Raw genomic sequence first — 230686 nt, forward strand, 5'->3', positions numbered from 1 at the left:
TGCCTGCCTGTCACGCAGGAGATCGCGGGTTCAAATCCCGTCGGAACCGCCATTTAATGTTGTTACTTGAAAATTATTTGAACAAGCTTTTGTTTTAGGCGTGGTAGCTCAGTTGGTAGAGCAACGGATTGAAGCTCCGTGTGTCGGCAGTTCGACTCTGTCTCACGCCATTTATGGAGGAATAGCGAAGTGGCTAAACGCGACGGACTGTAAATCCGTTCCTTAGGGTTCAGTGGTTCGAATCCACTTTCCTCCATTTTAGGGGCATAGTTTAAAGGTAGAACAACGGTCTCCAAAACCGTTGGTGTGGGTTCAATTCCTGCTGCCCCTGCCATTTAATTATTTAATAGATACACTTTTTAAGATTACGGCGATCGTGGTGAAGTGGTTAACACACCAGATTGTGGCTCTGGCATTCGTGGGTTCGATTCCCATCGGTCGCCCTTTGTAATTTTATTGGGGTATAGCCAAGCGGTAAGGCAACGGACTTTGACTCCGTCATGCGTTGGTTCGAATCCAGCTACCCCAGTTTTTTTGTAACAAAAATGGAATATGGCGGTATAGCCAAGTGGTAAGGCAGAGGTCTGCAAAACCTTCATCACCGGTTCAAATCCGGTTACCGCCTTCCAAAATATCTTGCCGGCGTGGCGGAATTGGCAGACGCGCTGGACTCAAAATCCAGTTCCTTCACGGGAGTGCCGGTTCGACCCCGGCCGCCGGTATACTAAAGACTGTTAAATCAATGATTTAACAGTCTTTTTTCGTTATAGTGGTGCGAAAATGGTGCGAATGAAATTTTTTAATGTATCAATATATAATCAAATAAGAAATTAAGACGTTCAAAATTTGAGCGTCTTTTTTTATATTCAATATCCGAGAGGAGGAAAAAGGTGAGAAGACCAAGAATAAAGAATAGTAAATTGCTAGCGGCTTTAGTATTGCTATTCCAAACTGTAAATACAGGTATAACACCACTTATCGCTCATGCAGAAGAAAGAGATTATCCTGAAGAAGTAACAATTGAGTATGATGCTAATAATATTTACAATGTTTCGGGGGTATATAATAATGGAAAAGTTTTTAATACGCATACAGCCCCTACCTATGCTAATTATAAAGGGAAGAAGCAACCTGTTTTCTGCATTGAGCCAGAAGTGAATATTATTAATCCAGTCAATCCAGGTTATGAAAAAAATCCTTTACCTGATATGCCAGATCGCGCAAAATTAGTTTCCATTTTATGGAAAAAAGTTGGTCAAGATCCTGATACCCAAGCCGTTGCACAAAAAATTATTTGGCAAGCAGCCAATGGCTATACCATCCATACCATGTCTCGCCCAGATGGCAGTACAGTAGATATTCCAAGCATTGAAGCAAAAATCAATAAAGTTGTCCAAGACTATCAAAAGAAACCCAGCTTTGATGGAACGACAACCAAACTGAACTTAGGAAAGTCGACTGTTTTAACAGATACGAATCAATTAAACTTGTCAGAATTTGATAAAGTGGTCGAAAATACTGCGAACATTGACTATCATGTCAACGGGAACCAATTAACTTTGAGTACGAATGAACAGTCAAAATCGGGTGTACTCACACTAGAAAAGTCAGAAGGAAAAGGCACGCCAGTTGCTTATAAAAAAGCTGGTGTACAAACCGTGATGGCAGGTGCCATTGATAAACCAACGACTTATACAGTCAAACTGGACATAGAAACAAAAGGCAAACTAAAAATTACAAAAATAGATAAAGAGTCAGGTAAAAAATTGCCAGGAACCGTCTTTCATTTAGATTTCGGTGGAAAGTTTCCTACACAAGAAGTGACAACAGGGGATGATGGAACCAGCCTAATTGAAGGGATTCCTCATAACACAAAAGTGACTATTACTGAAAAATCTGTTCCAGCGCCGTATACGATTGACCCAACGCCGCTTTCTGCCACCATCAAAGCAGGTGAAACGATTGAAAAAGTATCTAAGAACCTTCGAGAAAAAGGACAGATAGTTTTAGATAAAAAAGGTGTTGAAACAGGAACCACCCTTTGGAACGAACATTACTCATTAGCGGGTAATCAGTTTGAGATACGTAAAGAGACCTCAGATGGACCGATTGTTCAAACGATAATTACGGATGCAAAAGGACATGCAGAAACGTCAAAAGATGTTTTGAAAGCATTAGAATTAGGAACTTATTATGTAACTGAGAGCAAAGCTAGTGCTGGGTTTGTAAATACGTTTAAACCAGTCAAAGTGGTCTTAGCTTATCAAAATCAAACCGTGCCTATTTCAGTAGAATATGTAAAAGGGACCAACCAAGAAATTACAGGACAAACCACTTTAACCAAAGAAGACAAAGATACAGGAGCGGACACGCAAGGAAATGCTACGTTTAAAGGGGCACAATATACTTTATTCTATGGAGAAACCAATCAAAATCATGCTAAAGATACACCTGTAAAATGGCAAGATGAAAGTCATCCAGAAGTTATAAAAGGTAAGAAAGCTTCTGAACAAGAAGTAACGTTAACCATTGATAAAGAAAATCAAGTGGGGGTGAAACACTTAGCCATTTCCAACTACTATTGGAAAGAAACCAAGGCACCTTCTTTGTAATTATAAAATAATTTTATTGTTAGACTAGAATTCGTAAGCGTAAAGCCTAAAATTAAAAGAAACCTGCTAATAAAAGTCAATGAAAAAAGTATTAGCTTATTGGGAGCTACATCATTAGCTTCAACAACATTACTAGGAGGAAGTGTATTTGTAGTAAGTGATACAGTAAATCCTGCTCCAGCAACAGCAGCTACATCTGTTAAAGAAGATAGATCTGACGATTAATCAAATTCCATCAAATCCTAAGAGATGAAAAGCTAAAATATTGTTGTAACGTAGAAAACTATGTATAACGTTGTAACGTAGAAAACTATGTATAACTCAGTTTTCTGTTTTAAAATAAAATAAGAATAAAAGAAAACACAATTCTAAGAGGATTGTGTTCTTTTAGGGTGGAATAAATGTTAAATAGGGAATTCTGGCAATAAATTAGCTTGGATATTGCTAAAATTATAATTACTAACATACAAATAACATTACGAAATATCAAGGTGAACAGAGTTTAAGCATAAAAAGATAGTCATACTTTTTATTTTGATTATTCTGTAAATGGCAAATGATCTTTATTGACAAAACAGGTATTTTTTATTTCTTGACGATAGATACGAATCAGCTTCTTCATAAATTTTAGTAAATTGATTTACCAGTTTGGAGCTGATTGTTTCTATAAAATAAAGTTACAAAAGGAAAAGTTACGTGTCTGAAACGTCTATTAACATTGAATTTTATACGTTTTCATGTGACGAATAATGACATTCTAAGGAGGTGAACTATATGCGTGATGAAGAAAACAACGAAACTTTGATCAATAATGAACAAGTTGCTTGGTTCGAAGAAGTAGCCGATCAATCATTCGACGATGACGTTTTCGGTGCCTGCACTACTAATACATTTTCATTGAGTGATTATTGGGGAAACAAAGGAAATTGGTGTACAGCTACACACGAATGTATGGGTTGGTGTAAATAATTTTATAAAAAGGAGCTTTTATAATGAATAATGACAAACAAAATGAACCAAATGTGGATTTAGAGTTGGGTAAATACCTAGAGGCAGATTTAATTTCTTTAACAGACGATGAAGTTACAGGAGGAGGAACACCCACAATTACTATTCCTATTTCTATCGCTGTTTCAGGTTGGATTTCAGATAAAACATGTCCAACAAGCGTTTGTACGAGGGCTTGTTAATAAAATGAATGTGAGGTGTGAATGAATGGTTGTCTACAGCAAAAAAGTTTATCCCGAATTAGAGTTAAAAGATTATAATGAGCATATTTTACCCATAGTTCATTATATTGAACAATTAAATTTAAAAAAATTAATTGAACTGCCAACTATAGTAAATTATAAAACAGAGGAAAAATATCCATACTATAATGTATGTATGTCCATTACTAGCGAAATTTGGGATAAAGTTTGGAATAACAAATTAGACGCCTATGTTCACAATCCATTATCTTTCAAAGAAGCTATTTGCGATGATTTATCGCAAGTAGCTTTCTCTTATATGATACGAGGATTTTCTGAACATATAAAATTATTACAAAATGTCGAATTAGAAAATTCGTATTTACTTTATAATGAAACACTAAAAAGAAATAAGATGAAAGAATTTTCTGAGACGTATTTTGTTACTTGGAATAGATGTATTAACTTAATAATAAGTAGAATAAACTCTATTGTAGATACTGTCAAAAGAATACAGCAATACAGAATAGATATTGAGAAAAAATTTAATATTAATAAAGACTTAAAAATAGTGTATGTGAAGTCTGATGGTGATACGCATAATGACGGATCATCAGTGTCAATTATTTATTTTGAAGACAAACAAAAAATTATCTATAAACCACGTTCTGTTTCTGGAGAAGCCGGATACACCAAATTAATTATGGCTATCAATTATAAATTTAATTTGAATCTACCTGTGTTATCTGTGATTAATTGTGGAAATTACGGTTTTACCTCATTTGAAACTAGTGACGAAACTCAGGTTGATATGTATAAAGCTGGCCAACTCGCATGCTTAATGTACTTATTGAATGCGTCCGATATGCATTATAGTAATATATTATGGACACATAAAGGACCGTTGCCAATAGATCTCGAAACGTTATTCCACCCGTCTCGCAATAGATCCGGTATACCAGAATCTAGCAATAGTGCCTATGACTCTTTAGAAAAGTCTGTTTATGGTACTGGAGTACTACCAATTTCTATTAGCGATAAAAACAAAAGTGGTTCAGTTGACGTTGGTTTCACGGGAATTAGAGATAAAAACAGTGTTAGTCCTTTTAAAACCTTTGAATTAATCAACGGATTTAATTCTAACATTAAAGTTGTATGGCATAACTCAGCCACTGTTTCTGAAGATCTTATAAATGACTCGGAATATGAAAAACAGATTTATGAAAACTGTGCTAAAGTTGTCGATGGTTTTACTGATGTCTACTTATTAATACTAAAAAACAAAGAATTTTTTAGTAAAGAAGTAATAACATCTTTTAAAGGTGCTAAACTTCGTTATATCCACAATATGACTTATAGATATGAGCAAATATTACGAGTTTTAACAGCAACAGAACCTTCGAAAGATTTAGATATGGCACATTCACTATTATCTAGAATTGGTATTTTAAGTATGACTAGTGATAAAAATATTACTAAATCCGAATGTAGTCAATTGTGGAAGGGAGATATTCCTTACTTTACAATAAATTTTGATGGTACAGAAATTCATAGTAATAATGATATTGTATCCACAGTTAAAAATAGCCCCCAATCCGAATTTATTCGTAAGATGAAAAAACTATCACAAAAAGATTTAATTAATCAGCAACAAATTATACAACTAGCATTTGTTGCTAAATTAGCAGACCCACACGCGGAAGGAAAATTAAAACTAGAAGAGTTAGAGAATGGGAATCAAAAAGCTATAGAGAAAAAAAGTGATGGACTAAAAAAGACTACAGAGATAATTAAAACTATTAAATGGTTTTCTCAAAATTTATTAAATTCAGTACTTGATGATCGATATGAACATTTGCCAAAAACTTGGGTAGGTGCAGTAGCTAAAAACGGGAATAATGGATGGACACCTGGAGTTTTAGGATACGATTTATATAGTGGCAGAATAGGTCCTGCACTAGTGCTATCTATTGTAGGTAATCAGTTTTCTGATATTGAGGCTACAAATATTTCCAACGATATATTTGAAAAATCTGCTCAAATCCTCGAAAATCAAAGTTTTGAATTAAGGAATGTGTTGTTGTCAGGTACTGGAGCTTTTTCAGGTATCTCTGGGTTACTTTGGGCAATGTATCATGCAGGTACCATTACAAATAACCAACGATGGAAAAACGTCGCTATTAATTCTTGGGAACTTTTAAGAATGGACTTAGAAACTGTTGACAATAATTTTTTTGATATGATTAATGGAAAAAGTGGTGCGATTATAATGCGCTTACAGATGCAAGACACTTTCCATCCAAAACAAGAATTTTTAGATAAGTGTGTTAATTTAGCTTATGAAAAAATTAACGAAATTGATAGTTATATGACTTCTGGAGTTGCACACGGATTAGGACATTTACTTTGGTTTTTTTCTATAATTAATCAAAGAATAAAAGATAATAAAATAAAAAAATTAATTATAGATATAGATACTGCTATCAAGAAGAATTACACAAATAAAGAAGGTGTCATCGAAACTTACTTAACTGAACAGAATGAGCATGTGTCCTCTTCATGGTGTAATGGGTTGTCAGGCTTACTAATTGCTTACTATGAGGCCTATAAAGCGGATGCATTACCAAAAGTATCAGTAATATCTGTTATAAATCAATTGAAAACCATACCGATCTCATGCGTTCCTGTCCTTTGCCATGGGAGTTTGGGTGTTCTCACTGCTTTAGAATATGTCCACGAATCTTTTCCAGAAGAAACAAAAATACTGATTCATAATATAAAAAATACATTTTGTTCCCCAACATATATCTATGAATATTTTAAAGAAGGGAAAGGTCGATATACACTAAGTCCAGGCTTAATGTCAGGAAAAGCAGGGGCATTGTTACACTTATGTAAACTAGCAAATAGTGATTTGAAAATATCACCTTTATTGTTAGGTGTATAAAATGAAAAATTTTATTTTTAAAAATAAAAGAAAATTAAAACCTACTATTCAGGTAGCCCAAACGGAATGTGGCTTATGTTGTGTTCGAACTATTTTAGAAGCTTATGGATGTCATAAAAAACTTACGGACCTTAGACAAATAAAAGAACCTGGAAGAGATGGACTCGGCTTAACTCAATTAAAAGAATTGTTAATGCACATGGGGATGGATGTTCAAACTTATAAAATCAAAGACTTGAGAGCTTTTGAAGTTGTAGATTTTCCGATAATTGCTTTTTGGAAAGGATATCACTTTGTGTGCATAGAATTATTCAGCGAAAAATATGTTATCATTATGGATCCGTCAATAGGAAGAATAAAAATATCAATTAATGAATTTCAAAAAGATTTTTCTCAGTATATCTTAGTAGCTAAACCCAATAAAAACTTTGTAAAAGTTAAAAAAAATAAATTAGATACTTGGAAAAAAGACTACATTTGGCCGAATAATATGATGAGTCTCTATCTAGGTTTGCTAATGACTAGTATTATTTTAGTAATTATGACTTTATCTATTCCTATATTTACACAATCGTTGATAGATAAGAGTAGTTACTTAAATTCTATATCGTTTGTAAAAACAATAGAATTACTACTATTAGCAATAATTACGATGATTGGTCTAAACACCTTCAGAAGTTACCTTTCAATTAAAATTAGTTACAAATTCAATTGGCATTTATTAGTTGGAGCTTTCGCACATACCTTATCATTACCCGCTAAATTTTTTACAGTACGATCTCCAGGAGAAGTTATTTTTAGATTAAATTCATTGACTAGAATTCAAGATGTTTTAGGAATTACTTTGGTACAAACTTTTCTGGACATAGTTAGTAGTATTGTAATACTTGGATATATTTTTTGGAGTTCTTGGACTTTGGGAATTATTATCGTCACATTAATAATGTTTATGTTTTTATTTTTGATTATAACTCAAAAATATGTAGACTCTGCAACAGATAAAGAATTGCGTGAAGGATCTAGTGTTCAGAGTATCCAATTAGATGCTCTAGCTTCTATAAATAGTGTAAAACTAGGGGGCTATGTACAGTCGTATTTTTCTGATTGGAAAGATAAGCTTACAAAACTTTTATCTGCTTCTTCACATAGGATGTATCTTCAACAAGGTATTGTTGGATCCGTTTTATATGGAATGCAAACTATTTTTCCTTTAATTATTCTTGTTATTAGTCTATATCAGGAAAAATTAGGGACATTATCATTAGGTCAAGTAATAGCTATTCAATCGACTGTTAGTATGTTATTTAATTATTCAAATACAATATTTAGTACCCTTTCAAACATTATGGTGGTAGAACGATATATTGAGTTATCTGAGGATATATTTGACTATCCTATTGAATCAAGTGTTAGAAGTGATCATATTATGGAGTCTGGAAATCTTTCGATAAATAATTTGTATTTTCAATATACTTCTGATACAAAACCAGCGTTGAAAAATATTAATTTAAAAATATTGGATGGAGAAACAGTTGCTTTTGTAGGTGTATCCGGATCCGGAAAAACAACACTAGCCAAAATATGTAGTAGTTTATTTGAACCTACTAAAGGAGATATATTTTTTTCAGATATTAATTTTCAACGATATAACCTTGATCAATTAAGAAAATCAATTAGTTATATTCCTCAAGAGGCTCATTTGCATAATCGCACAATAATAGAAAATTTGAAATTAGGAAGTCAATTAAGTGAAGAAAAAATAATTGAATTATGTAGTTCTTTAGAATTTTTATCTTTTATTTCTGATCTACCAATGGGATACAATACTGTAATTTCTGAAATGGGAGCAAATTTATCTGGTGGACAAAGACAAAGAATTCATATCGCACGAGCAATTCTTCAAAATCCTAAAATACTAATCATGGATGAGGCTACATCATCATTAGATAATATTTCTCAAAGTTCTGTATATACAGAACTATCTAAACTAGAGTGTACAAAAATAGTAATTGCCCATCGTCTAGAAACGATTCTAAATGCTGATAAAATATTTGTTCTTAGAGACGGAGAAATTGTGCAAACAGGTCACCATAATGATCTAGTCCAACAACCTGGAGACTATAAGGATTTATTTAATACGGTAATTGAAAAGGAGAAATAACTGTGCACAATGATAATAAATTAGTTAATATTATAGAAGATATCTTTAAAGATATAGTTGAACACACACACACTACCTTAAAAAGATCTTTTACAACATTTCAAGAAAAAGAAACAGAAGTTTTTATAAAGTGTTTTCATGCTTTAATAGAATATCATATAAATAGAGTCGTTCAGAAAACATTTATTTACGAATTCCATGAATTTCGAAAGAGTTTAAATATGCCTGCTAATCCAAATTCTTCCGTTGCATTTGATCTGTTTTTACAGAAACTGGATAAACAAATGGTTGAAAAATGGCTAAACAAATACAGCTATTTAAGAACAATTATTCATACAATTATAAATAATACAAGCTTATACATTATAGCAGTATGCAAAAATTTCAAGGAAGATATAGATCAATTAAATAATAATGAGATGATTAGTAAAAATTCTTATTTAACTGCTATAAATGCATTAGATTCTGATCCGCACAATGGTTCAAAAATCGTTTTATGTTTTGAATTTTCAAATGAAGAAAAAATTTTATATAAACCCCGTTCTCTAGAAATAGACCAATTAATAGACACGATATTTTCTGATATTCTAAAGTTTAAAGGGCTCAAATATAATACACCAATTGCTCAAACAATATGTCGAAATAGCTATGGTTGGCAAAAATTTATTTCTCATACTTTTATTGATGAGGCAGACTTATCAGAAGCTTATTATAATTTGGGGCTGTGTGCAGCAGTATTCAGAAGTATTGGTGCCACCGATTTACATGATGAAAATGTGATTTTTAACGGAACTACTCCTTATTTCATTGATTTAGAAACTAGTTTAAAACCATCACACGAAGAAATAAATGAGGATTCTATATGGGACGTATTAAATAAAGAACTCTCTAATTCTATTGCTAATACTTGTATAATTCCAGCTAAGTTAATGGTAGCACCACATAATATCTTAATTGGGGCTATTAATACACCTTATCCACAAAAAACAGAAGAATTATGTTTCACTCTGACCAATCCAGGAACTGATGCAGTAGATATATCTAAACAAAATATTATAGTTTCTAGAGATTCAGCTCCTATAATGTTAGAAAAAAATAAATTTCCTAGCCCTCTTCCATACCAGCAAGACTTTGTTAACGGCTATGAAGAAGGTATTAAATCTGTAATAGTAAATCGTGAAAAGATTAGTGATTTATTAAGTAGTTTTCCTTGCACCAGTAGAATAATTGTGAGACCAACTGTTCAATATTTTTTCTTACTGGATGCATGTTTGTATCCCGAAAATTTAATTGATGAGTCTGCTATAGATAAAATATTATCTTATATGAAGCCTTCTAAAATGTTTACAGAATCGGAAAATGCAAGTAAAGTACTTGAGGCAGAAAAAAAAGCTTTAAAAAAAGGAGATATTCCGTATTTTTCAATTGGGTCGAATAAGCATACAATTAATTTAATGAACATAAATACCAATACATTTGAAATGTCTCCAATAGAAAATGCTTTATATTCTTTAAATAATCTTTCTGATCGGGCACTTTTAATTGATAAACGTTTAATTGCAGAGGGGTTTTCTGAAATTAGGATTCATGAAGCAACATTTGAAAATAATAAAACTAAAAAATCACAAGCTAAAATGTTCACTGATGTTTTAAAAGAAGTGACAATAGACAACCCAGATGCATTATTTAAGTTAATAATAAATCAATCTATTACTACAAAATCTAAAAATGCTGAAACAGGTTGGTTAAACGGTGTTTATGGAGACATGAATATTGCTTACAATTCTATATCATGTATTTCGTTGCATGATGCTGGTGGTATTTTATTTCTACTTAAACATTTAACAGAATATAAAAAATGCGTTGATGATATAGAAACAAATGAATTATATATTCGTGCTTCTAAAGGTGTCAACTCTCTTAAAAATACTATTTATGGTTCTACAGAAGTTTCAAATACCCCAATGTCAATTATTTCAGGATCAAATTCTCTTGAATTTCTGTTTAACCATGAACAAAAAAAACTGAAATATCTTGATAAGACTATATCAAAAATTCAATTAGAGAATATTGAAAGTGGAGATGTTTTTTTAGGTCCAATAGGTATTGCATTAGTAAATGCTACTTTTCCTAATACGTCTATCGATAATATCATTTATTTTACAGAAAAATTCCATAATACTAAATTACCTAGTGAAGGAATAGCTCACGGAAATTTAGGTGTTTTATGGACAAATTTTAGATTAAATTATGCCTTGGACAGATTAGATATATGTAAAAATATATTTCATGAAACGACTCGGATTAAGTTTGAGGAATCTGTTGAAAATGTTGGATGGTGCAACGGAAATTCGGGTCTATTAATGGTACTGACAGAAATGGCTACTTTATTAAAAGTTGACATAAATTTATTTGATTTGGCCAAAAAATCTACTATTCTTCCATTAGAAACTCCTTTAGATTTATCAATCTGTCATGGAGTATCAGGTGTTCTTCAATCACTGCTTTTTTCCTTTAAAGTTTCAAAAAAATCTGAGTATATAATGCTAGCTAACGAGTATTGGTTATCCGTCCTTAAACTAATAGACATAAATGGTTACTATACAGGTGAAAAAAACAGGGATTATTTACTTGGATATTTTTTAGGCTGGAGTGGTATGGCTGATTCAGCACTATTATTAAAAATGTACAATGAAGGGTCCTCTCCTTTGATTCCTCTAAATTTGAGTTCCTTAGATTATCAGAAAAAGCTGATGGAGGTGTAAACTATGAAAGCCCTAGTTGCAATAAATCCCAGATACAAAAATTCATTAGAGTTTAAAAAAATGGAAACAGTTAAATTCGGATCTACTAATGTTCTATTTGGATTAGTAGAGTTAAATCAACCCGATTTTGATATAAATAATCTTCAAAATGATGATTATATATTAATAAAAGTTAAATATTTTTCTTGTAACTATAGAGATAAATCTATCTTATTAGAAGCCTATACTTCTGAAAAAAACGAAAATAGATTATTCTTTCCATTTGGTTCAGAATTTAGTGCTGAAATTATTAAGATTGGAAAAAATGTTAATAATTTCAATGTTGGAGATTTTGTCATGCCAAACTGCGAATATCCTCATGGAGTAAAACCAGGAATACCGAGTAATTTTGCATCTTTAGGATGGTTAAAAATTCACAAAAGTAAAGTTATTAAAATTCCAGCACGTCTAAGTCTTGAAGAAGCTGCATGTTTTTCTTTAGGCTCACAAACTGCTTCCAGTATGATTAGACGATCTAATATTTTGAAAGAAAGTGGTAATCCAGTAGTTTTCAGCGCACGCTCTGCAACTTCTATGTTTATTATTCGTCAACTACTTATACAAGGAATTACACCTATATGTATATCTACTACTTCATGGACAGATTTTGAAAAAGAATATATATATCCTTGTGAGGTGGAACGTTTAGAAGACGTATCTTTGCAAGCTATGAAGCGAAATATTACGCACGTTTTTGATCCTTTTTTTGATCTTAATGTAGAAAATGCAGTAAATTTATTACAAATTGGAGGCACTTATATAACTTGTGGGCTTTTAAATCAACACCCTCTTTTATCTGAGAAAATACCTATAGAAAATGAGCCAATTTTAAGAAGAGCACTAAGTATGGGAGTAATGAAAAATATTACATTTATAGGAAACTGCTTAGGAACATATGAAGATTTGCAAAATGCTATCAGTTTAGAGGAAAGATTCTCTGTGAAACCTGTAATTGATAAATCTTATAACGTTAACCAATACCTAGATTTTATAGATCGTTCATTTTTTAACGCTAATAAAATAGGTAAGGTGTCTTTAACCTACCATTAATTACAGTGTACTAAAAATTTAAAATTATTCAGATTTTTAGTACATTTAACTTTACTTTTGTTAAACTTTACTTTAATATTTGAGTAGAGATGTGAAAAAATTGTTAAATTTGGTTCAAAAGCTAGGGTTTTTCTCTTTTTCAACACGAAAAAAGATTTTTGAATCATAACTAAATAAAAGTAAGGAAAGCTATGAAAATACTCGGTAGTTACTTGAATAACTTCAAATAATTCGTTTAAGTGCTTTTAATTTTAGTTAGGACTGTTTTTTGGATAAATAATTAATCTTTACGATATTCTCTACATCGTTTTATCAGTTAAAAGAACTGGTCCCTAGTGATTATCTTTGTCTGAATACTAGTATATTACTTTTGTAAATTTAGATAACAAAGGAAAAATTTTCCCCTGAACTGCTTATGAATACTAAGTTTAAACGTTTTTCACACGGTTAATTAACTATAAGTAGGGTGACTATATGAAGAAAAAAATACACGAAGAATCTATACGTAATAAAGTTTACGAATATAGAGTTTTAGCCAGACTATCACAACAAGAATTAGCTGATAGAGTTGGTGTATCTAAACAAACAATTTTTGTTATGGAAAAGGGAAACTATGTACCGTCGTTACTATTAGCATTTCGAATATCAAATTTTTTTAATGTACCGCTTACAGAGATTTTTGAATACGATTTAGGAGGACAAAATAATGATGAATAAATCTATTGGATTTTCATTTAACGCCTTAAATGAATGGTCAGAAAAAAGTATTGGGAATTATAATTTACTTATTGGTGTTGGTTTTTTACTTGTAATGATTAGTTCTATTACTTTAGTATATCTGTTATTAAAGTTGGGACAAAGAGATGAGCGCACAACAAAAATTCATTTAAATGTATGTTGCTATATGTTGGTAACCATTGTTTTGTGTGACTTATTCTTTCCTAAAGAATACATGCAAAATATACTATTCTTATTCAAATATGCACTAGCATTTTCTATATCTTTAATTTACTTACTTAAAAAATATAAACAAGATTTATGTTAATTACTTATAAAAATCATAGGATGAATATGCTGACTAGCAGTTAGGAGAAAGAATATGAATATTAATAAAGTATCTAAATCTTATAACAATACAAGTGTATTAGATAATATATCTTTCAATTTTAAAAAAGGTGAAATAATAGGATTAGTTGGTAGAAATGGTGCAGGGAAAAGCACGTTAATGAAGATTATTACTGAAAATATCCTTAACTTTAATGGATCTATTATGAGAAATAGCTCGATAGGATATTTAATTGAAGAGCCAAAACTAATAGCAAGTATGTCTGGGTTAGAACATTTAATATATTTTTCTAGAATTTATGGGAATAAATTTGATATAAACGAATTCAAAGATTTATTAGTAAGTCTAAATTTATATCAAATATTGAATAAAAAGGTTAGAGAATATTCTTTGGGAATGAAGCAAAAATTAGCAGTGGTTATTTCTATCTTAAATTATCCAGATTATGTTGTACTAGATGAGCCCACTAATGGAATGGATGTTGAATCATCATATGAAATGTTGAACGCTCTGAAAAAACTTGCTATTAAAACGGATTTAGGTATATTAATTTCCAGCCACAAATTAGAAGATATAGAAATAATCTGTGATAGGATTCTATTTTTAGAAAATGGTGTTCTTATTGGAGAAGAAACAATTAATCAGAGTTCGCAAAACATAATAAAAATTATCTTTTCCAACAATGATGATTTAACTATGTTTATCAATAAGCAAGAATTAGGGAATATTTATAATGTAACTCAAGATACGTTGACATTACAGACAAGCTTAAATAGTAGTGACGTTTTTACTTTATTAGAAGAGTTAAATATATTTATAATTGATTGTCATACTGAAAAAAATACTCTTCGTAATATTTATTTAGATAAATTTGGTGGTGAAAAAAATGAAGTTTAATATAACAGGGTACGTCTCGTATAATCTAAAAAGACTAATAACGCGTGGCTATTTACCACTAGGATTGATGATAAGTATACTCCCAGCATCTATTATGTGTTACATTATTTTAGTTAATTCTGCACCATTTACAATTAAACATATTTCGAATTTCTATTGTATGTTAGGGATAACAGCAATGGTTCTCCAGTCTACGTATTTAATAAATAATGACTTTTCTTACAAAACTATTAGTTTGATATATAATTCAAAAGAAAATAGACTAGGTTATATTATTGGTAACATACTTATTTCTATATTTGTAGGCGCAATATTTTCTGCTATTGGAATAATTTTATTTATCATATCTAAATACTTAGGTGTACCAGGAGAATTAGAGATAATATTTTTATTAGGATTCATACTTGACGTAATTCTAGTCATAGTAATCTATTTTTTATGTGGATACTGTTTATTTTTATCGGGATTTCGTAGTGGTGCAGTGTATGGTATATTAATACTTTTCTTGCTTTTTATCCCTAATTTGCTTTCTAATATAGTTTATGGATATTCAAATCCTTTTTTATCAGCGGTAGTAGAAAATTTTCCTGGCTACTATTTGCCGATTACCGTAGGATCGAATGTATTTACACTATTACAATATATAATTAATTTAATAACAATATTTGTATTATTTACAGTTGTATTAAAAAAAAGTTTACGGGTAGAAGTTTGATTAAGTTTACTAACGAAAGTTGTGTCTCATATGGAGTATAAAGATATCATTAAATGGTTAATACTTATGTATATATCCTCTAAATCAGCATCATATTTTTATAAAATATTGGACTCAACAATAATTAATATATGGATTTCTAGATTAATATGTTGTGTTGTTGCCGGAATCATAGGTATCATTTTACACAAATATTGGTTTACGATTGTTTAAATAGGATTGATTTTTTAAATTTAAGGTGACAAAAACCTTGAAATATAAACGTGTAGGAATCCAAAATCATATCGTAAATTTCTTTGATTGCGTCCCAATATTCAATTATATTTTAAAGTTACTAGTCTTTCTATAGTGGAATTGGTAGTTTTTCAAAATTTTTTACTAATTGGATTGAATAACAAGGTAATTAGAGTTAGAGGTTATTATGATTTATGAATCAACAAGGTATATCTCAATGTCATTAAGTTAAGAAAAATCGTATATACAATAGTGTGTAATTGAATAAAATTAAGTTGTAATTTAAGTGATCTTTAACAATACCCCCCTCTAGAAGACATGTCTTCTAGAGGGGGGTACAACTTGTTCTACAAGAATTACTTTTTTATTTTTAACTTGTTATATTTTAGAACTTAGTATTGTTATTTTGTTTTACTTCTTTATCAAAATACAAAACTGGATTAAATTCTTCTTTGTTAAGTTCTATTACTTTTACATAGGAAAAGCAGGAAAGCTTAAATGTTTTCCTGCTTTCTTAACTGAATGACACTGAGGCATACCTTGTCGGTTCTTTTTCATATTCTGATTGTTTACAGGTAAACAGTAGGATATTCAAGTTGGGCATACGTCATTTGTGTCAATTTTGAGTATACTTTTTTTAATCTATTTAGTGTCTTGAAAAAGAGAATGTTTTGGTTGTTATAGATATGAAACAGGAAATAACCATTAAATTTCCTGCCTGTGTTCTTTGACAACTAAATAAAAATCTACCAGTACCTTCCATCTACGAGGAGCATGTTTTAGCTACGCCAAGACAAAGAAAAAAATCTTTGAGCGAATAATTTCTAAAGCAACTTAACTGTCAATTAAGGCCAAGATTCGTAAATGAACTAATGATACTTCCGTGAGGCTCGCCATAATGAGGGGAGAGGTGAAATTCCTATGATGCTTCTGACAAAAGCAGCTGATAGATTTAAAGAGATATTTATTAATAGAAAGAAAAATAAATAATTTAAACTAAATGGATGAAAGAAGTGAAAAAATTGGAACAAGTGATAGAATATAGTGCTCAAATAATCTTACCAAAAAATTTCATTCTAATTCAAAGAGAGGAGTACGATCATTTAAAAAGAGCAGGTTTTAAAGGAAACTGTATTTCTGTAGAAGCGTTTAGGAAAAAACATACTTGTTTAAGTCGACCAATGTTTAATGAACGAATTCTTTTAAATCCGAGATTAAAAAAAATCTTAGATATAAGAGAAAATCCCAATGGTTGTGTCTCGTATCCAAAAGGTGGTAGTGCTGGCAAATATTATATATTAGAAAGTAAGATGTTAACGTTTATTGAAGAGTATTTTTTCGAGATTTTTACCAGTTTTCAGATAGATGCGGTATAATTATCTTGACCATAGCTATTTAAAAGCTCTTTTTAAAAGAGGCGATTTAAATGGGAATTAGTAAACGAGGAACAAAGTGGCGTGCTTTTGTAAGCGTAAAAAAGGAAGGTGGAAAATACAGAAATAAGACCTTAGGTAGTTTTGATACCAAATTTGAAGCAGTAAAAGCAGTGAAACATGCGCAATCCGTCGCTTCAAAAGATCGACGTATGGCGTTTACGCTTCCTTTTTATGAGTATTTTGAATGGTTTTTTCAAAAATATAAAAAAGAAGCTTGTTCCAAAAAAACGCAAGGACACTATCAGCATACTAAAAGATATATTAAAAGGTATTTAGGTGATACACCATTATCTGACTTAACAAATGATAAGTACGTAGAATTATTAAATCGGTTTTCTAAAGACTATTCGCCAGCTACTTTAGAAAAGTTTCATACTCATATGCGTGCTTGTGTCAAATAGGCTTTTGCTCTGGGGCATATTCCTATTGAGTTTACTTCTGGTAGTTCTTTGAGAGGACTTGGAGATAAGTCTAAAGAAAAACCGATTTATCAAAAGTATATTGATGATACTCAGTATAAAAAAGTTTTACAGTATGTTGTTCAACATAGAGATAAAGAATCTTCTATTTATTATGTAATCATCTTTTCTCTACTTACAGGTTGCCGTTTTTCTGAAATAGTTGGGATTACAATTGATGATTTAAACTTTGAACAAGGGTTTGTAGATATAAACAAAACTTATGATCATATGAATCCGCCGTCTAATTCAAGCGATTGGCTTCCTTGTAAAAATAAAAATAGCTATCGTAAGGTAGAAATGCCACAGAACTTGGCAGAACTCTTGCAAAAGTTTTGGCAATATCAACAGAAAAAATGCCAGTTTCATCAAATTAAAAATCCACGTAAACAAATTTTCTTTGATTGGCAAGAAGGTGCCTGTGACAACCGAAAGGCCAATATTGAGATTAAAAAAATTCTTGTGACATGTGGCATAACTGATAAACCAAAATTTTCTATGCATTGTTGCAGACATACTTTTGTTTCTTTTTTAATCTATCAAGGCTATTCAGTAGAAGAAGTTGCTTTAATTGTTGGAGATAAACCAGAAGAAATAAGAAAAACATACTATCATGTCTTTCAGGAATATGAAGTTAGAACACGATCTAAAACGCGCAAATTGATGAATTCATTCTTTTAATTTGTTATTTAATACTAAATTAGCTGGTGCAAAGATGGTGCGAGAAAATGAAAAATAGTTAAAAGTATTTAAAGTGAAACGTTGAAATGACAGTGTTTATAAAGTATTTGACGGTATTTTAGGTAAACAATCTCTGGCCGCCGGTATACTAAAGACTGTTAAATCAATGATTTAACAGTCTTTTTTGTTTATTATTTTCTCGAATACATAAAAAAACCATCTCAAAAAAATGAGATGGAAAGTTAAGTGAGAGAGTGATAAGTATAGTGCGAATAAATACAAGGGTTACAGAAGAATGTGGGGGTTCTGCATCATCGTCATTAAATGTTCCTGCAGTGGGAATATGAATTTCTGTCATATTATATTCAATAACTTGAACTGTGATGATTGCAACAGTTCCAATGATTGCTAACATAGTAGTCATACTTTCACTCCTCTCTTAATTTTAAATAAAAGTACTTAACTGATTAACTAGAGACTAAAAAGATACATCAACATGAACGTTGAGCTTTAGCACTATACAACGTAAAGATCACTCTTAGCTATTTTGAGAAAAGCCTTCTCCTCGACCAGTCTTGTTCTACTCATTGGTGTCTCTCGACATTTCTGAGCAATAGCCTATGTTTGTATAGGAGCCTCACCTAACTTATTACAAAGAAATAATAGTCTTTTAAGTAACTCTTTGTCAAGACATAAGCAGAAGTCAAAACAGTTCTATTTACAAATGAATGCGACGAACCATTTCTTCTGTTATTTGTTCTACAATATCAATGGTTGTTTTTGGCGAACGTTGATTTCTGGGGATATCGATTGAGTAAATTTTGGCAATACGACCAGGATTTGCATCCATTAATACAACCCGATCAGAAAGTTGAACTGCTTGTTGAACATCATGCGTGATCATCACAATTGATTTAGTCGCAATTTGATTGTTTAGCCAAATTTCTAATAAATCGTTAGATAATTGGCTGGCTGTAATGATATCTAAAGCTGAAAAAGGTTCGTCTAAGAGCAATAAGCTAGGTTCGATGGCTAAAGCACGAGCAAAGCCTACACGCTGTTTCATTCCACCAGATAACTCTCTGGGATAAGCTTTTTCAAAACCAGTTAAACCAATCATTTCAATGAGATTACTGACTCTTTTATTTATTTGTTCGCGAGAAATTTCTTTACGGTTTTCTAAGCCAAAGCTGATATTTTTTTCAACTGTCAACCAAGGAAAAAGGGCAAAATGTTGAAAAACCATGCCGATATTGGCATCAGGCTCATTAATGATTTTATCTTCAAAAGTAATTTCACCTCTAGTTGTACGAAGAAGTCCAGCGATACTTCTGAGCAACGTTGATTTTCCTGTTCCTGATTGTCCGATAATACTTAAAAATTCATTCGTTTTAACTGTTAAATCAATATTTTCAAGGACTTTTAAATGTTCTGAATGTCCTTCAATTTCAAATTCTTTATATACTGATTTTATGCTTAATAATTCTTTATTTTCCATCGTCTTATTAGATAGGTAAAGGGAAATCACCTATCGTTCTCCTCTCTAGTTTATCTTAAAAATTTAGTCGAGTTGAGTCGTCCAGCTATTAATAGTGAAATTTTTGTTTTGCTGCTCGATATAAAGGTTGCCAAACAAAGGCAATACATAAACCAACAACGAAACACATCGCTAAGGTTCCTAAGGCAGATTTATCTTTTACGCCATCGTTTGCCGCAATATATTGTCCTAGGCCAGTAACATCTATTGATTTTTTGCCCCATTGAATGCTTTCTGCTGCGATATCAGCGTTCCAAGCAGCACCAGCAGCGTTAATAATTGCTGTAATGAGGTAAGGTAAAATAGAAGGGATCAAAAATTTTGTCCACCATTGCCATTTAGATAATTTAAAAAGTTTGGTCACGTCACGAATATCATCAGGGATGGCTAAGTAGCCAGCAATTACATTAAAGAAAAAATACCATTGGCAACCAACCATGATGAGTGGTAAAATCCACCATTCTAATTTGTTGAAGCCCATACTAATAATCAACACAATGAATGGAGTATAAACATTTGACGGAATGGAGCCTAAAATTTGTCCAATCGGTTGAACGATACTTAAGCGCCGATTATCATTCGCAACCCAGATTGCTAAGGGAGTAAAGATAATGCCAGCAACGACCATGGCCAAGGTAACCCGTAGTGTAGTATAAAGGGTTAATCTAGGAATCATGCTGAAATCTTGATGGGGCAAGAAATGATAGAGCTTAATAGAACAATAAACCCCAATAATGGTTAAGCTGACATACCATAATGTTTTGAAGAAATGGCGTAATTTTGCTAGTAATCGATAGAGATAGTCTAGCTTGAAAAAGTACCAAACTTTTGGTAAATCGTAAATCCAAAAATGACTGAATTTCACAAAAGCTTTTGAAAAGTATTTTGTTAAAGTTGCTTTTTTTAATAAATGATAAATGATGGATTTAGGTGGCGTCGTACTTTCGACATCTGTTTCATATTTAAAATAATAAGTGGCTCGAACTAAAGGTTGAAAAACTAAAAAGTTTAAAATCACCACATTGATTAATAAGGCAAAAACAGCCCATAAACAGGATTTAAAGTCGGCTCGATTTAATGCTACTTGGATATAAGAACCAATTCCTGGTAAATAAAGGTTGGTTTCTTTAGGAAAGGCAACAGAAGCTTGCTCGCTGGCCACCAAGGCAAACCAAGCCGCAGTTTGAGAAATAATAACGTTCCAAAGTAAGCCAGGAATTGAGTAAACAAATTCAAGACGCCAAAATTTTTCCCAAGCATTGTACTTGAACTGATCGGTCACATTGACTAGATCTGAAGGAATAACTTCCATTATTTGATAAAGAGTCAACATGATGTTCCAAGCTTGACCTGTGAAGATGGCAAAAATAGCAACCGCTTCTGCGCCCATCACATTTCCTGGAAATAAACCAAGTAACCAAGCAGTTGTAAAGGTCAAAAAACCTAGCAATGGAACAGATTCAAGGAAATTAACTAATGGTAAAATGACTCTTCGTGCCGTTTTATATTTTACGGCTAAAATACCAAAAACAAAGGAAAACAGGAAGGACCAAGCCATCCCCACAATCATTCGAAACATGGTTCGAATTGAAAAGTAAAAAAGATTTGATGGAGATAAGAAATCATCTGTTTTACTTGGTGTTGCGAGGAATTCTTCTGAGGGAAGGGTGTGGAGAGGGCGATTCATTTTTAGCCAAGAGAAGACGATGATAAAAATGAAAATGCCTAAAATGATGAGCAAGGTAAGATTTCCGATACTTTTAGCAAGTAGGGTATTTTTCTTAGATGATGCAGTGACAGCTTTCAATTTAAAAACCTCCAATTAATCATATTAAAGAGGTCGCCGAATAAAAGAAGAAGATTATAGGGTAATCACAATAATTGAGCTTTGGCTTTCTGAGACGTAAGAAAAAAATTCTAGTTATCTTAGGAAAGCCTTAATTCGACAATCCCTGCTTTACTCGTTACTGTCTCTCGACATTTCCGAGCGATAACCTGTGTTCTTCAGAGTAACCTCACCTAATATGATTCTATTTGATTTACATGCTTATCATACTCGTGACTAAAAATAAAACAATTTCTAGCTGGTTATACCTGAATTACTGTTTGTTGTTATTCTATTCAATTATTCTTAAAAAGATTGCCCACATTCTGTTTTTTTAGGGAGAAATTATCAGATGAGTATGTTATGTAACGCAAGGTGAATAGTATAGGATGTTGTATTTTTAGTTTGTCTCGTTTACTGTTAAAGATGTAAGTAGTAACTATACGTGAATGGATAAAATTTTGGGAGGTAGTGTATTGAAAACAAAAGTGATAGTAATTAGCGGTGTGACAGCAAGTGGAAAAACGACACTCATTAATGCTTTATCTGATACTGTTGAAAATGCTTATGTACTTTCATTCGATGATTATAGTATTGATGCTTTGCCATCGGCACCATCCCATGCTTTTTTATTAAAAAATTTCAACGTTGCAGTCAATTTATTCGATATTACCCAGTTAATGAAAGACTTTTTTTCTGTGAATGCTCAAGGCAAATTTAATTATATTTTTATAGACTTTCCATTTGGCTATTTACACGATGATTTGAAGCCTTTTATTGATATTGTGATCTACCTGAAAACGCCATTAGATGTTTGTTTTGCTCGCCAAGTGATTAGAGATTATTCTTATTCTCAAGGAGAAAGTATTATTAAGTGGGCCCATAACTATTTAAATAATGTTAGACCGCTATTTATAGAACATGAAAAAAATGTATCAGCAAGTTCAGACTATCTTTTAGATGGCACACATAGCGTAGATGAACAAATACAAAAGCTAAAAAAATTAAAAGTAATCTAGCACCTAAATTAAACAACAAAGAAATTTGTTCAGAAGAAAGGAAATTATGATGATTATTTGGTTAAACGGTGCGTTTGGAGCCGGAAAAACGACCATTGCACATGAGTTACAACAAAAACTTCCCAATGCAATCATTTATGATCCAGAAATTATTGGTAGTGCATTGATGGAGTTAGTTCCCGAAGAAATGAAAGAAAATGATTTTCAAGAGTATCAGGAATGGCGTTGCTGGAATGCTCATTTATTAAAACGAATGTCCAAAGAGTCTGGACGGCCGATTATTGTTCCAATGACCCTTTATAAAAAAGAATATGAAGAAGAGCTGATTGGATATTTGAGACGAGCAGGCGTTAACGTTTATCATTTTTTGTTAGCGGTCGAGAAAGAAGAATTTTTACAAAGATTATTGAAAAGAAATGATGGAACTTTTGAATGGGGGAAAAATAAGTTGCCCGAAGTACTTGAAGGTTTTCGTCAGATTAAGTTTACCGAGATTTTTAGAAATCATTCAGCTGACACGACAGAAATTGTAGCAACCATTCTTAATAGAGTAACCGAATAAAAACAAAATAAGGGACCTAAGCCGAAATGACTTAGGTCCTTTATTTTCTACTTCTTAAGATAATCAACTACCAGGTACCCTAATTTCTTCAAACTTTAAGATCGCACATTTACGACAACCTATTTTTACACTGTCAAAATTTTCTCTCAAGTCTTGTATTTTGTTATTTTTAGCAGTATATTTTAGGTGTACCTAAAATATATTGGAGGTTAACCTTCTGACGGGAAGGACCTTTTAAAATTATTGCAAAACGAAAGAAGGAATTGAATTGAAAAATTCAGAAGAACATGAACCAAAGCAAAGACATCATTTGATTGAATATGCAAATGGCCCTTCGCTTGAAGAAATTAATGGCACCATCGACGTGCCTAAAAATATGAGTTTTTGGAAAACGTTATTTGCTTACTCAGGTCCAGGAGCATTGGTAGCAGTGGGGTATATGGATCCAGGAAACTGGTCTACTTCAATTACTGGGGGACAAAATTTTCAATATTTATTGATGTCGATTATTTTAATTTCCAGTTTGATTGCAATGTTGCTCCAATATATGGCTGCTAAATTAGGCATTGTTTCACAGATGGATTTAGCACAAGCGATTCGTGCTAGAACTAGTAAGACGTTAGGTATTGTATTATGGATTTTAACAGAGTTAGCAATTATGGCTACAGATATCGCTGAAGTTATCGGGGGAGCAATTGCCTTATATTTATTATTTCATATTCCTTTAGGTCTGGCTGTCTTCATTACGGTATTTGATGTTTTACTTTTGTTGTTATTGACAAAAATTGGTTTTAGAAAAATTGAAGCTATTGTTGTTGCTTTAATTGTTGTTATTTTTGTGATTTTTGCTTATCAAGTGGCATTGTCAAATCCAGTATGGGGAGATGTAATTAAAGGGCTGGTTCCTAGCGCAGAAGCTTTTTCTACATCACATGCGGTGAATGGGCAAACGCCACTGACAGGTGCATTGGGGATTATTGGTGCAACAGTGATGCCTCATAATTTGTATTTACATTCTTCTGTTGTGCAAAGTCGTAAAATTGATCGTAAAGATAAAACCGATATTCAACGCGCTTTACGCTTTTCAACTTGGGATTCTAATATTCAATTAACGATGGCATTTTTTGTTAACTCTTTATTATTGATTATGGGTGTGGCCGTTTTTAAATCCGGCAGTGTCAAAGATCCTTCATTCTTTGGTTTGTTTGATGCTTTATCAAATCCAGCGGTTATGAGTAATTCTATTTTAGCGCATATTGCAGGATCTGGAATTTTATCGATTTTATTTGCGGTAGCCTTATTGGCATCAGGACAAAATTCAACAATTACAGGAACCTTAACTGGTCAAATCATTATGGAAGGGTTTATTCATATGCGTGTACCAATTTGGTTACGTCGGATGGTCACACGTTTGTTATCTGTTATTCCTGTCTTAATCTGTGTTTTAATGACCAGCGGAAAAAGTACAGTGGAGGAGCATATCGCGATTAATAATTTAATGAACAATTCACAAGTTTTTCTAGCATTTGCTTTGCCATTTTCGATGTTGCCTTTACTGATGTTTACAGATAGCCGTGTTGAAATGGGGGAACATTTTAAAAACTCGTGGTTAATTAAATTGTTAGGCTGGGTTTCTGTCATTGGCTTAATTTACCTCAATATGAAAGGCTTACCTGATCAAATTGAAGGATTCTTCGGTGATAATCCGACAGCGAGTCAAATTACGTTAGCCGATAATATTGCCTATGTCATCATAGCACTCGTCATCCTCTTGTTAGTTTGGACGGTTGTGGAATTATATAAAGGCGATAAACGATATGCACAGCAGCTTGCAGCTATGGAGCAACAAGTAGAGGAGGTTAAATAATGAAATTTTCAAAAATTATGGTTGGTGTTGAAGAGTCGCCAGATGCGTTAAAAGCATTTCATTATGCTATCCAAAAAGCAAAAGAAGAACAAGCTGAATTGGTTATTGTTTCGATTTTAGAAGAGAAAGAGATTAATGTTTACCAATCGTTAGATAAAAATTATTGGCAAGAACAGTTGGCGAAATTAGAGAAACAAACGGAAAAATATCAACAAGAAGCGTCAGCGAATGGCATCGATAAAGTAAGTGTAATTGTCAATGAAGGAAACCCAGGGGAATTAATTATTAATAAGCTTATTCCTTTGAATAAACCAGATTTGTTAATTATTGGCTCCAAGTCAACTAGCAAATTAAAAAGCTTTTTTGGTAGCCAAGCAGCTTATATGGCTCGATATGCACCAATTTCTGTAATGATTATTCGCTAACAAAATTGAAACAGTTAAAAAAGCCGCCACGATTTACTATTCGTGGTGGCTTTTTTATAGTAATTTTTGTTTGTATAAATAAACAGCCAAACTTAGTTGTAGCGAACTATCAGGAAATTCTAAAGTTAAGTGAAGAATCTCTTCTATTTTTTTTAAGCGGTAAATAATTGTATTACGATGTACATACATATTTGTGGCAGTCAACGAAATATTTTTATTCGATTGAAAGTAGGTGTTGATGGTTTCTAGTAGGGAACTTTCATGTTTTTGATCTTCTTTTTCCAATGGTTCAATCAATCGTTGATATATTTTTTGTTTGGCTTGTTTGGTCAGGGTTTCGATCATTAAACGATAAAAAAAGAGGTCGTCATAATTCAAAATAGTTCGTTGTTGTAATTCTTGACTTGCTTGTGCTAAGTGGAATGTTTCTTGTGCTAATTTATAAGAATCACACAGATTGGTGATTTTTTTGACAGTTGGCCCAATCGCTAATTTAAATGATAATTTTGGATTCAGTTTCATTAATTGCTCTAGTAAATTCTTGGCAAGATGAGTGGTTTGTGCAAGGTAGGTGGCTTCCTCTTGTGCTGGATTTTCTAGTAATAAAATAAAGCCAGTTTGTGTAGGAAAGGCAGTAATTTTTTGTCGATATCCTTCTAAAATATGATTCAATTGATGGCCAATGCTATTCATTTGAATAGTCGGATTAAACAGTTGTTCCAATTGTTCAATGGCTACAAGCAAGAGACTAAATGTATCTTTTTCATTTAATTGCAGATAATTACTAAATTCTTGCCAAGCTTGAGGATTGGTATTTTTTTCTTGGATAAGGTCTTGAAACAGCGCCCCGATCTTTTGCCTCGTTGTTAAATTTTCCGAAGATTCTAATTGAAGTTGTGGTAAAAGGTAGTGAGCACAGACCTCCACAGATAATAAATCAATCGTCTGTAATTTTTTGGTAGTTTGCCAAATCACTAAGTAAGATAAGCTGAGATTTTTCTTTTTGATGGGTAAAATTCGCAAAGATAAATGATGGTTCGCTAAGGAAAATTCAACAGTCAATGGTTCTTTATAAAATAATAGGAGCTCATTGTTCTGGGCTTTTAAAGCTGTCTCAAACTGTTTTTTGAGAGTCGCGTTGTTTAAAATACTGGTGATTCTTGTTGGCGCATCAGGTAAATCAAAATGATTCATAATCTGAAAACGCTCGTCTAAAAGCATTACAGGCGCTTGAATCGCGGCACTTAATACTTCCAGTAATTGGGTACTTTTTCCGCCAGCTTTGATAATTGTATAAAATTTATTATGCATATGAACAGAATGTTGGCTAATCGTTTCGTCAGGTTGATTGACTCGGCGATTGACCAATGAAATAATTTGAGAAAAGTTGTAATTATAAGGGATTGAGAGAATTGGTAATCCGACGTCATTCGCTAATTGGATCATCTCTTGTGGAACTTCATTGAAATAACGTTGGACTTTAAAGCCTAGAGCAGCGCAGTTCATATTTGCTAGTTCTTGAATAAGACGTTTTTGCAAGCAAGGCTGATCTTTGAAAATATAGCCGGTAGTTAATAAAATTTCTCCTGGTGTTAACCAGTCAAAAGCATCAGGATTTTCTAAAATATTTGCTTGTAGAATTGGCGCATCTAAATTGGTCTCGTGCGTCAATAAGGTTAAACCAGGTAGTTCTTCTGCATGGAGTAGATCATTGACCGTCATCATTAGCAAGGCCTCCTTTTGTATGAATTATCTAAAAATTAAGTGTATTTATTGTAAGATGTTACAAAACTATTTTAGGGAAAATAAGGTATCCTTATACTAATAGAAAAAAGTTCCAAGTCATCACGTGATTGGTAGTCACAAGTGACCAAATAAGAACAATCAGCGCTTACAACCTATAGAAACGCATCGTTTAAAGATATAGCAATAGTATACTTAATTTTTAATGCTTTTACTATTGTTTCAGCTACTTTAAATTTCTCAAGTATTTCTATAATCTGTAAGTTTTTTGAGACTCTTATCAGATATGCTTCTTTTTCTATATTTTATCAGAAAATTCTGGTAACTTTGAAGGTTATAGTTTGTAAAATGGAGGGATCGGTATGAAGAAATTAAAAATGTTAGGATGCGTCGGTTTGCTTTTAGCTTTAACGGCTTGTCAGGCGGGAACGGGAAACTCGGCTGATAGTAACAAAGCAGCGGAACAAAAAATTGCAATTAGTTCTGAAGCGGCTATTTCGACAATGGAACCACACACAGCGGGGGATACGACCTCGACTTTAGTCATGAATCAAGTTTATGAAGGACTCTATGTTTTAGGTAAAGAAGATGAATTAGAGTTGGGGGTCGCTGCCGAAGAACCAGCGATTTCTGAAGATGAAACCGTTTATACATTTAAGATTAGAGAAGATGCCAAATGGTCGAATGATGATCCAGTAACAGCAAACGACTTTGTTTATGCATGGCAACAAGTTGCTTCCCCTAAATCAGGGTCGATTCATCAAGCGTTATTTTTTGATGTCATTAAAAATGCTAAGGAAATTGCTTTAGAAGGCGCAGATGTGAATACTCTTGGGGTTAAGGCGCTAGATGATAAAACGTTAGAAATAACTTTAGAGCGGCCTACCCCTTATTTGAAATCATTACTTTCGTTTCCTGTTTTGTTTCCACAAAATGAAAAATATATCAAAGAACAAGGGGATAAATATGCCACTGATGCAGAACATTTGATTTATAATGGTCCTTTTAAATTGAAAGAATGGGATAATGCCTCTTCCGATGACTGGACCTACGAAAAAAATGATACGTATTGGGATGCTGAAAAAGTTAAATTAACAGAAGCGAAAGTTTCAGTAATTAAGAGCCCAACGACAGCGGTGAATTTGTTTGACTCGAATGAATTGGATGTAGTGAATAAGCTAAGTGGTGAATTTATTCCTGGTTATGTTGATAATCCAGCCTTTCTTTCAATTCCTCAATTCGTCACATACTTTTTAAAAATGAACAGCGTTCGTGATGGAAAAGAAAATCCGGCTTTAGCGAACAACAATATTCGTAAAGCGTTGGCACAAGCTTTTGATAAAGAAAGTTTTGTAAAAGAAGTCTTGCAAGATCAATCAACGGCTACAGATCAAGTAATTCCGCCGGGACAAACGATTGCGCCAGATGGAACAGATTTCACAAAACTAGCTGCTAAGAAAAATAACTATTTAACCTACGATACAGCGAAAGCAAAAGAATTCTGGGAAAAAGGGAAAAAAGAAATTGGGCTGGATAAAATCAAATTAGAATTTTTAACAGATGATACAGACAGCGCCAAAAAAGCTGCTGAGTTTTTCCAATTTCAATTGGAAGAAAATCTAGATGGATTAGAAGTGAATGTTACTCAAGTTCCTTTTACTATTCGTGTTGATCGTGATCAAACGAGAGACTATGATTTAGAATTATCTGGTTGGGGAACCGATTATCGTGATCCATTAACAGTTATGCGCATCTTTACTTCGGATAGTACCTTGGGCGGCGTAACGTTCAAGAGTGATACGTATGATCAATTAATTCAAGAAACTAGAACAACACATGCGGCTGATCAAGAGGCTCGTTTAAATGACTTTGCTCAAGCACAAGATATTTTGGTGAATCAGGAAACGGTTTTAGCACCAATCTACAATCGAAGCATTTCTGTATTAGCTAATCAAAAAATCAAGGATCTGTATTGGCATTCATTTGGACCTACGTACAGTTTAAAATGGGCTTATGTTAACTAATTGAATGAAGGTAGGAAGGGGTTTGTCATGCTTTTAAAAAACTGTAAATTAGAAACAGGATTTTCTACTGTGAATCAGCGAATTGTTGCGACAGAAACAGCTAGCTATGATATTCGAATTGAAAACGAGGTCTGTACTGCGGTCGCACCGCAGTTAAGGCCTTTAGAGAACGAAACAGTTATCGATGTGAATCAGCAACTCGTTTTACCTGCTCTAAGAGAAATGCATATTCATATTGATAAAACGTATTTTGGGGGACCTTGGAAGGCCTGTCGTCCACTAACGAAAGGAATTTTAACACGTATTGAAGAAGAAACTTGGCTGTTACCTGAACAATTACCAACTAGTTTAGAACGTGCTTGCCAAGTTATTGAGCAGTATATTCAACAAGGCCATTATCATATTCGCAGTCATTGTAATGTAGATCCATCTATTGGAACGAAACATATTGAAATTACTAAAGAAGCATTTAGTCGATATGAACAATACATTACTCATGAAATTGTGGCTTTTCCTCAACACGGATTACTCCGCTCACAAGTCGAACCTTTGATGCGCGAAGCCTTACGCATGGGGGCAACTCATGTCGGCGGCGTTGATCCAGCCCTTGTGGATCGTCATGTGGATCATTCAATCGCAAAAATATTTGAATTAGCTACCACATTTAATAAAAAAATTGATGTTCATTTACACGCCCGTGATACTTTGGGACTTTATGAATTTAATAAATTTGTTGATTATACAGAACAAGCAAAGATGTTTGGCGAAGTCACTTTAAGTCATGCTTTAGCCTTAGGGAGCTTAGAAGAAGCAGCAATTAGAGACATTGCGCAAAAATTCATCGAAACAGGTATTGATTTGACTTCGACTGTACCAATTGGAATGCCCACCATGCCGATTCCAACCTTGGTTGAACAAGGTGTTAAGATCTCCGTGGCTCATGACAGTTTGACGGATCATTGGTCGCCTTTTGGCAGTGGCAATACAATAGAAAAATTAAATACAGCCGCTCAAAGATTTAAAATTAGCGATGAGTATCGCTTGAATCGTTTATGGGGCTTAGCGAGTAATTTTGTAACGCCTCTTGATCCTAACGGGCAGCGAGTTTGGCCTAACGTCGGCGATTCTGCAGATTTCCTACTATTTAATGCTGAGAGCACTGCTCACGTGATTGCACGCCAACAGCCAATCCAACAACTGATACTAAAAGGACAACTGTTTGAAGCCGTTCAAAAGGGGGAAAGAGAATGACAGCATCCATTGTTTATTTGAATAATGTTCGTTTAGAAACTGGTTTTGCTAAAGACCACCACGAATTAACGTATACTAAAACCGCACGCTATACTTTAGCGATTCAAGAAGGGAAAATCCAAGCGATTATTCCGCAAAATCAAGTCACTGAAAAGCAACAAGGCACTGATTTAAACGGACAACTGGCTATTCCCGCTTTTCAAGAGAGCCATAATCACTTAGATAAAACCTACCTTTCATTAGGCTGGCGTGCTAGCCAACCTGTTAAGAATTTAAAAGAGCGTTTAGCAGACGAAGCCAGTGAACTTAAATTGTTAGCTCCGTCAACAGAACAACGAGCGACGGCCATGATTGAAAAATTGATTGGTTATGGAGCCTCTTATATTCGGACACATGTCAACATTGATCCTTATGTAGAATTAGAAAACTTCTGGGGCGTCAAAAGAGCCTTAGAAAAATATGCGCATGTGATTGATTATGATATTGTTGTCTTTCCACAGCATGGATTATTAAAAAATTCCCACACGGTTTTACTCATGAGAGAAGCCCTAAAAAATGGTGGAACAATGGTTGGCGGTTTAGATCCTGCAGGCATTGATTATGCAATTGAAGAATCTTTAGAAACCATTTTCGATCTGGCAGAAGAATTTCAAGTAGGAATCGATATTCACTTGCATGATACGGGGGAAGTGGGTGTTTATACAATTGATAAATTTTTAGACATTTTGGAAGAACGAAAATTTACTCAGCGAACAGCTATCAGTCACGCCTTTGCGCTGCTAGATGTACGACCAGCAGAAAAAGAAAAACTATACCAACGCTTGGCAACGCATCAAACGGCGATTATGTCTACAATTCCCTATGATCCTCGTTATTTATTGCCACCAATTGATGTGTTACGCCAAGCTGGTGTATCGGTTCATTTAGGTAGTGATGGCTTTTTTGACTCTTGGAGTTCTAATGTTTCAGGTGATTTATTTGAAAAATTACGTAATTTTTGTGAAATGACAGGAAAGATTACAGAAGAGCAACTTACTCAAGCTTACGTCCATGGCTGCGGCAAAGAAGCACCTTTTTCATTTGAAGAAGAACGCTTTTGGTTTACAGAAGGCGACGAAGCAAACTTTATCTTTACAGAAGCAGCTTCTACAGCAGAAGTGATTGCTAGAAAACCGCAGAAACGCAAGATTATGTTGAAAGGACAATGGGTTTAACTTGCTTTAAAATTAGGTAGAAATAGAATGCTAAAAAGCCAAACAGAGGAAACAGGGTTCAGCTCTGAGCAACGCATAGTGTCAGTCCTGCGGTTACTCGTCACAGTTTAATCCTTATAAAGTGCTTCTGCTCACAACGTGGATCAGCGTTTCAAGTTTGTTTGTCTCACTTTAACATAGCACTTTTGCGTGTCTTCCTTTATAATAAGACAAAATGAAGGAGATGAACCAAGCATGACTGAACAAACGAGAGAAAACAAAAAAGCAGCCTACGAATTGTGTTTACAACAATTGAGCGGTTTGTTAGAAATAGAAACGGATGCTATTGCAAATTTAGCAAACTCGTCCGCGTTAATTGCACAAACATTACCAGATACCGTTTTTGCTGGGTATTATTTATATAAAGATGAAGAATTAGTTTTGGGGCCTTTTCAAGGGAAAGTCTCTTGTACCAGAATTAAAATGGGCAAAGGTGTCTGTGGTGAGTCCGCGGAAAAACAAGCTACATTGATTGTTGATAACGTGAAGACACACGCCAATTATATTTCTTGTGACTCAGCTGCGATGTCTGAAATCGTTGTACCGATGGTAAAAAATCATCAATTGGTCGGTGTTTTAGATATTGATAGTGGTGTAACAAATAGCTATGATGCGGTTGACCAACTGTATTTGGAAAAATTTGTTACCTTGTTACTAGAAAAATCAGATTTTTAAGCAGACTATTTTTGCTTTCTGACAAATCATGAGAAAATAAAGTATAAAATTTGATCATGAAAGAAGGTGAGTCATTTGTTAGAGCTGTATATAAATTTTAAAGGTGAAGCAAAAGAAGCAATTGCGTTCTATGAAGATGTTTTTGATACAAAATGTCAAAATTTAATGACTTTTGGCGAAGCACCTGAAAATCCTGAGCATCCTATAAACGACGAGATAAAGGATTTAGTGATGAACGCAAGTATCATTATTGAAGGAACCTATGTAATGATTTCAGATGTTCCTGATATGTTTGGTTTTGAAGTTACGGAAGGAAATAACCTTTCGCTCGTGGTTAGCACAGATGATGATGAAAAAATTGATCGCTTATTTAAACGATTATCTGAAGGTGGCACTGTTACAATGCCATTATCTGAAACTTTTTGGTCCAAAAAGTATGGTTCCCTAAAAGATCAGTTTGGCATCCATTGGATGTTTAATTATTATGAAGAAGACTAAAATAAAAAATCCCCAATCCGTTATTTTCATTGGATTGGGGATTTTTTATTCATGAAAGAATTGCTTCTTAGCGATTTGATACTGCCGTTGCTTTTCTGTCCAAAATTGCTGATCGTTTTCATCAATTTTGCGAATGACTTTTGCTGGATTGCCCCCAACAATCGTGTTGGCAGGAACGTCTTTTGTAACCACAGCACCAGCAGCGACAATAGCATTTTTTCCAATTGTAACGCCAGGTAAAATGGTGGCACTTCCGCCAATCCACACGTTATCTTCAACAATAATTGGCGTCCCGAATTCTAATTCTGCAGTTCGAATCGTTGGATCAATTGGATGGCCGGCAGTATAAAAACTAGCACGAGGGCCAACCATGACATTATCACCGAAGATTATTTTGTTTACATCTAAAAAAATGCAATCCATATTTGCATAAAAATTTTCTCCTACCTCAATATGGCGACCGTAGTCTACATGGAGGGGTGGAGTGATATATAACTCATTGCCAGTTTTTCCTAATAATTCTTTTTCTAGGGCCACAATTTCTTTCACATTATCGATAGGAAGTTGATTGATTTTTTGAGCTAACACCTTGCCTTTTGTTGATTTATTTTCGGGTAAAATGGTGGGGGCGTAATATAATTCACCTTTTAACATTTGCATATAATCAAAGTCATTTTGTTTCATGTAAGCGCTCCTTTAGGCTTTTTCTCTATTGTATCAAATTAATACAATAAGTCGAGGAATATGTAAAATAAAAAAGGACAGATAGCAAAATAGCCTTGCTTATCTATCCTTTACCTAAGGTTATCCAATTTTTTTAACTCTCCCGCCAATTTTATCTGCTAATTTTTGTGCTTCTTTTTCAGAGTGGTAAACTAAACAACCTGATTTATCTCGCGTACGTTTACCATCTGCAGTTAAATAGCCATGAAAAAATTTGATTGCATACATAGACATCACCGCCTTTCTAATTGAAAATAGTGTAAATGGAGCGATTAAAAATGTCAAATAATAGAAGTGCTCTTAACCATTCTTATCTTTTTTAGTTCGAAGATAAGCTTGGTTAAGAGCACCATTTCACTTAATAAATTAGTTTGAAACGGGTCGTTGAGTGAAATTCCTGTTCAGGTGAGAGGGTGATAGAACCGAACAACGGAAATCTTTCAGCACCAGGACAGACTTGGGTTTCAAATGTGAGCGCTCCGTGATTGACTAATTTTTGCCCTTGAATATCGGGACCGTTATCAGCAAAATTTGCTGAAAAAATAACAACTGAAGGTTGATCAGTGAACATCTCTAAGGTGATATCTTTAGTAGGACTTTTTAAGATAACATCCGGGTTAATTAAATCATGATTGGTTAAGATGAAAGGGTGATCGAAGCCGTTCATCTTTTGGATTTGTTCATCGTTACTTGAAAAAACCTCAGCTAATTTTTTAGGTTTTTGTAAATCAAAAGCTGTCTGGTCGACGGAAGCTAATTCTCCAAGCGGTAAAACTCTTTCATCAAGCGGGACATACTTTTGGGCATTTATTTGTAACTCATGCGCATCAATGGGGATTGCGGGATTTCCAGTTAAATTAAAGTAGACATGATTGGTTGGATTAAAAAGTGTTTGTTCATCTGTAGTTGCCTGATACTCAATTTGCCATTCATTTTCTTCAGTCAATGTATACGTGACTGAAACAGTGAGATTTCCAGGAAAACCATTTTCACCAGCAGGACTCTCTAGCCAAAATTTCACAGAAGGATTTACTTGTGCCTCTTGGATTTCGCTGTGCCATTTTTTACTTTCAAACCCAGGTGTACCGCCGTGAAGTGTTGTTTGAGTAGGAGTATTAATCATCGTTTGATACGTTTTACCCGCTAGTTTAAAGGAGCCATCGGCAATTCGACCAGCTGTTCGACCAATTGTTGCACCAAAATATAAGTCTTTAGACAAATATTCATCTGCTGAGGGAAAGCCTAGCACGAGTGATCGGGATTCATTTTTTGTAAGAGGAACGTCGAGCGCAACAATTCGCGCACCAAAATCTGTTGCTTTTAAAGTCACACCATTTTTATTCGTCAGTGTGTAAAGAAGCATTCCTTGTCCAAATGATTCAGTTGAAATAGTCAAAATAATCAATCCTTCCTTCAAGTAAATATTTAGTAAATTTAACTTTATTGTTTAGATTATTTAAATAGTCAAAAAGAAACACTAAGAAAATAAATCTTTATTTAATTGTATTGTACACGTTTTCAGGCGAAATGACAATTAAGAAAATATTAAGTAAATATTTGCAAAAGTTTAGTAAATATTATACAATTTGTTTACTAGTGAAAGGAGCGATTAGTGATGGAAGAACTGTTAATGAATCGATTTGTAGAAATATTTGGTGAGAAAGGGACAGCCTGTTATTTTGCCCCTGGAAGAATTAATTTGATTGGTGAACATACAGATTACAATGGCGGTCATGTTTTCCCAGCGGCTATTACGTTAGGGACATTTGGTGTGGCAAGAAAAAGAGACGACCGAAAAATTCGGATGTTTTCTGATAATTTTAAAGAGGTTGGTCTCATCGAATTTTCATTAGAAGATTTAACCTATTCAGATTCAGATGATTGGGCAAATTATCCTAAAGGCGTTTTAAATTACTTGATTGAAAGCGGACACAATATTGATTCTGGCTTAGATGTGCTCTTCTACGGTACGATTCCTAATGGTGCTGGCTTGTCTTCTTCTGCTTCTATTGAACTTTTAATGGGAACGATCTGTAATGATTTATATGCTTTACACTGTCCAATGCTTGAATTGGTGCAAATCGGTAAAAAAGTGGAGAATGAATTTATTGGCGTTAATTCAGGAATTATGGACCAATTTGCCGTAGGGATGGGAGAAAAAGATCAAGCTATTCTACTAGATACCAATAATATGCACTATGAAATGGTTCCCGCCAAATTAGGTGAGTATACGATTGTCATTATGAATACCAACAAACGTCGTGAATTAGCAGATTCAAAATATAATGAACGTCGTGCAGAATGCGAAGAAACCGTTCGTTTGCTTCAAAAAGAGTTATCTATTGAATTTTTAGGTGAATTAGACAGCGAGACATTTGAACAATATCAAGCATTGATTGGAGATCCAGCGTTGATTAAACGAGCGCGTCATGCCGTCACAGAAAATGAACGAACTTTATTGGCAAAACAAGCGCTAACTGAAGGGGATTTGGAAGAATTTGGCTTATTATTAAATGCCTCACATCGTTCGCTAAAAGAAGATTACGAAGTAACTGGCATTGAGTTGGATACCTTAGTGGCTTGTGCGCAAGAACAACCAGGCGTTTTGGGTGCACGGATGACTGGTGCAGGGTTTGGCGGTTGTAGTATTGCTTTGGTACCAAAGCAAAATATAGATGCATTTATTGAAGCTGTTGGCCAGAGTTATCAAGATAAAATTGGCTATGCTGCTGATTTTTATCCTGCATCAATTGATGATGGTGCCAGAAAGTTATTTTAGAAAGGAAGGCTTTAAATGTCTATTTTAGTATTAGGTGGCGCAGGCTACATTGGCTCACATGCCGTCGATCAATTAATTTCAAAAGGATATGCCGTTGTTGTTGTTGATAATTTATTAACGGGACATCGTTCAGCAGTTCATGAACAAGCGACTTTCTATGAAGGCGATATTCGTGATAAAGCTTTTTTACGTAGTGTCTTTGAAAAGGAATCAATTGAAGGGGTGTTGCACTTTGCGGCCAATTCTTTAGTAGGAGAATCCGTGGAGAAACCGTTAATGTATTTCAATAACAATGTTCACGGCACTCAAATTGCCTTGGAAGTCATGCAAGAATTCGGAGTGAAACATATTGTTTTTTCTTCCACAGCGGCCACTTATGGCGAACCAAAAGCAATGCCTATTACAGAAGAAACCCCAACGAATCCTAAAAATCCGTATGGGGAAAGTAAATTAATGATGGAAAAAATCATGAAATGGTGCGACAACGCTTATGGAATGAAATATGTTGCTTTGCGTTATTTTAATGTTGCAGGAGCAAAAAAAGATGCCTCAATTGGTGAGGATCACACGCCAGAAACGCATATTGTGCCAATTATTTTACAAGTGGCATTGGGCCAACGAGCAGAGCTAAGTATTTTTGGGGATGATTATGATACACCAGATGGCACGTGCATTCGAGATTATGTTTATATTGAAGACTTGATTGCAGCACATATTTTGGCTTTAGAATACTTGAAAAATGGCGGCGAAAGTGACGTCTTTAACCTGGGTAGCAACAACGGCTATTCTGTTAAAGAAATGTTAGATGCTGCACGCGAAGTGACAGGTCAAGAAATTCCTGCGACAATCGCGCCACGCCGAGCAGGGGATCCTAGTACGTTAATTGCTTCTAGTGAAAAAGCCAAACGAGTTTTAGGCTGGCAACCAGAAGTAACTGAGGTCAAGGATATTATCGCCACCGCTTGGCAATGGCATGTGAAACATCCTCAAGGCTATAATGAATAGGAGAACATCAGATGATGAAAGAAAGTAGTAAATGGATTGCTGCATTTGTAGAGATAATCATAGAAAATGGCGATTGGACGGAAACAGACCGCTATTATTTGACGAATCGGATTGCCAAACTAGTTGGCTGTGTTTTTTTTGAACAACCAGAAGCGGTTGCTTGTGAGCAAGAACCGTTGCGTGTGGTGGAACATCTTTTAAACATTGCACAAGCCAATCACCAAATCGATGACTCAATTACGGAAGCAGAACAACTAGAAGCGGAGTTAATGGATTTTATTACGCCGACCCCAACCATCATTAATCAGAAGTTTATGGATTATTATCAAGAGTCTCCACGAAAAGCAACGGATTATTTTTATCAGTTATGTAAAACGAATAACTACATTAAAACGAAAGCAATCGCCAAAAACATTATTTTCCCAATGGACTCACCCTATGGTAAACTAGAAATTACCATTAACTTATCGAAGCCAGAAAAGGATGCTCGAAAAATTTTGGCTGAAAAGAAAATGAGTCAAAAAAAATATCCAGCGTGTATGTTATGTATGGAGAATGAAGGCTATTATGGCCGTGTAAATTATCCAGCACGGACAAACCATCGGATTATCCGACTAAATTTAGAGGACGAAGCTTGGGGCTTTCAATATTCGCCATATGCTTACTATAATGAGCATGCGATTTTCTTGGACCAACAACATCGAGAAATGAAAATCGAGAAAAAAACGTTTCAGCGGCTCCTTAAAATTACGGAGTTATTCCCTGAATATTTTGTGGGCTCTAATGCAGATTTGCCAATTGTTGGTGGTTCTATTTTATCTCATGATCATTACCAAGCAGGACGTCATACATTTCCAATGGATTTAGCACCAATGGAAAAAAGATTTTCTTTGAAAAAATATCCTGAGATAACTGCTGGTATTTTAAAATGGCCGATGTCTGTGATTCGTCTTCAAAGTGATCGTCAAGAGGAACTAGTTGAGGCGGCCGAATTAATTTTGACCAAATGGCGCAATTATTCTGATGAACGAGTCTCAGTTCGGGCCTATTCAGAAGATGGCACACCGCATCATACGATTACGCCAATTGCTCGACGCAAAGGGTCATTATTTGAATTGGATTTAGTTTTACGAGATAATAATGTTTCGGAGGAATTTCCAGATGGCATTTTTCATCCACATCCAGAAGTACAACATATTAAGCAAGAAAATATTGGCTTAATTGAAGTAATGGGACTAGCTATTTTGCCACCAAGGCTGGCACAAGAATTAAGAGAAGTCGAAAAGTATTTATTAAAGCAACCCAATCAAATTGCTGAAAGTCATCGAGCTTGGGCGGATGAACTCAGTCAGCAAACCATCACTGAAGCCAATGTCAAAGAAGTGATCCAACAAGGAATTGGGACGATTTTTGTTCAAATTTTAACAGATGCCGGCGTCTTTAAACGTGATGAAGAAGGCCGTCGTGCTTTTGAACGATTTATTCAATGTATTGAAAATGATTAATTTGAGGTGAGGAACATCGTAACCATTAAAGATATAGCAGAGCAAGTCGGTGTTTCTTCAGCGACAGTTTCGAGAGTTTTGAACTATGATGAAACATTATCAGTTAGTGATGAAACGAAGAAGAAAATATTTGAAACAGCAGAAACGTTAAATTATAAAAAGCGAGCCAGAAAAAAACAAGCAGGCAAAAAGAAAATTCGGTTTGTCCAATGGTTCAGCGATCCAGAAGAACTGGATGATATTTACTATTTATCGATTCGTTTAGGTGTTGAAAAGCGGGCAGAGGAATTGGGTTTTCTTTTAGTCAAAGAATCTCTGACAAACCTGTCTCAAAAAAGATTTGATGGGACAATTGCCCTAGGAAAATTTGATGAAAAGCAAGTGGCGGCCTTAGCCGCCTTAGGCGCACCTCTTCTATTTGTAGACTTTGATGCAATGGCTTTTGGCCAAAACTCCATTGTTGTTGATTTTGCTGGAAGTGTTAAAACAATTGTGCAAGAATTTTTGGCGCAAGGGCATCAGAAAATCGGTATGCTTTCTGGGCAAGAATATACGAAAGAGTCCCGCGTGGCATTGGTTGATCCACGTTTTGTCGCTTTTAAAGAAACCTTAAAAGATTTGGACCTTTATCATCAAGAATGGGTTGTCGAAGCAGCTTTTTCTGTTGAAGAAGGCTATCAAGCGATGAAAGACTTTATTGAAAAAGCAGACACTCGTCCAACCGCTTTTTTCGCTGCAAGTGATACGTTGGCAATTGGTGCGATGCGGGCGTTACAAGAAGCAGCCATTCGTGTGCCAGAAGATATTTCTATCATTGGTTTTAATGATATTAGTGTCGCAAAATATGTTTCACCAACATTAACAACAGTTAAAGTTCATACTGAATGGATGGGTGAGCTAGCCGTTGAGACAATGAAAGAGTTATGCTTGAATACCCCACCAGTTCCTAGAAAAATTATTGTCGGAACGGAATTCATTCAGCGAGATTCAACGAAACATTCATCAAAATAACAGCAAAACTTGGAGAGTTTTTTCCAAGTTTTTTGCTCTTTTCTGCTTGTTTTCAACAATCAAGAAAATGGAGGGAAACAGATGCAACCGAAATTAATTATTTTACGTGGTAATTCTGGTAGTGGTAAAACAACGATAGCTAAAGCGCTTCATCAGTGTCTTAAAGAACAATCGTTATTGATTTCTCAAGATGTGGTGCGCAGAGAAATGCTTCGTGTTAAAGATGAAACAGGTAATCTAAGTATTGCTTTGTTAAAACAGTTGGTAGCTTTTGGTTATCAAGAATGCCAGTATGTGATTGTTGAAGGGATTTTTCAAAAAGCCATTTATCATTCCTTTTTCCAGGAAATAATCCATCTCTTTGAAGGAAACGTTCAGGTTTATTATTTTGATATTTCTTTTGAAGAAACGCTGAAAAGACATAGCCAGAGAAACAAGAATCAAGAATTTGGTGTCGTGGGAATGAAACGTTGGTGGCTACCAGAAGATTATTTAGAGCTTCCGGGAGAAAAGCGGTTATCTGAACAACTGTCTGAAAAGCAGATTATCAGGCAAATTTTAGCAGATATTCAGTAGTAAGTGCTGCGCTTTTTAGAGAAATGGATGTTGTGGTATGATAAAAAAGAAGGAGTGGTTTCAATGGATTACCAAGAACGATTAAAAAATTTACCACCTGAAGTCATGACAGCTTTTTCAGAATCATTTATTTTTTTAATCAGTAACGATAAAGTTCAACATTTTCCTGCACGAGACTTAACGCAAGCTGAAATGATTCAACGAGTGAAAGAGAAATTAGGTGAAGCGGTGACGTGGTCCTTATGGCAAGGGTTCGTTATTGCTGTTAATTCAGAAGAAACATGTGTTGCTGTTTTGCCCAAATATTATCAACTCGATGGTTTTGAAAATGAATAAGGGAGCGAAGAATTATTCGCTTCGTTTTATAAAATGAAAACGCTTTTCGGGAGGGAATGCTAATGTCTGAGCTAGTGGTTATTAGAGAAATGCAAGAGAAAGATATCTTAGCGCTGGATACTCAATTTGTCCAACAAGGTTGGCCAAGTCGCCAAGAGATTGTAATGAACTATTTAGAAGAACAATTAGTCAAGCAACGAACGGTTTTTGTAGCGGAGAAAAAGGCAACGCTGTTAGGTTATGTGACGTTACTGCCATTAGCTAAGGAAGGACCTTTTAAAAATTTATATCCTGAAATAGCTGATTTCAATGTATTCTTGCCATTTCAAAAACAAGGAGTGGGGCGGTTATTATTAAATCGTGCAGAAAATGTTGCCAAAAGTTATGCAGATACTGTTTCCTTGGGAGTAGGCCTGCATCCTGGTTATGGTGCAGCGCAAAGATTATATATCAAACAAGGATATGTGCCAGATGGTTCAGGAGTTTGGTTTCAAAATAAGCAGCTGAAACCAAACGAACGGTGTGTTAATGATGATGAGTTAGTTCTTTATTTATCGAAAAAACTATAGCAATTGTCAATCAATAATGGAGGAATAATCGTGGTTCATCAATTATTAGCTCAAATGGAAAATGGATATATGAAAATAATAAAAGAAAATTTAGTTGGAATATATCTTCATGGTTCTTATGCTTTTGGAACCTATTGTCATTCAGTAAGTGATTTGGATGTACTGATTGTGGTTTATGAAAAGCTTACTATTGATGAGAAGAAACAATTATTAGATTATACAATTAATATTTTAGATAAGTGGGCACCAAAAAAAGGGATAGAATTCCATGTGCTACAATTAAAAGATACAATAAATTTGAGTTATCCGATTCCCTTCGATTTACATTTTTCTCCGATACATCGTTCCAGATATCTGACTAATAAAAATAAATATATTGAAGATATGATGGGATACGATGAGGATCTAGTGGCACATCTTATGATTACAAAATTATATGGAAAAGTACTCGTAGGAAAACCGATTGATTCCGTTTTTGGCTGGATAGATCAAAAGAAATATTTTGAAAGCATTGTAGCTGATGTGAAAGAGGCAAAAAAAGAAATTGTTCAACAACCTATGTACGTTATTTTAAATCTGTGTAGAGTAATGGCGTTTAAGCAAGAGAATAAAATTTTATCAAAAAGGGCTGGCGGGGAATGGGGCCTAGTACATTTTCCTACTAATTATCATTCGCTGATACAACTAGCTTTAAAAGAGTATCGAGGCGAAACAGTTTTGTTAGAGCAATACAATGATTCAGAATTAAATGATTTTGCGGATATTACGCTTTCGTTATTATTTAAGTAAGAATGTAAAGGAGAGTGTTACCCTTGATTAGAAAAATGAAGCCAACAGATGCAGCGGCGTTAACTATCATTAATAAAGAACAATTGGGCTATGAAGTTCCCGTTGACGTGACCTGTAAACAGATTGAGAAATTACTACTAGCCAGTGACAGAGAGTTTTTATATGTTTATGAAGAAACGAAGACAGGGAAGATTTTAGGCTATGTGCATGCGCAACTGTATGAAACAATTTATTCCCAAACGTTATTGAACGTTCTAGGGTTAGCAGTGGCAAAAGAAGCAGAAGGCCGTGGAATTGGCAAACAATTAATGACGAAACTAGAAACGGAAGCTAAAAAGTGTAACTTGTCTGCGATTCGCTTAAATTCAGGGGAACAGCGTACAGCAGCACATCAATTTTATGAACACATTGGCTATGTTTCTGATAAAAAACAAAAGCGATTCATTAAATACTTGGATACTTAAGTTATGTCTTTAAAAAATAACAATTTCCTTTAAAAAAATAAGTAAAAACTAGTGAAATTTTCAGCGAATTAGTGTAAAATGTATCTCAATGACTCAACGAGTGTTTCAGCCGAAACACTGTCAAAGAAAGTACATACAAAGAAACAGAAATAGCCATTTTTGATGGCTGTTTTTTTATGGAGGAGGCAAATTATGACGAAAAAAAATAGTATGATGTACTTAGCAATTTCTAACTTATTTCTTGTTTTTCTAGGCGTAGGCCTAGTCATTCCCGTAATTCCCCAATTAAAAGAAGAAATGCATTTTTCTGGTACCACAATGGGAATGATGATTTCTATTTTTGCGATTGCCCAATTAATCACATCGCCAATCGCAGGTGTCCTTTCGGATAAAATTGGTCGGAAAAAAATGATTGCGACGGGTATGTTGGTTTTTTCAATTTCTGAGTTATTATTTGGTTTAGCCCAAGCGAAAAGCGGTTTTTATATTTCTCGTGGTTTAGGCGGGATTGCCGCCGCTTTATTAATGCCGTCAGTGACAGCCTTTGTGGCAGATATGACCACGATTTCTGAACGTCCGAAAGCGATGGGGCTTGTGTCAGCTGCAATTAGTGGTGGTTTTATTATCGGACCAGGAGTTGGTGGTTTTATTGCTTATTTAGGTATTCGCGCTCCATTTTTTGCGGCCGCATTTTTAGCGTTTATTGGTTTTATTTTGACATTAACTGTTTTGAAGGAGCCGGAGAAACGAATTTTAGCCGCTGTTGAAGCGAAAAAAGGTTCATTTATGGATATTTTAAGAAATCCAATGTTTACCTCATTATTTGTGATTATCTTAATTTCCTCTTTTGGCCTGCAAGCGTTCGAATCTATTTATAGTATTATGGCGACTATTAATTTTGGCTTTACCACAAGTGAAATAGCAATCGTGATTACGGTTAGTGGTATTTTAGCGTTGATTTGTCAGTTGTTTTTCTTTGATGCAATCGTCCAAAAAATAGGTGAAATGGGTTTAATCCAATTAACCTTTTTTGCAAGTGCCATTTTTATTGCCGTGATTGCCTTTACAAAAAATAATTTAGTTGTTGTATTTTCAACGTTTATTGTCTTTTTAGCGTTTGACTTGTTTAGACCAGCAGTAACTACTTATTTATCCAAACATGCTGGAGATCAACAAGGAACCATCAACGGACTAAATTCGACATTTACAAGTTTTGGTAATATTTTAGGACCAATGGCAGCAGGAGCTTTATTTGATATCAATCACTTTTTCCCTTATTATGTTTCAGCAGTAATTCTGTTAGGAACGGGCTTTTTATCGTTATTTTTAAATCGAAATAAGATGTAAAAGAAAAAATAAGTATTTGGAATATAAAAATTCCGAATACTTATTTTTTTTTTGATCACCAACCGTTCTTGAAAAAAAACAAAAAAATAAACAGTGTTCGCTTGATTAATCGAACGTTTGTTCGTATAATGATTTTGCAAGTGAGGTGATGTTTATGAAATTTGATTATGAAAAAGAACCTAGTCGCGATATTCTTTGTATTGATTGCAAAAGTTTTTACGCTAGTGTAGAATGCGCAGAACGTGGGTTAGATCCGTTGAAAACGATGTTAGTAGTGATGAGTAATGCCGAAAATGCGGGGGGATTAGTTTTATCAGCATCGCCAATGGCAAAAAAAGTTTTAGGTGTTTCAAATGTTACGCGTAAAAATCAAGTGCCCGCTCATCCTGATTTATATGTGGTTCCGCCACGAATGAATTTGTACATGAAAAAAAATCAAGAAATCAATAATTTATATAAAAAGTTTGTCGCAGATGAAGATCACTCTGTGTTTAGTGTAGATGAATCATTTCTTGATGTAACGGCTTCTTTAAGTTATTTTCATTGTGAAACCGCCTATAAGATGGCTCGGATTATCCAAAGAGTCGTTTATAATCATGTGGGTATTTATGTGACCGTTGGGATAGGGGACAATCCGTTACTGGCTAAATTGGCGTTGGACAATGGCGCCAAACATTCGCCAGATTTTATTGCAGAATGGCGGTATGATCGTGTACCAGATACTGTCTGGCAGTTGCCTTCTTTGACAGATTTTTGTGGGATTGGTCGCAGAATGGCTAAACGACTGAATCGTTTAGGAATTGATTCTGTATATGAGTTAGCGCAAGCGAATCCGCATCTTTTACAAGAAAGATTTGGCGTGATGGGGCTTCAATTGTATGCTCATTCATGGGGGATTGATCGTACCTTTTTAGGAAAAAAAGCACCACATAAAGCTGAAAAATCATTTGGAAATAGTCAGATTTTGCCGAGAGATTATGCGCGAAGAGATCAGATTGAACTAGTCTTAAAGGAACTGACAGAACAAGTGGCTGCTCGTTTAAGAAAAGCGCATTGTCAAACGGAATGTATCACAGTCTACGTTGGTTATTCCAAAGGACAAATTGACCGTGAAGGACGAACTGGTTGGCGAAAACAACAAACGATTCCTGCAACAAACAATACAAAAGTTTTGATTACCTATGTATTAGCCCTTTTTAGAGAACATTATCTAGCGGGAACAGATGTCCGGCAATTAGGGCTTTCATATGGAAAATTAGTTTGGAATGAATCTTTACAATTAGATTTATTTTCGGAACCAGAAGAGCAAATTAGTGAAATGGAGTTAAACTATCTGATTGATAAAATCCGACAAAAATTTGGCTTTCAAGCTTTAATCCACGCCTCTTCTTTGTTGGAAGGCGCGACGGCAATTCATCGTTCAGGATTAGTCGGTGGACATGCTGGAGGAAATGTCGGTTTAGGAGGATAACATCATGAAACGAACAAAAAAAGAATTTACACCTTATAATGAGTACCATGATCGGCCCTTTGAACTGAAATGGGCGACCGCTTTTGCATTGGGGGAGTTACAAGAAGGAATCGAAGCTTCTGACGAATATTCTAAGAGAGCGTTTGAACGCTTACCGCAACAGACAACAGAAGAAATTGAAGAATACTTAGAGCAGTCTTTAAAAAATAACCAGGTTTTAGAAATCCAATTGAATACATTGGATGATTATGGCCGTGTTCAACCGCCAATTGTTGGTGTTTTTGAAGGGATGAGTTCAATGGAGTATGCAAAAGTTGGAAATACACATATTTTATTTGAAGATATTCGTCATATTAAAAGTCATGAGTTTACCAAGTGGTCGAGCCTTGATTAAAAAACTATTGTTATACGTGCGTTTTGTGAAAACATATGAGATAATGTTCATAGGTAATAGAAATAAAAATTATGGAGGTGGCTAGGATGGGACATCATTTAAAAGGACACCATGGCAAAAAAACAAATGCAAATGGCGGCTTTTTAACAAAGTTATTGGCTGGTGGTGCCTTAGTGGGCGTAGGAAAAAAGTTATACGACAATCGTGAAAAAATTAAAGAGCTGTTAAGTGACGACAAAGAAAAAAGCAACGATACTGAAAACAAATAAAGGACTGGATTGACGGAATGGTAAAAGATGCAGCGTATATTATTGAAGAGATTACCACGATTTTAGAAGGAACCTATTTTGTGATAACCAAGAAAGCGAATAAGCGCCGCATGTGTTTACATGTTTCAGATACCGCGAAAGAATTTTTACGTTGTCGACGGGAGTATGAAACATTCTTAGAGCAACAGTTTGATTATGCCACAATGTTTTTAGAAACATGTACGGAAGATGTTTCTGTTGAAATTCAAACGGGACTACTTGAAGAAACAAATTATCAAGCATTAACCGTGGAAAAATTACAACAGATAGCCACTAAAATGTAACACAGCTGTTGTGTTAGTTTTGATTCTTAATTTGGTTAAGGAGGCGGATAAAATGTCAGTATATCAACATATTTTGGTTGCTCTTGATGGCTCAGATCAATCTGAAAAAGCTTTTCATGAAGCTGTCAGGATTGCCAAAGAGGAACAAGCCACTCTTTATTTAGCTACAATTATTAATGATGCTGAATTTACGACGAGTCCATTTTCTTTTGAAGAATTGTATGATTTAGAAAAACACAAGTCAGAAGAGATGCTCACTGAAAAGGCAAAACAAGCGAGTGAAATTGGTGTAAAAACAGTCAAAAAAATTGTTGAGCTTGGGAGCCCAAAACGTTATCTTGCCAACACGATTTCTGAAAATTATGCCATAGATTTAATTGTGCTAGGTGCCACGGGAAGAGGTGCTATTCAACGAACCTTGATTGGTTCTACTACAGATTATGTGGTTAACCATGCTTTGTGCAATGTCTTAGTCGTTCGCTAATTGTGAGTAAATAATCAAGGGAACAATGTTTTATCGGGACGTTTTTTTAAATTAAACGAGAGGTGAGTTTATGAAAACAAAAATCGGAAAAACAGTTATCTTGTCAGCGTTTTTATTCACAAGTTTCCTTTTACTGAGTGGTTGTACCTCGGCTGGCGAAGAGATGGAAAAAACAATTGATCGACAGAAAGAAAAAGTCGATAAAACGGTCGATAAGCAGAAACATAAAAATGAAAATTCCATGGAAAGTTACGACGAAAAAGTTGACCGTTCTTTAGATAGTCAAGAAGACAAAATCGATACTACTGAGTAACGGGAAAGTTTTCAACTATCGGCTAGTAAATAAATAATATACAAAAGGGAGCATCCACTGCAGTTATTTCTCACAGCGGATCCTCTCTTTTGTGGTTAAAAAGAAAAAGTTAACTGCTCCCCAACAGTTAACTTTTAATCATGTTGCACATAGTTAAAACACTCTATATATCATTTATATCATTTGAAACGGGTGGTGTAAAAAGAAATCTCTTGAAAAGAGTCTCCATTTATAGGGAAGATTTCCCATAAAAAAGAGAAACGTATAATCACAGAGAGTTAGAGAAAGCAAAGGGAAATAAGTATGTTAAAATAAGAAGCAAGAAAGAATACAAGTATGCAGAAAATAACAACTAATTAGGTGAAAACAATGGAAATACATTTTGAAAAAGTAACAAGCGATAATCGTAAAGCAGTGGAAAACCTACAAGTTTTCGCTGAACAACAAACCTTCATTGAATCAATGGCAGAAAATCTAAAAGAATCAGACCAATTTCCAGAATGGGAATCGGCAGGTATTTATGACGACAATCAATTAATCGGCTATGCCATGTATGGACGTTGGCAAGATGGGCGCGTTTGGCTAGACCGCTTTTTAATTGATCAACGGTTCCAAGGACAAGGTTATGGGAAAGCAGCCTGTCGACTTTTAATGTTAAAACTAATAGAAAAATACCAAACAAACAAGCTATACTTGAGTGTTTATGATACGAACAGCTCAGCAATTCGGTTGTATCAACAACTCGGTTTTGTATTTAATGGTGAATTAGATACGAATGGTGAGCGGGTAATGGAATGGACACATCAGAATAAGTAGATAGAACAGGTGAGACAAAAGCCACAGCGCATTTTGTTTCACCTTTTTCTTTTAATTGGCTTCATTTGTTTACTTTTAGTAAGTAAAATGGTAAATTTAGTTCAATCTGTTTTGAAAAAAGAGTTACTGGAGGGTAAGGATGAAAATAGAATTTTTCCATGATGTTATTTGTAGTTTTTGTTTTCCAATGTCTGACCGCATGCATGAGATTCAACAAGAATTTCCTGAAATTGAATTGATTCATCGGTCGTTTGCGTTGGGATGGTCAGCAAACGATTTTGAAACAATGTTTGGCTCACGAGCAGCAGTAAAAGAAGAAGTTTTGACGCATTGGGTGCATGCCAATCAAAACGATTCAAAGCATCGTTTTAATATTGAAGGGATGAGGAAGCAACGATTTGATTTTCCAACATCAAAGAATGCATTATTAGCAGCAAAAGCAGCTGGATACATTGGCAACCAAGACACTTATTGGTTACTGTTTGATAAGTTACAAGAAGGTTTATTTATGAGAAGTTTAAATATTGAAGAGCCAGAAGTAATTGAGGAGCTAGTAAAAGAGACAACGATTGATTTTGCTTTATGGAAAGAAGCTGTTGCTTCCGAGGCTGTTTGGACGGCGGTTCAAGAAGATTTCGCGCTAGCTTCTGCTTATGGTTTACAAGGAGTTCCCGCACTAATCATTAATCAAAAATATTTAATTAATGGTGCAGTACCGAAACAACAAATCAGCCAAACTATTCAAAAAATTCTCGCAGAAGAAAAACAACAGCAACCGTTAGTTTCATTAACTCCTTCTTCTGAAAAGTCAGCTTCGTGTGAGTTTAAGGAAGGCACATGGACGTGTCATTAAGCGGCATAAAATAACGTTATTCTTTGACAAAACGAAAGACTTCTGTAATAGTTAATGCGGGGGTGATAATATGTTTAACGCGTATAGAGAATACTGGAATAATATTACAACAATGAATGCGTCAGCAACACGAGCACAATATTGGTGGCCACAATTAATTAATTATTTGGTGTTAGGGATTTATTCAGCAATTACGGGCGTTTACAGATATATTGAAGTAACACCCAATGATGGAACAATCATTAAAGAATGGAATACCGTGACCATTATCTTTTTCTTGCTGACTGCTTTAATTTGGTTGGCAAACTTTACTGTTCGAGCAAGAAGATTGCATGATCGCGACCACAGTAACTGGTGGATTTTATTCTATTTACTTCCTTTTATCGGTACTTTAGTGATCTTCATTACATTAATTTTGCCAAGTAAAAGTCACACAAGATGGCCAGTGAATCAATCAGAAATTTAATTTGCTGGTTTCGTTTAGCTGATTATCTTAAGAGTGAAAATAGGACATAAGTCATTTCGACTTATGTCCTATTTTCTTTTTTATTTCAGAAAAATAAAAATATCTTCTGTATGATGGCACCTCACATTACGCGGTTCTTGCTAAAAGGGCTATCTTTTTGGTAGATAGGGAAAACCATTAAGACGTTAAAAGTTTAATAAATCGAGCAATTCTCTTTTGTTAGAAAATAAGATAGCATCATTAATTAAAATACTTGGAACACTGGTTTCAATAATTGGTTGATTGGTAATAATCAAGTCAAATTCTTCGAGTCGATGGTCACCTAATTGTTCTTCCGTAATTGCTAACGTATTTGAACGAATCCGATGCAAAGCTAAAATATCGTGGACATAGTTTCCAATATATTGACTATGATTCAGGCCCATGTCGCTAATAATCAAAATCTTTTTTGAGTCGAAACTCTGGTTAATTTCTGGAAAAGTATTAAGCAACCAAAAAATATAAGAAGATGAATAGTTTAATAGATTTGTTTCTAAAAGAGCGGAAAAGAAATGCAATTCTGCTTTTAATCGTGCATATAAGTGAAGCTGAGTAAAATGAATTTGTCGAGTGAAAAAGGTGGCCCTTTGTGTCAATTCGGAGGTGTCAAAAGGCACTAATTGAGAAAACAAATAAAGACAGGTTAACAAGTGAACAGCGAAGTCGACGACTTCTTCTGTTAATTGTTCAATCTGTGAAAAAGCATTAAATTTTAAATTTTCACGTATTCTTTGACTGATGACTTCTTGGTCTTCGGAGTAGTATTGCTGAAAAGCGCCTCTTTGAAAATATCGGAGAACTTCCCGATAGGTTTCACGGCTGAGCCCAGTAAAATGACGACTGAGTAAAAGATAATCTTCCATTTTGATTGGACTCTTTTTATCTGTTTTTTTCTGGAAACGTTGTTGAAATCCTTGATGCTCTCTTAATAAATCAACAATAAAATACATAATAAAGAAATCGTGTTCATAACTGTTATCCATACTAATAATATTTAATTGGCATTGATTACGACGCATTAATTGTTTGATTTCTTGCTTATCTAATTGATAAGGCAATTCATAATGACCATAATACATTAAAAAGAAAAAGGTTGTAAAAATACGTAAAGGCAATTCTTCTGTTTGGCTAGTTAATTGATAGCCTTGATCAACGATAACGCGAAGAGAGTAAGTTTCCAAGACCTGATTACACTGCTTCAATTTTCGAGCAAAAGAAGAGCGACTAATATTAATGGTATCGCAATAATATTCGATGGTTTTGCCAGGATTTTGGATAAACTCATGGAGCAATTGGGTGGTCGTTGACGTTTTTGCCATATCCGTCAGTACGTTTAAATATAAGGACACATTAAAGTTTTCTAAACGATAGCCTAATTTATGCGATGTTTTAATGGTTAAACTTTCGCCCCAACGCTGTTTAATCTCCTCAATATAACGAATAAAAGTAGACTCAGAACTACCAATATATTTTGCAAGTTCTTTTTTAGTCATCCATTTATCAGAAATGGATAAGACACGAATGATTTCTTCCATTTTCCGATAATTTTTTTCTAAAAACCTAATCATATTGTTTCCTCCCAAGTCCTTTACTTTAATGAAACAATCATCGAAACAATAACGCAATTTCAGAAATGAAACCGCTTGGTATGAAAGCTGGTGTGATTTAATGAGCTCCTTCTCTGTATAATAATTATCAGATTAGAATAATGAAATTTTACGTGCTAGGCAATTCTAATTTAACTGTTAATTCATAAAAGAAAGGAGAGAACAGACATTAAATTACTAAAGAAATTTGGGGTTTTCGGCGTAGTCTTTTTACTTGTCTTATCCTATTTCATACCGCTCATTGGCTATGCAGAAACAGCCAAAGAAGTTGAAATTACATCCGCTCAAATGATAACAGATGAGAATGATAAAACGAATATTAATATCGAGTTAAATCTTCTCAACCAAACAGAGCAGCCATTACAACGAGAAATTCAATTGAAAAATGCACAGTTCATGGATAATGCTGTAATTGAAAAAGACGGATATTCTTACCAAGTGACTAATGGTACGCTTTATCTGACTTTGGACGCACAAGTAAAAAAGCCGGTACAGCTTTCGTTAGCTGTTGAGCAAAGTTCGCTTCAAACAGCTCAGCCACTTAAGTTATTGTATGAAAACAACGAATATGATGTTTCAGTTACTTCTGAAAAAATAACAGTAGAGGATTCTGCTAAAGAATCAACTGAACCAGAAAAAATAACTGTACCAGAAAATACGAAAGAAACTAACAAAAATGATTCGGCTCCAGAAAAAACAGAACAGCCGACCGCAACAGAAGAGGTAACCAATCCATTTGCAGAAGCAAGAATGGCGCCAGCCACTTTGAGAGCGAATCTGGCACTACCTTTAATTGCACCACAATACACGACGGATAATTCTGGTACTTATCCGACAGCTAATTGGCAGCCCACAGGCAATCAAAATGTGCTAAACCATCAAGGGAATAAAGACGGTAGTGCACAATGGGACGGCCAAACGAGTTGGAATGGGGACCCTACTAATCGCACAAATTCTTATATTGAGTATGGCGGTACAGGAGACCAAGCTGATTATGCCATCCGAAAATATGCTAGAGAAACAACAACACCAGGGCTTTTTGATGTATATCTTAATGTGCGTGGAAATGTTCAAAAAGAAATCACGCCATTGGATTTGGTCTTAGTCGTTGACTGGTCCGGAAGTATGAATGAAAACAATCGGATTGGTGAAGTTCAAAAAGGAGTGAACCGTTTTGTTGATACATTGGCAGATAGCGGTATTACCAATAACATCAACATGGGCTATGTTGGCTACTCAAGTGACGGTTATAATAACAACGCCATTCAAATGGGGCCGTTTGATACAGTCAAAAATCCAATTAAAAATATTACGCCAAGTAGCACTAGAGGAGGAACTTTCACTCAAAAAGCATTAAGAGATGCTGGTGATATGTTAGCAACGCCAAATGGACATAAGAAAGTCATTGTACTTTTAACGGATGGCGTCCCAACCTTCTCTTATAAAGTGAGTCGAGTTCAAACAGAGGCGGATGGTCGCTTTTACGGGACACAATTTACGAATCGACAAGATCAACCAGGTAGCACTTCTTATATCTCTGGTAGCTATAATGCGCCAGATCAAAACAATATCAATAAACGAATTAACAGTACGTTTATCGCCACGATAGGTGAGGCAATGGCCTTAAAACAACGTGGGATTGAAATACATGGATTGGGCATTCAATTGCAAAGCGATCCACGAGCTAATTTATCTAAACAACAAGTTGAAGATAAAATGCGTGAGATGGTGTCAGCCGATGAAAATGGAGACCTTTATTATGAATCCGCGGATTATGCACCAGACATTTCTGATTATTTAGCGAAAAAAGCCGTTCAGATTTCAGGAACGGTGGTAAACGGAAAAGTAGTTGATCCAATTGCTGAACCTTTTAAATACGAGCCAAATACATTATCAATGAAAAGTGTGGGTCCTGTTCAGGTTCAAACATTACCAGAAGTGTCGCTAACAGGCGCTACAATTAATAGTAATGAGATTTATTTGGGTAAAGGGCAAGAAATTCAAATTCATTATCAAGTACGTATTCAAACAGAGTCAGAAAACTTCAAACCTGATTTTTGGTATCAAATGAATGGTCGGACAACGTTTCAGCCATTAGCCACGGCCCCTGAAAAAGTTGATTTTGGGGTTCCTTCGGGAAAAGCACCTGGCGTGAAGTTAAACGTGAAAAAAATCTGGGAAGAGTATGATCAAGACCCAACAAGTCGGCCAGATAATGTGATTTATGAAATTAGTAGAAAGCAAGTAACTGACACAGCAAACTGGCAAACTGGGTATATTAAATTATCAAAACCAGAAAATGATACCAGCAATAGTTGGGAGCGCAAAAATGTAACCCAACTTTCCAAAACCGCGGATGAAAGCTATCAAGAAGTTCTTGGGCTTCCCCAATACAACAATCAAGGACAAGCTTTCAATTACCAAACAACCCGTGAATTAGCAGTTCCTGGTTACAGTCAAGAAAAAATCGACGATACTACTTGGAAAAACACGAAGCAGTTCAAGCCATTAGATTTAAAAGTAATCAAAAATTCTTCCTCAGGTGAGAAAAACTTAGTGGGAGCCGTCTTTGAATTGAGTGGTAAAAATGTTCAAACAACATTAGTGGACAATAAAGATGGTAGCTATTCCTTGCCAAAAGATGTGCGCCTACAAAAAGGGGAACGCTATACATTAACTGAAGTAAAAGCACCTGTAGGACATGAGTTAGGCAAGAAAACGACTTGGCAAATTGAGGTGAATGAGCAAGGCAAAGTAAGCATCGATGGACAAGAAGTGACCACCACAAATCAAGTTATTCCATTGGAAATTGAAAATAAATTTTCTTCTTTGCCAATCAGAATTAGAAAATACACCATGCAAAATGGCAAACAAGTGAACTTAGCAGAGGCGACTTTTGCGTTGCAAAGAAAAAATGCTCAAGGAAGTTACCAAACTGTGGCAACTCAAAAAACAGATACTGCAGGATTGAGCTATTTTAAAATTAGTGAACCTGGTGAGTATCGAATGGTGGAACAATCAGGACCATTAGGCTACGACACTCTTGCTGGAAATTATGAATTTACTGTTGATAAATATGGGGAAATTCACTATGCAGGCAAAAATATTGAAGAAAATGCGCCAGAATGGACACTGACACATCAAAATCATTTGAAACCTTTTGACTTAACGGTTCATAAAAAAGCCGATAATCAGACGCCACTTAAAGGAGCGAAATTCCGTTTAACAGGACCAGATACGGATATTGAATTACCAAAAGATGGCAAAGAAACGGATACTTTTGTTTTTGAAAACTTAAAACCAGGGAAATATGTCCTAACAGAAACCTTTACGCCAGAAGGATATCAGGGGTTAAAAGAACCAATCGAATTAATAATTCGTGAAGATGGTTCAGTCACGATAGATGGGGAAAAAGTAGCAGATGTTTTAATTTCTGGAGAGAAGAATAATCAAATTACTTTAGATGTTACGAACCAAGCAAAGATTCCTTTACCTGAAACTGGTGGCATAGGACGCTTGTGGTTTTACTTGATAGCGATTAGTACATTCGTGATAGCGGGTGTTTATCTCTTTATTAGACGACCAGAAGGGAGTGTGTAATCAATGAAAAACGCACGTTGGTTAAGTATTTGCGTCATGCTACTCGCTCTTTTCGGGTTTTCACAGCAAGCATTAGCAGAAGCATCGCAAGCAAGCGTTCAAGTTACGTTGCACAAATTATTGTTCCCTGATGGTCAATTACCAGAACAGCAGCAAAACACAGGGGAAGAGGGAACGCTGCTTCAAAATTATCGGGGCTTAAATGACGTCACTTATCAAGTCTATGATGTGACGGATCCGTTTTATCAGCTTCGTTCTGAAGGAAAAACGGTCCAAGAAGCACAGCGTCAATTAGCAGAAACCGGTGCAACAAATAGAAAACCGATCGCAGAAGATAAAACACAGACAATAAATGGAGAAGATGGAGTGGTTTCTTTTTCATTAGCTAGCAAAGATTCGCAGCAACGAGATAAAGCCTATTTATTTGTTGAAGCGGAAGCACCAGAAGTGGTAAAGGAAAAAGCTAGCAACCTAGTAGTGATTTTGCCTGTTCAAGATCCACAAGGGCAATCGTTAACGCATATTCATTTATATCCAAAAAATGAAGAAAATGCCTATGACTTACCACAACTTGAAAAAACGGTACTCGATAAGCAGCAAGGCTTTAATCAAGGAGAGCACATTAACTATCAGTTAACGACTCAGATTCCAGCGAATATTTTAGGATATCAGGAATTCCGTTTGTCAGATAAGGCGGATACAACATTGACACTTTTACCAGAATCAATTGAGGTAAAAGTGGCTGGAAAAACAGTTACTACAGGTTACACATTGACGACGCAAAAGCATGGATTTACGCTTGATTTTTCAATTAAAGACTTACAAAACTTTGCAAATCAAACAATGACTGTGTCGTATCAAATGCGTTTAGAAAAGACCGCTGAACCAGACACTGCGATTAACAACGAAGGACAATTAGTCACGGACAAGCATACCTTGACTAAAAGAGCCACAGTTCGTACAGGCGGCAAGTCTTTTGTCAAAGTTGATAGTGAAAATGCGAAAATCACCTTGCCAGAGGCTGTTTTTATCGTCAAAAATCAAGCGGGGGAATACCTCAATGAAACAGCAAACGGGTATCGTTGGCAAAAAGAAAAAGCATTAGCTAAAAAATTCACGTCTAATCAAGCCGGTGAATTTTCAGTTAAAGGTTTAAAAGATGGCCAGTACTTCTTGGAAGAAATCTCTGCACCAAAAGGTTATCTTCTGAATCAAACAGAAATTCCTTTTACGGTGGAAAAAAATTCTTACGCAACGAACGGACAACGAACAGCACCGTTACATGTAATCAATAAAAAAGTAAAAGAGTCAGGCTTCTTACCAAAAACAAATGAAGAACGTTCTGTTTGGTTGACGATTGCAGGCCTGCTAATCATTGGGCTGGTAGTCATTTGGCTATTTTATCAAAAACAAAAAAGAGGAGAGAGAAAATGAAGCAATTAAAAAAAGTTTGGTACACCGTTAGTACCTTGTTACTAATTTTGCCACTTTTCACGAGTGTATTAGGGACAACAACTGCATTTGCAGAAGAAAATGGGGAGAGCGCACAGCTCGTGATTCACAAAAAGAAAATGACGGATTTACCAGATCCGCTTATTCAAAATAGCGGGAAAGAAATGAGCGAGTTTGATAAATATCAAGGACTGGCAGATGTGACGTTTAGTATTTATAACGTGACGAGCGAATTTTACGAGCAACGAGCAGCAGGCGCAAGCGTCGATGCAGCTAAACAAGCTGTCCAAAGTTTAACTCCTGGTAAACCTGTTGCTCAAGGAACCACCGATGCAAATGGGAATGTGACTGTTCAGTTACCTAAAAAACAAAATGGTAAAGATGCAGTGTATACCATTAAAGAGGAACCAAAAGAGGGCGTAGTTGCTGCTACTAATATGGTGGTGGCGTTCCCAGTTTACGAAATGATCAAGCAAGCAGATGGTTCCTATAAATATGGAACAGAAGAATTAGCGGTTGTTCATATTTATCCTAAAAATGTGGTAGCCAATGATGGTAGTTTACATGTGAAAAAAGTAGGAACTGCTGAAAATGAAGGATTAAATGGCGCAGAATTTGTTATTTCCAAAAGCGAAGGATCACCAGGCACAGTAAAATATATCCAAGGAGTCAAAGATGGATTATATACATGGACAACGGATAAAGAACAAGCAAAACGCTTTATTACTGGGAAAAGTTATGAAATTGGCGAAAATGATTTTACAGAAGCAGAGAATGGAACGGGAGAATTAACAGTTAAAAATCTTGAGGTTGGTTCGTATATTTTAGAAGAAGTAAAAGCTCCAAATAATGCAGAATTAATTGAAAATCAAACAAAAACACCATTTACAATTGAGGCAAACAATCAAACACCTGTTGAAAAAACAGTCAAAAATGATACCTCTAAAGTTGATAAAACAACACCAAACTTAGATGGTAAAGATGTGGCAATTGGCGAAAAAATTAAATATCAAATTTCTGTAAATATTCCATTGGGGATTGCAGACAAAGAAGGCGACGCTAATAAATACGTCAAATTCAATTTAATTGATAAACATGATGCAGCCTTAACTTTTGATAACGTGACTTCTGGAGAGTATGCCTATGCGTTATATGATGGGGATACAATGATCGCTCCTGAAAATTACCAAGTGACTGAACAAGCAAATGGCTTCACTGTCGCCGTTAATCCAGCGTATATTCCTACGCTAACACCAGGCGGCACACTAAAATTCGTTTACTTTATGCATTTAAATGAAAAAGCAGATCCTACGAAAGGCTTTAAAAATGAGGCGAATGTTGATAACGGTCATACCGACGACCAAACACCACCAACTGTTGAAGTTGTGACTGGTGGGAAACGTTTCATTAAAGTCGATGGCGATGTGACAGCGACACAAGCCTTGGCGGGAGCTTCCTTTGTCGTTCGTGATCAAAACAGCGACACAGCAAATTATTTGAAAATCGATGAAACAACGAAAGCAGCAACTTGGGTGAAAACAAAAGCCGAAGCAACTACTTTTACAACAACGGCTGATGGATTAGTTGATATCACAGGGCTTAAATACGGCACCTATTATTTAGAAGAAACTGTAGCTCCTGATGATTATGTCTTGTTAACAAATCGGATTGAATTTGTGGTCAATGAACAATCATATGGCACAACAGAAAACCTAGTTTCACCAGAAAAAGTACCAAACAAACACAAAGGTACCTTACCTTCAACAGGTGGCAAAGGAATCTACGTATACTTAGGAAGTGGCGCAGTCTTGCTACTTATTGCAGGAGTCTACTTTGCTAGACGTAGAAAAGAAAATGCTTAATTTCTAGCATCACCGAAGAAATTTTTAGAAAAACAAAGAGCCTGGGCCAATCACTGTCCCAGGCTCTCATGCTTTATTTTTAAGGAGGAAGCAATGAAGTCAAAAAAGAAACGTCGTATCATTGATGGTTTTATGATTCTTTTACTGATTATTGGAATAGGTGCATTTGCGTATCCTTTTGTTAGCGATGCATTAAATAACTATCTGGATCAACAAATTATCGCTCATTATCAAGCAAAAGCAAGCCAAGAAAACACCAAAGAAATGGCTGAACTTCAAGAAAAAATGGAAAAGAAAAACCAAGAATTAGCGAAAAAAGGCAGCAATCCTGGATTAGATCCTTTTTCTGAAACGCAAAAAACAACGAAAAAACCAGACAAATCCTATTTTGAAAGTCATACGATTGGTGTTTTAACCATTCCCAAAATAAATGTCCGTTTACCAATTTTTGATAAAACGAATGCATTACTATTGGAAAAAGGAAGCTCCTTGTTAGAAGGAACCTCCTATCCTACAGGTGGTGCGAATACACATGCGGTCATTTCAGGCCATCGTGGTCTCCCTCAAGCCAAATTATTTACAGATTTGCCAGAATTAAAAAAAGGCGATGAATTTTATATCGAAGTTAATGGGAAGACGCTTGCTTATCAAGTAGATCAAATAAAAACAGTTGAACCAACTGATACAAAAGATTTACACATTGAGTCTGGCCAAGATCTCGTCACTTTATTAACTTGCACACCGTATATGATAAACAGTCATCGGTTATTAGTTCGAGGACATCGTATCCCATATCAACCAGAAAAAGCAGCAGCAGGAATGAAAAAAGTGGCACAACAACAAAATTTACTATTATGGACATTACTTTTAATTGCCTGTGCGTTAATTATTAGCGGCTTCATTATCTGGTACAAGCGGCGGAAAAAGACGACCAGAAAGCATGGAAATTAACGATTCGTATAATAAAAGTGACTATATTTTTATTTTTTTAAACCCTTTACGTAGTAAATCAATGACCAAACCTAAGCAAAAATAAGTACAAAAATGAAGCCCAGAAGAAATCAACATTCTGGTTGTTAAAGGCTGCTGGGAATAATAAGTATCCAGCACAGGCGTTTGGTGAATAATAGAAAAACCTAGAAAATCTGTAAGGGCCAATAGAAATCCCTTACTATCATATCCAGAAAACCAAAGTAGTATGACGAAAAGGCTAAACATACTAAAAAAAAGAGTAAAAAAATAGCTTTTCAATTTTTAATCCTCCTTATCGTGCATAATTGAACCAGAGAAACAGAAGTATTAACGAAATAACTAAAAGAGCAAGCCCTGAATAAAAAGCGACAAAGGGCCAATCAATCGACTGTTTAAATTCCTGCCAAGTTTGGATTTTTCTGTTTTTTTTCGCGCTATCCTCAAGCGTGAGTAAATAATTCAATAGTAAGAGGAGCAGCAACACCGTGAAATCATTTGTGGTAAAAAGCACATGTAAAAATAGAATGACAAAGACAACACGGGATAACACTCGATTCCGCAAAATTAAAAATAACTTAGCACGCATAATAAACCACCATTTCTTATCAGAGATAATGAATCTGTTTTTGTCTACTCTTTAGTTATATCATAAAATTCTTAATAATGAAAAAATGATTCGAGGAAATAATTGAAAAAAATTTTTTTCCTGAATCATTATTTTCGTAAATAAAGAATAAACGTGTTACTCTTGGCTTATCAAATTTGGAAGGAGTGTTAAAAATGAAATATCTGGATATTATTGCTTTAATTTTATTGATTGTCGGAGGTTTAAACTGGTTATTAGTTGGTGCATTTAATTTTGATTTAGTTGCAACAATTAGTGGCGGTGCAACCACACCATTAGCAAAAATTATCTATATTATTGTCGGAATTTGTGCGATTTATTCTATTAAGTTTTTAGCTCCTTTGTTCCGCGAACCATAGGATTGATTTAAAAGATTTAGATAACGTGAAGTTATTTTGACTTAGCAATTGAGAGTTTCCTTGAGGAAGGGGACTCTTTTTTTATTTTCTATATTCGTTTCAGAAGGTTTAGACAAGCTCAAAAAATATTTCAAGAGAGCAGCGTTGCTTTCAAAATAGAACCTAGCATTACCTCGAACGTACCTCAAATAAACTGTGTCTTTTTTTGAATCATTAGTTCAAATTGATGTGATCACTAGTGAGAAAAATCAGCTCTAGGATATATAGGAAAATATAAGCATCAAATAGGGATTTTGATGATAAATTATCTTTTTCCTTGTTATGATTATAACAAGGAAAAGAAAGTAGGGATTTATTTATGGAATTACAGGTGACAAAAAAGGCTAAATTTTTTTGTTTGGCGATGGCATTACTAATGACATTAGGTATTTTTATCAGCGCTGGTACAAGTGTTTATGCATCTGACCAGCTAGAGGATTCAGAAGTTGAGGCTGTAGCAAAAGGACTGGAAGAAATGTATGCGAATGGAGTGACGGAAGATAACTTTAAAAACTATGTCAAAAATAATTTTGCTCAGCAAGAGATTTCTTCAGTTGAGAAGGAGTTAAATGTAAATATTTCTGATGCTTCAACAGTAGTTCAAGCGCGTTTTAATTGGAATGCATTAGGAAGTTGCGTTGCTAACAAAATCAAAGATGAGTTTTTTGCAATGATTAGTATCAGCGCAATTGTAAAAGCTGCACAAAAGAAAGCCTGGAAAGAATTAGCAGTGACTGTATTACGCTTCGCTAAAGCCAATGGGTTAAAGACGAATGCTATTATTGTAGCTGGACAACTAGCTTTATGGGCAGTTCAATGTGGGCTAAGCTAATGAATTTAAAAGATCATGTTACGGAAATAGTAATTACTTTTATAATCGCTTTTGTGTATACTTGGATAGATTCAGGAGAAATTGAAATCTTAAAAACTCTTTTGATAACAATAATATTTTTAGCCATGTTCTATGCAATACCCAAAATCACCAATAGAAAAAGAAAATGAAGTGGTTTTAGAAAGATAATGTGATAGGAAGTGTAAGAGGAGGTAACGAGCCTTCTCTTGCTTATAGAAAAAAAGAGCTAAAACCTTTATTTTATAAGGTTTTAGCTCTTTTTTGTTTTTCTCTACTTTTCTAAAAATGGAGACGGCGGGAGTCGAACCCGCGTCCAAACATATTGCCACTTAAATCTCTACGTTCATAGACACTCATTTAAAGGTTCGCTTTACAGCGTGCCGAGTGACAGGCATTCTGTATTGCTAGTCTGGTAAGCTCCTCTAAATTTTACAGACGGAAAAATTTAGCGTATCCCACTTCGATTAGGACCCTGACCCGAGCACATGGGCGATGCCGGGAGGATCTTCGCTAGCTGGTTTTTAGGCAGCTAAAGCGAAAGAATTGTTTTCGTTTTTAGCAGTTATATTTAACTGTAACGTTTTAACGTAGCCGTAACCTACGAAACGCAATTCAAGCTCAACTATGCCTGTCGAATCCGTAACGCCCCCGAAATAACATAAGTATCCCTTGATACTTATCAAAGTATAGCATAAATTCCTTGTTTTTTCAAAGAGTAGGATAACACTCTGTTAGATATTCATAAAAAGAGGAAGGATGGACCGTAACTCAGTTCATCCTTCCTCTTTTTATGAAAGTGTGTGGGTATGTTTTGTAATCCATTGTTGCAAACGGATATTCAACCAAAAACCATAAATTCCTAAAGTAATTATAGTTAATAAAAGCCATTTAATCCAATGACCGAATAATTGCATAGCTGTACCGTCAAAATAAAGGCGTTTACCATCAATAACGGTATGCTTGATTTTCCAGTTGTACATCATACAAATTCCCCAAGGTGCGCAAATGCCTAATGTAAAGACAGTAATCAAGGTTGCTAAAATTGAAGTCCCGATATACGTTGCTAAACCACCGTCAAAATATGAATTTTTCATTCTTTTCCTCCTTATCTCATAAACTTTATTATAACAAGAATAAATGGCCTGGGAAACAAAATGAGGATGAAATAAGTATTTTTATTCATTATTGATGTGAAATATGTTATTTATGCAACTCAAACTTGGCAGCATTAGATATTTTGTAACAAATGTTATCTAATGTAACTACCATAATAAACCGTTTTCCTTAGAAAGTGAATTAGAAATTTTAAAAAAAGGCTATTTAAATGAGCATTAATATTGTGTGAGATATATCTTTTTGCTATTGTCAACTTCTGAAAAAGACCACTAAGTGGAAAAAATAAGAGAAAAGAAGGGTGAATAATTTTTTATGACAAAAAGTGTAAAATTTTTAGTGTTACTGTTGGTAATGATTCTACCAATTGCGGGGGCGTTATTAATTGGTCCAATTTCATTTGGCGCCGAATTGAGCAAAAGTCCAATCGTTGACAAAGTAGAATTAGATCACACTACTTTATATCAAGGGGAGATGACCTCCATTAAAGTATCTTTTAGTGACAAAGAAAATCAGAAAATAAAACCTGGAGATACTATTACTTTAACTTTACCAAATGCATTAGTTGGAATGATCGAGAACGATGGCTCACCACGAAAAATCAATTTAAATGGTTTAGGGGAAGTTTTTATCTATAAAGATCATGTTGTAGCAACATTTAATGAAAAAGTTGAATCTTTACATAATGTGAATGGGCATTTTTCTTTCGGGATTAAAACGCTTATCACCAATAGTTCGCAACCGAACGTGATAGAAACGGATTTCGGAACAGCAACGGCGACTCAACGTTTGACGATTGAAGGAGTGACTAACACAGAGACTGGCCAAATTGAGCGAGACTATCCGTTTTTTTATAAAGTAGGCGATTTGGCTGGAGAGTCAAATCAAGTACGTTGGTTTTTAAATGTGAACCTCAATAAATCCGATGTCACAGAAGATATTTCAATTGCGGATCGACAAGGAAGTGGTCAACAATTAAATAAAGAGAGTTTTACATTTGATGTTGTGAATGACAAAGAAACTAAATATATTTCACTTGCCGAGTTTGAGCAACAAGGTTATGGCAAAATTGACTTTGTGACAGATAACGACTTTAATTTACGTTTTTATCAGGATAAAGCACGCTTTACTTCCTTTATCGTCCGTTACACTTCGACAATCACAGAAGCAGGCCAACATCAAGCAACATTTGAAAATAGTTATGACATCAATTATCAACTAAACAATCAAGACGCAACGAATGAAAAAAATACATCACAGGTTAAAAATGTTTTTGTAGAAGGCGAGGCAAGCGGTAATCAAAATGTGGAAATGCCAACAGAAGAAAGTCTAGACATTCCTTTAGAGACAATAGAAGAATGGGAACCAAAGACACCTACTTCGGAACAGGCAACAGAAACAAGTGAAAAGACAGACACAACAGAAACTGCAGAAAGCAGCCAACCAGAAGTTCATGTCTCACCAACAGAAGAAGAAAATCCAGATGAAGGTGGAACACTAGGCACGATTGAGCCAATCATACCTGAAAAACCAAGTGTGACAACTGAAGAGAATGGCGTAACAGAAACTGCAGAAGGCAGCCAACCAGAAGTCCATGTGTCGCCAACGGAAGAAGAAAATCCAGATGAAGGTGAAACACTAGGCACGATTGAGCCAATCATACCTGAAAAACCAAGTGTGACAACTGAAGAGAATGGCATAACAGAAACGGCAGAAAGCAGCCAACCAGAAGTTCATGTCTCTCCAACAGAAGAAGAAAATCTAGATGAAAGTGAAACACTAGGCACGATTGAGCCAATCATACCTGAAAAACCAAGTGTGACAACTGAAGAGAATGGCACAACGGAAACGGCAGAAAGCAGCCAACCAGAAGTCCATGTGTCGCCAACGGAAGAAGAAAATCCAGATGAAAGTGAAACACTAGGCACGATTGCACCAATCCTACCTGAAAAACCAAGCGTAACAACTGAAGAGAATGGTATAACGGAAACGGCAGAAAGCAGCCAGCCAGAAGTTCATGTCTCACCAACAAAAGAAATTACTACAACTGAGAAAAAACAGCCATCCACAGAAACAACTGTGGAGAAAAATAAAAATGTTACATCAAAAAATCAACCACAAATACTAAACGCTCCATTAAATACATTGAAAAATGAAGGAAGCCCACAGTTGGCTCCCCAACTGCTTAGTGAACCAATTCAAAAATTAAATGAAGCAAACGGGCAACGAGAACTTCCCAAAACAGGCACAACAAAAACACCGTTTATGCTAATAGCAGGAATACTGGCAAGTACATTTGCCGTTTTAGGTGTAAGTTATCTACAAATCAGAAAGAATTAACAATAGAAAAGCCATCCAGCTTTCGCTGGGGGGGCTTTTCTATTATCTGGAGATAAATTGCTGATAGGCGCCAATCAAAAACTATGCTACAGTAAGGTATATAATGCTCGAAAAGGAGGGAGTAAATGACTAAAAAAATATGATCGCACTTTCAGAAAAGCTTCACTTGGTACATTTTGATTGGTGTGATTGTTTCATTATGTAGTGCTTTAGCAATTTATTTTTTTCAACAGTTGTTAGATCATTATCAAAAAAGTTTCCAACTAGGGTTGTTAGTAGCGTATGGAACGACAATTATTTTAATTCCGCTATTGTCTTACTGTGAACAGAAACCGAAAGCTTACTTAACTAATGGCATCTATTTCTATTTGAAGACATTAAGTTTAATAAAAATGAGCAAGATTTCCTATGAAGAATATCTAAAACTGGGAGCGGGAGCTTTACTACAAAAAGTAGAAGTTGGTGCAGCAGCTGGGAGAAATATCCACTTGAATTTTTATGGACGCTTATTTCGAGAGCTAATTCCAGAGACGTTATTTAATTTGTTTTTCATAGCATTGATTGATAAAAAATTACTGCCAGCAATTCTAATTGGTTATGTGATTGTATTTATTTTAACCAAAATACTTTTGAAAACGCTACAAAACATGAAAGAAAAAACACTTATTTCCGAAGAAGCAATGAATGCTACTTTGATACGAGGGATGACCGAACTAGTAACTTTTAGAATTAATCGAAAATATAAAAAAGAGATTGAAAATTACGCGTTAATGGCAGAGGAAAATAGTCAAAATATAACAAAAATGACTATGATCCATGAATTTTTCTTTGGCTTTTTTGCCTTTTTAGTAGCACTAATCAAAGTAAGTATTGTCGTACTTAGTTTTACTAACGTCGTGACGCTAAGTTTAGGTGGACTTGTAGCGATAGTGATGTATATCGATCGAATTTATACGCCGATAGCCATATTTAATGTTTTATTTGTTCAATATAATTTGGATAAAGTAGCCTATCAGCGCTTGGAAGATTTTTATAAAAAAGAAGATGATCCTGATTTAGCGGTTCCAGGCAAAGCGTTACCTGAAATTCAAACAATTTCATTAAAAGATGTGTGTTTTAGCGTAGATAGTCAAACGATTATGTCCCAACAAAATCGACAATTTTCAATGAACAAAACCTATGGCTTGATTGGAAAAAGTGGGACAGGCAAATCTACCCTGATTAAATTGATTTTAGGATTATTGAAACCGACAGAGGGGACAGTTTATGTGAATCAATTTCCTCTAACACAATTCAATTTGGAAGATTATTATGAAAAAGTTTTTTATTTATCGCAAGATGTGCCAATATTTCAAGGAACGTTAAAAGAAAATATTGTATTGAATCAAGAAATTTCTGATGAACAAGTAATTGAAGCTATGTATCGTTTTCAGTTGGGGGAACTTTATGAACGGTTGCCGGAAGGTTTAAACACTATTGTGAGTGAAAAAGGAATGAATTTTTCTGGTGGCGAGAAACAACGGATTGCTTTCACGCGCTTAGCATTTACACAAGCAGAGATCCTTATTTTAGATGAGGCGACTTCCGCATTGGACGAAAAGACCGAAGAAAAAGTGTTACAAGAAGTACAAAAATTTACCCACAATAAGTTGACTATTTTGGTTACTCATCGACCTAAAACCCTGCGATTTGTAGATGAAATTATTGATTTAAATGAGTGAACTTGTTAGCTGTTTGGCACATCTTTTGCTACACTTTTTATAAGAATTGAGAGAAAGGGGCAACTGTTGATGAATAATAATGAGCAAGAATTAGCGGAATTTTGGGATGAATTTGCAGAAGAATATGAAGAAATTCAACAAGAATCGCCATTTCCAATTGCCCGAGAATTACGTGATTTCTTGGTCCAAGAAGGCATTTTTCCGTGTCAGACATTTCTGGATATCGCAGGTGGGACAGGACGATACTTACCTTTTTTTCAAGAGCAAGTCACGGAGTATACGCTAGCCGATATTTCTCAGAGAATGTTGGAGATTGCAGAAGCAAAAGCACAAAGCAACGTTGTTTTTCTTCACCAAAGCCAAGAAAGACTGATTGAGACTGGGAAAAAATTTCAAGTCGTTTTTTCAGCCATGAATCCTGCTTTGGATACGCCGGAAAAAGTTAATGCATTGTGCCAATTAAGTGAGGAATGGTGTCTTATATTTCGGTTAGTGGAAGAGCAAGATTCGTTATTTTCTCCTTTTGAGCAAGAGAGCAACCCGCAGTTAAATTGGATGGCACAATACAAAGTATTTCTAAAAAAAGAACAGCGCCCTTTTTTTACAAAAAAATTTTTCTTTGAAGCATCAGAAGCTATTTCAAAAGACTTTTTCCGCAACTATTTTGAAGAACAATGGTCAGTTCCAATTTTAGAACAACGCATACAAGAAATTTTTGGTTCTCATGAAATTAAGCAAAATCAGCGTACCATTATTTATGAATTAATTGTTATTCCATGTAAAAAAACAACCAGCGATGACTAATTATCGCTGGTTGTTTTTCGGTTATTTAATTGTGCGAAAGCTTTTTCTGGAATCTCTTTTTTATCAATTTTGACAGGAGATTGGATGATTCTTTTTTTACTAATGGTTGCTTCTATGTAAGCATTTGGTTCCAAAGGTTGAGGATTTTTGTCTGTCCGTTCGTAGTCCATAACTTGCGTTTTTCCATTACTTTTAACAAAAGTTAGTCGATAGTGTAAAGAATATTGGCCATCTATGCTTTTTTGATTGTCATCTACTGTTTGTTTTCGTTCAGGAATTTCTAGAGGAACTTGTGCATAGGCTTTTTCACCCTTATATGTATCTGCATAATAACGATAGCCTGTATAACCACCAACAATAAATAAGCCAATAAATAAAATAGCGCCGATTTTTTTCATTTTTTCTCCTCCTAACAATTTACAAAAATAGCATAGCAAAAGAAGAAGGAGATGGAACATCGAAAAAACGAACAGTTATCTTACAAAACTGTTCGTTTTTTTGGTCTATTTAGCTTTCATCAGAGAGTAGAAAGGAATCATTTTTCTTACGATAACTAAAGAAAATAACAAAGTACAATAGGCCTGTTAAAAGAGTGACGCCTAACGAATTTGTAAATAAGATGCCAATAAAGATGAGACCTAAAATGATTAAAGCAAGGAGATTAATACTTTTTTCAAAGAGAGACCCTCGTTTTAAAGACAGAACAAACGCCGCAGCGCTAATTAAAATCCAAATTAGCAAGACAGTGTAAGAGAGGGAACCGGCTAAGTAACCAAATAATTCATCGCCAACAAAATAAGAAAGAATAACGCCCAGATATAAAACACTTGCGCAGAAGAAAACTGAACGTTGAGGTACTTGGTGCTTGTTTAAAACCGCTAGTTTACTCATGGGTCCTTTTTTATCTTTTAAGCGAAAATATAAAAGGCGAGAAGAGGCGTATACCCCAGAATTAATAGAAGAAAACAAGGCTAAAATAATCACAAAATTTACGATGTCAGCAGCAAAAGGAATATTCATTTTTTCAAAAACCATAACAAATGGACTCACCGTTGTGCCTGCTAATGTATTCCAAGGGAAAATAATCAAAAGTAAGAATAATGGAATGATATAGAAGGAAATAATCCGTCCCATCACACCACGAATCGCCTTAGGAATGGCTTTTTTAGGATCATCTGCTTCACTGACAGTAATCGCGATTAATTCTGAACCGCCATAAGAATAAATAACTACTAATAAAGAATTAACAATACCTTTCATGCCATGTGGGGCGAAGCCACCATGATCGGTGATACTTTGTAAAGTAGGGAAGACACCACTGCCTAGCATTTGTTGTCCCACCAGATAAACACCAAAAATAATTAACAAAATGATGACACTAATTTTAGCAAACGCCAACCAATATTCTGTTTCTGCAAATAAACGAACCGAGTAAAGATTAATGAGCGTCGTTAAAATAGCTAAAATGAAAACAAAAAACCAAGCAGGAATATTAGGAAACCAAAGTTGTAAAAAGGAAGCTGCGGCAACCGCTTCTGCGATAATATTAATTGTCCACATGGAATAATAAACCCAATCAATAAAATCAGCAGAATGTGCACCTAAAAATGGTCGAACCAAGCCAGACAAACCATGATGTGTGTCTCCGCCATCTAAAACGAGTTTTCCTAAACCACTCATGACGATGAAGAGAACAGCACCGCCAATTAGAAAGGCGATTAATACAGAAGGACCAGCAATACCAATTGCTTCGCCACTTCCTTTAAAAAGACCTGCGCCAATCGCTCCTCCTAAGGCTAACATCGTAATATGGCGCGAGCTTAATTGTTTTTTTAAGGTTGTTTGTTGTGTTTCACTCATAGGATTCTCCTTTAATTGAAAAAAAATAATATGAAAATAACTTTCTTTATTATATACAATTTTCTGACAATTACAACTATTCTGTCAATGAAAATGAAAAAATAAGTGAAAAATATTATGAAAATAAAAAAATCGAGCAATTTAAGTGATTAAAATCGCTCAATTTTTTTATTAATTTTTATTTTTTAATAGAGTCATAATTGTTAATGGAACAGTAATGACTACATAGCCGATGATACTAGCCACTACTAAATAAGCTATAGGACTCGAGAAATTAAATAAGTCCGTTAAAAGTATTGCGACAATCATTGAAATAGCATAACAAATGAATAATTGAATAAACCGCTTTGCAGACAAAAAATCACCTCTTCCTAATTAGTTAAAGTCTCTTTTCAATCATTTAGTATACACCTGAAAAGAAGAATAAACTATCATTAATTAAAAGAAAAAGTGAAACCACTAGCGGATTTTTTGTTCAGCTGATTATCTTAAGAATTAGAAAATGGGACATAAGTCATTTCGACTTATGTCCCATTTTTATTTATGACGTTGGCTTCGTGTAAATTGAGAAGTCTCGTCCTCTCTAGTGGTTGATTGCTGTGTTCGTTGTACGGCTTGCTTTTCTGGCTCGCTCTTTTTTGCAACATCAGTCACAACGTTTGGCTTCTGAGAAGGGGGAACGGTTGTTTTTTTGTTTAAAGTTGGCGTAGTTCTTTTTGTTTCTTTCTTTTGTTTCTTTTTATTATTTTTATCATTTCCAGTGACTGTCAAATAGATAATCAGAAAAATCATTAGGATCGTTGCAACAATTAATAGAATAAACATGTTAAATGAAATGAACATGCATGGCCCTCGTTTCTCGTTTTTTCTTAGTTTACCAAAATTTCAAAATTTCGTCACTCTTTTCTTCAGAAAAAACGAATTTCAAAGGGGTTAAAAGAAACTTTTATAAAAAAGCCTCCTTTTTTGTGTGAAAATGCACAAAATTTCTGGAATCGTTTGCTGTTAAAACCAGATACTGGTAAAATAATTATTGTATAAGAATCATTTTAAAAAACGATTTTTGTTACAAATAACGTATTTGTTGAAAAGGCACTGTGAAGTAGTTAGAGACGACAGCCAAGTGACTTTTAATGACAGCCGCCCAATTAATTTCATGGAGCCTTTTCGTAGAAAACGAGGAGGTTATTTTGCGTGAAAGTGAGTATATTTTCGACATGCGTGGTGGATTTACTTTTTCCAAATGTAGGGCAAGCAATGGTAGAGGTTTTGGAACGTTATGGCTGTGAAACGGTTTTACCAACAAGCCAAACGTGTTGTGGTCAGCCAACGTATAATAGTGGCTATGTGACAGAGAGCACGACAACGCTTAAGAATCAAATTGATAGTTTTGACGGTGCCGATTATGTGGTGGGACCTGCGGGGTCTTGTGTCGGCATGATGAAAGAATACCACAAATTTTTAGCAGATGATCCTATTTATGGGCCAAAAGCACAACGTTTAGCTGAGCGAACTTATGAGTTTAGTCAGTTTCTTTATCGTGTCTTAGGGGTCAAAGATGTTGGCGCAACGTTATATGGGAAAGCCACTTATCATCGTTCTTGTCATATGACGCGAATTTTAAATGAACGAGAATCACCCTTTGTTTTGTTGGATCATGTGAAAGGATTAGAAATGATTCCTTTAGGACATCTTGAAAATTGTTGCGGATTTGGCGGAACGTTTTCAGTGAAAATGCCAGCTATTTCTGAACAAATGGTGACGGAAAAAATGAACGATGTGATTGATACAGGCGCAGAAATTTTAATTAGTGCGGATATGGGTTGCCTGATGAATATCGGGGGTAAATTCAATCGTGATGGGAAAAAGATTAAGATTATGCATATTGCAGAAGTCCTTAATCACGAAGTGGATGAAGCACGCATGGACCAACCGCAAATCATATCGGTAGGGTAAGGGGGAAGAACTGTGGGATTATCAACGAGCAATAAGCCGTTAAGTGAACGAATTGAAGAAAGTAAAAAAGATGTGTTTATGCAAAAGGCTGTCGCCAAAGCACAAGATGCCCAATGGGAGAAACGAGAAGGTGCGCGGGAAGCTTTAGGCAATTGGCCACAATGGCGTGAACTGGGAGAACAAATTCGCCAACATACAATTCAATATCTGCCTGACTATTTAGAAGAGTTCAGTGATAACGTCGCCAAACGAGGTGGCAAAGTCTTTTTTGCTCAAACCGCCGAAGAGGCCAATGAATATGTGAAACAAGTGGTTCTAGAAAAAAAGGCGAAAAAAATTGTGAAATCTAAATCAATGGTGACGACCGAAGTCGATATAGATCCAATGTTATTGGGATTAGACGATGTTAGTGTGATGGAAACAGATTTGGCGGAATTCATTTTACAAATGGATGACTGGGATGAGCCGTCACATATTGTTTTCCCAAGTATTCATAAAAATCGCGAACAGATTCGTCAGGTTTTTGCGAAAAAATTAGGGTATCAAGGAGATAATGACCCGGTAAATTTGGCACGCTGTGCACGAGAAGTGATGCGCAAATTCTTTTTGGAAGCGGAGATTGGCATTACAGGTTGTAATTTCGCTATTGCGGATAGCGGCTTAATTAACTTAAATACAAATGAAGGAAATGCTGATTTGACCATCAGTATTCCTAAGACACAAATCGTGTTAATGGGGATGGAAAGAATCGTACCAACAATGCGTGAAGCAGAGGTTTTAGATAACCTTTTAGCCAGAAGTGCCGTTGGTCAAAATTTAACAACGTATGTGACGTTTGCCGGGCAAAAAAATGCGGATGAATCCGATGGTCCAGAAGAATTTCACGTGGTCATTTTGGATAACGGACGTTCAAAAGCGTTAGGAACAGCCTTTCAGCCAGTCTTACAGTGTATTCGTTGTGGGTCTTGTCTGAATGTTTGTCCGGTCTATCGCCATATTGGAGGGCACGGTTATGGCTCTATTTATCCAGGACCAATTGGTGCTGTGCTTTCTCCAATTTTAGGTGGATATAAACAGTTTGGGGAATTGCCTTATGCATCTAGTCTTTGTGGGGCATGTACGGAAACGTGTCCTGTGAAAATTCCATTGCACGAATTATTAATTGAACATCGTAAAGTGATGACCGATGATCTGAAAACGAAACATGGATTTGAAGATTTCCAAATGCGTATGGTAGGTAAAGCCACTGGTTCACCAGCAATGTTTAAAGCAGCCATGAAAGTCGATCATGCTGCAGCGGGCATTTTAAGTAAACAAAAAGACATTACTGTTGAAAACATGTACAATCATGGAGGCTACCTTGATAAAGGACCAGGGTTAGTAAAAGGTTGGACCGATGTTCGTGATTTGCCAAGACCACCAAAATCTTCAGAAAACTTCAGAAGTTGGTTCAAAAAACATCAAGAAGGTGAAAAAAATGACTAATGAAGCGATTCAAAATCGAGAACCTTTTTTACAAAATCTACGAGAAAAATTAGGCGTAGAAAAACAGCCTGTTTCGGCCCATCCATTTGAGCCAGTTAATCATTTACCAGAAGAACAGTTGGCAGATAAAACACCAGCAGAGCTATTAACGATTGTGAAAGAACGTGTGGAAACGATTCACACGAACTTAGTGGAAACCACACAAGAAAATTTACTGACGACGATTCAGCAAATTGTTGCTGAGTTTGGTGGGGGCAATCTTTTATTGCCAACAGATGCACGTTTTGAAGCCTATGGATTAGCTGATTTAGCTAAGTCATTAGAGGCTGTTTCTGTTAAGCAATGGCAACCTGGAAGTGAGCAACGAGAAGCGAATATTCAAACAGCTGCTCAGGCAAATATCGCGATTGCCTTTGCTGAGTTTTTACTAGCTGAATCAGGAACGATTGTGGTGGAGTCCAATGCGGGGCAAGGCAGAGCTTTACACTTTTTACCGAAGCATTACATTTCAATTATACCGTTTAGCAAACTCGTTCCACGTTCGACTCAGCCAGCAGCTTTTTATACAGAAAAAATAGAAAAAGGCGAAAAAATTGGCTCAGCGATTCACTTTATTTCAGGGCCTTCTAATTCAGGAGATATTGAAATGCAACTGGTTGTCGGGTTGCATGGTCCTTTAGAAGTTTGTTACGTGGTTGTGATGGATCGCTAAAACGCTAGAAGCATAATCAATTCAGCCCTTTTTAGAATTGATTATGCTTTTTTTATGAGCAGGATCAAAAAAGTAAGAATCAAATTTGAAAGAAATACGTTTTTTTTCTGACCATTTTGTAAAAAAAGCGTACATAAAAATTAATTGGGTGTTAAGCACTATAGGATTGATTTACTTTGTGGTAGAATATGAGACATAAGATAATAAGGTTTTTGGAGGAATGAGTTTGAAATCAAAAGAATTAATTAAAACAGTCGTCTTTTTTGCCTGTTTAGCTTTGGGTCTGTTTTTACTGAGACAATTTGTATTTACGCCTGTCGTAGTGAGAGGTCATTCAATGGATCCAACGTTAGCAGATGGTGAACGGGTAATTACGTTAAAAAACACAGAAATTAATCGTTTCGATATTATTACTTTCCCAGCGCCAGATGAACCAGATAAAAATTATATTAAACGTGTGATTGGTTTACCTGGAGATACAATTGCGTACAAGGATGATACGTTGTACATCAATGGAAAAGAAGTTGACGAACCCTATTTAGATGAATTTAAAAAAGCCTTAACAGATGGTCAACCTTTGACAGGCGATTTTTCATTAAAAGAAAAAGTACCAGCAGATAGCTACTTTGTTTTAGGTGATAATCGACGGAATTCAAAAGACGGTCGTGTCATTGGTTTTATTCATAAAAAAGATATTTTGGGTGAAGTGAAATTCGTTATGTGGCCATTCTCACGGTTTGGTCCAATACCAGAAGTATCAAAACAATAAAAGAGACAATGAGTAAAAGAGAAGGACGGAAATGTGTAAAAACAAACACATGTTTCCGTCCTTCTTTTGTGGTAAAATAAAGGCAGTGCAAAGGAAAAGGATGTGAAACCATGAGTGTGCAGTTTATTAGAGGAACCGCCGTGGCAGACTTAGAAGCGCCACTTATACAGGCGACAAAACAATGGCTAGAGGAAGACGCACAGCATGAAGTATTCTATTTAGTCCCGAACCATATTAAGTTTGAGCAAGAAATTCAAGTCTTGCAAAAGTTACGTCAATTACAGACAACTACGTCTGATTCAATAACCAGTACCCGTCTGCAGGTTTTTAGTTTTTATCGTTTGGCTTGGTACTATTTACAACATACACCTTTTTACTCGGCAGATGTTTTATCTGATGCAGGCGCTGCGATGATTTTCCGCAAAATTTTAGTAGAAGCAGAAGAAGAGTTACAAATTTTTAGAGGTGAAATTAACAAGCCTGGCTTTATTCAGCAACTATTTCAGCTTTATCAAGAAATGCGCGAAGGCAATATTGAGATTGCGGAGCTTTATCCATTTTTAGAAAAACAAACGGAGAACCCTAAAGGACAAGATTTACAACTTAAGTTTCAAGATTTAACGTTAATTTTTACGCGATTCCAATTGCAAATGAGTCAGTATGGCTATGAATCAGCGGAGATTATTCAACATTTAAGCGAGTATTTACAAACGGTTGATTTGTCGAATGTTCAATTCGTTATTTCAGGCTATCAGCAGTTTACTGCCAGAGAATTAAAGTTGATTGAAGTGCTAATGGCGCAAGCAGGTTCTGTGAAAGTAGCCCTTTTATTGGACAAACAATATCCGCATGACTTACCTGATCCGCGGTCGTTATTTTATGAAGCGGGACAAACCTATCATCAGCTTTATCAACTAGCAAGACAGAAGCAAATCCCGATTCTTTCAGATTATGTGGAAAAGAAAGAGGTATTAATTACAAATCCAGACTTGCAAGGATTAAACGATTATTGGATTCAATCGCAAGAACACCTGCCTCCATTAAGCACAACTGACTGGAGGGGCGATGGCTTATTTCTGTGGCGTGCTGAAAACGTTAAAGAAGAATTAACACATGTTGCAACCGAAATTCGCCGTTTAGTGGTGGAAGAAGGGTATCGGTACAAAGAAATTCAGGTGTTGACTCGTGATTTAGATTGTTATGAAAATTTATTAGAACCGATTTTTGCGGAACACGAGATTCCTGTTTATGTCGACCGAGATATGGCTATGGATCGGCATCCTTTAGTCGAATGGATTGAATCTTTATTTGCTATTCATTCGTACAATTATCGTTATCGTGATGTGCTCCGTTTTTTGAGAACGGAATTATTTATGCCAATGAATCAACACGCTACTTCTGAAGAAAGCTTGACTGATTGGTTAAACCAACGGAACGCTTGGCGCAGAAAAGTTGATATTACCGAAAATGTAGTCCTGGCATACGGCTATGAAGGTTATTATTGGTCACAAGAAAAAGATTGGGAATTTATTCGGTATGATTTTGAAGCGGAAGAGCAAGAAGATGTCGCTACGATGGAAGAAGAGTCAAATGCGATTCGTCAATCGCTTCAACGGCTGCTACCTAGTTACTTTCAAGCAATGATAAGTGCCAAAACTGGTTTGGAAGCAGCGACCGTCTTCTATCACTTTTTACTGCAAAGTGGTGTGGCAACACAATTAAAAATGTGGCGCTTACAAGCTATCGAAGCAGGTCAACTAGAAACAGCTCGTAACCATGAACAGACTTGGGATGCATTGATGTCATTACTAGATGAATACGTCACTGTTTACGGAGAAAGTTCGTTTGATTTTACAACGTTTCAAGAAATATTTGTTAGTGGCTTGGAAGGTTTGCACTATAGTAAAGTGCCGACAGCGATTGACCAAGTACAAGTTCGCGCAATGGATTTAACTCGACCTGGCGCTGCCAAGGTTACTTTTGCTATTGGGATGACGGAAGAAATTTTTCCACAAAAGATTGAAAATAAAACACTATTGTCTGATGAAGAACGTCAGACAATCAATGATACTTTAACGGAAAACCAATATTTACGTGGGACAACTGGGCGCAAAATTGCGCAAGAACCGTTTGTTGCGTATCTCGTCTTTTCTTCAGCGCGAGAACGGTTATATTTAACCTATCCAAGTGTTAAAGACACCGCTCAAGAAGTCAAACCGTCTCCTTATTTTAAAAATATCCAAAAAGATTTAAACTTGCCCGTTTTTGAAAAAAATGAAACAACCATTTTCGATGATGAAACGACCAGTTTAGCCCATATTAGTACGTATCGGACGTTAATCGGTGAATTAACGCGTTTGAAAAGACAACGGAAAGAAACACAAGAAGGATTGTTGCCTTTCTGGTTAAATATGGAAAAAGCGCTAATGAACCAATCAATTGCGCCGCTAGCCAAGCAAGTTTTCGAAAGTTTAACGCATCAAAATATTCCTGAAAAGATTGATGAGGTCTTAGCAGAACCTTTATATGGTAAAGATATTTATACATCCGTTTCTCGGATGGAGAGTTTTTATCGCTGTCAATATCAATACTTTTCTCGCTATGGCTTACGTTTGAAAGAAAGAGATGTCTTTGGGCTTTCGCCAGCAGCTACAGGGGAATTTTTCCATGAAGCATTGGATCAGTTCTTTAAATTATTGATTATGAATCAACGGAACTTATCTGAATTAACCGATCAGGAAGTCAATTTATTGGCGGAGGAAGTACTAAATAGTATTTTAGGGGATGCACGTTTTTCTGTATTAACGACCTCTAGTCGCATGAACTATATTCGCTATCAATTGAGTCAAACAATTAAAAAAGTCAGTTGGGCGCTGAAACGCCAAAGCCAACGAAGTGGCATGACGACTGTTCAAACGGAAGTGTTATTTGGCCAAATTGCCGCTAAAAAAGGAATTTCTGGTTTGGAATTACCATTAAAAAATCAAGGGAAAATTCATGTTCGGGGAAAAATCGACCGGATTGATCAATTGGTTACACCCGAATCAACCTATTTAGGTGTGATTGATTATAAATCGAGTCACCGTAAATTTAATATGACAGAAGCGTATTACGGCTTAGCCATGCAAATGCTGACGTACTTGGATGTGGCTTTAATGGATGCTGTGCAATTAGTTGGTCAAGAAGCTAAACCTGCTGGCTCACTTTATCTGCATGTACACAATCCTACGTTATCTTATGAAGGCAAAGACGACATTGAACAACAAATGCTTAAAAAATATCAGTTTGATGGTCTTTTGATGAAAGACCCAGATTTATTGGATCATTTAGATACGAGTCTGCAAGCTAAACAAAGTTCGTTGCTGTTTCCGATTGAAGAATCCGCCAAAGAACAAATTAAACCTGGTCGTCGCCAAGAAGATAAATTTGTGACAGAACCAGAATTAGGCGCGTTGCTTTCCCATAACCGAAATAAATTTATTGAAGCGGGGAATCAAATTATTGGCGGCGAAGTTCAACTTAATCCCGCTTATCAAGGCAAGGAACGGATTGCTTGTCGCTATTGTCCGTTTCGAAGTGTCTGTGATTTTGATGTGATGTTAAAAGAAAATAATTATCATCGTATTGAGAATTTATCCAAAGAGGAAATTATGGCGCGCTTGTTAAACAAAGATGAGGAAGGAGCAACCGAAGATGAGTAAAACAATTCCACTACGTCCAGCCAATGAGCAATTCACCGACAGTCAATGGCAAGCGGTGTTTGATGGCGATGAAAATATCTTAGTTTCTGCTTCGGCTGGCTCAGGAAAAACCACCGTTTTAGTCCGCCGTGTCATTGAAAAAGTCAAAAGCGGCGTCGATATCGATCGTCTCTTGATTGTGACGTACACTGAAGCCGCCGCCCGTGAGATGAAAGAACGTATCCAAGTGGCTTTACAAAAGGCAATGAATGAAGAACAAGATCCAGAAAGAAGACGGCATTTTTCTCGTCAAATTGCTCTTTTGCCAAAAGCCAATATCAGCACGTTACATGCCTTTTGTTTAACTGTTATTCGTCGTTTTTATTATTTAATTGACATAGATCCAGTTTTTCGGATGTTAACAGATGAAACAGAAACATTGTTATTAAAAGAAGATGTTTGGGATGCATTACGTGAACAATTTTATGCGGAAAATCAAGAAGAATTTTACCAATTAACAGCGAATTTTTCCAATGATCGTAGTGATGACGGACTCACTAACTTAATTTTTTCTTTTTATGAATTTGCCAAAGCCAATCCTGATCCAGAGGCGTGGATTAATGGCTTAACACAAGCCTACGAAGTAGGGGATCAGCTAGGCGAATCAACGTTATTTCAGACGTATTTAAAACCGCTAGCCGTTGAGACGTTACAACGAACTCTTCAGCGTTACGAAGAAATGGTGACCTTAACAGAGGGCGAAGAGAAACTTCAAAAGATTTGGTATTTAGCTCAAAATGAAAAGGAACAAACAAAACAATTTTTACAATTTTTAGAGAGAAATGATTTAGAAAGCGCCTATAATTTGACTGAATTGTTAAGCTTTGACCGCTACCCAACAGTTCGTGCCGAAGAGTTGAAACCGACCGCGGAACAAGCCAAACAGTTGCGAGAACAAAATAAAAAAGCGTTAAATGATTTGAAAAAGCAACTGTTTACACTTTCTCCAGATGCCATGAAACAAGTCTTGAAAGAGGCCACGCCCATTGTTCAAGAAATGGCTCACGTGGGGAAACAATTTATGGAGGCCTATGGCGCAGAAAAACGGCTTAAAAATTTAGTGGATTTTAACGATTTAGAACATTATACGTTAGCTATTTTAGCGAAAAATCAGGCAGATGGCTGGCATGCATCAGAAGCCTCGGTTTACTATCGAGAAAAATTTGATGAAGTGTTAGTCGATGAATACCAAGATATCAATCAATTACAAGAATCTATTTTGTATTGGTTGCGCCGCCCGCTTAGCGCAGAAGGAAACCTTTTTATGGTAGGAGATGTGAAACAGTCTATTTATTCTTTCCGCTTGGCAGATCCTACATTGTTTATTGAAAAATACAATCAGTATGGGCAAGGCAAAGAGGGCAAACGAATTATTCTAGCTGAAAATTTTCGTTCCCGCAAAGACGTTTTAGACTTTACGAATTTAGTATTTAGTCAATTAATGGATGAGCGAGTGGGCCAAATTGCTTACGATGAGTCAGCCGCTTTGGTTCATGGTTTTGATCAATTTTCGGAGGCAGCTGATTATTCAACTGAATTGCTAATTTATGAAAAAAAAGCAACAGAATCAGTTGAATTTCCAGAATTACAATCCCCTGAGTTGTTGATTGAAGATAAGACAGAAGGGGAACTTTACGTTACTGCTTTGAAAATTCGTGAATTAATTGACCAAAATTTCTTAATTTATGATAAAAAGCTGAAAACGGATCGACCGATTACGTATCAAGATATTGTCTTATTAACGCCTACAAAGAAAAATAATTTAACTATTTTAGATGTTTTTAAATCATTAGAAATTCCAGTTCAAGTCAATGATGCTCAAAATTATTTCCAAGCAACGGAAATTCGTACAATGATTGCCTTGCTTCAATTGATTGATAATCCTTATCAAGACATTCCTTTGGCAGCTGTGTTACGTTCACCAATTGTTGGATTAAAAGAAAACGAATTAGTGCTTATTCGTTTGGCTAATAAGGAAACCAGTTACTACGAAGCATTTTTAATGTTTAATCAAAAGATGGAACCAACCATGGAGGAAGCAGTTGTTCAGGAAAAAACTATACGTTTTGCTGAATCATTAGAAAAATGGCGGGAACAGGCTCGACGCAACCAGCTTAGCACCTTGCTGTGGACGATTTATCGGGAAACGGCCTATCTTGATTATGTTGGCGGGTTGCCTGTTGGCAAACAACGCCAAGCCAATTTATATGCGTTGGTCGATCGGGCCGCGGCGTATGAAAAAACAACCTTCCGCGGATTATTTCAATTTGTTCGCTTCATCGAAAAAATGCAAGAAAAAGACAAAGATTTAGCGGAACCAGTCGTTTTAAGTGAAGAGAATGCCGTACGCGTCATGACGATTCACGCTAGTAAAGGGTTAGAATTTCCGGTGGTATTCGTTTTAGATATGACCAAAGAATTTAATGTCAGTGATTTGAATGAACGCTATATCTTTGAAGAAAATTTAGGGGTAGGCATTCGTTATTTACAACCTGAAGAACGAGTTATGTACGATACTTTACCATTTTTGGCGATTAAACAAGTACGATTAAGAAAATTACTATCCGAAGAAATGCGGAAGTTATATGTGGCGTTGACACGTGCAGAACAGAAACTTTTTCTGGTAGGCTCCTATAAAGACCAAGCGGCGATGTGGAAAGAGTGGCTGAAAGTTGGCGATGTAGAAACACTGGTGCTACCAGCTGAAAATCGCTTGCAAAGTAAAAGTAGTTTAATGAATTGGGTTGGGATGACATTGGTACGTCATCAAAAAGCCGATGAATATCAGCAAGAAGTAGTAGTAAGTAACGTTCCGCAAGTCAAAAAGCACCCAGCTAACTTTCATATTCGGTGGTTCAACGAAGAACAACTACGAGCAGCCATTCAGCAATTACAATTGCCAGAAAGACAAGCAGAGGATTTAGCCGAAAAAGCGCAATTATCTGCTGACAAAATCAATCGTGGTCTTGCACGGTTAAGTTTCAATTATCCGTTTGAAGTGGCTACTCGGACCACCAGTTATCAGTCTGTTTCTGAAATCAAGCGAGTATTTGATGACCCCGATAACAAAGAAATTGGTAAAATTGAGGTTCGGGAAGACAATACTATTCAAGCGCAACCGTTGATTGTCAATCGAATGATTGAAGGAGATTTAAGTAAGCCTAAATTTTTAGATACGGTTCAAGCGCCCTCAGCAGCTGAAATTGGGACAGCAACCCATTATTTATTACAACTAATTGATTTAAGTACACAACCTTCTTACGAGGAAGTGCGAGCTGTTCAAGAACGCTTAGTGGAAAATAAATTGATTTTACCAGCAATTGCTGAAAAAATGAATCTGGAACAAATCGTGGCCTTCTTTGAGACCGCCTTAGGAAAACAATTGATTCAACACCATCAAACCGTTAGAAGGGAACAACCTTTTTCTATGCTGATTGAAGCAGAAGAGCTCATTCAAAATTATCCAGAAACGACACAAGATGATTTATTAATTCATGGGATTATTGATGGCTATATCGAATTAGACAATCAATGCATTTTGTATGACTATAAAACCGATCATGTAAAAGGCACCTCTCCCCAAGCGATTTCTGAAATTGTCGAACGGTATCGCGGACAGATGAATCTTTATCGTAGAGCGCTACAAGAGGCAACGCATAAAGAGGTGTCGCACGTCTATTTAATTTTATTAAATGGAGGAGTAATTATTGACATGCAGACAGGAAATGTTGTAGATTTTATAAAGTAGAAAAAATTAGAAGCAGAAACACTTACATTTTGTAAGGAATGTGCTATACTCATTGAAGAGGTGAGGAAGATGGAAAAAGTAAAAACAGAATCGTTTGTACTTTGTCCCAAATTTGAAAAATCATTTTCAATACTTGGTAAAAAATGGAATGGTTTAATTATTGATGTTTTATTAGAACGAGGTCCTCAACGTTTTGGCGAATTAAAAGAAAAAATTCCAATGTTAAGTGATCGTGTCTTAGTAGAGCGATTGAAGGAACTAGAAGCTGAAGGAATTATCACCAAAGCTGTTCGTTGCGGTGAAGGAAATCGCTTAGAATATTTCCTAACCGAAAAAGGCGAAGACTTGCAATTAGCAATGGAACAAATTCAACATTGGGCAGAAAAATGGGTAAAAGACGAAGAATGCAGTTGACCGCAAGCAAAACTTCTTGTAAACTAAACGTAATTAAATAACTAAAAAAACAGTGATGGAAACAAGTAGTTTGAATTGACGTGTTTTAGGGAGAGTCAGCCAGAGACTGGAAGCTGATTTACACAGTCACCAAGCGAAATTCACTTCCTGAGTTTGTTTGTTTTCAAGAAGAAAGCAAACCGGTAATTGCCGTTAAATGAAATGAGTGCATGACAACAATTTGTTATGAATTAGGATGGTAACACGATAGCTCGTTCCTTTGAAAGGAATGGGTTATCGTTTTTTTTTTAGTTTAAATAAAAGATAGAGGGGAACGCATAATGACATTACAAGCGCAATTAGAAGCTCTTAGAGACAATACGCTCAAAGAAATCGCACAAGTTGCTACTTTAAAAGAATTAAACCAAATTCGCGTAGAAACATTAGGAAAAAAAGGGCCAATCACCGAAGTATTAAGAGGCATGAAAAACCTTTCACCAGAAGAACGACCAGTGGTGGGGGGCTTTGCAAATGAAATTCGTGATTTATTAACAGAAGCAATTGAAGCGCGCAAAGTTGTTTTAGAAAACGAAGCGTTAAATGCGGCACTAAAAGAAGAAAGTTTAGATGTAACTTTACCTGGAAAACAAATGCCTCAAGGCACACGTCATATTTTGACACAAGTTATGGAAGAGATTGAAGATATTTTCTTAGGCATGGGTTATCAAGTAGTGGAAGGATACGAAGTAGAATCGGATCACTATAATTTCGAACGCATGAATCTACCAAAAGATCATCCGGCACGCGACATGCAAGATACGTTTTATATTTCAGATGAGATGTTAATTCGTACGCATACTTCACCAGTTCAAGCTCGAACAATGGAAAAACACGATTTTTCAAAAGGTGCATTACGAATGATTTCTCCTGGGAAAGTATTCCGTCGTGATACAGATGATGCGACACATAGTCACCAATTCCATCAGATTGAAGGCCTTGTTGTCGATAAAAATGTCACAATGGGTGATTTAAAAGGGACGTTAGAAGTCATGATGAAAAAAATGTTTGGTGAAGATCGTAAAATTCGTTTACGTCCTAGCTATTTCCCTTTTACAGAACCTTCAGTCGAAGTAGATGTTAGCTGTTTTAAATGTGGCGGCGCAGGTTGTAACGTCTGCAAACATACAGGTTGGATTGAAATTTTAGGTGCGGGGATGGTTCATCCAGATGTGTTACAAATGTCAGGGATTGATCCAACAGAGTACTCAGGCTTTGCCTTTGGCTTAGGACCAGATCGCGTTGCTATGTTACGTTATGGTGTAAATGATATCCGTAATTTTTATCAAAATGATTTACGTTTCTTAAATCAATTCAAGGTAAAGGAGTAGTTGAAAAATGTTAGTTTCTTATAAATGGTTAAATGAATATGTTAATCTTTCAAACGTTACTCCGCAAGAATTAGCGGACAAAATGTCTGTGACAGGTATCGAAGTTGAGGGCGTTGCTGTACCTGAAGAAGGATTAAAGAAAATTGTTGTCGGTGAAGTAAAAGAATGTGTTCCTCATCCAAACTCTGACCACTTATCAATTTGCCAAGTAGACATCGGTGAAGAAGAATTGTCACAAATTGTTTGTGGAGCACCAAATGTAAAAGCAGGAATTAAAGTCATCGTAGCATTACCTGGTTCAAGAATTGCAGGAAATCAAAAAATTAAAAAAGGTAAAATGCGTGGCGAAGTCTCTAACGGAATGATTTGTTCGTTAGAAGAGCTAGGATATTCAGACAATGTCGTACCAAAAGCCTATGCTGAAGGGATTTATTATTTACCTCAAGAAGCAGTGAATGGGACACCTGTTTTCCCTTATTTAGACATGGATGATGCGATTATTGAATTATCAATTACACCAAACCGTGCAGATGCACTAAGTATGAGAGGGGTAGCCTATGAAGTTGGCGCAATTTATCGTCAAACGCCTCAGTTTAATGATCCCGAACTCAAAGAAGATGCTTCAGATAACGTGGGAAATTACGTAACAGTGACTGTTGAAGATTCACAAGATGCACCAGCGTATCAAATTCGTGTCATTAAAGATGTGACGATTGCAGAAAGTCCTCAGTGGTTGCAAAATCGATTGATGAATGAAGGAATCCGTCCGATTAACAATGTGGTGGACGTGACAAATTATATTTTATTATTATTTGGTCAACCATTGCATGCATTTGATTATCAAAAATTAGATAGCAAAGAAATCTTGGTTCGTCGAGCAACAGCAGCAGAAGAACTAATTACATTAGATGGTGAAACACGTCAATTAACAGAAGAAAATATCGTCATTACGAATGGAAAAACGCCTGTCGGCTTAGCCGGTGTAATGGGTGGGGCTAATTCTGAAATCAGTCAAGAAACAACAACTGTGGCTTTAGAAGCGGCATTGTTCAATCCATTGTCTATTCGCAAAACGTCTAAACAATTCAATTTACGGAGTGAATCTTCAAGTAGATTTGAAAAAGGCATCAACCAAGCGACAGTTGGGCTAGCTTGTGATGTGGCAGCCGCGATGATTGCAGAGTTAGCCGACGGAACAGTAGTCTCAGGCACTGCAATTGGTTCTGAAGTGGCCGTTAAAGAAGCGCAGGTAGCTGTGACTTTAGAACGAATCAACCAATATTTAGGCACTGCATTAGATGAAGCAACGGTGAATGAAATTTTTGAAGCACTCGGTTTTGCTTATGAAGTAAATCAAGGCGCCTATGAAATTACGATTCCACCAAGACGTTGGGATATTGCGATTGAAGCAGATATTATTGAAGAAGTGGCGCGCATTTATGGATATGATCATTTACCTTCAACATTGCCAAGTGGAGAAACAGTTGCTGGAAGTCTAACCAAAGCACAACATGTTACGCGCCAATTAAAGAGCTTACTGGAAGGTCATGGTACGAGTGAAGCCATCAGCTATGCGTTGACAACAGAAGAAAAATCCCGTCAATTTATGATGAAAGAAAGTCAAACAACACGGTTGCAATGGCCAATGAGTGAAGAGCGTTCTGTGTTACGTATGAACTTAATTTCTGGTTTATTAGATGATGTCGCATACAATGTGGCACGTAAAAATAATAATATCGCCTTCTACGAAGTAGGACGCGTTTTCTACCAAACAGAAGATCCAACAAAAAATTTACCTACAGAAGAAAATCACTTAGCACTTGCTTTAACTGGTAATACAATGGTTAAAGATTGGCAAACAAAAGCAACAGCCGTTGATTTTTATACAGTAAAAGGCTTAGTGGAAAGTATTGTAGCTGTTTTAGGATTAACAGAAAAAATCAGTTATCAAGCGACAACGGCGATTCCAGAAATGCATCCAGGCCGGACAGCATGGATTTATTTAGAAGATGAAGTGGTTGGTTTTGTCGGACAAGTTCACCCAACGACAGCGAAAGCGTACGATATTCCTGAAACATATGTTGCTGAATTAAACTTGCAACAATTAGTAGCCACAGAAGCAGGCGGGGTTACTTATGAAGCAGTTTCTAAATTCCCAGCAGTTTCTCGAGATATTGCTTTATTAGTCGATGAAACAGTTACCAATCAAGAACTAGTTAAAACTATTTCAGATAACGCAGGTAAATATTTGAAAGAGATTCATTTATTTGATGTATATCAAGGTGAAAAACTAGGCGCTGGCAAAAAATCAATGGCGTATAGTTTAACTTTCGTTAATGCAGAAGCGACATTAGTGGATGAAGAAATTAACCGTTCAATGGAAAAAGTTGAAAAAGCGCTAATTGAAAAACATCAAGTAGAAGTAAGATAAAATAAAAACAGGAAAGTGGGGCATAAGTCGAAATGACTTATGCCCCACTTTCTAAATCTTAAGATAATCAGCTGAACAAAAGCAGCTCCTTCGGAAATAAGCCGAAATTCTCCAAAAATTAAAGAACAATTTTCGGAAATTCCTTCTTATTTCTTGGAGCTAAACACTTTTGTCTCAGCCTCCTGTTTTTAACTACATTAATAACTTTTCGCCCAATTTCGTGAAAGCCAACGTGAAAATTGTGAGATACTAAAGTTAATAATGAAATAAATTAGGGCGACGATTCCGTAAATAGTGAATACTTGTCCTGTTTGTGCGTAGCGCCCCATTAAGATATAAGATTTGCCAAAGAGTTCTTGCAAAGCAATCACGGAATACAAGAAACTTGTATCCTTGATGACAGTAACAAACTGAGAAACGATCGCTGGTAAAACATTGCGAATGGCTTGAGGCAAAACAATATGATAAAGAATTTGCCAATTTGAAAACCCTTGAGAACGCGCCGCTTCAATTTGTCCTTTATCAACACCATTTAAACCACCACGAATAATTTCCGCTAAAGCAGCGGTAGTAAACACAGTAAAACTCACAATTCCAGCAGGTGTGGATTTGATTTTGAAAATCAAAAAAATAACATAAATCCACAATAAGTTTGGAATATTACGCACTACTTCTACATAAATACTGGCAAGTAACTTCAGTGGTCCATGGGTTTGATTTCGCAAAACGGCTAGAATGGTGCCAAAAATCGTACTCAAAATAATTGAGACGAAGGAAATATAGAGCGTCAATTTTAAGCCGTTAAATAGAAATTGAAAATTATTTGCTGTCAGTAATTGACGCATTTCTTCTGAAAAAGGCATCTGTTTTCCTCCTATCTGCTATATGCTTTCTTATTTTTTTCTTCCATTTTTCTAGCCAAATTCGCTAATGGGAAGCAAAGAATGAAATATAAGAAACCAGCAAGCGCAAAGGCGGGAATATAGTTCAAGTTGACAGACGACCAACTATTGGCAGCAAACATTACGTCAGCGCCAGAAATAATGGCAACTGTTGACGTATTTTTAATTAGATTCACTACTTGATTGGTTAAAGGCGGTAACATAATCCGCCATGCTTGTGGTAAAATCACATACCGCATCGTTTGACCATACGTTAATCCTTGGGAGTAAGCCGCTTCAAATTGCCCTCTTGGGACAGCTCCGATTCCTGAGCGAACCACTTCAGAAATGTAGGCGCCATGATAGAGGCCTACACACAGAATGGCAATCGTAGTAATAGAAAATGAAAGCAGCGGGCTTAGCAGAGGAAAGCCATAATAGACTACGATAAATTGAATCAACAAAGGTGTGTTTTGAAAAAATTCTACATAGACACGACTAATTGCGTGTAAAAGTTTACTTTTGGTCGCTGATAAACTGCCAAAGAAAATGCCTAAAGCAAAGGCAACTAAGATCGCTCCTAAAGAAAGCAGAATAGTATAGAGAAATGCCTGACCAAAAATTCGCCAATCTTGAAATAAAGCTTCCCAACGATATAAGGCAAATGGCCCTTCTTCAAGCCAGGAAATATTGGCTAACAAAAACATAAAAATCCCTCCTAAAATTTTTGATTCTTCAAGTCTTAGGAATGATTAATTTTTTAAGCCCCAGTCTTGATAAATTTTTTCTAGTGTGCCGTCTTTTTCCCATTTTTCAATTAAACCATTTAGATAATCATTTAATTCAGTATTTGCTTTCTTTGTGGTAATTCCATATTCTTGTGGCGAAAAACCATCTTTTAAAATTTCTGTCTTGCCATCCACATAGCCAGATAGGATTGATTTATCCACTGAAAATGCATCAATTCGTTTAGAAGTTAACGCTGTTTTTAATTCTGGATAGGAACCTAATTCTTGATAAGTAAATTTGATTCCTTCCTCTTGCGCTTTTTTCTCTAAGTTTTCTTTTGTCGTAGCAGATTGTGCAACGCCGATTGTTTTTCCGTCTAAATCTTTCATGCTGGAGAAGTTATCCTCTTTGCGCACAAGGAAACCAATCTCATCTGTATAATAAGGAGTTGTAAAATTATAAGTCTTTTTACGTTCATCAGTAATTGTAAATGTAGCAATTACCATATCTAGTTCACCATTGTCTAAAAGGGGACCGCGCGTTTTCGCTGTCACGCCCACAAATTCCACATTCTCTTCGCTGCCGGTAATTTCTTTCGCAATCAAGCGTGCAATATCTGGTTCCATTCCTTCATTTTTGTTTGTATCAGGATTCATATAGCCAAAATTAGGAATGTCTTCTTTGACACCTACTTTAATTTTCCCTGCTTTTTTTAATTGTTCTACTGTGACCGTTTTGTTTGATGAAGCACTTTTGGAAGTTGAGTCATTGTTGCCGCTACCACAGCCCACAATGATGCCTGCTAATACAAGTAGGGAGAGTCCAGCCAGCCATTTATTTTGTTTTTTCATTCCTTCATTCCTCCAATTTTTTGTTTTTTATTCATTACCCGTTATGAATAATTTTACTTAGAAATTCTTTTGCACGAGGGTTTTCAGTGCTTGTAAAGAAATGTTCAGGCGTTCCTTGTTCAATAATCTGTCCTTGGTCCATGAAGATTACACGGTCAGCCACTTGGCGAGCAAAGCCCATCTCATGTGTGACACAAACCATGGTAATATTTTGTTTGGAAAGATCGACCATTACATCTAAAACTTCTTGAATCATTTCTGGATCAAGTGCCGAAGTCGGTTCATCAAAAAGGATAATCTCAGGATGCATATTTAAGGCACGAGCAATAGCGACCCGTTGTTGCTGCCCGCCAGAAAGCTGCGAAGGATAAGCAGAAGCTTTATCAGCCAAACCGACTCGTTCTAAATACTCCATGCCAGTACGAACCGCTTCGTCTTTGGAAACGCCCATCACTTTAATCGGTGCTAACGTTAAATTATCAATAATCGTTTTGTGAGCATATAAGTTAAAATTTTGAAAGACCATGGCAACTTTCTGGCGAACCTTTTGAATCGGTGCTTTCGGTTTGGTGATGTCAATGTTATCAATTACGACGGAACCATCATTGACTTTTTCCAATTGGTTCATACACCGAATTAATGTACTTTTGCCAGAGCCAGAGGGTCCGATAATGACAATTTTTTCTCCTTGCTCTACATTCAAAGTAATATCTTTTAAAACGTGATGCTCCCCAAAATACTTATTTACATGTTCTAAAGAAATCATAGGCAGTCTCCTTTGCAATCATTTGGTAGAAAAGATAACAGAGGATTCGGTGAGAAACGTGTTATTTAAATTAAATTAACCAAATGTATTTCTAATTGTATTCTCAATGTTAGGAATTATAACATACAAAAAAATGAATTACTAGTTTTTTAATCGAAAAAGATTTCCTTCAAAAAAAGAAATAAATGAGAGCAAAACAGGAAAAATTGACAATAGTCCTTAAAAAGTAGAAAATAAAGGCAGTGAATAAAAGGCAAAGGTAGGATGAGAATGAGCAATCAAGAAGCCATTGGATTAATTGATTCTGGCGTTGGTGGATTAACTGTTTTAAAGGAAGCGCTAAAACAATTACCAAATGAACGATTAATTTATTTAGGAGATACAGCCCGTTGCCCATATGGTCCACGACCAGCCGAACAAGTCGTTCAGTTTACTTGGGAAATGGCCGATTTTTTATTGAAAAAACGAATAAAAATGCTAGTAATCGCATGTAATACCGCGACGGCTGTCGCATTAGAAGAAATTAAAGCTGCCTTGCCAATTCCAGTTGTCGGTGTTATTTTACCTGGCGCACGAGCAGCCGTTAAAGTCACAAAAAATAACAAGATTGGTGTCATAGGTACGTTAGGGACAATCAAAAGTGCTTCCTATGAAATCGCCATTAAAAGTAAGGCACCAACAATTGAGGTGACTAGTTTAGCTTGCCCTAAATTTGTCCCAATTGTTGAAAGTAATCAATATCGTTCTTCCGTAGCAAAAAAAATTGTGGCAGAAACACTTCAAGCACTACAATTAAAAGGACTTGATACGTTGATTTTAGGTTGTACCCATTACCCGTTGTTACGTCCGGTGATTCAAAATGTGATGGGGAGTCATGTGACATTAATTGACTCAGGAGCCGAAACAGTTGGCGAAGTCAGCATGCTTCTCGATTATTTTGACATTGCCCACACGCCTGAAGCGCCTACACAGCCCCATGAATTTTATACAACTGGTTCTGCAAAAATGTTTGAAGAGATTGCAAGCAGTTGGCTTGGTATAGAGAACTTAAAAGCACAACAGATTCACTTAGGAGGAAACGAAAATGATTAGACATGATAGTCGTGCACCAAAAGAATTGCGAAAGATCACTATTGAAACCAATGTTTTTAAACATCCAGAAGGTTCGGTGGTTATTTCGTTTGGTGATACAAAAGTAATTTGCTCAGCCACTGTCGAAGAAAAGGTTCCCCCATTTTTACGAGGCGGGGGAACAGGTTGGGTAGCAGCTGAATATAGCATGCTCCCTCGCGCGACGAACACAAGAAATATTCGGGAAAGTGCGAAAGGAAAATTAACAGGGCGAACAATGGAGATTCAACGTTTGATTGGGCGGTCATTGCGAGCTGTTGTTGACTTAGAAAAGTTAGGGGAACGGAGCATTGTTGTCGATTGTGATGTGATTCAAGCAGATGGGGGAACCCGTACAGCTAGTATTACAGGCGCTTTTGTTGCTCTACGCTTAGCAGTCAATCATTTATTGATGACTGGTGCGCTAGCGGAAGACCCAATTAAAGAGCATTTAGCTGCTGTCAGCGTGGGTATTTTACCCGATGGTTATTGTGTGCTGGACTTAGATTACGCAGAGGACTCGAATGCTGCAGTGGATATGAACATCGTGATGACCGAATCTGGTGAATTTGTGGAAATTCAAGGAACGGGTGAAGAAGCTACCTTCTCAGGAGATGAGTTAAATGCCATGCTCTTTTATGGAAAAACAGGGATTGAGGAATTAATTGCGTATCAGAAAGAAGCGCTTTATGCTTTAGCCTCTGAAGAAGTCCCTTCGCAAGATTCAGAAGAGAAAGTGATTGTCATTGCGACTAGAAATCCTGGTAAAGCGAAAGAGTTTAGTTCAATTTTTGGTGAAAAAGGATATACAGTTAAGACGTTATTAGATTATCCGAATTTGCCAGATGTAGAAGAAACTGGTCGAACATTTGAAGAAAATGCTCGTCTAAAAGCTGAAACAATTGCAGAAATTTTACAGAAACCAGTACTAGCAGATGATTCAGGATTAATTGTTGATGCCTTAGGAGGAATGCCAGGGATTTATTCTGCTCGTTTTGCTGGTGAGCCAACTAACGATGCTTCAAATAATGCGAAACTACTACATGAGTTAACGGGCGTGCCAAAAGAAAAAAGACAAGCGCGTTTCCATTGTACATTGGTTTTTGCTGAACCAAAGAAAGAAAGTCTGGTGGTCGAAGCTGAATGGCCAGGAGAAGTCGGTACGATTCCTCGTGGTGAAGGAGGCTTTGGGTACGATTCACTTTTCTATGTTCCAGAGCTTGGTAAGACGGCAGCTGAATTGTCTGGAGAAGAGAAAAATAAAGTTAGTCATCGTGGACAAGCAGTGGCAAAATTAAAAGAACAATGGGAAGAATGGCTAAAAAAATAGGAGTTGAAACGTATGAAAATCTTGGTAGTAAGCGATAATCATGGCGACCGTGACTGTTTAGTTGACTTAGTGAATCATTATGAAGGACAAGTCGATGCACTCTTTCACTGTGGTGATTCTGAATTAGAACCGACAGATGAACTTTGGCAAAAATTCATTGTAGTCCAAGGAAATTGTGATTTTTATGATGAATTTCCCAAAACTGTGACTAAAAAAGTGGGAGATCAAGTTATTTATATGACACATGGTCATTTGGCCAATGTTAGAATGGGGCTCACGACACTTGCTTTACAGGCGGAAGAAGCAGGAGCGACAATTGCCTTATTTGGTCACACTCATGTACTCGGTGCAGAGCGACACAATAACATTCTCTTTGTTAATCCGGGAAGTATTCGTTTACCTCGTGGACCAGTTCAAGAGAAAACATATGCCATAATTGAAAGTACACCTGAACAATATCTCGTTCAGTATTATAACAAAGAGCATCAACCGTTGGAACGATTAAAGGCAACGTTTACGAAGTAAGTGAATGTTAAGAAATAAGTGCTATTTTTTTATTTATCAGATTTTGAGCGTAGGACAAAAATCCAAAAGAGATTTTTGTCCTACGCTCTTTTTTTAGTCGACTTGGATAACCTTTAAGCCGGTCTTACGAAGTTCTGTAATTAAAGTTGATGAGCAATGTTTGTCTGTAATCAAACAATCAAAAGCGGTAATATCAGCAATTTTAAATTTAGACGTCAAGCCGATTTTTCGATGGTCTGCGACCAGAATTTTTACTTTTGTTGTTTGTTTTATCATAAGCTCATTAATTTTTGCTTCATTGAAAATTTTTGTAGTGACGCCATGTTCTAAACTGACCCCGCTACAGCCAATTACGCAAACATCGGCATGCGTTGCGGTGATTGTGTTAATGGCAATATCTCCTACCAGAACTTCTTTGGGAAAACGTAATTCGCCTCCGGTCAAAATATAATTGTATTGAGAAACATGAGGCTTGGTGGCAATTTTTAAATTATTCGTTACGATGGTCAGATGGTCGGCCTTTAAATAATGGAGAATATTCAAAGCAGTGGAACTTGAATTAATGAAAACGGTATCATAATCACTTAGATAGCTACAAGCAACACGAGCAATGGCTTGTTTTAATAACTCCGGTCCTGATTGATCAAAGTCTTTCTGATTTTGGTCGTTGTAAATACAATACCCATATTTTCGAATGATGTCATTCTTAGTTTCTAAGACATTTAAATCACGACGAATTGTGCTTAAGGAAACATTTAAAGCATCTGCTAATTTATAGGTAGTCATTTGTTTGTTTTTTTGCAGCAGCGCGAGAATGTTTTGTTGCCTTTTTTCAATGGTTTCTAATGAACTTTTCAAGTAATACAACCTCCTTTAGTTATTTTTTGGACACGGTCCCCCATGAAATAGTATAGCTCATAGGAAAACAAAACACGTAAAAGAATCATTAAAAGTGCAAACAATCATATAAAAGGGTTTTCATTGTGATTTTTTGCGGCTATGATTTTCTTATAAAGCATAACACAATCATTTGAGAAGAGGAGTGGCAGCATGAGCAAATCGATTCATGAAATTACAAAAGAAAGTTGGTTGAAGGCGACATTTCCAGAATGGGGCACTTATTTAAACGAAGAAATTAATCAGACAAATGTGCTTCAAGGAACGGTTGCACTTTGGTGGCTTGGTTGTACAGGCATTTGGCTGAAAACGCATGAGAACACGAATATTTTATGTGATTTATGGTGTGGAACAGGAAAACAAACGCACGGGAACGGCTTAATGAAAAATGGCCATCAAATGATGCGCATGAGTGGTTGCCAAAAAATGCAACCTAATTTAAGAACACAACCTTTTGTGATTGATCCTTTTGAAATAAAAGAGGTAGATGCTTTAGTTGTCACACATATTCATTCAGACCATTTGGATATTCACACAGCTGCTGCTGTTCATCAAAACTGTCCTAAGGCTCTATTTATTGGTCCAAAAGAAGTAGTGAAAACATGGCAGCGTTGGGGTGTTCCGGCAGAAAAAACACGGGTTATAGAACCTGGTCAAGAAATAAAAGTGAATGATGTGAATGTAGTGGCCTTGGAAGCTTTTGATCGAACCGCGCTAATTACTTCTGATGATCCTGAAAATACATTTAAAGGTAAAATGCCTCAGGACATGAATGAACTAGCTGTCAATTATCTATTTGAAACCTCAGGTGGTACGGTATATCACGCCGGAGACTCTCATTATTCTAACTTGTTTGCGAAACATGGTAATCAATATGCAATTGATGTTTGCTTAGGAGCATATGGCGAAAATCCTCGCGGTATCACAGATAAAATAACTTCTGTTGATATGTTGAGAATGGCCGAATCTTTAAATGCGAAAGTAGTCATTCCTGTTCATTATGATATTTGGTCTAATTTTATGGCGGATCCAAAAGAAATCATGGAAATTTGGAAATTTAAAAAAGATCGTTTACATTATCAATTTAAACCATATATTTGGCAAGTGGGTGGCAAATTTGTTTATCCAGATGACAAAGACAACTTAGAATTTAACTTTGATCGTGGCTTTGATGATGTTTTTGTTAAAGAAAATGATACACCATTTCCTTCATTCTTGTAAGAAAGGCTGGATGTACAATGTTAACTTATTTTTGGGAGCAAGAGCTTATTCATTACCCTGATAAAGAACCGGTTAGTTGGCAAGAGGCGATTCAGGAAAGTTGTTTGATTTTACTCCAAAAACACATCATCGATCAGAGTTATGTCGATGAGATTATTCAGTGTGTCGAAACGTTTGGACCTTATATCATCATTGCTCCTGAAGTAGCCATGCCACATTCATCAGAGGAAAGCGCAGGTGTTTTTGGAACGGCCATTTCTTTTACAAAATTTAAGCAAGCAGTCACTTTTGCTGGCGATCAAGAAGCAAAAACAGCAACATTATTTTTTACATTGGCAGCCCAAAATCCCGCCGAACATCTTGAAAATATTCAGCAATTGATGGATTTATTGATGACGGATGGCGTGATTGCTGACTTGTTAGAAACAAACACGCCAATGGATTTTAAAGAAGTTATGGAGAAATATCAATTATAGGGGGAAAAATCAATGGGGGAGTTCTTGTTAAATAGTTGGACTTATTTTGCTACGAACGTTTTAACACAGCCAGCATATTTGATTGGTTTCATCGTGTTATTAGGTTATCTCTTGTTACGGAGGCCCTTTTATGAATGTTTAGCAGGTTTTCTGAAAGCGACAGTTGGTTATTTTATTTTGAGTGTTGGTTCTGGTGGTTTGGTTAATAATTTTCGCCCTATTCTAGTAGGCTTGAAAGAGCGATTTAATTTACAGGCAATGGTTACCGATCCATATTTCGGGCAAAATGCAGTCGATGCTGGATTGATGAAAACCTTTGGACGAACCTTTGGTGATGTGATGATTTTGTTATTGATCGCATTTATTATGAATATTTTGTTGGTTCGTTTTCAAAAATATACAAAATTGAGAGCCGTTTTTACAACAGGGAATGTTCAGATTCAACAAGCAGCTACCGCTTTCTGGATTTTACTCTTTTGTTTTCCTAACTTAGGTAGAATCGAAGTACTAATTTTTATGGGCTTAATTCTTGGGTGTTATTGGGCAGTTGCTTCAAATTTAACGGTAGGGATTACGCAGGAATTAACAGAAGGTGCTGGTTTTGCGGTAGCCCATCAACAAATGTTTGGCATATTTATTTTTGCAAAATTAGCAGAATGGTTGAAAAAACGTGATCAAAAGAAACATCGTTCAGAGAAGGCCGATAAAAAATTGGAAGATATTGAATTACCAGGATTTCTATCCATTTTTAATGAAAATATGGTTGCTACGTCCATTTTGATGCTCTTTTTCTTTGGCATTATCTTGCTTGTTTTGGGACAAGATTATTTAATTCAAGCTAAATTTATGCAAGAAGGGCAGAGTTTCTTCTTTTATATCATGACCACTTCATTAAATTTTGCTGTCTATTTAGCTATCTTACAATTGGGTGTTAGAACCTTTGTCGACGAGTTGACGCAGTCATTCCAAGGGATTTCAAATACCATTTTACCAGGCGCTGTTCCTGGGATTGACGTAGCAGCGACTTTCGGATTTGGCTCGCCCAACGCAGTAACAATTGGGTTTCTCTTTGGCGCATTAGGCCAGTTTTTAATGATTGGCTTACTGATTCTATTAAAGTCTCCGACAATCGTTATTGCGGGTTTTATCCCATTGTTTTTTGATAACGCTGTCATAGCTGTTTATGCAAATAATCGTGGCGGAGTAAAAGCTGCTTGTTTATTCCCATTCCTTTCAGGTTTAATCCAAGTAGGTGGCTCAGCTTTATTTGCTACATGGATTGGATTATCTCAATATGGCGGTTATTTGGGCATGTTCGATTGGGCAACAGCTTGGCCGTTATTTACAATCATTATGAAAGTTCTAGGCTATGTTGGCGTAGCAGTGGTGGTGATTGGGTTACTAATAATTCCGCAACTTCAGTATCGGAAAAATCCAGAAGGTTACTTTATGATTGTCAATGATTATGAACAATATGCTAAAAAATTTCAAGAGAATTAAAGGAGGAATTTAAAATGAGAATACTTGTTTCCTGTGCCAATGGTTCTGGCACGAGTCTAATGATGATGCGTAGTGTTGAAAAAGCAATGAAAGAACTAGGTGTACCGATTACAAAAATTCATCATTGCGCCATTTCAGAAGGAAAAAGCTCTGCTAGCCAATACGACGTTGTTTTTACTCCAGTCAATTTTTTACAAATGTTTCAGCAAGCAGAAAAACGTGGAGTCACAGTGATTGGCATTAAAAATGTAATGTCTGCAAAAGAAATTCAAGAAAAATATATGGCTTCAGATCGTTATCAAAAATCTGAATAAAAGGATGGGAAAGATGAAAAGACCAAACTTACAAATCGCTTTAGATCATAATAGATTAGAAGACGCTTTAGCAGATTGTATGAAAGTCGGAGAAATTGTCGATATTATCGAAGTTGGCACTATTTTGTGTTTACAAGAAGGCCAAAAAGCAATTCGTTGTTTAAAACGCATGTTTCCTAATAAAACGATTGTTGCTGATACAAAATGTGCTGATGCGGGCGGTACAGTTGCTTGTAATGTCGCACAAGCAGGCGCTGATTTCATGACGGTCATTTGTTGCGCCACCTTACCAACGATGGCTGCAGCTCAAAAAGAAGTCCGAGAATTACAAGTAGAACTATATGGAGATTGGACAATGCAACAAGCTCGACAATGGCGAGAATTAGGGATTAATCAGGTGATTTATCATCAAAGTAGAGATGCTCTTTTAGCTGGCGGCAGCTGGGGAGAGAAAGATTTGAATAAAGTTCAAGAACTAATTGACTTAGGCTTTGAAGTGTCCGTCACAGGTGGTTTAACTGTCGAAACGCTTGAATTGTTTCAAACAATGGCAGTTGCAACATTTATTGCGGGCCGTGGGATTACTGAATCAAAAAATCCTGAACAAGCAGCCAAAGATTTTCAAAAAAAAATCGATCAGATTTGGAAGTGATAAAATGGCACGAATTGGACTGTATGAAAAAGCACTCCCGCAAAATTTAACTTGGGCAGAACGATTCACATGGGCCAAAAAGTTAGGGTTTGATTTTTTAGAAATGTCAATTGATGAATCCGATGAACGATTAGCACGATTGGCTTGGACACCAAGCCAGTTACAAGAACTTTCTCAATTAATGGTGAAAGAAGATTTTTTTATCCATTCTTTGTGTTTAAGTGGTCATCGGCGGTTCCCTTTAGGCTCTTTAAATAAAGAAACACGTGAAAAAGGACGGAAAATTTTATCTCAAGCGATTCATTTGGCCCATCAATTAAACATACGGGTAATTCAAATAGCTGGCTATGACGTCTTTTACGAAGAAAAAACTGCCGAAACAAGGGAATTTTTTCTTCAAGGTCTGAAAAAGGGCGTTGAGGAAGCTGCACAATACGGTGTCATTCTGGCTGTTGAGATTATGGATGACCCTTTTATGAATAGCATACAAAAATTTCTAGAAATTAAGGAACAAATTCCGTCTCCTTTTTTGCATGTCTATCCTGATTTAGGTAATTTGTCTGCTTGGCCGGAAAATAATCCGGCGGTTGAGCTTGAAAAGGGAATTGCTGAAATCGCTGCTATTCACTTAAAAGATACCTTCGCTGTAACAGACACATTTGAAGGGAAGTTTCGGGAAGTTACTTTTGGAGAAGGCTGTGTTGATTTTACAGGCTTATTGAAAACACTCAAGCGGTTAAACTATAGTGGTCCTTTTTTAATTGAAATGTGGAATGAAACGGATTTGAATTTTCAAGAAAAAATTCAAGCCGCGCAGCAGTATCTCTATCCCAAATTAGCAGAGGTGGGTTATTATGAACAATAAAGCGATCATCCAAGCAATGAAACAACGTGTTTATGAAGCGAATCTGGCTTTGCCAAAACTGGGCTTAGTCAAATTAACGTGGGGCAATGTTAGTGAAATCAATCGGTCATTAGGGATTATCGTAATTAAACCAAGCGGCGTCAAGTATCAAGAAATGTCCAAGGAACAGATGGTAGTGACTGATTTAAACGGACAACTATTGGAAACCAATGCATTAAAGCCGTCTTCTGATTTACCCACGCATCTTTATCTTTATCAAAAAATGCCAGAAATTGGAGCGATTGCGCACACGCACTCCCTGAATAGTGTTACGTGGGCTCAAGCAGGGCGAGCCTTACCTCCTTACGGTACCACCCATGCGGATGCTTTTTATGGCGCTGTACCTTGCACAAGAGCGCTCTCTGAAAGTGAAATTAAAGAAAACTATGAAGAAGAGACTGGCAAAGTCATTGTTGAAACATTTCATGAACAAGAATTAGATCCTTTAGCAGTTCCAGGAGTGTTAGTTTATGGACATGGCCCATTTACTTGGGGAATGACTCCGGAAAAAGCAGTTGAAAACAGTTTGATTTTAGATGAAATCTGTTCAATGGCACGTTTGACGGAAACAATTAACCCAGATGTTGAACCAATTGATCATTTTTTATTGGATAAACACTATCTTAGAAAACATGGGATTTCCGCTTATTATGGTCAGTGATGGCTGTGATGAAACGTGTGAAAAAGAAGGATAATTGACTGATTAATTGGTCTTTTATAAAAACTTAGTTGTCTGTTATGAGACAACTAAGTTTTTATTTTTTTAAGAAAGCGTTCTCTTTTTTTGGGGAGAATAGAACAAAACGTTAATTTTCGTTTGTTAAGTTATGAAGAATTTGCGAATTCCAAGACTTTTTCCGCAGAATTAGGTACAATAAGTTACGTGTTAAAGAATTAGAAATGGAGGCAACCCAATCATGATAGGGACTGCTGTAAAAGAATTATTATTAGAAAAACAAGAAACATTTTTAGTACCCGCTGAAAATGTCGCCAATGTAATGTGTTTAAATCCGTTAAGTCACGCGGCATTAGTCTTATCGCAAGTTCGCTATTCCAAGATTCCTGTGTTAGATAAGGGAGATCGCTTTGTTGGCTTAATCGGCTTGACAGACGTTGTAGATAAAATGTTTGATTTGACTTCAGTGGATTTTGAAAAATTGAATGAATTTACTGTGGCCGATGTAATGGAAGTCAATGTTCCTGTAATTGGTGAATCGTGGGATTTAGAAGAAGTGTTACATTTATTAGTAGATGCTTCTTTTTTACCAGTGGTTGATGATAATCAACGCTTTAAAGGTATCATTACACGCAAAGAAATTTTAAAAGCGGTCAATCATATGGCGCATGAATTAGAAAAACATCATCTTGTTCTGCCTAAATCAGAAGAAGAAATGAAAGTAATTTAAATAAAACGCAAGAAACTCTTTACTTTTTTCTCATAAATGCGTTATTCTGTATGATAACACGAAGTAAAGGAGTGCTGTGATTGGACGCATATGAGATTATTCAGTATATTGGTGATGCCAAAAAGCAAACGCCTGTTAAAGTAACACTGAAAGGGCAATTAAAAGAAGTCACGTTTCCGGAAACAATTAAGGTCTTTAATAATTGTAAAACTGGGACATTGTTTGGCGATTGGGCTGACGTAAAACCTTTTTTAGAAGCAAACAAAGAAAAAATTGAGGATTATGTTGTAGAAAATGATGCACGTAACTCAGCAATTCCTTTTCTTGATCTGAAAGACATTAATGCTCGGATTGAACCAGGTGCTTTGATTCGCGAAAAAGTTGAAATTGGCGATCAAGCGGTGATTATGATGGGGGCTATTCTAAATATTGGCGCCGTCGTTGGTGCAGGGACTATGATTGATATGGGCGCTGTTTTAGGCGGCCGTGCAACTGTAGGAAAACATTGTCATATTGGCGCGGGAACGGTTTTAGCTGGTGTCATTGAACCCCCAAGTGCCGCACCTGTGGTTATTGAAAACGAGGTTGTCATTGGAGCGAATGCGGTCGTACTAGAAGGGGTTCGTGTTGGTGAAGGTGCCGTTGTGGCTGCTGGGGCAGTAGTTGTGGAAGACGTTCCAGCGCATACCGTTGTCGCAGGCGTGCCAGCAAAAGTAATTAAACAAATTGATGATAAAACCAAGAGTAAAACAGAGATTTTAGAAGAATTACGTAAACTCTAAAAATAAATTAGTCAGTCGCGATGAAGAAACTTCTTCATGGCGGCTTTCGATTACCCCAAAAATGAAGGAGTGGCTTTTGTGGAGCAAGAAGAATTAATTGCGATTAGACGGCAACTACATCAAATACCTGAAATCGGTTTAGAAGAAAAGGAAACACAAGCCTTTTTACTTAATGAAATTGATAAAATGAAGCAACCTTATCTGCAAGTTCGAACATGGCAAACGGGGATTTTAGTCTTCATAGAAGGCAAAAATCCTCAGAAAACCATCGGTTGGCGTGCTGATATTGATGGTTTACCTATTAAAGAGGAAGTGGTTTCTGCTTTTCAATCAAAACGACCAGGGTTTATGCATGCCTGTGGGCACGATTTTCACATGACAATCGGCTTAGGGGTTTTGAAAGAATTAAGTCAACAGCAACCAGACAATAACTTTTTATTTTTGTTTCAACCTGCTGAAGAAAATGAAGCAGGGGGGATGTTGATGTATGAAGATCACGCGTTTGGTGAGTGGTTACCTGATGAATTTTATGCGCTTCATGTTAATCCTGATTTGCCAGTCGGAACTATTAGTACCAGAGTAGGGACATTGTTTGCTGCCACTTGTGAAGTGAACATTACCTTAAAAGGAAAAGGTGGACATGCGGCTTTTCCACATCAAGCAAATGATATGGTCTTGGCGGCCACAAATTTAATTCAGCAAGCGCAAACGATCGTTAGTCGAAATGTTGATCCTGTGGTCGGGGCAGTCGTTACTTTTGGGACTTTTCATGCAGGGACTGCCTGCAATGTGATTGCCGAAGAAGCAACTTTATCTGGTACAATTCGCACATTGACAGCAGAAACTAATGAACAAACGCAGCGAAGAATTCGCGAAATTAGTGAAGGTATTGCGCAATCTTTTCAATGTGAAGTAACTGTTCATCTTGATCAGAAAGGGTATTTACCTGTAGTGAATGAGCCAGCATGTACCACGAATTTTATTGAATACATGAGCAAACAAGCAACAGTTCAATTTCAACAAGCACCGGTTGCAATGACAGGTGAAGATTTTGGCTATCTATTGTCTAAAGTCCCAGGCACGATGTTTTGGTTAGGCGTGGCAAGTCCCTACAGCCTTCATTCTGCTAAGTTTGAACCGAACGAAGAGGCGTTATTGTTTGGAGTGGAGGCAGTTAGTGGGTTTTTAAAATCATTGGACAATTAGAAAAACAGCCACCAGATAACTAATAAATATCTGGTGGCTGTTTTTTATTTTGCAATAATGGGCGTATTGGGAATCGTAAAGCCGGCCTCTGTTAATGCTTTGATATATTGGGCTAGAAATTCTTCTTTGACCGCAAATTGTTTGCCGTTTAGTACATACATGGTCGTTCGCACCGCAAAGTTGCCATTGCCTAAGTCGACCATACCAAAAATATCTGGCCCAGTTTGAATACTTTCGATATACTTTTCTTTTAACGTTTCATTGACTTCTGTAATCACTTCACAAATTTTTTCATAACCTTCTTCAGGATTGATGCGGACATCAATTAACACTTGCATATTGGCACGAGACAGGTTACTGATTGTGGTGATGTTTCGGTTTGGAATAAAATGAACAGTTCCATCAACCGCTTTAATTTGAGTGGTTCGTAATCCGACAGAAGTAACTGTTCCTTCAATATTTAACGCCAATAAGCGAATATAATCGCCTACATCCATTTGTTGTTCTAAAATAATGAAAAATCCGGTAATTAAGTCATTCATGAATCCTTGAGCCCCTAAACCAATGGCAACACCGGCAATTCCCGCTCCGGCTAATAATGAGCCAACAGGCACACCGACAATGGTCAAAAGAGAATAGATAAAGAAGAAGAACAGCGTATATTGAAATGCATTAATGATTAGAGTGTGTAACGTTTTTAAACGGCTTTCACTAAAATGTTGCTTTTTACTATAATTTGCATAGGTGCGATCAATTAAATATTTCCCGATTCGCTGAATAATAAAAAATAGAAAAATTAAAAATAAAATTGATAAACTTTTTTCAATTAAGGTAGCGACAATGGCATCCCAATTAATATTGTTCCAAAAGCGTTGTAGCGCGCTCACTTTTTTTACGGTCGCTTCTGCTAAATCAGGAGCAGAAGAATCGACTGTTTCAGTACTGGCTAAACCAAGTATCAACATAAAAATCCAACTTTCTCTAAAATTTCTTCTTTTAGTATACTAAATCTCTCGGCGAAAGGGGAAGAAAATAGAAAGTTTTTTTTAAGACTTAACATGTTTTTTTAGGAATGTTATAATTTTGTAAATAAATAATATATTTTATAATTTTGTTAAAGGTTGTGAGTGCTGCGTGAAAGTTTCAATTGAATGGGCAAAAAATGATTTACTTTCTAAATTACCTGTAACAATTTTTATTGATGAACGATGTGCTACTCGCTTGACGGCTGACAAGCGACGAACATTCATCTTCCATAATCCAGTCGCTTTACGATTAGGGAGTCGTTTTTTTAGTAGTCAGATAATCGAAATTGCGGAATCATGTACATTGAAAGTTTCCTTTAATTGGTCCTGTGTTTATCTCTTTTGTATCTGGTTACTTGCAGTTAAACTGTGGATTGGAAGCGTTAGCGGTCGAACAATTGTAGTTGTGGCACTAATCGGAGTGCTGACCTATTGGCGTCGTTATTTATTAAAAATAAAGAAAATGACCTGATGAGTCGTGATTGTTTCGTGAAAGAAGAATGCGTAGTATACTAAAAGTAATGAAAATGAAGGGACTGAAGAAACACATGACTTTGGATAAAACAAAAAAATTAGCAAACGGCAATGAAATGCCACGCCTAGGTTTAGGTGTTTGGCGTGTAGAAGATGGCTCAGAAGCAACAAATTCAGTAAAATGGGCTTTAGAAGCGGGTTATCGCTTGATTGATACGGCAGCCGTTTATAAAAACGAAGTAGGGGTGGGCGAAGGCATTCGTCAATCGGGTATTCCCCGCGAAGAAATTTTCGTGACGACGAAATTATGGAATGAAGATCAAGGCTATGAAAATGCGATTAAAGCATTTGATAAAAGCTTAGAAAAATTAGGGCTAGACTATGTTGATTTATATTTAATTCACTGGCCTGTTGCTGGTAAATATAAAGAATCATGGAAAGCATTAGAAGAAATTTACGCAAGTGGTCGTGCCAAAGCAATTGGTGTTTCCAATTTTCATCAACATCATTTGGAAGATTTATTAACAGAAGCAAATGTTGTGCCAATGGTGGATCAAATTGAATTACATCCTACGTTAACACAAGAACCGCTACGAAAATATTTAGCCGAAAATAAGATTGCCGTGGAGGCTTGGTCTCCTCTAGGACAAGGTAATTTATTATCTGAGCCAGTACTAGTGAAAATTGGTGAAAAATATGGCAAATCAGCAGCCCAAGTGATTATTCGTTGGCACTTACAAAATGATATTATCGTGATTCCTAAATCTGTTCACGAAAAAAGAATTCAGGAAAATTTTGCTGTCTTTGATTTTGAATTAACACCAGAAGAAATAACCGCAATTAATCAGTTAAATAAGGATCATCGTTTTGGTGCAGATCCAGATAATTTTGATTTTTAAGTATGATAGCAAGTAAAAACGGAGGGGCGAAAGACGTCCCTCCGTTTTTACTATAATTTTTGAACAAAGTAGTTAAAGAGTGCTTGGGATTTGGCATCACGTGCGTACATTAGTTCAGGATGCCATTGAACAGCTAATAAAGGCTGCTGTTCATTTGTTGATTCCACTGCTTCTGCAAGGCCATCAGAGGACCAAGCAGTAACGCGTAAATCTTTTCCTAAAGTATGTAGTGCTTGGTGATGGTACGAGTTGACTTGACCAGTTGTACCATATATGTTTGATAATTGACTGTCTGGTTCAACATCAATACGATGCGTCGCAAAGATTGGTTGAGTGGGTTGTTGTCCGTGCTTAACTGACCATTGTGGATACATCGATAAATCTTGATATAATGTGCCACCTAAAGCAACATTGACTAATTGCATTCCACGACAAACCGCAAAAATAGGTTTGTTTTGTTTTAAGGCTTCTTCAATTAGGGCTAACTCAAACTCGTCACGATCACGATTCGTTTCTTCTAATTTTATATGGGGTTCTTGTCCGTAAAATTCAGGGGCAACATCTTGACCGCCTGCTAAAAGTAGTTTATCAATTTGTTGTATATACGTAGCGGCTAACTCTTTGGGGCCAATTGGCAAAACGAGAGGAACGCCACCTGCGGCTTGAACAGCGCTAACAAAACCTTGTGGGGTGTAAGTCACTTGGTTACCGTGAAACACTTCAGCTGCCTGCAAAAGTTGATTGCCAGCGATTCCAATAATTTTTTTTGTCATAATAACATCACATCCTCAATAAATTCATACGTTCTATTGTAGCACTTTTTTTGAAAAAAGTGTTTGAGAAGAAGTCGAGACAAGTTTTGTCTCGGACAGCTCTCAAACACAAAAAGCTCAGTAAGTGAACAAGTGAAACTTTTTAACGTTCACGAATGACTTCGATTTTATACCCATCTGGGTCGACAACAAAGTAATAAGATGGTGCAGTTCCAGGTAAGCCTTTTAAGTCAGTGACAGTTAAGCCAGCCGCTTGATGTTTTTCGTGTAATCCTTCTAAATCATCTGTACTGATGGCGATATGACCATAACCGTTTCCTAAATCGTATGCTTCATGATCATAATTATAAGTTAGTTCTAGTTCGTAGTCGTCTCCTGGTAAAGTTAGATAAACCAAAGTAAATTTATTTTCTGGAAAATCACGACGGCGACTTTCTTCAAAATTGAAGGCTTTTTGATAGAAATCTAATGATGCCTCTAAATCTTTTACACGCACACATGTATGAGCCATTTTCATAGTTAAAAACTCCCTTTCAAACTTAATTATATTTCCAACGTTAATAGTAGCATAGATAAACGTGAAATGTAGAGAAAAACGCTTGGTTTCTGACTTGTTCTAAAGGAATTTCTCAGGTAAAATAGATGAAAAGAGAAGAGGTGCGCCAATGAAAACGCCAACGTTTGGAAAAAGAGAAGAGACATTGACCTATCAAACAAGATATGCTGCATACATTATTGTTTCAAAGCCAGAAAATAACACAATGGTTCTGGTACAAGCGCCAAATGGAGCTTATTTTTTACCAGGAGGCGAAATTGAAGGCACCGAAACGAAAGAAGAAGCGATCCATCGAGAAGTGCTAGAAGAATTAGGAATTAGTGTAGAAATTGGCTGTTATTTAGGGGAAGCTGATGAATATTTTTATTCGAACCATCGCCAAACGGCCTATTATAATCCTGGCTATTTTTATGTAGCGAATACTTGGCGGCAACTTAGCGAACCCTTAGAAAGGACCAATACTTTACACTGGGTTGCACCAGAAGAAGCAGTCCGTTTATTAAAAAGAGGAAGCCACCGCTGGGCCGTTGAAAAATGGCTAGCGGCAGCATCATAAAATAACGAATAACCCTCAATCTATGTTGATTAGATTGAGGGTTATTGTTATTGAAAAGAATGTTTAAATTAAAACCATTTTTTCAATAATTTGAGCGACACCATCTTCGTCATTACTAGTGGTATGCACATCGGCAATTGTTTTAACATTTTCTGTCGCATTGCCCATCGCAACACCAATCCCAGCGTAATCAATCATAGATAAGTCATTTTCATTGTCACCAATGGCCATCACTTCGTCTTTATTTAAGCCTAAATGGTCTGCCAATTTTGCTAGAGCATTGCCTTTGCTAGCATTTTTATTCATGATTTCATAGTAAAAAGGCGTACTTTTAACAGTCGTATATTTTTCGGTAAAATGTAATGGTAATTTTGCAATGGCAGGATCTAAAACTTCCGGCTCATCAATCATCATCATTTTAATAATGTTCATCTCTGGTGTCATTTCATCCACCGTACGATATTTCAAAGGCATGTTCACTAAAGATGCTTCGTGAATCGTATATTTACCAATATTGCGATTGGCAGTGTAAATAGCGGAATCATCAATTGTGTGCAAGTGAGCGCCGACTTTACGAGAATACATTTCAATTTCTAAAAAATCCTCATAACTCAAGGTATAGCGTGAAATAATCGTATTATCTTTGGTTGCTTGGACAAGCGAACCGTTGTAGGTAATCACGAAATCATTTTCACCATATAAGGCTAATTCATCCAATTGTTCTTTCACGCCTGGCAAAGGACGGCCTGTACATAAAACAATACGAACGCCTTGCTCATTTGCTTTTTGGAGCGCTTCTTTGACCCGTGGGGTAATCTTGTGTTGTGAATTTAGCAATGTTCCGTCGATATCAATAGCAACTAACTTAATTGACATAGAATCCTCCTAGAAAACCTATTTTTTTAAAACTAACGCACCATTATGAATGTAACTTGAAAACTCACGATACGTCTCATCAAATAAATCGTAATGTTTTTTATTTCCTTGGTCAAGCATTTCTTTAGGGAAATAGAAACGTTCATCTCCTTGACTTTGACCAGCAAGTGCTGCAACTAGGGGACTGACCGTTGCCAATTCCACTAATGAGCCATCTTTTTGCATTAATTCAATTTGTGTACGATGACGGTCTTTATTTGGACGATAAAAATCGTAAGGTAAATCATAGCTTGAATTAATGGCAGTATAATATTTAGGGTTGAAACCAACTTTTTCAATCAATTCCCTTAAATAAGCAATCGTTGCTGCGCTCTCTTTTTCGTTAGTAAAGGTGGCTGACTTCAGAGGCTTACGCATAAGGAAACGTTTGGCTAAATCACCTAGAATTGAATCAGGCACATCCATCCATTGTGTAAAGTACGTAGAGAGGACGCCATCATCCAATTTTAAATATTCTTGTAAGGTGAAGTCCCCTTTAAAGAATGGTACAAGCAGAGAGGCTTGTAAATCATAGTCAAATTCAGGGTTTTCAAATAATTCTTTCGCCCGATGCAATAAATGATCAAGAATCACTTCCATCCCACGAGAAACAGGGTGGAAATAGACTTGGACATACATTTGGTAACGACTAACGATATAGTCTTCCACCGCATGCATCCCATTCATAGCAAAGGCAATGCCTCCTTTGTATGGTCGAATCACACGTAAGATTCTAGTTAAATCGAAGGTTCCGTATTCCGTCCCTGTAAAGTAAGCATCACGTAACAGATAGTCCATGCGATCGGCATCAATTTGACTAGAAATCATTTGCACCACTTGAGGATTTGGGTATTGTTTAGTAATAACGCTGGCGACTTTTTCAGGAAAATCTGCCGAAACACGATTTAAAATTTGATAGACTTCCGTTTCTGGTGAGGTGATGATTTGGACCGTGATTGCTTCATGGTTTGTATCAAAAATATGCTCGAATGTATGTGAATAAGGACCATGACCGACATCATGTAATAAAGCTGCGCAAAGTGTAATCAGGCGCTCGTCATCATTCCAGCCGTTTTCACCTAATCGTTCCACAGAGTAGTTACGTTGGAAAATCTCACAAATCCGACGTGTAATTTCGTAAACACCCAAAGAATGGGAAAAACGACTATGTTCGGCACCGTGAAACGTAAAAGAAGAAGTACCTAGTTGCTTAATGCGACGTAATCGTTGCACTTCAGCAGAATTAATAAGGTCTAAAATCACTTGATGTTGGACATGAATATAATTATGGACGGGATCACGAAAAACTTTTTCGATTGGTAATCGTTGCTCTTTATACGGAATCGTCATAAGATCTCTCCTTTAATTAAGGCGTTTCGTTGCGCCATTTTTTCCAGCTGGACAGTTAAATTTGTTTGGAACCATTCTGAGGTTATAATTGGTTCGGTTAAGTTTGGATCAATAGATTTTTCAAATTGTTGAGGTAATGCTTCGATTAAACGGGTTTTTACGGCGTCTATTGTTAATGGAGTCTCAATCAGGGTTTCTAAATTTGCCATCACTGCTGGATCAACGGGTGGATAGCCATTTTCACCAAATTGTTCTTGTAACCCAGCAAGGTAAAAGTCTCGAACCACTTCTCCACGAGCAAGTTGATTGCCGTTAACGCTGATGTAAATCATGACAGAAATACCGTCTTTGACGCGTCGTTGGGCAATCCCTGCAAACTTTTGACCGCCAATACTTAAATCATAAGTACCGGGACAATAGGATGTAGTAATTTCAAAGGCGTCAATCTCTTTCTCCGGAAAACTCTGACGGAGCCAAGCCCACATTAATTCATAAGCCGCATCGATACTTAATTTGTGTTCAGAATTATTTGGTAAAATAAGTGAAACATTTAAAATACCCGAATCGGCAATCACCCCTAAACCGCCGGCATTGCGAACGACTACAGAATAATCGTTTTCTTGCAGAGAAGCGATGCCTTCTTTTAGATGTGGTACACGGGTATCTTTCATGCCAAGAATCATTGCTTGATCCAATTGCCAGAAATGAATGATTGGTTGGTGCTGCATTCCTGAAAAAGTAGTTAAAACATCGGTCAAAGCAAAAGGAAAAAAATAGTCACTGTTTGTTAAACAACCTGAATCAAGGAGCATAAATGATTCGGTGTGAAGGGGAAAAGTTGTGCTCATAAAAAACGTCCTGTCTATTTATAATTACGTCATTTAATACGTTTATTTTCTTACTCTCTCTTATATTATATACAAAAAACGCAAAAAAGCATGTTATATAAACGAATTCTGAAGGAATTCTCTAAAATAGTAAACGGTTTTCTTATTAAATAGATGAAACAAATGCTTGCAACCCGTGAAAAGAGCTTATACAATAAGAAAAGGTACATAAGCAAGGAAAAATTGACTTTAGTTGACAAATACATTGAAAAAGTCAACAATAAGAAAGTTATATTTTGGAAAAGGAGTGACCATTATGGATTTATCAACAGGCGTTCCTGTATCGATTCAACTAAAAACGATTGTCCAACAAGGCAACGAACAAAAAGATTTTTTCTTTGACTTAGAAGGTCAATTAGTAAAAATGGGTGATACATTATACATTCGTTACAAAGAAGAATTATTAGAGGATACAGAGCCAACCCCCGTAACCATTAAAATTGAACCAGACGGGCATGTTCAGCTGATTCGTGCCGGTGAATTACGGATGCGTTTAAGATTTGGCTATCAGGAAAAATTAGATACAAGTTATCGAACCCCTTATGGCTTGCTACAGATTAGTACGTTTACCCATAATTTGCGTGTTAGTTTAAAAGATCAACCAATGTCTGGTAAGATTTTAGTTGATTATGATTTATACTCTCAAACAGAGCGAATCGGAGAATATCATTTAGAATTAGAATTTACTGCATAAATATTGCAGAATAGAATTGATTTTTTTTCAATGTTTTTGTATGATAAGGAGTAGACTGTGAAAGGACGTGTACCTCTTGGAAATTAATGTATTTGAAGGGTTAAACAAAAAAGAATTATCCATGATTGAAGTAGCACACGCTATTTTAGAACAACATGCAGATGTAATGGATTTTTCTGATTTAGTTAACCAAATCCAAAATTATCTTGGCAAGTCTGATAGTGAAATTCGTGACCAATTAGCACAATTTTATACAGATTTAAACATCGACGGTAGCTTTATCTCATTGGGAGACAATCGTTGGGGCTTACGTTCATGGTATCCAATCGATTCAATCGATGAAGAAGTTACACATGGCTTGGAAGAAGACGAAGAAGATGCACCACGTCGTAGAAAACGTAAAAAAGTAAATGCCTTCATCACTAATCCAAACGATGAAGATGTAATTGACTATAACGATGACGATCCAGAAGATGCTGAATTAACAAATGATGATGAAGAAGACATCTTGTACGATGATGAAGAAGATGAAGATGAAGAAATCAAAGCATACAACTCTGACTTACAAGAGATTGGTGCAGATTCAGACGATGATGAAGAAGATATTCCGCAAATCGAAGAAGATTTAACGATCATTGATGACGATGATGTTGAAGATGAAGACGATTTTGATGACGAATATTCTGAAGAGTAAGAAACCAAAAAGCTTGATTCCTAAGAAGGAGTCAAGCTTTTTAGTTGAATGCTTAAGAAAAATGAGAAAATAGAAAAAATTATTTTCTTGAATAGAAGTACTTGACCTGATGTTCGTTTGCTTGTATTATACTACTTGGGCACCTTTAAGAAGGTCAGAAGTTTGAACGAACTTACAAGCTCCCTATTCGTAATGGATAGGGAGCTTTTCTATTTTTGTTTCTTTTTTATTTGGAGAAACGTAAGAGTCTCAAAGTTGTTTTACTTCTCTCTACAAAATATTATCAAAGAAAGGGTTTTTAACTATTATGACAAAATACATCTTTGTTACAGGTGGCGTGGTTTCTTCTATCGGAAAAGGGATTGTCGCAGCATCTTTAGGACGATTATTAAAAAATCGTGGATTAAAAGTAACGATTCAAAAATTCGATCCATATATTAATGTGGATCCGGGGACAATGAGTCCTTACCAACATGGAGAGGTTTTTGTCACAGATGATGGTGCCGAAACAGATTTGGACTTAGGTCACTATGAACGTTTTATTGATATTAACTTAAATAAATACTCAAACGTAACCACTGGGAAAATTTATTCAGAAGTCTTACGTAAAGAACGTAAAGGGGAATACTTAGGTGCAACAGTGCAAGTTATTCCACACATTACCAATGAAATCAAAGAAAAAATCATGCGTGCAGCGAAAATGACGGATGCCGATGTGATTATCACAGAAGTAGGTGGTACTGTCGGCGACATCGAATCATTACCTTTCCTAGAAGCATTGCGTCAAATGAAAGCTGATATGGGTAGTGACAACGTAATGTACATCCATACAACCTTGATTCCTTACTTAAAAGCGGCTGGCGAAATGAAAACTAAACCAACACAACATAGTGTCAAAGAATTAAGAAGTTTAGGGATTCAACCAAATATTTTAGTGGTCCGTACGGAATTACCTGTTTCTCAAAACACTAAAAACAAATTAGCACAATTCTGTGATGTTAATCCGGAAGCGGTAATTGAATCTCGTGATGTTGAAACGTTATACTCCATTCCATTAGCACTTCAAGCACAAAACATGGATCAAATTGTTTGTGATCATTTAAAATTGGATGCACCGGCTGCAGACATGACTGAGTGGCGTGCATTAGAAGAAAAAGTTCTTAACTTGAAAAAGAAAACAAAAATTGCGCTGGTTGGTAAATATGTTGAATTACCAGATGCCTATATTTCTGTTGTAGAAGCATTAAAACATGCTGGGTTTGATTTTGATTCAGATATCGAAATTGATTGGGTTGATTCACAAGAATTAACTGCTGAAAATGTCGCTGAAAGAATTGGTTCAGCAGATGGTATTTTGGTTCCTGGTGGTTTTGGTGATCGTGGAATTGAAGGAAAAATTGAAGCGATTCGTTTTGCTCGCGAAAATGACGTACCATTCCTTGGCATTTGCTTAGGTATGCAAATGGCCTGTGTAGAATTTGGTCGTAACGTTGTGGGCTTAGAAGATGCTGGTTCTGCAGAAACTAATCCTGACGTGACAAATAACATTATTGATTTAATGGCAGATCAAGAAAATATCGAGAATTTAGGTGGCACACTACGTTTAGGTTTATATCCATGTAAATTGAAAAAAGGAACGAAAACTGCGGCAGCATACGGAAATGAAGATGTTGTCCAAGAACGTCACCGTCATCGTTATGAATTTAACAACAAATATCGTCAATTATTTGAAGAAAATGGCTTAGTTTTCTCTGGAGTTTCACCAGATAATCGTTTAGTTGAGATTGTTGAAATTCCTGAAAAACAATTTTTTGTGGCTTGTCAATTCCACCCAGAATTAATTTCTCGTCCAAATCGCCCACAACGCTTAATCAAAGGATTTGTTGGTGCAGCTTTGGCAAATAAAGAAAGTAAATAAGCAAAAATGGACGAAGTGATTCAGTTCACTTCGTCCATTTTTAATCTAAAAAAGTACGGGGCTCATTATGAGCCCCGTACTTTTTATGCTGCTTTATTTTCATCTGGTTTAGAACTACTTTCAGGTGGTTGCGGCGGTTCTTGTGAACTAGAACTTGAAGGTTCAGGTGGTTGTTCTGATGTTGCCGGTTGCTCTGCTGAGGAAGAGCTTGCCGGTTGTTCGGTTGATGGTGGCGCTTCAGAGGAAGAAGGCGCACTTTCTGAACTAGAACTTGATGAACTTTCCGCTTCTTTTGTGGAAGAGGATTCCACCGTACTGCTAGATTCCGGCTGTGGTGCTGAAGAGGTAGTACTTGGTAAAACTTGTACATTTGGTACCTCATAGGCATCTTTCACGTATAATTCATTACCTACCCGCACAACACTGTCTGGCTGCACCCAGTCATCGTTTGAAACATTTTGAGACAAGTAACTCATTATTTCACGATAAACATCCGAGGCAATCCCATAGTATTCTTGATAGATTGGTGTATTTCGATCATTGTATCCAGTCCAAACAGAAACGGCATAGTGTGTTGTATAACCAACAAAGGTACTATCCGGGGCAATTCCTTTTTCTGTTGTGCCCATTCGCGCTAAATCTTCATCAGTATAGTTAGAAGTCCCTGTTTTGGCCGCTTGGATTAAGCCTGGAATGGCGCCGTTAAATCCTGTTCCGCCGTTTAAAACATCTTTTAACATATCCGTCATCATATAGGCGGTAGAGTCTTTCATTGCACGTTTGCCATCAGGTTGATAATCAACGCTAGTTCCATCATTGAAAACGACTTTGTTTACGTAATACGGTTTGTTATAAATCCCATTATTGGCGAAAGCCGCATAAGCTGCTGCTAACTTCAATGAGGAAATTCCATATTTATCGCCATCTACATCGCTTGTGTTACTTGAAATGGCATTCGAGGCTTCTAAGTTTTTATAGTCAATTCCTAGCCCTTTAATGAAAGGCATGATGTTTTCTTTACCAACTTCATCAAACGTCTGGACCGCGGTCGTGTTACGAGAACCCATAATCGCACGGCGCATAGTAATGACGCCTTGGTATGTTAAATCAGAGTTGAAGACATCAATGTCGGTACCAGGATATTTCGTTGGTTTATCCACCATGAGGCGACCTGTCGAATAATTTAAATTCTCAATTGCGGGACCATAATCCATGATTGGTTTCACGGTTGAACCAACATCACGTTGGGTGTTAACAGCTAAATTGTTTCCTAATTGTACATCATCAGGAATGTGACGACCACCAATTTGTGCTCGGACCTGTCCAGAGGCAACATCAATAACGGTTGAAGCCACTTGCATTTTATCATCTGGAAATGCAACGTATTGATCACTGTTGACAATATCGTAAAGTTGTTTTTGGGCATTCATATCTAAGTTTGTGTAGATATCTAGTCCGTCTGTGTAAACATTTTTACCAGTTTTTGCTTTCACTTCATTGATTACTTCTTTGACGTAATTATCTACGACTTTTCGATTGTCATCACTGGCTTTTAATGGAACTAAGCCTTCATCGATTGGGGTAGCTTTGGCTTTTTCGTACTCTGCTTTCGAGATTTTTTTATTGTCGTACATTGTGTAGAGTACGACATCCCGACGTTCTTTAGCAGTATCTGGTTTTGTATAGGGATCGTATGAGTTTGGCGCTTGTGGCATTCCTGCCAGTAGGGCCGTTTGTGGTAAATCAAGTTCAGATAAATGTTTACCATAATAATTTTCAGCCGCTGTTTCCATTCCATAAAAACCATTCGCCATGTAGACTTTGTTAATGTAGTAAGTTAAAATTTCTTCTTTTGATTTTTCACGTTCTAAACGAACAGCCATCCATGCTTCTTGTGCTTTCCGTTTCAAGGTTTGGTCAGATTCTTTTGTAGAGAAGTAGGACAATTTAATTAATTGTTGGGTTAAGGTACTTCCGCCTTGTAATCCACCATTTTTGACATTTGAAAGGGCAGAACCGATAATCCGAATCGGATCCACACCAATGTGTTTATAGAAACGACGGTCTTCGACAGAAACAATGGCATCTTTTAATAATTGAGGCACATCATTTGGTTGAATTAATTCACGCTTTTCTGCGCCTAAATCCTCAAAAATTTCATTATTAATATCGTAAAGCTTCGATGAAACTGTCGCATTCAGTTTGTCATCTTCTAATTTTGGGGCTTGTCGTGCATAGAACCAAAAAAGACCAACGCCTGCTAAAAAAGCGACCATCCCAGCGATAAGTAAGCCAAGAAAGATTTTTAAAACAAGCCGTTTTTTCTTTTTCGGCGGTTGTGTCTTTTTCTTGTAACTCGACTTCGATGAGGTGTTGGATGCATGTCTAGCAGCTCGCGAGCCTGAATTTGCGGTTGGCATAAATAGCAACTCCTTTGTTATACTTTCAAAACTTTATGAATCTAGTGTGTCTGAATATATTGTTCCACTGCGTCGAGATAAGGGATTCGCGGTGCGATTCCAAAAGATAATTCAATTCCTTCTTTCTCGATGAGTGCAAGCGGCATAGATTTTTTTCCAGTAACTGCTTGGTTTTTCCAATGCGTTATTAGATTTTCACCACTAAAAAAGAAGCAGCGTTTTAAGCTTGAAAACCATAATAGCACAAAACAAATCCCTTGTTGTGCTATACATTGTTCCATATGATCAATTTGATGTTGATGAAAATTTTTAAAGGGAAAGGACGTGGTATTTTTCGTTTCTTTCGCTTCAAAATCTATGTAACGGCCTTGATATACACCGTTATAATCAGTCGTTGAAGCTTGTCTAAAGTAGGCCTCCTTAATAACAGCCGCACTTCGTTTGGGATAATCTACTTTAACAATTTGAACAGGAGTTGGTTTCTTATGAACGACTGCTTGCTTATTCAATAGATAATATTGATTGCTTTGATTGATCGCTTCTTCGAAATCCATCCCACGATTACCAAATTCAACGGGGCGTTTCTTTTTTACTTGTTTTTTTGGTGATTGTGCTTCATGATGATTATAAGGTATTCCGTTAGGATAATGGAACGTCACGTTTATCACACTCCTAGCCTGTATTATACCAAAAAAAAGACCTGAAAGAAAAGGGATGACTTATGGAAATGATAAAAACCCTCTATGTCACCGGTTATCGCAGCTTTGAATTGGGGATATTTCAAGGAAAAGACCCGAAAATCACAGTTATTAAAAATGTCTTAAAAAAAGAGTTAGCCAGTTATATTGAAACGGGAGTAGAATGGATTTTGATTTCTGGCAATTTAGGTGTTGAACTTTGGACAGCTGAAGTAGTTGGGGAATTAAAAACGGAATATCCAGAAGTTCAGCTAGGTTTACTTTATCCGTTTAAAGACTTTGGCAATAATTGGAATGAACAAAATCGAGAACTGTTAACGAAAGCGGAAAGTTTGGCTGATTATATCAACTCAGTAAGTCACCAGCCCTATCAATCGCCAGCACAATTAAAAATGCATACAAAATTTCTTTTGGAACATTCTGGGGGCAGCTTACTTATTTATGACAAAGAGTACCCTGGCAAAACGGAGTATTTTTTAAAGGATGCACAACATTTTTCGGAACGAGAACCCTATGATATTCGCTTAATTACAATGGATGATTTACAAAACTCGGTGATTGATTAGAGAATCTGTTTGATTTTCTAGCTATTTTTCGTTACAATAGTACTTGTGGAACTATGAAATTTTCTATCGTAAATAAACAAATGAGGTGTAAACATGGCAAATTTAGTATATAGTCCTAAAGACATTTTACAAAAAGAATTTAAAACGAAAATGATGAACGGGTATGACCCAATTGAAGTAGACGAATTTTTAGACAATGTTATTAAAGACTACGAAGCTTATAATAAAGAATTATTAAGCTTGCAAGAAGAAAACAGCCGCTTAATGGCAAAATTAGACCAATTATCAAAAGCCCAACCAACGCCTCGTGTTGCTCAAGAAGTACCAAAAAGTGCAGCAGTGACCAACTTTGATATTTTAAAACGTTTATCAAACTTAGAGCGTGAAGTTTTTGGTAAAAAGTTAGATGAAACACCTTCAACACCTGTAACGCCTTCCGCACCGTCAATGACTGCAGAACCAGCGAACCATGATGTTGATAATGCACAAACACGTCAATTTTAACAAGACAATTTAAGTCAAGTTTTCACGAGGAACAGAAAGCATTTGTTAGAATAGCGGACACTTGTTTTAGTGTATAAATTTTTGCTGTTCGTTTAAACAGATTTGTAATTTTCGGGTGATCGCGGTTTGCTTTTGCAAGCTGAGGAAAGTCCATGCTCGCACAAGCTGAGATGCTTGTAGTGTTCGTGCTTAGCGAAATCATAAGCTAAGGTACTCTTTTAGAGTAACGGCAGGAAAAATGACTAAGGTTTCGACTATGTCAAAGTATCCTTGAAAGTGCCACAGTGACGAAGCGATGTGGGAAACTCCATCGGTGGAACGCGGTAAACCCCTCGAGCGAGCAACCCAAACAATGGTAGGGGCGCTCTTCTAAAGGAAATGAACGAGTAGAAGAGGCAGAGTTTACTCTGCAGATAGATGATGACCGTCACCAATTTTTCCTGAAGAATTGGTGATACAGAACATGGCTTATAGAAAATTACAAGTAATTCAGGAAGACCTTCCAACGTAGTTGTGAAGGCTTTTTTTACGAAAAGAATAAAAAAATGTTAAAATAAAGAAACTGAGATAAAAGTAGTAAGCTGTCTGTTCTAAAGAGGCCGGAATAGGACCGTTTAGTTCAGAGAAAGCGGACAATTATAAAAAACAAGCGGAGCAGTAGTCGGCAGGACTGTTAGCTCCAGACAATAAAAAAGAGTCAAGAAGGAGTTTTTATGACGAAAGAAAAAACATTCAAACTTGTTGCAACGGCTGCTAGTGGCTTAGAAGCATTAGTTGGAAAAGAATTGCGTGATTTAGGGATTCCCTGTGAAGTAGAAAATGGCCGGGCCGTCTTTGAAGGAACAGTTGAAACAATTGCTACTGCCAATTTATGGCTACGAACAGCAGATCGGATTAAAATCGTCGTTGGCGAATTTAACGCCTATAGTTTTGATGAATTATTTGAAAAAGTTAAAGCACTTCCTTGGGAAGATTATTTGCCTTTAGATGCAGAATTTCCAGTTGCAGGTAAATCAATTAAGTCAAAATTGTATAGTGTTCCTGATTGCCAAGCCATCACCAAAAAAGCCATTGTTAACCGTTTAAGAGAAGTTTACCATCGTCCAGCGACGGTGCCTTTAACCGAAACAGGAGCTTTGTTTAAATTAGAAGTGGCTCTTCTAAAAGATAAAGTGACGTTGACGTTGGACACGACTGGGCCAAGTTTATTTAAACGGGGCTATCGCATTGAAAAGGGGGGCGCACCTCTTAAGGAAAACATGGCAGCTGCTTTAGTGATGTTGACCAATTGGCGCAAAGATCGTCCTTTTTATGATCCAGTTTGTGGTTCTGGAACAATTTGTATTGAAGCAGCATTAATTGGCCATAACATTGCCCCTGGCTTTAATCGTAGTTTTACTTGTGAAACATGGGATTGGGTTGATCCAGCAATTTTTGAAAAAGTACGTAACGAAGCCGAGGCAAAGGCAGACTACGATGTTGAGTTAGATATCTGTGGTTCAGATGTTGATGGGCGAATGATTGAAGTCGCACGAGCGAATGCTGAGGAAGTTGGTTTAGGTGATTCAATTACCTTTAAACAATTGGCCTTAAAAGATTTTACAACCGAGAAGGAATATGGTGTAATGGTAGCTAACCCGCCTTATGGTGAGCGTTTAGGAGAAGAGGAAAGTGTTCGCCGTTTGTATAAAGAAATGGGCCATGTTTTCCGTCCGTTAACTACTTGGAGCAAGTATATACTGACGAGTGATCTTGCTTTTGAAGAATATTATGGTGCCAAAGCTACTAAAAAACGGAAGCTTTACAACGGAGCCTTACGAACAGATTTATTCCAATACTGGGGAACACGTCCACCAAGAAAATCACGGGAAGACTAAGAAAGCTGGTGTAAAAAAATGAAGGAAGCTGTATTTTTACAAGAAGTGAAAGAAATTCAATTACTAAAAAATGCCTTGACATTATTAGACTGGGATTCATCAACTGGGATGCCAGAAAAAAGTAGTCCTTTTCGAGGAGAAGTAGAAGGGTATTTAACCGGATTATATTTTGAACGAAGTATTGGCCCAGTTATTCAAGAAGCATTGGCCTATTTTGAGACACGCCCTGAAGAATTATCTGAATTAGGGAAACTGGTTTTTGAAAAAGTAAAAGAAGAATATGCTTTGAATAAAAATGTTCCAGCTGAACGTATGCAAGAATATGTTAAAGTATTAAACCAAGCACATACAGATTGGCTAAAAGCACGCGCTGCACAAGATTTCGGCTTGTTAGAAGAAACCTTAACGAAGGTCGTTGCGTTCCAAAAAGAGTTCATTCCTTATTGGCAAAAAGAAGAAAAAACTCCGTATGATGTGTTATTAAATCAATTTGAACCAGGGATGACGGTTGAGAAACTAGACCAAGTATTCGACCAAGTAAAACAAGGGATTCAAGAGATTCGGACCGTTTTAGCGGAAAAAGGTACGCCGCCTAGAACTGATTTTTTATCTAGAAAAATGACCAAAGAACAACAACGCCGTTTTGTGATTAGTGTGGTTGAACAATTAGGCTATGATTTTTCAAAAGGCCGATTAGATGATACAGTTCATCCATTTATGACAGCTCTAAATCGAAATGATGCGCGGATTACTACGCGCTGGGAAGAAAATAATTTCTCAATGGCAACATTTGGTGTGATTCATGAAGCGGGTCATGGGATGTATGAACAAAATTTTGATCCTAAATTTGACTTTACGCCACTAAGCGAAGGTGCCTCTATGGGGATTCACGAATCACAATCGCTCTTTAATGAAATTATCATTGGTAGCAACCGAGCTTTTTGGCAAAAACAATACCCGTTTTTCCAAGAATGCGCAGAAGGCACTTTTGATGATATTGCTTTTGAAGATTTCTATGCTTCTTTAAAAGAAACGAAAGCAAGTTTGATTCGGATTGATTCCGATAGTCTCACCTATCCTTTGCATATCATTATTCGTTATGAAATTGAGAAAATGTTGTTTAATGGTTCTTTGGAAGTCGCTGATTTGCCAAAAGTGTGGAACGAAAAATACCAAGAGTACTTAGGCGTATCACCTGAAAATGATTTAGAAGGTGTCCTTCAAGATGTTCATTGGTCTGGAGGTAGCTTTGGTTATTTCCCATCTTATGCCTTGGGTTATATGTACGCCGCGCAACTATTTCACGCAATGAAACAAGAATTATCTGTTGATGAAATTTTAGCTTCGGAGGATTATTCTGATATCCGTAAATGGTTAACACAACATATTCATCAGTACGGCGCTTCACGTAAACCAAATCAATTAATTTATGATGCAACGGGAGAAGAATTGAATCCTAGTTATTTAATTGATTATATGAAAGCTATTTATTTTGATGTTTATCAAGTGCAATAAGTGAAACAAGCAAGGGGAAGTGGACAACAACAATGTTATCAATTCGTGAATATTTAGAAGCTGGTGAAACAACAATCTCAAACTTACTATTTGATCATTACCAAAAAATTGGTTTGAAAGATGATGAATTTCTCTTTTTACTGCAACTTTTTCGTTCGCAAAATGCAGGCGATTTATTTCCAGACTTAATGGCGATTGCAGAGACGATGGGCAAAACGCCAGATACGATTTATAAGTTATTAAATCAATTGGTTTCTCGCGGATTTATTCGAATTGAAACACAACAAAACCAAAAAGGTCAAATGATGGATACGTATGATTTACTACCTGTTTTTCAAAAGATTCAATTATTTTTACAAACGAGCAAAGAAAAACAAGTTGTCGCAAACCACGAAGATGAAATTAAACAGCTTTACCAAGGCTTTGAAAAAGAATTCGGACGTCCACTTTCACCCATTGAATTAGAAATGATTGGTCAGTGGTTGAACACGGACCATTATTCCCCTGAATTAATCCGGTTAGCGTTGCGAGAAGCCGTTTTAAATCAGGCGTATAGTTTGAAATATATTGATCGTATTTTACTTGCGTGGGAGCGTAAAAATATTACCACCAAAGAACAAGTGGCTGCTGATCAGAAAAAACGAAAAGATTCTATGATTCAAAATGAGATTGAACAACAAGGTCAGACACAAGAATCGTTACCAAAGGTTACATTACACAATTGGTTAAATCCAGAAGACAGTGAATAAAAAGGAGGTGGGCCATGCTATCAAAAGAGAAAACAATGGAAGCTATTGAAATTATGTATGAGATGTTTCCAAATGCAGAATGTGAATTAAAACATAAGAATCCTTTTGAATTATTAATTGCTGTGATTTTAAGTGCGCAAGCAACCGATGTATCGGTAAATAAAGCTACTCCTGGTTTATTCGCAGCTTTTCCAACTCCAGAAGCTTTAGCAGCTGCGCCGGTGGAGGAGATTATTGCTAAAATAAAAACCATTGGCTTATATCGCAATAAAGCAAAAAATATTAAAGCGTGCGCACAACAACTTTTAGAACGTTTCAATGGAGAAGTTCCGCAAACCAGAGATGAACTGGTCAGTTTACCTGGCGTGGGGAGAAAAACAGCCAATGTAGTAATGGGAGATGCTTTCGGCGAACCGGCTTTTGCAGTAGATACACATGTGGAACGAGTGTCCAAGCGCCTTAGAATTTGTAAGCTAAATGCGAATGTTACTGAAGTTGAGCAAACCTTAATGCGTAAAGTTCCGAAAGAACTCTGGGTGAAAACGCACCATACCATGATTTTCTTTGGGCGTTATCACTGCCTAGCAAGAGCGCCTAAATGTGAAGCCTGTCCGCTACTCTATATGTGTCAAGAAGGCAAAGAACGGATGAAAGGGAAATAACATATTTTTTCCTAAAAAAGCGAGCCACAAGTCCAACCGACTTGTGGCTCGCTTTCTTTTTTGATTTTTAAGAAACGCAACAAATGATTGCGGTTTCTTAAAAATTGATTTAGTATAGACAGTGTGGTATATACTAGAAAATTTATTTTTTTGAAGAAAGATAGGCGATGAAATGACAGAAAATGCACCCAAATTTAAGCAAATTTCTGCAGAAATTGAAAAGAAGATTCGAGACGGTCTGTATGTAAGTGCACAAAAATTACCTTCAGAATATGATTTAGCTAAAGAATATAACTGCAGTCGCTTGACCATCCGTAAAGCGATTGATGATTTGATCCGCAAAAATATTTTGGTAAAACGACATGGTAAAGGTAGTTATGTGATGTCGCAAGCGAAAATTCAAAGTGGTCGCGCTGGCTTACAAGGTTTTACTGAGGCAGCCAAAGCTTACGGGAAAAAAAGCCAGACAGAAGTCATTTCCTTTGAAGAAGTAGTACATCCCGCTGAGAAAATTCGGGAGGCGCTCCAAGTAGGCAAAAATGAGGCAATTTATGAACTGATTCGCCGCCGAATGTTAGACGGCGAACCAATGACAGTTGAAAAAATTTATTTGCCACAGGCATACGTACAAGGCCATACGAAGCAAGACTTCGAGGGCTCTCTTTTCTGCTTAATCGAGAAGAACGTCGAGATTGCTTATTCGCATCAAGAAATTGAAGCAATCTTAGTTGAAGCGGAAATTTCAGAATTATTGAATGTTCCTGTGGGCCAACCACTTTTACAAGTCCACTCTATTACCTATGCGCTTGATGCAACTCCTATTTTATATGATGTCTCTTTATATCGAGCAGATCGGTACACGTTTAAAAACACACTGACCCGCTATAGCCCGTCTGAAAACAACCAAGTGGAGCTAGGAGGTTCTTGGAACGAATGAAGATCAAAGAAGAAATAGCCGCTCAAAAAGATTTATTTTATGAAGACTTAAACAAAATTATCGCGATTCGAAGTGTGAAAGGGTCGCCTAAAAAAGAGGCGCCTTTTGGCGAAGGACCGAAAAGAGCCTTGGAAGAAACGCTGAAACTGGCAGAGCGTTATGGCTTTCAAACTGAGATTGTCAATGACGCAGTTGGCTATGCGCAATGGGGAACAGCGGAAGAATATCTGGGAATTATTGGTCATTTAGACGTAGTACCAGAAGGTTCTGGCTGGTCAGTGCCGCCCTTTCAATTAACGAAAAAACATCAACGTTTGTATGGTAGAGGAATTCTAGATAATAAAGGTCCTATCTTGGCTTGCCTGTATGGAATGAAATTACTGAAAGAACTTGGTTACCAACCAAAGAAAACCATTCGCTTAATGTTTGGCACGGATGAAGAAAGTGGGAGTGGAGATATCCCCTTATATTTAGAGAAGGAAAACGCACCCGTTTTTGGATTTACTCCAGATTGTAAATATCCAGTAGTTTATGGGGAGCGAGGGATTGTTAATTATGAAATCACAACGACCATCCCAGATGATTCAAGTGAACAAATTGGTCAGATTATAGGTGATCAAGCAAAAGACCACGTACCTGATCAATTAAGTGTGGTGATTGCGGGAAAAACAACGGCAATCACGGGAAAACGTGCTCCTTCCAATGCGCCAGAACTAGGCAAGAACGCTATTACTTTATTGGCACAGAAAATTAGCGAGGAACAGTTAGTCAAAGGAAATTTATTACAGTATTTCGACTGGTTAACCGCTAGTTTTCACGAAAAGCACTATGGCGAAGGAGTGGCTCTAGACTTTAAGGATCAGGATAGTGGGCAATTGATTTTAACGCCCTATGCGTTGGAAAAACGAGGACAGCAGTTGGTGTTATCATTGGCCGTGCGTTATCCTGTTTCTATTACAGAAAACGAAGTAACCACGCAGCTAACGAAGGCACTATTTCCAGAAAGTGAAGTGACCGTCATCCGCCGCCTCCCTAGTACGCTGTTTCCAAAAGATGAGCGCAATGTTCAAAAATTAACCAAGGTTTATGAACAAATTACTGGCTTAGATGGGACGCCAGTCACAACTACAGGTGCTACGTATGCTCGTTTTATGCCGAATATCGTTGCTTTTGGTCCATCATTTCCTGGTCAAAAAGGCATTGCGCATAACCAAGATGAATATATGGATGAAAAAGATTTACTGCTTAATCTGGAAATCTATATGCAAGCGATGATTGCATTAACAGAAGCATAAAACCAATAGAAGATACACGTATGAGAAGAAGCCAATGTGTTTCGTAGAGGTCGCATACGTGTATCTTCTATTTTTCTGTATAAAATTTCATTTTCAGTATATACAAAACAGTATATACTAGTTTATAATGGTGGAGAAATGTAAGCGTTAACGAAAGGGCGGATGGAAAATGACTTGGGGTGCAATTGCGACATGGCGGATGGCACATGATGGGTTACTAAAAGCTACAGAAGAGTTACAACAAGGAGGTGCTGCAGGCACGGCCGTGGAACAATTAATTAAAGAAGTAGAAGACTATCCTTTTTATAAGTCAGTGGGCTACGGCGGTTTACCTAATGAGGAAGGGATTTTAGAAATGGATGCTGCCTATATGGATGGAGACACATTTGCAATTGGTGCTGTGGCAGGAATTACAGATGTTAAAAATCCGATTTCAGTGGCTAAAGCATTAAGTAAAGAGAAGTTTAATAGTTTTCGTGTTGGCGCAGGTGCAACGAAATATTCAATGTTGCACGGTTTTGAAAGAAAGAATATGTTGACAGAACGCGCTAATCAATGGTGGCAAAAGCGTTTAAAAGAAATTCAGGAAAATCAGTTGAACCCCTATGATGGGCATGATACTGTCGGCGCTATTACGTTAGACCAAACAGGATCAATGGCAGCTGGCACTTCCAGTTCGGGACTCTTCATGAAAAAAGCAGGACGTGTTGGCGATTCACCACTGTCAGGTTCTGGTTTTTATGTTGATAGCGAAATTGGTGGTGCTGCGGCTACAGGATTAGGTGAAGATTTAATGAAAGGCTGTCTTTCTTATGAAATCGTCCGTTTAATGGGGGAAGGGTGCTCGCCACAACAAGCATGTGATCAAGCGGTCTATGCTTTTCACGAAAAATTGACCCAACGTTATGGGAAAGCAGGAGCTTTTTCACTGGTGGCCATGAACAAACAGGGAGACTGGGGCGTAGCTACGAATGTGGAATTTACTTTTACGGTTGGTACTGATATGCAGCAACCAGAAATCTATATTGCAAATCCAGGCAAGAATCATACCACAGAGATTCAGCCGATTTCACAAGAATGGTTAGCGGCCTATGAAAAAAGAATCAAAGCACCAATTGAATAAATGAGGAGAGTGAAGGAACATGAGTAAAAAACAAATTTATCTTTTTTGTGATGCAGGGATGTCTACAAGTATTATGGTGAATAAAATGATGGAAGTGGTGGAAAAACATCAAATGCCTTTAATGATTACTGCTTTTCCTATTGCAAGAGCACAAGAAGTGGTTGAAGCAGAGAAGCCTGTTGCTATTTTATTAGGACCACAAGTCCGTTTTTTATTAGAAAAAACAAAAGAACAATTTGCTCCGCAAGGGATTCCTGTCGCTGCAATTACGCCAGAAATTTATGGCATGATGGATGGCGAAAAAGCATTGAAAGAAGCACTGCGGTTAATTAAGCAAAATAAAAAATAATAGATAGGAGTGACGACCGTGCAAAAATTTTTGGATTGGTTAGAGCGCGTATTGACCCCTTTGGCAAAAGTGATAGGAGAAAATAAGTATTTAGTAGCGATTCGTGATGGCTTCCTTTTATCAACGCCCTTGTTGATTGTTGGTTCGGTCTTCTTATTAATTGCTAATTTCCCTTTGCCACAATGGGATACTTGGATGTCTCATTTGCTTGGTAAAGAATGGGCGACAATGATGTCTGTTCCAGCTAGTGCTAGTTTTGATGTAATGACCATTCTGGCCGTTGTCGGTATTGCCTATAGTTTAGGGAAACAATTCAATGTGGATGCAATGCAAGCAGGAATTATCGCATTGGTTTCATTTTTTATTGTAACGCCTTATCAAACATTATTTACACCGGAAAATAGTTCAAAGGTTTATGAAGTTACTAGTTTACCTTTAAAATGGATGGGTTCCAGTGGCTTGTTTTTAGGAATGATTGTCGCATTAATTGCGACTCGTTTATTTGTGGCCATTGTTCGTAAAGGGTGGACAATAAAAATGCCAGAAGGAGTGCCACCAACAGTGGTTAAGTCTTTTGAGGCCCTGATTCCGAGTTTTTTAGTTGTTACTCTCATGTTTTTAGTCAATTGGCTGGCTGCTTTAACTCCTTATGGTAATTTACAAGATGTTATTTTTGAATTTCTACAAACGCCCTTATTGAGTCTTGGTAATACCTTAGGTGCAATGAGCATTGCTTATTTATTTTTACACTTCTTTTGGTTCTTTGGCATTAACGGAGGTAGCGTGGTTGGCGCAGTCTTTAATCCTGTTTTGCGGGCATTATCTGTTGAAAATTTACAAGCATTTAAAGACGGCCATGAAATTCCCAATATCATCACTGGACAATTTCAAGATATGTTTGCAACATTTGGTGGCGCCGGTTCCACACTCTCATTAATCATTGTGATGGTCTTATTCTGTAAAAGTCAACGAATTAAAAAGCTTTCGCAACTTTCACTAATTCCTGGTGTTTTTGGGATTAACGAACCAATCATTTTTGGGTTACCAATTGTTTTAAATCCAATCCTTTTAATTCCATTTGTTTTAGTGCCCGCAATTAATATTATTATTGCCTATTTTGCTATGGATTGGGGCTTAGTTCCATTGACGAACGGTATTCAATTGCCGTGGACGACCCCGCCAATTATCTCAGGATTTTTAGTCAGCGGTTGGCAAGGATCCATTCTGCAAGCTCTCTTATTGGTACTAGGAATGTTCATTTATTATCCTTTTATTCGAGTTATGGATGACCAATATTTACGTGAAGAATGGAAAGCACAAGAAGAAGAGAGTGAAGAAATTGATTTTGATTCCTTTGACTTCGATGATTTATAAAAAAGGAGGAAATAGGCGTGAAAAAAATCCTTTTAGTCTTAAACCACAGTTTAGCAGGATTTGGCAGTGATGAACAAGCTCAGCTGAAACCAAGTGGTAAAAAAGCTCCCTTAGGTCCAGGGGTAACATTGCTACCATTTTTACAGAAGCAAGGAGCGGAAATTGTTGCGACACTTTATTGTGGTGACCAATATTATTTGGAAAACGAGGAAGAGGTAGCAAAGAAATTTATTGGCTTTGCAAAAAAGTTTCATGCCAATGCGGTTCTTTGCGGACCTGCCATGCATTATCCTAATTTTGGAGAAATGGCCGCTCATCTAGCTTGTAAGTTTAATGCTGCAGGCATTCCTGCAATTGCAGCGATGGCAGAAGAAAATCCAGCAGTTAGTCACTATTATCAGCAAGTACCGATTGTGAAGATGCCCAAAAAGGGCGGCATTGGTTTAAATAATTCGTTTAAACAAATGGCGCAATTGGTCGTGGCAAAAGCAAATGGAAAAGAAACCAAACAGTTAGAAGAAACGAGTTGTTTTTAATTGTTGATAATCTAAAGAGAAATCCAGAATGAACACATGATTGTGTTCGTTTTGGATTTTTTGCTTTTGTTTAGCGAATGTATGTTCTATAATAGGGAGGCAGATAGGTGGGATTACGTGAAATCAACGAGAAAAATTGCGGTGCGTCAAGTGGTCGAATTTATTTTAAGGCGGGGAAGTATCGATTCTCGCCATGTGAGTGAACATACACCACAAGAAGGTAGTCGCCTTCATCGAATGTTGCAAAAGGAAGCGGGGAGCCTTTATCAAAAGGAAGTATCTTTAAAAATTGAGGTGCCTTTAAATGGCCATAATTATTGTGTAGAAGGTCGTGCAGACGGCATTTTTGTGAAAGAAACTGGGCAAGTGGTCATTGATGAAATTAAAACATCCGAGCCAGCGTTTGAAGAATTGCCGCCAGAAAAGGTCGAATTGTTTTGGTATCAAGCGATGTGTTATGGTCACATGTATTGCCAACAAGAACAACTTTCTGAAATAACGCTTCAACTCACTTATTATCAGACCACCACAAAACAAATCACACGACAAGAACGCCATTTTACAGAAGCTGCATTAGCGGAGTTTTTTACTGATTTGATGAAGCGCTATGAACAGTGGGTAATTTTTAAAGAAGAGTGGCGTATTTTGAGAAATAAATCATTAAAAAATCTTAGTTTTCCTTACGGGGAGTATCGCAAAGGGCAACGAGAATTGGCGGTAGCCGTCTATAAAACAATTCTTAGTAAACAGCGGCTCTTCGTGGAAGCACCAACTGGAACAGGCAAGACAATGTCCACTCTTTTTCCAGCGATGAAAGCGATTGGTGAAGAAGAAGGTGAACGGATTTTTTATTTAACAGCTAAGACCATTACGCGGCAAGTGACTGAAGATGCCGTCAAAGCGCTGTCCGAAAAACAAGCGCAAACTAAGAGTATTACGTTAACAGCAAAAGATAAAATTTGTTTTTTAACTGAACGAAATTGTACACCAGAATATTGCCCGTTTGCTGACGGCTATTATGATCGTTTAAATGAGGGACTGTGGGATTTATTGCAACATGAAAATCATTTAACGAGAGAGGTTATTGAACGGTATGCACAAAAGCACCAATTGTGTCCATTCGAGTTGTCGCTAGATGCAAGTCTTTGGTGTGATTTAATTATTGGCGATTACAATTATCTATTTGATCCAACGGTTTATTTACGGCGCTTCTTTGAAGAACCCCAAAGTGCAGAAGAGAATATTTTTTTAGTGGATGAAACCCATAATTTGGTTAATCGTTCACGGGAGATGTATTCGGCCGCTATTTCTAGGAATGCGGTTTTGCAAATTCAAAAAAGATTGCAAAAAGAATCTGTTCAATTAAAAAGAGCTTGTCAAAAAGTCTTAACTACGTTTGATGATATTGAAGCAATCTGTGAAGAAAAAGACACGGATTTTTTTGCCCAACGCGCGCCAATTGATTCATTAGTTAAACAGATACATCGATTAACAGAAGTAATTGCAGAATGGTTGCCAGAAAATCAACACATTGAGGAATTGGCGTCGATTCTCAGTTTTTATTTTGATTGTTTAAGTTATCTTCGAATCAGCGAGTATTACGACAACGGCTTTTATACGTCTATTTCTTTGCGAAACTATGACTGCGTTGTGAAACAATTTTGTGTCGATCCGGCTTATTTATTGTCACAACGATTAGATAAAGGGAAAGCGAGTATCTTATTTTCGGCAAGTTTAACACCTCTGAATTATTATCAAGAAGTGCTTGGTGGAGGTGAAGAAAGCCTACGTTATCGGATTCCGTATCCTTTTCCAGAAGAAAATCAATTGTTGATGATCGGTAGTCATCTTCAAACAACCTATAAAAACCGTGAAAAAAGTTATCCACAGATTAGTGAACTTTTAGGGAAGTTAAGTGAAACAAAAACAGGCAACTATTTAATTTTCTTTCCTTCCTACGCCTATATGGATGATGTCTATCAAGTATTTAGCCAACGTTACCCGCAAGTAAAAACTCAAATTCAGGGAACGGACTTAAACGAAAAAGAGCGAGAAGCATTTTTAGCTGAATTTAAAGAGAATCCTCAAGAAACTTTCATCGGTTTTTGTGTTTTAGGTGGTATATTTTCAGAAGGAATTGACTTGAAAGGTACCCGATTGATTGGTACGATAATTGTTAGTGTCGGGCTACCACAAATGAATCCGGAGCAAGAACTGATTCGCACTTTTTATCAAGAAGAGCGAGGGCAAGGTTTTCAATTTGCGTATCAAATTCCTGGTATGAATAAAGTCTTGCAAGCGGCTGGACGTGTCATTCGAGATGCGCGAGATAAAGGCTTTGTGTTGTTATTAGACGAACGATTTGAATTACCAAGTGTCCAGCGTTTCTTTCCGCCGCATTGGTTGGCGCATCGAAAGGCAAACACCAATGAACAACTTATTCAACAAGTGAAACAATTTTGGTTAAAAAATAAAGAAAACAAAGGAGGAAACAAATGAAGACCATTTTAGTCCTTCATACAGGTGGGACCATTTCCATGTCAAAAGTAGCAGGAGGAAGTGTTGCCCCGAATGAAAAAAATCCGTTGATGGAACAAGAAGCATTATTTTCTGGCAAGGTTCATTTAGTTGTCGAAGATATTTTTAATATTCCCTCACCACACATGACCTTAGAACGGATGTTTCAATTAAAAGAACGGATTCAAAAAGCTTATTCTGAACCAATTGATGGCGTGGTTATTACGCATGGAACAGATACATTAGAAGAAACAGCTTATTTTTTAGATATAACCTTAGAGAAAAAAATTCCCATTGTTTTAACAGGAGCAATGCGGTCAAGTAACGAAATCGGTAGTGATGGCTTGTATAATTTCATCAGTGCTATTTGGACTGCTTGTTCAGACGAATCGTACGATAAAGGTGTTTTAGTCGTGATGAATGATGAAATTCATACGGCGCGTTATGTGACAAAAACACATACAACGAACGTAGCAACATTTCGGACGCCAACTTTTGGACCAATTGGAACCATTGCGAAAGAACGTGCTTTTTTTGCGAAAGAGGTCTTACCGCAAGAAGTTTGCGATGTTTCTTCTGTGAAAGGAAATGTTCACGTAGTGAAGGCCTATGCGGGGATGGGTGAACGAATGTTTGAATTATTAAACACCCCAGAAACGGATGGGTTAGTAATTGAAGCGTTAGGTGCGGGTAATTTACCGCCAGAAACGCTCCCAGCATTACAAAAAATGCTAGACAACGGGATTCCAGTCGTTTTAGTTTCTCGTTGTTCCAATGGCATTGCTGAAGATATCTATGATTATGCTGGTGGTGGCGTTGGCTTGAAAAAAATGGGGGTCGTTTTTGCCCGTGGTTTAAACGGACCGAAAGCGCGGATTCGTTTAATTGTTGGTTTAAACAGCGAAAAAAATCCTGCAGAGTTAAAAGAATTTTTGGAACAGTAACTAATTTTAAGGAGAAAATAAATGAAGCTGTTTGAACGCATTCATCAAGATACTGAAATTCGACAAATTTATGATGCAATTGGTCAAATGGAAGATGAAGAAGCTGGGTGGGCATACCACAATTGGTTTCATGTAACCAATGTCGTGGCCATGACGGAAATGATTTTGAAACAATTTGCTGTTTCAGAGGAGTATTTAGAAGCGGCAAAAATTGCGGCACTGCTCCATGATGTGGGTGCGCTACAAGGAAAAGCAGGACATGCGCTTCGGGGGAAACAATTTGCAGAAGCATATTTTCGTAAGCAAAAGATTTGTTTGCCTTATCAAGAAGAAATTTTATCTTCTATAGAAAATCATAGTAATGGCTTTGATTCGGAAGAGTTAATGACGCTAGCGATAATCATTAGTGATAAATTAGATATTACAACCTCTCGTGTTGCCAAGGCTGGTTATTTCGTGCCAGGAATGCGGCAATTTCAATTTTTAAAGAAAATTGAAATTATGCTTTCAGAACAAGAGGTTTGTGTCTCGTTTACGGCAGAAGAAGAACTGGATTTAGAAGAATTAAATGCGTTTTATTTTATGCCAAAGGTTTTCAAAGCAATTGCCGCTTTTTCAGGAAAAATCCAACGCCGACCAATCGTTTTATTGAATAATAAAGAATGGCCGGTACCAAAACAAAAAAATCCTTCAACTGTTCATTAACAGTTGAAGGATTTTTTTAGCGATAATTATTAAACTCAAGAGCCATTGGTAAATCTAATTCTCGTAAAAGAGCCATGACTTTTTGTAAATCATCCCGACTTTTTCCAGTTACCCGAATTTTGTCTTCTTGGATTTGTGACTTAACTTTAATCCCAGAGTTTTTGATAGCTGTGTTGATTTTTTTTGCATTTTCTTTATCAATACCACTGATTAAATCACCATATTGGCGAGCAGTACCGCCTAAGGCTTTTTCACTTTCTGAGAAATGAATATTTTTAATCGGAACATTGCGTTTGACTAATTTTCCAAATAAAATATCCTTCACTTGCTCGACTTTATAATCATCTTCAGCTACGACTACTAATTTATCGTTTTCCAATTTAATATCAGCAATTGACCCTTTAAAGTCAAAACGATTTTTCAATTCTTTCAAGGCAATTTGAATCGCGTTTTTGACTTCCTCCATATTGACCTCTGAAACTACATCAAAACTTGCTTCTTTTGCAGCCATGTAAAAACCTCCTAAAATATTCTTTGCTTCATCATATCATGAAATAGTAAAAAAGGTTAGGCTAGAATCATTTTGAATAGAGAAATAAGAAGATCAGTTTTTAGGGATATCTTCCCGCATTCTTTCATGGAAACGTTGCAAAAAAATTTTTTTCAATGTTCGCTTTTAGCCCCTTTTCTTTTAGGATAGAACCTGTTATTCTAAGTCAGAAGAATAGCGAAGGAGCGAAGAAAAATGAGTCGATTGGTTAGTACTTACCAAAGAAATGAATCGATAAAAAAAATAGCAGTGATGGCGATAACCGCTTTGACTTCTGCGGTCGGTTTGAATTTCTTTTTGATTCCGGCAAAAGTTTTTTCGGCAGGGATGAACGGAATTGCGCAAATCATTGCTACATTATTATATACAAATTTAGGAATCCATATTAATACAGGGATTTTCATTTTATTTTTAAACATTCCCGTCTTCATTCTAGGGTTTGTAAAATTAGGGAAACAATCAACGATTCTTAGTTTCATCAATGTTATTGGCATTTCCGTTGTCACTATGTTTGTGCCAATCGTAACAGTCACAACGAATCCTTTGATGAACGCAATTATGGGTGGTGTCTTAGTTGGCGTTGGCGCAGGGCTTTCATTGAAAATGGGCTTTAACACTGGCGGCATGGACATTATTTCACTGATTCTTTCAAAAACAACAGGGAAAACCGTTGGTAATTTTATGTTCTTATTGAATGGTATTATTGTGCTGTTGGCTGGTTTTGTATTTAACTGGGAAAGTGCGTTGTATACTATTATTTCTATTTACTGTTTGAGTCAGGTGGTCGACATGATTCATACCAGTCACCAAAAAGTCACAGCAATGATTGTCACCACGAGACCAGAAGCTGTTGCCTTAGAAGTTTCTCAACAAATCGCTCGTGGCATGACCTTGTTGCCTTCAATCGGCGGCTATTCAGGTGCAGAAGGTCGGATGATTATGATGGTCATTACTCGCTACGAACTCTATGATTTAGAACAAGCAGTTTACAGTATCGATGAGAATGCCTTTGTAAATATTTTACCAACACAATCGGTTTTAGGGCGTTTTGCCAATGAAGATGAACAACGGATTTTTCATAGTACAGGAACATTTCCTGAGCTTCAATCCTACAAGGTGAAACGTTATCCACCAAAGAAAAAATTAAAATAGCAAGTCGGCCTTCAGATCCCAAAGTCTTAACGGGAAAACTGGAGGTTTTTTTATAAAAATGAAGGTTATGTGAAAGAATAGACAAAAATTTTCTGAAAAAGGGAATTTTACTAGAAAAGTGTCAGGAATTCTGCTAAAATAGAACCGTTGGTTAGGGAACACCTAACAAATAAAGTTTTTAAAAACTTAGGAGGAATTTTTTATGCCAGTAGTATCAGGAGCAGAATTCTTAAAAGCAGCACGTAAAGGCGGCTATGCAGTAGGTGGCTATAACACAAATAACTTAGAATGGACACAAGCGATTTTAGAAGCAGCAGAAGCTAAAAAAGCACCAGTTCTAATCCAAACATCAATGGGCGCTGCTAAATACATGGGTGGCTACAAAGTAGCTAAAGACATGATTACTAATTTAGTAGACTCAATGAATATCACAGTTCCAGTAGCAATTCACTTAGACCACGGTGACTACGAAGCTGCTTTAGAATGTATCGAAGTTGGCTATACTTCAATCATGTTTGATGGTTCTCACTTACCATTCGAAGAAAACTTAAAATTAGCGAAAGATGTAGTTGAAAAAGCTCACGCTAAAGGTATTTCTGTTGAATGTGAAGTTGGTTCAATCGGTGGTGAAGAAGACGGAATCATCGGTACTGGCGAATTAGCTGATATCGAAGAATGTAAACAAATGGTTGCTACAGGTATTGACTACTTAGCATGTGGTATCGGTAACATCCATGGTCAATATCCAGAAAACTGGAAAGGTTTAGCATTTGATCACTTACAAGCAATTGCTGAAGCTGTCGGTTCTGATGTACCTCTAGTATTACACGGAGGTTCTGGTATTCCTCAAGAACAAATTGAAAAAGCAATTTCAATGGGTATCTCAAAAGTTAACGTAAATACAGAATTCCAATTATCATTCGCTAAAGCAACGCGCGAATATATTGAAGCTGGTAAAGATTTAGAAGGTAAAGGATTTGACCCTCGTAAATTATTAGCACCAGGTAAAGCTGCAATCATCAAAGATGCAGAAGAACACATTGATTGGTTCGGTTCAGCTAACAAAGCTTAATCAACTAGTTACGTTAAAGACAGCCACAGCACGTGGCTGTCTTTTTTATTTTTTGTTATTTTTTCATTCTATTAAAATACCTGAGAAGTTTTCTTTTTTCTTAAGCTTGATTATGATAGAATGATTGGGTAGTTTATTTAGAAAACGTATATTATAGATAGGTGAGAATATAAATGAAAAAAATCGTAATCAATGGGAATCGTCCATTAAAAGGCGAAGTAACCATTAGCGGCGCTAAAAATAGTGTGGTCGCTTTAATTCCAGCTGCTATTTTAGCAGATTCGCCCGTGACTTTAGATGGCGTTCCTGACATTCAGGATGTTCACTCATTAATTGAAATTTTAGAAATTATGGGTGCTAAAATTACTTTTGAAAATAATACATTAATTATTGACCCAACAGAAGTTGTTTCTGTGCCTATGCCAAAAGGAAAAATCAATAGCTTACGTGCGTCCTATTATTTTATGGGCTCACTTCTTGGTCGATTTGGGGAAGGCGTTGTCGGCTTACCTGGCGGTTGTTACTTAGGACCTCGTCCAATTGATTTACATATCAAAGGATTTGAAGCATTAGGCGCTCATGTAACCAACGAACATGGGGCGATGTACTTGAGAACAGACGAAGCTGGCTTACAAGGAACTCGAATTTTTATGGATATGGTATCTATTGGCGCTACAATCAATGTCATGTTAGCCGCAGTTAAAGCCAAAGGCAAAACGATTATTGAAAATGCTGCGCGTGAGCCAGAAATTATTGATATTGCTACATTATTAAATAACATGGGTGCAAAAGTCCGAGGAGCTGGAACGGACGTTATTCGGATTGAAGGTGTCGAAGAATTACATGGTTGTCGTCACTCGATTATTCCAGATCGAATTGAAGCTGGGACTTATTTAGCTATGGCAGCAGCTATGGGTGAAGGAATCAAAGTTCGAAATGTTATTTATGAGCATTTAGAAAGCTTCATTGCGAAATTGCAAGAAATGGGCGTTAAGATGACAATTGAAGAAGACATGATTGAAGTTCATCCGTCACATGATCTGAAAATGACGACGGTGAAAACCTATCCGTATCCTGGGTTTGCCACAGACTTACAACAACCGTTAACGCCATTACTTTTAAAAGCGCAAGGAACTGGTGAAATTATTGATACGATATATGCTCAACGAAATAAGCATATCCCTGAGTTAGTGCGGATGGGGGCCGATGCTTCGGTTGAAGGCAATATGATTATTTTAAATGGTCCAAATCAATTGCACGGTGCAGAAGTAGTCGCCTCTGATTTACGGGCAGGCGCTTGCCTAGTCACTGCCGGCTTGATGGCTGAAGGTACGACCACTATTTATAATGTAGAATATATTTTACGTGGGTACGACCACATTATCGAAAAGTTAACTGCTTTAGGCGCTGATATTCAAATGCTAGAAACCGAAGAACAAGAAGGTCCGTTTGAGGTGGATCAATGAGCGACTATTTAACAATGGCTGAATTGGAAAACAGTACGTTAAAAGATATTTATGCGTACGCGAAAGAGTTTAAAATTCCTTATTATAGCCAAATGAACAAAAAAGAATTGTCTTTAGCTGTGATTCGTGCACAAGCTGAGAAGCAAGGGTTTTTCTTCATGGAAGGAATTTTAGATATTGTTTCTCAGGATGGTTATGGCTTTTTGCGGCCAATTAATTATGGACCAAGTGCAGAAGACATTTATATTTCTTCTTCTCAAATTCGTCGTTTCGGATTGAGAAATGGGGACAAAGTAGCTGGCAAGGCGCGTCCGCCAAAGGAATCAGAACGTTACTATGGACTCATGCATGTTGAAAGTGTCAATGGGAAAGATCCTGAAGAAGCGAAAGAGCGGCCACATTTTCCAGCGCTAACACCGTTGTATCCTGAAAAACAATTAACGTTAGAAACAACGGCTGGCAGATTATCAACACGAATGATTGATGTATTTGCCCCAATTGGTTTTGGGCAACGTGGTTTAATTGTAGCGCCGCCAAAAGCGGGGAAAACAAGTGTTTTAAAGGAAATTGCTAATGGGATTACAGAAAATCATCCTGATGTGGAATTGATTCTGTTGTTAATTGACGAGCGTCCTGAAGAAGTGACTGATTTAGAGCGAAGTGTTAAAGGCGATGTGGTTTCTTCAACTTTTGATCAACAACCACAAAATCATACGCGAGTTGCTGAATTGGTTCTGGATCGAGCAATGCGCTTAGTTGAAGACAAACGGGACGTAGTTATTTTAATGGACAGCATCACTCGTTTAGCAAGGGCCTATAATTTAGTGGTCCCGCCTAGTGGTCGAACCTTAAGTGGCGGAATAGATCCAGCTGCGTTTTTCAAACCTAAACGATTTTTTGGTGCTGCCAGAAATATCGAAGAAGGGGGCAGTCTGACTATTTTAGCCACGGCATTGGTGGATACAGGCAGCCGAATGGATGATGTTATCTATGAAGAATTCAAAGGCACAGGCAATATGGAGCTCCATTTATCTCGTGAATTAGCAGAGCGCCGTATTTTCCCAGCAATTGATATTAAAAAATCAAGTACGCGAAAAGAAGAGTTGCTAATGACACCAGAACAACTAGAAGAAACGTGGAAATTGAGAAATAATATGTCAGGAGACTCGCTGGAATATACGGATCAATTCATAAAAATGTTGAAACGGACCCAAAATAATCAACAATTATTTGAAGTTTTCCATGATGTTTCGTTTGGCAAACAAATTAAAAGAAATCCAAAAAGATAATTGCATACCAACTGAAAACATGGTAAGATAGCATTGTTGTATACCGACAAAATAACTCTGATACAGCAAATGGATCAGGGCAAAGGAGCGAAAAAACGTATGAAACAAGATATCCATCCAAATTACCAACCAGTAGTATTCATGGATTCAACAACAGGTTTCAAATTCCTTTCAGGTTCAACTAAAGGATCTTCAGAAACTGTTGAATGGGAAGATGGCAATACTTATCCATTATTACGTGTTGAGGTTACTTCAGACTCACACCCATTCTACACTGGTCGTCAAAAATTCACACAAGCCGACGGACGTGTGGACCGTTTCAACAAAAAATACGGTCTCAAAGACGAAAACGCAAATCCAGACGCATAGTCTTTCAAAACATTGTTATGACAAGGTTTATAGAGGTTTTCCACTGTGGTGGGAAACCTCTTTTTTTGTTGAATAGGCAGTTTTAATTTAGAGAAAAGAAATAAAGCAACTTACCAATCCTTTCCTCTTTCTTTTCAAGATTATCCTTCCCAAAAGTCAAAGATTGATCAGCATTGTTTCGCTGATTTGTTAGACTAGTAGGTACATTCAGCTTTATAAAGGAGATCTTGAAGAAATGAGTAGAAAAAAAGTCGGTGTTTTCTGTCTATTTCTGTTTTTCACATTTTTTATTATTGTTCCAAAAGTAGAAGCTACAGAAGAAATGAAGACTAAATTTACAGTAACGCCTGTTTTACCAGAAAATCAAGTGTCAGGAACATCTAGTTATTATGATTTAATTCTGGCACCAAAGCAATCTTCCACTATTGTCTTAGATATAAAAAATAAGACAGACGAAAAATTGTCCATCGTATTGACTCTAGCAAATGCATCAACAAATGATAATGGGTTGATTGTGTACAATGATTTTGATAAACCACTTGATTCATCGTTAAAGGTTCCGCTGACAGACTTGGTTACTTTAGAAAATGAGGAAGTGAGTGTGCCGCCTCATCAAACAGTATCAGCAAAGATGAAGGTGAAGGGACTTGATCAGCCTATCAAAGGAGTTGTGTTAGGCGGGGTTTATGCGCATCTCAAAGATGAAAAAACAGAGGAAGAGAACCAAACAACGGGATTAACCAGTCGCTACGGGTTTAATGTTGCGATTGCCATGAGGAGTGCTGAGAATGCTCCTTTAACAGAGGTGAACCAACTGAAATTAGCGAAAGTAACACCTACAATTGCTTTAGGGGCCAAATCGCTAAAGGCGGTCATTCAAAATCCGTATGCTGCTATTTTTCCAGAAGTTCGTTTAGAAGGTCAAGTGATAAAAAAAGGGTCCTCTAAAAAAATTGCACAACGGACACTAAAAAATGTTCGCTTTGCCCCAAATAGTTCCATGAATTTTCATCTTGATTTGGGTAAACAACCGCTAGATGCTGGGACTTATATATTTACAGGACGTGCTATTTTACAACAAGATGAACAACAGTCTTGGCCTTTTCAACAAGAATTTACGATTAACACTCGTGAAGCAAAAAAATTGAATCAAGAAGCTACGATCAAATGGGTCCTACCCACATGGTGGTTACCGACTTTCTACACGTTGTTAGTAATCACAATTGGGGCAATTTATAGTGTCATTTGGCGCAATAATTATCAAAAAACAAGCGAAAAGGAGAGTGAGAATAATGGCTAGTTGGTTTTGGTTGTCTGGCGGTTTAGCGGTCATTTGTTTTATGTTTTTCCTCTTTTCTTTGCTGACTAGTATGAGTTTTATTCAGCATGCAAAAGAACCCAGAAGTATTCTAAAAGAAACGCTTTTAAGTTGGTTAATGCTTTTACTTAGTGGTGGATGGATTACAATCGGACTATTGTTATATTTTTCGCTAAAGAATCAATAAACAAAAAACGAGCATTCATTGTTAGATAACCGTGAATGCTCGTTTTTTTGTTTTAGGAAAATGCTCTTTAGCAACTTGCCAGATTTCATTGGGCAACCTGACTGAAATTGTTAAATTGTTCTGTCGAAACGACAAAAAAGTGGTAAACTAAACGTGTATGTTAGTTATTTAATCAAAAGTAATGTATCCGCTTACTTATAAAATGGAAACGAAGGAGCATATTGCAATGACAGAAAAACTTTTAGGAAGTATCGAAGCCGGTGGCACAAAATTTGTATGTGGCGTTGGGACAGATGATTTGACCATCGTAGAACGTGTCAGTTTTCCCACAACAACCCCAGAAGAAACAATGAAAAAAGTAATAGAATTTTTCCAACAATATCCTTTAAAAGCGATTGGGATTGGTTCGTTTGGTCCGATTGATATTCACGTTGATTCTCCTACGTATGGTTATATCACTTCTACACCAAAATTAGCTTGGCGTAACTTTGACTTGTTAGGGACTATGAAACAACATTTTGATGTGCCAATGGCTTGGACAACGGATGTGAATGCTGCGGCATATGGTGAGTATGTTGCTGGAAATGGGCAACATACATCTAGTTGTGTATATTATACAATTGGAACTGGTGTTGGCGCTGGAGCGATTCAAAACGGTGAGTTTATTGAAGGCTTTAGCCATCCAGAAATGGGGCATGCGTTAGTCCGTCGTCATCCTGAAGATACGTATGCAGGAAATTGTCCTTATCATGGAGATTGTTTAGAAGGGATTGCAGCAGGACCAGCAGTTGAAGGTCGTTCTGGTAAAAAAGGTCATTTATTGGAAGAGGATCATAAAACTTGGGAACTAGAAGCTTATTATTTAGCGCAAGCAGCGTACAATACTACTTTATTATTAGCGCCAGAAGTGATCATTTTAGGTGGCGGCGTCATGAAACAACGTCATTTGATGCCGAAAGTTCGTGAAAAATTTGCTGAATTAGTCAATGGATATGTGGAAACACCGCCTTTAGAAAAATACTTGGTGACGCCTCTTTTAGAAGATAATCCAGGAACAATCGGTTGCTTTGCCTTGGCAAAAAAAGCTTTAATGGCTCAAAAATAACCATTTATTCGTAGTTCATGCATTATATTTGAAGGAAATGGCTAAGAATGATACTCTTATTATGTAATTAATTATTTAGGAGGGATTAGCATGGCAGATTTAAAAGGACGTTTTGACGATGCAAAAGATAAAGTAGAAGGTACTGCAAAAGAAGCGCAAGGCAAAGTTACGGATGATAAAGGCAAAGAACTTGAAGGAAAAGCTCAATCAACCTTTGCTGACGTAAAAGACAAAGCACGTGATGCCGGCGACGACCTTAAAGAAGGCGCTGAAAAATTAACTGATAAAGTTAAAGAAGGCTTTGAAGACTTAAAAGACAAATTTAGTAAAGATAAATAAAAATTAACAAAAGAGCGTGGGCTTACGTTGAAATAACGTAAGCCCACGCTCTTTTGTTTAGACATCAAATCCTTGTTTTTGCAAGAAAATTTTTACTTCTGGGCGACGATTATAAGAAAAATAGGACAAAGACTTCTGTGACCAATCCGCTGTTTGGGCGTTACTTGAGCGGCTGGCATAATAATCTTTTAATAATTCATCATATGTGTGCATATCTGTCAATTTGTCTGATTGGTAGTGATTTTCGCTTAAAATATTTTCAAAAGGCATCCGTGGTTTTACACCATTTAACGTTTCTGGTACACCGATTGTTAATCCGAAAAGTGGTACAGTTAATTCAGGCAAAGATAAGCGTTTGGCTACTGTGTCTAAGTCATTTCGAATGCCGCCAATATAACAAATCCCTAAATCCATAGATTCAGCCGCAATGGCCATGTTTTGCGCAGCAATCGTTGTATCAACGGCAGCTACTAATAATGATTCTGGTGTCTTTAAGGGTTCCAATGATTGCCCCTCTTTTGACAAAATCGTTGCATGACGATACAAATCAGCAACAAAAACATAGAACACACCAGTGTTAACGACATAGTCTTCACAATTCGCTAAACGTCCCAATTCTCTGCGTAGCTCAGGATCTTTGATTTCTATAATTGTATAAGCTTGTAAAAAATTGGAGCTTGATCCTGCTTGAGCTGCAGTAATTAACTGTTGTTTCTGCTTGTCCGTTAATGCTTGCTTTTTAAAATGACGAACGGAACGGTGACTTAGTAATTGTTCAATTGTTTGATTCATAAAAAACCTCCGTTTAAATTAAGAAAGAGAACAGAAAAACCCACAGCTTAATAGTGGGTTTCTCTGTCGTTAATTGCTAAAGATTACAGAATACGTTCAAATGGATCTAAACTAATTCCTTGGTCTAAGACGATTTTTGCGTATTCTTTCGCTGCAAATAAAGAATGATCTTTGTAGTTTCCGCACTCTTTTGCAGAGACTGCTGGAACAACTTCTGTATTGATTACTTTGTTTAAAACGTTGACTAATGCATCACGGATTTCTTGTGGTGAATGTTGATCCCACATAATCATATAAAAACCAGTGCGGCAACCCATTGGCGAAATGTCAATGATTCCTTTTAATTCATCACGCATGTTAACTGCTAATAAATGTTCCAACGTGTGTAATGCGCCTGTTGGTAGGGCATCTTTGTTTGGTTGTAAGAAACGTAAGTCATATTTTTCGACTAACGCATCACCATTTTGTTCTGTGCCAGCAAGGCGAACATATGGTGCTTTTACTGTGTTGTGATCTAATTCAAAACTTTCTACGCGTGCCATGAAATTTCGCTCCCTTTATAATTAAATTCGTTTTAACTATAACAAATTTAAGTCAAAAGTCAATGGATAGTCCTTTGATGGGTAATAGTTTTAAAATATCATGGGAAAATAAAAAAATCATTTTTTTGACTATGTAGGTTTTTTCAATACTATGGTAAAATAGGACAAGTAGCTTTTACAAGAAGGTAAGAGGGGAGTATGAAAATATGGGAAAAGAATATCATGTTGCCGTGGTAGGAGCAACAGGTGCTGTCGGGACAAGAATGATTGAATTGTTAGCAGAAACAAGTTTGCCAATTGCCAGTGTGAGGTTATTGGCGTCTAAGCGTTCTGCTGGACAAGAGATTCAGTTTAAAGGGCAACCTCTTATCGTGGAAGAATTAGTCCCGGAATCATTTGAAGGAATCGATTTAGCATTATTTAGTGCTGGTGGGAGTATTTCCGAAAAGTTTGCACCAGAAGCAGTTAAGCGCGGAGCTGTTGTTGTTGACAACACTAGCCATTTTAGAATGGCAAAAGATGTTCCTTTAGTTGTTCCAGAAGTGAACCCGGAAGCCTTGAAAAATCATCAGGGAATCATCGCAAATCCCAATTGTTCTACGATTCAAATGATGGTGGCCTTGGAACCAATTCGGCAAGCGTTTGGCTTAGAACGAATCATCGTTTCAACGTATCAAGCTGTGAGTGGCGCAGGTATCCGTGCAATTAATGAGCTAAAAGAACAAGCCGAAGATTTTTTAGAGGGAAAACCTGTCAGCGAATGGTCAGCTGAAATTTTACCAGCTGGCAGTGACGAAAAACATTATCCAATTGCTTTTAATGCGTTGCCTCAAATTGATGTTTTTTCAGAAGCAGGGTATACCTACGAAGAATGGAAAATGATGAATGAAACAAAAAAAATCATGGGAGACAACAAGCTAAAAGTCGTTGCCACCTGTGTCCGTATTCCGGTAATTTCAGGACATTCTGAATCTGTTTATATAGAAGTGAAACAAGCAGATGCATCGGTCTCAGCCATCCAAGAATTAATGGCGCAAGCTCCAGGTGTAATTTTGCAAGATGAGCCAAGTGAACAACTATATCCACAAGCGCTAAATAGCGTCAACCAGAAAGAAACATTTGTCGGCCGTATTCGTCAAGACGTTGACGTGAAGAACGGTTTCCATTTATGGATTGTGTCAGACAACCTATTAAAAGGAGCTGCTTGGAACTCGGTCCAAATTGCTGAAACGCTACACGAAATGAATTTGCTTCGTGTACCTGAAAACGACTAGAAGGTTTGTATTGTATACTCGGGAGGGAATAGGATGGATTTAACGAATGCAACAATTATTACGGCAATGGTTACGCCGTTTCAAGAATCGGGAGAAATAGATTTTGATAAACTACCGCAATTGGTAGACTATTTATTGGCCAATCATACAGAAGGCGTTATTTTAGCAGGAACAACTGGTGAATCACCCACGTTAACTCATGAAGAAGAATTACAATTATTCCAGCGAATTATTGAACTGATCGATGGACGTATTCCGATTATTTGTGGTGTAGGTACGAATGATACACGTGACTCAGTCGCTTTTGTGAAAGAGTTAGCGACAATCGCTGGTATTGATGCTGTTTTGGCGGTTGTTCCTTATTATAATAAACCAAATCAAGAAGGTATGTATCAACATTTTAAAACCATCGCAGAAGCAAGTGAACTGCCAATTATTTTGTATAATGTTCCTGGTAGAACGGCTGCATGTCTAGAAGTGGAAACTACTTTGCGCTTAGCACAATTGGAAAAAATTGTGGCAATTAAAGAATGTGCAGGGTTAGATGCAATTACTGAGTTGATTGAAAGAGCGCCAAAAGACTTTCTAGTGTATACTGGAGAAGACGGGTTGGCTTTTGCCACCAAGGCACTTGGCGGACAAGGGGTTATTTCGGTAGCCAGTCATGTCTTCGGTTCGTCAATGTATGAGATGTATCAAGCGCTGGAGCAGGGGAACTTGCCGGAAGCGGCTAAAATTCAACGACAGTTATTACCAAAAATGAACGCCTTGTTTTCAGTGCCTTCGCCGGCACCCGTGAAAGCGGCCTTAAATCATTTAGGTATTCCTGTTGGAAATTTACGTTTACCTCTAGTTGCTTGTACACCAGAAGAAGAGCAAAGAATTATTCGCACGTTAGAGATTTAAAGAACGTGTAATCATAGAGAGGTGAAAAGAGTGAGTACAATAAAAATCGTTCCATTAGGCGGCGTTCGTGAAAATGGAAAAAATATGTACGTTGCTGAAGTGGAAGATGAAATTTTTGTACTGGATTGTGGATTACAATATCCAGAGAACGAACTTTTAGGAATTGACGTCGTCATTCCGGATTTTACGTATTTAGAAGAAAATAGTGAACGAATTGCAGGGGTCTTTTTAACACATGGCCATGCAGATGCAATTGGGGCCTTACCGTATTTGCTTTCAAAAATTCAAGTGCCTGTTTTTGGGACAGAATTAACGATTGAACTAGCAAAACTAAGTGTCAACAGTCATGCGGAAACGAAGAAATTTAAAGATTTCCATGTGATTGACCCGCATACAGAAATTGATTTTGGTCAAGCAACGGTGAGCTTCTTTAAAACAACTCACACCATTCCAGATTCGATTGGCGTTAGCATCAAAACAAAAGAAGGTAACATTGTTTATACTGGTGATTTTAAATTTGATCAAAGTGCGATTGAGATGTATCAGACCGATTATGGCCGCTTGGCTGAAATTGGGAAAGAAGGCGTCTTGGCGTTACTTAGTGATTCATCAAATGCTGAAAACCCAGTCCAAGTTGCTTCCGAAGCCCAAATCGCTGATGAAGTGTTCGACACGATTCGCTATTGGGAAGGACGAATCATCGTGGCATGTGTGGCAAGTAATTTGCAACGGGTCCAACAAGTATTGAATGCAGCGGATCGTTCTGGTCGTAAAGTCGTTTTGACAGGCCAAGATTTTGAACGGATTATTCGGACGGCGATGAAATTAGAAAAATTACAATTGCCAAGCGAAGATCTATTAGTGAAACCAAAAGAAATGAAAAAATATGCACCTGAACAGTTATTAATTTTAGAAACAGGCCGGATGGGAGAACCAATTAAGTCACTTCAAAAAATGGCTAATAATACACATGGTGTCGTTCGAATTGAAGAAGGCGATTTAGTTTATATTACGACAACGCCGACAACGGCCATGGAAACAACGGTTGCCAAAACAGAGGATATTGTCTATCGGGCCGGTGCTACGGTGAAGCAAATTTCCGACAATTTACGTGTGTCTGGTCACGCTAATCCGAATGACTTGCAATTGATGCTGAACTTAATGAAACCAAAATATTTCATTCCTGTCCAAGGTGAATACCGCCAGTTAGCTGCGCATGCGGACTTAGCACACGAAATTGGCATGCCTTATAAAGATATCTTTATTACAGGTCGTGGGGACATTCTAGAGTATACAAAAGGTAGAATGTCGGTAGCTGGCAGCACAACGGCCGAAAATATTATGATTGACGGGATTGGTGTCGGCGATATTGGTAATATCGTTTTACGGGATCGTCGTATTCTTTCCGAAGATGGTATTTTTGTGGCTGTTGTGACAATTAATCGCCGAGAAAAACGAATTGTTTCACCAGCTAAAATTACTTCTAGAGGTTTTGTTTACGTTAAAACAAGTAAAGACCTAATGAAAGAAAGTAGCAATATTGTTACAGAAATTGTTGAAAAGCATTTAGAAAGTGACGATTTCGAATGGAGCAAACTGAAACAAGAAATCCGCGAAAACTTAAGCCGTTATTTATTTGAACAAACCAAACGTCGTCCTGTGATCTTACCAGTTATCATGGAAGCGACGCAACGCAAGCGTCCCAAAAATAACGCATAGTTCGTCCTGATAAAAGCAGGTGATTTTAGGAGAAATTCTTCTAAAGTCATCTGTTCTTTTTTGTAACTTTCTTCTATAAATATGGTACTATTAATCAGAGCGCTGAATAAAGGAGGCGATTTTAGTGGAAGAGATTGTGTTGTTCCATACCAATGATCTTCATTCTCACTTTGAAAATTGGCCCAAAATACGGCGTCTGGTTAAAGCCAAACGTTCGCTGTACCAAAAAGAGGGCAAAACAGTCGTAACCATTGATTTAGGTGACTTTTCAGATCGGTGTCATCCTTTGACCGAAGCAACAGATGGTCGAGCAAATGTAGCTATAATGAATACATTAGCGTATGATCTGGTTACAATTGGAAATAATGAAGGAATCGGCAATTCAAAGAAACAATTAGAGCATTTATATGATCAGGCAACATTTGAAGTGGTCTTAGCTAATTTAGAAGATCCAAAAACCCAAACGTTACCAGATTTTTGTCAAGCATATAAAATTATGACAACTAAAGAAGGCACGAAGTTAGGGTTTATTGGCTTAACCGCACCATTTCCTTTAACGTATAATCCCAATGGCTGGACAATCAAACAAGTGGAAGCAGTCCTTCCTCAACTGATTACAGAAGTTGCGCCTCAATGTGATGTTCTCATTTTGCTTAGTCACTTGGGGATAGATACTGATTTTATGATTGCGGCGAATTATCCTGAAATTCAAGTGATCTTAGGTTCCCATACACATCATTTATTTAAAGATGGGGAAAAAATTAATCATGTGCAACTAGCAGCTGCTGGCAAATATGGACAGTATATTGGTGAAGTGCATCTGTTTGTGGATGCCGACACGAAGCAAGTCACAAGTTATGCAAAAACGATTGAAACAGCAAGTTTAGAAGAGCAAGCAACTGATGCCAAGGAAATTGTGGGTTACTTAACGGAAGGTCATCGACTATTGCAAGCGCAGCAAATTGCACAAATCCCTGAAACCTTGTCAACGGACTTACGGCAACCGCATGCCTTTATAACTGTTGCCTTGAAGGCGTTAAAAGAAGCGGGGCAGACCGAAGCGGCTGTGTTGAACAACGGGTTATTTTTAGCAGATTTACCAGAAGGAATAATCAATGCAGACCAATTACATGAGGCCTTGCCTCATCCAATGCATTTAATCAAGGTTACCTTGAAAGGGTCAGACATGAGCCGTTTGATTCGTGAAATGGAAAAAAGTCGTCAATTTCTGCGGAAATTTCCGATTCGCGGGATGGGCTTCCGCGGGAAAATTTTTGGCGAATTATGTTATGATGGGATTCGTTTTGAGCGAAATAGCCAGACCGTTTTTTGGCAAGGGAAACCTATTCAGCCAGAGCAGAAATATACGCTGACAACAGTGGATCACTTTCAATTTGTTCCGTTTTTCCCAACGATTGAGTTAGTTGGAGAAGTCGAATTTTTATTTCCAGACGTTTTAAGAACTGTCGTGGCGAACTATCTGCATGCCCACTATCCAATCAAATAAAAACAAGGTATAATAAAAACTAGGTGGTGAAAAAATGACAGACAAAAAGACAACCGAAAAAAAAGAAAAAGAAACAGAAACTGCTGCAACCTTTACAGAAGAACTAACAGCAGTTCTTGAAGAAATAAAAGAAGAACCTGTAAAAGAAAAGAAAAAAGGGGAAATTGTCACCATTGTGAATGAAACAGATATTCAAATTGGTGAAAGAGAGTACCGAATTGTTAAAAATCATCGTGATGCCTTTGATCCTGAACGCTTAGGTGAACGGTTTAGTGAAGTATTAGCGCGTTATGATTATATCGTAGGAGACTGGGGCTATGAACAGTTACGCTTGCGTGGCTTTTTTGATACTTCTAATCGTCGGGCAGCGCCGGATCAACGCATTGATACACTAGAAGACTATTTGTATGAATATTGTAATTTTGGCTGTGCCTATTTTGTAATTGAACGAACAGGGGAACGTAAAGAAAAAACAACGCATCGTCGTCGTCGCCATAAAAAGAATAATCGTTCTAACGCGTTTGTCGAGGAAAAGAGTGCGCCCGCTAATAAAAATAGCAAGCCAGTGATTCGTACGCGAAAAGAAGAAAATAAAAAAACGACTACACCCAAACAGCCTAGTTCCAAAAAATCTGGCAAAGGCTTTACGATTCGTCAACGTGAGGAGTAAACAGAGTGAAAAAAGACTATCAAGGATATTTAATTGATTTAGATGGAACGATTTATTTAGGAAAAGAACCAATTCCAGCCGGAAAACGTTTTGTCGAGCAGTTACAGGAAAAAGATTTGCCTTTTTTATTTGTAACGAATAATACCACTAAATCTCCTGAAACAGTGGCACAACGTTTAGCAAATGAATTTGATATTCATGTCCCAGCATCCCTTGTTTATACAGCGACTTTAGCGACGATTGATTACATGAAAGAAACCAATCGAGGCAAGAAAGTCTTTGTCATCGGCGAGGCTGGTTTAATTGACTTAATTTTAGAAGCAGGTTTTGAATGGGATGAAACAAATCCTGATTATGTTGTCGTGGGACTTGATACAGAATTATCTTATGAAAAAGTGGTTTTAGCTACCTTAGCCATTCAAAAAGGGGCGTTGTTTATTGGGACCAATCCAGATAAGAACATTCCGACAGAAAGAGGCTTATTACCTGGTGCAGGTTCAGTTGTGACGTTTGTGGAGACAGCTACTCAAACAAAACCAGTTTATATTGGCAAACCAAAAGCGATTATCATGGAACGAGCGATTGCGCATTTAGGCGTGGAAAAAGAGCAAGTGATTATGGTTGGAGATAATTATGAAACCGATATTCAATCAGGGATTCAAAATGGTATTGATAGCTTGTTAGTTACATCAGGTTTTACCCCTAAGTCAGCTGTTCCAACTTTGCCAACGCCACCAACCTATGTTGTTGATTCCTTAGATGAATGGACTTTTTGAGTATGATGAGGTCGAAATTGCGTTTAAGGGAAACACTTGGACTCATTTGTTTGTTTTTAACGATTGTGGCTTTAAGTATCACGATCACGATTAATTTTCGTCCATTGTATCTTTTTGATATCCAACACTTAAATATTTTAAAAGACGTAGAGGTTGATCGTGTGACCTTGATTAAAAATTACGATCATTTAATGATGTACTTAAACAATCCTTTTGAAAAAACATTAGTATTTCCTGATTTTCCAATGTCTGATAGCGCGGCTTTTCATTTTTATGAAGTGAAAAAATTGTTTTTATTGTGCTATGGCGTATTACTAGTTACGTTGATGCCTAGTGTCCTTTATTTAAAATATTTGGTAAAAAATCAGCGTTTATGGACATTGATACGGCCATTTCAGTGGGGAATGTTTTTGCCTGTGCTTTTTGGCTTTTTCATGCTGATTGGCTTTGATCAATTTTTTATTGCGTTTCATGGATTATTTTTTAACAACGATGCTTGGTTATTTAATCCGCTGACTGATCCGATTATCAATGCCTTGCCTGAAGCCTACTTTATGCATTGTTTTATCTTGTTTTTTGTTTTATTAGAAGGCCTGTTTTTGATAGGTGTTTTAATCGGAAAACGTTCTTTAAAAAAATAAAGAGAGAAAAGTGAACAATTCCAAAATTGCTCGCTTTTCTTTTTTATTCAATCTAGTTTTAAAAACTAGATTGAATAATTGTCAAAAGTATGATATTCTTTTTTAGAAATGGTTAGGAGGGTTTTTATGGACGAGATAGAAAAATCACTACAAAATTGGGGCCAACAATTGGAAAACGTTCATTTGCCAAGATGGCATGAGTTACCAGACATTGAATTATATATGGATCAAGTGATTACTCTGATAGAAAAATACTTATCCCCATTGATTACACTGGAAAAACATACTTTGTTAACGTCCTCAATGGTTAATAATTATGTCAAACACGGGTTAATCCCGGCCCCAGTGAAAAAGCGCTACAATCAAAAGCATTTAGCGTTTTTAATTGCGATTGCGTTGTTGAAACAAGTGTTAACATTGCCAGAAATTAAGCAAGGCATTTTATTCCAAGGAGCCACGGTTGGTATTCGTGAAGCGTACAATTTATTTTGTCAAGAACAGGAACGAGCGATTTATGTGATTGCTGCTCAAGCGCAAGAAAAAGAAGTTCAGGCCAAATCACAAGAACCTATGGGGATTGAATATTTGGCTGTAAAAGCAGCGACAATGTCTTTTGCTACTAAAATGTTTAGTGAAAAAGTGATTGAATTGGAACAAGAATACTTAAAAGAAATGGATGAGATGACACATGAATAAAGAAAAGATCGCACTACTGGTTGATTCTGGGACAGATGTTCCAGAGGCATTAGTCAAACAATACGGCATGTATGTCTTGCCTTTACAGATTATTTATCCTGAAAAAACCTATACAGATAAGGTAGATATTACACCAGAAGAAGTGTATCAACGTTTAGAGAAAGAAATCCCTAGTACTTCATTACCAGATGGCGCAACAATCCAAGCTATTTTTGACAAAATTAAAGAAGCGGGTTACGAAAAAGTCTTAGCGGTGACCATTTCTAGTGGTTTAAGTGGAACCTATAATGTGGTTCGCTTGCTTGGAGAACAAACCGAAGGACTAGATGTATTTGTTTTAGATACAAAGAACATTGGTATTGGGGCTGGCATTCAGGCGATACGAGCAGCAGAATTAATTGAAACAGGATTAGGCTGGCAAGAATTACAACAAAAATTAACAGAAGAAGTAGCCAACGCAAAAGTATTTTTTAATGTAGCCACTTTAGAATATCTACAAAAAGGTGGACGAATTGGTTTAGTCACTTCTATTTTAGGGAATGCGCTAAAATTAAACCCCATTATTTCTTGTAATGAAGAAGGCATTTACTATACGGTGGCTAAGTCTCGCGGCCGTAAAAAAAGTCTTGATAAAACGTTTGAGTTGGTGACGAACTTTATAGGTGAGGCACCCCGTTTCCGTTTGGCAGTCGCTCACGGTGCGGCAGAGGAAGAAGCAAAAGCAATGATGGAACGCTTGAAAGCAGCTTTTCCACAAGCAGAAGAAATTTACTTTGGAACGATTAGTCCGGCATTAGTTGTTCATACAGGACCAGGACTTTTAGGTGTTGGCATACAGTTATTAAATGATTGATTAAATGAAAAATCCTCTCAAATTTTTTTGAGGGGATTTTTCATTTAAGATTTCTCTTTTTCATAGAAATATCATTTTGCTGAAAAACAACGAAAATTATATTGAAAATTTCACGAATGTGTTACAATTCATCTACAAAGGGGGAATTTTTTGTGAAAAAAGCAATAGCAGAATGTTTAGGAACATTTATTCTTGTCTTTTTTGGGACAGGAACAGCCGTTCTAGGAAATGGTATGGAAGGGATTGGAACAACGGGGATTGCCTTAGCATTTGGGTTAACAATCGTTGCTGCTGCCTATAGTATTGGCACAATTTCAGGTGCACATCTAAATCCAGCTGTTTCTATAGGAATGTGGCTTAATAAACGAATGACAACAATGGAACTAATCTACTATGTAGTGGGACAAATTGTTGGCGGCTTGATTGCCTCATTTGCATTATTAAGCATTCTAAAAGGTGCTGGTAAAAGTATTGAGAACTTAGGTCAAAATGGCGTAGGGGAATTAAGTGTTGCTGGTGCATTGACAGTCGAAATTATTTTAACATTTATTTTTGTTTTAGTTGTCATGACAGTTACAAGTGCTAAGAAAGGCAATGCTTCATTAGCAGGAATCGTAATTGGGTTAACACTAACAATGATTCACTTAGTCGGTATTCCTTTGACAGGAACTTCTGTCAACCCAGCTCGTAGCATCGCGCCAGCTGTTTTTGCGGGTGGTTCAGCGTTATCTGAGTTGTGGATTTTTATCGTTGCGCCATTAATTGGTGGATTATTAGCCGCTCTTGTAGCTAAATTCGTCTTAGATACGGAAGAATAGATTAGCGGAAGAAGAATCTTTGATAACAAGCGTCAATTGTTGTCAGAGATTCTTTTTTTGTTATACTAGGAGAACCTAAAGGCGCATTTTTAACCAAAGATGAAAACATCATCAAAATAAGGTATAATAGGAAAGTATCAAATAAGATTAGAAGGAAAAAGAGGTGTCTCTTTGTGAAGAAAATTTTAGTAGTTGATGACGAGAAGCCAATTTCAGAGATCGTTAAATATAATTTGGTTAAAGAAGGATATGAAGTATTTACTGCTTACGATGGAGAAGAAGCACTTGAAAAAGTGGAAGAAGTGGAACCAGACTTAATTATTTTAGACTTAATGCTCCCTAAAATGGATGGCTTAGAAGTCGCGCGAGAAGTGCGCAAAACACATGATATGCCAATCATTATGGTGACTGCCAAAGATTCTGAAATTGATAAGGTTTTAGGATTAGAATTAGGAGCCGATGACTATGTAACGAAACCATTTTCAAATCGTGAATTAGTTGCTCGTGTAAAAGCCAATTTACGGCGAGGTGCAACCAATGCGAAAGAAGCCGAGGTGACAACACAATCTGAATTAACGATTGGTGATTTAACCATTCATCCTGATGCATACATGGTCTCAAAACGGGGTGAAAAAATTGAATTAACCCACCGTGAATTTGAGTTACTTTATTACTTAGCAAAACATATCGGACAAGTGATGACTCGTGAACATTTGTTACAAACCGTTTGGGGTTATGATTATTTTGGTGATGTGCGGACAGTGGACGTAACCGTGCGTCGTTTAAGAGAAAAAATTGAAGATAGTCCAAGTCATCCAACGTATTTGGTTACTCGTCGTGGGGTTGGTTATTATCTAAGAAATCCTGAACAGGAGTAATCAGGTATGAAGAAAAAAGTTCACTTTTTTCAATCTGTTAATTTTAAGATTGCGTTATCATTTATTCTGCTGTTACTGATTGCGATTCAAATCATTGGTGGCTATTTCATTCGTGAATTGGAAGCCACTACAATTTCCGATTTTAAAAAGAATATGGATTCCCAAGTTGTCCAATTGTCAAATACGTTAAGCACGCAGATGAGCAACAAAGATCTCGAACGTAGTGACGTTGATGCAAATTTAAAAAAAGCGTTATCTGATTTTTCAAATGCAGATATTTCTGAAGCGAGAATTGTCGATGATAAAGGGATTATTCGGGCAACCAATGATTTAAATCAACAAAATATTATTGGGAAAAAGAATGATTATCGTGATTTAAATGACTTTACGAGTAAAAAATATCAAGCTTTAGATAATGATAAACGCGTGTATGTGAATGTTCAGCCGATTCAATCGCCTACTGGAGAAACAGTGATTGGTGTCCTTTATGTGAAAAGTAATTTAGAAAATAAATACCAAGAAATTACCAACACAGCAAGTATCTTTTTCACTGCTTCTATTATTGCCGCAGCAATCTCGATTATTGTGACTTTACTGATTGCACGATCAATCACGAAGCCGATTGGTGAAATGCGCGAGCAAGCCATTCGAATCGCTCGTGGTGATTACGCTGGAAAAGTAGAAGTCCATGGAAAAGATGAATTAGGCCAATTAGCAGAAACATTTAATCAATTATCAGAACGGATTGAAGAAGCACAAGAAACAATGGAAGCAGAAAGAAATCGTTTAGATAGTGTCTTAACGCATATGACAGATGGTGTCATTGCGACGGATCGCCGCGGAAAGGTGATTACGATTAATGAAATGGCCCTTTCATTATTAAATGTAAAAAATGAAAATGTGATTGGGACCTCGTTATTAGAGTTGTTAGATATTGAAGAAGATTACACATTGCGGAAGCTGTTAGAAGAGCCAGATGAACTGCTGATTGATCGCTCAACGTCTGATCGTGAAGAAGACCAAATGATTATCCGGGTAGACTTTACGATGATTCGTCGGGAATCAGGATTTATTACTGGCTTAGTTTGCGTACTTCATGACGTCACAGAACAGGAAAAAAACGAACGGGAAAGACGGGAATTTGTTTCCAATGTTTCTCATGAGTTGCGAACGCCTTTGACAAGTATGCGTAGTTATATAGAGGCTTTGAGTGAAGGAGCTTGGGAAAACCCTGAGATTGCGCCGAATTTCTTAAAAGTCACGTTAGAAGAAACCGACCGAATGATTCGTATGATTAATGATTTGTTGAATCTATCTCGGATGGACTCTGGGAATACACATCTTCAATTAGAGTATGTGAATTTTAACGAATTGATTAATTTTGTCTTGGATCGCTTTGATATGATGATTGAAAATGAGCAAAAAAATTACAAAATTCGCCGTGAATTTACTAAACGCGATTTATGGGTAGAGTTAGATACAGACAAAGTAATTCAGGTTTTAGACAACATTTTGAACAATGCGATTAAGTATTCGCCAGATGGTGGCGTCATTACCTGCCGACTAGTTGAAACACATAATAATGTCGTCTTTAGTATCTCGGACCAAGGTTTGGGCATCCCTAAAAAAGATCTCGGGAAAGTCTTCGAGCGTTTTTATCGTGTGGATAAAGCCCGTGCGCGAGCACAAGGTGGGACTGGTTTAGGTTTAGCAATTTCTAAAGAAGTAATTCGGGCCCATAACGGGAGTATTTGGGTGGAAAGTACAGAAGGTGAAGGATCGACTTTCTATATTTCACTACCATATGAACCTTATGAAGAGGATTGGTGGGAATGATGAAATTATCAGAATGGATTACAAGAATTGGCTTGATTTTAATGGTCATTTTAAGTATATATTTTTCAGTCAATATCTGGCTGAATTCTGCCAAAAAAATACCAGAAATGAAGTCGGGAAGCCAAGTCACAACAGCTGTCAATGAAAAAGCCATTGGCGATGTCTATTTACCTTTGCAATTGATTCGAATAACTGATGGAAAAGCGATGCAAAGTAATCGTGAAACATTAATTAGTAATGTTCAAAATGATATTAAAATGGCTACGTTTGGTAAATTGACACAAGTTGTGACAAAAAATGCAGAGCAACTTAAGCGCTACAACCAAATGGAACAAGGCATTGAACTTCTTTATCAAGGTCCCTTTTTAATCTCGGACTATGCTTCGATTTATAATCTATCCATTAATTTTACTAACTTTAATGAGTTGACGGACCAGTATTTTACGAAAATTCAATTGGATTTTAACGAAAATAAGATACGCTTTTTAGATTATGACCAAGCCAATGTCTATGAAGCGCCCATGACTGTCAATAAGGCGCGCTTAATGGGAATTATCAATAAAGAGGGATTGCAATATCAAGACGTTTCCGAAAATACGCTAACCAAACAAGGGCAATGTTATTTAACCAATGATATGAAGTTGAAAAAGTACAGTTATATTTTAGCTTCGCAACCAGTTACTCGTTTTAGGAATGCTTTTTTCAATGAAACGGAAGATATTCAAACCAATGAAGACAGTCAAGACTTAACCTATACGAGTAAAGAAGAACGATTGTTTGCAGAAGAAAAACTGGGGAAAATCGATTTTAAAGGGACCTTGCCAGAAGAGAATAAACGGGATTCAATCTATAATCAAAGCTTTTCTTATGTAAAACGTTTAGGAACCAATATGGGGAATTTACGTTACTTTGATCGAACGAAAGATAGTGTCAATTATCGGACTTTTGTGGAAGGTTTCCCAGTGTTCAGTAATGATTTAAAAGGCCAAGTGGATATTCGCATCACGAACAACGATGGTGCTGCACCAAGCGTAACCATTAACACAAGTGTGAATACAATCCAAGTACCGATTCCTTCAGAAGAAGAAGTGACGCTGGAAAGCACGGAAAAATTGATTAAGCGTTTAGAAACGGCTGGTGCTAAAAAGGAAAAAATCCAATCGGCTGTTATCGGTTATACGTGGCAGACAATTGAAGAAGTCAAACAAGTCGTTGATTTAAGTCCGGAATGGTATGTCCTTTATAACAACAATTGGTACACTGCAACGGACTTGGTAAAACAATTACCAAGCTTGGAGGTGGGCTAATGGATTTTAAACGAATTGAGTGGATTTTCTTCTTAGCATTTTTAGGATTAAATATCTTTTTATTTGGAATTTATCGGGAAGGTCAACAAGAAGAGAGCAACGTCTCTTCTTCCAGCCAAACAGAATCGATTGAAAGTCGGTTGGAAAAAGATAACATCTCGTATAAAGGGACACTTTCTTCAGAACGATTGGAAGGCTATTATTTAAGTGGCGAACAAACCAATTTTTCTGCTGCTTTAAAAATCCAACGTGAAAAGAATAAAAATTTTTTGAGAAATGGGCTGCAAATTGCGGATAATACTTTAACGAGTGTACCTAGTAAAAACTATTTTATTGATCCTAAGAAAATTGATAAAGATTTAAGTACCTTTTTAAATGAAAAAAATGCTTTATTATTCGGAGACGAATATCAATACTTACCAGAATTTTCTCATTTAAAAGAGCCAACGGCAGAAATTGTGGCTGCACAATCGTATAAAGGAATTCCCTTTAGAGACGACACGGCAAAATTAAGTATTTTAGCAGATACGTCAGGTGAATTATGGAAAATTAGTAAATATTCGCAAACGCACATTGAAAATATTGAAGAGTTACGAGACAAAACGGATTTATATTCCAATCGTGATGCGATAGACACGCTCTATATGAATAACCGGATTCCTAGTAATTCCAAAATAACATTCATTAAATTGGCCTATTCAAGAATTTATAAAATTCGTGAGAAAAATGTATACGTTCCAGTCTGGTTTGTAGGAATTTCTACTGGTGAAGATTCAGTTGAAATTGAACAGGTGAATGCCGTAAGTAATACCATCATCACAAATAATACTGTGCCAAAGGTGGAAAAACATTAAGGTCCGTTGTATAATGAAACACGTTAATGTTGTAATGTAGAAGGGAAGAGTTTTAAATGGATTCAGAGTTTGCTTTTAATATCAGTGTTCTTGCCAGTGGCAGTACAGGCAATTCCCTTTTTATTGAAACCAACCAAAAGAAAGTATTAGTAGATGCGGGTTTAAGTGGCAAAAAAATCACTTCACTGTTAGCAGAAGTCAATCGCAAACCAGAAGATTTAGATGCGATTTTAGTTACACATGAACATCGGGATCACATTCACGGCGTTGGCGTGTTAGCGCGAAAATATAAGTTAGATGTCTATGCTAATGAAAAAACGTGGCAAGCGATGGATCCCATGATTGGCAAAGTCGATGTCGCTCAAAAACATATTTTTGAAATGGGCAAAGTTTTGACCTTGGGAGATATGGACATTGAAAGTTTTGGTGTCTCACATGATGCGATTGCGCCTCAATTTTATCGTTTTCATCGCAATAATCGTTCCTTTGTTGTTCTAACGGATACAGGTTATTGTAGCGATCATATTCGTGGTACGATTGAAAATGCAGATGCTTATTTAGTCGAAAGCAATCATGAAATTGAAATTTTGCGAGCAGGACCTTATCCATGGAGTCTTAAACAACGGATTTTAGGAGATAAAGGCCATTTATCCAATGATGATGGTGCTCTTGTGATGGCGGATGTATTAGGTGATAAAACAAAACGCATTTATTTAGGTCATCTTAGCAAAGAAAATAATACGAAACTTCATGCGCGAATGGCCATGGAGTCTACTTTGAAGCAAAAGGATTTAGGCGTCGGTGAAGCATTTAAGGTATATGATACAGACCCCGATTCAGCCTCAGAGTTATTTCAAATTTAGAATAATGGTGGTCTATCAGTTTTTGAGTGTGGAGCAAAAATCCAAAGTGATTTTTGTCCCATGCTCATTTTTTGTTCTTTTATCCAGCTGGTTTGACAGAGACATCGGTGATAATACTTTTAAACTCTTAGTTAATTTTTTGACAAATACTTGTGTTTGTCTGGTGTTAGGAGTATAGTTAACTAGATTTTTACTAGTGGGAGGTCTATGATGTTTCAATTTTTACCAAACTCTGTTTTACAGATGAGCACTATTTTTCTTTCGATTATTATCGAAGCATTGCCTTTTGTCATGTTAGGTTGTTTGATTTCAGGCGCTTTACATGTTTTTTTAACACCAGAACGAGTAAAAAAAGTGTTACCTAAAAATAAATTTTTATCAATTTGTGTAGGGAGTTTCCTAGGGTTTTTCTTCCCTTCTTGTGAATGCGGGATCGTACCAATTGTGCATCAATTTGTTAAAAAAGATGTACCAACACATACCGCTTTTGCTTTTATGTTAACGGCACCAATCATTAATCCAATTGTGCTATTCTCAACATACGTAGCTTTTAGTGGCGCAACAAAATTTGTGATTTGGCGAGTTTTAGGCAGTATGATTGTCGCGTGGGTTATCGGCATTTGGTTAGCTTATTTTCGAAAAGAATCAATTTTAACAGAAAAAGAGTTGGCGCAGATTAAAGAAGAGCAGGTTGCTCATACGCATGAACACGTTGATGAAGCTCGTTCATTTTGGAAAAACGGCTGGTCAGCGTTAACCCATAGTATTGATGAATTTTTTGATACGGGTCGTTATTTAATTTTTGGTTCCTTGTTGGCAGCAATCATGCAAACCTATATTCCAACTGGTGCACTTATGCAACTGGGCCATTCAAAAATTTTAGCGATTCTAGTCATGCTAGTCATCGCTGCTACTTTATCACTTTGTTCAGAAGCAGATGCATTTATTGGTTCTTCTCTTTTGAGTTTGTTTGGCACAGGACCAATTGTCGCCTTCTTAGTTTTTGGTCCAATGGTAGATATTAAAAATTTATTGATGATGAAACGTTATTTTAAAATGTCATTCATTGTACAATTTGTTTTGATAGTGGCGCTTGTCGTAACTATTTATGCGGCAGTAGTTTAGAAAGGAGGCCTACAATCGATGATACGATTTATTATTTTAATTGGATATATGGGGTTGATGATGTATCTTCAAATTTCAGGTGAGCTGAACCAATATATCAATATTCATTATAATTACTTAGCTGTTTTATCAATGGTTTTAGCTTTTATTATGGCGATTGTTCAATTGATTTTGTGGAACCAAGCAGATCCATCAATGCAAAAAAAACATGAAGACATGCACCAACATGGGGGACATGAACATCATGGCCATCAGCATAATTTGGAAAAACCCAGCCAAAGAGGGCTTGCCTATTTACTACTTTCTTTACCGTTGATTGTTGGCTTATTATTTCCGACAGTTAGTTTAGACACAACAATTGTTGAAGCAAAAGGATTTAACTTTCCAGTAAGTAAAGAATCAGTAGGGGATCCTGATATGCAAACGCAATATTTGAAACCTGATACAAGTATGTATTTCAATAAGACGGATTATGACAAGCAGATGGCAAAAGCCATGAAACAATATGATGGCCAATCTGTGATTTCAATTACGGATGAAAACTATTTGGAAATTATGGAACTAATCTATAATTATCCAAGTCAATTTGCAGGGAAAAGGATTTCTTATAAAGGCTTTGTCTATAATTCAAAACGAGAAGAAAGTGTTGACCAATTTGTCTTCCGTTTTGGGATTATTCATTGTGTCGCTGATTCTGGCGTTTTTGGCTTGTTGGTTCATTTTCCTGAACATACCCAATTTCAAAACAATGATTGGGTAACGATTACCGGCACAGTTGAGTTGTCCTATTATCCACCGTTTAAACGACAAATACCAACTGTGCAAGTGGAGAAAGTCAAAGCAGATCAAGCACCAAAAAATCAATATGTCTATCGTTCCTTTTAAAAAAAGTTGGTTGCTTCCTTATCAAATGGAAGCAACCAACTTTTTTGCTGTCTATTTTTTAATTTTGTTGCGTTTACGACGAATAAAACCCAAAGATTCTCTTTTTTCCCGAAAGCTGCGGATATTCTGATTGAAAACCTCAGAAGCGACTAAGCCTAACGCAATTGCCCCAGCAATCATTACAGCTTGCACGGTAAAATAGGCACCTTTTTCATAATTGCCAATTACAATATTCCGAACAGCTTGATAAGCTAAGCCACCAGGTACCAATGGAACAATACCAGGAATATTAAAAATCGTGACAGGCATTTTCAATATTTTTGAGAATAGGTAGCTTACTGCCGCAACACCGACAGCACCGATGAGGGAACCTAATGCTGCATTTCCACTAAAAACTTCAACGATTACCCAATAAAGCATCCAGCTTACACTACCAGTTAGACCACAAGCCACCAGTGATCGTCGAGGAACATTAATAATAATCGCAAACGCCGCAGAAGCTAAAAAACTAAAGATAAATTGTACCAAAACGATTCCTAGCAAGTAAGTCACTCCTTTTAATAGAAAAGTTGAAAGACAAAAGCAATGCCAAAACCAATCATTCCTGAAGTCATTAATGCTTCAGTCCCACGAGAAACACCCGATAAGTAGTGTCCAGCTAGCAAATCGCGAAGAGCATTGGTAATTTGCACACCAGGCACTAAAGGCATGACACAACCAATGATGATTAAATCTTGTGATTGTCCGAGTCCCAATTTGACTGAAAGAATAGCAGCTGCACCAATGAACAGCGAAGCTAAAAATTCAGATAAAAATTTAATCTTGAGAAACTTTAAACTAAAATAATAAAGACTATAGCCGCAACCACCAATCAGAAAAGTCAAGAATAAATCGGACCAGACACCACCAAAAAGAATCATAATTGTAGCGCTGACAACGGCCGCACTAACAATGCGTGCGCTAATTGGAAAATGTCGGTGTTCACTATCTATCACTTTTAGTTTATTCAGTAATTCCTCTAAAGAAAAATCACCAGCCACATAAGCACGAGACAGCTGATTCACACGAGAGATTTTTTCTAAATCAATGCCACGTTTCATTACTTGAACCATACGAATCGTGGAGGTTCCATCTATGCCAACAAATAACCCGGTTTGTGTCACATAGCTAACCATTCGATAGTTGCCAGAAGCAAGCGCAATTCGGCTCATTGTATCTTCAACACGGTACATTTCTGCATCGCTTTCTATCATAATTTTACCAGCTAACAAACAGGTTTCTAAAAGTAAATCCAAATGAGCAGGAGTCATTGAGCAAGCCTCACTTTATGTATTTTCTTCTAGTGTACTACAAACGAACCAAAAAGAGGAAATAAATAACAGCTGCAATCGAAAATTTACATCGTAAACAGATTGTTAGCGAATTGTAACATTAAAAGGCTGATATTATTTAATCATAGATATTTAAAAGTTTTCAAAAGAAAAACGTCGATTTTTTCGCAAAATGAATTGAAGGGAAAGGTGATATTCTGGCGATTTAGCAGACCTTTATTCTTGTTTTATAAAGTTGTGTATTTGTTTTTATAATTTTAAAATTATCGATGGCTGTCATTTTTTTACGAAGCCTTTATTAATAAAAGACTAAGAAATAACAAAAAAGAGAGAAGGAGAAGAAATTTTGTTTGTAGTTTCGGTTCTTTTCTAGTAAAATGAAATTGTATAAAAGTAGAAGTGAGGTGTAGTAAAATGGGTTTTACAGACGAAACAGTACGCTTTGATTTTGATGATAATCGAAAAAAAGCAATCAGTGAAACGTTAGAAACCGTATATCGGGCATTAGAAGAAAAGGGATACAATCCTATTAACCAAATAGTAGGGTATTTACTTTCTGGGGACCCGGCTTACATTCCTCGTTATCAAGATGCTCGAAACTTAATTCGTCGTCATGAACGTGATGAAATCATGGAAGAATTAACCAAATATTACTTAGCGAACCACGGAATCGATATCAAATGAGGATCATGGGGCTAGATGTAGGTTCACGGACAGTCGGTGTGGCTGTTAGTGATTTATTAGGTTGGACAGCACAAGGCATCGAAATTATTCGCATCAATGAAGAGGAAGAGAACTTCGGTTTTGAGCGATTAGGTGAATTGGTGAAAGAATACGAAGTCACGAAATTTGTCGTAGGTTTACCGAAAAACATGAATAATTCCATCGGTCCTAGAGCTGAAGCATCCATGGCATATGGTGATAAGATTCAAGAATTATTTCAATTACCTGTTGACTATCAAGATGAACGATTAACAACTGTCCAAGCAGAGCGTTTCTTGGTGGAGCAAGCAGATGCTTCAAGAGCCAAAAGAAAGAAAGTCATTGATAAACTAGCGGCAGTAATGATTCTACAAAATTATTTAGATGCACATAGCCGATAATTATCGAGCTTTGAATACATCAAGGGAGAGAAGAAGAATGACAGAACACAACCACGATCATGATCACGAAGGACATGAACACATTACTTTAGTAGACGAACAAGGAAATGAAACATTATACGAGATCTTACTAACTGTTGACGGTCAAGAAGAATTCGGTAAAAATTATGTTTTATTATATCCAGCAGGAATTCCTGAGGATGAAGATGTTGAATTGCAAGCTTACTCATATGTGGAAAACGCAGAAGGTACAGAAGGCGATTTACAGCAAATCGAAACAGACGCTGAATGGGATATGATTGAAGAAGTTTTCAATACATTCATGGCTGAAGAAGAAGAGTAAAACTGTAACGAGAGAAGCGCTACTTCTCCTATTGAGAAGTAGCTTTCTTAATAATAATTGTTATAATGTACATGTTGTTTCTATCATAAGATACTATCACTATCATTGAGTGTGGTGGATAAAGAAGGACAGCATTGTCTAGTTTTACAAGATGTTGTAAAAACGTAACATCCTTGTAATGACGTTGATTTGGCAACTATCTAGCATAATTTATAATTTGTGTTATACTAAGTATGAGGTTTTGGAAATACTGTTAATTTTATAATATTAAATAAAAAAATGGCTCCACCTACTGGCATAGGTAGAGCCGTCAGAAATTCAGTTAAACAAACACGTAATTATTGGTGTGGTGCATTGCCACGAACTGAAATTCCAGTTAATAAAGCAAGTAAATCAAACATATATTTCACCTCCTTTATTATGATAGCTTCATTATAACATTATCTGTAAAATGATGGTATGTTTAATACAAAAAAAATAGAAAGATTGGAGTTTTGACTGTGAGAGTAGCGGGAGAAAAAATCAAAACAGCGCGTAAAAAGAAAAAATTATCGCAAGCTGAATTGGCAAAAGGAATTTGTACACAAGCAACAATTAGTAACATTGAAAACAAAAATGTGTGTGACAGTTTAGACATTTTCTCATCTGTATGTCTACGTTTAGACTTACAAGTAGAAGAATGTATCGAAGGTTCTAGTGAGAAAAAACTCGAAAGCTTATTAAATAAAGTAGAAGAATTATGCTTTTACTTTAAGCACGATGAAGCCTATGATTTGTTGAAAGACTATCCAGATGATATCGAAAGTTCAAACAGAATTTTAGAAACAAAATTTTTCTATTATAAAGGAATTACGAGTTTATTAGGTAAGAAAAATAATAGCGAAGCATTGTTCTATTTACATCGTGGTTCTGAAATTAGTCGTGATATTAATATTTATAATATTTTGAGTATGAATGCGATCGGTATTTTATATGAATTAGAAGATGATATTGAAAAAGCAAAAGTTTATTACGATAAATCTTTACAATTGCTAAGCGAATTCAAATTAGATTATCCATTAGAGCAATGCCGTATTTATTATAATACCGCAAAATTCTATTCATTAATTAAAGACTATGCAAAGAGTATTGAATTAAGTGATAAAGGAATCGAAATTAATCGGACGCACAGTTCTATTTACTCTTTAGATTGCTTATTATACGAAAAAGCGTTTAATAAACAAATGCTAGGACTAGATGCTGTTGAAGATTATCGTATTGCGTACTACTTTACACGTTTCTTTGAAAATAAAAAATTACTTACTTATATTGAAAAAGATATGCAAGAGTTTAATATCAGTTTTAAATAATAAATTATTGTTTCAGATTTTAAAAAGAACAACCTAACTCAAGAGGAGTTAGGTTGTTCCTTTTTTTCTCTTTTTAATTTGTTTCTTTGACAGCGTTACGGACGCTTTCGGCGACGACTTTTGCGACTCCTTCTTGGAATGGATCGGGAATAATATTAGTCGGCGTGAGTTCATTATCGGGAATCAATTTTGCAATACCTTTGGCAGCGGCAATTTGCATTTCAATCGTAATCTTTTTCGCCCGAGCATCTAAGGCACCACGGAAGATGCCAGGGAAGGCTAACACATTATTAATTTGATTCGGAAAGTCACTACGACCAGTTCCGACAATATAAGCGCCTGCCGCTAAAGCTTCATCAGGAAAAATTTCAGGAACTGGGTTAGCCATTGCAAAAATAACTGGCTGCTCATTCATCTGTTGAATCCACTCAGGTTTTAAAACACCTGGTGCCGAAACACCAACAAAGACATCAGCGCCTTCAAGAGCAGTAGCTAAATCACCGGTACGGTGTTCCCGATTGGTTAGCTTCGCAATTTCTGCGTGGTGTGGTGGCAGAGCTGTATCTGTTTCGCTCAGAATCCCTGCACGGTCAACAATGATAATATGTTTTACGCCAGCAGCTAAAAATTTTCTTGTGATCGAAAGACCAGCGGAGCCACCGCCGTTGATTACCACATGAATGTCCTCTATTTTCTTGTTGATTAATTTTAAGCTGTTGTACAAAGCCGCTAGAACAACAATCGCTGTCCCGTGTTGATCATCATGGAAAACGGGAATATCTAGTTCATCGATTAAACGCTGTTCAATTTCAAAACAACGAGGAGCGCTGATATCTTCCAAGTTAATTCCCCCAAAGGTTGGAGCCAAAAATTTCACCGTTTGAATAATTTCTTCGGTATCTTGTGTATCTAAAACAAGGGGAATCGAATCCACACCAGCAAAGCGTTTAAACAATGCAGCTTTTCCTTCCATGACAGGCATCGCTGCTTCAGGACCAATGTTACCTAAACCTAAAACTGCTGAACCATCACTGATAACGGCGACGGTGTTTTTCTTTGTTGTTAATTCGTAGGCGCGTTCTTTTTTTTCATGTATGGCAGAAGAAACAGCCGCAACACCTGGTGTGTAGGCAATTCCTAAATCTGCTTTTGTTTCAATCGGAACTTTAGGGCAGACTTCTAATTTCCCCCCAAATTTTTTTGCTTGCTCAATCGCTAATTCTTTTACATCTTTTGTTGACATATCATTTTCCTCCTAAATAATTCACTTATAGTTAAAAAAGCATTCTAAAAATAGCAGTCATTGTTATTACTGTAATGGCACCGCCTAAACGTGTCGCAACTTGTGCAAACGGCATTAAGTTCATTCGATTGGCTGTACTTAAAATAGCCACATCGCCAGTCCCACCCATACCACTCTGACAAGCGGAGACAATGGCAGCCTCAACGGGATTCATATTCATGAAGCGTGAAACGAAAAATCCTGTAGCAATAACAGTGAAAACGACACTAATTACCACAACAAAATATTGCCAGCTAAGCATTCCTACGACATCTTTTAAAGGAATATATAACATACCTAAGCCGACCATTAACGGGAACGTAAAATTGCCAGAGATAAATTTATAAAGCTGTTTTGATCCGCGTTGGGTTTCTTTCGGTACTACATTTAAGTATTTTAAAAAGGCTGCTACAACAATCATCAAAACAGGACCAGGAAAGCCTGTTAAGTGTTGCAATAAACCGCCTGTAATAAATAAGGTACACGCAATTAAAACACCAGCGCCCATTAATTTTACATCAATTGGTGCTTTGTCTTCTTCTAAAGCATCACTTAAATCATCTGAATTGGTAATTTTGATCAACTGACCTTGTCCAGAAAGTTCAGGGCGTTTTTCTCCTAAACGACTAAGTAAACCTGAACACATGATAGCAAAAAAATTACCAATAATGGTTGCGGGAATTAATTGCCCCACTAATTGTTCACTTGGCAATCCAGTAATGGCACTATAACCAAGGGATAAAGGAAGAATGCCTTCACCGATTCCACCAGCTAAAACAGGAGTGACGATATAGAAAAGGCTATGTTTCCAACCGAGACCTAACAGCGTTCCAACAAGGGTCCCAACGCCCATTGCTAAAATCATTCCTAATGCCATCGGGACAATCATGCGCATTAAACCTTGGACTAAAATTTTGCGGTTCATTCCAAGGATACTTCCACAGACCAAACATGCAATATAGAAATAGAGAAAGTTTGCTTGTTTCATTAAAATATCTGTTGAGTCTAAGACATTTTGGTTGAGTAAATTGAAAAAGACCATAATTGATGGTACTAATAAAGATAAAATTGCGGGACCGCCAAAATGTTTCAAAATAGGAATATTTCCACCAATTGTTCCAAGTAACCAACCCATTGTTAAAATTACGGCAAAACCACCTAACATATTGACTGGTAGTTGTTCTAATAGAGCCGTAACAAGAATAATGCTAGCTGTTACAAGATAAACAGGTAACGTAACCGAACCAATCCTCGTTTTGGTTAATTTGTTGCGCCAATCTGTTTCATTAGCAGCTGTTGCGTGCAATTTCTTTTCCATGCTATTTCCTCCTATAACTTTAATCTATATTCATCATAATGTAAACGTTTTCTATGGAGTAGATTATTTAATTAATTTAACTAAAGAAAAGTTTTTTAACCAAATCTTCCTATGCTATACTTTATTTGAAGAGAAAAGAGGGATGGCATGAAGCGTGGCGGGAAATTATGGTGCTTCTTATCAGTGATTTTTATTGCAACATTAATTATTATGATTACTTTCTTTTACGGAGTAACGACGGTCCAAACAATTAAAGAAGTTCGTAAAAACCAAGAGCAAGCACTTTTAGCCGTCGGGGAACAGTTGGCTATTGAACCGAATGTTATTGAAGCCTTAAAGAATGATCACTATTCAGATGAATTGGAAGCGTATACGGTTCGTTTAGGTGAAATCCATCAGTTGGATTTTATCGTGATTATGAATATGCAGGGGATTCGTTTAACACATCCTGATCGCCAAAAAATAGGTAAGCATTTTGAAGGTGGCGATGAAGTGCGAGCATTAAAAGGGGAGGAACATTTGTCTGTTAGTCAAGGGAGTTTAGGAGAATCATTACGAGGTTTTGTCCCAGTCTATGATCAAGGAAAACAAATTGGGGTTGTGGCAATGGGCATTAAAATGACCTCGCTTTCACAATTGATTGAACGAACAAAAAATGATTACACAGTGAGTGTCCTTTTAAGTGTTGGTTTTGGCTTTATATTAGCCATCGTGGTTTCTTATTATTTGAAAAAACAACTTCACGATTTAGAGCCAAGAGAAATTGCTCGTTTATTAGAAGAGCGAAACGCCATGCTTGAGGAAACGAAAGACGCAATCCTTGTGATTGATACCGATCAAAATATTTTATTAGCAAATATTGAAGCAACTAAAATGTATCATAATATAACAAATAGTGAAGAAAATTTACTAGGAAAGAAACTTTCAGCATTGGTTTTATCTCCTGAAAAATTAGTCGTACATTCAAAAACAGAGCAATTCTATCGTCAAAATGGCCAGGATTATTTCGTCTCAATCGCCCCGATTAATGTCCGTAAAAAAACAATTGGGCATGTTATCTTTCTGAAAAATGCGACGGAAACGTTTATTGTCGCAGAACAGCTTGTCAGCACAACAACATATGCTTCGGCATTACAAAGTCAATCACACGAATTTATGAATAAGATGCATGTCATTTATGGCTTAGTCGATTTAGAAGATTATGAGGCGCTAAAACATTATCTAGCCGATTTATTGAAACCAGAAAAGGAATTTGCACAGCGCTTAGCTATTTTGGTCAGAAATCCTATTCTAGCAGGTTTTTTAAGTGGGGAAAGAATCAAGTTTGCAGAAATTAAAACACAATTAGCTATTGAAATTTATCCAGAAATTCCACCAAATAAACGAGATGAAGATACGCAAAATTTGATTGCTATCTACCGTTATATTCATCGTTTCCTGATGGAGCAAACGTTGCCAGAAGAGATCATTGAAACCATTGATTATCAGCCAGGAAGTTTGACGACGACTTATTCGTTTGCTTATCCAAAAGAACAACTGGAACGCTTTGAGCAAGAGTTTTTCACTTCTTATTTGGCAAGATTATTAGAGAATGCGGAAGCGACATTGACTTGGGAAAACCAACAAAACAATTGGCTTGTCCTTCGCATAAATGTTCATTACGAAGGAGCAGAGGAAAATGAACCTATTGATTATTGAAGACGATCCTATGGTTGCATATATACATCAAAAATATCTTGAAAAATTAATTCACCAACCGACTATTTTTACGGTTGCAACAATTGCTGAAGGTCTACAATTAACGAAAGAAAAACAACCAGTACTTGTTTTATTAGACGTTCATTTAAAAGATGGCAACGGCTTGACCTATCTGGCAACAATTAGAGATGAAAAAATTGATACAGAAGTTATCCTGATTACGGCTGCCAACGAGTTGGAAAATGTTAAACGAAGCTTACATTTAGGCGTTTTAGACTATTTAGTTAAACCCTTTTCTTTTGAGCGATTTCAACAAAGTATCGAAAACTATCAGAAAAAAGCTGCTCAATTCACGCTGGAAACGAAGGAGCTTTCGCAAACAAAAGTGGACCAATTGTTTCATTCTTCACAGACAAACGCACGTAAAAATGAACAAGCTCTTCAAAACCTGTCCTTAGAAAAAGGACTAACACAAGCAACATTACAATTATTGTTAAAAAAAATAGACGAATTTACCGACTATTTTACGATTCAAGAATTATCAGAAGCGAGTCAGCTTTCACATGTTTCTGTTCGCAAATATGTGTTGTTTCTAGAAAAAAATAACCTTTTAGAAAGTAAAAATAGCTATTTAAAAGTGGGGCGTCCCTATCAATCGTATCGGAGAATTTAGTATTTTTTAGTAAATAAAAAAGTAATTGAAAAGAGGCGAAATACAGCTGATACTCCTTTTTATTCTCATTTAAAGAACTTAATTGAGAATGGAAAAGAGGATATTATTTGTTATTTTTTGAGAATATATGATATTCTTTATTATGTAAGAAATAATATTATATGGGAGGAACGAGCGATGAAAGTTATTGTTTTAGGATCATCACATGGAGGTTATGAAGCGGTAGAGGAATTACTAAATCTTCATCCTGATGCAGAAATTCAATGGTATGAGAAAGGTGATTTTATCTCATTCTTGTCTTGTGGCATGCAGTTGTACCTAGAAGGAAAAGTGAAAGATGTTAATTCTGTTCGCTATATGACTGGCGAAAAAATGGAGAGCCGTGGTGTAAATGTCTTTTCTAATACTGAAATTACAGCGATTCAACCAAAAGAACATCAAGTGACAGTGAAAGATTTAGTGTCAGGTGAAGAACGTGTTGAAAATTATGATAAATTAATCATCAGTCCCGGAGCTGTCCCATTTGAATTAGATATTCCAGGTAAAGATTTGGATAATATTTACTTGATGCGTGGTCGTCAATGGGCCATTAAATTAAAACAAAAAACAGTAGATCCAGAAGTCAATAATGTGGTTGTGATTGGTAGTGGTTATATTGGGATTGAAGCTGCCGAAGCATTTGCAAAAGCCGGTAAAAAGGTTACCGTTATTGATATTTTAGATCGTCCATTAGGGGTGTATCTAGATAAAGAATTTACAGATGTTTTAACAGAAGAGATGGAAGCCAATAACATTACCATTGCAACTGGTGAAACAGTTGAACGTTACGAAGGCGACGGTCGTGTGCAAAAAGTCGTTACAGATAAAAATGCGTACGATGCTGATTTGGTCGTTGTAGCGGTTGGTGTCCGTCCAAACACTGCTTGGTTAAAAGGTACCTTAGAATTACATCCGAATGGCCTAATCAAGACGGATGAATACATGCGGACAAGTGAGCCAGATGTATTTGCAGTAGGGGATGCTACGTTAATTAAATACAATCCTGCAGACACAGAAGTAAATATTGCCTTAGCAACGAATGCTCGTAAACAAGGTCGCTTTGCTGTGAAAAACCTAGAGGAACCAGTTAAACCTTTCCCTGGTGTTCAAGGATCTTCTGGCTTGGCCGTCTTTGATTATAAATTTGCTTCAACAGGGATTAACGAAGTCATGGCTCAAAAATTAGGAAAAGAAACAAAAGCGGTGACAGTAGTAGAAGACTACTTGATGGACTTTAATCCAGACAAACAAAAAGCTTTGTTTAAATTAGTGTATGATCCTGAAACAACACAAATTTTAGGCGCTCAATTAATGTCAAAAGCAGATTTAACTGCAAACATTAATGCTATTTCATTAGCGATTCAAGCCAAAATGACGATTGAAGACTTAGCCTATGCGGACTTCTTCTTCCAACCAGCGTTTGACAAACCTTGGAACATTATTAATACAGCGGCTTTAGAAGCGGTGAAACAAGAACGTTAATAGAAGAGAAAATAAAACCCATGAGTATTTATAGTACTCGTGGGTTTTATTTTTATTTTGTATTCAATTGATTTTTCAACTCTTGTTGGACACGATTTAATTCTTGTTCATCCACACGTTGGTAGGAAACACCATCTTGCATAAAACCAGTACCTTGAAGTTGGTCTTGTTTCACTTTACCAAAGGCACTGCGATAGTCTAAGGCAATTTTTTTCATGTCATCAAAACTTAAATCTGTCTTCATATTATCAGAAACAGCTGTTAAAATTTCTTGATAGTTGCTTACGCTGTTAAGACTTAAGACTTTTTGGACGATGCCTTCAATCACTTTTCTTTGACGTTCTTGGCGGCCGTAGTCACCATTAGGATCTTCGTAACGCATTCTTGAATAGGAGAGTGCTTGTTCACCATCCAATGAAATTTTACCAATCGTAAAATCATACCCGTCTTGAGAAAAAGTCAGATTATTGTTCACTTCGATTCCGCCAACCGCGTTGACTAATTCTTTTAAACCAGCCATATTAATTGAAACATAATGATTAATAGGTATGTTTAAATAGTTTTCAACTGTGTCCATTGCTAAAGATGCCCCACCAAAAGCATAGGCGTGATTCAATTTATCTTGTTTTCCTTGACCTGGAATATCTACATAGGTATCGCGAGCAAGACTGACTAAGGTTGTTTGCTTGTCACGAGGATTAACTGTTGCAACAATTGTTGTATCCGAACGACCTTGCTCGACACGCCCATCATCGCCTGTATCGATCCCTAATAATAAAACAGAAAAAGGCTCCTTATTGTTTAAATTGACCTGACTTTTTTTAGATCGTTCTACTGTTTCATAGGTTTTATCCATTGATTTAGAAACATCCCAATAAAGTTTTGCTCCCATTCCAACAACTGCAAGAAATAGAACCAAGATAATTCCAAAGATAATGGCAAAAATTTTCTTCCCTTTTGACATATTTTTCCTCCAATAATTTATCACAGGTTGTGATTTTTTTCTTATAGGTTAATCTTACTAATTTTTAGTGAAGAAGTATATAATAATTGTTGAAAGACTATAAAACTTTAAGGTATTTTGCATTATTTTTGCTTAATCTTTTGAAATATCTCAATTCTATTAAAATATGCGAATTAGTATATTACACGTTTTCAAGGTGTTTCATTGTTGATTAATTAGAATTTTAGTGGTATTTTTGTATTTGTAATTAGTACAGATTTTAATTGGAGGTATAACAGTGAGTAAAAAAGGATCAGATATCATAGTAGAAAGTTTAATCAATCACGAAGTGCCCTATATTTTTGGGATTCCCGGTGCAAAAATTGATGGGGTTTTTGATGCATTAGTTGACAAAGGTCCAGAATTAATTTTAGCTCGACATGAACAAAACGCTGCCTTTATGGCACAAGGGATTGGTCGTTTGACGGGAGAGCCTGGCTTAGTTATTGCAACTAGTGGACCTGGTGCCAGCAATTTAGCCACTGGGTTAGTAACTGCGACTGCAGAAGGGGATCCTGTTTTAGCATTGGCTGGACAGGTGAAACGGTCCGATTTGTCAAAATTAACTCACCAAAGCATGAATAATGCTGCATTATTTAGCCCAATAACAAAATTCAGTACAGAAATTCAAGATCCAGAAACATTATCTGAAAATATTGCCAATGCTTACCGTATCGCCAAAACAGCGAAAAAAGGTGCAACATTCTTATCGATCCCACAAGATGTCACAGATAGTCCGGTGACAGGCGAAGCAATTAAGCCTTTGTCGGCTCCGAAACTGGGCCATGCATCAGCAGAAACAATCGCAGCTTTAGCTGAACGAATCAAGCAAGCGAAGTTACCTGTTTTACTTTTAGGAATGCGGGCCTCTGCACGAAAAGTTACCGCAGCCATTCGTGAATTGGTTGCTATAACTGGTTTGCCAGTCGTGGAAACGTTCCAAGGAGCAGGAATTATTTCAAAAGAATTAGAAGAACATTTCTTTGGGCGTGTTGGTTTATTTCGAAACCAACCTGGGGATCGTTTGTTAAAAAGAAGTGATTTAGTGATTGCGATTGGTTATGATCCAATTGAATATGAAGCACGTAATTGGAACGCAGAAAAAGATGCGCGCGTTATTGTTATTGATGAAGTTCAAATGGAAATTGACCAATATATGCAACCGGAAGAAGAGCTAATTGGTGATATGTCTAAAAATATTTTGAAATTATCAGAAGCATTTAGTGAACCAATACTAACAGAAGATGCGCAAGATTATTTAGAAACGCTTCAAGAAAAATTAACGATTAAAGAAGTAAAAACAAGTACAATTGAAAATCGATTACATCCATTAGAAATTGTTCAAACGCTTCAAGAAAAAACCACGAATGAAATGACAGTTACTGTTGATGTAGGGAGCCACTACATTTGGATGGCTCGCCACTTTAGAAGTTATGAACCGCGTCATTTATTATTTAGTAACGGTATGCAAACATTAGGTGTCGCTTTGCCTTGGGCAATCTCGGCTGCGCTGGTTCGTCCGAATACACAAATTATCTCTGTTTCTGGGGACGGCGGTTTCCTATTTTCGGCGCAAGAATTAGAAACAGCGGTTCGTTTAAAGCAAAATATCGTGCATATTATTTGGAATGATGGTAGTTATGATATGGTTAAATTCCAAGAAGAAATGAAATATAATCGATCCTCTGGCGTAGATTTTGGTCCAGTTGATTTTGTGAAGTATGCTGAAGCTTTTGGAGCTAAAGGGGTTCGAGTGCATTCACAAGCAGAATTTGCCGCAGCTTTAGAAGAAGGAATGCAAACAGAAGGCCCAGTGATTATTGATGTTCCTGTGGATTATTCAGATAATCAAGAATTAGGTAAAACATTGTTACCAGATCAACTTTATTAGGAGATGGAAAAATGAGCGAACAATATGTTTATCAACATGGTACGCTAGGCGGTTTAATGGAAAGTTTGATGGCAGGAACGGCAGAAATTGGTACGTTACTCACGCAAGGTGATTTTGGAATTGGGACATTAGAAGGCTCAAATGGCGAAATTATTTTATTGGACGGTACATTGTATCATGCAAATCAAACTGGCGAAATTACTATTCTAGAAGGCGAAGAATTAACGCCATATGCCGCAGTTACTCGTTTTCAAGAAGATGGCGCATTCCCTGTATCAACGGAAACCGATGAAAATATTAAAGCACAAATTTTAGAAAAAATTAGTCCTAATTTTTTTGCGGCAATTAAAATTAGCGGTCTTTTTGCGAAGATGCATGTCCGTGTGGCACCTAAACAAGAAAAACCGTATCCACCATTTGTAGAAGCCGCACGCAATCAACCTGAATTTACAGCGGAGAATATTCAGGGAACAGTTGTAGGGTTCTTTACACCTAAATTATTTCATGGTGCCTCTGCCGCAGGGTTTCATTTGCACTTTATCAGTGAGGATCACCAATTTGGTGGGCACATTCTTGATTTTGGCATTAAACAAGGGACTGTTTCGTGGATGGAAGCAGCAGAATTGCGGCAGCATTTTCCAGTTCATGATGCTGATTATCGGAATAAAGAAATTGATATTGCAAAAGCTTTGTCCGCAATTGAAGAAGCGGAATAACTGAATAACAAGGCACATTTCTCCACGCCCATTCAAGTTGACCTAGTTAGTCAACTTGAATGGGCTTATTGCTGTTCGTCGCTTTTTGTTGTTATTTTTCAAAAAAAAATAGTATCCTTTTTATAATAAGTAAATAACAATTGGAAAGGATGGCGTAATGGACACACTTTATAGAAGTTGGCAATTATCTGGTTGGCTCTATCATGATATTTTTGTTATCATTGTAGCAATTATTTTTATAGTAATTAGTGGTATTTTGGTTATTTCCTTAATAAGAAGGCGGAGTACAAGGAGACTGGTTCCCTATGCGTTAATTTTATTGGTTTATCTTGCAGTGGTACATTTTGCTGGTTTGATATTTTTCGGAATGTTTCGTTCAGTAACGATTGAAGAGAAAAGTGCGACGTTTTATTCTGAAAAAACGAAAGGCTTAACTTCAATCGAGCGAATGATTATTCCAAATGGACGAACGAATGGCATTAGCACCAGTAACTCATTGTTCCAAGTGATTTCTGTTAATAGTCAGACGGGCGAACGAATGTGGAGTAAACGTTTAGGTTGGCGTGATTATTTAATTGGTCAAACAGATCAATATGTGGTTTTGAATAATGCTGATAACGAGGCCATTTACTTACTCGATACAAAAACAGGGGAAAAACAGTTTTCTGAAGCGGATTTAGTGAAGAAATTCCCTGAATTAAAAGACTATTTAAGCTCTGATTTCGTTGATTATCGTTTTATGGATAATCGCTATCTCTATATTTATGGATTAAACAATCGATATTATCAATTAGATTTGAAAAATTGGCAGTTAAAACAAGACCCAACTTTCAAAGAAGTCTTTCAAACACAAGAAGCGCCTAAATGGACGGTAGATTCAAATGAGAGTCAAATTGGTCAAGAGCTGTCATCGGAAGAGCGTACAACAGTGCAAGGAAAACTAGAAGAGCAACTAATAGCACCAGTTTTATTAGGCAAGAAAGATGAAGCAAATTATTATGTTCTGTCATACAAGAAAAGACAAAGTAATCAAGCGATAGTTGGCTTATACAATTGGCAGAAAAAAACATACGAGTGGCAAACACCGTTGCTTTTAACTAAAGAAAATGTACCTATTGAAGCTTTTCAAGTAGAGGATGCGTTATTCATTAAAGTCCCGCGTTATTTATACAAAATTAACCTGAATAATGGTAATCAAGAGTATCAGTTTGATTACCGTTGGGGCCAAGTGATTCGTTAAACGAAAAGCGGTAAAGCATGCTTAGACAAATAGAAGGAGCAAATAGTCCTTATGATATAAAAAAACGCTTAGAAGAGTAGTGATTCCGCTAGTTTTCTAAGCGCTTTTTTATTTTATGCAGGTCCAGAGATTAAATTCCAGATAATCGAACCTGTATATGCGCCAGGAAATAATTGTGAAACAGGGGTTTGGATTGCAAGAGAAATATCGGTCATGCGGCCGCTCCACATTCCTTGTCCTTTTCTATCACCAGCGTTACTCATTAAAGTGGCACCGTTACCGATAATAATTGGGTTGGTCGGGAAGTCGGGTGCAGCAGGATCTTCTGAAAAATCCAGTCCATACATTGTATTTGTCATAAAGAAACGCCTTAACGTTTTGTCATAGCGAGCATAGCCGCCTGTTAATTGAAACGTAATGATGCCTAGTAAAGAATGAGCTTCGTTTCGCATGTGTGGGATTTCAGCAGTGACATGCCAACCAGTTAAGGCTCCGCGAACATCCCCCATCCCGAAGTGTCTCATTGTATGAGTATTGCCTTCAGAAGGTTGTATAGGAACTGCCGTTAAATCACCAGAAATCGCTTGGGTTTCAAAAGTAAATTCTTTCGGAATAAAGAGCAAGTCAAAACTAGTGTTAGGATTTTCTAAATCAGGATAAATGGCATCGTCAACCGATTCATCACCAGGCAGCCCTCCAATTTCTAGTTCAACTGAAACAGGCGTTTTTCCAGAACGGGTGGCAAAAGAAACCGATGGGTCAAAACTAAAGAGACTGAATACTAGCAACAAGGCTGCAAGTGATTGATAAGTGAGTAGATTTTTTTGCTTCAAGAAAGTTCCTCCTTTAGGTGCTGATAATATAAGTATACGCAAAAGGAGCTGTTTTTATTTATCAGTAATTTACAGGAAATTCGAAAATATTGAGACAGATGGTTTTTAATATTAGTTGAGAAAGGTGAGTCGACAATTTTTACTTGTTGATTCTGTCTTTTTTGAGCACCATTCGTTATATCAAGCATGCTAAAATATAAAAGAAATCATCAGGTATCACTAATGAAAAGGGAGAGGAGGAGAAAACTTTGAGTAAGTGTTTGGGGTTGTTGATGATTTTATTTGTATTATCTGGCTGTTCAGGAAGTAGGAATTCGCAACAGGAAGTCGTTATAGAAAAGTCTGCTAATAATGACAAAGCAAGACAATTTGTTGATCAAAAAAATCCGCATTTAGGAACGCAATTAGAAGCAGAATCTTATACTAAACAGGAAGCGATTGAATTTTTACAAAATGGTTTAGGGATACCAACGAATGACTCGGCGTTTCATTATACGTTTAAGCAGTCAAATAAAGGAAGTTATGTTGTTCAAATTAGATCTGAAAAGAATAGTGTCTCAAAAGAGAATGAATTGTTCGGATATTATCAGGTGTATCAAGATGGTATTATAGTGAAAATGATGGAAAAGGATCAAACGTTCCAAGAAAATTAAGTGATAAATAAAAAAGTTGACAAAAAACACAAACAGTCTTGTTTGTGTTTTTTTGTTTAATGTTCGTGTTTTATTTTTTAATAACCTTTTTCGAAAAAATATACGAACGTTCGGGTTTAAAAACGAACAAAAAGATGAAAATGTGTTGAAATATACGTTTTCCTTGCGTATACTGATGAAGTGAAAAAACGAACGAGGAGTGTACGAATGAACAAGAAAGTTCCTTATTTAATTGTGGCACCGGGGCTAGTACTATTATTATTTTTCTTAATGATTCCATTAATTACTAGCATTTTGCCAACCATTTTTACTGATCATGGCTTGACACTAAATCAGTATGTTACTTTTTTTAAAGATGACTATAATGTTTCAATTTTCTGGCGAACGATAAGAGTTTCGTTAATTGTGACGGGTATTTCAATCGTGTTGGGCATTCCAACGGCATACTTTATTGCTGGGGTTTCCAAAAAATGGCGTGGCTTTTTAATGGCTATGACCTTGTTTCCACTATTAACCAATTCAGTTATTCGAAGTTTTGCTTGGATTAACATTTTAGGAAAAAACGGTGTAGTGAATACGTTGTTATTAAAAACAGGCTTAATTGAGCAACCGCTGAATTTATTGTATACAGAATTTGCAATTGTTATCGGTTCAGTGTATTTATTTTTACCGACAATGATTATGACCTTAGTTGGGGTTATGGAAAACATTGAAGGAGAAATGCTAGAAGCGGCTGAGACGCTAGGCGCCAATCCAATGACGGCTTTTCGGAAAATTGTTTTACCTTTATCAATTCCAGGCACCATTGTAGGAAGTATATTAGTGTTTACAGGAACTTTAACGGCTTATACGACGCCACAGCTGTTAGGTGGTAACCAAAAAATGATGATGTCGACCTTCTTATATCAAAAGGCTAATACTTTAGGTGATTGGCAATCGGCGAGTGTTCTTGCATTTATTATGATTTTAACAACATTAATTGTGATGAAAGGCCTAGACATGGTCGCTAAGAAAGTAGATCGGAGAGAAGCAAATCATGCGTAAGCAAAAAGGACTATCTGTTATTGCAATTCTAGTTTTTCTGTTTTTATTTTTACCATTATGTTTGATTGTGGTGACTTCTTTTGGAACAGCCGCAGCGATTCAATTTCCGATTAAAGGATTTACTTTAGATTGGTACGCCAAAGCCTTACAATCGGAAACGTTTATGGACAGTTTTAAGTTAAGTTTGTTGATTGGGGTATTAGCGACTGTTTTAGCATTAATAGTAGGGATTCCGGCTTCCTATGCGCTGGCACGTTATTCCGTTCGCGGGCGCAACTTTATTAAAAGCTTTTTCTTATCCCCAACTGTGATTCCAGGAATTGTGGTCGGGTATACGTTATTTCAATATATTGTTATTAAATTAGGTTTGCCTGTCTTTCAAGGATTGTTAATGGGGCATTTTTTAATTAGTTTGCCTTATATTATTCGAGTGGTTGGATCAAGTATGGAACAACTAGATTATTCAATGGAAGAAGTAGCTTGGACATTAGGTTGTACAAGATTGCGAGCTTTTATTCAAATTGTTTTACCCAATGTGTCTTCAGGAATTTTTGCAGCCTTTATGTTAGCATTTGTCAATTCGTTTAACAATGTTCCTGTATCGATGTTTTTATCAGGTCCCGGTGTGACGATGCTGCCTACTTCTTTATTAAGTTATATGGAATACAATTATGATCCAACTGTTTCAGCAATTTCTGTATTGTTGATGCTACTAACAATGGGCTTAATGTTTTTAATTGAAAAAACGTTGGGACTAGCTTCCATTGCCTAAAACATGGAAGAAGCACGAGATAGAAAGAGGAGAAAATTTTGACTTTTGTGGATTTAAAAGATATTCGCGTCAGCTATGACGGAAAACAAGATATTTTAAAAGATTTAAATATTTCAATGGAAAAAGGAGAATTAGTTTCTTTATTAGGACCGAGTGGTTGTGGTAAAACGACTACGCTAAGAGTGATTGCTGGATTAATTAAGCCAAACGACGGACAGTTTTTCGTTGACCAAGAAGAACTAACAAAGGTTCCTGTCCATAAAAGAAACTTCGGGATGGTTTTTCAAAGCTATGCGTTATTTCCCCATTTAACGATTGCAGAAAATGTCGCTTTTGGGTTGAAATTACGCAAAGAAAGCAAACAAACCATGGACCAAAAAGTCACGGAAATGCTAAAAGTATGTGGTTTAGAAAGCTTGGGCGACCGTTATCCAAAACAATTATCTGGTGGTCAAAGACAGCGGGTTGCGCTAGCACGTGCTCTGATTATTGAACCTAAACTATTACTACTAGATGAACCGTTGAGTAATTTAGATGCAAAATTGCGAGTAGCAATGAGGATTGAAATCAAACGGATTCAACAACAATTAGGCATTACGACAGTTTTTGTCACACATGACCAAGAAGAATGTTTTTCTATTTCAGATAAAGTGGCCATTATGAATAATGGCGTGATTGAACAATATGATTCACCAGAAACGATTTATCGTTTGCCTCGTACTAAGTTTGTCGCTGAATTTATCGGTTTTGAAAACTTTTTCTCTGTCGAAAAAATGGAAGCTGGTCATTATCGGACACAAACAAATCAAATAGTGAAAACGACTAATCCTGAACCAAATGTTACAACGACAGTGGCAACGATTCGTCCAGAGGACATCGAGATTGTTTCAGAAGCTGCTACTAATACTGTCGCAGGTACTGTCGCTGTCCGAACATTTTTAGGGAAAAGCTATCAATATGAAGTGGAAACAGCGTTAGGTACATTGCTGGTTAATGGAACAAGTGAACAGTTATATGAAACAAACGAAACCATTCACTTGGCTTTTCCAGCTGAGAAATTAGTTATTTTAGAAAAATAAAAACCATTTTGGAGGAAGATTAAAAAATGAAAAAACGCGTAATTTTAGGGACATTAGTCGCTGCAACGTTATTAATGACTGCTTGTGGAAACAGCGAAGCAACTACGAAAAGCGAGAGCAAAGGTGGAAGTAATGCTTTAGTCGTTTCAACTTTCGGATTAAGTGAAGATATTGTCAAAAAAGACATTATCGCTCCGTTTGAAAAAGAAAATGAAGCGAAAGTTACCTTAGAAGTAGGCAATAGCGCAGACCGCTTTACGAAATTAAAAAATAATCCCAATGCGGGAATTGATGTTATTGAATTAGCACAAGCAAATGCAGCACAAGGTGGAAAAGAAGGGTTATTTGAAAAAATTACAGAAAAAGAAGTACCTAATTTAAGTCAGTTAACGCCGGGAGCAAAAGAGGTTTTTGAAAGTGGTGCTGGCGTACCAATCGCTGTAAACAGTATCGGGATTGTTTACAACAAAGAAAAATTAGGCAAAGAAATTAAGAACTGGGATGACTTATGGTCAGCTGATTTGAAAGGTAAAATTTCTGTTCCAGACGTTGCCACGACGGCAGGTCCTTTAATGTTATACGTTGCTAGTGAACATGCTGGTCAAGATATTACAAAAGATAACGGGAAAGCCGCTTTTGAAGCGATGAAAGAATTAAAACCAAACGTTGTTAAAACGTATTCAAAATCGTCAGACTTAGCTAATATGTTCCAATCTGGTGAAATTGAAGCAGCTGTGGTTGCTGATTTTGCGGTTGATATTATTCAAGGCGCAGCAGAAAATGTGACGTATGTCGTCCCAGAAAGCGGCACGTATGCCAACTATAATACAGTCAATATTCCTAAAAAAGCACAAAACAAAGAAACCGCCTTTAAATTTGTTAACGCACGGATTAGTGAAGAATCACAAAAGGCCAAAGCGATTTCATTAAATGAAGGACCTACAAATCAACAAGTAACGCTAAGCGAAAAAGAAGCGAAAAATAAAACATATGGTGCCATTGCCGAACGTGCCAAAACAGTCGATTTTAATTTTATTAATAGTCAACTAGCGGATTGGATTGATCAATGGAACCGGACGATGAATCAATAGTTTTAGAAAAGAGGGACAAAATGAACGTCGATGTATTACTAAAAAATGTGTGGCTGTATCAAACAGTCACTCAAACATTCGTTCAACGAAATGTTGCGATTAAAAATGATAAATTTTATTACATTTATGAAGAAGAGAACGTCAATTTGCAGCCCAAAAAAACAATTAATGCCGAGAATCAATGGATGATTCCCGGCTTAATTGATGCACACATGCATATTGAAAGTTCCATGACGACACCTACTATTTTTTCCAAAGCAGTAGTGCGTTACGGTGTGACAACGGTGATTGCCGATGCCCATGAAATGGCTAACGTATTTGGCTTAGAAGGCTTAAAAGCTTTTATGGCCGCTGAAACAGAACTAGATATCTTTCACGCAATTCCTTCCTCGGTTCCTTCGACCACTCCCGAATTAGAAACAACTGGTGGGATTATCGGCTTAGCAGAAGTAGCAGAATTACTCAAAGAACCAAAAGTGATTTGTTTAGGGGAAGCCATGAATTTTAAAGGGATTTCCTATGAGCCAGATTCTTTAATTCGTCAAATTATCGATTTGTGCCAAAAACAACGACCAACCATGCCTTTAGAAGGCCACTGTCCTAAAATCGAAGATCAAGAGTTAGCAGATTTTCTATATAGTGGTATCACTTCAGATCATACCCATCAATTTCCTAAAACGTTAAAAGAAAAAATTGAAGCGGGTGTCTTTATTCAATTTCAAAATAAATCAATCACTCCTGAAAACATTCAGGTGATAGTAGACAATGATTTCTACAATTATGCAAGTATTATCACGGATGACGTGATGGCTGATGATTTGCTAAAAGGTCATTTAAATGAAAATGTCAAAAAAGCCGTTCATGCAGGATTGCCTATCGAAAAAGCCATTTATATGGCAACTTATACGCCGGCCAAACGAATGGGTCTCCATGATCGTGGCGAAATTGCACCTGGTAAAAAAGCTGACTTTTTGTTATTAAATGACTTAGAAAGTTTTGATATTAATACGGTTTATAAATCTGGAAAGGTCGTTTTTGAAAAAGGTGAGCCCTTCCATTATCCAGAAAAAATTGAAGAGTTTCCAGGCGCTTACCAACAAACCATCCAATGTAAAAAGTTAACAGAAGAAGATTTACTTTTAAAGGTGGCTACAACAAAAGAAACAGTTCGTTGTAATGTGATTCAAAAACAAGAAATTGGTACATTTACAGAGCGAATTACAAAAGAAATTCCTGTTGAAAATGGGTTGTTACAATGGCAAAAAGCCAACTGTGCCTTATTAATTGTGATGGAACGTTACGGAAAAAATGGCAATATTTCTTTTTCTTTAATGGATCAACCACTTTCCGAGAAAGGAGCCATTGCGACAACCTGGGCCCATGATCATCATAATTTAATGGTGATGGGTAATACGATTGAGGATATTCTGTTAGCGCAGAATGAATTATTAGCGATGCAAGGCGGCTATTTGGTTGCTTCGGATCAGCAAGTGATGGCAACTTGTCCTTTACCAATAGGTGGGATTTTATCGCAAGCACCGATTGAACAATTAGGCGCTTCTTTACAAAAAGTTCGACAAGCTATGCAAGCGTTAGGCTATCAAAATATGAATGAAATCATGTCCTTTTCCACACTATCATTGCCTGTCTCGCCAGCCATTAAAGTGACAGATTTTGGGATGATGGATACGAAGTCACAACGTTTCTATCCATTAGTTTTTCCAGAGGATGGAGTTCTTTTGCATGAAAACACTCATTAAAAATGTGCATATACTAACAATGGATGAGCAATTTTCAGAAATCAAAGCCGGCTATTTAGTGATTGAAGAAGACACAATTGTGGAATTAGCACCAATGGCCACACTTGATGAAAAGCGAATGGCTGCAAATCAAGTAATCGACGGTCAAAATGGAATTTTAATGCCTGGGATGATTAACACCCATACCCATGTAGGCATGATTCCGTTTCGTTCGTTAGGAGACGATGTGCCAGATCGACTCCGGCGTTTTCTTTTTCCATTAGAACAATTCATGACAAAAGAATTAGTAGGATGCAGTAGTGATTATGCAATTGCTGAAATGTTACTGAGTGGTATTACGAGCTTTTGTGATATGTATTATTTTGAAGATGAAATTGCTAAAAGTTGTGAAAAAATGAGTGTTCGTGCTTTGCTCGGAGAGACGATCATTGATATGCCCACTTGTGATAGTCCGGAGCCTTCAGGCGGTCTTTTTTACGCGGAAACCTTTATTCGCAAGTGGCAAGGCCATCCGTTGATTACGCCTATACTTGCGCCACATGCACCGAATACCAATTCACCAGAAGTGTTGGCAAAAATTATTGAACTTAGTCGACAATACCAAGTTCCTGTGACCATGCACGTTGCTGAAATGACTTATGAAATGGCTGAGTTTGAAAAAGCCTATCAAAAAACACCAATTGCTTTCTTAGAAGAACTGGGTTACTTGAGCGAGCCGTTTATTTTAGCGCATTGTATTTTGGCAACAGATGAAGATCTTGCGAGTTTAGCTGCTACTAATGGAAAAGCGCGTGTCGCTCATTGTATCGGTGCGAATACTAAATCAGCCAAAGGCGTAGCGCCGATTAAGCAAATGCTTGATCAAGGGATTATTGTCGGTTTAGGCACGGATGGACCTAGTAGTGGGAATACATTAGATTTATTCACCCAAATGCGCATGGTTGCGAATTTTCATAAGACAGCACACCAAGATCGCTCCTTGTTTCCTGCGAAAGAAATTGTTTATCTGGCAACGATGGGGGGCGCTAAAACATTAGGTTTGGCGGAGCAAGTCGGCTCATTGGAAGTGGGCAAAAAAGCGGATATAACATTAATTGAAACGCAATCAGTTAATATGTTTCCGATTTTTGATGCCTATTCAGCGTTGGTTTATTCAGCAAATGCTAGCAATGTTGAAGCTGTTTGGGTGAACGGTCAACAGTTAGTTGCCAATAAAGAATTACAACAAGCTAATCTCAAAGAAATCAAGGAAAAATTATATCAGGCCATGAATACGTTTGTGAAAGAAGCTAAAAAAAGAGCTGCTCTCTAAACAAAGCAAGTATGACGTATCGGATTGATTAAATAACGCTGAATTGACGTTTAGTGATTCAGGTTCTAATAGAGCGCAGACAAACTTTTAATGAAAGAGTTGTCTGTGTTCTTTTTTGTTATAAACATTTTTCTTTTTCTATATATATTTTTAAGGTAAGTTGTATTATAGTAAGTTTGAGAAGATGAGAATGAGAGGAAAAGCAATGAATATACAACGGTTTATAGAAAAACGCAAAGCACGTGGTTTGTCGCAAAGTGAATTGGCTAAAGGGATTTGTACGCAAGTCACGGTTAGTCGCTTTGAAAAGAATGGTCAAGTCCCAACTTTAAAAATATTGATCCAACTATGTAATCGTTTAGAGCTACCTTTGGGGGAACTCTTCCCGCGCGTAGGGATTAAACAACCTGAAATTCTTGAAAAAATGGAAGAAGCAGAATTCTTCTTGATTACCAGCGAACATGACCAATTGCAAACAATTTTAAAAAATATTCCTTTTGATGAAATCAAAGATTCCCAACTGTTATTAGAATATTATTATTTACAAGGCTTTGTCATGATTTTTCAAAATGCTTCGTTGATGGATTGCTTATTTACCTTTGAAAAACTTCTGTTTGAAGAGCAAAAATACACGAGCGATATTTACCGTTTGTTAGCTTTTACTGGAATTGGCATGGCCTATGCCAAAGAAGGCGAAATTGAGAAAGCCGAATTTTATTTCAATAAGGTCTTCAAGGAAATTTATCTTTATACTATTCAATCAATGGAAGATACTTGGCGAGTATTAAATGTTGTCTTTCACTGTGGTGTTTTTTATGCAGAAAAAGGCGATTTAGAAACAAGTGATGCTTTGTTAGAGTATGCGATTTCCATCTGTTCTGATAATCACGTCACGTATTACTTGGCAAGAGCAGCTTTCCAGCTTGCGAAAAATGCCTTAGCTGAAGAAAAGCCGCAAGAGCAAATTTTAGAACTACTACAAGATGCCCGCGCGTATGCAAAAATCAATAAAAATCGCATCTTGTTGGAAGCAATTCAAACATTGAAAGAAACAATTTTATCTAAGAATAATTAGTTTATATAGAAAATTATATATTTATTTTCAAAATATAATAAAAAAAGCGTTTTTTAAAAGAGTTCAAGACGCGTTACGACCTTAAATGAAAATTTTAAGGTCGTTATTTTATATAAAAAAATATATAAACGACTTGACTGGCATCAAATAAAGGCGTATGATTTATTTGTGAATAAATGTGAAATAAAACACAATCTTTCGTGGAGAGGAAGTCTTGAGGTGCAACAAAGTCAAACTATTTATTTGATGGGCACAGTAATAGATGTATTTGTAGACCATGAAGAACCTGAAAAAATTCTAGAAGAAGTGCATCAACGATTGATCACTTATGAACAACGTTTTAGTGCAAATGATTCAACTTCGGAACTGATGGCTGTCAATCAACAAGCTGGGCAAAAACCAGTCAGCGTTCATCCAGAGTTGTATCAATTAATTGCATTAGGGAAAAAACATAGTTGTGATCCAGCTAGTCATTTGAATGTTACCATTGGCCCGCTAGTTCAAACGTGGCGAATCGGTTTTAAAGATGCCCGTGTCCCGTCAGAAGAGGAAATTAAAGCCTGTTTGAAAAAAATTAATCCAGAAAAGATTCACTTAAATCCCTTAAAACAAACGGTTTTTTTGGAAGAAGAAGGAATGAAATTAGATCTAGGGGCTTTAGCAAAGGGCTATATCGCTGATTTACTAATTGCCTATTTGAAAGAAGTCCATGTGACGTCTGCTTTGATTAATCTGGGCGGCAATATTGTGACGTTGGGGCCCTCTACGCATCAAAACAAAAAATGGCGAATTGGTATTCGCAATCCGCAAGAATCCAGAGAAACAATCAGCTTACTTGTCGAAGTGGCTAATCAATCGGTTGTGACGTCGGGCATTTATGAAAGAAGTTTAACCGAAGCTGGGCGAGTCTATCACCATCTGTTGGATCCGACAACCGGTTACCCATTGGAAACTGAAATGGCCAGCCTCACAATTATCTCGGATGCTTCAGTGGATGGTGAGATTTGGACAACGCGTTTATTTGGTTATCCAATTCCAGCAGCGCTTGAAATCCTCAATCAACTAGATGGAATTGAAGGAGTCATCATTACACAAGACCAGCAAATTTTATATAGCAGCGGGTTAGCAGATACTCTTCACATTATCCATTCATAGAACCGAAAAAGAAAGGACAGCTCATTATGAAAAAAATTATCGGCTTAGTAGGAACGAACTCAGAGCAATCAACCAATCGTCAACTTTTGCAATTTATGCAACACTATTTTGCGCAGGAGGCCGACATTGAACTAGTTGAAATTGTTGACTTTCCTATGTTTAACAAGCCAGAAGACAAAGCTTTGCCAGAAATAGTTAAAACGGTTGCTGAAAAAATTGAAGCAGCAGATGGCGTCATTATCAGTACGCCTGAATATGACCATGCGGTGCCGGCTTCTTTGATGAATGCCCTAAGTTGGTTATCTTACGGGATTTTTCCGTTTGTTGATAAACCAGTTATGATTACTGGTGCATCCTATGGCACGTTAGGTTCCTCTAGAGCACAAGCGCATCTACGTCAAATTTTAGATGCTCCTGAATTGAAAGCACGAATTATGCCAAGCTCTGAATTTCTATTAGCGCATTCCTTACAAGCTTTTGATGAAAACAATGCGTTAAAAGATTCAGAACAAATAGATAAACTAGCTGGTTTGTTTGCAGATTTTTGTGTATTTATTGAAATTACAGAACAGCTGAAACATGCGCATGCGCAAAATAAAAAAGAAGCAGAAAATTTCTCATGGGAAACGATTTAACGAAATGGAGTGAATAAAATGAAATTAATTGGGATCGTCGGATCAAACGCTGATTCTTCTTATAATCGGTTACTACTGCAATATATTGGCAAAGAGTTTTATAAAATGTTCGACTTGGAAATTTTAGAAATTAAAGATATTCCAATGTTTAATCAAAGTAAGGATCAAACGAACAGTGTCTTGATTCAGAATATGAATCGCAAAATTTTACAAGCAGACGGCGTAATTATTGCGACGCCCGAACATAACCATACCATTCCTGCCGGTTTGAAAAGTGTGTTAGAATGGTTATCTTTCAAAATTCATCCGCTGGAAAATAAACCAGTAATGATTGTTGGTTGCTCTTATTATGATCAAGGAACCTCACGTGCGCAATTACATCTCCGTCAAATTCTTGATGCACCTGGTGTCAATGCAATCGTGATGCCTGGAAACGAGTTTTTATTAGGAAAAGCTAAAGAAGCATTTGATGAAAACGGTAACTTAATTGCGGAGGGAACACGTCAATTTTTAGAAAGCACATTACAAAAATTCGTGGAATTCATTGATGTGATTTCAAAATTAGAAGGGGCTAAGCCAAAAGACTTACCTGAAGATTTACATGCAAAAGGAACCATTGAAACAACGATCGAAGGGGTTGATATGGCAGCAGATGATTGGGTAGAACAAGCAGCAGAAGCGGTTCAGGCTGTGGAAGGCGACACATACGTAAAATTAGATCGAGGCATTTTAACCGTTGATCAGCTAAATTATTTCTTAAAATCAATGCCAATGGAATTGACTTACGCAGACAGTAACAATCAATTTTTATATTACAATAAAAAAATGGCTGCTGAAGAAATGTTTGCTAAACGGCAACCAGGACAAGTTGGTAATCCATTAGCGAATTGCCATCCACCAAAAGCATTGAAAAATGTAGAATGGGTGATTCAACAATTACGGTCAGGAAAAACAGATGCTATTCGCGTTCATGTTCCAATGCACGGACCAGATACCTATGTAGTGCATAACTATCAAGCGATGTATGATGATAATGGAAATTACGCGGGAATTAATGAGTATATTTTAGACTTTAAACCAATTGTTGATTGGTATTTAAAACAAACTGGGCAAGAATTAGTCGGTGGAAAAAACGTCGATGCAGTCAGTGGTGCCTCCAAAAAAGAAGCGCCAGAAAAGGCAGATAGTGTCTCAAGTGCATCAGTCCATGAAGAAGAGTCAGCGACCGAAAAGCCAACAGTTGACAGCGTTTCTAGCGCTTCAATTAAAGAGTAAAATAACAGCAAAAAATAGCGGCAACAAGTAGTCATACTGTATTCAGATTAGCAATGCCAAATGAGGACTTTTATTGACAGAAGCTGATACTTAAAAGAGTAAGAACTTTATAGGAAGATAGTATAGAAGACGAACCAAAAGTTTCAATCATTTTTGACGAATAGGCTAGAAAAGAAACAGAAAATTAGTCAAACAAATCAGCTTTTCTTTAAATTTAAAGTAAAAAATAACAAAAAAGCCTCCTTGGTGACGCAAGGGGGCTTTTTTTGGTTAAAATAATACTTTTCTATGAAGATTCCTAAATGTTGAAAGAATCATTTTTAAATTTGTGGAAAAAATAAGCAAGATTGACACTCACGTCTTGTTAAAAAAATAGATACTTAAGGCGTGATAGTTTGGAGTTGAAAATGTGACTACTTTGTTAGATGAATTATTAGACCAAGAATTCCGAGATAAATTACTTATTTATCAAACTTTTATGAATAGTGAAGGTCCATTATTAAAAGAAGAATTTTATGGATATTTTGATTTATCCACTCAAAAGTTAGAATCGTTGTGCCGTCAAATAAATTATGAATGTACACAGATTTCTTCAAGGAGTCAAATTCTTTTTCCAGCTAAAGGACTGATTAGTGCGCAAAAATTATCGCAAATTGATTATCAAGCCTTAAGAAAATACTATTTTGATCAATCACTTATGGCCAAGTTGCTTCTTGATGTGGGCCTCTATCAAAAGCACACGATTCAAGAATTTTCTCAAATTCATTTTATGAGCAAAAGCAAAATTTATGCCTTCTCGTATAAACTAAATCTGATTTTAGCTAATTGGCGTATTAAATTAAAGTCAACAGGCTTGGTTGGAGAAGAGAAAAATATCCGAAGTTTTTGTTTTCAATGCTTGTATTATTTTTATGGAAGTAATCAAGAAAGGCTGCCTAACATTTTGCTGGAAAATAGTCCTGGCATTAAACAATTTATAAACGATCTACAATTGATGTATCAAAGAACGTTTAGTCTTAATCAAAGCGCACAACTATTTATTCTTTTAACGATTCAACGTTTTCGTGTATTTTCTGATCATGTAGTGGACTCTTTTACGGAAGTTCATGTGCCTAGCTGTTTACAGCATGCGTTTGAAAAAATTTATACAAGCGAAACCCCTCTTTTTAAAGAGGATTTTGGCAAAGAGACTTCATATATTTTTCTTTTTTTAAGTTTAAATGAATACATTGATAGTCCGATTGTTTTTCCAGATAAGTTAACCATGTTAGACGAATTTATTGATCATATGAATAGTGTTATTCCTTTCTTTGAAAAGCGAATTACGGTGGAAACAAAAGAAAAATTAAAGTTGATTTGTTATCGCTGGGACCGCCTATACTTTTCAGTGGCTGCATTTATTCCCGCCAAGCAGAGCAGTTTCTTTGAAGAGCGGTTTCCTCAAATTCATCGCGCCTTAGATGGTTTTATACAAAAGACAGAGTCGCTGTATCAAAAACGATTTTTAATGTATGAACGCGTGCATCTATACTATGATTTTATGTTTTGTTTGTTAAATGATCGGTCTTTTTGCGCAATTGAAAAAACGATTCATGTATTTGTTGATTTTTCTGGTGGGGAGGATTATAACCGCTTTATTGCAAAAATTATTGCTTCTTTCAATTATATGGATGTCATGATTGATCACAAATTAACCTTAGAAACCGATTTGTATTTGTCCGATTTTTATAGTTCGAAAGTACGGTGTCGTCAATTGACATGGCGTCATTTGCCGGAAACAAAAGATTGGCAAGTATTTGCTGAGGTGGTCAGAGAACTAAGAAAGGGAGAGACTCAGAAAAATGAGCACTATGGGAGAGACCCAATCGAGATGTGGCGAGAACAAGAATACGAAGGATAGTCAATTGAGACATGCAGGTAACTATAAAGACTTAACTGGTCAAAAGTTTGGTGAGTTGACAGTAGTAGCACCAACGGCAAAAAGAAAAGAAGGGCTAATTGTTTGGGCCTGTCGCTGTTCTTGTGGGAGCTATACAGAAGCTTCAAGAAGACAACTAATTCGTGGGTATCGAACCAAATGTGCGCACCATCGCTATCAAACAATGTTGAAAAAAAACTATCATGAATTAGTCGTGGTACGGATCGAAAGTATTCAACAGACAATGAAAGCGTATTGTCTGTGTTCGTGCGGACAATCTTGCTGGGTTCGCTGTGAAAATTTGTTGAATGGCCATACCAAAAGTTGCGGTCATCGTAAAAAGAAGGATTACCGACAAAGAGTTGCTGGTGTAATTCCAGGGAAGTTACAAAGTAAACGCCCCAAAAATAATAGCAGCGGACACAAAGGAGTGAGCCAGACCGCTTCTGGGAAATGGCTGGCTTATATCTCTTTGAAAGGCAAGCGTCATAACTTAGGTATCTTTACGAAAAAAAGTGAAGCAATTTTAGCAAGAAAATTAGCAGAACGTCGTCTATTTCAACCAATTTTACAACAAGAAATAGTGACTACAAATAAGGAAGTTTAGCAACAGAGAGGATGCGAAAGATGTTAGCAGGCTTATTTTCAGTAACTGGAATGATTTTATTGGGGATTTTATTTTGCTTAATTGGTTATCAAACGTTTCGAAAACATCATCATTAAGAGAAGAATGTTCTAGCTAGATAATTTCATCGACAGATGAAATTATCTAGCTTTTTTTATAAAAAAGCTAAGAAAAGGATAAGAGATTGTGGAAATTCTTTAGGTTGTTTAACAAAGCCTTAATTTCCTTTGTTTTAGATTGTGGTTAAGAAGATTTTTCTCTATACTAAGTCTTCGGAAATCAAAGAAAAGAAAGGAGCGAGTGATGTGGTTAAAAAAATTGGTTTAAGTATAATGCTCTTATTTTTTTTCTTAATTATCGCACTCCCAATCTATGCGTGGAAGATTGAGCCGAATTTAGTTCACGTTAATCAGGTGACTTTGGGAAAGAAAAATCAACGAGAACCATTGAATGTTGTGCAACTTTCGGATATACAAGTTTCAGAATTTTATGAGACGAAGCGGTTAGATAAAGTCATAAAAAAAGTCAATCGTGAAAAACCAGATATTATCGTTTTTACAGGTGATTTATTTGACAATTATGCCAAAAATCCGCAACAAAAAGAACCGATGATTGAAAAGTTAAAACAGTTACAAGCGACAATTGGAAAATATGCAGTTTGGGGAAATCATGATTATGGTGGCGGTGCTTCTGCGGTGTATGATGAAGTCATGGAGGCCAGTGGCTTTACCGTTATGAAAAACCAAGGAGAAACAGTAACCTTAGCAGATGGACGCCGTCTTTTTATTGGTGGTTTAGATGACTCGTTATTGGGAAATCCTTCCGTTTCAGAAACATTATCCTATCGAGAAACGTATGACTATGCGTTATTAATGACCCATGAACCAGATGTCGCGGATGCATTTGTTGGTACGGGTACACAGTTAGTTTTAGCAGGACATAGCCATGGCGGACAAATTTGGATTCCTTTTTATCCAATCACAAATGTTTTAGCAGAAAAATATACCAGAGGATTGTATCAGTTGGACCAAGAAACACAACTATATGTTAATACAGGCTTAGGAACGACCGCCATTCATGCCCGTTTTGGGGTGATCCCTGAAATTACACATTTTACTATCTATATTTAAAAAGTCTGGTCAATCCGACCAGACTTTTTTCTGTTATTTAACAGAATTATTTTTAAGAAAAAGATGTTCATATTTTGGTGAAACGTTTCTATAAAATGCTTTAAAATATCTAGAAAAGAGTATTTTTATGGAAAAAGAAGTAGGGAAAATAATTTCTTTATAAATGGTCTATAGCGCTTTTTAATGCTGTTATTTTTAAATAAAACCATAATGTAAGGGTTTACAACCGTTTGAAGTGAATGTATAATCTGTTTGTAGAAACGTTTCACTAAAAAGAAAGGAACCCTGCTTATGAAAAAACTAAAAAAGTTTTATGATCAGCGGCAATTGCATTGGATGGTACTTCCGGGTGTAGCATTCATGATTGTCTTTAACTACATTCCAATTTATGGAATTATCATTGCTTTTAAAAATTATACGATTGTTGACACGGTTTCTTCTGCACCATGGGTTGGACTTGAAAATTTTCGAATCATTATGGAAGATAGTTTTTTTTGGGAAGCAGTTCGTAATACCTTAGCGATTAGTTTAATGAAACTTTTTTTAGGATTCGCTATTCCGATTATCTTAGCGGTAATGATTTTTGAAATGAGAGATGGACATTTAAAAAAAGTGATTCAGACAATTTCTTATATTCCGCACTTTTTTTCTTGGATCGTTTTAGGCGGGATGTTGATTTCGTGGCTTTCAACAAATGGCTTTATCAACCAAGTCATGATGTCGTTAGGCTTAATGAATCAGGGCGTCAATCATTTGTTAGATCCTGATAAGTATTGGTGGATTGCTGTTCTTTCTGATTTGTGGAAAGAAGTAGGTTGGGGCACGATTCTCTATCTTGCTGGTATGTCTCGCATTGATCCAACGTTTTATGAAGCCGCGAGAATTGATGGTGCTTCAAAATTAACACAAATCCGAACGATTACTTTGCCCTTATTAGCGCCGATTATTTCGTTGAACTTAATTCTAAATGTTAGCGGTTTATTGGGATCGAACTTAGATCAAACGTTGGTTTTAATGAATGCTCAAAACCAAAACAAATCAGAAGTAATTAATTCATTTGTTTATCGTATGGGGCTAACGCAAGGGGACTTTTCTTATGCGACGGCAGTTGGTTTAGGGATTTCTGTTATTTCAATTGTTTTATTAGTCATTACAGATCGCATTACTAGAAAAATGAACAATGGTCGGTCGGTTATTTTATAAAGGAGGCAACAGCTGTGATTAAAAGAAAATCAAAAGAAAACAAATGGTTTTACTTTTTCAATACGTTAATTCTTGTGTTGTTTTCTTTATTAATTATCGTGCCAATTTGGAATATTTTAGTTTCCTCAGTTTCGTCAAGTTCGGGTTTAGCTGGTAAAGGCTTGGTTTTATGGCCGAAAGGATTTACGCTAGAAAATTATCGGAAAGTTTTTTCGGATAGTAGCATTCCGCGAGCGTTTTTGATTTCTGTTTTAAAAACAGTCATCGGTGCGTCGACGCATACGCTGTTCTGTGCAATTGTCGCCTATGGACTTAGTAAATCTAGACTAGTCGGGCGTAACATTTATACAACGATGGGTGTCATTACAATGTACTTTGGTGGGGGCATGATTCCCACGTATCTTTTGATTAAGTCATTAGGACTCTTAGATACCTTCTGGGTATATATCATTCCAGCTTTATTTAGCTATTATGATGTAGTTATCTTAATGAACTTTTTCCGAGAAATTCCACCATCTTTAGAAGAATCCGCCAAAATAGACGGCGCCAGTGAGTTTCAAATTTTTTATAAAATCTTTTTACCTTTAACAAAACCGGCATTAGCCACCATTATTTTATTTAATGGGGTAGGTCAATGGAATGACTTTATGACCACGAAATTATATATTACCAAAGAATATCTGTATCCATTGCAGATGAAAATTTATGAAATTATTGTTCAATCAAACTTGAGTACCATGACAGAGAGCGGCAGTACAGATATGGTGGTGCAGGCAACGACACGTGGTGTTCAGCTGGCAACAATTGTCATTACAACGATACCAATTTTAATCATTTATCCATTACTACAAAAACACTTTATCGGCGGTATGATGGCCGGTGCAGTAAAAGAATAAAGAAAGTAGGGAACAATATGAAAAAAGTTTTAGGCGGTTTATTGGTGGCAACGGCGGTCGTTAGTTTAGCGGCATGTAGCGGTGGGGAAAAGAAAGCTAGCTCAGATGTCTCAATTAAGGATCGGTATGAATTAGATGAAAAGACGCCTGCTTGGAAGTTAGATAAGAAGAAAGAACCGACCAAGATTAAATGGTATATTAACTCAGATTGGACGGCGCTGCCTTTTGGAAAAGACGTGACCACTGCGCAGATTAAAAAAGACTTAAATGTGGATATTGAATTTATTTCCGGCGATGATTCAAAATTAAATGCCATGATTTCAAGTGGAGATATGCCTGATATCGTGACATTAACTGAAAAAACTGGACAAGCAGCATTGAAAGCAGATTCTTGGGCCTATTCTTTAAACGATTTAGCTAAAAAATATGACCCCTATTTAATGAAAGTTGTTAACCAAGATACGTTTAAATGGTATGCCTTAGAGGATGGAAAAACATATGGTTACCCTAATTACTCTAATACAAAAGCGGATTATGAAAGTGGAAATATCCCAGTAAATGATAATTTTGTTATTCGTGAAGATGTCTATAATGCATTAGGCAAGCCAGACGTTTCAACACCAGAAAATTTTGAAAAAGTCATGCAACAGATTAAAGAAAAATATCCTGAGATGACCCCAATGGGCTTCACCACAGTGGGCGATGGTGCAGGACCATTTTTAGACAAATTACAAGACTTCTTAGGTGTTCCTTTAGAGGATAAAAATGGTAAATACTATGATCGAAATTTAGATAAAGAATACTTAGAATGGTTAAAAACATTTAATGATGTTTACCGAGCAGGCAATATTAGTGATGATAGCTTCACAGATGATGGGGCAACGTTTGATGAAAAAGTGAAACAAGGAAATTATGCAACCATGCTCGTTGCTGGAACCAGTGGTCAAGGTGGGAACTTTACAGAATTTATGAAAAAATCTGGCACACGTTATATAGCCATTGATGGACCAAGTAGCACTTCTGGCCGAAAACCAACATTAAATCAAACTGGCATTTCAGGTTGGTTAAGTAATTACATTACGAAAGATGCGAAAGATCCAGCGAAAGTCACTCAACTATTCACATATTTAATTGATGAACCGGGACAAATTTTAACAAAATATGGCGTTGAAGGAGTTACTTATGCGTACAATGATCAAGGAAAAATTGATTATTTACCAGAAGTGAAAAAATTAGAACAAACAGACAATGATGCCTACAACAAAAAATATGGCATTAGTCGTTTCCTATACTTTAACAACGACCGTGTCAATAAACTAAAAGTACCAATGGAAAGTGCTTTAACGCAAATGCAAGAATGGGGCAAAGGAAAATTAGTCCCACATTTCGTAATTGAAAATATTAATCCAGATGCAGGAACGCCGGAAGCTCGGGCGAATGAAGCGATTGAAACCAAACTAAATACAACCGTTATTTCAATGATTCGTGCGAAAGATGATAAAGCCTTTGACAAATCTTTAGAAGACTACAAAGCATTCTTAAAATCAAATAAATGGGATGCAATTGAAAAAATAAAATCTGAGAAAATGGCGGAAAACAGAGACAAACTTAAGTAAGAGAGGAGGAGAGAAAAGCGGATAAAGCAACGAGAAATCCGCTTTTCTCTTTTAATATGAATAAGCTATTTGCATATGAAGGTTGGTATTATCGGATTTTTTCTTTTATTGCCAACTTGATCATTATTAATTTTCTCTTTTTAATTACCTGTATAGCAGGCATCTTTAGCGGTGTCGGCTTAATTGCGTTGTATCGAACGATCTATCGTTTGTATCGTGAAAAAGATATTCCTGTTTTGCGAACGTTTTGGACAGCATTAAAAAATAATATCATGCGAGGTTTTATTTTAACAGGTGTCTTGTTCGTTGCTTTTTTACTGGGCGGTATTGTCGTAACAAGTTTATTTAAAATAGCCACTAGTTTAGGTTTCTTAGCTATTTTTCTATTAAGTTTTGTTGCATTATTTTTGACGAGTTTTCTTTTTCTCTTTTCCGTTTTTAATTGGTCCGTTAAAAAGACACTAGGTGAGACGGTTTATGTGGTCTTAAGTAATAGTGCAAATGCGATTATTTTGTTTATTTTACCTCTTTTAACGTTTGTTTTTTTCTATAAGCTTAATTTGTTTTTATATATTGCGTTAGGATTCGGGACAACGGCTTTTCTTCAAGTTGCGTTTTTTCAGAAAGTGTTAGGTGTGGAACATGAATGAGTATTTTGAGTTTTGGGAAAAGACTAAGGAAGAACTTCAAAAAATACCGCTAGATATCCATCGGCGGGTCATTGACTATCCATTGGAAAATGTTCAAGTGGAACAGGTCGACTTTTTAAGTTTCCTAGGTGAGCGCATCTTTGGCTATTTGTTACTTCCTAAAACGGCGGGGAAACAGCCAATAGTGATTGATTGTTTAGGCTATATGAATCATATTCAAGAACCTTGGCAATTTGCTCATTGGACACAAATTGGTTGTGCTTGTTTTGTCATTGATAATCGAGGTCAAGGGGGATTAACCAAAGATCGCGTGCCATATCAAACAATTTGGCATGAAGCACCAATGGGACGAGGATTTCTAGACAAAGAAGATTGGTACCAACGCCGTTTGTTTGCCGACCATTTACGTAGCGTAGAAGTGGTGCGGACCTTTACTGAAATTAATCAGGACCAAATCATTCTTCGTGGTGGTTCCCAAGGGGGTGGCGTAGTGTTAATGGTGAACAGTTTAGTCGACTTCCCGATTTTAGCTACTTTTGCAGATGTTCCAAGTCATTCTTGTTTAGAAAATAGAGTAGCAGAAGGAACGGGGTCGTATCAAATTATTCATCAGTACTTACAAGAGCATCCCCAAGCGCATGAAAAAATTGCCGCGGTTCTTCCTTATTTTGATAGTCGTCACTTTGTTTCGCAAATTAAAAATCCAGTCTTTGCTTCTGTTGGGAGTCACGATCCGATATGTCCAATGAAAGATTTTTTCCCTTCTTATCATCAGATAAAGGCAAGAAAAGCAGTCAGAGTGTATTGGAAAAAAGGCCATGGTGGCGGTGAAACAACCCAGATCCGTCGTGAAATGCGTCAAATTCAACAACTATTGCAGGAGGTTAAAAATGAAAATAGCTACGTATAATGTCCGGGTAGATACAGAGTATGACCAAGATTGGCAATGGTCTTTTCGTAAAGAGGCTGTTTGTCAGTTAATCAATTTTCATGATTGGAGCCTTTGTTGTATTCAAGAAGTACGACCGAATCAAGTCAGGGATTTAAAGGCGTATACAACATTCACCTGTCTTTCTGCGGAAAGAGAAGGGGATGGTCAAGGAGAAGGACTAGCGATTCTCTATAACGAACAAAAAGTTCAGGCTATTGATACAGGATATTTTTGGTTATCTGAAACACCTCAGCAGCCAAGTATCCATCCTGAAGCTGGCTGTCCAAGAATTGCTTTGTGGGGACTATTTAAGGAAACGACTCAAAATACGCCTTTTTTAGTCATTAATGTTCATTTGGATCATATTTCAGATCATGCTCGTTTAGCAGGAATGACCGTTATCTTAGAGGAGTTACATGACAAAATTGCACAGTATCCAACTTTATTAATGGGCGATTTTAATGCAGAGTCGGGGGAAGCGGTGCATCAACTTGTTCAAAAAAAATTTCAAGATAGCAAAAATTTAGCTACTCATTATGGCCCAAGAGGAACATTTCAAAATTTTACTTACACAAAACCTTGGGCGGAATTAGAAGAAATTGATTATATTTATGTAAAAGGTTGGAAAGTACAGAAAACTGCAAGTTTAACAGATAGCATCGATGGACGTTTTCCTTCCGACCATTTTCCTTTAGAAGCAGAAGTATGTATTGAAGAAAGGTGAGAGTATGAAAGAAAATCAACTGATTCAATTAGTCGAAGAAATGACAATTGATGAGAAAATTAATCAATTATTACAATTAGCAGCAGCGTTTTATTCAGATAAAGCAGAAGAAAAGACCGGCCCTATGTCAGAGCTAGGACTAAATCAAGAAACGATCGATACGGCGGGGACAACACTGGGTGTTTCCGGTGCAAATGAAGCAAAACGTGTTCAAAAAGAATATATGCAAAATCATCGATTAAATATTCCAACACTTTTAATGGCGGATATTATTCATGGTTTCAGAACCATCTTTCCGATTCCTTTGGCTTTAGGAAGCACTTGGGATGAAGCAGCGGTTGAAAAAATGGCGGAGATTTCAGCAAAAGAAGCTGCTGTTTCAGGATTACATGTAACCTTTTCACCAATGGTTGATTTAGTGCGCGATCCACGTTGGGGACGTGTCATGGAGTCAACAGGTGAAGATCCATTACTCAACAGTCGCTTAGCTGCTGCAATGGTTAGAGGTTACCAAGGAGAAAATTTAAAAGAAGACAATTGGCGAGTAGCCGCGTGCGTGAAGCACTTTGCGGCATATGGTGGTGCCTTAGCTGGTCGGGATTATAATACGGTAGATATGTCTGAACGGCAGCTAAGAGAAATGTATTTACCTGGCTATAAAGCTGGATTAGATGCGGGTGCAAAACTTGTCATGACGTCCTTCAATACAGTGGATGGGATTCCTGCTACAGGCAACCAATGGCTGTTTAGAGACGTATTACGAAATGAATTTGGCTTTGAAGGGGTTGTGATTTCAGACTGGGGAGCGATTAAAGAATTAATTCCTCATGGCGTTGCCAAAGATGAAAAACAAGCGGCAGAATTGGCTATCAAAGCTGGTGTAGATATTGAAATGATGACCACGTGTTATCCAGATTATTTAAAAGAATTACTTGAAGAAGGCCGGATTGCTGAAACACTTATTGATGAAGCAGTTATGCGAATTTTAAAACTAAAAAATGAGCTAGGCTTATTTGAAAATCCCTATCGTGGTGCGGATGAACAAGCGGAAGCAGAAGTGATTTTAAGCAAAGAACATCGAGAAATAGCTAAAAAGATTGCTCAAAAATCAATGGTTCTTTTAAAAAATGAAAATATTTTGCCTTTTACACCGCAAGAAAAAATCGCGCTTGTCGGCCCAGGGGCCCAATCACAAGATATTTTAGGGGCTTGGTCATGGCAAGGAAAGAAAGAAGAAGCCATTTCCCTCGTGGCTGGGGCCCAAAAATTAACCACAAATCTTCTAGTTGCCCAAGAACCCTTTGATTACTTTGAACCGACCGCGGCGGCCATTGAAGAGGCTTTAACGTTAGCTAGTCAAGCAGATAAAGTAGTAGTGGCACTAGGCGAAACAGATTGGATGAGTGGGGAAGCTGCCAGTCGCAGTGATATTCGTCTACCCGAAAAACAATTAGCAGTAGTGGCACAAATTATTGAGAAAAATCCCAATGTTGTTGTCACGGTCTACAGTGGTCGGCCCTTAGATTTACAAGGGATAGATGTTGCAAAAGGAATTGTGCAAGCTTGGCAACCTGGAACAGAAGGGGGCAATGCGCTAGCAGAAATTTTGTGGGGACAGTACAATCCAAGTGGTCGCTTAAGTATGTCGTTTCCAGAAACGGTTGGTCAAGTGCCAATTTTTTACAATGTCGACAATACTGGGCGTCCTTATGAGTCAGCACCAGAAGAAAAATATGTTTCTAAATATTTAGATGTCTCTAATTACGCTAAATATCCCTTTGGATTTGGCTTAAGTTATAGTCATTTCTCTTATCAACCAATACAACTAAGTGCATTAACATTTACCAAAGAAGAACCAGTCACTGTCTCTGTTTTAGTAAAAAATGACAGTCCAATCGCTGGAGAGGAAACCGTGCAATTTTATGTACGTGATTTGGTGGGACAAGTGGTTCGCCCAATTAAAGAGTTAAAAGATTTCCAAAAAGTTTGGCTGGAACCAAAGGAAGAAAAAGAAGTTCAGTTTCTTCTTTCAGAGGATATGGTGCGCTATGTTCATTCAGACAATCAGGTAACCAGTGATGCAGGTGAATTTATCGTAATGATTGGTGGAAATAGTCGCGATGTACAAACCGCAACAGTCACGTTAAATGAATAAGATGGGAAGGATAAGTTATGCAGATAAAGAAGCTTAAGCAAGCAGACACAGTTGCTACATTTTTAGAGACAGGTGATTTAAAAGAATTGAATAGCTGTGGCATGATGATTAATCAATTAGAAGGTAATCCTTTAGACGGCAGTATGAACCAACTCTATTTGCGGATAATTACAGGGGACACAATTAATTATCGACCAATGATTGGTTCCAACAGTCAAAGTGATTTTTATCTTTCAGATAATCAATTGACATGGCGGGGTGAATTTGAAGCGGTTCGTTACCAAGTTGACTTTCGTTTGGGGCCAAGCAATCAATGGTTCTGGCGGGTTAATGTCACTGGAACTGGCTTAGTAGATATTGTTTATGGTCAAGATATTGGCTTAGCGACAAAAGGAACCGTTCAGTCAAATGAAGCGTATGTGTCGCAGTATCTTGATCATCACATTTGGCAAGAGGGCGAAGAGCTTGTTGTTTTATCAAGACAAAATCAACCGCAAAATGAGAAGTTTCCAGCCCTTATTCAAGGGAGTTTTCAAAAATTAGTAGGCTACTCAACGGACGGCTATCAATTTTTCGGACGTTCATTTAAACAAACAAACACACCAGAAGCATTGGGGAAAAGATATTTAGCAAATGAAGTCTATCAATATGAATTTGCTTACACCGCTTTACAAACGGAAGCCGTCCAATTAACGAATGAAAGTAAGGAATTTGTTTTTTATGGTGCGGTAACAGAAACACATCCGCAAGCATTAGCTGAACCTTTTTTATCGAAAGAAGACTTACAAGCTATTTATGAAACTGTGACATTCGATTCATTAGAAGAAACACAGGACTATCCTCCGAAACTTTTAGGAGAACCTATCACAGGAAATCCATTAACAGAAGAAGAGTTGGCCGCACTTTATCCCTTTCAGACACAAATTGAAAAAGTAGCAGGTCAGACGTATTCCTTTTTCACGGAAAATTACCATCACGTTGTTCTTCAAGAAAAAGAAATTGCCATGGAAAGAGCGCATGGCCACATTTTATTAAGTGGTAAAGGCTTAACGGTTGACGAACCTTTGCTTAGTACGACAGTGTATATGTATGGCATTTTCAATTCACAAGTAGTTTTAGGAAATACGACCATGAACAAATTAATGAGTAATAGCCGAAACGCTTTAAACGTTATGAAACGCTCTGGTCAACGAATCTACATTTTAGAGAATGGCTTATGGCGCTTACTAACAATGCCTTCTGCTTTTGAAATGGGGTTGAACTCTGCTACGTGGTATTATAAGTTGCCAAAGGATACAATTCGGGTACGCACCTTCACTTCGCCTGATTCAAGAGTGATTCAATTGGAAGTGACCAGTCAAAAGGATGCGTATATGTGGGCTGTTTCTAACCATTTGTTATTAGGACCTGAAGAAGTACCAACCTATCAATTAGAACAAACTGGCAAAACGCTTCGAGTGACGGGAAATCATTCTGCTACAGAAAATTATTACCCAGAACTAACCTATGCATTGACAGTTGATAAATCATTTCAAGTAACCGATAGCACATTATTTGGTGGAGCTGAAGCGGACTTATTAGTCTTGGCAATCGAAAAGACCCAAAAATTTTCACTACTTATTACGGGAAGTATAGAGGACCAATCATTAGTCAATACACCATTAGATTTTGAAAAAGCAGAAAGTCAATATTTGGCATTCATTAATGGCTTGTTGCATCATTTTGAGTTAACACACACAGACTCAAGTGTGCAGCAAATGAATCAATTAACTCGTTGGTATACTCATAATATGCTCGTTCATTATTTGTCGCCACATGGCTTAGAACAGTATGGTGGAGCAGCTTGGGGCACACGAGATGTGTCGCAAGGACCGACAGAATTTTTCTTTGCGACGCAACAGCCTAAGATCGTGGCCTCCATTATTCAGCATCTATTTGAAAATCAATTTGAGGACGATGGCAACTGGCCGCAATGGTTTATGTTTGACCGATACGAAGAACAAAAAGCCAGTGAAAGCCATGGCGATATTATCGTCTGGCCATTGAAAGTAGTGACTGATTATTTGGAACAAACCGCAGATTATTCAATCTTAGCTACGGAAATCCCTTATACAAGTCGCAAAGATAATCACAAAACAAAAGAAACAGCATCTTTATTTGAACATTTGAAAAAAGAAATAAATTATATTGAACAACATTTTTTACCAGAAACTTTTCTATCTTGTTATGGCGACGGCGATTGGGATGACACGTTACAACCTTATGATAATCGTCTTAAAGAGCAAATGGCTAGTAGTTGGACCGTTGCCTTAACGTATCAAGTGTTGAAAAAATTTGCGGCTTTAATTACGGAAATCGATGCTACTTATAGTCAGCACTTAGCAATTTTAGTCGCAGGAATAAAGAACGATTTTCAAAAATATATGTTGGCGGATGAAACGATTCCAGGGTTTATTTATATGGAAACGCCAGAAACTTTTGAACAAATGATTCACCCAAATGACCAAAAAACAGGGATTCAATATCGATTATTGCCAATGACTCGTAGTATGTTAGCTGAATTATTAACACCGGAACAAGTAAGTCATCATTTAGAAATTATTGAAAAAGAATTAACGTTTCCTGATGGCGTGCGCTTAATGAACAAACCAGCGAACTATCGAGGCGGTGTGAGCACTAATTTTAAACGAGCAGAACAGGCGGCTAATTTTGGTCGCGAAATTGGCTTACAGTATGTTCATGCGCACATTCGCTATACAGAAGCGATGGCGAAAATTGGTCAGCGAGACAAAACCTGGCAAGCATTAATGCAAATCAATCCAGTTCAATTAAAAGAAGGGGTTCACAATGCAGAGTTACGTCAAGCCAATGCCTATTTTAGTAGCTCCGATGGCGATTTTAAAACAAGGTATGAATCACAAGAAAATTTTGGTAAACTAAAAGATGGAAGTATTGGGGTAAAAGGTGGTTGGCGAATTTATTCAAGCGGGCCGGGAATTTATTTAAATCAATTAATTACAGCTGTTTTAGGGATTCGGCAAAAGGCCCAAAGTGTGGTTTTCGATCCCGTGTTACCAGAAAAATTGTCTGGTTTAGCACTAACTTACCAATTGTTTGATAAACCTGTCACATATAAATTTTATCCAAATCAGTCAGCGAAAATAGTTATCGATAGTCAAGAGGTTCCGTTTAAGTTTGAAGAAAACCCTTATCGAGAAGGGGGAATGGAAGTTCAAAAAGACGAGGTGCTTTCATTATTAAATGAAGCAAGTGTTATTGAAATTTACCATTAGAAAGGAGAGTAGTCCATGGTAGGAATTAAAGATATTGCAAAAAAAGCAGGCGTATCAATCTCGACCGTTTCTTACGCATTGAATGGTAGTTCAAAGGTAACTGAAGAAACACGAACGCGCATCCAAGCAATTGCTGAAGAGCTAAACTATGTTCCTAACATGGCCGCTCGCACATTAAAACGTCGTCAAACCAATATTATTGGTGTCTATTTGGCCGATTATGGCGGTAGTTTTTATGGTGAATTGTTGGAGGGAATTAAGAAAGGCTTAGCACTGTTTGATTATGAGATGATTGTCTGTAGCGGTAAAAAGTCACATCTTTTCATTCCTGAAAAAATGGTGGATGGGGCAATTATTTTAGATTGGACATTTCCAACAAAAGAAATTGAAAAGTTTGCTGAACGTGGCCATTCGATCGTTGTCCTTGATCGAACCACTGAACATAGGAATATCCGGCAAGTTCTCTTGGATAATCGTGGCGGTGCCACGCAGGCAATTGAGCAATTTGTCAATGTGGGTTCAAAAAAGGTTCTTCTGCTTTCTGGACCAGAAAAAGGTTATGATAGCCAAGAACGATTGGCTGTTAGTACACGAGAATTAACTCGTTTTGGGATACCTTATGAAATTATCCAAGGCGATTTTACCGAACCTTCTGGCTATGCGGCTGCTAAAAAAATTTTGAGTCAACCACAGACAGAACCAGTCGATGTTTTTGCTTTTAATGATGAAATGGCGATCGGTGTCTATAAATATGTTGCAGAAACAAATTACCAAATGGGGAAAGACATTCGGATTATTGGTTTTGATAATTCTGAACTAGGTGCGTTTGTGCAACCGCGATTAGCAACAATTGCCTATTCTAAACATCGATGGGGCATGGTGGCTGCAGAGAAAATTATTCATTTAATGCGGGGAGAAGCTGCTGAGAGCGAACACATTTACACACGTTTTATAGAAGGAGAATCTTTTCCGTCTGAATAATAAATAAAAAGTTTGGTCCAATGCTAGCTAAGCTAGCGGACCAAACTTTTTTCTGTAATGGTAATTTCTTCTGATGCAATGGGTTCATCCAGACTGAGAAGGCGATCTCTAAATTTAAAATGGACTGGCTTGTTCTCATTAATAAATTCATACGGGTAAGCGCCTTGGATTGTTTCACCAGGATTGATTTCATCTGCTAAACGATCTAATTTGTCTTGGAAAGGTGAATCTGTTAAGACTGCATATTGTAAATTTTGGGCTTTTCCGTGGACAGTTTGGCTAACTTCCATAAAACTTTGAATCATTAGCTGAATATTTTGTGTTTTTTCGGTTGTATTGGTTAATTCAAACAGGACATAAAACATTGGTTTGCCTTGATAATCTTTTCCTTTATGCAAGGCAGTTAAGGCTAAACGCCCATCTGGAACCAACAGTGTTCGATTTTCATACGTCCCAATACTTGTCGCCAACACTTCATCAGGTGCGGGCGCACTTTGACTTGCTGGGCTGCCACTTACAGTTGAACAAGCACTTAATAAGGTACTTAGAACGAGTAAGCTCATTAAAATGTAGGGTTTCCTCATATAAAGTCCTCACTTTGGTTGATTGACTATGTAAAAAAACAAATTGCTTGTATCTATATAAAAAAGAGTGCTACAAGCAATATTTTAATCGTAGTGCTAGTAAATAGCAATACTTTTATCAAAATTCATGCTTGGAAATATAATTTGAAAAATATTTTTAACTAGCAGAAAAACATTTCTAACAAAAAGTATTGGCTCAAAGTAAAGAGATCGTTTTGTTAGAAATGAGAAATGGCAACATAAAAGTTTTCTATTTTTCTGCAATTAAGACAGTTTCAAAAGTGAATTCACTAGGAATATGATTCGCAATTGAGTATTCAAAAATATGCCCATTGCCTAGGTAAGCAATTTGTTCTGCACGCATCAGGAAATCATTATCGGTTAAGTTTAAATATTTTTTTTCCAAAGCAGAAGGACGGATCCCAGAAATGCTGACCCGCGCACTTTGAATTTTTTGATGCAATTGTTCCGAAATATATTGATAAATGGAGACTTTCAATTCTTTCATTGTCAAGTTCGGAATTAAAGCAACGGGCATCCAAGTGTATTCAATAATTGAGGGCACATCTTCGATAATCCGTAAACGAATAATTTTGTAGACTAACTCTTCTTCTGTAATACTTAATTTTTCAGTCACCCAAGGCTCAGGTACTTCTGTTGCAAAGCCTAAAACCACGGATTCAACTTTTCCATCGTAGGTTGAGTAAGTGCCGGTTAACGGAGAAAATTTAGTAATGGTTCGATTTTGAAAGTCTTGAACAAAGCTGCCCGAGCCACGTCGTCTGACAACATAACCTTCTTGCACAAGCAAATGTAAGGCTTTTGTAATGGTTAGTTCGCTGACCTGATATTTTTCTGCAAGAAGACGACCTTGGGGTAACTTTTGATTAATTGGATAAACACCTGCTTCAATATCCTGTTTTATAGCTGCATAAATTTCTTTATAACGTGTATTTGTCCGCATCAGAGTCCTCCTTTATCACCAGTATTTCTCTCATTATACCATGAATTTAACGTGTTAAAACTATATATTTATTTTTAACGTAACCATTTAATAATCAAGTACTTAAATAAAAGTAGTTGACTTATCCTTTTTAAAACTATATAGTTTTAAAAGTAAACAGAAGAACTTATTGATCTGATTGGTACTTTTTGTGAAAACCTTTTACAATAAAAGGGCAGTACAGAAAAGAGGGAGGAATGACAATGGAACATCACCAACTAAAAGCATTTCCGCAAGATTTTTTATGGGGCTCTGCTTCGGCAGCTTATCAAGTAGAAGGTGCTTGGAATGAAGACGGCAAAGGCGCATCTGTTTGGGATGAATTTGTTCGGCTACCAGGAAAAACGTTCAAAGAGACAACTGGTGATTTAGCCGTCGATCATTATCATCGTTTCAAAGAAGATGTGGCTTTAATGAAACAACAAGGTTTAAAAGCATATCGTTTCTCGATTGCATGGACACGAATTTTACCTGAAGGGCGTGGTCAAGTAAATCAAGCGGGACTGAAATTTTATTCAGATTTAATTGATGAGTTATTAGCGGCAGGAATTGAACCAATGGTAACTTTATATCATTGGGATTTGCCAGCTGTTTTGCAAAAAGAATATGGTGGCTGGGAATCAAGAAAAATTATTGCTGATTTTGTGGCCTATGCGAAAATTTTATTTGACGCTTTCCGTGGCAAAGTTCGCTATTGGATTAGTTTAAACGAACAAAATGTGTTTACTTCGTTAGGTTATCAATTAGCCGTGCATCCTCCCGGCGTAACAGACAATAAACGGATGTATGAGGCCAATCATATTGCTAATTTAGCCAATGCAGCAGTGATTAATGCGTTTCATGAATTAGAAATGCCTGGCAAAATTGGCCCTAGCTTTGCTTATACGCCTGTTTATGCCGTTGATGCGCATCCTGCCAATGTTTTAGCGGCTGAAAATGCAGAAGATTTGCTGTCGCATTTTTGGTTAGATGTCTATCTTTGGGGAGAATACCCAATTGCCGCATTAAATTACTTAAAGGAGCAAGGTGTGGCCCCAACGATAAAAGAGGGCGATTTAGCGTTACTACGTTCAGCCAAACCTGATTTTCTAGGTATTAATTATTATCGGACGGATACGGTTGCTGCTAATCCATTAGATGGCGTCGGAATAGGGAAGATGAATACAACGGGTGAAAAGGGTTCTGAAACGGAATCTGGGGTACCGGGTTTATTTAAAAAAGTAAATAATCCATATGTTGAACGGACGAACTGGGATTGGGCCATTGACCCGCAAGGTTTGAGAATTGCCTTACGACGATTAGCTAGTCGCTATCAAGTGCCTATTTTAATTACTGAAAATGGGTTAGGCGAATATGATACCTTAACAGAAGATAAACAAATTCACGATACGTATCGCATTGATTATTTGCGAAGCCATATCCAAGCGATTCAAGAGGCGATTACGGATGGCGTTTCAGTTATTGGTTATTGTACATGGAGTTACACCGATTTACTGTCGTGGCTTAACGGCTATCAAAAGCGTTATGGTTTTGTCTATGTGGATCAAGATGAAACACAAAAAGGTTCCTTAGAAAGAATCCCGAAAGATAGTTATTATTGGTATCAAAAAGTCATTGAAACAAATGGACTTATCTAATTATAAGAAAAGAGTGTGGAAAATATGACAGTAAAAATGGGGTTTATTGGATTTGGTAAAAGTGCCAATCGTTACCATTTACCTTACGTAATGATTCGAGAAACACTAGAAGTGAAAACAATTTTCGATTTACATGTTAATGAAAAAGCAGCAGCGCCCTTTAAAGAAAAAGGCGTAAATTTTACCACTGACCTTAATGAATTATTGACGGATCCAGAAATTGAATTGATCACAATCTGTACGCCTGCGCATACACATTATGATTTAGCCAAACAAGCCATTTTAGCTGGTAAATCAGTGATTGTGGAAAAACCATTTTGTGATACGTTAGAACATGCAGAGGAATTATTTGCTTTAGGGCAAGAAAAAGGGGTAGTAGTGATGCCTTATCAAAATCGACGTTTCGACGGCGATTACCTAGCGATGAAGCAAGTAGTGGAGCAAGGCTTTTTAGGAGAAATCAATGAAGTGGAAACACATATTGATTATTATCGACCAGGAAGTATCACGGAACAAGGACCTAAAGAAAATGGTTCGTTTTACGGACTAGGCATTCATTTAATGGATCGCATGATTGCTCTTTTCGGGCGTCCAGATCAAGTCACTTATGATATTCGTAATAATGAAGTGAGCGAGGCAGTTGATAATTATTTTGACGTTGATTTACATTATGGTTCAAAATTAAAAGTAAAAGTTAAAACGAATCATTCTGTCGCTAGTCCGTATCCACGTTTTATTGTTCATGGCAGCAATGGCTCGTTCATCAAATATGGCGAAGATCAACAAGAAAATGATTTAAAAGCCGGAATCATGCCAGATGCACCAGGCTTTGGAGAAGATTCACCAATGTATTATGGAGAAGTGACCTACCGTAATGGCAATGGCGACTGGATTAAAAAACAAATTAAAACGCCTGTAGGTGATTACGGTCGCTATTATGATTCCGTTTATGAAACGTTGAAAAATGGTGCACCGCAACTAGTAACTGAAGAGCAAGCATTAACTAACATCGAAATTTTAGAAGCAGGTTTCCTTAACCCAAGTCCAAGTGTTTATCGTTTGAAAGAAAACTAAAGCGTGTTTAAATGACTTGAAAAGCGCCTGCCCCACAGTCCAGACAACTGTGGGGCAGGCGCTTTTATTTATAAAGAGTTGTGAATTTTAATATAAGAAACGTATATTGTTAGTGAAAATAAAAAAAGGAAAGACATCTTAGTAGCACTACTTCCCCAAGAATTGCTACTAAAATGTCTTTTGTGATGCTCGCTCAATTGAAGAGCCTTAAATAGGATATCGAATATCCAGTATAAATGCAAGTAAACTACTTTATAGTTAATATTAGTATACTTCATAAAATAATTTTTCAAAGAGAAAAAGGCTTGTTATGAGAAAAAATTAATTTTTAACTCGTTTTTTCTAAGCAAGATTCGGGTGAAAAAGACAATAATTACTGAAGCTGAATGGTAATTAAAGAGGTTCTTTGCTAAAATAGGAAAGACAAGAAAGTTTGGTTAACGAAAGAACCAAATCAGAAAGGAGGACAACCAGTGGAAAGTTGGCTTTTTTTACTACTGATTGCCTTGATTGCGTTTGTTGCAAAAAATCAAAGTTTATTAATTGCGTCAGTTGTTGTGCTTGCTTTAAAAGCTTTACCAAATAGTGCGAAAATCATGTCGTGGTTGTCAGATAAAGGCATTAATTTAGGTGTCACAATTATTTCAATTACCATTTTAGTCCCGATTGCTACAGGACAAATTGGCTTAAAGGATTTAATCCAATCATTCAAATCACCGATGGGATGGCTGGGGATACTTTGTGGAATTCTGGTAGCTGTTTTATCCTCAAAAGGAGTAGGTTTAATTAATCAATCACCAGAAATTACGGTGGCCTTAGTTTTTGGAACGATTCTTGGCGTCGTTTTTTTAAAAGGAATTGCAGCTGGTCCGATTATTGCATCGGGGATGATGTACGTAATCATTACTACCTTTCAAGCCTTTCAACACTAAAAAAGCAAACAAAACGCGTAAACGTTTTGTTTGCTTTTTTAGTGTTGATAAATGTCCACATTACTATCTAATATACCACTTTCATTTTTTAAAGTAATGGTTCCCGCATTCGGATGAATCACTAGCTGTAAATGCCCTGTTAAAAACATTTGGTCATACGTCGAAGTATAGACGTGAAAAGAATCATTAGCAATTGTTTCGGTATAAGGCGCTTCTGCTTGATCAACAGGAACGATAATGAAACGATCGCCAATCATACAACAACCTTCTGCGGAAGAATAAGGATTAGAGCCGTCATTTGCTACCAACAAGAAGGTGTTCGTTTCAGTTAAGAAAGGGGCTAAACGTTGTTTTACTTCTTCAGAAATAGTCAGAGACATTTGCCTCACTCCTTTAAATAGTATGTAAAAGGAAGAGGGTAGCTTGTCGCTATGCCGCTCTTCAAAGGTTTTGTTATTTGCTTGTTTCTTTACTGCTTTTTTTGAAAAGAGCAATAGAAAAGGCGACAACTAAGACAACTGTTGCAGCTAAAACAAATGGATTTTTTGTTGCTGATGTGAACCCTAGGACTGTTGAACCAATCGCACCTACGTAAGATAAAATAATCGCTGCTTTCTTTGGTGTTGAAAGTTCTGTAAAGCTATCGCGGAAGGCGACACCTAAACCTAAAGCGCCAATAAAGGCAAACATCCCAAAAATAATGTGTAAAAAGACCATGAATTTCACCTCCAACAGTCAGTATAGAGAGAAATAGCTAGTTTGTAAACTAATTGAGCTTACTTGTGTTATTTATCACTTGATAAATGTCTTTGCCAATGCAAAAAAACAACGTACGATCAATCGGCAGTACGTTGTTTTTTAGTTTAATATAATTAGGAAGCAGAAGCCTTATTTTGCTGGATTTTTTTGATCGATTCTTCTGTTGGCGTCACATATAACGTTCGTTGGTTTTCATAAATCACATAACCTGGTTTTGCTCCATTGGGTTTATGCACATGTTTTACTTGGACATAGTCAACAGGCACTTGTGAAGAAAGTCGATATTTTGAAAAATAAGCTGCTAGAAGTGCGGCTTCAGTAAGGGTTTCTTCGCTAGGATGTGTGTCACGAATAATTACATGAGATCCAGGAATATCTTTGGCATGGAGCCAATAATCAGTTTTTTTAGCGGTTCGTAAAGTCAATTGATCATTTTGCAAATTGTTTTTTCCAACGAGAATAGGTGTGCCATCTGTGGCATAAAAAAGATCGGGTTGGCTTTTTTTCGGCTGTTTTTGTTTTTTATTTTTTTTACGTTTTAAATAGCCTTGTTCAATCAGTTCTTCACGAATCACTTCAATGTCCATTGGTGTCGCAATTTCAAGTTGTGCCACAACTGACTCTAAATAAGAAATTTCTTGTTGTGTTTGCTGAATTTGTGTCTTAACAACTCGGACAGCATTTTTCAATTTTTGGTATTTTTGAAAATATTTTTGTGCATTTTGATTAGGTGAAAGTGCAGGATTTAGCGAGATACGCAATGGTGCATTTTCTTCATAATAATTTGGTAATTCCACCTCGGTGGCTCCTTTTGGGACTTGTGCCATGAAGGTTGTTAATAGTTCTCCGTCGCGACGGTAATTTTCAGCGTTTTCTGTATCGGCTAAGGTTTGTTGTAATTTTTTAAGTTTCTTTTGATTTCTTTTTAGTTCATTTTCAATTTTGCGAATTAGTTCGCCGCCTTGTTGTTTGACACGGTCTTTCTCTGCTTTACCAGAATAAAAGGCATCTAGTAATTCACTGAGTGTCGCATACGTTGTTTGTTCACCAACTAATGATTGATAAGGAATGGGCGTAAAATATTCTTTTTTTTCAGTGACGGTTAATGTCGGTACAACAGCTTCAGTGACTGAGGACCAAAATTCCGTCCAGATGGCCATTTTTTCATTTGGTTGTGAAAGTAAACGGGCACTTAATTCGTCTGCTGTATCTTTGCCTAGACCTTGGAAATGTTGTTGTAAATAGCGTCCGTTTAATTCAGGAGCTGTAGAAAGAAGCGCAAAGACTTCTTCTTTTGAGGCCGTGAGCGGATTAAGTCCCATTGGTTTTGGCGGTTCAATATAAGTTGCTCCAGGAAGCAACGAACGATAACTATTTTGGCTCATTCCAATGTGTTTTATCGCATCTAAGATTTTTCCAGAAGATTGGTTAACTAAAACGATTGTACTGTGACGTCCCATTAATTCAACAATCAAAACAATATTTTGTAAGTCACCTAGTTCATCTCTTTTTGAAAAGGTGAAGTGAATCACGCGATCATTTTCTATTTGTTGAATCGTTTCTAAAATGGCACCGTCCAGAAATTTTCGTAACATCATCACAAAATTAGGAGGTGTTTCCGGATTGCTATAGGTAATTGTAGATAGTTGTATGCGCGCATAACTAGGATGTGCTGATAATAATAATTTATGGTTTTTACCTTTCGCACGAATGACTAAAACGACTTCGTTTTCATAAGGCTGATGGATTTTTGAAATCCGGCCACTTACGAGTGTTTCTGTCAACTCATGAACCATGCTATGAGTAAATACGCCATCAAATGACATAATAAATCCCTCGTTTCTTTCCGACTAATAGCTTTATTATAGCGGAGTTTTTGAATTTAAGAAAGAAGCTTGTTAAAAAGGAGTTGGGTTTTCCTTAGAAAGCTGGGGAAGTTTGCTGGTTTTTTTAGTAATTAAAGCGCAAGGGTAGGCAAGAAAGAAAATGATTAGTATAATAGATAAGAACTAAAAGCGAGGAGCGATTAGAAGTTGAATAATTTTATGGAAGAACTAAAAGAGGCACTTTATGAATTAAGACAAAGAAAACTGTTAATGATTACCGCTATTGTAGCATTAGTATTAATAATTGGCTCAATCATTTTTATTCCAACGATGCAAAAAAATATTCGAGCTGCTCAAGTTGAATCGTTAGTCGCAGGACCCATCAAATCAGAGAAAGTCAGTGTCTTAGATTACAAAACAGCAGACAAGAAAATCCAAGAAACAGGAGCCATGTCAGTCATGTTTGCTAAACCGTCTGGCAAGCAATACGATCAAATGGTGAAGCTGTTTAATTCAGATAAAATGAATGAATTTCATCGATCGCTGTATATCTATCCGTTAATTTATAATGCTGGCAAAGCACAAGAGCAATACAATGTTAGCGGCGATGAGATCACGCTTGTTTTCTTTGAAAACGGCAAAGAAAAGACACGGACGGTTGTCGAAAAATCTATGGATTTAAAAACACAATTAATACCAGAATTAAATCGATTACCAATGGCTGGCGTTTTGAAAGACCAACAAAAGGCAGCCCAAGAAGCTGAAAAAGAAGCAGCAAAGACCGCTGAAACACAGACGACGACCAGCATGACTGGCGTTGCTCAATCTACTGAAACGACGACAGAAAGCACTGATACAGTACCAGAAACTGGTGAATAATAGCTAGCTATGTTAAACTTAGATTGTAGAAAGTTTTAAGGAATTAGAAAGAGGGGATTTTCGATGGCATTAGTAATTTCAATGACGATTTTAGTAAGTTTATGGCTGATTCAATCGCAAAAACAAGCAGTTAAAGTTCCCGTGAAAATTGAAAGAAACCGAAACAATTAAGTGGTAAATATGCTGAAATAAAGAAAAACGAGCCTCTCATAAGAGTGGCTCGTTTTTAGAAGTAAAAGAAATGCAAGAAAATAAAAACTTTTTCTTGACGAACAAAATCAATATAGTGTAGACTACCTTTAACAACATAACTAGGAGGGAAAATACATGACACAATTATCTAACGTAAAAGAAATGCACCAATCATGGCAAAACTGGCGTAGATAGTTGTATGTATGATTCTTTCATAGATACAACTTTAGAAGACTTATTCTAAAAAGTGTATCTATGCTGGTTATATTCAAGAAGAAAAAACGACCACATAGAGGACCCATCTATGTGGTTTTTGTTTTGCATAAAAACAACGACCACTCCTAAACACTTAGGATAAGTCGTTGTTTTTTTGCTACGAATCACTACGATTGGCACGAAGTGACAGAGTAGATGATGAGTAGTACAAGGTGAACGAAGAGAACGTTGTCCCATTCGTAGAAAAGTGCTCCTGCGATTCTCACCAAAATTGAGATCCTCGTCGCAGCTAAATCCTGACATTTGTAAAAAAGTGTTCCTAGGATTTTGACTAAGCAGAGGATTACGAATCTCAGTTTCACTTTCAACGGAAGAAACGCCCTATAGATAATGGTTTTATTATTAAAAAGAAAAAGTTGCCAAACAAAAGGGCAGTTAGGAGAATGCAAAATGAAAAATAAACGTTTAACGTTTGTCGTGTCTTTATTAGCTATTTATTTAATCGGTGCTTTTTTTGTGAATCAAAAAGTGACGAATTCAAAGAAAGAAACAGTTACTGTAGGGGTTTTGCAGTTTGTCAGTCACCCCGCATTGGACGAAATTTATAAAGGTGTCGAAGAAGGGTTAAAGGAAAATGGCTACGACAAAGGCAAAAACTTAGAAATTATTTTTCAAAATGGTCAAGCCGACCAGAGTAAGTTAGCAATCATGAGTCAACAATTAGTACAAAAAAAGGCAGACGTTTTAATTGGTATCGCCACGCCAGCTGCGCAAGCGTTAGCCAACACTACCCAAGAAATCCCGATCATTTTAGGCGCCATTACGGACCCTGTTAGTGCTGGATTGGTGAAAGACAATCAAAAGCCAGGCGGTAACATCACGGGTGTTAGTGATCAATCACCTTTGTCAGCCCAGATGGATTTACTAAAAGAATTGATACCAGCTGCCAAAAAAATAGGTATTCTCTATGCTTCCTCAGAAGAAAACTCTCGATACCAAGTAGCTGAAGCGCAGAAAGCAGCTGAAGCCAAAGGATTGACAGTGAAAACATATGCTGTGCCATCGAGTAATGAAATTGCACAAACGGTTCAAGTGATGACTAAGGAAACAGATGTGATTTATATACCAACTGATAATACGATTGCTAATGCCATGCAAACGGTAGTCGGAGAAGCAAATCGAACCAAGACGCCGATTATTCCTTCGGTGGATACAATGGTAGAACAAGGCGGTTTAGCAACAGTAGGGATTAATCAACATGCGTTGGGGGTACAAGCCGGCAAAATGGCAGCAGAGGTTCTGTCTGGAAAAAGTCAACCAGCAACTACACCCATTTATACCTTTAATACAGGCGACACAATTATCAATGAAAAACAAGCTCAAAAGTTAGGAATTACGATTCCCGCAGAGTTAGCAAAAAAATCGAAATTGATTAACTAATTATCAAAGAAAGTAGGAGAAGCGATGATTGTTTCAGCAATTGGACAAGGAATGTTATGGGCCTTGTTAGGACTAGGTATCTTTATGACTTATCGTATTTTAAATTTTCCAGATATGACCACAGAAGGTTCATTTCCGTTAGGGGGGGCGGTTTGTGTAACTGCCATTACAACGGGGGTTTCACCATTTGTAGCGACTCTTTTAGGGGTCGGAGCAGGAATGCTTGCCGGTTTAGTGACTGGTTTACTATTTACAAAAGGAAAAATTCCAATTATTTTAGCAGGAATTTTAGTGATGTCTGGTTTAAATTCCGTGATTTTATTTGTGATGAAATCGCCAAATAAGTCTTTATTAAACCAACCGAAGATTCAAGATGTTTTTCAAAAAATGGCCTTACCAGATTATTATGATACTATTTTTTTAGGGATTAGTGTTTTGGCTGTGGTAATGATTTTACTGTTATTTTTCTTTAATACTAGTTTGGGACAAGCCTATATTGCGACAGGCGACAATGAAGAAATGGCTCGCTCGATTGGCATTCAAACGGATCGCATGAAAATTTTAGGATTGGTTTTATCGAATGGCTTGATTGGCTTATCTGGCGCTTTGATTGCCCAAAATGATGGATATGCGGATGTAAGTAAAGGAACCGGTGTCATTGTGATTGGCTTGGCTTCACTCATTATTGGTGAAGTACTGTTTGGAGAATTAACGTTTGGTGAACGGTTGATGGCGATTGTTGTAGGGAGTATTATTTATCAACTATTGATTTTATTAGTGATTAAATTAGGCTTTGATACGACGTATTTGAAAATCTTCTCAGCAGTGATTTTAGCAATCTGTTTAATGATCCCACAATTGAAAAAAGCATTACGACTACACGGCTTTTCTGATAAGGGGGCAACGAAATGAAACCAGTTGTTGAATTAAAAAATGCGACAAAAATCATTGATAATGGGATGAATGAAAAAAAAGTGATTTTGGATCATGTGAACTTAGCCATTTATCCTGGGGACTTCATTACTGTTTTAGGTGGAAATGGCGCAGGCAAGAGTACGCTATTCAATAGTTTAGCAGGAACTTTGACACTAACAGAAGGACAATTTTTAATTGAAGGAGTCAATCGCACCAATCTTTCTGAAGTCAAACGGGCCAAATCTCTAGCGCGTGTTTTTCAAGATCCTAAAATGGGGACAGCACCAAGAATGACTGTGGCAGAAAATTTATTGCTTGCCATGAAACGCGGACAAAAACGTCCCTTAACATTACGGAAGATAAATGAGCAACGCACCTTGTTTACAAAAATCTGCCAAGAAGTTGGCAATGGCTTGGAAAATCATCTGGATACACCGACAGGTAACCTTTCTGGCGGTCAACGCCAAGCCTTAAGTTTATTAATGGCCACTATCACAAAACCAGAATTATTACTTTTAGATGAGCATACTGCTGCCTTAGATCCCAAAACATCCAAGCAGTTGATGCACTTAACGGAACAACGGATTGAAGAAGGGAACTTAACTTGTTTAATGATTACCCATCGAATGGAAGATGCTTTACGATATGGCAATCGTTTAATTGTTTTACAAAAAGGTAAAATTGTTCAAGATTTAAACGCTGCTGAAAAAGCACAATTAACGCTACAAGATTTGTTGCTGTTCTTTGAAGAAGTAGAATAAAAAAACAAGCTCAGAATGTAGTGACCCCAAAAAGTTAGACTTTTTATAGAGTGGATTTTTCCACTCTATTTTTATGCAGTTTTTTGATTGAATTGTCGAAATTCTACTGGGCTTTTCCAGTTAAGTTTTTCCTTGATTCGGTGATGATTGTAATAATAAATGTAGTTCTCAATTGCTTCTATCAATTCATTTTGACTTTGATAGATTTTTCCATAGTACACTTCTTGTTTTAGGATACTGAAGAAATTCTCCATGGGAGAATTATCTAAACAGGTTCCTTTTCGAGACATACTTTGAAAGATATTGTTGTCCTTTAATGTTTGTATATAGACATTCATTTGATAAGCCCAGCCTTGATCAGAGTGAAAGGTGCGCCGATAGGGACAATCATTTGTTTGAGAAATTGCTTCTTTCAGACCTTCCATAACTGTTTTACCATTTGGTTGAGTAGAAAGGCTATAGCTTAGAATTTCACTATTATACATATCCATAAATGGATCTAAGTATAGTTTTTTCTGACGAAAGATGCCTGCGTTATCTGCTTCAAAGTACTTAAATTCAGTTGTATCAGTTGTAATTTTTTGATGAGGAACAGAGGTTTTAAATCGGCGACGAATCAAATTTTTAGCGATTTTACCAACGATTCCTTTATAGGAATTATATTTTCTGGATTTCTTAGTAAAAGCTTTGACTTGTAACTTTAACTTTTGTATTAATCGCTGGACTTTCTTTTTATTCACTTGAAATCCACGTCGTTTCAATTCTTGGGTTATCCTTCTATAGCCATAATGTTGATGTTTTTTACGAATCGCTTGAATTTCTTCTTCAATGATTTGTGTTGAAGCTGTTCTGTCGAGGCGTTTTTGCCAGTACATGTAAGTAGATTTTGGAAACCTTAAGGTTTCCAAAATATCTTTTAATCGAAAGTGTCTTCGGAGACTGTGAATGATTCGTGCGATTCGTTCATTTTTTGTTCGTCCTCTAAACGCAGTCTCCTCAATTCTTTTAAATAGGCATTCTCAATTTTTAACATTCTATTTTCTTTTTCTAGTTTCTCTACTTGAAATCGTTCACTTGGTAGTGGTTGGGGTTCATTTCGTTTCTTTTTAGACATGGTAGGTGGACGTCCTTTCTGTTTAGAGAGTCCCTCTATACCAAACTTCTGATACGTTCTAAGCCAATTCGCAATCAATGATGGATTGTTCATTTTTAGAAGATTAGCTGCTTCTTGATAGGACAACTCTGTTGTTAAATATAACTCTATCGCATCTAGCTTAAATTGAACAGAGTAATTCTTATTTTTTCGACTGCGAAGTAGGCCTTCTTCACCAAGTTCTTTATAGGCATTTATCCATTTGCTTATTTGAGAACTATCTTTAAACCCATACTTCTTTGCGAGAAACCTTAGACCTCCTTGACCAGATAAGTAGTCATGAACAAGTTTAAGTTTAAATTCAAAACTGTATTTTGCCATACAAAAAAACCTCCAAAAGTTAGATTTCTAGGTCTAACTTTTGGGGGTCGGCTCAGAAAATGAGCTTGTTTTTTTATTTTTTGACCAATCGGAAGAGTCGCTTGGGGAAAAAACGTTTGACAATTCGTTCCAGTAGCGATGTCACCATAAAGCCCGCTGCGATGGCTGCAGCAGTAAAGACAACTTTTAAAATCAACTGCAAACCGTCATCAATATTTCCTAACAAAATGCTCCGAACTGCTTGATAGGCAGGGCCTCCTGGCACTAAAGGAACCAAACTCGGAATATAAAAAATAATCATCGGCATTTTTTTGTAACGGGAAAAAAAGATACTAGCGATTCCTAACCCGACCGTTCCTAAAAAGTTTGCAAAGGTTTGACTAGCATCAAAAGTTTGCGTTAAGACATAATAAATCATCCAGCCTGTCATGCCAGTAATGCCACAAGCCACCAGTGCTTTACGAGGAATGTTCGTAATAATACCAAACGTCACAGTCGCTAAAAAACTAAAGAGAAGATGAAAAATTAGTTCCATTTGAACACTCCTTACATAAATAATTTAAAAATCAAGGCAATTCCCAGGCCAACAGACCCAGCAATAAAAATAGCTTCTGTCCCTCGCGCCGTCCCGCTGATGAGGTGGCCCGCTAAAATGTCGCGAAAAGAGTTCGTAATCGCCACACCTGGAACTAACGGCATTACCGCACCAATAATAATATTATCGATGTTGACCGCTAAGTGAAAATGCACAGCCAAATAGGCCAACAAACCAATGACAAAAGCGGCTGCGAATGAATCGAGGTAAGGAACTTGGAATAACTTTTGGGTAAAAAGATAACTGGCATACCCAATCACGCCAACAAAAAAAGTTGCAATAAAATCTTGCCAAGTGCCACCAAAAATGTACATCAACGTACAACTAACAATCCCGGCTGCTAACAAGCGTAACGAAATTGAAAAAGTGGGGGTATCTGTTTCTAATAGAGTTAAGCGCTGATAAAGCTCTGGCAGAGTAATCTCTTTTTGCGCAAATTCTCTTGATAATTGATTGACAAGGCTAACTTTTTCCAAATTAATCGAGCGCTGGGGGATGTTTTCTAATTGCGTATAATTACTGGAACGAAAGCCCACGAAAATCCCTGTAGCCGTCGTGTAACAAACGCTCTCTGACTCGCCAGCATTTGCTGCAATCCGAGTAATTGTATCTTCGGTTCTATATACTTCAGATCCGCTTTCCAGCATAATTTTTCCAGCTAAAATGCATGTATCAATAATTAATTGTTTTCTTTTTTCGCTATTAACCAAAGGAATGGCTCCTTTCATTTCGAGTTCACTTTTAGTGTATCATTTTTTTTAAGAACTGTACGCAATTTAAAACAGAGATAGAAAAAAAGTGTGATTTTTTACAAAAATGAAACGAATCTTAAGAATAAATGAAAACAAATAAGGAATTAGTAAAAATTATGGGTTAGTTGTAAGAATCTAGGATCTTTCCTTGCATTTTAGTAGGAAACATCCTATCCTAAACATAGAAAAACAAAGGGGTCAATAAAAATGGACAACCAATGGTTACTCTACGGAATTAGCAGTGTCGTATTAATTATTTTAATCAGAAGAACAATCCTATCAGGAAACATCGTATTAAGTTGTTTGTTGGGAGCGATTTTGCTGATTCAAGTAGTGGGAGTAGCTCTCTGTGCTCAGCAGAAAAAGAAAAATGAACATACAAAAGAACTACCTTCTTCTAAAGTACATCAATAGAAGAAGGTAGTTTTCTCTTATAGTAAATCAAATTTTTTCAAGCCATTAACAATGCCATTCTCAGTATTTTTAGTTGAAATAAAGGTGGCTTTTTCTTTTAGTTCTTCTCGCGCATTACCCATGGCAATTCCATAATCACAGGCCTCAAACAGCGCCAAATCATTGATGCCATCACCAAAGGCATAAGTGGGAATGCCGTTTAATCCCAAGGTGTTAAAAAGATTTTTGACACCAGAGCCTTTAGAGACCCCTTTACGAACAATATCAATTGAAAAAGGACCATTGCGATAAAAGGTCAATTCAGGAAACCGCTCATAGTAATATTCATCATCATCGCCATGTTGACTTAAGACCAACATCATGTTGACGGCATCATTCTCATAACCTGTGGGATCAATTTCTGGAACAGCTGAATGAATATAATCATAGGCTTGTTTCACTGTGCCAGTATGCCCTGTACAAAAAATACGGCGCTCATTGTAAAAAGCCAATTCATGACCACGATGTTTGACATGTTCATGCAGTGAAACACATTCCTCTGTTGTAAATTCATCTGAATAAATCGTTTTTCCTTCATAATGAATAAATTGCCCGTTCATTACAATCGCAGAATCAATACCACTGGCTTTCATGATTGGCTGAATCTCACACAAGGTCCGTCCTGTCGCAATTAAAGGTAAAATTTGATTGTCTTTCAAGGCCGCCACTGCTGCGGTAATCTCAGGAGTAATTTGCGATGTTCCATCTAACAAAGTTCCATCTAAATCAAAAAAAATAATAGCTTTCATTTTATCCATACCCTAACATCCTCTCTACGCTTGTTATTTTAACAAACTTTTCTGAAAAGACAATGGGTTCCCATCGTTTTCTTTAAAAGAGCAGGAAAAAAAGTGATTTTTGATGGTTCTGTAAAGGATTTTTGAAGAAATATAGAATCGGTTGGTACAAATTCAATTTTAGAGTATACTACAATAGAGCAGTTTTATGAAAAGTGAATAAGGAGTGAATGAAATGAATATATTAATGATTGAAGACAATGAATCCGTCTCAGAAATGATGCAAATGTTTTTCTTAAATGAAGGGTGGGAAGCTACCTTTAAAGATGATGGCAAAGAAGGATTGGCGACTTTTCTTGCTTCGCCAGAAAAATGGGACATGATTACGTTAGACTTAAACTTACCTAGTATGGATGGGATGGCTGTTTGTCGTGAAATTCGCAAAGTTTCAGCCAATGTTCCCATTATTATGTTGACCGCTCGTGATTCTGAAAGTGACCAAGTAATTGGCCTTGAAATGGGTGCGGATGACTATGTGACAAAACCATTTAGTCCATTAACTTTGATTGCACGGATGAAAGCTCTACATCGTCGTGCCGAGGTGGCAGAGGCTGCGCATGATACGTCTGAGAATACAGATGAAACGTTTGATGTGATTACGGATCATTTTAAAATGAATACGAAAACACGAGAAACATATTTAGATAATCAATTAATTGAAGGCTTAACACCTAAAGAATTTGATTTGTTATACACTTTAGCAAAAAAACCACGCCAAGTCTTTTCACGCGAACAACTACTAGAATTGGTTTGGGACTATCAATACTTTGGCGATGAACGGACAGTTGATGCCCATATCAAAAAATTACGACAAAAAATTGAAAAAGTAGGTCCTCAAGTCATCCAAACGGTTTGGGGCGTAGGGTATAAATTCGACGATTCAGGTGTTGCTTAATGAAGTATTTGTATCAACAATTACTTGCTTTTATAGGTGTGATTGCTCTGATTATTCTCATTGTCGGAACGTCTTTCACACAATTGACCAAGCGCACAATGCAAGAAAATAACTATGAACAGCTGTATGGTTATGCAGAATCGGCTTTAGAAACACGTGACTTTTTTATTAATGTTGCGGGTGTTTCAGATCGAGATGTTTTATCCTATTCATTTCAGTTGACTGAGCGCGTACTCCAGAAGCAAGATGTGCAATTTGTGTTTATTAACAAGGACCGCGAAGTGCAGTACCCACCAGTTGATAGCACAAAAAAATTAGACTTTTCCTTAATCGATAAAAATTGGGATCAAATCATGAAAGGCAATCGTGTTTATGCAACAGAAAACATTGATATTTACGGGGCCCGAAATACTTCGTCCTATGTAATGTTACCGGTGTATGCATCAAATCAGTCTTCTGATAAAAAAGTGATTATTGGTTCACTCGTTATTACACAACCTGCCAAAAACGTTGACCGAAGTGTTCAGTCAGTGACACAAAACTTGATTAAAGGCTTTATTTTTTCTGGTGTGATTGCCTTGTTACTAAGCTATCTATTTGCGACTTTCCAAGTGAAACGAATAAATCGGATGCGTAAAGCCACCAAAGAAATTACTAGTGGAAATTTTGATATTCAATTACCGGTTCATGACAAAGATGAATTTGATGACCTAGCAGAAGATTTTAATAAAATGGCCGCGTCTTTAAAAGAATCACAAGAAGAAATCAATCGGCAAGAAGAGCGCCGTCGTCAATTTATGGCGGATGCCTCTCATGAAATGCGGACGCCTTTAACAACTATTAATGGCTTGTTAGAGGGATTGCAGTATAATGCTATTCCTGAAAATCAAAAAGAGAATGCGATTAAACTGATGCAGAATGAGACCGCTCGCTTGATTCGCTTAGTCAATGAAAATCTTGATTATGAAAAAATTCGGACCAACCAGATTCAAATTGTTGTGAAGAAGTTCAACGGAACAGAAGCTTTAGAAAATATTGTGACTCAACTAACGGCCAAAGCTGAAGCCGCCGGTAATCAATTGTATTTAGACACCACCGAACCAATTGATGTGTATGCCGATTATGATCGTTTCGTTCAAGTGGTTGTCAATATTGTTCAAAATGCTATCCAATTTACTGAAAATGGCGAAATTCATATTGCTTTAGAAAAAGGCTATTTAGAAACTATTGTCCGTATTTCTGATACAGGAATCGGCATGACGGAAGAGCAAATTCTGAATATCTGGGATCGTTATTACAAAGTAGATCCATCCCGTAAAAATACGAAATATGGAGAATCAGGATTAGGCTTACCAATCGTTCAACAATTGGTCCGTTTGCATAAAGGAAAAATCAATGTTGAAAGTGAACTTGGTAAAGGCACCACATTTATTATTTCATTTCCTGATGTTGAAATTACTGAAAACTAAAGAAAACGTCTGGTCACAATCAGTGCCAGACGTTTTTTTAGTTTAATAACGCATGTAGAGACAGAGGGTGCACATAGGGACTATCAATAATTTGTGGATCTTTTGTCAGAAATAGCAAGCGCTTGTTTCTTTTTTGAACTGCTATTTTTAATTGAGGTAAAATTTCTTGACGTTGTCCAATCGTTAATGAAGAAAAGATGTCATCAATCACTAACGTACTTGTTTTTGAAAGCAAAAGTTGTATTATGCGCATTTTAATTTTTTCAAAAGTCGTAAAAGAAGTAAATGAACGACCAAGTAAGGCAGGTTCTAATTGGAACACCTGGAAAGCTTCGGCTAGAACTACTTTTCGATCCCGTTCTTTGATCGTACTAGCGATAAATAAATTTTCTTCTAATGGCAAGTAGGGCAGAAAGGTTTCACTAGAAGAAAGCCTAGTAATGGTTAATTGGTTTGTTTGGAAAAAATCGGCCAATGCGAGTTCTTGTTCTGGAGCAGAATAAATGATTCCATAAACTTCTCGCAAAGCTAACGCGTCGAATGAGGATTTTTTTTCGGTTATTTTTTTGAATGATGGTGTGACATTCATAGAAAATCCCTCCCTTATTTCTTATGTGTACGTAAATAAATCAACGTGAAAGGAGTCCCGCAAACAAGAGGAATGCCAAGCAAGATTAAGCAGTTAACAAAGCAATTACGGATTGTATAAAGCGACTGCATACTTTTAAAATCAAAAGAAAACGCTTGGATCGTTTGAATCCCTAAATGCTGGATATTTGTAATTGTGACATCCTGGTCGGTACTTTTAGCTAAAAATGCTGGAGTTTCCAAATGAGACCACTGTAAAATAGCATCACGAGCAGCCCAAAGAACAGTATTATACGTTTCTTGAAACATTAAAGTGAAAAGTAAAAAACTGAAAATTCCTAATAGAGCCGGTAAACATAACTCTAGTAAGAGCTGTTTGGTGACATACATATTTGAAAAGTGCATGTGATACCATGTATGTATTTCTTCCTTTTTTATGCGTAATGTCACATACATCAACAGAAGAAAAGTAACACCAAAGAAAATGACACTACCTAGATAGAGGTGCCAATAGTATTGGATCAGTTGGTAATGGTAACTAGTTTGTTTTTCAATATCGACAAAGTCTGGCATCGTTCGTAAAAACTCTTTTTCAAAATCAATCAAGTTAAACAGCCCAGTCAATAAGAAAGAGAACAGGAAGAAGAAGAGTGCGGTGATTAACGTGATTTTTTTATGATAAAAACTACTAGCTGTAGCGTAACGGACACTTCTCATCAACTTTCACCTCTCTAAACTATCTTTAGTATAGTGAAATAATATGAATTAATTATGAAAAAGTAGCAAAAAAGCTTGAGCAAATTGCTCAAGCTTTTTGAAGATTTATTTACCCGTTTTTTGATAGCCTTGATAACTGTCAGTGTGATATTCATCAACGGTTGATTTATTATTGTTTTTACTGTAAACACTCGTTGATTTTTCACCTTTTTCTTTTTCAATTGCTTCCAGTTGTTGCAATTGGTTCTTGTAATCATAGTCTTCTGGGTTAACTGGTTTTAAGCCGCTATTGGTATAGAAACGAAGCAAGTCACCGTTAGTAATTTGGTCAGACGTTTCTAATTGTTTCGTCGCTTTGGCTTTTAAATCAGCGACTTCTTTCTTAACTTCTTCGGTTGGTTCTGTAATTAAAGTGCCTGTTTTAGTATCGTAAATGCTAGAACCTAAAATAGTATATTTAGGTGTTACAACATTGCCGTTGCGGAAAGCAACGATTTGATTGTGTTGTTTAGAGAATAAATCTTGGCCTAGCTGAATGTAGTTTTTCGTATCGACACCAAGCAAGTGTAGAAGGGTTGGTAAGGCATCAACTTGGCCGCCATACGTATGGTTCACACCGCCATTTTCTTGACCAGGAACGTGAATCATATAAGGAACACGTTGCATATTGGCGTTGTCAAAATCGTTCCAATCTGCTTTGGTTTTACCTACTAATTCTGCTAAGTTTTGGTTTCTTGAATTAGAAACCCCATAGTGATCGCCATAAAGAACAATGACTGAGTTTTCATAGAGACCTGAAGATTTCAAGTAGTTAAAGAATTCTTCGACCGCTTTATCTAAATAATTCGCTGTTGCAAAGTAACCATTAATTGTTTCGTCAGAGGTTTTTGCAATTGGGAATCCTGCTTCATCGTTTGTAAATTGAGAATAAGGATAATGATTGGACACAGCAATAAATTTAGAATAGAAGGGTTGTTGTAAATGTTCTAAATATTGAACGGATTGATTAAAGAATGGTTTATCGTGTAACCCATATTGGAATGAGTTATCTGAATTAACATCATAATAACTAGCATCAAAGAAATAGTCATAGCCTAAACGTTTATAGGTTTCATTTCGATTCCAGAAGTTACCGGCATTTCCGTGGAAAGCAGCGCTAGTGTATCCTTGCGTTTGTTTTAAAATATCGGGTGCTGCTTCAAACGTATTTTTCCCACCAACTTGTGTAAAGAGTGAACCTTGGTCTAAACCAAATAGTGAATTTTCAAGTAACGTTTCGGCATCACTTGTTTTTCCTTGACCAACTTGGTGGAAGAAGTTATCAAAGCTAAAGGTACTTTTACTATTGTAAAGACTATTGATAAATGGTGTGACTTCGTGTTCTACGCCATTTTCATCTTTTAATTTGTAATTAACTAAAAATTGTTGGAAACTTTCTAAATGGATATAAATTACATTTTTGCCTTTTGCAATACCAAACTTACTATCATCGGGTGCCGCATATTGTTGTTTCACGTAATCTTCAACTTGTTTCATATCGTTAGCACTGGCTTCGGCACGGACTTGGTTTGTTTGGTAAGTTGTAATGCCATCGTATACGGTAAAGGCATTTAAGCCTAAGAATTTCACGATATAGTCACGAGAGAATTGACGTCCTAATAATTGGGGACGTTCTGTTTCAGCCATAAATAGATTGAATAAGAAAAAGACAACAGAAAGGAGTGTGACAGAGACTGCTACACGTGCGCGGACTGGACGGGCATCTGTTTTAATTTTTTTCGTTAATAATAATACGCCAATAATAATGAAGTCTAAGAAATAAATGACGTCATAAGGTCTAAAGAGACGTAAGGCACTTTCGCCAAGACCGCTAGCTACTTTGCCAGCACCAAGCATCGTATTAACTGTGATGAAGTCAGTAAATTCTCGATAATACACGACATTTGAGAAGAGCAGTAAACTCATCAAGAAGTAAATAATCATCATTGTAATATAAGAAGCTTTTTTACGGCGAACATACAAAGCGATGGCTAATAAAAAGACCGTTGTGGCAATTGGATTAATTAAGAGTATGAAATACTCGTTAATATTTTCCAAACGTAAATGGAAATCAACGGCGTACGCAAAGAGGTTTTTTAGCCACAGTAAGATGGCGATTAGTGAGAATAACCCCAGTCGCGTGTTCAAAATATTTGTTTTAAATAATTTTTTCAAAATAAACGTCCTTTCTAAACGATGATTCTATAAAAGTAAAATTAGGTAAATTTCGTATTTTACAATATCGCTTTAATTTTACTCTTTCACAAATTTTATGTCAATTCTTACCGAAGTGAGGAATGGGGATGTTAAAGAAAACTTACTATTTCCTTAAACTTTTTAGTTCGTTAAATGACGTGAAGCTTGAATCCTTTAAAGACAGATGGGCCTTTTTTTGCTATACTAGATAGGACTTTGAAAAGTAGGTGTACAGAATGAAACTTCAAGTAACTAAAAAAGCAGAACATAAATTTAAAAAAGGATATCCTTTAATTCAGAAAGAGGATTTGCAACAAGTGCCAGCGTCGTTACCAACAGATTGGCTTACTTTGATTGATAGTAAAGGCCAGCGTTTAGCTGAAGGATATTTAGGCGAACAAAATAAAGGAATTGGTTGGTTGCTGTCATGGCATGGACCAATTAATCAATCTTTTTTTCAACAACTCTTTGAAATAAGTCGTGAGAAGCGGACGTCTTTTGAAAAGGATTCGCTGACAACCGCTTATCGATTATTTAATGGAGAAGGGGATGGCATTGGGGGAGTGATCATCGATCGCTATGCAGATTACGCCGTTTTTTCATGGTATAATGAAACCCTTTATCAGAAAAAAGCCGAACTTTTGACGGCGTTTCGCACAGTTTACCCTGACATTATTGGTGCCTACGAAAAGATTCGCTTTTCCACAAAAGATTTACCAGAATCACAGTTTTTGTATGGCGAACAAGCACCCGAGCCATTACTTGTCACTGAAAATGGCGTTCAATTTGCTACCTATTTAAACGAAGGATTAATGACAGGCATCTTTTTAGATCAAAAAGAAGTTCGTGGTCGATTAGTAGATGGTTTTGCAGTAGGTAAAACAGTCTTAAATATGTTTAGTTATACAGGTGCTTTTTCAGTAGCTGCCGCTATGGGGGGTGCCGTGGCCACCACTAGTGTGGATTTAGCTAAACGAAGCTTACCGAAAACGACTGAGCAATTTGAAGTCAATCATTTAAATCTTGCCCCGCAAAAGATTATTGTCATGGATGTTTTTGACTACTTTAAATATGCTTCACGTAAAGGCTTGAGTTATGACATGATCATTTTGGATCCGCCGAGTTTTGCTCGCAACAAAAAGAAAGTTTTTTCCGTTGCTAAAAATTATGGGGAGCTAGTGAAAGATTCTATTGATATTTTAACGGATAAGGGAACGCTTATTGCCTCAACCAATGCGGCAAATTTATCCTTAGCCAAATATAAAAAAATGGTGATTACTGCCTTGCAAGAGAAAAATGTTCGTTACAAGATTACGGACACGTATCAATTACCGGCAGACTTTCAAGTGAATCCTAATTTTCCAGAAGGTAATTACTTAAAAGTCCTGTTTATCGAAATTGAAAAATAATTTTTTACACCAAGCAAAAGTCCCAGCGCCGCTGATCGGCATTGGGACTTTTGCTTGGTGTTTATTTTATAGTAACTTTTGGGCTTTTTGGGTATTTGCAAAATGCAGCTTCGCGTAGTTCGCTAATAAGTCTAGGCCGCCTTTTATCAAAATACGGGCGGCTACTTGGTCTGATTTGCTGCCAGCACCAGAGGGCACAGAGAAACCCAATTCTGCAGATTCTTTGTCTAACTCTTCTAAAAAAGCAGCGCGGCTAATAATAGAGGCGGCAGCAACGGCAACATGATACTGCTCTCCTTTAGTGACGAAGAACAATTTTTCAGTGACTTGATTTTTTTCATTACGAACATATTTCCGATAATTATTTTCAGGGGTGAACTGGTCAATCAAAATCCCTTCTGGCTTTGTGGGAGCCAATTCTTGTAGCAACAGATAAATCGCTTGGTTATGCAAAGCGACTTTCATGTGTACAGCATTGTAGTTTGGTTGGATCTCATTGTATTTTTTGGGTTCAACGATTAATAACTTGTAAGGAATCAGTTCTTTAATGACATGTGACAATTGAATAATTTGTGGGTCGGTTAATTCTTTGGAATCACGAACACCCAATGCTTTTAGTTTGCTAATCATGCTTTTGTCAACATAGGCAGCACAGACAGTTACTGGACCAAAATAGCTACCATTACCGACTTCATCGGAACCTATCACAGACCAGTTGCCAAAATCAGCAGGCAGTGTAGTAGTCTGGGGAGAAATTTTTTTCTTTGGTGTGGTACTCGTTCCTTCCCAACGAGCGGCCTCTTTTTCAGCTTGAGGTCCCTGAAACATGACTTTACCTGATTGATAAGCGGTGATAGTAGTGGTGCCAACCTTGGCTACAAAGACAGTATAAGGGACCGTTTTATTTAAACGATTGGGTTGATAAACAGTGGTCATCTCTGCTAATGTTTTTTTACTAACTTTAATTACGTGATTCTGTGCCATCAATTGTTCCTCATTTCTTGATATTTCTTCTTTACTATAGTAAAGGAAAAACAAGTAAATGAAAAGGTTTTGCGTTAGCTTGTTCCTGAAAATGACAATGTTTAGGAAATGTATAATTTTTTTCTATAGTTGGACGCTAGTTGTTATCTAAATTTTTATTCAGTGCTATACTGTGGGAGAGAAGGAGACGATGAAAGAGTCGACTAGAACAAGGGGTGATGTGTTTGAGAAGAAAAAAAGAAATGCAAGAAAACGAACCAATAGCAGTGACTGCTAACGCGGAACGCTATTATCCAGAAGATAAACAAGGCTTGACGGCCGCACAAGTTGAAGAAAGACAGCGAAAAGGCTTAGTCAATGCCGCCGTCGATACAGAGTTTATCACAACGAAACAGATTGTTATTAATAACGTATTTACGTATTTCAACTTAATTTTTGTGGTACTAGGTGTGTTATTAATGCTGGTACAATCTTATAAAAATATGACCTTTTTGCCAGTAGTAATCATTAATACGGTCATTGGAATTTACCAAGAAATTAAGTCGAAGAAAGTATTAGATAGCTTAAATATTCTAAACGCTACAAAAGTAACCGTTGTGAGGGATGGCCAAGAACAAGAAATTTCGCCAGATGAACTGGTTTTGGATGATGTGGTGCTCTTTAAATCGGGTGAACAGATTTCTGGGGATGCAATTGTCTTATCTGGTGAAGTCCGTGTGAATGAATCCTTGTTAACTGGGGAATCTGATGAGATTACCAAAGTAGCAGATAGTCAACTTTTGTCAGGTAGCTTTATTGTGTCAGGTTCTTGTTATGCAAGAATTGATAAAATTGGCGCTGAGGCCTATGTTCATCAATTAACGCTTGAAGCGAAGTCAATTAAAAAAGGGGAACAATCAGAGATGGTCGGTTCCATTAACCGTTTGGTGAAATGGGTAGGGATTATTATTATCCCAATCGGCTGTGTTCTATTTTTCCAAAGTTATTTCATCAACCATCAAGGGCTTCATGACAGCATTGTCTCCATGGAAGCTGCCTTGATTGGGATGATTCCGGAAGGGTTGTACCTTTTAACAACCGTTGCATTAGCTGCCAGCACAATGCGCTTAGCGAAGCGCGGCGTTTTATTGCACAACATGAAAAGTATCGAATCCTTAGCACGTGTTGATGTGTTATGTGTAGATAAAACAGGAACAATTACTGAAAACACGATGGAAGTCCAAGAGTTGGTTCCTGTGGTGAGTATCGAAAATGATGGTACAGACTTAACCAATGTCGAAAAATTAATTGGCGATTTTTGCCGAACAATGTCAGCTGACAACGATACGATGAAAGCGATGAAAGAATTTTTTGTTACTAATAATCAGAGGGAAGCCGTTAGCTATACCTCGTTTTCGTCTGTCGAAAAATTTAGTAGCGTGACTTTCCCGGAAGCGACGTATATTCTTGGGGCGCCAGAGATGATTTTGAGAGACAATTATGAAATGTATCAATCTGAAGTGGAACATTATACAAGTCAAGGCTATCGCTTATTGGTGTTCGGAAAGTATTTAGGAGAATTTCAGGAAACGTTGGCAGCAGAGGTTCAACCTCTAGGCTACATTCTTCTTTGGAATCCGATTCGTAAAGAAGCCAAAGCAACTTTTGAATATTTCGCTGAACAAAATGTGGCTATTAAGGTCATTTCTGGCGATAATCCTTTAACAGTATCCAATGTAGCACAAGCGGCAGGCATTATTGGTGCTGAAAATTATGTGGACGCGCGAACATTAACTACAATGGAAGCCCAGACAGAAGCGTTAGAAAAATACACCGTTTTTGGTCGTGTCACGCCAGAACAAAAGAAACAATTTGTACTATTGTTGAAAAAATTAGATCATACAGTGGCGATGACAGGGGATGGAGTCAATGATATTTTAGCCATGAAAGAAGCAGATTGTAGTATTGCCATGGCTTCAGGAAATCAAGCTACAGCACAAGCCTCGCAAGTTGTGTTGTTAGATTCTGATTTTTCAACGATGCCGGAAGTTGTCTTTGAAGGCCGCCAAGTAGTTAATAACATTGAACGCTCTTCAAGTTTATTCCTTGTAAAAAATATTTTCTCCTTGCTGATGTCTGTCTTTGCTATGATTTTTGCCGTGACATATCCTTTACAACCGACACAAGTCACATTGATTAGTTTATTTACAATTGGGATTCCTTCGACATTTCTAGCTTTGGAACCAAATCATCGTCGCATTGAAGGGAAATTTCTTTTCAATGTGTTATCAAAAGCAATTCCTGGTGGGTTAACGGATATGTTAGTAGTCGGTGCCTTACTAATTTGTGGTGATATTCTTGCACTTCAAAAAACGGACATTTCAACGACTGCAACATTGTTGCTAGTTTCAGTCGGCTTTATGGTTCTTTATAAAATTAGTTCACCAATGAATCGTTACCGCAAGCGCGTAATGATTGGCTGTTTAATCGGAATGGTTATTACAAGTATTTCCATGAAAAACTTGTTCTCGTTAACTTCGGTATCGCCAACAGCCTTGTTACTTTTAGCCATTCTTTTCTTTGCAGCAGACTCAACTTTCCAACATTTATCAACCATTTCTGAAAAAGTTCAATTATGGTTTTATAAGAAAAGACATTAGGAGCAAAACACCGAGCCAAAATTATTTTGGTTCGGTGTTTTTTGTTTTTTATTGTTGAGAAAAATAAAAACACTTGCACCTAGTTAATCCTTGATAGTATAAACCTAACCAATTATTTTAGATAGGAAGGATTGAATAAAAATGAAAAAAAGAAGTTTTGTCTATTGGGGAATGTTTTTCATTCTTTTGTCGACGCTGATAACGCCTTTTCTGAAACTTGAAACAGGATATGCGCAAACGGAACCAACTAGTACCAGTGAAACCAATCAAATTTCTGCTACGCCAAACGTAGTGCCGCGTAAGCAAGTAGGCAACATTGTGACAGCGATTCATCTAACGGACAAAGAGGGAAACCCACTTGGGACCATTAATCAATATACAGACATCTACCTCCGAATTGAGTTCAACTTACCGGATAATACCGTTAATAGTGGGGATACGAGTGTGATTACTTTACCCGAAGAGCTACGTCTCGAGAAAAATATGACCTTTAATGTAGTAGATGATACAGGTGCTGTGGTTGCAATTGCAGAGACCGATGTAGCAAATAAAACGGTTACGTTAACGTATACAGATTACGTAGAAAACCATGCCAATATTAGTGGGTCTTTATATTTTACAAGTTTGATTGATTTCGAAAATGTCGAAAATGAATCCAAGATTCCTATTTACGTCACGGTTGAAGGGGAAAAAATATTTGCTGGCGATCTTGATTACCAAGGTGAAGGCGATGATGTTAACGAAAAATTTAGCAAGTATTCGTGGTTTATCGAAGACGATCCAACCGAAATTTACAATGTACTACGGATTAATCCAACAGGGCAAACGTATACTGATTTAGAAGTGGAAGATGTGCTAAAAACAGCAAGTTTAAGTTATATCAAAGACACTATGAAAATTGAACGAGGACAATGGACACTGGATGGAAATGCTATTTGGCAGTTCACGCCAGAGGAAGATATAACTGGTCAGTTGGCTGTCCAGTATGGTCCTGGTGACCGCAATTTTTCGGTGCATTTTGGCAATATTGGGACTAACGAATATC

General features: G+C 36.7%; 215 protein-coding genes, 8 tRNA genes, 2 other RNA genes, 2 pseudogenes, 2 riboswitches and 1 other annotated feature (2 of these 230 only partly in view). Of the genes and pseudogenes, 176 read left to right on the forward strand and 51 right to left on the reverse strand.

All coding sequences use genetic code 11. From position 1 onward, the window contains the following. From IGM04_RS04270 to IGM04_RS04375, 22 genes and pseudogenes are all read left to right on the forward strand, one after another. A tRNA-Asp gene (locus IGM04_RS04270) sits at positions 1-52 on the forward strand (it extends 24 nt beyond the left edge of the window). 45 nt (positions 53-97) lie between these two features. Then, positions 98-170: transfer RNA gene (locus tag IGM04_RS04275), tRNA-Phe, on the forward strand. Positions 171-175: 5 nt separating this feature from the next. Then, positions 176-256, forward strand: a tRNA-Tyr gene (locus IGM04_RS04280). A 4-nt stretch (positions 257-260) separates the two neighbouring features. Further along, a tRNA-Trp gene (locus IGM04_RS04285) sits at positions 261-334 on the forward strand. A gap of 36 nt (positions 335-370) precedes the next feature. Beyond that, positions 371-443, forward strand: a tRNA-His gene (locus tag IGM04_RS04290). Positions 444-457: 14 nt separating this feature from the next. Then, positions 458-529 (forward strand) — tRNA-Gln (locus tag IGM04_RS04295). Between the two features lie 25 nt (positions 530-554). Next, positions 555-625 (forward strand) — tRNA-Cys (locus IGM04_RS04300). Positions 626-638: 13 nt separating this feature from the next. Beyond that, a tRNA-Leu gene (locus IGM04_RS04305) sits at positions 639-722 on the forward strand. 168 nt (positions 723-890) lie between these two features. Next, positions 891-2603 (forward strand): annotated as a pseudogene (locus IGM04_RS04310) (MSCRAMM family protein); the annotation flags it as partial. Between the two features lie 783 nt (positions 2604-3386). Continuing rightward, positions 3387-3581, forward strand: coding sequence for a plantaricin C family lantibiotic (locus IGM04_RS04315; RefSeq protein WP_010824504.1), 195 nt, complete (start codon positions 3387-3389; stop codon positions 3579-3581). A 23-nt stretch (positions 3582-3604) separates the two neighbouring features. Then, entirely contained in the window at positions 3605-3802 is a 198-nt protein-coding gene (locus IGM04_RS04320) for a class II lanthipeptide, LchA2/BrtA2 family (RefSeq protein ID WP_010824505.1), read from the forward strand. A gap of 25 nt (positions 3803-3827) precedes the next feature. Beyond that, the gene (gene lanM / locus IGM04_RS04325; protein WP_086317768.1) at positions 3828-6749 is read left to right on the forward strand and encodes a type 2 lanthipeptide synthetase LanM; all 2922 of its coding nucleotides are present in this window, start codon (positions 3828-3830) and stop codon (positions 6747-6749) included. A 1-nt stretch (position 6750) separates the two neighbouring features. Beyond that, positions 6751-8910 carry a peptidase domain-containing ABC transporter gene (locus IGM04_RS04330; protein WP_010824507.1) on the forward strand — a complete coding sequence of 720 codons (2160 nt, stop codon included), beginning with the start codon at positions 6751-6753 and terminating at the stop codon, positions 8908-8910. A gap of 2 nt (positions 8911-8912) precedes the next feature. Then, on the forward strand, positions 8913-11675 hold the full coding sequence (lanM, locus tag IGM04_RS04335) for a type 2 lanthipeptide synthetase LanM (protein WP_010825118.1): 2763 nt from the start codon (positions 8913-8915) through the stop codon (positions 11673-11675). Between the two features lie 3 nt (positions 11676-11678). Beyond that, entirely contained in the window at positions 11679-12764 is a 1086-nt protein-coding gene (locus IGM04_RS04340; RefSeq protein WP_010825119.1) for an alcohol dehydrogenase catalytic domain-containing protein, read from the forward strand. A gap of 474 nt (positions 12765-13238) precedes the next feature. Then, a complete protein-coding gene (locus tag IGM04_RS04345; protein WP_010824510.1) occupies positions 13239-13481 on the forward strand; it encodes a helix-turn-helix transcriptional regulator in 243 nt (80 codons plus the stop codon). Further along, entirely contained in the window at positions 13471-13809 is a 339-nt protein-coding gene (locus IGM04_RS04350) for a hypothetical protein (RefSeq protein WP_010824511.1), read from the forward strand. The genes IGM04_RS04345 and IGM04_RS04350 overlap by 11 nt, the downstream gene beginning before the upstream one ends. Before the next feature lie 54 nt (positions 13810-13863). After that, complete coding sequence (locus IGM04_RS04355) at positions 13864-14727, forward strand: ABC transporter ATP-binding protein (protein ID WP_010824512.1); 864 nt, start codon at positions 13864-13866, stop codon at positions 14725-14727. Positions 14728-14887: 160 nt separating this feature from the next. Beyond that, positions 14888-15442, forward strand: coding sequence for an ABC transporter permease (locus IGM04_RS04360; RefSeq protein ID WP_256924902.1), 555 nt, complete (start codon positions 14888-14890; stop codon positions 15440-15442). A gap of 1238 nt (positions 15443-16680) precedes the next feature. Next, entirely contained in the window at positions 16681-17052 is a 372-nt protein-coding gene (locus IGM04_RS04365; RefSeq protein ID WP_086317770.1) for a DUF771 domain-containing protein, read from the forward strand. Between the two features lie 50 nt (positions 17053-17102). Next, positions 17103-17513 carry a phage integrase SAM-like domain-containing protein gene (locus IGM04_RS04370; protein ID WP_256924904.1) on the forward strand — a complete coding sequence of 137 codons (411 nt, stop codon included), beginning with the start codon at positions 17103-17105 and terminating at the stop codon, positions 17511-17513. Between the two features lie 48 nt (positions 17514-17561). Further along, the gene (locus IGM04_RS04375) at positions 17562-18251 is read left to right on the forward strand and encodes a site-specific integrase (protein WP_256924905.1); all 690 of its coding nucleotides are present in this window, start codon (positions 17562-17564) and stop codon (positions 18249-18251) included. A 163-nt stretch (positions 18252-18414) separates the two neighbouring features. Here IGM04_RS04375 and IGM04_RS04380 read toward each other — a convergent pair whose 3' ends face one another. The 3 genes from IGM04_RS04380 to IGM04_RS04390 form a co-directional block, all read right to left on the reverse strand. Then, positions 18415-18675, reverse strand: a complete 261-nt coding sequence (locus IGM04_RS04380; protein ID WP_002401593.1) for a hypothetical protein — start codon at positions 18673-18675, stop codon at positions 18415-18417. Positions 18676-18739: 64 nt separating this feature from the next. After that, positions 18740-18907: riboswitch (M-box (ykoK) riboswitch) on the reverse strand. Between the two features lie 62 nt (positions 18908-18969). After that, complete coding sequence (locus IGM04_RS04385; RefSeq protein ID WP_002360638.1) at positions 18970-19749, reverse strand: ABC transporter ATP-binding protein; 780 nt, start codon at positions 19747-19749, stop codon at positions 18970-18972. An 88-nt stretch (positions 19750-19837) separates the two neighbouring features. Continuing rightward, positions 19838-21610: an ABC transporter permease subunit gene (locus IGM04_RS04390; RefSeq protein WP_002384764.1), complete on the reverse strand. Its 1773-nt coding sequence runs from the start codon at positions 21608-21610 to the stop codon at positions 19838-19840. Positions 21611-21654: 44 nt separating this feature from the next. Then, a riboswitch (M-box (ykoK) riboswitch) is annotated at positions 21655-21822 on the reverse strand. A gap of 240 nt (positions 21823-22062) precedes the next feature. On the opposite strand from IGM04_RS04390, the gene IGM04_RS04395 reads away from it, so the two are divergent. The 4 genes from IGM04_RS04395 (at position 22063) to IGM04_RS04410 (ending at position 25486) form a co-directional block, all read left to right on the forward strand. Continuing rightward, positions 22063-22632 (forward strand): adenylyl-sulfate kinase, encoded by a 570-nt coding sequence (locus IGM04_RS04395; protein ID WP_025191845.1) that lies wholly within the window; start codon positions 22063-22065, stop codon positions 22630-22632. A gap of 46 nt (positions 22633-22678) precedes the next feature. Then, a complete protein-coding gene (locus IGM04_RS04400; RefSeq protein ID WP_179189107.1) occupies positions 22679-23194 on the forward strand; it encodes an AAA family ATPase in 516 nt (171 codons plus the stop codon). A gap of 268 nt (positions 23195-23462) precedes the next feature. After that, positions 23463-25061, forward strand: a complete 1599-nt coding sequence (locus IGM04_RS04405) for an Nramp family divalent metal transporter (protein WP_002382010.1) — start codon at positions 23463-23465, stop codon at positions 25059-25061. Beyond that, the gene (locus IGM04_RS04410) at positions 25061-25486 is read left to right on the forward strand and encodes a universal stress protein (RefSeq protein ID WP_010822665.1); all 426 of its coding nucleotides are present in this window, start codon (positions 25061-25063) and stop codon (positions 25484-25486) included. Before IGM04_RS04405 ends, IGM04_RS04410 begins: the two co-directional genes overlap by 1 nt. 54 nt (positions 25487-25540) lie before the next feature. Here IGM04_RS04410 and IGM04_RS04415 read toward each other — a convergent pair whose 3' ends face one another. Further along, positions 25541-27211: a PucR family transcriptional regulator gene (locus tag IGM04_RS04415; protein ID WP_086317771.1), complete on the reverse strand. Its 1671-nt coding sequence runs from the start codon at positions 27209-27211 to the stop codon at positions 25541-25543. Positions 27212-27591: 380 nt separating this feature from the next. On the opposite strand from IGM04_RS04415, the gene IGM04_RS04420 reads away from it, so the two are divergent. The 5 genes from IGM04_RS04420 to IGM04_RS04440 all read left to right on the forward strand — a co-directional run bounded on the left by IGM04_RS04420 (position 27592) and on the right by IGM04_RS04440 (position 32930). After that, a complete protein-coding gene (locus IGM04_RS04420) occupies positions 27592-29253 on the forward strand; it encodes a peptide ABC transporter substrate-binding protein (RefSeq protein WP_002363656.1) in 1662 nt (553 codons plus the stop codon). Next, positions 29254-30504, forward strand: a complete 1251-nt coding sequence (locus IGM04_RS04425; RefSeq protein ID WP_179189108.1) for an amidohydrolase family protein — start codon at positions 29254-29256, stop codon at positions 30502-30504. Continuing rightward, complete coding sequence (locus IGM04_RS04430; RefSeq protein ID WP_086317773.1) at positions 30501-31718, forward strand: amidohydrolase; 1218 nt, start codon at positions 30501-30503, stop codon at positions 31716-31718. The genes IGM04_RS04425 and IGM04_RS04430 overlap by 4 nt, the downstream gene beginning before the upstream one ends. Positions 31719-31952: 234 nt before the next feature. Further along, positions 31953-32432 carry a GAF domain-containing protein gene (locus IGM04_RS04435; RefSeq protein WP_002358155.1) on the forward strand — a complete coding sequence of 160 codons (480 nt, stop codon included), beginning with the start codon at positions 31953-31955 and terminating at the stop codon, positions 32430-32432. A 66-nt stretch (positions 32433-32498) separates the two neighbouring features. Next, entirely contained in the window at positions 32499-32930 is a 432-nt protein-coding gene (locus tag IGM04_RS04440; protein WP_025190700.1) for a VOC family protein, read from the forward strand. A 45-nt stretch (positions 32931-32975) separates the two neighbouring features. On the opposite strand, the gene IGM04_RS04445 is transcribed toward IGM04_RS04440, so the two are convergent. From IGM04_RS04445 to galM, 3 genes are all read right to left on the reverse strand, one after another. Next, positions 32976-33614, reverse strand: coding sequence for a sugar O-acetyltransferase (locus tag IGM04_RS04445; protein ID WP_002379300.1), 639 nt, complete (start codon positions 33612-33614; stop codon positions 32976-32978). A 120-nt stretch (positions 33615-33734) separates the two neighbouring features. Further along, the gene (locus IGM04_RS04450) at positions 33735-33881 is read right to left on the reverse strand and encodes a hypothetical protein (protein ID WP_002384758.1); all 147 of its coding nucleotides are present in this window, start codon (positions 33879-33881) and stop codon (positions 33735-33737) included. A gap of 130 nt (positions 33882-34011) precedes the next feature. Next, positions 34012-35070 carry a galactose-1-epimerase gene (gene galM / locus IGM04_RS04455; protein WP_306297582.1) on the reverse strand — a complete coding sequence of 353 codons (1059 nt, stop codon included), beginning with the start codon at positions 35068-35070 and terminating at the stop codon, positions 34012-34014. A gap of 198 nt (positions 35071-35268) precedes the next feature. On the opposite strand from galM, the gene IGM04_RS04460 reads away from it, so the two are divergent. From IGM04_RS04460 to IGM04_RS04550, 19 genes are all read left to right on the forward strand, one after another. Beyond that, positions 35269-36432 (forward strand): galactokinase, encoded by a 1164-nt coding sequence (locus tag IGM04_RS04460; RefSeq protein ID WP_086317775.1) that lies wholly within the window; start codon positions 35269-35271, stop codon positions 36430-36432. Between the two features lie 15 nt (positions 36433-36447). Further along, on the forward strand, positions 36448-37437 hold the full coding sequence (galE, locus tag IGM04_RS04465; RefSeq protein ID WP_002361578.1) for a UDP-glucose 4-epimerase GalE: 990 nt from the start codon (positions 36448-36450) through the stop codon (positions 37435-37437). 14 nt (positions 37438-37451) lie between these two features. Further along, positions 37452-38942 (forward strand): UDP-glucose--hexose-1-phosphate uridylyltransferase, encoded by a 1491-nt coding sequence (gene galT, locus IGM04_RS04470; RefSeq protein ID WP_179189131.1) that lies wholly within the window; start codon positions 37452-37454, stop codon positions 38940-38942. A gap of 6 nt (positions 38943-38948) precedes the next feature. Further along, positions 38949-39953 (forward strand): LacI family DNA-binding transcriptional regulator, encoded by a 1005-nt coding sequence (locus IGM04_RS04475; protein ID WP_002360622.1) that lies wholly within the window; start codon positions 38949-38951, stop codon positions 39951-39953. A gap of 9 nt (positions 39954-39962) precedes the next feature. Beyond that, the gene (locus IGM04_RS04480) at positions 39963-40529 is read left to right on the forward strand and encodes a kinase (RefSeq protein WP_179189109.1); all 567 of its coding nucleotides are present in this window, start codon (positions 39963-39965) and stop codon (positions 40527-40529) included. A 27-nt stretch (positions 40530-40556) separates the two neighbouring features. Then, a complete protein-coding gene (locus tag IGM04_RS04485) occupies positions 40557-40865 on the forward strand; it encodes a hypothetical protein (RefSeq protein WP_002386590.1) in 309 nt (102 codons plus the stop codon). 56 nt (positions 40866-40921) lie between these two features. Beyond that, positions 40922-41434 carry a GNAT family N-acetyltransferase gene (locus IGM04_RS04490; protein ID WP_002407075.1) on the forward strand — a complete coding sequence of 171 codons (513 nt, stop codon included), beginning with the start codon at positions 40922-40924 and terminating at the stop codon, positions 41432-41434. Between the two features lie 30 nt (positions 41435-41464). Then, positions 41465-42223: an aminoglycoside adenylyltransferase domain-containing protein gene (locus IGM04_RS04495; RefSeq protein WP_002386017.1), complete on the forward strand. Its 759-nt coding sequence runs from the start codon at positions 41465-41467 to the stop codon at positions 42221-42223. A gap of 23 nt (positions 42224-42246) precedes the next feature. Beyond that, a complete protein-coding gene (locus tag IGM04_RS04500; protein WP_002369669.1) occupies positions 42247-42687 on the forward strand; it encodes a GNAT family N-acetyltransferase in 441 nt (146 codons plus the stop codon). 192 nt (positions 42688-42879) lie between these two features. After that, positions 42880-44034, forward strand: a complete 1155-nt coding sequence (emeA, locus tag IGM04_RS04505; protein WP_002358140.1) for a multidrug efflux MFS transporter EmeA — start codon at positions 42880-42882, stop codon at positions 44032-44034. Positions 44035-44188: 154 nt separating this feature from the next. Continuing rightward, positions 44189-45505 (forward strand): Y-family DNA polymerase, encoded by a 1317-nt coding sequence (locus IGM04_RS04510; RefSeq protein WP_010777518.1) that lies wholly within the window; start codon positions 44189-44191, stop codon positions 45503-45505. A gap of 4 nt (positions 45506-45509) precedes the next feature. Continuing rightward, positions 45510-45899: a hypothetical protein gene (locus tag IGM04_RS04515; RefSeq protein WP_002382082.1), complete on the forward strand. Its 390-nt coding sequence runs from the start codon at positions 45510-45512 to the stop codon at positions 45897-45899. Between the two features lie 71 nt (positions 45900-45970). Further along, the gene (locus IGM04_RS04520; protein WP_002360617.1) at positions 45971-46168 is read left to right on the forward strand and encodes a hypothetical protein; all 198 of its coding nucleotides are present in this window, start codon (positions 45971-45973) and stop codon (positions 46166-46168) included. Positions 46169-46185: 17 nt separating this feature from the next. Beyond that, positions 46186-46491, forward strand: a complete 306-nt coding sequence (locus IGM04_RS04525; RefSeq protein WP_002375233.1) for a hypothetical protein — start codon at positions 46186-46188, stop codon at positions 46489-46491. A 52-nt stretch (positions 46492-46543) separates the two neighbouring features. Next, entirely contained in the window at positions 46544-46975 is a 432-nt protein-coding gene (locus IGM04_RS04530; RefSeq protein WP_002391595.1) for a universal stress protein, read from the forward strand. 70 nt (positions 46976-47045) lie between these two features. After that, positions 47046-47288 (forward strand): hypothetical protein, encoded by a 243-nt coding sequence (locus IGM04_RS04535; RefSeq protein ID WP_002358134.1) that lies wholly within the window; start codon positions 47046-47048, stop codon positions 47286-47288. A gap of 369 nt (positions 47289-47657) precedes the next feature. Next, positions 47658-48104 (forward strand): GNAT family N-acetyltransferase, encoded by a 447-nt coding sequence (locus tag IGM04_RS04540; RefSeq protein ID WP_086317777.1) that lies wholly within the window; start codon positions 47658-47660, stop codon positions 48102-48104. A 139-nt stretch (positions 48105-48243) separates the two neighbouring features. Continuing rightward, complete coding sequence (locus tag IGM04_RS04545) at positions 48244-48957, forward strand: DsbA family oxidoreductase (RefSeq protein WP_033625697.1); 714 nt, start codon at positions 48244-48246, stop codon at positions 48955-48957. Between the two features lie 70 nt (positions 48958-49027). Further along, complete coding sequence (locus tag IGM04_RS04550; RefSeq protein ID WP_002358131.1) at positions 49028-49423, forward strand: DUF805 domain-containing protein; 396 nt, start codon at positions 49028-49030, stop codon at positions 49421-49423. 185 nt (positions 49424-49608) lie between these two features. On the opposite strand, the gene IGM04_RS04555 is transcribed toward IGM04_RS04550, so the two are convergent. After that, a complete protein-coding gene (locus tag IGM04_RS04555; protein ID WP_002382000.1) occupies positions 49609-51030 on the reverse strand; it encodes a helix-turn-helix domain-containing protein in 1422 nt (473 codons plus the stop codon). A gap of 174 nt (positions 51031-51204) precedes the next feature. Between IGM04_RS04555 and ebpA the strand changes: the two genes are divergently transcribed. The 4 genes from ebpA (at position 51205) to srtC (ending at position 58934) form a co-directional block, all read left to right on the forward strand. Continuing rightward, a complete protein-coding gene (gene ebpA, locus IGM04_RS04560) occupies positions 51205-54669 on the forward strand; it encodes an endocarditis and biofilm-associated pilus tip protein EbpA (RefSeq protein ID WP_179189132.1) in 3465 nt (1154 codons plus the stop codon). 3 nt (positions 54670-54672) lie between these two features. After that, positions 54673-56103, forward strand: coding sequence for an endocarditis and biofilm-associated pilus minor subunit EbpB (gene ebpB, locus IGM04_RS04565; RefSeq protein WP_010822682.1), 1431 nt, complete (start codon positions 54673-54675; stop codon positions 56101-56103). Next, a complete protein-coding gene (gene ebpC / locus IGM04_RS04570) occupies positions 56100-57983 on the forward strand; it encodes an endocarditis and biofilm-associated pilus major subunit EbpC (protein ID WP_048955588.1) in 1884 nt (627 codons plus the stop codon). The genes ebpB and ebpC overlap by 4 nt, the downstream gene beginning before the upstream one ends. A 93-nt stretch (positions 57984-58076) precedes the next feature. Next, positions 58077-58934 carry an Ebp pilus assembly class C sortase gene (gene srtC / locus IGM04_RS04575; protein ID WP_002360607.1) on the forward strand — a complete coding sequence of 286 codons (858 nt, stop codon included), beginning with the start codon at positions 58077-58079 and terminating at the stop codon, positions 58932-58934. 21 nt (positions 58935-58955) lie between these two features. Here srtC and IGM04_RS04580 read toward each other — a convergent pair whose 3' ends face one another. After that, positions 58956-59234, reverse strand: a complete 279-nt coding sequence (locus tag IGM04_RS04580) for a hypothetical protein (RefSeq protein ID WP_256924908.1) — start codon at positions 59232-59234, stop codon at positions 58956-58958. Between the two features lie 13 nt (positions 59235-59247). Continuing rightward, entirely contained in the window at positions 59248-59541 is a 294-nt protein-coding gene (locus tag IGM04_RS04585; RefSeq protein WP_002358125.1) for a hypothetical protein, read from the reverse strand. A 194-nt stretch (positions 59542-59735) separates the two neighbouring features. Between IGM04_RS04585 and IGM04_RS04590 the strand changes: the two genes are divergently transcribed. From IGM04_RS04590 to IGM04_RS04600, 3 genes are all read left to right on the forward strand, one after another. Beyond that, the gene (locus IGM04_RS04590; protein ID WP_002381996.1) at positions 59736-59939 is read left to right on the forward strand and encodes a DUF378 domain-containing protein; all 204 of its coding nucleotides are present in this window, start codon (positions 59736-59738) and stop codon (positions 59937-59939) included. 358 nt (positions 59940-60297) lie between these two features. After that, positions 60298-60810, forward strand: coding sequence for an enterococcin EntV (entV, locus tag IGM04_RS04595; protein WP_002408606.1), 513 nt, complete (start codon positions 60298-60300; stop codon positions 60808-60810). Next, positions 60795-60980, forward strand: coding sequence for a hypothetical protein (locus IGM04_RS04600; RefSeq protein WP_002384733.1), 186 nt, complete (start codon positions 60795-60797; stop codon positions 60978-60980). The genes entV and IGM04_RS04600 overlap by 16 nt, the downstream gene beginning before the upstream one ends. 134 nt (positions 60981-61114) lie before the next feature. Here IGM04_RS04600 and ssrA read toward each other — a convergent pair. Beyond that, positions 61115-61481, reverse strand: a transfer-messenger RNA (tmRNA) gene (gene ssrA, locus IGM04_RS04605). A gap of 138 nt (positions 61482-61619) precedes the next feature. Then, complete coding sequence (locus IGM04_RS04610; RefSeq protein WP_002360604.1) at positions 61620-61925, reverse strand: DUF898 family protein; 306 nt, start codon at positions 61923-61925, stop codon at positions 61620-61622. A gap of 334 nt (positions 61926-62259) precedes the next feature. On the opposite strand from IGM04_RS04610, the gene ace reads away from it, so the two are divergent. The 3 genes from ace to IGM04_RS04625 all read left to right on the forward strand — a co-directional run bounded on the left by ace (position 62260) and on the right by IGM04_RS04625 (position 66809). Then, positions 62260-64284 carry a collagen-binding MSCRAMM adhesin Ace gene (gene ace / locus IGM04_RS04615; RefSeq protein ID WP_438756715.1) on the forward strand — a complete coding sequence of 675 codons (2025 nt, stop codon included), beginning with the start codon at positions 62260-62262 and terminating at the stop codon, positions 64282-64284. A gap of 173 nt (positions 64285-64457) precedes the next feature. Next, positions 64458-66005, forward strand: coding sequence for an ATP-binding cassette domain-containing protein (locus IGM04_RS04620; protein WP_256924917.1), 1548 nt, complete (start codon positions 64458-64460; stop codon positions 66003-66005). 69 nt (positions 66006-66074) lie between these two features. Continuing rightward, positions 66075-66809 carry a class I SAM-dependent methyltransferase gene (locus IGM04_RS04625; RefSeq protein WP_086317779.1) on the forward strand — a complete coding sequence of 245 codons (735 nt, stop codon included), beginning with the start codon at positions 66075-66077 and terminating at the stop codon, positions 66807-66809. On the opposite strand, the gene IGM04_RS04630 is transcribed toward IGM04_RS04625, so the two are convergent. The 4 genes from IGM04_RS04630 to IGM04_RS04645 form a co-directional block, all read right to left on the reverse strand. Beyond that, positions 66806-67207 carry a YxeA family protein gene (locus IGM04_RS04630; protein WP_002358048.1) on the reverse strand — a complete coding sequence of 134 codons (402 nt, stop codon included), beginning with the start codon at positions 67205-67207 and terminating at the stop codon, positions 66806-66808. The genes IGM04_RS04625 and IGM04_RS04630 overlap by 4 nt on opposite strands. A 109-nt stretch (positions 67208-67316) precedes the next feature. Beyond that, a complete protein-coding gene (locus tag IGM04_RS04635) occupies positions 67317-68669 on the reverse strand; it encodes an amino acid permease (RefSeq protein ID WP_002382100.1) in 1353 nt (450 codons plus the stop codon). A gap of 171 nt (positions 68670-68840) precedes the next feature. Continuing rightward, complete coding sequence (locus tag IGM04_RS04640; RefSeq protein WP_002358046.1) at positions 68841-69026, reverse strand: hypothetical protein; 186 nt, start codon at positions 69024-69026, stop codon at positions 68841-68843. A gap of 180 nt (positions 69027-69206) precedes the next feature. Next, complete coding sequence (locus IGM04_RS04645; protein WP_002384728.1) at positions 69207-69494, reverse strand: hypothetical protein; 288 nt, start codon at positions 69492-69494, stop codon at positions 69207-69209. Between the two features lie 369 nt (positions 69495-69863). On the opposite strand from IGM04_RS04645, the gene IGM04_RS04650 reads away from it, so the two are divergent. The 9 genes from IGM04_RS04650 to pheT all read left to right on the forward strand — a co-directional run bounded on the left by IGM04_RS04650 (position 69864) and on the right by pheT (position 85291). Next, positions 69864-70625 (forward strand): (Fe-S)-binding protein, encoded by a 762-nt coding sequence (locus IGM04_RS04650; protein ID WP_002360596.1) that lies wholly within the window; start codon positions 69864-69866, stop codon positions 70623-70625. Between the two features lie 12 nt (positions 70626-70637). Further along, positions 70638-72110 (forward strand): LutB/LldF family L-lactate oxidation iron-sulfur protein, encoded by a 1473-nt coding sequence (locus IGM04_RS04655; protein ID WP_086317780.1) that lies wholly within the window; start codon positions 70638-70640, stop codon positions 72108-72110. Continuing rightward, complete coding sequence (locus IGM04_RS04660; RefSeq protein ID WP_002361597.1) at positions 72103-72822, forward strand: LutC/YkgG family protein; 720 nt, start codon at positions 72103-72105, stop codon at positions 72820-72822. Before IGM04_RS04655 ends, IGM04_RS04660 begins: the two co-directional genes overlap by 8 nt. Positions 72823-73042: 220 nt before the next feature. Then, positions 73043-73591: a signal peptidase I gene (gene lepB, locus IGM04_RS04665; RefSeq protein WP_002358039.1), complete on the forward strand. Its 549-nt coding sequence runs from the start codon at positions 73043-73045 to the stop codon at positions 73589-73591. A gap of 110 nt (positions 73592-73701) precedes the next feature. Continuing rightward, the gene (locus tag IGM04_RS04670) at positions 73702-77292 is read left to right on the forward strand and encodes a PD-(D/E)XK nuclease family protein (protein WP_086317781.1); all 3591 of its coding nucleotides are present in this window, start codon (positions 73702-73704) and stop codon (positions 77290-77292) included. Then, complete coding sequence (gene addA, locus IGM04_RS04675) at positions 77285-81079, forward strand: helicase-exonuclease AddAB subunit AddA (protein ID WP_086317782.1); 3795 nt, start codon at positions 77285-77287, stop codon at positions 81077-81079. The genes IGM04_RS04670 and addA overlap by 8 nt, the downstream gene beginning before the upstream one ends. A 69-nt stretch (positions 81080-81148) precedes the next feature. Beyond that, positions 81149-81493, forward strand: a complete 345-nt coding sequence (locus IGM04_RS04680) for a winged helix-turn-helix transcriptional regulator (protein ID WP_002358035.1) — start codon at positions 81149-81151, stop codon at positions 81491-81493. 43 nt (positions 81494-81536) lie between these two features. Continuing rightward, positions 81537-81755 (forward strand) — a binding site (T-box leader). Positions 81756-81813: 58 nt separating this feature from the next. After that, positions 81814-82860 (forward strand): phenylalanine--tRNA ligase subunit alpha, encoded by a 1047-nt coding sequence (gene pheS, locus IGM04_RS04685; protein ID WP_002358034.1) that lies wholly within the window; start codon positions 81814-81816, stop codon positions 82858-82860. A 7-nt stretch (positions 82861-82867) separates the two neighbouring features. Continuing rightward, on the forward strand, positions 82868-85291 hold the full coding sequence (gene pheT / locus IGM04_RS04690; RefSeq protein ID WP_086317783.1) for a phenylalanine--tRNA ligase subunit beta: 2424 nt from the start codon (positions 82868-82870) through the stop codon (positions 85289-85291). A 197-nt stretch (positions 85292-85488) separates the two neighbouring features. Here pheT and IGM04_RS04695 read toward each other — a convergent pair whose 3' ends face one another. From IGM04_RS04695 to IGM04_RS04710, 4 genes are read right to left on the reverse strand one after another with little or no spacing between them, the layout of a single operon-like run. After that, entirely contained in the window at positions 85489-86154 is a 666-nt protein-coding gene (locus IGM04_RS04695; RefSeq protein WP_002382114.1) for an amino acid ABC transporter permease, read from the reverse strand. A gap of 11 nt (positions 86155-86165) precedes the next feature. Then, positions 86166-86879, reverse strand: a complete 714-nt coding sequence (locus IGM04_RS04700) for an amino acid ABC transporter permease (protein WP_002363695.1) — start codon at positions 86877-86879, stop codon at positions 86166-86168. Positions 86880-86924: 45 nt separating this feature from the next. Continuing rightward, complete coding sequence (locus IGM04_RS04705; RefSeq protein ID WP_002360586.1) at positions 86925-87752, reverse strand: transporter substrate-binding domain-containing protein; 828 nt, start codon at positions 87750-87752, stop codon at positions 86925-86927. Positions 87753-87786: 34 nt separating this feature from the next. Further along, complete coding sequence (locus IGM04_RS04710; protein WP_002360585.1) at positions 87787-88518, reverse strand: amino acid ABC transporter ATP-binding protein; 732 nt, start codon at positions 88516-88518, stop codon at positions 87787-87789. A 264-nt stretch (positions 88519-88782) separates the two neighbouring features. Here IGM04_RS04710 and racE point away from each other — a divergent pair, with 264 nt between their 5' ends. From racE to IGM04_RS04725, 3 genes are read left to right on the forward strand one after another with little or no spacing between them, the layout of a single operon-like run. Further along, positions 88783-89610 (forward strand): glutamate racemase, encoded by an 828-nt coding sequence (gene racE / locus IGM04_RS04715; RefSeq protein ID WP_002369623.1) that lies wholly within the window; start codon positions 88783-88785, stop codon positions 89608-89610. Next, the gene (rph, locus tag IGM04_RS04720; RefSeq protein ID WP_002369622.1) at positions 89603-90958 is read left to right on the forward strand and encodes a ribonuclease PH; all 1356 of its coding nucleotides are present in this window, start codon (positions 89603-89605) and stop codon (positions 90956-90958) included. Before racE ends, rph begins: the two co-directional genes overlap by 8 nt. Positions 90959-90970: 12 nt before the next feature. After that, entirely contained in the window at positions 90971-91483 is a 513-nt protein-coding gene (locus IGM04_RS04725) for a metallophosphoesterase (protein WP_002386618.1), read from the forward strand. A gap of 93 nt (positions 91484-91576) precedes the next feature. Here the strand turns inward: IGM04_RS04725 and IGM04_RS04730 are convergent, their stop codons facing one another. Next, positions 91577-92341, reverse strand: a complete 765-nt coding sequence (locus IGM04_RS04730; RefSeq protein WP_002382117.1) for a DeoR/GlpR family DNA-binding transcription regulator — start codon at positions 92339-92341, stop codon at positions 91577-91579. Between the two features lie 192 nt (positions 92342-92533). Between IGM04_RS04730 and ulaG the strand changes: the two genes are divergently transcribed. The 10 genes from ulaG to IGM04_RS04780 all read left to right on the forward strand — a co-directional run bounded on the left by ulaG (position 92534) and on the right by IGM04_RS04780 (position 100841). Beyond that, positions 92534-93601, forward strand: a complete 1068-nt coding sequence (gene ulaG, locus IGM04_RS04735) for an L-ascorbate 6-phosphate lactonase (RefSeq protein ID WP_002360582.1) — start codon at positions 92534-92536, stop codon at positions 93599-93601. 17 nt (positions 93602-93618) lie between these two features. Beyond that, positions 93619-94077, forward strand: a complete 459-nt coding sequence (locus IGM04_RS04740) for a PTS sugar transporter subunit IIA (protein ID WP_002358021.1) — start codon at positions 93619-93621, stop codon at positions 94075-94077. Between the two features lie 12 nt (positions 94078-94089). After that, a complete protein-coding gene (locus tag IGM04_RS04745) occupies positions 94090-95577 on the forward strand; it encodes a PTS ascorbate transporter subunit IIC (RefSeq protein ID WP_086317784.1) in 1488 nt (495 codons plus the stop codon). A 14-nt stretch (positions 95578-95591) separates the two neighbouring features. Beyond that, positions 95592-95891, forward strand: a complete 300-nt coding sequence (locus IGM04_RS04750; RefSeq protein ID WP_002358018.1) for a PTS sugar transporter subunit IIB — start codon at positions 95592-95594, stop codon at positions 95889-95891. A gap of 13 nt (positions 95892-95904) precedes the next feature. Continuing rightward, a complete protein-coding gene (locus IGM04_RS04755) occupies positions 95905-96543 on the forward strand; it encodes a 3-keto-L-gulonate-6-phosphate decarboxylase UlaD (RefSeq protein WP_086317785.1) in 639 nt (212 codons plus the stop codon). Between the two features lie 4 nt (positions 96544-96547). After that, entirely contained in the window at positions 96548-97408 is an 861-nt protein-coding gene (locus IGM04_RS04760; protein ID WP_002360579.1) for an L-ribulose-5-phosphate 3-epimerase, read from the forward strand. Next, positions 97398-98108, forward strand: coding sequence for an L-ribulose-5-phosphate 4-epimerase (locus IGM04_RS04765; RefSeq protein ID WP_002394986.1), 711 nt, complete (start codon positions 97398-97400; stop codon positions 98106-98108). Before IGM04_RS04760 ends, IGM04_RS04765 begins: the two co-directional genes overlap by 11 nt. Positions 98109-98364: 256 nt before the next feature. Continuing rightward, a complete protein-coding gene (gene cbpB / locus IGM04_RS04770) occupies positions 98365-98853 on the forward strand; it encodes a cyclic-di-AMP-binding protein CbpB (protein ID WP_002358013.1) in 489 nt (162 codons plus the stop codon). A gap of 80 nt (positions 98854-98933) precedes the next feature. Continuing rightward, complete coding sequence (gene dapD / locus IGM04_RS04775) at positions 98934-99635, forward strand: 2,3,4,5-tetrahydropyridine-2,6-dicarboxylate N-acetyltransferase (protein ID WP_002358012.1); 702 nt, start codon at positions 98934-98936, stop codon at positions 99633-99635. Positions 99636-99671: 36 nt separating this feature from the next. After that, the gene (locus IGM04_RS04780) at positions 99672-100841 is read left to right on the forward strand and encodes an N-acetyldiaminopimelate deacetylase (RefSeq protein WP_025189939.1); all 1170 of its coding nucleotides are present in this window, start codon (positions 99672-99674) and stop codon (positions 100839-100841) included. A gap of 44 nt (positions 100842-100885) precedes the next feature. Here IGM04_RS04780 and IGM04_RS04785 read toward each other — a convergent pair whose 3' ends face one another. Next, a complete protein-coding gene (locus IGM04_RS04785; RefSeq protein WP_002382128.1) occupies positions 100886-101806 on the reverse strand; it encodes a mechanosensitive ion channel family protein in 921 nt (306 codons plus the stop codon). Between the two features lie 169 nt (positions 101807-101975). On the opposite strand from IGM04_RS04785, the gene IGM04_RS04790 reads away from it, so the two are divergent. Then, positions 101976-102338, forward strand: a complete 363-nt coding sequence (locus IGM04_RS04790; RefSeq protein ID WP_002358008.1) for a hypothetical protein — start codon at positions 101976-101978, stop codon at positions 102336-102338. 28 nt (positions 102339-102366) lie between these two features. Beyond that, on the forward strand, positions 102367-103239 hold the full coding sequence (locus tag IGM04_RS04795; protein ID WP_002393437.1) for an aldo/keto reductase: 873 nt from the start codon (positions 102367-102369) through the stop codon (positions 103237-103239). A 50-nt stretch (positions 103240-103289) separates the two neighbouring features. Here IGM04_RS04795 and IGM04_RS04800 read toward each other — a convergent pair whose 3' ends face one another. Next, entirely contained in the window at positions 103290-104012 is a 723-nt protein-coding gene (locus IGM04_RS04800; RefSeq protein WP_002358005.1) for a gamma-glutamyl-gamma-aminobutyrate hydrolase family protein, read from the reverse strand. A gap of 142 nt (positions 104013-104154) precedes the next feature. Beyond that, positions 104155-104529 carry a lactoylglutathione lyase gene (gene gloA / locus IGM04_RS04805; protein ID WP_002358003.1) on the reverse strand — a complete coding sequence of 125 codons (375 nt, stop codon included), beginning with the start codon at positions 104527-104529 and terminating at the stop codon, positions 104155-104157. 148 nt (positions 104530-104677) lie between these two features. On the opposite strand from gloA, the gene IGM04_RS04810 reads away from it, so the two are divergent. After that, entirely contained in the window at positions 104678-105124 is a 447-nt protein-coding gene (locus IGM04_RS04810; protein ID WP_002358001.1) for an NUDIX hydrolase, read from the forward strand. Positions 105125-105187: 63 nt separating this feature from the next. Here IGM04_RS04810 and yidA read toward each other — a convergent pair whose 3' ends face one another. The 3 genes from yidA to IGM04_RS04825 are packed head-to-tail and all read right to left on the reverse strand — an operon-like array spanning position 105188 to position 108201. After that, positions 105188-106000 carry a sugar-phosphatase gene (gene yidA / locus IGM04_RS04815; RefSeq protein WP_002377829.1) on the reverse strand — a complete coding sequence of 271 codons (813 nt, stop codon included), beginning with the start codon at positions 105998-106000 and terminating at the stop codon, positions 105188-105190. A gap of 18 nt (positions 106001-106018) precedes the next feature. Further along, positions 106019-107389: a dNTPase gene (locus IGM04_RS04820; RefSeq protein WP_002357999.1), complete on the reverse strand. Its 1371-nt coding sequence runs from the start codon at positions 107387-107389 to the stop codon at positions 106019-106021. Then, positions 107386-108201: a lipoate--protein ligase family protein gene (locus IGM04_RS04825; RefSeq protein ID WP_016634759.1), complete on the reverse strand. Its 816-nt coding sequence runs from the start codon at positions 108199-108201 to the stop codon at positions 107386-107388. The genes IGM04_RS04820 and IGM04_RS04825 overlap by 4 nt, the downstream gene beginning before the upstream one ends. 331 nt (positions 108202-108532) lie before the next feature. On the opposite strand from IGM04_RS04825, the gene IGM04_RS04830 reads away from it, so the two are divergent. The 3 genes from IGM04_RS04830 (at position 108533) to IGM04_RS04840 (ending at position 111582) form a co-directional block, all read left to right on the forward strand. Beyond that, entirely contained in the window at positions 108533-108970 is a 438-nt protein-coding gene (locus IGM04_RS04830) for a DUF1934 domain-containing protein (RefSeq protein ID WP_002382132.1), read from the forward strand. Between the two features lie 76 nt (positions 108971-109046). Beyond that, a complete protein-coding gene (rpoE, locus tag IGM04_RS04835) occupies positions 109047-109664 on the forward strand; it encodes a DNA-directed RNA polymerase subunit delta (protein ID WP_002357996.1) in 618 nt (205 codons plus the stop codon). 307 nt (positions 109665-109971) lie between these two features. Beyond that, positions 109972-111582, forward strand: a complete 1611-nt coding sequence (locus tag IGM04_RS04840) for a CTP synthase (protein WP_002357995.1) — start codon at positions 109972-109974, stop codon at positions 111580-111582. Positions 111583-111665: 83 nt separating this feature from the next. Here the strand turns inward: IGM04_RS04840 and IGM04_RS04845 are convergent, their stop codons facing one another. After that, positions 111666-114002, reverse strand: a complete 2337-nt coding sequence (locus IGM04_RS04845; RefSeq protein ID WP_002360569.1) for a PBP1A family penicillin-binding protein — start codon at positions 114000-114002, stop codon at positions 111666-111668. 41 nt (positions 114003-114043) lie between these two features. Next, complete coding sequence (gene recU, locus IGM04_RS04850) at positions 114044-114661, reverse strand: Holliday junction resolvase RecU (protein WP_002388848.1); 618 nt, start codon at positions 114659-114661, stop codon at positions 114044-114046. A 62-nt stretch (positions 114662-114723) separates the two neighbouring features. On the opposite strand from recU, the gene IGM04_RS04855 reads away from it, so the two are divergent. The 16 genes from IGM04_RS04855 (at position 114724) to IGM04_RS04930 (ending at position 130353) form a co-directional block, all read left to right on the forward strand. Next, the gene (locus tag IGM04_RS04855; protein WP_002369608.1) at positions 114724-115266 is read left to right on the forward strand and encodes a DUF1273 domain-containing protein; all 543 of its coding nucleotides are present in this window, start codon (positions 114724-114726) and stop codon (positions 115264-115266) included. Positions 115267-115359: 93 nt separating this feature from the next. Beyond that, entirely contained in the window at positions 115360-115770 is a 411-nt protein-coding gene (gene gpsB / locus IGM04_RS04860) for a cell division regulator GpsB (RefSeq protein ID WP_002357990.1), read from the forward strand. Positions 115771-115877: 107 nt separating this feature from the next. Next, an RNA gene (rnpB, locus tag IGM04_RS04865) (RNase P RNA component class B) lies at positions 115878-116246 on the forward strand. A gap of 237 nt (positions 116247-116483) precedes the next feature. Further along, complete coding sequence (locus IGM04_RS04870; RefSeq protein ID WP_002408582.1) at positions 116484-117647, forward strand: THUMP domain-containing class I SAM-dependent RNA methyltransferase; 1164 nt, start codon at positions 116484-116486, stop codon at positions 117645-117647. A gap of 18 nt (positions 117648-117665) precedes the next feature. Beyond that, the gene (locus tag IGM04_RS04875) at positions 117666-119162 is read left to right on the forward strand and encodes a carboxypeptidase M32 (RefSeq protein ID WP_086317786.1); all 1497 of its coding nucleotides are present in this window, start codon (positions 117666-117668) and stop codon (positions 119160-119162) included. 32 nt (positions 119163-119194) lie between these two features. Then, complete coding sequence (locus IGM04_RS04880; protein WP_002357986.1) at positions 119195-119911, forward strand: DnaD domain protein; 717 nt, start codon at positions 119195-119197, stop codon at positions 119909-119911. 14 nt (positions 119912-119925) lie between these two features. Further along, the gene (gene nth / locus IGM04_RS04885; RefSeq protein ID WP_002357985.1) at positions 119926-120573 is read left to right on the forward strand and encodes an endonuclease III; all 648 of its coding nucleotides are present in this window, start codon (positions 119926-119928) and stop codon (positions 120571-120573) included. Positions 120574-120745: 172 nt separating this feature from the next. After that, positions 120746-121510 (forward strand): GntR family transcriptional regulator, LSA1692 subfamily, encoded by a 765-nt coding sequence (locus tag IGM04_RS04890; protein WP_002357984.1) that lies wholly within the window; start codon positions 120746-120748, stop codon positions 121508-121510. Further along, a complete protein-coding gene (locus IGM04_RS04895; RefSeq protein ID WP_086317787.1) occupies positions 121507-122805 on the forward strand; it encodes a Sapep family Mn(2+)-dependent dipeptidase in 1299 nt (432 codons plus the stop codon). Before IGM04_RS04890 ends, IGM04_RS04895 begins: the two co-directional genes overlap by 4 nt. Positions 122806-122974: 169 nt before the next feature. Further along, the gene (locus IGM04_RS04900; RefSeq protein WP_002380170.1) at positions 122975-123928 is read left to right on the forward strand and encodes a N(4)-(beta-N-acetylglucosaminyl)-L-asparaginase; all 954 of its coding nucleotides are present in this window, start codon (positions 122975-122977) and stop codon (positions 123926-123928) included. A gap of 19 nt (positions 123929-123947) precedes the next feature. After that, complete coding sequence (locus tag IGM04_RS04905; protein ID WP_002408283.1) at positions 123948-124277, forward strand: PTS sugar transporter subunit IIB; 330 nt, start codon at positions 123948-123950, stop codon at positions 124275-124277. Between the two features lie 18 nt (positions 124278-124295). Continuing rightward, the gene (gene celB, locus IGM04_RS04910; RefSeq protein ID WP_002397805.1) at positions 124296-125651 is read left to right on the forward strand and encodes a PTS cellobiose transporter subunit IIC; all 1356 of its coding nucleotides are present in this window, start codon (positions 124296-124298) and stop codon (positions 125649-125651) included. Positions 125652-125668: 17 nt separating this feature from the next. Further along, a complete protein-coding gene (locus IGM04_RS04915) occupies positions 125669-126187 on the forward strand; it encodes a GrdB-related putative oxidoreductase (protein ID WP_002357978.1) in 519 nt (172 codons plus the stop codon). 36 nt (positions 126188-126223) lie between these two features. After that, on the forward strand, positions 126224-128686 hold the full coding sequence (locus tag IGM04_RS04920; RefSeq protein WP_179189111.1) for a helicase C-terminal domain-containing protein: 2463 nt from the start codon (positions 126224-126226) through the stop codon (positions 128684-128686). Beyond that, positions 128683-129648, forward strand: a complete 966-nt coding sequence (locus IGM04_RS04925; protein ID WP_002357976.1) for an asparaginase — start codon at positions 128683-128685, stop codon at positions 129646-129648. Before IGM04_RS04920 ends, IGM04_RS04925 begins: the two co-directional genes overlap by 4 nt. A 21-nt stretch (positions 129649-129669) precedes the next feature. After that, positions 129670-130353 carry an HD domain-containing protein gene (locus IGM04_RS04930; RefSeq protein ID WP_086317789.1) on the forward strand — a complete coding sequence of 228 codons (684 nt, stop codon included), beginning with the start codon at positions 129670-129672 and terminating at the stop codon, positions 130351-130353. Positions 130354-130369: 16 nt separating this feature from the next. On the opposite strand, the gene IGM04_RS04935 is transcribed toward IGM04_RS04930, so the two are convergent. After that, a complete protein-coding gene (locus IGM04_RS04935) occupies positions 130370-130864 on the reverse strand; it encodes a YajQ family cyclic di-GMP-binding protein (RefSeq protein ID WP_002357974.1) in 495 nt (164 codons plus the stop codon). A gap of 234 nt (positions 130865-131098) precedes the next feature. On the opposite strand from IGM04_RS04935, the gene IGM04_RS04940 reads away from it, so the two are divergent. The 9 genes from IGM04_RS04940 (at position 131099) to IGM04_RS04980 (ending at position 139200) form a co-directional block, all read left to right on the forward strand. Then, positions 131099-132055, forward strand: coding sequence for a YitT family protein (locus IGM04_RS04940; protein WP_002381974.1), 957 nt, complete (start codon positions 131099-131101; stop codon positions 132053-132055). 202 nt (positions 132056-132257) lie between these two features. Next, entirely contained in the window at positions 132258-133127 is an 870-nt protein-coding gene (locus IGM04_RS04945; RefSeq protein WP_002357972.1) for a class II fructose-bisphosphate aldolase, read from the forward strand. 173 nt (positions 133128-133300) lie between these two features. Next, positions 133301-134593 carry a UDP-N-acetylglucosamine 1-carboxyvinyltransferase gene (locus IGM04_RS04950; protein ID WP_002357969.1) on the forward strand — a complete coding sequence of 431 codons (1293 nt, stop codon included), beginning with the start codon at positions 133301-133303 and terminating at the stop codon, positions 134591-134593. Beyond that, positions 134590-135882 (forward strand): transcription termination factor Rho, encoded by a 1293-nt coding sequence (gene rho, locus IGM04_RS04955; protein ID WP_002357968.1) that lies wholly within the window; start codon positions 134590-134592, stop codon positions 135880-135882. Before IGM04_RS04950 ends, rho begins: the two co-directional genes overlap by 4 nt. A gap of 99 nt (positions 135883-135981) precedes the next feature. After that, entirely contained in the window at positions 135982-136251 is a 270-nt protein-coding gene (locus IGM04_RS04960) for a type B 50S ribosomal protein L31 (RefSeq protein ID WP_002357967.1), read from the forward strand. 235 nt (positions 136252-136486) lie between these two features. Continuing rightward, a complete protein-coding gene (locus tag IGM04_RS04965) occupies positions 136487-137551 on the forward strand; it encodes a DUF916 and DUF3324 domain-containing protein (protein ID WP_086317790.1) in 1065 nt (354 codons plus the stop codon). Next, on the forward strand, positions 137544-137756 hold the full coding sequence (locus tag IGM04_RS04970; RefSeq protein ID WP_002357965.1) for a hypothetical protein: 213 nt from the start codon (positions 137544-137546) through the stop codon (positions 137754-137756). Before IGM04_RS04965 ends, IGM04_RS04970 begins: the two co-directional genes overlap by 8 nt. Positions 137757-137982: 226 nt before the next feature. Further along, positions 137983-138861, forward strand: a complete 879-nt coding sequence (scrK, locus tag IGM04_RS04975) for a fructokinase ScrK (RefSeq protein ID WP_002361643.1) — start codon at positions 137983-137985, stop codon at positions 138859-138861. A gap of 90 nt (positions 138862-138951) precedes the next feature. Next, the gene (locus tag IGM04_RS04980; RefSeq protein ID WP_002357962.1) at positions 138952-139200 is read left to right on the forward strand and encodes a YtxH domain-containing protein; all 249 of its coding nucleotides are present in this window, start codon (positions 138952-138954) and stop codon (positions 139198-139200) included. A gap of 57 nt (positions 139201-139257) precedes the next feature. Here IGM04_RS04980 and nfsA read toward each other — a convergent pair whose 3' ends face one another. Both nfsA and IGM04_RS04990 read right to left on the reverse strand, forming a co-directional pair. Then, entirely contained in the window at positions 139258-139992 is a 735-nt protein-coding gene (gene nfsA, locus IGM04_RS04985) for an oxygen-insensitive NADPH nitroreductase (RefSeq protein ID WP_002360554.1), read from the reverse strand. 83 nt (positions 139993-140075) lie between these two features. Then, positions 140076-140534 carry an S-ribosylhomocysteine lyase gene (locus tag IGM04_RS04990; protein WP_002357960.1) on the reverse strand — a complete coding sequence of 153 codons (459 nt, stop codon included), beginning with the start codon at positions 140532-140534 and terminating at the stop codon, positions 140076-140078. A 206-nt stretch (positions 140535-140740) separates the two neighbouring features. Here IGM04_RS04990 and IGM04_RS04995 point away from each other — a divergent pair, with 206 nt between their 5' ends. The 17 genes from IGM04_RS04995 to IGM04_RS05075 all read left to right on the forward strand — a co-directional run bounded on the left by IGM04_RS04995 (position 140741) and on the right by IGM04_RS05075 (position 158142). Beyond that, positions 140741-141808, forward strand: coding sequence for an aspartate-semialdehyde dehydrogenase (locus IGM04_RS04995; protein ID WP_002381968.1), 1068 nt, complete (start codon positions 140741-140743; stop codon positions 141806-141808). Between the two features lie 33 nt (positions 141809-141841). Further along, entirely contained in the window at positions 141842-142714 is an 873-nt protein-coding gene (gene dapA / locus IGM04_RS05000) for a 4-hydroxy-tetrahydrodipicolinate synthase (RefSeq protein WP_002361644.1), read from the forward strand. A gap of 30 nt (positions 142715-142744) precedes the next feature. Continuing rightward, positions 142745-144433, forward strand: a complete 1689-nt coding sequence (locus tag IGM04_RS05005; protein ID WP_002375145.1) for a ribonuclease J — start codon at positions 142745-142747, stop codon at positions 144431-144433. A gap of 124 nt (positions 144434-144557) precedes the next feature. Beyond that, positions 144558-145940, forward strand: a complete 1383-nt coding sequence (locus tag IGM04_RS05010; protein ID WP_086317791.1) for a bifunctional metallophosphatase/5'-nucleotidase — start codon at positions 144558-144560, stop codon at positions 145938-145940. 34 nt (positions 145941-145974) lie between these two features. Continuing rightward, a complete protein-coding gene (locus IGM04_RS05015) occupies positions 145975-146610 on the forward strand; it encodes a YutD family protein (RefSeq protein ID WP_002369593.1) in 636 nt (211 codons plus the stop codon). Between the two features lie 5 nt (positions 146611-146615). Then, on the forward strand, positions 146616-147386 hold the full coding sequence (locus tag IGM04_RS05020; RefSeq protein WP_002357953.1) for a TIGR01457 family HAD-type hydrolase: 771 nt from the start codon (positions 146616-146618) through the stop codon (positions 147384-147386). Continuing rightward, positions 147374-148027, forward strand: coding sequence for a TIGR01906 family membrane protein (locus tag IGM04_RS05025; protein WP_002381967.1), 654 nt, complete (start codon positions 147374-147376; stop codon positions 148025-148027). The genes IGM04_RS05020 and IGM04_RS05025 overlap by 13 nt, the downstream gene beginning before the upstream one ends. Before the next feature lie 126 nt (positions 148028-148153). Then, positions 148154-148723: a DUF1836 domain-containing protein gene (locus IGM04_RS05030; RefSeq protein WP_086317792.1), complete on the forward strand. Its 570-nt coding sequence runs from the start codon at positions 148154-148156 to the stop codon at positions 148721-148723. After that, entirely contained in the window at positions 148716-149576 is an 861-nt protein-coding gene (locus IGM04_RS05035; RefSeq protein WP_002357950.1) for a DegV family protein, read from the forward strand. The genes IGM04_RS05030 and IGM04_RS05035 overlap by 8 nt, the downstream gene beginning before the upstream one ends. A gap of 116 nt (positions 149577-149692) precedes the next feature. Then, positions 149693-150394 carry an MIP/aquaporin family protein gene (locus IGM04_RS05040; protein ID WP_002399963.1) on the forward strand — a complete coding sequence of 234 codons (702 nt, stop codon included), beginning with the start codon at positions 149693-149695 and terminating at the stop codon, positions 150392-150394. Positions 150395-150567: 173 nt separating this feature from the next. Further along, positions 150568-151272, forward strand: a complete 705-nt coding sequence (gene yycF / locus IGM04_RS05045) for a response regulator YycF (RefSeq protein ID WP_002357947.1) — start codon at positions 150568-150570, stop codon at positions 151270-151272. Positions 151273-151278: 6 nt separating this feature from the next. Continuing rightward, complete coding sequence (gene walK, locus IGM04_RS05050; protein ID WP_002357946.1) at positions 151279-153108, forward strand: cell wall metabolism sensor histidine kinase WalK; 1830 nt, start codon at positions 151279-151281, stop codon at positions 153106-153108. Then, complete coding sequence (locus IGM04_RS05055) at positions 153105-154415, forward strand: YycH family regulatory protein (protein ID WP_002385989.1); 1311 nt, start codon at positions 153105-153107, stop codon at positions 154413-154415. Before walK ends, IGM04_RS05055 begins: the two co-directional genes overlap by 4 nt. Beyond that, complete coding sequence (locus IGM04_RS05060; protein ID WP_002365516.1) at positions 154415-155269, forward strand: two-component system regulatory protein YycI; 855 nt, start codon at positions 154415-154417, stop codon at positions 155267-155269. The genes IGM04_RS05055 and IGM04_RS05060 overlap by 1 nt, the downstream gene beginning before the upstream one ends. Before the next feature lie 56 nt (positions 155270-155325). After that, entirely contained in the window at positions 155326-156132 is an 807-nt protein-coding gene (locus tag IGM04_RS05065; protein WP_002357943.1) for an MBL fold metallo-hydrolase, read from the forward strand. A 210-nt stretch (positions 156133-156342) separates the two neighbouring features. Then, positions 156343-157257: a permease gene (locus IGM04_RS05070; protein ID WP_002357942.1), complete on the forward strand. Its 915-nt coding sequence runs from the start codon at positions 156343-156345 to the stop codon at positions 157255-157257. An 18-nt stretch (positions 157258-157275) separates the two neighbouring features. Next, positions 157276-158142: a TIGR03943 family putative permease subunit gene (locus IGM04_RS05075; RefSeq protein ID WP_002357940.1), complete on the forward strand. Its 867-nt coding sequence runs from the start codon at positions 157276-157278 to the stop codon at positions 158140-158142. A gap of 51 nt (positions 158143-158193) precedes the next feature. Here the strand turns inward: IGM04_RS05075 and IGM04_RS05080 are convergent, their stop codons facing one another. Together IGM04_RS05080 and IGM04_RS05085 are read right to left on the reverse strand one after the other, a co-directional pair. Next, on the reverse strand, positions 158194-158694 hold the full coding sequence (locus IGM04_RS05080) for a threonine/serine exporter family protein (protein WP_002382172.1): 501 nt from the start codon (positions 158692-158694) through the stop codon (positions 158194-158196). Between the two features lie 5 nt (positions 158695-158699). After that, entirely contained in the window at positions 158700-159452 is a 753-nt protein-coding gene (locus IGM04_RS05085) for a threonine/serine exporter family protein (RefSeq protein ID WP_002357938.1), read from the reverse strand. Between the two features lie 435 nt (positions 159453-159887). On the opposite strand from IGM04_RS05085, the gene ireB reads away from it, so the two are divergent. From ireB to IGM04_RS05105, 4 genes are all read left to right on the forward strand, one after another. After that, entirely contained in the window at positions 159888-160157 is a 270-nt protein-coding gene (gene ireB, locus IGM04_RS05090; RefSeq protein WP_002357937.1) for a regulatory phosphoprotein IreB, read from the forward strand. Continuing rightward, on the forward strand, positions 160154-160576 hold the full coding sequence (gene ruvX / locus IGM04_RS05095) for a Holliday junction resolvase RuvX (protein WP_002357936.1): 423 nt from the start codon (positions 160154-160156) through the stop codon (positions 160574-160576). The genes ireB and ruvX overlap by 4 nt, the downstream gene beginning before the upstream one ends. Positions 160577-160613: 37 nt before the next feature. Beyond that, a complete protein-coding gene (locus IGM04_RS05100) occupies positions 160614-160919 on the forward strand; it encodes a DUF1292 domain-containing protein (RefSeq protein WP_002357933.1) in 306 nt (101 codons plus the stop codon). 500 nt (positions 160920-161419) lie between these two features. Next, the gene (locus IGM04_RS05105) at positions 161420-162268 is read left to right on the forward strand and encodes a helix-turn-helix domain-containing protein (RefSeq protein ID WP_002385984.1); all 849 of its coding nucleotides are present in this window, start codon (positions 161420-161422) and stop codon (positions 162266-162268) included. 73 nt (positions 162269-162341) lie between these two features. Here IGM04_RS05105 and IGM04_RS05110 read toward each other — a convergent pair whose 3' ends face one another. Together IGM04_RS05110 and IGM04_RS05115 are read right to left on the reverse strand one after the other, a co-directional pair. Continuing rightward, positions 162342-163511 (reverse strand): NAD(P)-dependent malic enzyme, encoded by a 1170-nt coding sequence (locus IGM04_RS05110; RefSeq protein ID WP_002360544.1) that lies wholly within the window; start codon positions 163509-163511, stop codon positions 162342-162344. Between the two features lie 31 nt (positions 163512-163542). Further along, positions 163543-164868 (reverse strand): 2-hydroxycarboxylate transporter family protein, encoded by a 1326-nt coding sequence (locus IGM04_RS05115; RefSeq protein ID WP_002357930.1) that lies wholly within the window; start codon positions 164866-164868, stop codon positions 163543-163545. 147 nt (positions 164869-165015) lie between these two features. Between IGM04_RS05115 and IGM04_RS05120 the strand changes: the two genes are divergently transcribed. From IGM04_RS05120 to IGM04_RS05130, 3 genes are all read left to right on the forward strand, one after another. Continuing rightward, entirely contained in the window at positions 165016-166566 is a 1551-nt protein-coding gene (locus IGM04_RS05120; RefSeq protein WP_002379345.1) for a Spo0B domain-containing protein, read from the forward strand. Further along, positions 166547-167239: a response regulator gene (locus IGM04_RS05125; protein WP_002361649.1), complete on the forward strand. Its 693-nt coding sequence runs from the start codon at positions 166547-166549 to the stop codon at positions 167237-167239. Before IGM04_RS05120 ends, IGM04_RS05125 begins: the two co-directional genes overlap by 20 nt. 177 nt (positions 167240-167416) lie before the next feature. Then, the gene (locus IGM04_RS05130) at positions 167417-168760 is read left to right on the forward strand and encodes an NADH peroxidase (RefSeq protein ID WP_086317793.1); all 1344 of its coding nucleotides are present in this window, start codon (positions 167417-167419) and stop codon (positions 168758-168760) included. Positions 168761-168812: 52 nt separating this feature from the next. Here IGM04_RS05130 and IGM04_RS05135 read toward each other — a convergent pair whose 3' ends face one another. Next, a complete protein-coding gene (locus IGM04_RS05135) occupies positions 168813-169724 on the reverse strand; it encodes an LCP family glycopolymer transferase (protein ID WP_002404487.1) in 912 nt (303 codons plus the stop codon). A 277-nt stretch (positions 169725-170001) separates the two neighbouring features. Here IGM04_RS05135 and alsS point away from each other — a divergent pair, with 277 nt between their 5' ends. The 3 genes from alsS (at position 170002) to IGM04_RS05150 (ending at position 173610) form a co-directional block, all read left to right on the forward strand. Next, positions 170002-171654 carry an acetolactate synthase AlsS gene (gene alsS / locus IGM04_RS05140; protein ID WP_002357923.1) on the forward strand — a complete coding sequence of 551 codons (1653 nt, stop codon included), beginning with the start codon at positions 170002-170004 and terminating at the stop codon, positions 171652-171654. An 11-nt stretch (positions 171655-171665) separates the two neighbouring features. Next, the gene (budA, locus tag IGM04_RS05145; protein ID WP_002363752.1) at positions 171666-172370 is read left to right on the forward strand and encodes an acetolactate decarboxylase; all 705 of its coding nucleotides are present in this window, start codon (positions 171666-171668) and stop codon (positions 172368-172370) included. A 157-nt stretch (positions 172371-172527) separates the two neighbouring features. Next, the gene (locus IGM04_RS05150; protein ID WP_010777569.1) at positions 172528-173610 is read left to right on the forward strand and encodes a PA2928 family protein; all 1083 of its coding nucleotides are present in this window, start codon (positions 172528-172530) and stop codon (positions 173608-173610) included. A gap of 113 nt (positions 173611-173723) precedes the next feature. Here IGM04_RS05150 and IGM04_RS05155 read toward each other — a convergent pair whose 3' ends face one another. Beyond that, on the reverse strand, positions 173724-174485 hold the full coding sequence (locus tag IGM04_RS05155) for a WxL domain-containing protein (protein WP_161971869.1): 762 nt from the start codon (positions 174483-174485) through the stop codon (positions 173724-173726). Positions 174486-174715: 230 nt separating this feature from the next. On the opposite strand from IGM04_RS05155, the gene IGM04_RS05160 reads away from it, so the two are divergent. From IGM04_RS05160 to IGM04_RS05270, 23 genes are all read left to right on the forward strand, one after another. Further along, entirely contained in the window at positions 174716-175096 is a 381-nt protein-coding gene (locus tag IGM04_RS05160; protein ID WP_025192801.1) for a hypothetical protein, read from the forward strand. Between the two features lie 207 nt (positions 175097-175303). Beyond that, on the forward strand, positions 175304-176140 hold the full coding sequence (locus IGM04_RS05165) for an ABC transporter permease (protein WP_016615734.1): 837 nt from the start codon (positions 175304-175306) through the stop codon (positions 176138-176140). Beyond that, positions 176133-176912 carry an ABC transporter permease gene (locus IGM04_RS05170; RefSeq protein WP_002357916.1) on the forward strand — a complete coding sequence of 260 codons (780 nt, stop codon included), beginning with the start codon at positions 176133-176135 and terminating at the stop codon, positions 176910-176912. Before IGM04_RS05165 ends, IGM04_RS05170 begins: the two co-directional genes overlap by 8 nt. A 38-nt stretch (positions 176913-176950) precedes the next feature. Further along, positions 176951-177991 (forward strand): ABC transporter ATP-binding protein, encoded by a 1041-nt coding sequence (locus IGM04_RS05175; RefSeq protein WP_002384674.1) that lies wholly within the window; start codon positions 176951-176953, stop codon positions 177989-177991. A 26-nt stretch (positions 177992-178017) separates the two neighbouring features. Continuing rightward, positions 178018-179082, forward strand: coding sequence for an ABC transporter substrate-binding protein (locus IGM04_RS05180; protein ID WP_002357914.1), 1065 nt, complete (start codon positions 178018-178020; stop codon positions 179080-179082). Beyond that, positions 179058-180842, forward strand: coding sequence for an adenine deaminase (locus IGM04_RS05185; protein ID WP_016626431.1), 1785 nt, complete (start codon positions 179058-179060; stop codon positions 180840-180842). The genes IGM04_RS05180 and IGM04_RS05185 overlap by 25 nt, the downstream gene beginning before the upstream one ends. Then, a complete protein-coding gene (locus tag IGM04_RS05190) occupies positions 180826-182154 on the forward strand; it encodes an amidohydrolase (protein ID WP_010777574.1) in 1329 nt (442 codons plus the stop codon). Before IGM04_RS05185 ends, IGM04_RS05190 begins: the two co-directional genes overlap by 17 nt. A 184-nt stretch (positions 182155-182338) precedes the next feature. After that, positions 182339-183229: a helix-turn-helix domain-containing protein gene (locus IGM04_RS05195; protein ID WP_002382193.1), complete on the forward strand. Its 891-nt coding sequence runs from the start codon at positions 182339-182341 to the stop codon at positions 183227-183229. 219 nt (positions 183230-183448) lie between these two features. Next, complete coding sequence (locus IGM04_RS05200; protein ID WP_010716952.1) at positions 183449-184384, forward strand: FAD:protein FMN transferase; 936 nt, start codon at positions 183449-183451, stop codon at positions 184382-184384. 26 nt (positions 184385-184410) lie between these two features. Continuing rightward, positions 184411-185019, forward strand: a complete 609-nt coding sequence (locus IGM04_RS05205) for an NADPH-dependent FMN reductase (RefSeq protein ID WP_002363762.1) — start codon at positions 184411-184413, stop codon at positions 185017-185019. 18 nt (positions 185020-185037) lie between these two features. Then, a complete protein-coding gene (locus tag IGM04_RS05210; protein WP_002405238.1) occupies positions 185038-186294 on the forward strand; it encodes an NADPH-dependent oxidoreductase in 1257 nt (418 codons plus the stop codon). Positions 186295-186703: 409 nt separating this feature from the next. After that, entirely contained in the window at positions 186704-188194 is a 1491-nt protein-coding gene (locus tag IGM04_RS05215) for a helix-turn-helix domain-containing protein (RefSeq protein WP_010826007.1), read from the forward strand. Next, positions 188145-188819, forward strand: a complete 675-nt coding sequence (locus IGM04_RS05220) for a hypothetical protein (protein ID WP_179189133.1) — start codon at positions 188145-188147, stop codon at positions 188817-188819. The genes IGM04_RS05215 and IGM04_RS05220 overlap by 50 nt, the downstream gene beginning before the upstream one ends. Positions 188820-189076: 257 nt before the next feature. Next, positions 189077-189967 carry a metallophosphoesterase gene (locus IGM04_RS05225; protein WP_002384670.1) on the forward strand — a complete coding sequence of 297 codons (891 nt, stop codon included), beginning with the start codon at positions 189077-189079 and terminating at the stop codon, positions 189965-189967. Between the two features lie 291 nt (positions 189968-190258). Next, positions 190259-191170 carry an ABC transporter permease gene (locus tag IGM04_RS05230; protein WP_002382199.1) on the forward strand — a complete coding sequence of 304 codons (912 nt, stop codon included), beginning with the start codon at positions 190259-190261 and terminating at the stop codon, positions 191168-191170. Positions 191171-191184: 14 nt separating this feature from the next. After that, positions 191185-192066, forward strand: a complete 882-nt coding sequence (locus IGM04_RS05235) for a carbohydrate ABC transporter permease (RefSeq protein ID WP_002357901.1) — start codon at positions 191185-191187, stop codon at positions 192064-192066. Positions 192067-192083: 17 nt separating this feature from the next. Continuing rightward, positions 192084-193682 (forward strand): ABC transporter substrate-binding protein, encoded by a 1599-nt coding sequence (locus IGM04_RS05240; RefSeq protein ID WP_002357899.1) that lies wholly within the window; start codon positions 192084-192086, stop codon positions 193680-193682. A 56-nt stretch (positions 193683-193738) separates the two neighbouring features. Beyond that, the gene (locus tag IGM04_RS05245; RefSeq protein WP_086317796.1) at positions 193739-194332 is read left to right on the forward strand and encodes a DUF624 domain-containing protein; all 594 of its coding nucleotides are present in this window, start codon (positions 193739-193741) and stop codon (positions 194330-194332) included. Beyond that, entirely contained in the window at positions 194325-195242 is a 918-nt protein-coding gene (locus IGM04_RS05250) for an acetylxylan esterase (protein WP_002385975.1), read from the forward strand. Before IGM04_RS05245 ends, IGM04_RS05250 begins: the two co-directional genes overlap by 8 nt. Beyond that, positions 195223-195987 (forward strand): endonuclease/exonuclease/phosphatase family protein, encoded by a 765-nt coding sequence (locus IGM04_RS05255; RefSeq protein WP_086317797.1) that lies wholly within the window; start codon positions 195223-195225, stop codon positions 195985-195987. The genes IGM04_RS05250 and IGM04_RS05255 overlap by 20 nt, the downstream gene beginning before the upstream one ends. A 4-nt stretch (positions 195988-195991) precedes the next feature. Continuing rightward, complete coding sequence (locus tag IGM04_RS05260) at positions 195992-198142, forward strand: glycoside hydrolase family 3 N-terminal domain-containing protein (RefSeq protein WP_086317798.1); 2151 nt, start codon at positions 195992-195994, stop codon at positions 198140-198142. A 17-nt stretch (positions 198143-198159) separates the two neighbouring features. After that, positions 198160-201435, forward strand: coding sequence for a GH36-type glycosyl hydrolase domain-containing protein (locus IGM04_RS05265; RefSeq protein ID WP_086317799.1), 3276 nt, complete (start codon positions 198160-198162; stop codon positions 201433-201435). A 15-nt stretch (positions 201436-201450) separates the two neighbouring features. Beyond that, positions 201451-202416 carry a LacI family DNA-binding transcriptional regulator gene (locus IGM04_RS05270; protein ID WP_002363772.1) on the forward strand — a complete coding sequence of 322 codons (966 nt, stop codon included), beginning with the start codon at positions 201451-201453 and terminating at the stop codon, positions 202414-202416. A 32-nt stretch (positions 202417-202448) separates the two neighbouring features. Here IGM04_RS05270 and IGM04_RS05275 read toward each other — a convergent pair whose 3' ends face one another. After that, positions 202449-202979, reverse strand: a complete 531-nt coding sequence (locus IGM04_RS05275) for a DUF5067 domain-containing protein (protein WP_002384665.1) — start codon at positions 202977-202979, stop codon at positions 202449-202451. Between the two features lie 271 nt (positions 202980-203250). Further along, positions 203251-203964, reverse strand: a complete 714-nt coding sequence (locus tag IGM04_RS05280; RefSeq protein WP_002366529.1) for a GntR family transcriptional regulator — start codon at positions 203962-203964, stop codon at positions 203251-203253. Positions 203965-204206: 242 nt separating this feature from the next. Between IGM04_RS05280 and IGM04_RS05285 the strand changes: the two genes are divergently transcribed. From IGM04_RS05285 to IGM04_RS05295, 3 genes are all read left to right on the forward strand, one after another. Beyond that, positions 204207-205640 (forward strand): glycoside hydrolase family 1 protein, encoded by a 1434-nt coding sequence (locus tag IGM04_RS05285; RefSeq protein ID WP_002357890.1) that lies wholly within the window; start codon positions 204207-204209, stop codon positions 205638-205640. 24 nt (positions 205641-205664) lie between these two features. Then, the gene (locus IGM04_RS05290) at positions 205665-206714 is read left to right on the forward strand and encodes an oxidoreductase (RefSeq protein ID WP_086317800.1); all 1050 of its coding nucleotides are present in this window, start codon (positions 205665-205667) and stop codon (positions 206712-206714) included. A gap of 473 nt (positions 206715-207187) precedes the next feature. Further along, entirely contained in the window at positions 207188-207646 is a 459-nt protein-coding gene (locus IGM04_RS05295) for a DUF441 domain-containing protein (RefSeq protein WP_086317801.1), read from the forward strand. Positions 207647-207684: 38 nt separating this feature from the next. Here the strand turns inward: IGM04_RS05295 and IGM04_RS05300 are convergent, their stop codons facing one another. The 3 genes from IGM04_RS05300 to efbA all read right to left on the reverse strand — a co-directional run bounded on the left by IGM04_RS05300 (position 207685) and on the right by efbA (position 210231). After that, positions 207685-208026 (reverse strand): iron-sulfur cluster biosynthesis family protein, encoded by a 342-nt coding sequence (locus IGM04_RS05300; protein ID WP_002391631.1) that lies wholly within the window; start codon positions 208024-208026, stop codon positions 207685-207687. Between the two features lie 73 nt (positions 208027-208099). Beyond that, positions 208100-208363 (reverse strand): hypothetical protein, encoded by a 264-nt coding sequence (locus IGM04_RS05305; protein WP_002381957.1) that lies wholly within the window; start codon positions 208361-208363, stop codon positions 208100-208102. A 155-nt stretch (positions 208364-208518) separates the two neighbouring features. Continuing rightward, the gene (gene efbA / locus IGM04_RS05310; RefSeq protein WP_010822729.1) at positions 208519-210231 is read right to left on the reverse strand and encodes a fibronectin-binding protein EfbA; all 1713 of its coding nucleotides are present in this window, start codon (positions 210229-210231) and stop codon (positions 208519-208521) included. A gap of 219 nt (positions 210232-210450) precedes the next feature. Here efbA and IGM04_RS05315 point away from each other — a divergent pair, with 219 nt between their 5' ends. From IGM04_RS05315 to IGM04_RS05330, 4 genes are all read left to right on the forward strand, one after another. Beyond that, on the forward strand, positions 210451-211110 hold the full coding sequence (locus IGM04_RS05315; protein WP_002390132.1) for a hypothetical protein: 660 nt from the start codon (positions 210451-210453) through the stop codon (positions 211108-211110). 858 nt (positions 211111-211968) lie between these two features. Then, the gene (trpX, locus tag IGM04_RS05320; protein WP_002391629.1) at positions 211969-212958 is read left to right on the forward strand and encodes a tryptophan ABC transporter substrate-binding protein; all 990 of its coding nucleotides are present in this window, start codon (positions 211969-211971) and stop codon (positions 212956-212958) included. A 24-nt stretch (positions 212959-212982) separates the two neighbouring features. Continuing rightward, positions 212983-213870 carry an ABC transporter permease gene (locus IGM04_RS05325; RefSeq protein WP_086317802.1) on the forward strand — a complete coding sequence of 296 codons (888 nt, stop codon included), beginning with the start codon at positions 212983-212985 and terminating at the stop codon, positions 213868-213870. Beyond that, positions 213867-214634, forward strand: coding sequence for an ABC transporter ATP-binding protein (locus IGM04_RS05330; RefSeq protein ID WP_086317803.1), 768 nt, complete (start codon positions 213867-213869; stop codon positions 214632-214634). The genes IGM04_RS05325 and IGM04_RS05330 overlap by 4 nt, the downstream gene beginning before the upstream one ends. A gap of 71 nt (positions 214635-214705) precedes the next feature. On the opposite strand, the pseudogene IGM04_RS05335 reads toward IGM04_RS05330, so the two are convergent. The 3 genes and pseudogenes from IGM04_RS05335 to IGM04_RS05345 all read right to left on the reverse strand — a co-directional run bounded on the left by IGM04_RS05335 (position 214706) and on the right by IGM04_RS05345 (position 217431). Then, positions 214706-216108 (reverse strand): annotated as a pseudogene (locus tag IGM04_RS05335) (IS3 family transposase). Between the two features lie 73 nt (positions 216109-216181). Further along, a complete protein-coding gene (locus IGM04_RS05340; protein WP_002357877.1) occupies positions 216182-216643 on the reverse strand; it encodes a threonine/serine exporter family protein in 462 nt (153 codons plus the stop codon). An 11-nt stretch (positions 216644-216654) separates the two neighbouring features. Beyond that, on the reverse strand, positions 216655-217431 hold the full coding sequence (locus IGM04_RS05345; protein WP_071646665.1) for a threonine/serine exporter family protein: 777 nt from the start codon (positions 217429-217431) through the stop codon (positions 216655-216657). A 231-nt stretch (positions 217432-217662) separates the two neighbouring features. Here IGM04_RS05345 and IGM04_RS05350 point away from each other — a divergent pair, with 231 nt between their 5' ends. Beyond that, positions 217663-217869 (forward strand): hypothetical protein, encoded by a 207-nt coding sequence (locus IGM04_RS05350; protein WP_002357875.1) that lies wholly within the window; start codon positions 217663-217665, stop codon positions 217867-217869. A gap of 17 nt (positions 217870-217886) precedes the next feature. Here IGM04_RS05350 and IGM04_RS05355 read toward each other — a convergent pair whose 3' ends face one another. Continuing rightward, positions 217887-218666, reverse strand: coding sequence for a Cof-type HAD-IIB family hydrolase (locus IGM04_RS05355; protein WP_086317804.1), 780 nt, complete (start codon positions 218664-218666; stop codon positions 217887-217889). 214 nt (positions 218667-218880) lie between these two features. Between IGM04_RS05355 and IGM04_RS05360 the strand changes: the two genes are divergently transcribed. Both IGM04_RS05360 and IGM04_RS05365 read left to right on the forward strand, forming a co-directional pair. After that, positions 218881-219600: a response regulator transcription factor gene (locus IGM04_RS05360; protein WP_002381953.1), complete on the forward strand. Its 720-nt coding sequence runs from the start codon at positions 218881-218883 to the stop codon at positions 219598-219600. Then, positions 219600-221069, forward strand: coding sequence for a sensor histidine kinase (locus IGM04_RS05365; RefSeq protein ID WP_002357872.1), 1470 nt, complete (start codon positions 219600-219602; stop codon positions 221067-221069). Before IGM04_RS05360 ends, IGM04_RS05365 begins: the two co-directional genes overlap by 1 nt. A gap of 37 nt (positions 221070-221106) precedes the next feature. Here the strand turns inward: IGM04_RS05365 and IGM04_RS05370 are convergent, their stop codons facing one another. From IGM04_RS05370 to IGM04_RS05380, 3 genes are all read right to left on the reverse strand, one after another. Next, the gene (locus IGM04_RS05370) at positions 221107-221658 is read right to left on the reverse strand and encodes a hypothetical protein (protein WP_002361678.1); all 552 of its coding nucleotides are present in this window, start codon (positions 221656-221658) and stop codon (positions 221107-221109) included. 14 nt (positions 221659-221672) lie between these two features. Further along, entirely contained in the window at positions 221673-222374 is a 702-nt protein-coding gene (locus IGM04_RS05375; protein ID WP_002360505.1) for a hypothetical protein, read from the reverse strand. A 105-nt stretch (positions 222375-222479) separates the two neighbouring features. After that, positions 222480-224588 carry an LTA synthase family protein gene (locus IGM04_RS05380; RefSeq protein WP_002357869.1) on the reverse strand — a complete coding sequence of 703 codons (2109 nt, stop codon included), beginning with the start codon at positions 224586-224588 and terminating at the stop codon, positions 222480-222482. A 257-nt stretch (positions 224589-224845) separates the two neighbouring features. Between IGM04_RS05380 and IGM04_RS05385 the strand changes: the two genes are divergently transcribed. Further along, entirely contained in the window at positions 224846-226018 is a 1173-nt protein-coding gene (locus IGM04_RS05385; RefSeq protein WP_086317805.1) for a class I SAM-dependent rRNA methyltransferase, read from the forward strand. 66 nt (positions 226019-226084) lie between these two features. Here IGM04_RS05385 and rnhC read toward each other — a convergent pair whose 3' ends face one another. Further along, positions 226085-227002, reverse strand: a complete 918-nt coding sequence (rnhC, locus tag IGM04_RS05390; protein WP_086317806.1) for a ribonuclease HIII — start codon at positions 227000-227002, stop codon at positions 226085-226087. 218 nt (positions 227003-227220) lie between these two features. Here rnhC and IGM04_RS05395 point away from each other — a divergent pair, with 218 nt between their 5' ends. Together IGM04_RS05395 and IGM04_RS05400 are read left to right on the forward strand one after the other, a co-directional pair. Continuing rightward, on the forward strand, positions 227221-229641 hold the full coding sequence (locus IGM04_RS05395) for a cation-translocating P-type ATPase (protein WP_002384650.1): 2421 nt from the start codon (positions 227221-227223) through the stop codon (positions 229639-229641). A 141-nt stretch (positions 229642-229782) separates the two neighbouring features. Beyond that, positions 229783-230686, forward strand: partial view of an Ig-like domain-containing protein gene (locus IGM04_RS05400; protein ID WP_086317807.1) — the 5' end (the start) only. Its footprint extends 983 nt past the window's final position; only the first 904 of its 1887 coding nucleotides appear in the window; the start codon lies at positions 229783-229785; its stop codon lies beyond the right edge, outside the window.

Origin of the sequence: Enterococcus sp. DIV2385 (assembly GCF_051711925.1) — a bacterium.
Taxonomy (GTDB): Bacteria; Bacillota; Bacilli; order Lactobacillales; family Enterococcaceae; genus Enterococcus; species Enterococcus faecalis.

What these genes read in the sequence shown, in the direction of transcription:
- IGM04_RS04315 (WP_010824504.1), top strand. Translation starts at nt 3,387, where the DNA reads ATGCGTGATGAAGAAAACAACGAAACTTTGATCAATAATGAACAAGTT.
- IGM04_RS04320 (WP_010824505.1), top strand. Translation starts at nt 3,605, where the DNA reads ATGAATAATGACAAACAAAATGAACCAAATGTGGATTTAGAGTTGGGT.
- lanM (WP_086317768.1), top strand. Translation starts at nt 3,828, where the DNA reads ATGGTTGTCTACAGCAAAAAAGTTTATCCCGAATTAGAGTTAAAAGAT.
- IGM04_RS04330 (WP_010824507.1), top strand. Translation starts at nt 6,751, where the DNA reads ATGAAAAATTTTATTTTTAAAAATAAAAGAAAATTAAAACCTACTATT.
- IGM04_RS04340 (WP_010825119.1), top strand. Translation starts at nt 11,679, where the DNA reads ATGAAAGCCCTAGTTGCAATAAATCCCAGATACAAAAATTCATTAGAG.
- IGM04_RS04345 (WP_010824510.1), top strand. Translation starts at nt 13,239, where the DNA reads ATGAAGAAAAAAATACACGAAGAATCTATACGTAATAAAGTTTACGAA.
- IGM04_RS04350 (WP_010824511.1), top strand. Translation starts at nt 13,471, where the DNA reads ATGATGAATAAATCTATTGGATTTTCATTTAACGCCTTAAATGAATGG.
- IGM04_RS04355 (WP_010824512.1), top strand. Translation starts at nt 13,864, where the DNA reads ATGAATATTAATAAAGTATCTAAATCTTATAACAATACAAGTGTATTA.
- IGM04_RS04360 (WP_256924902.1), top strand. Translation starts at nt 14,888, where the DNA reads ATGTTAGGGATAACAGCAATGGTTCTCCAGTCTACGTATTTAATAAAT.
- IGM04_RS04365 (WP_086317770.1), top strand. Translation starts at nt 16,681, where the DNA reads ATGAAAGAAGTGAAAAAATTGGAACAAGTGATAGAATATAGTGCTCAA.
- IGM04_RS04370 (WP_256924904.1), top strand. Translation starts at nt 17,103, where the DNA reads ATGGGAATTAGTAAACGAGGAACAAAGTGGCGTGCTTTTGTAAGCGTA.
- IGM04_RS04380 (WP_002401593.1), bottom strand. Translation starts at nt 18,675, where the DNA reads ATGACTACTATGTTAGCAATCATTGGAACTGTTGCAATCATCACAGTT.
- IGM04_RS04385 (WP_002360638.1), bottom strand. Translation starts at nt 19,749, where the DNA reads ATGGAAAATAAAGAATTATTAAGCATAAAATCAGTATATAAAGAATTT.
- IGM04_RS04395 (WP_025191845.1), top strand. Translation starts at nt 22,063, where the DNA reads ATGGATAAAATTTTGGGAGGTAGTGTATTGAAAACAAAAGTGATAGTA.
- IGM04_RS04400 (WP_179189107.1), top strand. Translation starts at nt 22,679, where the DNA reads ATGATGATTATTTGGTTAAACGGTGCGTTTGGAGCCGGAAAAACGACC.
- IGM04_RS04410 (WP_010822665.1), top strand. Translation starts at nt 25,061, where the DNA reads ATGAAATTTTCAAAAATTATGGTTGGTGTTGAAGAGTCGCCAGATGCG.
- IGM04_RS04415 (WP_086317771.1), bottom strand. Translation starts at nt 27,211, where the DNA reads ATGATGACGGTCAATGATCTACTCCATGCAGAAGAACTACCTGGTTTA.
- IGM04_RS04420 (WP_002363656.1), top strand. Translation starts at nt 27,592, where the DNA reads ATGAAGAAATTAAAAATGTTAGGATGCGTCGGTTTGCTTTTAGCTTTA.
- IGM04_RS04430 (WP_086317773.1), top strand. Translation starts at nt 30,501, where the DNA reads ATGACAGCATCCATTGTTTATTTGAATAATGTTCGTTTAGAAACTGGT.
- IGM04_RS04435 (WP_002358155.1), top strand. Translation starts at nt 31,953, where the DNA reads ATGACTGAACAAACGAGAGAAAACAAAAAAGCAGCCTACGAATTGTGT.
- IGM04_RS04445 (WP_002379300.1), bottom strand. Translation starts at nt 33,614, where the DNA reads ATGAAACAAAATGACTTTGATTATATGCAAATGTTAAAAGGTGAATTA.
- IGM04_RS04450 (WP_002384758.1), bottom strand. Translation starts at nt 33,881, where the DNA reads ATGTATGCAATCAAATTTTTTCATGGCTATTTAACTGCAGATGGTAAA.
- IGM04_RS04460 (WP_086317775.1), top strand. Translation starts at nt 35,269, where the DNA reads ATGGAAGAACTGTTAATGAATCGATTTGTAGAAATATTTGGTGAGAAA.
- galE (WP_002361578.1), top strand. Translation starts at nt 36,448, where the DNA reads ATGTCTATTTTAGTATTAGGTGGCGCAGGCTACATTGGCTCACATGCC.
- galT (WP_179189131.1), top strand. Translation starts at nt 37,452, where the DNA reads ATGAAAGAAAGTAGTAAATGGATTGCTGCATTTGTAGAGATAATCATA.
- IGM04_RS04485 (WP_002386590.1), top strand. Translation starts at nt 40,557, where the DNA reads ATGTTGTGGTATGATAAAAAAGAAGGAGTGGTTTCAATGGATTACCAA.
- IGM04_RS04490 (WP_002407075.1), top strand. Translation starts at nt 40,922, where the DNA reads ATGCTAATGTCTGAGCTAGTGGTTATTAGAGAAATGCAAGAGAAAGAT.
- emeA (WP_002358140.1), top strand. Translation starts at nt 42,880, where the DNA reads ATGACGAAAAAAAATAGTATGATGTACTTAGCAATTTCTAACTTATTT.
- IGM04_RS04510 (WP_010777518.1), top strand. Translation starts at nt 44,189, where the DNA reads ATGAAATTTGATTATGAAAAAGAACCTAGTCGCGATATTCTTTGTATT.
- IGM04_RS04515 (WP_002382082.1), top strand. Translation starts at nt 45,510, where the DNA reads ATGAAACGAACAAAAAAAGAATTTACACCTTATAATGAGTACCATGAT.
- IGM04_RS04520 (WP_002360617.1), top strand. Translation starts at nt 45,971, where the DNA reads ATGGAGGTGGCTAGGATGGGACATCATTTAAAAGGACACCATGGCAAA.
- IGM04_RS04525 (WP_002375233.1), top strand. Translation starts at nt 46,186, where the DNA reads ATGGTAAAAGATGCAGCGTATATTATTGAAGAGATTACCACGATTTTA.
- IGM04_RS04530 (WP_002391595.1), top strand. Translation starts at nt 46,544, where the DNA reads ATGTCAGTATATCAACATATTTTGGTTGCTCTTGATGGCTCAGATCAA.
- IGM04_RS04535 (WP_002358134.1), top strand. Translation starts at nt 47,046, where the DNA reads ATGAAAACAAAAATCGGAAAAACAGTTATCTTGTCAGCGTTTTTATTC.
- IGM04_RS04540 (WP_086317777.1), top strand. Translation starts at nt 47,658, where the DNA reads ATGGAAATACATTTTGAAAAAGTAACAAGCGATAATCGTAAAGCAGTG.
- IGM04_RS04545 (WP_033625697.1), top strand. Translation starts at nt 48,244, where the DNA reads ATGAAAATAGAATTTTTCCATGATGTTATTTGTAGTTTTTGTTTTCCA.
- IGM04_RS04550 (WP_002358131.1), top strand. Translation starts at nt 49,028, where the DNA reads ATGTTTAACGCGTATAGAGAATACTGGAATAATATTACAACAATGAAT.
- IGM04_RS04555 (WP_002382000.1), bottom strand. Translation starts at nt 51,030, where the DNA reads ATGATTAGGTTTTTAGAAAAAAATTATCGGAAAATGGAAGAAATCATT.
- ebpB (WP_010822682.1), top strand. Translation starts at nt 54,673, where the DNA reads ATGAAAAACGCACGTTGGTTAAGTATTTGCGTCATGCTACTCGCTCTT.
- ebpC (WP_048955588.1), top strand. Translation starts at nt 56,100, where the DNA reads ATGAAGCAATTAAAAAAAGTTTGGTACACCGTTAGTACCTTGTTACTA.
- srtC (WP_002360607.1), top strand. Translation starts at nt 58,077, where the DNA reads ATGAAGTCAAAAAAGAAACGTCGTATCATTGATGGTTTTATGATTCTT.
- IGM04_RS04585 (WP_002358125.1), bottom strand. Translation starts at nt 59,541, where the DNA reads ATGCGTGCTAAGTTATTTTTAATTTTGCGGAATCGAGTGTTATCCCGT.
- IGM04_RS04590 (WP_002381996.1), top strand. Translation starts at nt 59,736, where the DNA reads ATGAAATATCTGGATATTATTGCTTTAATTTTATTGATTGTCGGAGGT.
- entV (WP_002408606.1), top strand. Translation starts at nt 60,298, where the DNA reads ATGGAATTACAGGTGACAAAAAAGGCTAAATTTTTTTGTTTGGCGATG.
- IGM04_RS04600 (WP_002384733.1), top strand. Translation starts at nt 60,795, where the DNA reads ATGTGGGCTAAGCTAATGAATTTAAAAGATCATGTTACGGAAATAGTA.
- IGM04_RS04610 (WP_002360604.1), bottom strand. Translation starts at nt 61,925, where the DNA reads ATGAAAAATTCATATTTTGACGGTGGTTTAGCAACGTATATCGGGACT.
- ace (WP_438756715.1), top strand. Translation starts at nt 62,260, where the DNA reads ATGACAAAAAGTGTAAAATTTTTAGTGTTACTGTTGGTAATGATTCTA.
- IGM04_RS04625 (WP_086317779.1), top strand. Translation starts at nt 66,075, where the DNA reads ATGAATAATAATGAGCAAGAATTAGCGGAATTTTGGGATGAATTTGCA.
- IGM04_RS04630 (WP_002358048.1), bottom strand. Translation starts at nt 67,207, where the DNA reads ATGAAAAAAATCGGCGCTATTTTATTTATTGGCTTATTTATTGTTGGT.
- IGM04_RS04635 (WP_002382100.1), bottom strand. Translation starts at nt 68,669, where the DNA reads ATGAGTGAAACACAACAAACAACCTTAAAAAAACAATTAAGCTCGCGC.
- IGM04_RS04645 (WP_002384728.1), bottom strand. Translation starts at nt 69,494, where the DNA reads ATGTTTATTCTATTAATTGTTGCAACGATCCTAATGATTTTTCTGATT.
- IGM04_RS04660 (WP_002361597.1), top strand. Translation starts at nt 72,103, where the DNA reads ATGACTAATGAAGCGATTCAAAATCGAGAACCTTTTTTACAAAATCTA.
- lepB (WP_002358039.1), top strand. Translation starts at nt 73,043, where the DNA reads ATGAGTTTGAAATCAAAAGAATTAATTAAAACAGTCGTCTTTTTTGCC.
- IGM04_RS04670 (WP_086317781.1), top strand. Translation starts at nt 73,702, where the DNA reads ATGAGTGTGCAGTTTATTAGAGGAACCGCCGTGGCAGACTTAGAAGCG.
- addA (WP_086317782.1), top strand. Translation starts at nt 77,285, where the DNA reads ATGAGTAAAACAATTCCACTACGTCCAGCCAATGAGCAATTCACCGAC.
- IGM04_RS04680 (WP_002358035.1), top strand. Translation starts at nt 81,149, where the DNA reads ATGGAAAAAGTAAAAACAGAATCGTTTGTACTTTGTCCCAAATTTGAA.
- pheS (WP_002358034.1), top strand. Translation starts at nt 81,814, where the DNA reads ATGACATTACAAGCGCAATTAGAAGCTCTTAGAGACAATACGCTCAAA.
- pheT (WP_086317783.1), top strand. Translation starts at nt 82,868, where the DNA reads ATGTTAGTTTCTTATAAATGGTTAAATGAATATGTTAATCTTTCAAAC.
- IGM04_RS04695 (WP_002382114.1), bottom strand. Translation starts at nt 86,154, where the DNA reads ATGCCTTTTTCAGAAGAAATGCGTCAATTACTGACAGCAAATAATTTT.
- IGM04_RS04700 (WP_002363695.1), bottom strand. Translation starts at nt 86,879, where the DNA reads ATGTTTTTGTTAGCCAATATTTCCTGGCTTGAAGAAGGGCCATTTGCC.
- IGM04_RS04705 (WP_002360586.1), bottom strand. Translation starts at nt 87,752, where the DNA reads ATGAAAAAACAAAATAAATGGCTGGCTGGACTCTCCCTACTTGTATTA.
- IGM04_RS04710 (WP_002360585.1), bottom strand. Translation starts at nt 88,518, where the DNA reads ATGATTTCTTTAGAACATGTAAATAAGTATTTTGGGGAGCATCACGTT.
- racE (WP_002369623.1), top strand. Translation starts at nt 88,783, where the DNA reads ATGAGAATGAGCAATCAAGAAGCCATTGGATTAATTGATTCTGGCGTT.
- rph (WP_002369622.1), top strand. Translation starts at nt 89,603, where the DNA reads ATGATTAGACATGATAGTCGTGCACCAAAAGAATTGCGAAAGATCACT.
- IGM04_RS04725 (WP_002386618.1), top strand. Translation starts at nt 90,971, where the DNA reads ATGAAAATCTTGGTAGTAAGCGATAATCATGGCGACCGTGACTGTTTA.
- ulaG (WP_002360582.1), top strand. Translation starts at nt 92,534, where the DNA reads ATGAGCAAATCGATTCATGAAATTACAAAAGAAAGTTGGTTGAAGGCG.
- IGM04_RS04740 (WP_002358021.1), top strand. Translation starts at nt 93,619, where the DNA reads ATGTTAACTTATTTTTGGGAGCAAGAGCTTATTCATTACCCTGATAAA.
- IGM04_RS04745 (WP_086317784.1), top strand. Translation starts at nt 94,090, where the DNA reads ATGGGGGAGTTCTTGTTAAATAGTTGGACTTATTTTGCTACGAACGTT.
- IGM04_RS04750 (WP_002358018.1), top strand. Translation starts at nt 95,592, where the DNA reads ATGAGAATACTTGTTTCCTGTGCCAATGGTTCTGGCACGAGTCTAATG.
- IGM04_RS04755 (WP_086317785.1), top strand. Translation starts at nt 95,905, where the DNA reads ATGAAAAGACCAAACTTACAAATCGCTTTAGATCATAATAGATTAGAA.
- IGM04_RS04760 (WP_002360579.1), top strand. Translation starts at nt 96,548, where the DNA reads ATGGCACGAATTGGACTGTATGAAAAAGCACTCCCGCAAAATTTAACT.
- IGM04_RS04765 (WP_002394986.1), top strand. Translation starts at nt 97,398, where the DNA reads ATGAACAATAAAGCGATCATCCAAGCAATGAAACAACGTGTTTATGAA.
- cbpB (WP_002358013.1), top strand. Translation starts at nt 98,365, where the DNA reads ATGATAGGGACTGCTGTAAAAGAATTATTATTAGAAAAACAAGAAACA.
- IGM04_RS04780 (WP_025189939.1), top strand. Translation starts at nt 99,672, where the DNA reads ATGGCGGCTTTCGATTACCCCAAAAATGAAGGAGTGGCTTTTGTGGAG.
- IGM04_RS04785 (WP_002382128.1), bottom strand. Translation starts at nt 101,806, where the DNA reads ATGTTGATACTTGGTTTAGCCAGTACTGAAACAGTCGATTCTTCTGCT.
- IGM04_RS04795 (WP_002393437.1), top strand. Translation starts at nt 102,367, where the DNA reads ATGCGTAGTATACTAAAAGTAATGAAAATGAAGGGACTGAAGAAACAC.
- IGM04_RS04800 (WP_002358005.1), bottom strand. Translation starts at nt 104,012, where the DNA reads ATGACAAAAAAAATTATTGGAATCGCTGGCAATCAACTTTTGCAGGCA.
- gloA (WP_002358003.1), bottom strand. Translation starts at nt 104,529, where the DNA reads ATGAAAATGGCTCATACATGTGTGCGTGTAAAAGATTTAGAGGCATCA.
- IGM04_RS04810 (WP_002358001.1), top strand. Translation starts at nt 104,678, where the DNA reads ATGAAAACGCCAACGTTTGGAAAAAGAGAAGAGACATTGACCTATCAA.
- yidA (WP_002377829.1), bottom strand. Translation starts at nt 106,000, where the DNA reads ATGTCAATTAAGTTAGTTGCTATTGATATCGACGGAACATTGCTAAAT.
- IGM04_RS04820 (WP_002357999.1), bottom strand. Translation starts at nt 107,389, where the DNA reads ATGACGATTCCGTATAAAGAGCAACGATTACCAATCGAAAAAGTTTTT.
- IGM04_RS04825 (WP_016634759.1), bottom strand. Translation starts at nt 108,201, where the DNA reads ATGCTCCTTGATTCAGGTTGTTTAACAAACAGTGACTATTTTTTTCCT.
- IGM04_RS04830 (WP_002382132.1), top strand. Translation starts at nt 108,533, where the DNA reads ATGGATTTATCAACAGGCGTTCCTGTATCGATTCAACTAAAAACGATT.
- IGM04_RS04840 (WP_002357995.1), top strand. Translation starts at nt 109,972, where the DNA reads ATGACAAAATACATCTTTGTTACAGGTGGCGTGGTTTCTTCTATCGGA.
- IGM04_RS04845 (WP_002360569.1), bottom strand. Translation starts at nt 114,002, where the DNA reads ATGCCAACCGCAAATTCAGGCTCGCGAGCTGCTAGACATGCATCCAAC.
- IGM04_RS04855 (WP_002369608.1), top strand. Translation starts at nt 114,724, where the DNA reads ATGGAAATGATAAAAACCCTCTATGTCACCGGTTATCGCAGCTTTGAA.
- gpsB (WP_002357990.1), top strand. Translation starts at nt 115,360, where the DNA reads ATGGCAAATTTAGTATATAGTCCTAAAGACATTTTACAAAAAGAATTT.
- IGM04_RS04870 (WP_002408582.1), top strand. Translation starts at nt 116,484, where the DNA reads ATGACGAAAGAAAAAACATTCAAACTTGTTGCAACGGCTGCTAGTGGC.
- IGM04_RS04875 (WP_086317786.1), top strand. Translation starts at nt 117,666, where the DNA reads ATGAAGGAAGCTGTATTTTTACAAGAAGTGAAAGAAATTCAATTACTA.
- IGM04_RS04880 (WP_002357986.1), top strand. Translation starts at nt 119,195, where the DNA reads ATGTTATCAATTCGTGAATATTTAGAAGCTGGTGAAACAACAATCTCA.
- nth (WP_002357985.1), top strand. Translation starts at nt 119,926, where the DNA reads ATGCTATCAAAAGAGAAAACAATGGAAGCTATTGAAATTATGTATGAG.
- IGM04_RS04890 (WP_002357984.1), top strand. Translation starts at nt 120,746, where the DNA reads ATGACAGAAAATGCACCCAAATTTAAGCAAATTTCTGCAGAAATTGAA.
- IGM04_RS04895 (WP_086317787.1), top strand. Translation starts at nt 121,507, where the DNA reads ATGAAGATCAAAGAAGAAATAGCCGCTCAAAAAGATTTATTTTATGAA.
- IGM04_RS04900 (WP_002380170.1), top strand. Translation starts at nt 122,975, where the DNA reads ATGACTTGGGGTGCAATTGCGACATGGCGGATGGCACATGATGGGTTA.
- IGM04_RS04905 (WP_002408283.1), top strand. Translation starts at nt 123,948, where the DNA reads ATGAGTAAAAAACAAATTTATCTTTTTTGTGATGCAGGGATGTCTACA.
- IGM04_RS04920 (WP_179189111.1), top strand. Translation starts at nt 126,224, where the DNA reads ATGATTGTGTTCGTTTTGGATTTTTTGCTTTTGTTTAGCGAATGTATG.
- IGM04_RS04925 (WP_002357976.1), top strand. Translation starts at nt 128,683, where the DNA reads ATGAAGACCATTTTAGTCCTTCATACAGGTGGGACCATTTCCATGTCA.
- IGM04_RS04930 (WP_086317789.1), top strand. Translation starts at nt 129,670, where the DNA reads ATGAAGCTGTTTGAACGCATTCATCAAGATACTGAAATTCGACAAATT.
- IGM04_RS04935 (WP_002357974.1), bottom strand. Translation starts at nt 130,864, where the DNA reads ATGGCTGCAAAAGAAGCAAGTTTTGATGTAGTTTCAGAGGTCAATATG.
- IGM04_RS04940 (WP_002381974.1), top strand. Translation starts at nt 131,099, where the DNA reads ATGAGTCGATTGGTTAGTACTTACCAAAGAAATGAATCGATAAAAAAA.
- IGM04_RS04945 (WP_002357972.1), top strand. Translation starts at nt 132,258, where the DNA reads ATGCCAGTAGTATCAGGAGCAGAATTCTTAAAAGCAGCACGTAAAGGC.
- IGM04_RS04950 (WP_002357969.1), top strand. Translation starts at nt 133,301, where the DNA reads ATGAAAAAAATCGTAATCAATGGGAATCGTCCATTAAAAGGCGAAGTA.
- rho (WP_002357968.1), top strand. Translation starts at nt 134,590, where the DNA reads ATGAGCGACTATTTAACAATGGCTGAATTGGAAAACAGTACGTTAAAA.
- IGM04_RS04960 (WP_002357967.1), top strand. Translation starts at nt 135,982, where the DNA reads ATGAAACAAGATATCCATCCAAATTACCAACCAGTAGTATTCATGGAT.
- IGM04_RS04965 (WP_086317790.1), top strand. Translation starts at nt 136,487, where the DNA reads ATGAGTAGAAAAAAAGTCGGTGTTTTCTGTCTATTTCTGTTTTTCACA.
- IGM04_RS04970 (WP_002357965.1), top strand. Translation starts at nt 137,544, where the DNA reads ATGGCTAGTTGGTTTTGGTTGTCTGGCGGTTTAGCGGTCATTTGTTTT.
- scrK (WP_002361643.1), top strand. Translation starts at nt 137,983, where the DNA reads ATGACAGAAAAACTTTTAGGAAGTATCGAAGCCGGTGGCACAAAATTT.
- IGM04_RS04980 (WP_002357962.1), top strand. Translation starts at nt 138,952, where the DNA reads ATGGCAGATTTAAAAGGACGTTTTGACGATGCAAAAGATAAAGTAGAA.
- nfsA (WP_002360554.1), bottom strand. Translation starts at nt 139,992, where the DNA reads ATGAATCAAACAATTGAACAATTACTAAGTCACCGTTCCGTTCGTCAT.
- IGM04_RS04990 (WP_002357960.1), bottom strand. Translation starts at nt 140,534, where the DNA reads ATGGCACGCGTAGAAAGTTTTGAATTAGATCACAACACAGTAAAAGCA.
- IGM04_RS04995 (WP_002381968.1), top strand. Translation starts at nt 140,741, where the DNA reads ATGGGAAAAGAATATCATGTTGCCGTGGTAGGAGCAACAGGTGCTGTC.
- dapA (WP_002361644.1), top strand. Translation starts at nt 141,842, where the DNA reads ATGGATTTAACGAATGCAACAATTATTACGGCAATGGTTACGCCGTTT.
- IGM04_RS05015 (WP_002369593.1), top strand. Translation starts at nt 145,975, where the DNA reads ATGACAGACAAAAAGACAACCGAAAAAAAAGAAAAAGAAACAGAAACT.
- IGM04_RS05025 (WP_002381967.1), top strand. Translation starts at nt 147,374, where the DNA reads ATGGACTTTTTGAGTATGATGAGGTCGAAATTGCGTTTAAGGGAAACA.
- IGM04_RS05030 (WP_086317792.1), top strand. Translation starts at nt 148,154, where the DNA reads ATGGACGAGATAGAAAAATCACTACAAAATTGGGGCCAACAATTGGAA.
- IGM04_RS05035 (WP_002357950.1), top strand. Translation starts at nt 148,716, where the DNA reads ATGAATAAAGAAAAGATCGCACTACTGGTTGATTCTGGGACAGATGTT.
- IGM04_RS05040 (WP_002399963.1), top strand. Translation starts at nt 149,693, where the DNA reads ATGTGTTACAATTCATCTACAAAGGGGGAATTTTTTGTGAAAAAAGCA.
- walK (WP_002357946.1), top strand. Translation starts at nt 151,279, where the DNA reads ATGAAGAAAAAAGTTCACTTTTTTCAATCTGTTAATTTTAAGATTGCG.
- IGM04_RS05055 (WP_002385989.1), top strand. Translation starts at nt 153,105, where the DNA reads ATGATGAAATTATCAGAATGGATTACAAGAATTGGCTTGATTTTAATG.
- IGM04_RS05060 (WP_002365516.1), top strand. Translation starts at nt 154,415, where the DNA reads ATGGATTTTAAACGAATTGAGTGGATTTTCTTCTTAGCATTTTTAGGA.
- IGM04_RS05065 (WP_002357943.1), top strand. Translation starts at nt 155,326, where the DNA reads ATGGATTCAGAGTTTGCTTTTAATATCAGTGTTCTTGCCAGTGGCAGT.
- IGM04_RS05070 (WP_002357942.1), top strand. Translation starts at nt 156,343, where the DNA reads ATGTTTCAATTTTTACCAAACTCTGTTTTACAGATGAGCACTATTTTT.
- IGM04_RS05075 (WP_002357940.1), top strand. Translation starts at nt 157,276, where the DNA reads ATGATACGATTTATTATTTTAATTGGATATATGGGGTTGATGATGTAT.
- IGM04_RS05085 (WP_002357938.1), bottom strand. Translation starts at nt 159,452, where the DNA reads ATGACTCCTGCTCATTTGGATTTACTTTTAGAAACCTGTTTGTTAGCT.
- ireB (WP_002357937.1), top strand. Translation starts at nt 159,888, where the DNA reads ATGGGTTTTACAGACGAAACAGTACGCTTTGATTTTGATGATAATCGA.
- ruvX (WP_002357936.1), top strand. Translation starts at nt 160,154, where the DNA reads ATGAGGATCATGGGGCTAGATGTAGGTTCACGGACAGTCGGTGTGGCT.
- IGM04_RS05100 (WP_002357933.1), top strand. Translation starts at nt 160,614, where the DNA reads ATGACAGAACACAACCACGATCATGATCACGAAGGACATGAACACATT.
- IGM04_RS05110 (WP_002360544.1), bottom strand. Translation starts at nt 163,511, where the DNA reads ATGTCAACAAAAGATGTAAAAGAATTAGCGATTGAGCAAGCAAAAAAA.
- IGM04_RS05115 (WP_002357930.1), bottom strand. Translation starts at nt 164,868, where the DNA reads ATGGAAAAGAAATTGCACGCAACAGCTGCTAATGAAACAGATTGGCGC.
- IGM04_RS05120 (WP_002379345.1), top strand. Translation starts at nt 165,016, where the DNA reads ATGAAGCGTGGCGGGAAATTATGGTGCTTCTTATCAGTGATTTTTATT.
- IGM04_RS05125 (WP_002361649.1), top strand. Translation starts at nt 166,547, where the DNA reads ATGAACCTATTGATTATTGAAGACGATCCTATGGTTGCATATATACAT.
- IGM04_RS05130 (WP_086317793.1), top strand. Translation starts at nt 167,417, where the DNA reads ATGAAAGTTATTGTTTTAGGATCATCACATGGAGGTTATGAAGCGGTA.
- IGM04_RS05135 (WP_002404487.1), bottom strand. Translation starts at nt 169,724, where the DNA reads ATGTCAAAAGGGAAGAAAATTTTTGCCATTATCTTTGGAATTATCTTG.
- budA (WP_002363752.1), top strand. Translation starts at nt 171,666, where the DNA reads ATGAGCGAACAATATGTTTATCAACATGGTACGCTAGGCGGTTTAATG.
- IGM04_RS05150 (WP_010777569.1), top strand. Translation starts at nt 172,528, where the DNA reads ATGGACACACTTTATAGAAGTTGGCAATTATCTGGTTGGCTCTATCAT.
- IGM04_RS05160 (WP_025192801.1), top strand. Translation starts at nt 174,716, where the DNA reads ATGATTTTATTTGTATTATCTGGCTGTTCAGGAAGTAGGAATTCGCAA.
- IGM04_RS05165 (WP_016615734.1), top strand. Translation starts at nt 175,304, where the DNA reads ATGAACAAGAAAGTTCCTTATTTAATTGTGGCACCGGGGCTAGTACTA.
- IGM04_RS05170 (WP_002357916.1), top strand. Translation starts at nt 176,133, where the DNA reads ATGCGTAAGCAAAAAGGACTATCTGTTATTGCAATTCTAGTTTTTCTG.
- IGM04_RS05180 (WP_002357914.1), top strand. Translation starts at nt 178,018, where the DNA reads ATGAAAAAACGCGTAATTTTAGGGACATTAGTCGCTGCAACGTTATTA.
- IGM04_RS05185 (WP_016626431.1), top strand. Translation starts at nt 179,058, where the DNA reads ATGGAACCGGACGATGAATCAATAGTTTTAGAAAAGAGGGACAAAATG.
- IGM04_RS05190 (WP_010777574.1), top strand. Translation starts at nt 180,826, where the DNA reads ATGAAAACACTCATTAAAAATGTGCATATACTAACAATGGATGAGCAA.
- IGM04_RS05195 (WP_002382193.1), top strand. Translation starts at nt 182,339, where the DNA reads ATGAGAATGAGAGGAAAAGCAATGAATATACAACGGTTTATAGAAAAA.
- IGM04_RS05205 (WP_002363762.1), top strand. Translation starts at nt 184,411, where the DNA reads ATGAAAAAAATTATCGGCTTAGTAGGAACGAACTCAGAGCAATCAACC.
- IGM04_RS05210 (WP_002405238.1), top strand. Translation starts at nt 185,038, where the DNA reads ATGAAATTAATTGGGATCGTCGGATCAAACGCTGATTCTTCTTATAAT.
- IGM04_RS05220 (WP_179189133.1), top strand. Translation starts at nt 188,145, where the DNA reads ATGGGAGAGACCCAATCGAGATGTGGCGAGAACAAGAATACGAAGGAT.
- IGM04_RS05230 (WP_002382199.1), top strand. Translation starts at nt 190,259, where the DNA reads ATGAAAAAACTAAAAAAGTTTTATGATCAGCGGCAATTGCATTGGATG.
- IGM04_RS05240 (WP_002357899.1), top strand. Translation starts at nt 192,084, where the DNA reads ATGAAAAAAGTTTTAGGCGGTTTATTGGTGGCAACGGCGGTCGTTAGT.
- IGM04_RS05245 (WP_086317796.1), top strand. Translation starts at nt 193,739, where the DNA reads ATGAATAAGCTATTTGCATATGAAGGTTGGTATTATCGGATTTTTTCT.
- IGM04_RS05250 (WP_002385975.1), top strand. Translation starts at nt 194,325, where the DNA reads ATGAATGAGTATTTTGAGTTTTGGGAAAAGACTAAGGAAGAACTTCAA.
- IGM04_RS05255 (WP_086317797.1), top strand. Translation starts at nt 195,223, where the DNA reads ATGAAAATAGCTACGTATAATGTCCGGGTAGATACAGAGTATGACCAA.
- IGM04_RS05260 (WP_086317798.1), top strand. Translation starts at nt 195,992, where the DNA reads ATGAAAGAAAATCAACTGATTCAATTAGTCGAAGAAATGACAATTGAT.
- IGM04_RS05265 (WP_086317799.1), top strand. Translation starts at nt 198,160, where the DNA reads ATGCAGATAAAGAAGCTTAAGCAAGCAGACACAGTTGCTACATTTTTA.
- IGM04_RS05270 (WP_002363772.1), top strand. Translation starts at nt 201,451, where the DNA reads ATGGTAGGAATTAAAGATATTGCAAAAAAAGCAGGCGTATCAATCTCG.
- IGM04_RS05275 (WP_002384665.1), bottom strand. Translation starts at nt 202,979, where the DNA reads ATGAGCTTACTCGTTCTAAGTACCTTATTAAGTGCTTGTTCAACTGTA.
- IGM04_RS05280 (WP_002366529.1), bottom strand. Translation starts at nt 203,964, where the DNA reads ATGCGGACAAATACACGTTATAAAGAAATTTATGCAGCTATAAAACAG.
- IGM04_RS05285 (WP_002357890.1), top strand. Translation starts at nt 204,207, where the DNA reads ATGGAACATCACCAACTAAAAGCATTTCCGCAAGATTTTTTATGGGGC.
- IGM04_RS05290 (WP_086317800.1), top strand. Translation starts at nt 205,665, where the DNA reads ATGACAGTAAAAATGGGGTTTATTGGATTTGGTAAAAGTGCCAATCGT.
- IGM04_RS05300 (WP_002391631.1), bottom strand. Translation starts at nt 208,026, where the DNA reads ATGTCTCTGACTATTTCTGAAGAAGTAAAACAACGTTTAGCCCCTTTC.
- IGM04_RS05305 (WP_002381957.1), bottom strand. Translation starts at nt 208,363, where the DNA reads ATGGTCTTTTTACACATTATTTTTGGGATGTTTGCCTTTATTGGCGCT.
- efbA (WP_010822729.1), bottom strand. Translation starts at nt 210,231, where the DNA reads ATGTCATTTGATGGCGTATTTACTCATAGCATGGTTCATGAGTTGACA.
- IGM04_RS05315 (WP_002390132.1), top strand. Translation starts at nt 210,451, where the DNA reads ATGGAAGAACTAAAAGAGGCACTTTATGAATTAAGACAAAGAAAACTG.
- trpX (WP_002391629.1), top strand. Translation starts at nt 211,969, where the DNA reads ATGAAAAATAAACGTTTAACGTTTGTCGTGTCTTTATTAGCTATTTAT.
- IGM04_RS05325 (WP_086317802.1), top strand. Translation starts at nt 212,983, where the DNA reads ATGATTGTTTCAGCAATTGGACAAGGAATGTTATGGGCCTTGTTAGGA.
- IGM04_RS05330 (WP_086317803.1), top strand. Translation starts at nt 213,867, where the DNA reads ATGAAACCAGTTGTTGAATTAAAAAATGCGACAAAAATCATTGATAAT.
- IGM04_RS05340 (WP_002357877.1), bottom strand. Translation starts at nt 216,643, where the DNA reads ATGGAACTAATTTTTCATCTTCTCTTTAGTTTTTTAGCGACTGTGACG.
- IGM04_RS05345 (WP_071646665.1), bottom strand. Translation starts at nt 217,431, where the DNA reads ATGAAAGGAGCCATTCCTTTGGTTAATAGCGAAAAAAGAAAACAATTA.
- IGM04_RS05350 (WP_002357875.1), top strand. Translation starts at nt 217,663, where the DNA reads ATGGACAACCAATGGTTACTCTACGGAATTAGCAGTGTCGTATTAATT.
- IGM04_RS05355 (WP_086317804.1), bottom strand. Translation starts at nt 218,666, where the DNA reads ATGGATAAAATGAAAGCTATTATTTTTTTTGATTTAGATGGAACTTTG.
- IGM04_RS05360 (WP_002381953.1), top strand. Translation starts at nt 218,881, where the DNA reads ATGAATATATTAATGATTGAAGACAATGAATCCGTCTCAGAAATGATG.
- IGM04_RS05365 (WP_002357872.1), top strand. Translation starts at nt 219,600, where the DNA reads ATGAAGTATTTGTATCAACAATTACTTGCTTTTATAGGTGTGATTGCT.
- IGM04_RS05370 (WP_002361678.1), bottom strand. Translation starts at nt 221,658, where the DNA reads ATGAATGTCACACCATCATTCAAAAAAATAACCGAAAAAAAATCCTCA.
- IGM04_RS05375 (WP_002360505.1), bottom strand. Translation starts at nt 222,374, where the DNA reads ATGAGAAGTGTCCGTTACGCTACAGCTAGTAGTTTTTATCATAAAAAA.
- IGM04_RS05385 (WP_086317805.1), top strand. Translation starts at nt 224,846, where the DNA reads ATGAAACTTCAAGTAACTAAAAAAGCAGAACATAAATTTAAAAAAGGA.
- rnhC (WP_086317806.1), bottom strand. Translation starts at nt 227,002, where the DNA reads ATGGCACAGAATCACGTAATTAAAGTTAGTAAAAAAACATTAGCAGAG.
- IGM04_RS05395 (WP_002384650.1), top strand. Translation starts at nt 227,221, where the DNA reads ATGTGTTTGAGAAGAAAAAAAGAAATGCAAGAAAACGAACCAATAGCA.